Origin of the sequence: Chryseobacterium cucumeris (genome assembly GCF_001593385.1) — a bacterium.
In the GTDB taxonomy this organism is placed as follows: Bacteria; Bacteroidota; Bacteroidia; order Flavobacteriales; family Weeksellaceae; genus Chryseobacterium; species Chryseobacterium cucumeris.
The window spans coordinates 461,373-692,058 of record NZ_LUVZ01000001.1 but is presented as its reverse complement, the minus strand read 5'-3'; the positions used below and the strand labels follow the sequence as shown (position 1 = coordinate 692,058).

Here is a 230,686-nt window from a genome sequence, read left to right as displayed (position 1 = left end):
GAAAGCTCATTGAGCTGACCTTGGTAATAGCTGATAAAATTCTGCCAGCGCTTTAGATCATTTTTGAGTTCGTAACGTTTTTTTGTCCGGGTATTGATATCATAATACGGATGGCTCCAATCCGGTAACGAAAAATAAAGTCCTGTTTTTAATCCTGATTTTTTCAGAGCAGAAACAAAAGGACTTAGAACATCTTTTTTAGCCAAAGAATTTTGAGGGATAGTTGTTGCTTTTTCCGCTCCCGAATTCCATAGTGAAACTCCGTCATGATGTTTTGTGGTAATGATCGCATATTTTGCCCCGGATTCCTTAATGAGGTTTACCCATTGCTCGGGCTGGTATTTTGAAGCTGAAAAACCATTCAGCTGTTTCATATAATTTTCATGGTTAATATAATTATTGAAGAATGACCAGGACTCTGAGATTCCGTTGACAGAATAAATTCCCCAATGAATAAAAATACCCAGTTTTGCATTGCTGAACCATTCCATTTTTTTGCTGTTATCAACTGTCTGAACCTGTGCATCGATACTATGTGCAGATAGTATCAATCCAAGGAAAACAGCTTTAATCAGACTGCTTTTCATATATAGATTTATTTTAACATTAAATATAGATAAAGAAAACATTATAGTATAGCATAGTTTCTGATAATTACTGATAATTGTTGTCAAAACGTTTCTTATTATTGTATTTTTATAAATGGAACGTTTATTGTAAAATTTATCTGAAAAAAAGAAATTATGAAAATTCCAGCATTGTTGATGGCGAGTTTATTAGCGGTAGGAGTATCTGCACAGACGACTAAACCTGAAGCTAAAACAAAAAAGCCTGTTAAAAAAGTAAAGAAAGCGACTTCTACGGATACGGTTGAAAAGAAAAAACCGGGAACACCCAAACCGGTTGTTAAAAAAGATACACTTGTACTTCGTGGACATGGCTGTCCGGCTTGTGGAATGGGATAGAAAATGAGAAAGCCAATATTAGGAGTATCCATGATGGCGGAACCGGATTTTGTTTCTGCTATTTTGCCATTGTTGCACAACAATTCCATTGAAGTGATGGAATGGTCTTTTGATACTCTTTATCATACCAATGAGCCGGACTGGCTTCGGGATCTGTTGAATTTTTACGCAGAAAATAACCGTTTAATAGGGCATGGAGTATATTATTCTTTATTTGATGCGAGATGGACGGCAAGGCAGGAAGAATGGCTGAAGAAATTAAAAGAAGAAGTCAGCCTGCGGAAATACAATCATATCACGGAACACTTTGGTTTCATGAATACTGAGAATTTTCATCAGGGAGTACCATTACCGGTATCTTTACATTCCAAAATTTTACAAATAGGAAAAGACAGATTATACAGACTTCAGGATGCTGTAAATATTCCTGTAGGGATAGAAAATCTGGCATTTTCATTTTCTATTGAAGATGTTAAAGAACAAGGCGTTTTTCTTGACAAACTCACGGAAGATACCAATGGTTTTCTGATTCTTGATCTTCATAATATTTACTGCCAATCCTGTAATTTTGAATTAGAGATGCAGCAGATCATTGATTTGTATCCCATGGATAAGGTAAAAGAAATTCATCTTTCCGGAGGAAGCTGGCAGGATAGTGTTTATAGAAAAAAGCAGGTGAGAAGGGATACCCATGATGATGTTATTCCTAAAGATATCCTTTCTGTGTTGCCCTCTGTGATGAAAAAATGTCCAAATCTTGAATACATTATTATTGAAAGACTTGGGCACACTTTAAAAACGGAAGAGAAAAGGAATAGTTTTATGGAAGATTTTACTAAAGTCAGAACAATCATTGAAACTTCAGACCTGAAATTAAAGCAACAAAACGGTTGGTGTAAAGAAGAAATTAAACTTCCCGCTAAACCTCTGGAAGATTTGCTTTTATATGAAGAGCAGTCAAGGCTTACCCGACTTCTTTATGAGAATGCAAATGTTGAAAACATTAAAGATCTGGATTTTCACTATTTTAAAACTGAAAACTGGGACGCTGAAATGATCCTTACCGCTCAGAATATCATTAAAAAATGGAATCCTTACTAATTCTATTCTCTGATAACCAAAATCAAAATATATGAAAATGACAACATTAGTATTGATCATTACCGCTGTCCTCACTGCTCTGATAGGAGGACTTTTCTATGCTTATTCATGCTCAGTTGTTCTCGGCCTGGGAAAACTTTCTGATACAGAATACCTAAACGCAATGCAGAATATCAACAGGGAAATCCTGAACCCTGTATTCTTTATGAGTTTTATGGGAACGGTGGTTCTTCTTCCCTAATCTACATTTTTGCTCCGCGGACAGCAGCCTGTTTTTATTTTTCTTCTTCTTGCTACACTTGCCTATCTGATTGGCGTTTTCGGAGTCACTGTTGCCGGAAATGTTCCTATGAATGATGCCTTAGATAAGTTTGATATCTCTAATTCTACAGCAGAGACGATCAGGCAGATGCGGGAAAATTTTGAAAACAGATGGAATTTTCTGAATAATATCAGAACGGTCTTTTCAGTTATTTCGATCATTTTTGTGGTCTGTGCCTGTGTCTGGAATAAAGAATTATAATGGATTAAGTGAAAATACCTACTATTAAATTACGTATTTCTACCGATGTGTACGTCTGGTTTTATTCAGATCTTTGTGTTGTTAGCAAGATAGTTTTAAACATTTTCAAATAAGTTGAAAAAAAGATTATAACCAAGACAACTTAAATTTCCAAACAAGAGAAAAGGCAGCCAATGGCTGCCTTTTGTTTATTATTTTGATCCTTTTATATCTTTAAAAGTTCAATGGTTCTTTCCGGACTTTCAGCTGAGAAAACAGCATTTCCTGCAACAAGAACATCGGCACCTGCTTCAAATAATTTAGAAGCGTTATCAAGATTTACTCCTCCGTCTACCTCTATAAGAGCTGTAGAGTTGTTGCTTAAGATCAGATCCTTGGTTTCTGCAATCTTTTTGTAAGTATTTTCGATGAACTTCTGTCCTCCAAAGCCTGGATTTACACTCATCAGCAATACAAGATCTACATCTGCAATAATATCTTCAAGCATTAATACCGGAGTAGAAGGATTTAAAACAACACCTGCTTTTGCTCCTTTGCTTTGAATATGGTGAATGGTTCTGTGAAGGTGGGTACATGCTTCATAATGAACAGAAACAAGATCAGCACCATGATTGATGAATTCATCAACATATTTTTCAGGTTCCACGATCATCAGGTGAACATCCACAAATTTTTTAGCATGCTGCTGAACGGTTTTCATTACCGGAAAACCAAAAGAAATGTTAGGAACAAATCTTCCGTCCATGACATCAATGTGGAACCAGTCGGCCTGAGAATTATTCAGCATTTCAATGTCTCTTTGCAGATTCCCAAAGTCTGCCGATAATAGGGATGGAGCAATAAGCTTCGTTTTCATTTTTACTTTTTATACTTTTACTTAGATTTCTTTCTTTAAAATGGATTAACAACTAAAAAATAATACAGGGAAAAACACCCGAATATAAAAGTTTCTATGATTGTTAATTTGATATGATTAATTTTAATAACCAATAACCTGTCAATTATAAATAATCCTAAAGGTACAACGCTCACAATTAACAACATCTCAAGAATCATATTGTATGCCGACCCTATTTTGGGAGGATCAAATATTTTATATACAGTTAAAAAGATGATGTAACTAAAAAAGACAGCTGTTAAAACCGATATAAAAGTTGGTTTCCGGATCAGATGATAAAAGACGTTTTTCATGTATATTAATGATACTTCAGTTTCATTTCCGGCTTGATCTTAAGAACTGTTTCATAGATAAGTTTGATGACATTACCTACATCCTCCTTAGATACCATTTCTACCGTAGTATGCATATAACGCAAAGGTAAGGAAATTAAAGCACTTGGTACGCCGCCGTTGGAATGGGCGAACGCATCTGTATCAGTTCCGGTTGCTCTGCTGGCTGCAGCTCTCTGGAATGGTATTTTCTTGGTCTTTGCGGTGTCAATAATTAATTCTCTGATGGTGTGGTGAACACTTGGTGCGAAGAATACTACCGGCCCGGCACCACATTTCTGATCTCCTTCTTTTTTCTTTTCAATCATTGGAGTGGTTGTGTCGTGGGTAACATCCGTTACAATGGCAATATTTGGTTTGATAGTATCAGCAATCATGTCTGCACCATATAAACCTACTTCTTCCTGTACAGAATTGGTAATATAAAGTCCGAACGGTATAGATTTTTTATTTTCTTTTAGCAGCCTGGCAACTTCAGCAATCATGAAACCGCCGATTCTGTTGTCCAGAGCTCTGCAGACAAAATATCTGTCGTTCATTTCAAAGAATTCATCCGGGTAGGTGATCATACAACCTACAAAAATTCCCATTTCTTCCACTTCTTTTTTAGAAGTCGCACCACAGTCGATGAAGATATTTTCAATTTTAGGCGTAGGCTCATTCTGATTGGTTCTTGTATGAATAGCCGGCCATCCGAACACTCCTTTCACAATTCCGTTTTCACCATGGATATGGACAACTTTTGAAGGAGCAATCGTCTGATCAGAACCTCCGTTTCGGATGACGTAGATCAATCCGTCATCTGTAATATAATTTACATACCATGATATCTCATCAGCGTGTGCTTCAATCACTACTTTGAATTCAGCTTCCGGATTGATGATCCCATAGCAGGTTCCGTAATGGTCTACTTCAATTTTATCTACGTAAGGTCTGATGTAGTCCATCCAGACTTCCTGACCTTTATGTTCGTAACCTGTTGGAGATGATGTGTTTAAATATTTCTCTAAAAATTTCAAAGATTTCTTTTCAAATTTCATAAAAAGGAATGATTTTTGCGTTTAATTTTTCTTCTTATAAGTGTAAAAATAATGAATTTTAGTAAGATTATCTGCCTTTTTATTCTCTTTTTTGGAGTAAGTGTTTTCGGTCAGAAGGATGGGATAGTGGCGAAACCACTCAATCAGTACCCGCCTGAATCTCTGAAAGTGGATGAATTTGGTAATAAATATTATTATGATGAACAGCAGAAGATTAAGGTGTATGAAATCAATGGAGAGCCTGTAGTCGTATTGGATGAGTTGGTTTTAGTGAATAAACCGAGATTTAATAACCAGCTGGATAAGAATTACTATTATTTTCTCAACAAAAAGCTGTACAGGGTATATCCGTTATTTGTGACTGCATTGCAGCAGTACAGAGATATCCAGAAAGATATGAATGATCTGGACAGCAAAGCCAAAAGAAAGTTTGTAAGAGAAAGACAGAATATACTGGCTGACCAATATGAAAAACAATTGAGAGATCTTACGACTACCGAAGGACAGGTTTTTGCAAAACTGATGAACAGGGCAACCGGAAAAAATGTATTTGAGATTATCAAAGAATTAAGAGGTGGATGGAGTGCTTTCTGGTGGAATGTAAAAGGAAAAATGGCTGATATTGATTTGAAAGAGCGTTATGATCCTCACACCAACAGAAGTGATGAATTTATAGAGTCATTACTGCAGTCCAACTGGAACTCAGGTTATCTGCAGCCTTATCCCGGAGCTAATGATTTTAAAGTAAAGAAATAATATAAATTCCTGTAAGAATGCTTACAGGAATTTTTCTTTTAATTTGTCAAATACAATTTTATCTATTGGAAGAGGAAAAGGATTGTCCGGTCTGTCGATATCAATCCATTCTGTTTTTTCAATACAGGGATCCAGAATAATAAAGTCTTCCTCGTTAACGATATCTACTATATAATATATGGTAAGAAGCTGTTCGTTTTCTCTGAAACGCGATACCAGAAAATTTTCCTGAGTATAGAAATGTTCCAGCACATTGATTTTCACATTCAGTTCTTCATCAAACTCACGGTGCAGACATTCAAGAACTCCTTCACCGCATTCCAATCCACCACCCGGAAATTTCATTAAAGGTTCGCCGGCATATTCTTCAAATAAAGTCAGAACTTTTTTATCTTTTACCGCACACGCATACACTCTAATGTTGATCTTATCTATCATATATATAATGTATAATATTTTGTATAGCTAATGTAAGGAATTTTGTTGGAAAAAGCCGGAAGTTGGAAGCGTGAAGCTGGAAGTTTAATACTATCTATTTCCAATAATATTGAATCAACGTATTTTATATATTGATTATTATTTTAAAGTAAAAAAATCAAGCATTCGCTGTAAACGTTCAGCTTCCTTCCTCAAGCTTCCATTCTACAATTTAATTGCATTAATCATCTCTCTTTTTCCCGGAGGTCCCTGTTTTTTCTCCACCTTGAAATTCAGTTCCTGAAGGATTCTTCTTACACTGCCTTTAGAAGAGTAGGTGGTTAATAATCCGTTAATGGCCATTTTGTCAGCTACGAGTTCAAATAATGGCTTTTCCCAAAGGTCTGGCTGTACTCTGGCTCCAAAACAGTCAAAGTAAACAAGATTAATTTTAGGCAGATCAATGTCTTTCAGGTCGAAAAAGTCACATTCTATCTTTTTTAAATTGAATCCACTAATGATTTCTACTGATTTTTCCCAATCTGCCAGATGAATTTTCTGATAAATATTTTTAAACTCTGGGTTATCAAAAAGTTCAAAGTAAGCCAAATCCTTAACTTCGGATTCATTTATGGGGTATTTTTCGAGCGAAAAATAATTGATGACATGATTTTTGTCAGTTTTTAAATATTCATTAATTGTTACCAAAACATTCAAACCTGTTCCAAAACCGAGTTCTAAAATATTAATTTCGCAATCATTTATTAAATTTAGTCCATTTTTGATAAACACGTGTTCGGCTTCCTGCAGGGCTCCGTGATGAGAATGGTAGTTCTCGTTTAAATCATTGATAAACAATGTTTTACTTCCGTCGTTTGTGGTCTTAATCTCTCTTTTCAAGCTAATTTTTTGTCAAATTTACTCTAAAATTTTTATATTTAGAAAATTATGTTAAATTTGTAGAACATCGTAAAAATTTTAAAAAATGATAATTCAAAAAACTGAAAACTCCAGAATTTCTACATTTGACCCTAACAATTTTTCATTTGGTAGTACTTTCATCGATCATATGATCATTTGTGAGTATGAAAACGGAAAATGGGGTGATGTAAAATTAGTTCCTTACGGTCCGATTCCATTTACGCCTGCTATGATGGGAGTAAACTATGGACAAGCTTGTTTTGAAGGTATGAAAGCCTATAAAGACAAAGACGGGCAGGTTTTCCTTTTCAGGCCTGAAAAGAATTTTGAACGTATCAACAAGTCAGCGAAACGTCTTGCTATGCCGGAAGTGACTGAAGAAATGTTTTTAGACGGATTGAAAGCTTTGGTAGATATTGACAGAGAGTGGATTCCACAGGGGGAAGGAATGTCGCTTTATATCAGACCTTTGATTTTTGCTACAGAGGAAGCTTTGAAAGCAAGAGTTGCTAATAAATATATGTTTGCCATCGTTGCAACACCGGCACAGAGTTATTATTCAGAACCGGTATCTGTAAAGATCTCTGATCACTATTCAAGAGCGGCAAACGGAGGGGTAGGTTCTGCAAAGGCTGCAGGTAACTATGCGGCTTCTTTCTATCCTACGCAGTTGGCCATTGAAGAAGGGTATGAGCAAATCATCTGGACGGATGATGCTACACACGAATATTTCGAAGAGAGTGGTACAATGAACGTATTTGTCAGAATCAACGATACGATCTATACGCCGCCAACATCTGAGAAAATCCTTGACGGAGTAACGAGAGACAGCTTCATCCAGTTAGCGAAGAAAAGAGGTATCGAAGTGAAAATTGAACCGATTGCGGTAAAAACTGTAATCGAAGCTTTAAAGAACGGTGAACTTAAAGAAGTATGGGGAGTAGGTACAGCAGTAGTAACCACTCAATTCCAGGCTTTAGGATATCAGGGAGAAAAACTTTCGCTTCCGAGATTATCTGATGAAGAAAGCTATGCGGCTATCCTTAAAAAAGATTTGGTAGATTTACAAACCAACTTGTCTGAAGATCCGTTCGGATGGAGAGTAATGGTAGATCACGTATTGGAAACAGTATAATACTATTGATATAACGATATGAAAGCCGGGTTTTTCCCGGCTTTTTCATATATGCCTATTCACGTAAAATAGACGAAGAGTTTTTGGCTAAGATCAATGCGTTACAACATTCACATATTTCTGTGTCAAGTTTTGTAATTGATTCCCGAAATGTGTATTTTCGCAAAAGTTTATGAAAAAAATACTCTTCATATCAGCCATAAGCCTGTTGAGCTGTAACAGAAACGCACAGACGGCACATCCCCCTGTAGGTGGGGTTTTAAGCCAGAAAGATCTGGATGTTTCTAAGAACAGGATGAAAAATCTAAATGTCATAGAAAGAGGGCAGATTCAGGATTGGATCAGCAGTCAGTCTGTGAAGTATTATCCAACGCAGCTTAATTATTGGGTAACGGTAGAAGGCTATGATCAAAGAGAAAGGAGGAAAGATGAAACTACAATTTCCTATTCTTATGATCTGTATGATTTTGATCAGACGAAAATCTACGATCAGCCTTTTGAAAGAAGAGATGCCAGATTCGGACACTTTGATGAACTGAGAGCAGTGGAAAACGCTTTGCGTTTTATACATGATGGAGAGGAAGTAACACTTTTGGTACCGTCTTCTTTGGCCTACGGAACTTACGGAGACGAAAAGAAAATAGACAACGACATTCCATTAATCATAAAATTAAAAGCTTTATAAATACATGAAATTGTTTAACAAGAATATAATTCTGGCAGCGGCAAGTATTTCGCTGATGAGTTGTACCCCAATTTATAAAAAAATGAACGTAGACAAAGAAACTTACGAAGGTCTTAATGACGGACTTTATGCCAATCTTCAAACCACAAAAGGTAACATGATTGTGAAGTTTGAGGACAAGAAAGCACCAGTAACTGTAGCCAACTTTATCGGTCTTGCAGAAGGGAAAATCGACAACAAAGCTAAGGCTAAAGGAGTTCCTTACTATGACGGAACTATTTTCCACAGAGTAATCAAAGATTTCATGATCCAGGGAGGTGATCCTCAGGGAACAGGAATGGGAGATCCTGGGTATAAATTCGAAGACGAAAGAAACGACCTTAAACACACAGGGAAAGGTATTCTTTCTATGGCGAATTCAGGACCAAATACCAACGGTTCTCAATTCTTTATTACTGAAGTAGCTACACCTTGGTTAGATGGAAGACATACGATCTTCGGAAAAGTGGTAAAAGGAAGTGAGGTAATTGATGCGATTGCGAACGTTGAAAAAGGAGCTCAGGACAAACCTAAAACAGATATCGTTTTAGAAAAAGTTTCTGTTTTCAGCAAAGGTGATGAGTACAAGCACTATGATGCAGCTAAAACTTTCAATGAAGGAAAGGCTAAAATCGCAGAAAACAATAAAGCTTTCATCGCTAAAGAAGAAGCTGAAAAGAAAAAAAGAGAAGAAGAATTCAAAGCTAACCAGGAGAAATTGGTTGAAAACCTGAAAGCTGGTATGCAAAAAACTGAATCAGGCCTTTACTATAAAATTACAAAAACAGCTGACGGTAAAGCGCCAAAAGCTGGTGACAATGTATCTGTACACTATGCAGGTAAACTGGTAGACGGAACTGAGTTTGATTCTTCATTCAAGAGAAACGAACCTATCGAAATTCCAATCGGAATGGGAAGAGTAATCAAAGGATGGGATGAAGGTATCCTGTTATTGAAAGAAGGTGAAACTGCTACATTATTGATCCCGCCTGCAATGGCTTACGGAGAAAGAGGAGCAGGAGGAGTGATCCCGCCAAACTCATGGTTGGTTTTCGATGTTGAGCTTGTAAAAGTAAAATAATTGAATCTTCAAAATAGTATCAAAAGCTGTCCGAAAGGATGGCTTTTTTATTGGCCTCAAATACATTCTGTAACGATTGGCATACAGGTTACGACACATTTTACGATATGGAAAGATTAACCGTTTTCCAGTAAAAGTAATTTTAAACTTTATAATAACCATTCAGCCATGAAAACCCAATCACTTTTGTTTCTGTTCGTTCTGCTGTCAATGAAGACTTTTTCACAGACTAAGACTAATCCTGACGATCCAGCGATAAAAAAATCACTTACTTATTTTGTCAACAGCATTCAATCCAAACAGATAGATCAGGCGGTAAGCGGCATATATCCAAAATTCTTCACCATAGTGTCAAAAGAGCAAATGACCCAGATTTTGAATATCACTTACAATAATCCATTTATGAAAATTGAAGTAGAAGATCTGAAGTTTGGAAATATTGAAAAGCCTGAACTCATAACCGGGGAATATTTTTCTATTACCCCTTATTTTTTGAAACTGAAATGCAATGTCAGTTCATTAAATGATGATATGAAAAAGAGAATGAACGGTGCTTTGACAGCCAAATACGGAGCAAATAATGTGAAATATGTCGCCAGCGAAGGTTCATATCTCATCAACGCTGCTATGAAAGCCTGTGCGATTTCAAAAGATAAAAAGGCATGGAAATTTGTTATTCTTGAAAAGGAATATAAGAAAGAACTGGTGAAGATCTTACCCAAGAAAATTCTGGATAAGTTCTAAAGAATAAACATTAATTTTTACATTGAATCGTACCGTCCCGAAAAAGACGGTTTTTTGTTTTTGTAAATACCGTAGAAATACGGATTTCGGCAAGGCTTTATTACCTCTATCTTTATCATGCACTTAAAAGAACAAGATAAAAAAATATGTTTGACCTGAATTACGACCAGATAAAGAAGGAAATAGAATCTGAAGTATGCAAAGAACACAGTAGGCATCCGGAATTTGTAAAAACAGATGAAGGTTTTGGAATAAAAGCCTGCTGTGAACCATTCAGAGAAGAACTCGTTGAAAAGTCAGGGAAAATGATTGAAGAAGAAACAAAGAAGATCCTTGAAGAAATGATGGAGGATCTGTTTAAAGAATAAGTTTTTACGATGTTAAGATAACTTTGTTATCGGAAGCTGCTCCGGAAGGAGTGGCTTTTTTTGGAAATACTGAAAGATATAATATGGTGTAAGACGGTAACAAAAAACCGCCCCAAACGGGGCGGTTTTTTCAGTAAAAATAAATTGAAAGTTATATGTTCTGTTATCTTTTCTTCATACGCGTTCCGGCAAGGGAACTGATGAATACAAGGCCAAACCCGATATAAGCGGCAAATGCCGTCAGGTATATAATTAAGCTGTTAAAGCTTGGTTCTAAGGCGTATACCAACACAGAAAATGCAGCAAAACTTAACACCAGCATTAGGCTCCATATATGCAATTTTGCAGCATCTTCATTTCTCTTAAAAATCATTTCAAAAAAGGCTCTCATCATTACTAACATTTTAAGGGTTATACATTAATTTATAGCATAAAGGCGCACTCATCACGGTAAAAATAATATATTCTTTTACTGGGCTAAGGTTCACGATGACTTTGCCATTTATTTATATCGCAATACCGGGCTGAAAGTCCGGGATATTTTTGTTTTTTTTGAATCAATCAATGATTCCTGGTTATTGTGATACCAGTCAGATACGGGTGCAAGACTGCTGTGAAAAACTAACGGGGGTTAATTAATCACGAGCCCGTATCTTTTACGGCATCGTAGAAAAAAAAGGATTCATATACTAGATATGAACTTGAATCAGTGGAAAAACTGAAAATCCACAGAAAACCTTTTTTCTCATCCTTAGTGTTTTTTTAATTTTTTCTCAAGAATTTACATGCCAATATCATGCCAAAGTTCTGTTTTTGCGATCAACACTTTGTTTCACGGGATTGATGAGAGCAGTGGTGAAGCGTTTTTTCTTCTGTTATTTCCTTAAACAGAAAAATTTTCTGTTTTTTAAAGCTAATGCTAATGAACGAAGAAAATATTACGGACGAGAAGTATTTTTATGTATTTTAAATAAACAATAAATAACCCAAATGTTTTTTGCACAAATTTCACTAATGGAATACTGTGAAATTTATTATGCATTACTATTAAAATAAAAAAACCGCCTTTAGAAAGACGGTTTCATATTTTACCAGTTTTTATCAATCATATAAATAATCTGAGTCAAAGCGGTGGCTCCCAATAAAAGCTCTCTTCTGTTCACCTTTTCAAAAGTATCTTCTTCTGTGTGGTGAATATCGAAATATCGCTGCGAATCCGGCATCAGCTCAGCAGCTGGAATTCCCATGTCGTGAAGCGGATAAAGGTCTGTTCCTGAAAACCGCTCTTCAAAATTATAAACTCCGTAAGGAAGGAATAAATTCGACCAGCTTTTAATCTGATTTCTTTTCGCATCATCCATATCCAGAGCAATGCCTCTTGGGGCAAAGCCTCCGGCATCTGTTTCAATAGCAAAAAGATGTTTTTCGTTTTTCTCTTTTACCGTTTTACCATACTGGATTCCACCTTTTACTCCGTTTTCTTCATTGGCGAAACAAACAACCCTGATGGTGTGGTTATTCTGAATACCCAGCTTTTTAAAGGTTCTTAAAACCTCAATGCTTTGTACAATTCCGGCTCCGTCATCGTGGGCTCCTTCACCTACATCCCAGGAATCAAGGTGTCCGCCGACAACAATTACACTCTGGTCTTTTTTACCTGTGATTTCTCCAATAACAGAGTGGGAGAGCTTTTCTCCTTTCATTCCGCAGTTGGAGTTTAGTTTTGCATTAACTTTCTGTTTTTTCAGTAAAGCTTCCAGTTCATCTGCAGTCGTGCTTCCAATGGCTACCGCAGGGATTTTGGAAACTTTGTCTTCATAACGCATTGCTCCTGTGTGAGGTACATCATCAAAAGCAGAGGACAGAGATCTTACGATGGCAAATTTGCCTCCTTTTTTAGCGGTTAAAGAAGCGGCGGTAGTTCTGTATTTGGCAGCATCACCATAGGCTTTGAAAGTCTCTACAAATGACTGGCTGAAAGGGTAGTTGAAGAACACGATTTTATCTTTCACTTTTTCAGCAGGAAGTCTGTCATATTCTTCCATAGATTTTACCATGATGATTTCTCCCGAAACATCTTTTCCTCCTGTTCCTTCAGAATTCCCAAGAGAAAGCATTTTAAGGGTTTTCCATTTTCCGTTGGAAGTCTGGATGTTCAGAGATTCTTTTCCTCTTACCCAAACCGGGATCATCACTTCCTGAAGCCATACTTTATCAGCTCCGGCATCACGAAGTTTCTGTTCTGCCCATTTTACAGACTTTTCATAGGCTTCGGATCCGCTTAAGCGGTGGCCTATATTTTTTGTAAGCTCTCTAAGCTCTGTATATCCTTTTCCGTTGTTCAGGATTTCTGTAGAGATTTTTCTGAACTGTACAGAATCTTCTTTAGACTGGCCAAATGCAGCCATTCCAAAAAGTAATAATGAAGTTCCTAATATCTTTTTCATTGTTTACCAATTTTTGTCAATCATATAAATAAGTTGTGTCATTACCATAGAACCCAATAATAATTCTCTGCGGTTGATTTTTTCAAAAGTGTCTTCTTCGGTATGGTGAATATCAAAATAGCGTTGCGGATCCGGTACCAGTTCAGCTGTGGGAACTCCCATTTCGTGAAGCGGGGCGATATCCGACCCTGAATATTTTCCTTCAAAGTTGTAAACGCCATAAGGCAAAAACAGATGTACCCAGCTTTTGATCTGGTTTCTTTGGGGTTCATCCATTTCGAGGGAAATTCCACGTGGTGAAAAACCTCCCGCATCCGATTCTATGGCAAAAAGATGTTTTTCATTGTTTTCTTTGGTAACTTTACCATACTGTTTCCCACCTTTCGTTCCGTTTTCTTCGTTGGCAAAACAAACGGCGCGGATCGTATGATTATTCTGAATTCCTAATTTTTTAAAGGTTCTTAAGACCTCAATACTTTGAACAATGCCAGCTCCGTCATCATGGGCTCCTTCTCCAACATCCCAGGAATCTAAATGCCCACCAACAACAATAACACTTTGGTCTTTTTTACCGGTAATTTCTCCGATCACAGAATGGGAAAGTTTTTCTCCTTTCATTCCGCAATTGGAATTAAGCTTTGCGGTGACTTTTTGATTTTTTAATACTGCTTCAAGTTCATCAGCTGATGTATTTCCGATTGTTATAGCTGGTATTTTGGAAATACCTTCGTCATAGCGCATGTTACCTGTGTGCGGAACATCATCAAAAGCAGAGGAAAGAGACCTTACGATGGCAAATTTCCCTCCTTTTTTAGCCGTTAATGAAGCGGCAGTTCTTCTGTAGGGGTTTGCATCACGATAAGAAATAAATGTCTGTACATTTTCCTGACTAAAAGGATAGTTGAAAAACACAATTTTATTTTTCACTTTTTCAGCAGGAAGTCTGTCATATTCTTCCAGTGATTTTACCATGATGATTTCTCCGGAAAGATCTTTACCTCCGGTTCCTTCAGAATTTCCAAGGGAAAGCATTTTTACACTTTTCCATTTTCCATTAGAAGTTTTAATCTGTAATGATTCTTTTCCTCTTACCCAAACCGGAATCATCACTTCCTGAAGCCATACTTTGTCAGCTCCGGCATCACGAAGTTTCTGGGCTGCCCACTGAACTGATTTTTCATACGCTTCTGACCCGCTGAGACGGTTTCCTATAGTTTTGGTAAGTTCTCTCAGTTCATTGTATCCTTTTCCGTTGTTCAGAATTTCTGTGGAGATTTTTCTGAACTGGACAGAATCTTCTTTAGACTGACCAAATGCGGCCATTCCAAAAAGAAGTAATAAAGTTCCTGTTATCTTTTTCATTGTTACCAGTTTTTATCAACCATAAAAATCATCTGTGTTATGGCGACAGCTCCAAGAAGAAGCTCTCTTTTATTTACTTTGTCAAAAGTATCCTGTTCGGAGTGGTGATAATCAAAATATCTCTGGGTGTCTACCACAAGCTCTGCTAAAGGAATATCCAGTTTTTTCAAAGGCGAAATATCCTGAATGGCTTCTGTCTGGTCAAAATCATAGACGCCATAAGGCAGAAAATATTCTTTCCAGGGATAAACCAGTCTTCGTCTTTGAGGTGACATGTCTAAAGAGAATCCTCGGGGAGAATATCCTCCGGCATCAGTTCCTAAGGCAAATACGTGTTTTTCGTCTTTCTTTTTTACATATGCTGCATACATCTCACGACCTTGCCCTCCGTTTTCACTGTTGGCATACAAAACTACACGGATGGTGTGGTTGTTTTCATATCCAAGTGCTTTGAGTGTTCTTAACACTTCGATGCACTGCACAACGCCAGTTCCATCATCTACTGCACCTTCACCAATATCCCACGAATCCAGCTGAGCACCTAAAACAATTACTTTAGAATCTTTTTTACCTCCAATTTCAGCAATGATATTGGGATTTGTAGTGTCACCTTTTGATTCGGCGGTCATATTGATTTTAGCTGTGACTTTTTGTTTCTTTAAGGTTTTCTCCAATTCGTCTGCAGATCTTACACCAATTGATAAAGCTGGAATTTTAACTTTATCATCTGGTTCGTAGTAAATCATTTTAGCATGAGGAGTATCGTCACTAGCAGTCGTCAGTGACCTTATAATTAATGCTTTTGCACCTGTTTTAGCAATCACAGAAGCGGAAATTAGTTTTGATTTTGCGGCCTGTAAATAGGAATCACTTGTATTAATAATTTTCGGGTCCATAGGAACATTCACAAAAACTATTTTATCTTTTAACTGACCTATTGACATGGCATTCAGCTCTGATGTGGAATTGATTAAAACGATTTCGCCCACCAGATCTTTTCCGCCTGTTCCTTCAGAATTTCCGAAAGAAAGCATTCTGATGTTTTTCCAGTCTCCATTTCCGGCTTTGATTTGTAAAGATTCTTTTCCTCTGATCCAGACTGGTGCTTTAGCTTCCTGTCTCCAGATCATATTAATCCCGATTTCCTTGAATTTTTTTTCTGCCCATTCTACGGCTTTGGTATAACCTGGAGTTGCACTGAAACGTGGACCAATTCTTTTGGTGAGCTCTCCAAGATTATCATAAGCAGTACCGTTAGTCATAATTTCATCTGAAATTTTTCTGAATTCATCATGATAGTTGAATTTGGCAACAGTACCTTTTTTTGTCGGGTTTTTAAGTGGTTTTTTCTGAGAAAATAAAAATCCACTCAAAAAGAGTGGAAGTATAATGAATATTTTTTTCATTTTTTATTTACTTATCTTTTCCGTTGATAAAAGTAGGGAAAAAATAGTAATTTATTAAGGTTTCATGTCGTACATTAATAAAGCAGTAATTAATTTTGGCTCAATAAATGTACATTTCGGAGGCATACTTAATTTTAAGTCTGAAATTTTAATCATGTCATTAAAACTTACAGGATAAATTCCAAAACCAACTTTACCTTCACCGTTGTCTACCTTTTCTTTTAAAAGATTGATTCCATTGATATTGGATGTTCCTTTCACATAAGAAATAAGCTCAGAACTGTCCGGATCTTCAATTTTCAGAATGTTTTTGAAAATATACTTATCTAAAAGATGGTGATCCAGATTATCCAGAGACATTTCTTTGGAACGAAGATCATGCTTCACGTGAAGAGAATAGAACTTCCCATCCATATACATTGAAATATGGAATTTTTGAGAAGGGTAGTACGATGCTTCTCCTTTTTCGTGAATCAGGAAATATTTCTCAAGTTCTTTCAGGAAATCTGCCGGAGAAATACCATTCAGGTCATGTAAGATTCTATTGTAATCATGAATCTTTATTGACTGGTTGGAAACAATGAAACTATACACAAAGTTGTAAAGCTCTGTACCGTTATGTTTTTTGTTTTTCTCCTTATGGTATTTTGCATTGATTGCTGTCGAACCAATTCTGTGGTGTCCGTCGGCAATATAAAACGAATCAATCTGATCAATCACTTCTTTAAATTGCTGTAGCTTCAGACGGTTATCTATTCTCCAGATTTTATGTCTGATACCCATTGAATCTACATGATTGAAGATAGGAACATTTTTTTCCTCATGATTCATCAGCAATTCAATTTTTGAATTGGCAGGGTAGGTAAGAAGCACAGGTTCAGCCTGCAGATTTACTTTTTCAAGGTAGTGAGCCAGTTTTTCTTTTTTCTGCGGGATGGTACTTTCATGTCTTTTGATTTTTCCATTCCAGAAATCTTCGATACTTGCCAATCCCAGAAGTCCTCTGAACATCTGTTTGTTGGGATAGATCTGCTCATAAAGATAGTAGGATGAATTGTCCTGGACCAATTTCTTTTCTTCCAGAAGTTCTTCAAAGGTGGAACGGATCTTTCGCAGGTTCCGGTCAATATCTTTAGATTTACTTACAACATAGGGTTTAATCATATTGATGTAAGTATTTTCAACTTGAGCTTTCTCCGCAATCTCTTCCTGGGTGAAATTATCCAGTGGATGGGTAGGGAAAGTACTCTCAAAGTCTCTATGAGGTCTTATTCCACGGAAAGGTTTAAAAACAGGCATATTTATCTTATAGTTTCTTTTTGTAGCTTAATAATTTGTTCTGCAAGTTCGATACCGATTTTCTCTTGCGCATCCACCGTACTGCCACCTACGTGAGGGGAAAGTGATAATGCGGGGTTCATCAGTAAAGGCAGTTCCGGGTTGGGTTCGTTTTCAAAAACATCCAGTGCCGCTCCGGCTACTTTTCCTGACTCGATAAAATCGATAAGGGTCACTTCGTTGATGACACCTCCTCTTGCAGTATTTACAATATAGACTCCATCTTTCATTTTTTCAAACTGAGGGGTGTCTATAATATACTCATTCGTTTTCGGCGTATTGATACTGATGAAATCTGCATCTTTAAGGAATGCATCCGTATCATTGGTGGAAGTGATTTCAAAGTTCACAGACTGTCCGTTGAAGAAGTTCAGTGTAAGAACTTCTGTTTTCGGGCTTCTTGTCAGAACGGTTACTTTCATTCCTAAAGCAATTCCTATTTTTATAACTTCCTGGCCAATGCTTCCAAAGCCGATTACTCCTAATGTTTTTCCTGAAAGTTCATACGCATTACTGAATGACTTTTTCATGGCGTTGAAATGAGTTTCTCCTTCCAATGGCATCAGTCTGTTGGACTCGTGAAGGAATCTCGCCAGTGAAATAAAGTGGCCAAAAACCAGTTCTGCCACTGATTTTGAAGATGCTGTAGGTGTATTGATTACTTTGATGCCTTTACTTTTGGCATATTCTACATCAATATTGTCCATTCCGATACCGCCTCTTCCGATAATCTTAAGGCCCGGGCATGCATCGATCAGATCTTGTCTTACTTTCGTTGCACTTCTTACCAGAAGAACGTCCACATTATTATCGTTGATAAAATTAATAACGTGATCCTGCGCCACTCTATTGTCCAGAATTTCAATTCCGGCTTCTTTTAGAGTATTTTCTCCTGCTTTTGAAATTCCGTCGTTTGCTAAAACTTTCATGAGTTATTTATGATGTTAGATTGAAGATGTCAGAAGTTAGATTTTGAGGTCTGTTATCTGACATCCTTTGTCTGATATCCTTCTATTTTTCGGTCGCCTAATATAAGCTATTTTATTGACTTCATTACATCCACCAAAACCTGTACACTTTCGATAGGTAAGGCATTGTATAAACTAGCTCTGTATCCGCCCAGGCTTCTGTGTCCGTTTAACCCGCTGATCCCTGCTGCTTTCCATGCATTGTCAAATTCTTCTTTCTTGCTTTCGTCTGTAATTTTGAAGGAAACATTCATGAGTGAACGGTCTTCTTTTACGCAGAAAGTTTCGAATAACGGATTGTTGTCGATTTCATCATATAAAAGTTTGGCTTTAGCTTCGTTTCTTTGTTCTGCAGCAGCAATTCCTCCGTTTCTTTCAAGGTACTGAAGGGTAAGTAAAGAAGCGTATACAGGGAATACCGGTGGAGTATTGTACATAGATTCTTTAGCAATGTGCTGAGAATAATCCAGGATAGAGAACATGTTTTCTCTTCCTGTTTTACCAAGAATTTCTTTTTTGATAACCACCAGAGTAACTCCGGCAGGTCCCATATTTTTCTGAGCTCCGGCATAGATAAGGTCAAATTTAGAGAAATCCAGTTGTCTTGAGAAAATATCAGAACTCATATCACATACCATCAGTGTATCCACTTGAGGGAAAGATTTCATTTGAGTTCCATAAATGGTATTGTTGGAAGTACAGTGGAAATAATCGTATTCTGCACCTACCGTATAATCTTTAGGAATAAAAGAATAGTTTTCTTCTTTTGAAGAACCTACTACATCCACTGTTCCTACTTTTTTTGCTTCTTTAATAGCTCCGGCTGCCCATGTTCCTGTATCCAGGTAAGCTGCTTTTCCTCCTACTTTCATCAGGTTGTAAGGAACCATTGCAAACTGCAGGCTGGCACCACCTCCTAAATAAAGTACTTCATAATCATCACCAAGATTCATCAATCTTTTTACAATGGCACGCGCTTCGTCCATTACCGCAACGAAATCCTTGCTTCTGTGAGAAATTTCAAGGAGAGACAATCCAATACCGTTAAAGTCAAGGATAGCCTGTGCTGATTTTTCAAATACCTCTTGTGGTAAAATACATGGTCCTGCGCTGAAATTGTGTTTTTTGTTCATATTTTTATTTTTTGGGTGCTTCGGGACTTGGATATCCTTCTGCTTTATTTTGATTTAATTGGATTTTGGGTTAAAAAAACCGCCTCACAGATGATGAGACGGAATTTTTTATTCGCCGTGTAAGAATGCTTTTTTATTAAGAAGAGCTTCTTCAGACTCTACATGATCTTCATCAGGCACACAGCAGTCTACAGGGCATACCGCTGCACACTGAGGTTCTTCATGGAATCCTTTACACTCTGTACATTTGTCTGTTACAATAAAGTATACATCATCACTTACAGGTTCCTGCGGTGAATTGGCATCTACAGTAAGTCCCGACGGCATCGTAATCGTACCTTGAAGAGCCGTACCGTCAGAAGCTTTCCAATCTACAGCTCCTTCATATATTGCATTATTTGGACATTCCGGTTCGCAAGCCCCGCAGTTAATGCATTCATCAGTTATTTTAATAGCCATCGCTAATTTTTTTTAAATTTGCACAAAATTACAAAATTTTACCCAATTTTAAAGTAATTATGAATACCGAAAATCAAGTTTTAGGACTTATTAAATTAAGTAGTTATATAAAAGCGTTTTTAGCTAAGAAACAGGAAGATCACAATGAAGATGATGCTGATATCGAATTATTGTTAAAAAGATCTGAAATAGAGAATCCGTGGTTTACCATTGATAATCAGAAATTTGCTTTACAGCAATGGACAGATCTTCTGACTGAAGAAAATATCAAAAACTGGCTTGGAAATTATTCAATCTCTAAAATTTCTAAAAGAGTGGGACTCATTTTAGCCGGAAATATCCCTTTGGTAGGGTTTCATGATGTAATGTCTGTTGTTTTAAGCAATCACATCCCTGTCATTAAGCTGTCTTCAAAGGATAAGTATATGATTCCATTTTTATTAAAGAAGTGGAATGAATTTTCCAATGAAAATGTAGTTTTTGAATTTGTTGAAAAATTAGAGAATTTTGATGCCGTTATTGCTACCGGAAGTAATAATACAGCAAGATATCTGGAATATTATTTTAAAAATCATTTAAATATTATCCGTAAGAACAGAACTTCTGTGGCGGTGTTGAAGGGAGATGAAACGGATGAAGAACTGCAGCTTCTGGCGAAAGATATTTTCCAGTATTTTGGATTGGGATGCAGAAATGTAACGAGAATTTTTATTCCGCAGGATTTTGTGATTGACAGGCTGTTTGAGAACTTCTTAGGATTCCAGGATATTATCAATCATAACAAATATGCCAACAATTATGATTATAACAGAGCGGTTTATCTTTTAAATCAGGATAAATTCTGGGATAATAATTTTGTAATGCTGAAAGAGGATGATAAGCTTTTCAGTCCGCTTTCTGTAATCAACTTCAGCAGATATGAATCCTTGGATGATGTGAAAAGCTTTATTGCAGAAAATGAAGAAAATATTCAGTGTGTAGTGGCGAAAGGAGAGCTGGAACTGAATGCTATTCCGTTTGGTGAAGCTCAAAATCCGGGTCTGGATACCTATGCAGATAACGTAGATACAATGAAATTTTTAGAACTGGTCTGATTTTCGTATCTTCCATCACTTATTTCACCAGAACAAAAATGAATACTATGAAAAAATTATTGCTGGGACTTGCTCTTGTGGGCGGACAGCTGGTTTTTGCACAGAAAGTAACAGGTGCAAAGGTTGGAAACAGTCCTGAAAAGGAAGTGCAGGCCACTATAAGTAAGGAAAAGGTCAGTTTGTATAATGATAACTTCCAGAAGTTCATTGTTGCTTTACAGGCTTCAGACCGTACGGCTATTGATGGATTGATTTCTGAGAAGGTAAAGGAAATTGTGACGGATGATGTGCTTAAGAAAGTCAAAGACGGTATTGATCCCAACAAAAAACTTGAAGTCTTAAAGGCCGGATATTATAAAACAATGGACGGAATCAATCACCCGAGTATTAAATACAAATATGCAGGAGAATCTTCCAGGGAAGTTATTACCGCTGTATTTGAGGATGACGGAAAAATTCTTGGAGTATTGCCTTCAAAATAAGACTTAATTTATTTTCGATTAACAAAAAAATATTAACTATGATGACAGATGTTTTAGTCGCTCATTCTTCGGATGTGGAGAAGGCGAATTTTTACAAGAAGACCTATTTGCATGTTGCTTTATCGATTCTTGCATTTATTGGAGTTGAAACGATATTACTAAAAACGGTTCCGAAGGAAATTATATTTATGATGTTTGGTCAGAGATACATCTGGCTGCTGATTATCGGAGTTTTCTGGTTAGCGTCTGTTATGGCTTCTAAATGGTCTCTTTCACAGAGTAAATCTACCCAATATTTAGGGTTAGGATTTTACATTCTGCTGGAAGCCATTATCTTTATGCCTCTGCTATTTATTGCTACTAATATTGAAGGTGGAGCGAATGTGATCTTCCAGGCTGCGACGTTAACTGTTGCTATGTTTGCAGGTATTTCTGCAGTAGCATTCACTTCTAAAAGAGATTTTTCTTTCTTAAGAAATATCATTATAATCGGTGGATTTATTTCCATTGGATTAATTGTAGGAGGGATGATCTTCGGATTTAATCTTGGGTTGTGGTTTTCTGTTGGAATGGTGATTTTAGCGTCAGCTACCATTCTATATCAGACAAGCAAATTAAAAGATTCCTATGGAACGAATCAGTATGTAGGTGCAGCATTGCAGCTTTTTGCTTCGATTATGCTTTTATTCTGGTATATCTTAAGTATTCTGATGAGCAGAAGAAACTAATTGATAAGTTGTCCTAGCTTTAAAAATATAGTCCCGGTGATTTTTCATCGGGATTTCTTTTTGTATTTAAACACAAAATTTAAACACAAAGTTCACAAATGTTTTCACGAATAAACACAATTTAATAATATCAATAGGAATGAGCTTTAGCCCGTTTTACTTTAAATAAATCTTTTCCAACGGCTTCAGCCGAAACTTATAATAATATTTAAATATATTTTTGCCCACAGATGCCACAGATTAACACGGATGCTTGCGTATATTTATTTGTGTTATTTGTGGAATCGCTCGTGTTATTCGTGTTTTAAACCAAAACCCAAAAAATCCTGATGAAAAATATCACCGGGATTTTAATTGGTTATTCTTTACAATATTGATGCAACTTTCAGCCTCATGTGACCGGTTAAAGTCCTCTGAAGTACATTTTACAGTTGAAAAAAAATTCTAAAGAATAGAAAAAAGTATAGTAATGAGGAGAACCTCAGGTATTGTATAGTTTGTGTTTTTAAAGTCTTTAGATTAAAAATAATCGAAAGAAGTTATTTGTCAATTGATCCTAAAACCTTCTGAGCAAACGAGTTTAAAGCATCTTTCTCGCTCATTCCGTTTTGTACATTAGCGTGAACTTCCAGCGCTCCGCAGATGTTGGTAATCAATTCTCCTGCAACATTCAGATCTTCTTCACTTGTTCCTCTGAACTCGCAGAAACTTTCCAGTACTTCTAATGTTTTTTCAAGGTTTTCAGGAGTCTGATTTTGATAAAACTGTCTGATTACGGGTAATTTCATTATGCTAATTCATTAAAAAGATTAATTAAACTTTCTGCCTGGTTAGACTGAACCTGGTTCACCAGTTCTCCGTTTTTAAAGATGGCGAAAGTAGGTAAGTTGTCTACTTTTGCTAATTTTCTGCTTTCAGGAAGCTTTTCAGCATCTACATATAAAAATGGAATAGAGTCATTTTCAGATGCTAATTTTTTGAATTTCGGCTTCATGATTCTGCAGTTTCCGCACCATGTTGCGCCATATTGAACCACTACTTTTTCGTTTTCGTTAACTATATTCTGTAATGTATCTTCGGTTAATTCTGTGTACATAAGTTTATTTTTAAAAAATAAACAATGTAACAATCTAAAAAATTGACCAATCTAACAATTCAAGAAATGACTTTTCAAATTGTTATACTGTTAGATTGTTACATTGTTATATTTAAATTAAGATATTAATTTTTTGCTAAGTATTCTGCTGTAGAAGTTCTGTCAGCTTTCATAGCTTCTTTTCCTTCTTCCCAGTTTGCAGGGCATACTTCGCCATGTTTCTGTACGTGAGTGTAAGCGTCGATTAATCTTAAGAATTCTTTTACGTTTCTTCCCAAAGGCATATCGTTTACCGCTTCGTGGAAAATTTTTCCGGTTTCGTCGATAAGGTAAGTTGCTCTGTAAGTTACGTTAGAACCTGTGAAAACTTCATTTCCATCTTCATCATATTCGAAGTCCTGATCAACAATTCCCAAAGTGTTAGCCAATTGTCTGTGAGTATCAGCTAAAAGTGGGTAAGTTACTCCTTCAATTCCTCCGTTATCTTTTGGTGTGTTCAACCAAGCGAAGTGTACTTCGTTAGTATCACAAGATGCACCGATTACTTTAGTGTTTCTTTTTTCGAATTCACCTAACGCCTCCTGGAAAGCGTGAAGTTCAGTAGGGCATACGAAAGTGAAATCTTTAGGATACCAGAATAAAAGAACTTTTTGCTGGTTGTTTACTGCTTCATCAAGGATGTTGATTCTTAAATCGTCACCCATTTCAGACATTGCGTCAATTGTTAAGTTTGGGAATTTTTTTCCTACTAAAGACATAATTTTTCTGTTTTTATATTTAAATTTCTAATGCAAATATATGAAAGATTCATCTATCGAACAAACTAAAGTTGATAAATAAAATCTATAATTGTTTTTGGCGTGTTGTTAAATAAAAAAGCCCTGATATCAGGGCTTTTTGTTTATTTTAATAACCAAATATTTCAGTTAAATTAAGTTTTTTTACTTCGCCTAATTTCTGCATATCGGCCTCATTCACTTTGTCTTGGGAAGCGACAAGGCAGTAGGTGTAGTTCTTATTTTTCATTTCCTTATCATGGAATGAGTTGATGTCTGTCAAAGACAGTTTGGGTGCCTGTTCGTAAACATTTTTTCTCATATCAAAGTTGTTTCCAAGCTTTTGAGATTTCAGATAAGAGAAGATGATTCCATCCTGAGTAATTCTTTCAGAAGCGATTGATTTTTTCAATCCACTTTTCGCTGTTTCGAATAACTGCTCAGACTTTGGAAGGGTAGTCAGAAGCTCATTCATAGCCGTTGTAGACTCATTGAATTTGTCTGCCTGCGTTCCTACATACGCCATCACCATATCTTTGTCTGTCTTCTTACTTGGAAGTGCAAAATAAGAATAGGTAGAATAAGCAAGAGCTTTTGATTCTCTGATCGTCTGGAATACAATAGATCCCATTCCGCCTCCGAAATAGTTGTTGAATAAGCTTACCGTTGGAGTAGTGGATGCATTGTATGGGTCAGAATTTCTTACCCAGAATACTTCTGCCTGTACCATATCATAATGAGCAAACAATACTTTGTTCTTGTCTGTCGGGATCTGCGCAAAAGTTTTAGACTTAGGAAGATCTTTCAGGGTGGCAGGAAGTTTGTGGACAGGTTTCAAAGCTGCTACCACATCATTTCCTGATTTTGGACCGTAATACAGTACTTTGTGCTTGAAATTGAACAGTTCATGAAGAACATTAATTAAGTCTTCTGCTTTTAATGCATCAAGTTCAGCATCGCTTAATACATTGTTGAAAGGGTTTTGAGGTCCGTATTGTGCATAGCTTCTTAATCCGGCCATAATTACTCCTTTATTCTGTTTTGCGTTCGCTCTGGCTTTCTTCAACCTAACTTTGTAAGCATCAAGAGCAGCCTGGTCTGCCTGACAGTTTTTGATTAAATCTTCTAATAAAGAAATGGTTTTATCAAAGTTTTCATTTAAACCTTCCAGTGATACGTAAGTTTCCTCGTTTCCTGCACTCACATTGAAGCTTGAGGCAAGTTTGTAGAATTCTTTACTGATGACTTCAGAAGACTTGTCTTTCGTTCCTAAATACTGAAGATATTCCGCGGCCAATGGAAGGATTTTGTTGTTCCATTTTCCTGAATCAAAGTGATAATACATTCTGAATAAAGCATTATCAGTATTTTTTACAGAAAGTACCTCTACATCAGCTAATTTGTTTTTAGCGATGTCTTTGTCATAATTCAACCATACCGGAGCGATAGGGTTTTCAGGCATTTCATCAATCTTCTTAAGGAAAGGAGACTGGTCTTCTCTGTTAACGGAAACCGGTGTAATGGTTGGTTTGTCAACTTTTACAATACTCTTGTCTTCACCTTTTCTTTTGTAAACAGCAACGTAGTTATTGTTCTGAAGATATTTGGACACAAAATCCATGATATCTTTTTTCGTCAGTTTTGAAATCTCATCAACATACTCAAGCGATGCTTTGTGATCAACCTCAGAAGTGAATTCATCCATCAGGATGCTGGCTCTTGAAGAATATTTTTCATCCTTCTGAATAATACCTTTCTTCTCGTTGTTGACGATAGACTGGATAAGGTCGTCAGAAAACTCGCCCTTTCTCAGTTTATCAATTTCCTGAAGAAGAAGATTCTTTACTTCATCCAGAGACTGTCCTTCAGTAGGTTTTCCCTGTAAAAGTAAAACGGAATAATCTTTCAAAGCATAGGCTCCGGCATAAGCTCCCAGTAGTTTCTGTTTTTTTACCAGATCAAGATCGATCAATCCTGCTTGTCCATTAGTAAGCATGTTTCCAACAAGATTCAGCATTCTGGCATCTTTGGTAGAAGCTCCAGGAAATCTGAAACCAAGCATTACGTTTTCAGGATTCGGTCCTACCACTTCTTTTACAATCGGAGCAGTGATCGGTTTTTCCTGTCCAACTTTATATTCAGGGATTGCTTTAGGCTTCATATAAGAGAAAGCCTTGTCAATTTTTGCAATCACCTCATCCGGATTAAAATCTCCGGACATGATGATTCCCATGTTATTAGGCACATAATAATTGTTATAATAATCTCTGATCGCATGCAGAGAAGGGTTTTTCAGGTGTTCAATGGTTCCGATGGTGGTTTGCTTTCCGTAATTGTTGTTAGGGAAAAGGTTGGCAAACATTGTATCAAAAACTTTATCTCCGTCATCATCAAGAGATCTGTTTTTTTCTTCATATACTGCTTCAAGCTCAGTATGGAAAAGTCTTAGAACCGGTTCTCTGAATCTTTCTGCCTGTACAGCAAGGAATTTGTCAAGAACATTCGCAGGTACATCTTCCGTGTACACCGTTTGTTCAAAAGAAGTGAAGGCATTGGTGCCGTCAGCTCCCATACCAGCCATCATTTTATCGTATTCATTTGCGATTGCAAATTTTGCAGCCTCTCCGGAAACCCTGTCAATTTCTTTGTAGATTTCTTTTCTTTTGGCTTCATCCTTGGTCTGGTTGTACTTTTCGTAAAGAGCGTCAATCTGATCTAAAAGAGGTTTTTCTTTTGCCCAGTCTTTAGATCCAAACTGATTTGTCCCTTTGAAAAGCATATGCTCAAGATAATGAGCAAGACCTGTGTGGTCTGCAGGATCAGTTTTGCTTCCTGCTTTTGTTGCAATATACGTTTGTATTCTCGGATCTTTATTGGTAGGACTCAAAATAACCGTTAAACCATTTTTCAAAGTGTAATACCTTGCAGAAGTAGGGTCGTTGGTCACGTATTTGTACTTGTAGCCATTGGAAGTCGCTTCTTTCCATTGGAAATCCTGGCCAAAAGCATATCCTGCGAAACTTGCAGCGGCAATACTTGTAGCGATGGTTAGTTTTTTTAACAGATTCATTGCTGTCGTGTTTTATTTTGGGTTATTAATTTGTTAATTGAATTTTTCCAATAAGTTTTTAATACGTTTCATAGCCTCTCTTAATTCCTCCTCAGAAGCAGCATAAGAGAATCTGATACATTCAGGACTTCCAAAAGAGAATCCGCCTACACATCCAACATGAGCATTTTCTAGGATGAACATGGCAAAGTCGTCCGAGTTTTTAATTTCTGTTCCATCAAGGGTTTTTCCAATATAGTACGAAATATCCGGGAAGAAATAGAAGGCAGCCTTTGGAAGAACCACTTTGAATCCCGGGATTTCTTTGATCAGTTCATAGACAAGATCTCTTCTTTTTTTGAAAGCGTCAATCATGTATCTGTATTCGGAAGGATCTGCTTTCAGCGCAACAATAGAAGCTCTTTGTGCTACCGTATTAGCACCGCTGGTCATCTGTCCCTGTACTTTTTCACAAGCTTTTGCCAGCCATTCCGGACATGCAGAATACCCGATTCTCCATCCGGTCATAGCAAATGCTTTTGACATCCCATTGATTACAGCTGTCTGTTCATATACTTCCGGAAACTGAGCAATTGAAGTGGTATTCGTTTCATAATTGATATATTCGTAAATCTCGTCAGAAATTATCGTTATCTGAGGATATTTGGCAATTACTTTGGCAATCGATTTTAATTCGTCATAAGTATAATATCCACCTGACGGATTACATGGCGAACTGAAAAGTACAGCTTTGGTTTTCTCTGTGATAGCTTCTTCAAGTTGTTCTGCAGTCACTTTGAAATCGGTAACATAAGATGTAGGAAGCATTACGGAATTTCCGCCCATCATTTTTACCATTTCATCATAGCTTACCCAGTAAGGTGCAGGAAGCAGAACTTCATCACCATCATTGATGATAGCAGCCAAAACATTGATAATAGCCTGCTTAGCTCCATTGGAAACACAAATCTGGGTAGGTTTGTATTCCAGATTATTATCTCTTTTTAATTTATATGCAATAGCCTCACGCAGTTCCAGAAATCCCGGAACAGGAGAATAGTGGCTGTAATTTTGATTGATGGCATCGAATGCTGCCTGTTTGATATTGTCCGGAACATCGAAATCCGGCTCACCAAGAGTTAAACTGATCACATCTATTCCGCTGGCTTTCATTTCTCTGGCTTTGTTTGACATGACAAATGTCTGGGAGTATCCTAATCTTTTTACTCTATCTGAAAGTTTATCCATTGTATTTTTTTGAATTTTAACAAATATATAATAAAAACGTGTTGTGGCGGTAATAAAAGTAAGGGTACTTTAAAGATTTTTGTCAGGTTTTAGTCAAATCTTCTGTTAGGTTATAAAAATCTTTTCTTTTGATGTGTGAGACTGATTTTAATCTTAATTTTAGTAAAAAAACTTAATTCCAGGAAGAAGATATTCAAAGTGGGAAAATGCTAAAACTGGGTACTAGTCCTATTGAAAGAGATTAAAATAAATTCTCATAAGGAATGATTTTGCAGCGTAGGGTTTTGTATCTTTAACAACCTAAGATCTGTCCTATGAAATATTCCGTTTTTTTATTACTGATTTCCTGTAGTGTTTTCTCGCAGAGATATTCAAAAGATGATGAAGTGAAAAAATATGTCTCGCAGGTGAATGAAGATTCATTAAAATCATATATCGGAAAGTTGGTAAGCTTTGAAACCCGGCATACCTTGAGTTCGATCGATGATCCAAAGAAGGGAATAGGTGCGGCAAGGAACTGGGTGATCAGGAAATTCAATGATTATGCTAAAAATTCAGATGGAAGAATGGAGGTGTATCTACAGCAGGAAGATATTCAGCCGGATGGAAAGCGAGTTGATAAAATAGTAAACCTTGGAAATGCTGTTGCCTTTCTGAAAGGAACAGATCCGAATGATAAGAGAATTTTCCTGATCGGAGGGCATCTTGATTCAAGAGTTACTGATGTGATGAACAGAACTTCCAAAGCGCCTGGTGCCAATGATGACGGCAGTGGAGTAAGTGCTGTGATAGAATCTGCAAGAATACTGAGCAAATCTTCATTTCCGGCATCTATCATTTTTGTGGCTTTTTCAGGAGAAGAACAATCTTTGTTAGGTTCAAAGCAATTAGCTGAGAAAATTAAAAGAGAAAATGGGCAACTGGAAGCTGTTTTGAATAATGATATGATCGGTAATCCCAAAGCAGGAGAAACAGGAGAGATCAATACCCGTATCCTTCGTGTATTCAGCGAAGGTCTGCCTTACAAAGATCTGGATAAAAAAGCAATGGCAATCAGAAATATGGGTTTTGAAAATGATAGTGAATCCAGACAGTTGGCTCGTTATATCAAAGAAATTACAGAACAATATGTGAAAGGATTGGAAATTAAACTGATCTATAGGAATGACAGATTTTTGCGTGGAGGAGATCATACCAGCTTTGTGAATAACGGATTCCCCTCTGTAAGACTGACGGAATATTACGAAAACTACGATCATCAGCATCAGGACATAAGAATTGAAAACAATAAGCAGTATGGTGATCTTCCAGAGTTTATAGATTTCAAATATCTGAAAAAGAATGTCGCAGCCAATGTTGCCGTATTGGCAAGCCTTGCAAAGTCTACCTCGAAACCGGAGAAAGTTGAAATGGATGTGAAAGAGCTGACAAATTCAACAACTTTACATTGGGAAAAACCAAAATTTGGAATCCCCACAGGATATTATGTGCTGGCAAGAGAAACACACAATCCGGTATGGCAGAAAAAAATATTCACCACTGAACTTTCTATGAAGATTCCACTTTCGAAAGACAATTATATTTTTGCGGTACAGAGCGTGAGCTCTTCAGGAAACCTGAGTGTTCCTGTTATACCAGGAATTGCAAAGTGATGAATTTTGCTGAAAAGCTGAGTTTGCAGCAGGATCAGGAAAAGTAGATTTGAATACAAGAGAAATAAAACTTATTTTTGCGGTTTATAATAATTCACATGTCTGCATCGTTACTATTAAAATATTTCCCGGATCTTACTGAAAAACAGAAAGAACAGTTCTCCAAATTGGAAAATCTGTACAATGAATGGAATGAAAAGATCAATGTAATTTCCAGAAAAGATATGGAATCCCTATATGAAAAGCACATTCTGCACTCGTTGGGGATTGCAAAAGTGATGGAATTTGCACCAGGAACCAAAGTTTTGGATATCGGAACCGGAGGTGGTTTTCCAGGAATTCCTTTGGCGATTCTTTTTCCTGAAGTAGAATTTACCCTGATTGATTCTATTGGGAAGAAAATCAGTGTAGTACAGGCTGTGGCAGACGGAGTTGGATTAACTAATGTTACCGCTATTCATGGAAGAGCAGAGAAGCTGAAAGAAAAATTCCATTTTGTAGTCAGCAGAGCAGTAACCCAAATGCCGGAATTTTTAAGATGGCTGAAGGGGAAATTTGAAAAAGAACAGTTTAACCCTAAACATAACGGAATTTTATATTTGAAAGGCGGTGATCTTGCTGAAGAGCTTGCCGGACTTAAATGTGAAATTTTCAATCTTAAACACTATTTTGATGAAGAATTTTTTGATACTAAAAAAGTAGTTTATGTATCAAAAGGTAATTTTAATTCCTGATTTTGATGTGAATAAGGAATAATTTTTGCTAACATTTGTTAATAATCAGAAAAGTAAAGGTTATGAAAAAACTTTTAAATATTGGATTTTCAGTATTCGTTTTAGGCGTGCTTCTGGTTTCGTGTGATGATGATAATTATCAAACCATTGAATCTATCGGTAAAATTAAAATAGACAGCGTAAAAATTGTCAATGATACCATGGATGTTTTTGGAATACAGAGCATCAAAACATATTCCACTTATCCATCTCATTGTGAGGGTTTTTATGGATATGATTATGTTTACAATACCAATCTGGAAAGAACGGTGACTTCCTATAAATATATTACCAACGGACCTTGTACACAAGGGAATTACGTTGGAGCGAATCAAATCAATTTCAGTCCTCAAAGAAAAGGTAATTATACTTTTAAATTCTGGAATGGAGGAAATAACTGGATCACAAAAACAATTGTAGTGGAATAATGAGATTGACTTTTGTACTATGTTTATTAGCAGCGCAAGCTGTAACCGGACAGAAAATTATCTGGGAAGAAGGTAAAAAATTAACATGGGATAACTTTAAAAGCCCGGTTAGCAAGAAAAAGAATCCTGATGTAGCAGCATATACCCATTGTGGCTGGGAGTTTTATTCTGAAAAATCTTCTGATCCGAAGGCTCCGGTTACGATTACCATCAAAACCCTTTTTCATGAGGATAAATCCTGGAAAGATGTCAAAAGAATGGATGATTATATTCTTCTTCATGAGCAAAAGCATTTTGATATTGCAGAATTATTTGTGAGAAAATTCAGAAAGGCTGTTGCTGAAAAAATTAAAAATTCTGGAGATTATAATAAATATTTCAAAGCCATTTATGACGGAATCGCTATTGATTATAAAAACTTCCAGATGTCCTATGACGGCGAAACCCGTCATGGAATTGATAAAGAAAAACAAACCGAATATAATCAGTTGATTTCTGAACAACTAGATAACTTAAAAAGCTATAAAACCCTTTGAAATTCCTCAATAAGATCATCCACGAACTGCTGGCACAAAACACTGACCTTTCTGCGTTTAATATCATTCTGCCCGGAAAACGTCCCATTGTGTTTATCATACAAATTCTGGAGGAAAATAACTATTCAGGGTTTCTTCCCAATTTTTTTACGATTGAGGAACTCATCAATAAAATAGCAGATCATCAGACTATTCAGGGGATTCCGTTGTGGCTTTTCTCTTTTGATGTGTACCGAAGCCTGAATCTTATTCCCAGAGATGATTTTTCCGATTTTCTGAAATGGTTTCCCACCTTACAGAAGGATTGGGATGATATTCTCAAATTCTCAGATAGCGATCAGGCAGTTCTGCAGTATATGTTTGATGAGGAAAGGATTAAAGAATGGGCTCAGGATCTTGGAGAGGATGATGATGTCCCGAGAAAGAAGTTTCTTAATTTCTGGCAGAATATGAACGTTTTTCTCCCTGTTTTAAAGGAGAGACTGCAGGAGAGAAACTGGGCTACTTCCGGAATGATTCATGAGGCGGCTAAAGCCAGGATTGCCGACTTTGCAAAAAATACCAAAGAAGAATTTGTTTTTTGCGGCTTCAATGCCTTTACTCCGGTAGAAGAAAAGCTTGTAAGAAGCCTTTTGCAATGGAATAAAGCGCAGTGTTTCTTTCAGGCTGACCGTTATTATTTCGATGACGAGAGACAGGAAGCAGGAAAATTTCTGAGAAATCATAAAACCTGGAAAGAATTTGATGATAACAGATCTTTTCAGTGGATAGAAGACGATTTTAACCAACCTAAAAAAATTAAGGTATACGAAGTGTCCGGGAATGTAACCCAGACCAAAGTATTGCCTGAAATCTTTAAAGAGATCAATAATAAAACCTACTCCAATACAGCAGTAGTACTGCTGGATGAAAATCTTCTTCCGGCCAGTCTTGATGTAATGCATGGTGTTGATAATTTGAATATTACAATGGGATTCCCGTTGAAAAACTTATCTTTCTCCAATGCAGTGAAACGTCTTTTCTATCTGCAGAAACAATTGGAAAAAAATAAACTGTCTTATTATTACAGAGATGTTTTCCCCATTTTGGAAGAACTGCCAAAATCTGTAGAAGATGAACAGATTATCAATGATTTTAAAGCCAAAATAGAAGAACGGAATATTGTTTATATTTCCAGGAAACTTTTACATGAACTGCTAAGCGGGCTGTCTTATTATGGACTTCTTCAAAAAGCAACAGGAACCAACGGTTATCTGGATATGCTTATTGAGTTCTGCCAGCAGGTAAAATGGCTTGAAATAGACGATATTCAGTATGAAAATGTCTCTCACTTTGAAAATGCATTCAGAATCATCAAAAACCAGCTGACTCCTTACAATATTGAGATCAAAATGGAAACACTGGAAATCTTGATCAACCAGCATATCAATTCTGAAAGTATCGATTTTCAGGGAGAACCTCTGAGAGGACTTCAGATCATGGGATTACTGGAAACGCGTCTCCTGAACTTTGAAAACGTTATTCTGCTTTCCGTCAACGAAGGAAAACTTCCCCTTGGAAACTCTCAGAATACCTATATTCCTTTTGATATCCGAAGGTTCTTCGATCTTCATACTTTTCTTGAAAATGACAGCATTTATGCCTATCACTTTTACAGACTGATTCAGGATGCGAAGAATGTACATTTACTATACAATGCTTTAAGTTCCGGAGTCAATACCGGAGAGAAGAGCCGTTTCATTACACAGATCGAAATGGAAAGTTCTCATGAGATCGAACATCTCATTATTGAAAATTCCTCTGAACCTATTGCCACCAAACCGATAGAAATTTCCAAGACACAAATTGTACAGGAACGTCTTCAAAAATGGAAGGAAAAAGTATCTGCTTCCCACCTGACGAGTTATCTTTACAATCCGATTGATTTCTACCTTTCCAAGATTTTAAATACTTCGGAAACGGATGAAATTGAAGAAGAACTATCGATAAAAAATTACGGAAATCTGGTTCATTATTCACTTCAAGAAGTGTATGAGGTGTTAAAGGGTAAGGTTTTAAAAGAAAGTGATTTAAAGAATTCAGTTAAAGCAGTAGATGAATATATAAATATTGCTATTGAAAAACTGAAGCACCAGCCGGAATTTTATGAAAAAGGGATGAATTATATCCATAAGGCCATTGCTAAAAAGGTCATTGAAAATGTGCTGAATCATGATCTTGAACTCATAAAGCAAGGTAATAAACTGGAGATTATTGATATCGAAAGAAGGTTTGAAAACATCGATTTTCCTCTTGATGGAAATGATAAAATTTCTTTTTTTGGATTCATTGACCGGATTGATAAACTGAACGGTACTCTGAGAATTATTGATTATAAAACCGCCAGGACTAAAAATCTTACTGTAAAGATTGATCAGGATAACGTAGATGAATATTTTCATAACAGCGACAGGAAGCAGGCCCTTCAGCTTTGTATTTATCATTACGTGGTACAGCACCTTCCTGAGTTTTGGGGTTTCCCGATTGAAACCGGAATCTGGAGTTTTGCAGATGCTAAAAAGGGAATGGTTGCCCTGCAGTTTGATAAAGGAAATATTGATGATGCCATGAAATCTGTGAAAAGCCTTATCCTGGAAATCCTAAATCCGGATATCAATTTCGTGGAAACGATAAAAACATATTAAAAATTTTAGTCTTAGTATATTTTTTCTCTCTGTTTATTCTTAATAAATAAGCTGGCTTAGAATCGTTTACTTCACGAAATGTTGTGATAAAGCAGGTAACTTTTTGTGTATCTTTACTACTTATTAAAAACTTATAAAGTTTAAATCAGATACATTAAGCAGTACCAATGAAAAAGATCCTGATATTTTTAGCCATTGCTTTTTCTCTCATTATCAAATCTCAGCAAAAGAATGATTCCCTGAATATTGCGCTTCAGAATGTAACCAAAGATACTAAGTTTGGCCTTGCGCTCAGTGGCGGCGGTGCAAAAGGATTTGCCCATATCGGGATTTTAAAAATGATCGATTCATTGGGAATCAAAGTCGATTATATCACAGGAACCAGTATGGGAGGGATTCTGGGAGGCTTATATGCAATGGGATATAATGCAGACCAGTTGAAGCATACCATTTATAAAATGGACTGGAACAGAATTCTGAGTAATAAAATTCCTTACAATAAAGTCAATATCAGTGAAAAAGACGAATATGATAAGTATATCCTTGAATTTCCGGTAGTCAAAGGATTTCCCACACTTCCAAGTTCTTATATTGAAGGGCAGTACATGGGAGAAGTTCTTAATACGCTTACTTTCAACGCAAAGCATATCAACGATTTCAGTAAACTGAGGATTCCTGTGCAGCTTACATCTTCCGATATTGAAAACGGAGGTCTGGTGATGCAGAAAGAAGGATCATTACCACTGGCTATTCGATCTACGCTGGCTATTCCTGCCGCTTTTGCTCCTGTTTATATTGATGGAAAACTTTTGGTTGATGGCGGTCTGGATCGTAATTATCCGGCCAATGAAGTTCGTGAGATGGGTGCCGGTTTTGTGATCGGAGGCTACACCGGATTCAGACTTTTTACGAAAAAAGAGATTGAAAATCCGATGAAGATGATCTATCAGACTCATGCCATCCGCTCTGTAGAAGATTTTAAACATCAGAAAGAATTATCAGATATTCTGGTCGACTTTGTAGATCCACTGGGAGAAATTACAACGAAAGATTTTGCCAAATTCAGAAGGATCATAAAAATAGGAGAGACTGAAGCGAGAAAACATCTTCCTGAGTTTGTAGCTCTGGCAGAAGCTCAGCGAAAAGCCGGAATTACGTATGAACATACGATGATTGAAGAAGTGAAACTGCCTACCACTAAATTTACTTTTAACGAAGAAGACGGAACACCCATTACAGATGCGGCTGAAATTGAAGTACTGAAAAAGCAGATGGGACTTACGGAAGGGAAGTATTACGATGCAAAAACGGTTAATGAAGCCATAGACCGTGTATTTGGAATGCGCCAGTACGTTAAAGTGTACTATACCTACACGAATGTAAATGATGGTCTTGTGATGAACGTATTTGTGAAAAGAGCGAAAAAAGGGGCATTTAAACTCGCGCTGCACTATGATACGGAACAGTCCGTAGGAATTATTGTCAATTATACATACAGAAATATTCTTCTCAACCGATCAAGATTTCTGGCAACAGTGGATATTTCGGAACGTTTCAAAGCTAAACTTGCTTACCAGCAGTTCCTGGATAGTGGAGAACGTTTATGGTTGGATCTGGAAGCCAAGATGGTTCACCTGAAAAGTAATGATCTGAACTTCAGACTGTATGATATCAGTGAAGATGGCGGTGACCGTTTTCCTAACCATATGTACCGTAATATAACCGGAAAAATTGCACTGAATTATAACATCAATCCTAATGCTTATCTATCTCTGGGAACGGAATTCAGTACGGAAAGAATGTACAGTTTACTGGATAAGGTGGATCAGTCGAAAGTAGATAATTACAGTAAAAAGCTCTATAATCACAGCAATTTCAATACTTTCCTGAAATTTGAACAGAATAATCTCAATAAAAGATATTTCACTACAAAAGGGAATCATCTGCAGGTGAGTACGAGATTTTATTACGGAGATCGGTATGAGCTTTATGATCTGAACACTGTGCAGCCTCTCCTGTATCTGATCCTTAACCCGAAAGAATCTTACTATTCTGAGCCTAAAAACCTTGTTTCATTTACATTGAATGAGAACTTTTTCTATCCCATCACAAGAAGACTGACAGTAAAAGCGAATGTGTTTCTAGGAACGAGTTTCGGTTCCAAGAAAGAAGATAAAGTTCCGTATTTGTTTTTGAATCAAAAGTATAACCTGGGTGGGAGTGAATATAATTATGATCTGCTAAGCCCTGAATTCAACGGGCTTCGTCAAAAAGAACTTCCGATGACTTCTGTGGCTAAGGCTGCTGTGTCATTCCAGTACAGAATTATGAAAAAACTCTATCTTACTCCTTCATTCAGCTATGGAAAGGTGAGTGAAGAGTTTTCTCCTTTTAATGACAGTTTTGATATGTTTGGGTACGGATTGAACCTGGGCTACGAATCCCTTATCGGTCCTATCAGCATGAATATTTCCAGAAACAGTCAGCTTGATTTTTCAAGGATCTATTTTAGTGTCGGGTTTAAGTTTTAAGGATATACTCCTTTATAATGCTTTTAAATGATCGAAGCAAAAAGCACTTCATTGCTGAAGTGCCAAAATTAACTTGAAATGAGATATGAAGAGTGATTGTTTTTACAGTTTTACTTTCTTATTAATGGTTTTTCCATTAGAAAGGGTGATTTGTACGAGATATACACCCGGTTCAAGATTTCGGGATTCAAACAACGGTTTGTTTACTTCCTGCTGAATAATCAGAGCGCCGGAAATGTTATAAACGCTGATGTTTTTAATATCATTGCCGGATTTAGCTACAATTTGTTGTCTCTGCGTATAGATATCAGTGTTATTTTCTGATGATATTGTTCCTCCCACCGCTTTACTGAACTGAAGATTGTAGTAAGGAGTAACAACTTCAAACGTATAGTTTTTGCTTTCCAGATCATGAATATTGATTCCTCCGGTTTCCCGATACTGTTTTTGGGAAATACTTTTGATCATGGTTTTATTTTCATCAAAAATATGTACAGCAGTAAGTTCCTCCTGATCTACTTTTAATTGCAAAATGGATGCATTCACAGATTGTACAATTTCGTTTTCGGTAACTTCCTGAGGTGTGTTTTTGATGTATGGAATTATTTTATTTTCATTGTTTTCTGATACTTTCAATAAATAAACTCCATCTTTTAAAGTTGATAAATTTTGATTGCTGGCTGTCCTGCTCTGGGCTTTTTCTTTATTGAAATCTGTAATTTCTACCAGTTGCATATTGCCCAGATCCGGTTTGATCTGTGAAGACAGAAGGGAAGGTTTTTCAGATGTTTTTTCTGCTGATTGTTTACCGAAAATTGATCCTGCAATCGCCCATTCATTAAGAAGGCCGCCGCTTCTCAGGGTATTGAATTTCGCATTGGAAGCTAGTGTAAAAGGAAGAATTCCTCCCACATGTCCCAGTGGTCCCCAGTAAAAAGAATCCAGTTTATACTTATTAAGATCCCACCATGGATAATAGCCACGCTGAACATCAATAGTTTTAGAAGTATTTTCAGGCGGAATCGCTAGATCGACAGTTGAATGCCCCAATGTCATAGGCGTTTTATTATACCAGTCGTATACATCCTTAGGTTTCATGCATAGCCTTAGCTTGTTATTGGGATTGTTGGTAACATCATTGACGAAACTGGTGGTGAAGAGCTTTCTCCATATAACAGGCCCCCACAAAAGTCCGCCGTTATCCTGAACAACATGATAGTTGTATTTATCGAGGTATTCTGCAGAAATAACTTCTGAAATGTCATTATTATAGGTTTTATAACCTGTATTGTTACAGGTATGAAGTACATTCGCCAGGAATGAGGTGAACGGATAAATATCTTTTTCAAGGACTCCCTTATTTAAAGTTACTCCTGAGAAATCATACGGTCCGTCACCCATGTAGGCATATTTGAATTTTATATTATTGGGATTTGAAATGCTTAATCTTTTTAATGTAGACATCGCAGCATGGGCGCCCTGAGAATATCCGGCTAAGAAATATTCGTCATAACGTTTAATATTGAGTTGTGCCAGTACTTTATTCGCTGCGGTTATAAAATCTATGGTAGCACCCGCTTCTGTGGCGTAATCTACATAAGGGTGAGTACCATCTCCAGTTCCCATCCCTACGTAGTCGGGCGCCATCAAAATATATCCGTTGAGTACATAGGATAATTCAACAACAAATCCTGCTGTTAAAGCCCCTTTGAAATTAGACGGAACATTATTTCTACTGTCTGTTGTTCCGTGATCGGATACTACTGTTGAGAGTTTGAAAGGTACGTTAGGGTACATCAATAGTCCTGTAGCTTTTACAAGAACATTGTTTTCATTTTTGGTGTAATAGGTAATTTTGTAACCTTTCAGTCCAAGATTGAAACTGTTCAGATAGTTGGCAAATTCCGGAGCATTCTGATCACCAAGATTATTGGCGATAAAATTGATAACTCCTTGTGGTGTTAAATCCAGTTTCTGCTCGGCACTTACAACATCACCAGCCTGCTGTGCAAAGTAAAATGATGCGGTAAGACTTAATAAAAAAGTTGTAATTTTTCTCATATTGTTTGTTTTTGTGTGGTATTAAAGTAATAATTTTAATAAAATCACAAAAACTTTATGATATCAACAATTATTCATTGAATATAAGATCCCTGCAAAGTGAGTAAACAAAAGAGTCTGACCATTGGCCAGACTCTCTATTTATATTTTTATCTTTTTTAGAAAGCGTTGATTCCTGTAATATCCAATCCGGTGATCAGTAAATGAACATCATGCGTTCCTTCGTAAGTAATTACAGACTCAAGATTTGCAGCATGTCTCATCATTGGGAATTCACCCATGATTCCCATACCTCCAAGGATCTGTCTGGATTCTCTGGCTATTTCAATAGCCATATGTACATTGTTACGTTTAGCCATAGAGATCTGAGCAGGAGTTGCTTTGTGAGCATTTTTAAGATTTCCTAACTGAAGACATAATAACTGAGCTTTTGTAATCTCTGTTAAGAATTCAGCTAATTTTTTCTGCTGAAGCTGATAAGAACCGATTGGTTTTCCAAACTGTTTTCTTTCTTTGGAATATTGAACTGCAGTACAGTAACAGTCAATCGCAGCACCTATTACTCCCCAGGAAATTCCATATCTTGCAGAGTTCAGACAAGATAGAGGTCCTTTCAGTCCTGTTACTCCAGGAAGCAGGTTTTCTTTCGGAACCTTTACATCATTAAATACCAGTTCTCCGGTTTTGGAAGCTCTTAAGCTCCATTTATTGTGAGTTTCAGGAGTGGTAAAACCTTCCATACCTCTTTCCACAATTAATCCCTGTACTTTTCCTTCCTCATTTTTTGCCCATACTACAGCGATGTCGCATAAAGGAGAGTTCGTGATCCACATTTTAGCACCATTTAAAAGATAATGATCACCCATATCTTTAAAATAAGTTTCCATTGAACCTGGATCAGAACCGTGGTTTGGCTCTGTCAATCCAAAAGAACCAATCATTTCTCCGGCAGCAAGTTTAGGAAGATATTTCTTTTTCTGTTCCTCAGAACCGAATTCGTTGATAGGGAACATCACCAATGAACTCTGTACCGAAGCAGCAGAACGTACTGCAGAATCTCCTCTTTCCAACTCCTGCATAATCAGACCATAAGAAATCTGGTCTAATCCTGAACCGCCATACTCAACAGGGATATAAGGTCCCAGCGCTCCGATTTTACCCAATTCTCTCATAAGATTAGGAATATCTGCATGATTTTGAGCGGCCTGATCTATCTGCGGCATTACAAAACTTTCAACCCAGTCTCTTACGGATTGGCGGATGAGTTTATGTTCTTCAGTAAGTAAAGCATCAATTCCATAATAATCAGGGATGCTTGTAAGAGGATAATATGACATGATTTTTTGATTTGGTTAAAAGTAACATTTTTCGTGATGTCTAGAAAATTTTTTTAAAAACTTGTTTTACTATTGATTCTCAGAGGGCTACTGTTACTTTGTTTATGATTTTAGTTAAATTTATATTTTTATGATTCCTCATCATTAGAGATAGGATACTGATTGGTAGAGTTATGAACTTTAGTTTTAAATTTATACAGATAAGGAGCTTTATTGGCCGAGCCGTCATAGAGTTTTTCCATTCTGTCCAGAATATTTAAACTTAAAATTTTCCGCTGAAAATTATTTCTTCTGAATTTCTGTCCTAAAATAGTTTCATAAAGAGCCTGAAGGTCTTTCATTGTAAATTTTTCAGGAAGCAGGTTACTTGCTGCAACCTCTGTATTGATATTCATTCTCAGGTATTCAAGACCTGTCTCAATAATTCTGTCATGGTCGAATGCCATTTTAGGCAGGTTGTTGACTTCAAACCATTCACAGCTTTCATTGAAAGCGTCAGGGAAAGTATCAGCCAGAGAAAAATCAATAAGGCTGCAGTAACCTACTGTGATAAAACGCTGGAAGATCCAGTGATCTTCAGGAACGGTTATTCCTTTATTTTTAAGGAGAATCTGATGTACATTGTTCTCTGTACGGTCTATTCTTCCGAAGGTGTGAAACTGTTTCAGAAATAACCCTTTAAGATGTGTTCTTTCAAACAAAACCCTTTCAGCAGCTTCTCTCAGGTCTTCATCATTAAAAACAAAACCACCCGGAAGTGACCATAGATCCAGATCATGATATTTTAAAAGCAAAACTTTCAGAATGTTATTATGAAAGCCGAATATGGTGCAGTCAACGGAAATATGCGCTACGAAATCTTTCGTGTCAATGAGTTCCTGTAGCGTTTCTTTACTTTTTGTGTCTTTAATTTTCATGGCAGTAAAAATAAAACTATTTTCTATTTGTGACAGTAAAATATATAAAACTAATCACAAAAAGCAGAATTACAGAAGATAAGATGTATAATGGATAATAATTCAACAATTGTTTTTCAAACAAAACAGCCATAATAATAGAGCTTACAGAGCTGCCCAGAGAGGAGAAAATAACAATAAGAGAGGTGAAAAGATTAATCTTATTTTTATCCACCTGCGCAATCATTCTTGAATTGATCACAGGGTAGAGGGGTGAAAGAAACAAGCCAATAACCGGAAATAAAAAAAGTAAGAATCTCGAATCTTCGGAATCAAAATACTGTATTCCCAGTATAATGATCAGTAAGGTGATAATAAGAGCCATACATGTAATATAATATCTGGGCAGTGAAAACCTTTTGATGATATTGGCAGTAACCGTTCGTCCGGCATAAGAAAAGACGGATAGAAAAGAAGTGGCCTGAAGCGCAAAAAAAGAATTGACCTTCAAATGGTTTTTATAAAAAGAAGGAAGCCATGAATTGAATCCTTGCTCTACAAAGACGATAAAAAAGACCACTCCTAAAAACAAAGCTACTGCAGGGGTAGTAAACCCTGATAATTCTGAGAGAATACTTTTACTTTCCATAGGTTTTGACTCTACTATTTCTATCTTCGAAAGCAGAAAAATAGTCAACACAGATAATAAAGCAATCAGCAAGAAACCAAACTTCCAGAATTCAGAATACTGGCTGGAAATCACCCATCCAAAACCCGTATTCACAACGAAAATCCCGATCATAAAAGAAGCTTCTACGCTATTCATGGTCTTTGCAAGGGATTTTTCATCTGAAATATTATTCCTTATAATCCCAAAAACACAGATTTTACCAATAGCGAAGCAGGCTCCTATAATCGCAAACCACAATTTATAAAACCAGAAAACCTTTACAAAAGGAAGCAGGCAGGAACAGAATCCAACAATGGCCAAGGCAAGGATCAATGCCTTTTTAGGTCCTGTCTTGTTGATAAAGCTCACTGCAAAAAGCGAAATAAAAGCAATAGGTAGATCTTTAAAAGATTCTAAAAGTCCCAGTTCTCCATAGGTGATTTTCTCTTCTGACAACTGCAGAATCACCAGTCCCATACAGTTTAGAACCATTGAAAAAATGAGAAAGGTAAGTTTTAACGGAAGAGAAATTTTTGAAGGCTTGACGATCATTTTGGGAGATAACTTTATTAATTTTTTATGAAATTTTATGAAATATTGATGCTAAGATAGGGCTTCTAACCCTGAAAAATAAAAGAAAAATTAAAATATTTATGAATAGAATGTTAATTAATTAAAAAAAAATATATTTTTATTGTCTCAATTTGAGAATTAAACAATAACTGTATATGAATGTAAGAATATCAAGAAGCGTAGGAGTGGTTGCCGTCCTCTATTTTACGGCCAACTTCAGTGCCCAGACCACCAAGGTGAAGGACACACTTGCGAAAGAAAACAAAATAGACGAAGTGGTAGTCATCGGTTACGGTACCCAGAAAAAGAGTAACGTAACAGGAGCTATTTCCAGTGTAAGGGCGAAGGATATTGAGGATATTCCTTCAGGAAAGCCTGAACAGGTCCTTCAGGGAAGGGCGGCAGGTGTTTCTGTGGTGACCAATTCCGGACAACCTGGGTCTGCAGCTACAGTAAGGGTTCGTGGTGTAACAAGTTTTGGTGCAGGAAGTAATGATCCTTTGTGGGTTGTGGATGGAATTGTTGTGGATAATATCGCATGGCTCAACCAGTCTGATATAGAAAATATGGAAATTCTGAAAGATGGTGCCTCCGCAGCGATCTATGGGGTTTCTGCAGCTAAAGGTGTTATTCTTGTAACGACAAAGAAAGGGAGAAAGGGAAAGATGAATTTAACCTATAATGGTTTTTATGGGGTGGGATCGGCGTCAAAAAAATTGGATCTTTTGAATGCCAGCCAGTATGGAACTATTATTAATGAAGCTCTGACTAATGCTGGAAAGGCCCCGCGTTTTACTAATCCTCAATCTTTTGGAGCCGGTACAGACTGGCAGGATGTAGTTTTCAACACTGCTGAAAGAAAGTCTCATGAATTCAGTCTGAGTGGAGGAAATGACAGATCTACTTTTTATTCTTCTTTTGGATATTATGAACAGGACGGAATTGTCCTGAAGGATATTTCAAATTACAAAAGGATGAATGTAAGGCTGAATTCTACCCATAAAGTTTTTGATTTCCTTACCATTGGACAAACATTCTCCTATACCCACCAAAAGACGAAAGGAGTTAATGCCAATGACGAATTCGGAGGTCCTTTAAGTTCAGCGATCAATTTAGATCCTATAACACAGGTAGTGGTTACAGATCCTGCCTTATTGAATACAAGCCCATATAATAATGCAGGTATTTCTCCTTATCTGATTAGAGACGCTTTCGGAAATCCGTATGGTGTATCAACTATTGTAGAGAATGAAATGACAAATCCATTGGCATTCAGACAAACTCAGCTTGGAAGATACAACTGGTCTGATGATTTTGTGGCGAATATATTTGCAGAGTTAAAGTTTTTACAACATTTTACTTTCAAAACTACTCTTAACGGAAAGTTATCTTATTGGGGAAAAGAACAGTTTACACCCAAATTTTATCTTAATACCAATTCAAGAAACACAGTATTTAATAGCTTCTTAAGGGAAAGCAATAGAAAGTTGGAATGGAATACGGAAAATACATTGACGTATCAGAATAAGTGGGGAAATCATAATTTGAGTGTATTAATTGGACAGGGAGCTTACTTTTATAATATAGGTTCCGGAAATAATACCACCTATATCAACCTGCCGGTTAATAACTGGGAGGACGCGTCCTTTAATTTTGATGTTCCTCAGGAAAATCGTTCAACGTCAGCTTATGACGGGGTTGAAACCCATAAGGCCTCTTATTTTGCCAGAGTGATTTACGATTATGAAGATAAATACCTGTTTACCGGTACTATCCGTAGAGATGGTTCTTCTAAATTTGCAAAAAACAGACATTGGGGGAACTTTCCTGCTTTCTCTTTGGGATGGAATATCTCCAACGAAAATTTCTGGCCAGAAAATAAGATCGTTAATACCTTGAAGTTCAGGGGAGGATATGGTGTTTTAGGTAATGATGCTATTGAAAACTTCAGGTTTGCCAACTTCCTTAAATCAGGAAGCAATTATACCTATGGTGATAATAATATCATTATCGGATACGCTCCAACTACTCTTGAAAACCCGGATCTTCGCTGGGAAGAGACTTCTCAGTTGAATATTGCTGCCGATTTGAAATTCTTAAATGATTTTACTTTGACAGTGGATTGGTTTAAGAAGAAAACAACGGATATTCTTCGCCAGGTAGATATTCCTGGATATGTAGGTGCTCCGGACAGACCTTGGAGAAATGTGGGGGATATGAACAATACTGGAGTTGAAGTTAATCTGGGATATAAAAAGACCTGGTCTGATTTCGGAATTTCAGTAAATGGTAACTTCTCCTATTTAAAGAATGAAGTAACAAGACTAGAAGATGATAAAATCTACGAAAACTTTGCATCTTTCCAGTCTATGGGACCAGTAACAAGATTCCAGGTGGGCTCACCTTATGGAGCTTTTTATGGATATCAGAATCTGGGTATCTTCCAGACACAGGCAGAAATTGATGCCTATAGAAATGCCAGTGGTGGCCTGATACAGCCTAATGCCAAGCCTGGTGATTTCAAAAGACTTGATGTAAATGGCGATGGTAAAATCAATCAGGATGATTATGCATATCTGGGAAGTTCTGTCCCTAAGTTTACCTATGGTTTAACATTAAATCTTGATTATAAGAACGTAGATCTGATGGTGTTTTTACAAGGTCAGGGCGGAAATAAGATTTTCCAGGGTCTAAGAAGACTTGATCTGTTCTACAGTAATTACCAAACTACAATTCTTGATCGATGGACAGGGCCAGGCACTTCAAATACGGTGGCAAGATTGGATGCCGATGATAAAAATGAAAATTACACCAAAATGTCCGACTATTATCTTCAAAAAGGAGATTTTATGAGAATTAAACTGGTTCAGTTGGGATATACGCTGCCGGTAGAAATTTCCAAACGCTTTGGTGCTAGTAAGGTAAGGTTCTATGTAACAGGAGAGAATCTTTTCACTTTTACAAAATATACAGGATATGATCCTGAAATTGCAGTTAATGATTCCTATGGTATAGATAGGGCATATTATCCACAGGCCAGAACATTCATATTTGGTGCTAACATTCAATTTTAAAAAAACAAACATGAAAAATAGATTCTATAAAGCAATAGTACTGATCGCACTTACATCAGGTATTGGATTCAGTTCCGTATCTTGTGGTGATGAGTTCATTGAAGATGTACAGAATAAAGGAGCATTTGACTCCAATAACTACTTCCAGAATGAAGAGCAGTCTTTTAGTGCGCTGGTATCAGTGTATGACCTGCTAAGAAAATATTCTGGGGGGTTTGAAAATACGGTCACTTTCTTTAACGCAGCTTCCGATGATTTCTATTCCGGTGGCGGAAGTCCTACAGATGGTACCGGAATACAAAGTTTCTCCAACTATTCTATTGATCAGATCACTGTTCCCAAAACCTACTGGAATGATTTCTATCAGGGAATTGCCAGAGCAAATCTCCTTATTCAGAGAATTCCGGGTGCTAAAATGAATGATCAGGTACGCAAAAGATTTATTGCTGAAGCTAAAACGCTGAGAGCACTTTACTATTTTGAGCTGCTGAAAATGTTTGGAAATATTCCTCTTATCTTACAGCCTATTACAGCAACCGATGATTATTATAATATCCCTCAGACAGAGCCTCAGAAAGTGTATGAGCAGATTGAATCAGATATTGTAGCATCCATCAATGATCTTCCACTATCTATTGCACCTACTAACAAAGCAGAGGTAGGAAGGATAAGCCAGGGGACAGCCAGAGCTATCCTGGGAAAAATTTATCTGTATAACAATAAGAAAGATCTTGCTGCAGCCCAATTTGCAGAAGTGAACGGAACACCGGGACAAGTCAGCCAGTACGGATATAAATTAATTGCTAATTATAATGACCTGTGGAGACAGGACAACAAGTTCACCACAGAATCTATTCTGGAAGTGATGCATACCAATAAAGGAAATTCAGACTGGGGCTTCTGGGGTCAAGGAAAGGATGAAGGAAACTCTATCTGTATAATGATAGGACCGAGAGGATACGATAGATTAAAGACTACAGCACCTGATATTGTTTCAGGATGGGCATTTAATACTGCAACAGAAGATCTTTATAATTTCCTGAAGGACGATCCGAGAGTGAATGCCACGATCCTGAACGCAAAACAACTGACTGCAAGCGGAGAGATCAAATATTCACCCGCTCATAATGATACCGGTTATTTTTTGAATAAATATCTTCCCAGAAGAGATGAGGTATCCAATCTTCCCGGAGCTCCGGAGCTAAACTACAGCAGGAATTATATCGTAATCAGACTGGCAGATACTTACTTAATGGAAGCCGAAGCATTAAACGGCTCAGGTGCAAGAGCCCAGGCTTTATTGGATGCAGTAAGAGCCAGAGTTGGACTGCCTTCAGTACCAGTAACACTGCAAGCTGTTAAAGATGAACGCAGACGTGAACTGGCTGGTGAAGGGCACCGATGGTTTGACCTCGTAAGATGGGGAGAAGCACCTTCCAAATTAGCATCTAGAGGATTTAAACCCAATAAGAATGAACTTTTACCTATTCCTTATAATGAACTTCTTAATACGAAGATCAAACAAAATCCTGGTTACTAAAATATGAAGTTTCACAACTTATATAGTTTCTTTAGAGGTGCCGCGCTACTTAGTGGTGTGGCCCTTTTTCCTTTATCATGTACCTCAGTGGCATCCAATAAAGGAAACGAAGTTCAATACTGGCTTACAAAAGGAGATGAAAGTGTAAAATTACAGCAGCAGACTCCCCTTAAATTTGTAAATAACACCAACCGCTTTCAGAATATTGAAATTGATGAGACTCAAAAATTTCAATATGTTGATGGCTTTGGCTATACATTAACAGGAGGAAGTGTTGAGGTAATCAACCGGTTGTCGCCTTCCAAAAGAAAAGCACTGCTTAACGAACTTTTTGGAAATGATAAAAATTCAATATCCATCAACTATTTAAGACTGAGCATAGGTGCATCTGATCTTGATGGTGAAGTCTTTTCATATGATGATCTTCCTGAGGGACAAACTGATCCTTCGCTTTCAAAATTCAGTCTGGCAAAAGACAACGCTTTGATTGGTATGCTGAAAGAGATTCTGACAATCAATCCTTCTATTAAAATTATTGCTGCTCCATGGTCTCCTCCGGTTTGGATGAAAGACAACGGTAAATCAAAAGGAGGAAGTTTAAAACCTGAATTCTATGGAACGTATGCTCAATATTTTGTAAAATATATTCAGGGAATGAAAAAAGAAGGGATTACCATTGATGCTGTAACTCCGCAAAATGAACCCCTGCATCCTGGAAATAACCCAAGTTTGTATATGCCGTCTGAACAGCAGAGAGATTTTATTAAGAACCATTTGGGACCTGTTTTTAAAACAAATAGCATTACTACTAAAATTGTTGTGTATGATCACAATTGCAACAAACCCGAATACGCGATTGATATTTTAAAAGATTCTGAAGCTGGCAAATATATAGACGGATCTGCTTTTCATCTTTACGAAGGCGATATTTCTGCATTAAGTACGGTACATAATGCTTTTCCGGATAAGAATTTATACTTTACTGAACAATGGACAGGTTCAAAAGGCACTTTTACCGAAGACCTGAACTGGCATACAAAAAACGTGATCATCGGATCTATGAGAAACTGGAGTAAAATTGCGCTGGAATGGAATCTTGCCAACGATCCGAAATTTGCCCCTCATACAGATGGCGGATGTACAGAATGTAAAGGAGCTATAACCGTTTCCGACAGTGAAAATTTCACCAGAAATGTTTCCTATTATATTATTGCACATGCTTCAAAATTTATTCCTGCAGGCTCTCAGCGCATCGCTTCCACGCAGACGGATAAACTTTCAACGGCTGCTTTTAAGACTCAATTTGGGAAAATAGTTTTAATTGTACAGAACGATAATCAGGCAGATGAGAATTTTAATATTAAATTTGCCGGGAAAACCGCTGCAGTAACAATTTCAGGACGTTCTACAGCAACCTATATTTTTTAATTTGATACTATGAAAAGAGTTTATTTCTTACTGGCATTTTCTGCATTTGGATTGAATGCTTACGGACAAAAGACCATTGATCAGAAAGTAGCAGAGCTATTGTCTAAAATGACTTTGGAAGAAAAAGTAGGGCAGATGGTTCAGTACAGTGGTTTTGAATATGCCACAGGACCGCAGCATTCCAATTCAGCTGCTGTTTTAGAAGAAATTAAAAAAGGAAAAGTAGGTTCCATGTTGAATGTAGCAGGTTCTGAAGAAACCAGAGCTTTTCAGAAACTGGCCATGCAGTCCAGGCTGAAAATTCCTTTATTGTTCGGGCAGGATGTTATCCATGGCTATCGTACCACATTCCCTGTCAATCTTGGACAGGCTGCAAGTTGGGATCTGGCCATGATTGAAAAATCAGAAAGAATTGCCGCAACAGAAGCTGCCGCTTATGGTATTCACTGGACGTTTGCGCCAATGGTGGATATTGCCAGAGATCCGAGATGGGGAAGAGTAATGGAAGGTTCAGGAGAAGATACCTATCTTGGAACAAAAATAGGACTGGCAAGAATTAAAGGATTTCAGGGTAGAGGCTTGGGAAGTCTTGATGCGGTAATGGCATGTGCAAAACACTTTGCAGCCTACGGAGCCGCTGTAGGCGGAAGAGATTACAATTCTGTAGATATGAGTCTCAGACAATTGAATGAAACTTATCTTCCACCATTTAAAGCTGCGGCAGAAGCAGGAGTGGCCACTTTCATGAATTCTTTCAATGATATTAACGGAATTCCTGCAACAGCCAATCAATATATTCAGAGAAACCTTTTAAAAGGAAAATGGAATTATAAAGGTTTTGTGGTGTCAGACTGGGGAAGCATCGGAGAAATGGTTCCTCATGGTTATGCTAAAGATGGTGCTGAGGCTGCTGAAAGAGCAATACAGGGTGGAAGTGATATGGATATGGAAAGCCGTGTGTATATGGCAGAGCTTCCAAAACTGGTGAAAGAAGGAAAAGTAGATGCAAAACTGGTAGATGATGCAGCAGGTAGAATTTTAACCAAGAAATTCGAAATGGGGCTTTTCGATGATCCTTACAGGTTCAGTAATGAGAAAAGACAAAAAGAGCAGACTGATAATCAGGAAAACAGAAAATTCGGAAGAGAATTCGGTTCTAAAAGTATTGTTCTTCTTAAGAATCAGGGAAATATTCTTCCGCTTTCAAAAAGTACAAAAACTATTGCTCTGATTGGTCCTTTTGGCAAAGAAACAGTAGCTAATCATGGTTTCTGGTCTGTTGCGTTCAAAGATGATAATCAAAGAATCGTTTCACAATTTGACGGAATTAAAAACCAGCTGGATAAAAACTCTACTTTATTATATGCAAAAGGCTGCAATATCGATGATCAGGATAAAAGTCAGTTTGCTGAAGCCATAGAAACTGCAAAAAAAGCAGAGGTTGTCATCATGACGCTGGGAGAAGGCCATGCGATGAGCGGAGAAGCCAAAAGCAGAAGTAATATAGGATTTACAGGTGTTCAGGAAGATTTGTTAAAAGAAATTGCCAAAACAGGTAAACCTATCATTCTGATGATCAATGCCGGGCGACCTCTGATTTTCAACTGGGCATCAGACAATATTCCTGCCATTATGTACACATGGTGGCTGGGAACAGAAGCAGGAAATTCAATTGCTGATGTTATGTTCGGAACTGTAAATCCAGGTGGCAAACTACCAATGACTTTTCCAAGAACTGTTGGTCAGATTCCTGTGTATTATAATCATTATAATACAGGAAGGCCGGCAAAAAATAATACAGACAGAAACTATGTTTCAGCCTATATAGACCTGGATAATGACCCGAAATATCCGTTTGGATACGGTTTAAGCTATACCGATTTCAAATATTCTGATATGGTTCTAAGTTCCACAAATCTTACGGGAAATCAGACACTGAATATCAGTGTGACTGTTTCCAATATAGGAAAATATGACGGAGAAGAAGTGGTACAGCTTTATATCAGAGATCTTTTCGGGAAAGTTGTAAGACCCGTAAAAGAACTGAAAGGCTTTCAGAAAGTATTCATCAAAAAAGGAGAAAGTAAAAAAGTAGATTTTAAATTGACACCAGAAGATTTGAAATTCTTTGATGATAACCTGAATTTTGATTGGGAAAGCGGAGAATTTGACATTATGATAGGTACGGATTCTCAAAATGTTCAGGCCAAAAGAATCACCTGGACGAAATAAATTCAATTCAAGAGGAGCGGATTAAAACCTGCTCGTTAAAACGGCTTTAGCCAAAACTTAAAACCTACATACATATGAATCTCAAAGCTAAAAATCTCATCAGAATTTGTGCAGCAGGAGCACTCGTCCTTTCTGTATTCAATTGTGCTTCAAACAAACCAGATACTGGAAGAAAACTGATTTGGAGTGATGAGTTTAACGGCAAAGGCCTTCCGGATTCATTAAAATGGAATTATGATACCGGAGGAAGCGGTTTTGGAAATGAAGAAGCTCAGTTTTATACCAAAAACAGGCTTGAGAATGCCAGAATGGAAAAAGGAAATCTCATCATTGAAGCCAGAAAAGAAAATCGGGAAAACAGTAAGTATACTTCTGCAAGACTTTTAACCAAAGGAAAATTTGCTTTTCAATATGGTACAGTAGAAGTTAGGGCGAAACTTCCTAAAGGCCGTGGAACCTGGCCTGCTATCTGGATGATGAGTGAAAATATGAAGAAATGGCCGGATGATGGTGAGCTGGATATCATGGAACATGTGGGCTATAACCAAGGGTATATCCATGCTTCCGTTCATACCAAAAAATACAATCATATCCAGGGAACACAGAAAACAGATACTTTGTTTGTAAAGGATGCAAGCGAAAAGTTCCATGTCTATAAAGCAGACTGGACACCGGAAAAGATTGATGTCTATATAGATGATAAGAAATTTTTCACCTACGAAAATAAAGAGAAAAACAATGAAGCATGGCCTTTTAACAGACCTTACTTTATCATTCTAAATCTCGCTGTAGGAGGATTTTGGGGTGGAAAGGAAGGTATTGATGATACCATTTTTCCACAGAAGTACTATATAGATTACGTAAGAGTTTATCAAAATAAATAATGAAGATGAGGACCGGATGGGTCCGGAAACAGAAAAAATCATGAGAAAACTAATTGTAAGTTGTTTTGTAGTAGGCGTTGTCATGAATGTCAATGCTCAGAATTATTGGAAAAAAAATGCAGGAAAAACAGCTAAAGTGGTTCTTACCAACTCAAAAGCAAATGAGAAGATGGTGGATAAGGGAGTAGTTACATTTGAGCAGTTCGGGCAGCCTAAAGAAACGGATGCCTGTATTTTTGTAGCTCCCCATTTTAAATATCAGAAACTGATAGGAATTGGAGGTGCCATTACAGATGCTTCAGCAGAGACTTTTTATAAAATGCCAAAGAATAAGCAAAAAGAAATTCTGGATGCTTATTTCGGAAAAAATGGATTGGGATACACTGTTGTTCGTACCAATATGAATTCCTGTGACTTTTCCAGTGATTCTTATACATATGTAGAAGATAATGATACTTCGTTAAAGACCTTTAATGTGGCTCATGATGAAAAGTATAAAATCCCAATGATTAAAGAAGCTCAGAAAGCTATTGGTAATAATTTTACATTTTATTTCTCACCATGGAGCCCACCAGCATGGATGAAATCAAACCAAAGCTTGTATAAAGGCGGCAGATTGGAAAATCAATACTATCAGACATGGGCAGATTATTATATCAAATTCATCAAAGAGTATGAAAAGAGAGGAATTAATATCTGGGGATTAACTGTTCAGAACGAACCCATGGCTACCCAAAGCTGGGAATCATGTATTTATACCGCTGAAGAAGAAGGAGAATTCCTGAAAAAGAACCTTGGACCAACGCTTTGGAAAAACGGATATAAAGACAAAAAAGTAATGATCTGGGACCACAACAGAGACCTTATCTATCAAAGAGCAACGACTACTTTAAGTGATCCGGAAACCTCAAAATATGCCCATGGTATCGGTTATCATTGGTATGAAACGTGGAACAACAAAACTCAGCTTTTTGACAATTTAGCAGAAACACACAGAGCTTTTCCTGATAAATTCCTGGCTTTTACGGAAGGATGTAAAGAACAGTTCAATATGGATAAAATCTATGATGTAAGCCTGGGAGAGCTGTACAGCAAAAATATGCTGAACGATTTCAACAAAGGAAATGCTTTATGGACTGACTGGAATATTTTATTGGATGAAACCGGAGGACCTAATCATAAAGGAAACTTCTGCTTTGCCCCGATTATTGCTGATACCAAAACAGGAGAGGTATTCTATACGTATGAATACTATTATATAGGGCATGTTTCAAAATATATCAGACCGAATGCGCAGAGAATAGGAAGTTCTTCCAACAGAGCAGCCCTTACATCTTCTGCTTTTATGAATGAAAACGGACAGCTGGTAACCGTTATCATGAATGATTCGGACAATGATATTGAAACCAATCTATGGATAGAAGGAATGGCTGCTAAGCTGAATGCTCCTGCACATTCTATACAAACCGTAATTTTATAATTTCATATTAATTTAATATTATTTTTGACAGAACGGGCGGCCTTTATTGAGGTCGCCCGTTTAGATTATATCATGTTACAATCTTATACTATCATTGTACAGAGAATTTTCCTGAAATAGTACCATTTATGCTTTTAGCAATATAGAAATATACACCGTTTTTTATATTTGAGGTTGAAATTGTAGTTTTTCCCCCTTTTACTGTCTTGTGTTGTATTGTTAGCCCATCTGTGTTTACAATTTGTAATTCATAATTTCCATTTTCAGGAAGATTTATCGTAAGGTTTTCCCCTTGTTTTACAGGATTAGGATAAACGGCAGAATTTATTTCCTGTTTTGCAGACATGCTTGACGTTGTGGTTATTACCTGTTCAAGTATCCACTGATGATTTATTCCTGCCGTACCATTCATATCCTGATCCCAAATGTTAATATTAGTACCTGTTGTTTGGGAATTGGCAGGATTATCCATCGATTTCATATTTGATAAAGCGGTGCCTATAAGTATGGTATTGGGTGTATAGGATTTTAGTACCCATTGCTGATTGTTATTCCCGGTTTTGGAATACTGTATCAATGTAGTTCCGTTAGTAATATTAGAACCGGGAACATCAATTGCCAATCCGGAAGCATGGTTAATAATAATGTAGTTTTTTCCCGTTTTTTCAAGCTTCCATTGCTGTGCCGGATTAGTACTAAACGGATATTGTACCATCTTAACATTTGATGCAGAACTATAATTTGCCGGGCTTATATAAAGGTTACTTCCTGCATTTTTTATTCTGTAATAGGCATTCGGGTCAATGACCGGAGGTGCTATGATATTAATATTGTTATATCCGAAATTGGAAGTTTGCTTAAATATATCGTCCAATACTACACTTACATAATATTTTCCGGATTGAGAATTAGCAGGAAGAGGAATACTTACATTTCGGAGATCAGGACGGATACCGGAAACTACTGCAACCGGAGTATAATTATTCCCCCAGCTGGCTTCAGTATACAAAGCTACTTTATAAGAAAGCTGCGGACTTGTTTTTTCTGAACTTGCCCAAGTTACATTGACCGAATTAGTGGATGAATTATATGTAGGGGTAACGGTAGTGACATTAATAGGAATAGTTGAGGCAGGTTTTGTACCTTCCTGAGTAATACTGTTAAAAGTTACTGAACCACCTGCTGGAGCAGGTGTTGTTCCACACGATGTTATTTTAATGGCAGTATTGTTAAATGCTGTTTGTGCTCCCCAGGATCCGGTTCCTGCTGAAGCGGTATATCTTAATGGTTTTGACCAGTTTCCCTGTGCATTCATACTCCAGAAATTTCTGTAATATCCACAACGGGAATCTTTATTCAAGCTAGAATTCCAGTTCTCTACGAAACCTCCCAGTTTTGTTCCGGTAAATGAAGCATTATTTTCCGGCGTTATAATAGTCACATAATGTTTCCATTTTCCTACACCGTAATCATACATAAAGAACCCTATTCTTGTCTTTCCATCACCGGTAGACCACCTTCTGGCAACTGTTGCATACCATACTCCCGGTACCCATGGCATGGGATTATCTGTATGAAGACCTGTTCCTTCTCCTCCGAAACCATCTACCAAAGTATTGGGCGCTGCATATTCCGTTTTACACTGTGGAAGGCTGGAGTCCTGTATGTCCCACATAGAGAAGATGTTATTATACACTTCATTCGGTTTGTATTGAATTCCTCCATATCCTCCTCGCGGACCTAAAGAAAAGTTCAGCGTTGAATAATAGGTATTGATTTTTTTACAGGTATTGTCTACCATTACTTCCGAGTACCAAAGTTCCCCGGTATTAGCCATATCAAATCCTTCTATATAAGGCCCCCAGCTTGGGCAGGTCTGTGCCTTTATAGGATTAAAAAATGAAATTGCGGCAATAAAGTGTATTGCGGCAAAAAAAATTAAATGTTTTTTCATAAAACTTGTTTTTAGTTGATGATGTTAAATTATAAATTATTTTGTTTTATGATTTATATTATAGAAAATTAATATTGTTTTATGGGAAATTAATATTTTTGTTGTTAATTGAAAAAGATATTTTTAAGAAAATAATAATATTTTAATGTTGGGTTTTTACTTTTTCTTTTTCTTAAAATAGAGTTGTTGTTGACTTTCTTAACTAATAATTATTTCACACATCCGATATATATTATAGATGGTATGTATTTTAATAATGAGCAGGTATCTTTATTTATTTTGGATAATGTAGCAGAATGCAACAACTTTTGACTGTCGGTAATAGTGGCCTGGAAGAATTCGCCAAATGAGGAGTATCCGGATGATACAAACAGAAAACCCATGAAAAAATTTTCATGGGCTTTACTTATTTTGAACGGAACTTTATTAGTCCGCTATTGTTTTATGAATGATTATTCAGCGTCATATTTACTGATTACTCTCTGAGTAACTCCTGAGCTGCTGAAACCTCCATCATGGAAAAGATTCTGCATGGTTACTTTTTTAGTAAGATCAGAGAATAAAGTTACACAATAATCTGCACATTCAAGAGCTGTAGCATTTCCTAGCGGAGACATATCTTCTGCATATCCAAGGAATCCTCCGAAACCTTTCACACCGCTACCGGCAGTAGTCATTGTTGGAGACTGAGAAACCGTATTGACACGTACTTTTCTTTCTCCCCAATAGTTTCCGAAAGTTCTTGCGATGCTTTCCAGATACGCTTTGTTATCAGACATATCATTATAATCAGGAAATGTTCTCTGAGCTGCAATATAAGTAAGGGCCAAAATACTTCCCCATTCGTTCATACAGTCTTTTTCCCAAGCTACACGCATTACTTTATGGAAAGAAACAGCGGAAATATCCCAGCCTTTTTCCAACCAGTCGTAATTCATTTCTGTATAATGTTTTCCTTTTCTTACGTTGATAGACATTCCGATAGAGTGAAGGATAAAGTCGATTTTTCCAAATTTTGCAACAGCGGCATCAAAAAGTTTTTCAAGATCTTCTATAGAAGTAGCATCAGCACCTATTACTTCAGAACCTGTTTTTTCTGCTAAACCATTAAGTTCTCCCATTCTCAAAGCAATAGGAGCGTTTGATAAAATGAATTCAGCACCTTCCTCATGGCATCTTTCAGCAACTTTCCATGCGATAGATTGTTCATTAAGGGCTCCAAAAATAATTCCCTTTTTGCCTTTAAGTAAACCGTATGACATAATTTTTTAATGTTTATTATAATACAAATGTAACAATAATTGTGCTTATGGCATAATAAAAAATGGAGCCTTATCAATTTAAGACTCCATTTTATTGAAAATATTTATATGACTGAAATACTAATTGGTTTTCTTATTCCATTCTGCCTTTACATCCTCTGCCGCATCTTTGGTTTTTTCCCATGCTTCATCTGCTTTATCCTTGATATCTTCCCATGCATCGGATACATTAGCTTTTACCCTGTCTAGCCAGTCTTCCTGGCTGGCTTCCTGATCATTATTCCTCTTTTCATTGATATAATCTTTAGCCTTGTCTGCCAATTCATTGATTTTCCACTTGGCTTTGTCCGTTGCATTCTGTAAAGAATTTTCTACATTGTTTACTGCATTTTCCGCTTTATTGTACTCTGAATTGTTCATAATAGTATAAATTTTAATTTGGTATGAGTAATTAAACAATAACCATTCCTAAAATAGAATCTCTCTGTTAAACTTTTCATAATATTTTGTTATATTTTACTAAATCAATAGTAAATTTAAAGTATAAAATTGATAATTATGGAAAAAATACGTTGTGGCTGGTGTGAAAAAGATGATCTCTACAGAAAATACCATGATGAAGAGTGGGGAAGGCCTGTGTATGATGATGAAACAATATTTGAATTCCTGATTCTTGAGAGTTTTCAAGCCGGCTTGAGCTGGTATACCATTTTGTCTAAAAGGGAAAATTTCAGAACAGCTTTTGATGATTTTGATTATAAAAAAGTGGCAGCTTATTCTGAAAAAAAGATTGAGGAACTGATGAATAACCCCGGAATTATCAGAAATAGGCTTAAAATTCTGTCAGCTGTCACCAATGCACAGAAATTTATAGAAGTTCAGAAGGAATTTGGAAGCTTTTCCCACTATATCTGGAATTTTATTGATGGAAAACCAATCGACAACTGCCCCGAAACATTATCCGACATTCCTGCTACAACAGAGGTTTCAGATCTTATTTCCAAAGAACTTAAAAAGAGAGGATTCAAATTCGTAGGTTCTACAGTCATTTATGCTCATATGCAAGCTACCGGAATGGTCAATGATCATTTAAAAAAATGTTTTCTTAGAAAATAGCTGTTGATTTTTATTCAATATTTAGTGAAGTTTATTGTTGATTTTGTAATTTAAAAAATTAAACACAGAATGGGATATATCAGAAAGGCCTAATGAATGCTGTATTGGTTAATTGCTTGATATTAAACGTTTTTCATTATTTTGTGATTAAATTTTATATTAATCACTTTAATGTGTTTTTAATTGTGATATTTTTAATTTAATTATGATTTTATTAAAAATTTGTATATTTGCACCTGCAAAAAATGCAAGTAATGCAAAAAGACTATAAACTTCTGTATACACTTCTCTTATTCTTAATAAGTATTTTTACATATGCGCAAGTTGGGATTGGATTACCGAATCCGGATTCGTCAGCGATGCTTCAGATTAATGCCAATAATAAAGGAGTACTCCTTCCAAGTGTTGCCCTTACCACGACAACGGACAATATTACCATACCTTCTCCGGCAGAAGGTCTTATCATATGGAATAACGGAAATTCTACTCTGAAAGAAATTGGTTTCTATTACTGGTTCGAATCAAAATGGAATAAAATTTTAGCAAACGGTGGGAATACCACTAAAACAGAGGATGGAAACAACTGGAATCTTACAGGCACGAATGTAGGAAATTATGGAGGAGCGAGTACAACGCTTGCTTTAGGAACAAAAACATATGATGATCTGATCTTTAAAGCAAATGCATTAACAGCAGGAAGACTTGGAGTTGACAATTCTGTAAGCCTCGGGATAGGTTCAAATGCAGGTCAGAATGGTATTGCTTTGGGAAGCGCAAGCTCAGCATTTATGGGAATTGCTATTGGGAGTGCCACTTCAGTTTCTGGTAATGAAGCTTTAGCTGTAGGAAATAAAACGACTGCAGCAGGATTCAGATCTACAGCAATAGGTTTTCATGCCCAAACCGGCAGCAATGAATCTGTAGCTGTTGGAAATAACTCATCAGCAGATGGATTTCAGTCCATTGCATTAGGATATAATGCCAAAACAAATAGCAATAGTGAAACTGCCTTAGGATATAATGCAGTAACCAATAGTCAGAATTCTACTGCTTTAGGCTCGGGAGCCAATGCGTCAGGACAATTTTCAACCGCTGTAGGATATGGAGCTGCTACTTCACAGGCCAATGCTATTGTTCTGGGCAATAACAATGCAAATGTAGGTATTGGTACAAATACTCCGAATATCTCTGCAAAACTGGATGTAAGCGGACAGTTTAAATTGGGAGAAAAAGGCAGTGTTCAGAAAAGTCAGATCAGTTTTGAAGCATGGCCTGGAATTTCAATTAATAATTTGCCTCCGGGAAAATCTACAACCATCGATATTCCCGTTCCGGCAGAATATCAGCCTGATTCCACAAGAGCTGTAGTGGTAGTTTCTCCGGCAGGAGATTTTGTAGGAAATTCTTCATTTTCCATCTCGAATCCAAGAATGACTTCTGCTTCCTCTATTACAATTAATCTCACTAATATTTCAGGAACAGCTAACAGTTTGTATTCCGGACATTTTTACGTGATGATCAATGAATTTTAAATAATAGGTTTTTTTATTATAGTTGATATGGTGTGAAGGACTTCCGGACTGGAAGTCCTTTTTATGGATTGTCAATTTTTATTTAGCTTGCGGGATTGAAGTTCCTTGCGGGCATTTTGCCAGCTTTTTCTAATAATAAGATATAAAGGAAAAAAGCCAGAGGAAGCGGAGTGATACCGTTGAACCCTTTCTTAGCGGTAACATAAATGCAGACGCCTACCAGCATTCCCATAATTATACAAAAGGAAATATGAGCTGCAGAGCGTTTTTTTCTTCCTTTGTGAGTTCTTCTGTAGAGAGTTCTGAAAGCTTATTGTTTTCTGTCTGATGTGTGTGTTTCATGTTCAATCAGTAATTAGTTTTTGCTAAAATAATAAATAAGAAGAGGCTAAAAGAAAATTTTCTGCAAAAATAGAATTCGGCTCATAAAAGATTTTAATTAATAAATATTTTAAACAAAAATATTGTGCACAAAGTAAATAGGTTATCTTTGTTTCTTAAAATAGAACGATGATGCCTTTATCAGAACATTTATGTTTTAAAACATATGCCGTTTCCAGATATATTACGGGTTTATATAAGCCTTACCTGGAGGAAGTTTCACTTACATATCCTCAATATCTTGTCATGACCGTTTTATGGGAATATGGCGGAATGAATATAGGAAAGATTGGTGAACATCTTCATCTGGACAACGGAACGCTTACCCCGCTTTTGAAACGTATGGAAAAAAACGGACTGATCATCAGAACCCGTAGCTCAGAAGATGAAAGAGTTGTATTGATCAACCTTACAGAGCAGGGAGCAAAACTCGAAGAAAAAGCAAAATATATTCCTGAAGCTGTTCAGAATTGTATGCATCTGAGTAATGAAGTAAAAACTCAACTGATGGCTTCTTTAGACGAAATATTATCCATTCAAACCGTGTCCGAACAATGAAGAAAATAGGAATTATAGGCTATGGCTGGCTGGGAGAAAGACTCGAATCTTCCTTATCCGGAAAATATACACTGGCAACTACAACTACAACAGAAAGCAAAGTAAATTTACTCAATAATAAAGGAATTCATGCTGTAATGGCTTCTTTCCCGGATTATCAGCTGACAGAACCTCTTTCCCAATGGGGAGAAGTTAAAAATATGGAAGTTTTGATTATTACAATTCCTGTTTCTGAAAAAAGTTGTTGTGTAAGCTCTTTGTATAACAGGATTCAGAATTTGTCAGCTTTTATAGGAGACTTTAAAGGGCAGATGTTTCTGATGAGTTCTACAGGTGTTTATCCCGATATTGCTAAAGAATTTACAGAAGAAGATGTCCCTTTGGAGAAAATATCAGGCGAAAGAATGTTGAGAAATAAATATCCCCAACTTAATATTCTGAGACTTGGCGGTCTGATGGGAGACAACAGACTGCTGAAAAATTATAATGTAGGTAATCTGGATCATGCTGTAAATCATATTCATTATGCTGATATCAGCAGGATTATCTCAGAAATGATTAAACAGAAAAGTGAATCAAAACTTTATAATGTTACGGCTCCTGTACATCCTGCGAAAAGTCAGGTGATTAACGCACAGAAAAATCTACTTGATGAAGAAGAGTTTGAAGTGAAAGGGAAGAAGGTTCTGTCATCAAAGCTGGTTTCAGAGCTGAATTATACATTTCAATATCCGGATCCGAGAAGTTTTCATTTGTAATCATGGCATTTGTATTAATGATTATCGACCTTTAACTATTTTACTTACAAGATTTCTATTGACAACTCTGTAATTCCGCAGGAATCTCTACGCTGTTTTTAAAGTTTTGTATTTAGATTCCTAGGGAATGATAAGGTGAGTGGTAAGCTTTGTTCATCATAAAAGAATCAATATTTTCAGCAAGATACAATTCATTAGGAACGGGCTTTAGCCCGTTAAAAAATAGATGAAAATTCCATTGGCTTTAGCCCAAACCTCATAAAAAAACCTCCGGAATCTTTTTCCGGAGGTTTTAATTTTATCAATAAAATAATTACTTAATAATTCTTTCCAATACCCATTCAATAAGGTTTTTTTCAGAAGCATGGTGGTCTGCGGAGAATTCTCCACGTCTTCTGTTGGCAATAACGTTATTTACGGTAATGGCTTTGTGGCCTAATAATTTTGAAAGAGCATAGATCGCAGAGGTCTCCATCTCAAAATTGGTAATTCCAAGATCATTCAGCGTTTCTAAGAATTGATCATCTACCGCTTTCAAACGAAGCTGTCTTCCCTGTGGAGCATAGAATCCCGGGAATGTTGCTGTATTTCCGTGGTATTTGGCATCTTTGTAGTATGCTCCCATTTCTTCTGCCCAGTCTGAGAAATAAAGCATTGGCTTGATTCTTTCGTAAGGGAATTTTTCTAAGAAGCTTTTAGAAAACTCATTTTCGAAGTTGTAATCCTGATAGAAGTGCATCAATCCGTCCAAACCTACAACGTTCTGCGTTACCAGCATATTGTCTACCTGTACATCCGGGTTTACACTTCCGCAAGTTCCCATACGGAATAATTCAAGAGCCTTGTGCTCAGTCTTGAATTCTTTGTTTTGAAGATCAATGTTTACCAAAGCATCCAGTTCGTTCATCACGATATCGATGTTTTCAGTTCCGATCCCTGTAGACATTACGGTGATTCTTTCTCCACGAAGCGTTCCTGTATGCGTATAGAATTCTCTTTTATTTTTTTTGATTTCTACGGTATCGAAGTATTTTGAAACTTTTGCCACTCTGTCAGGATCACCTACAAGGATGATTTTGTCAGCAATATCTTCAGGTAAAAGATTCAGGTGGTATACACTTCCGTCTTCATTCAGAACAAGTTCTGAGGCAGCAAGTTTGTTTAGCATAATATGTATATTTTTTGTTTTTTTAATTAATCATAATGGCTTCTTTATAAGGAGATGCCATAACCTCGTAGATGTCATTGTATTCTTCTACAATCCTTTTCTGTCCGTTCATAACCTCATATACAGTAATGACCGTCTTTTCAATGTTTTTAGGATCTTTCCTCTGTGAAGTGATTTCGTAGAAGTGATCATCTTTTTTAAGAATAGAAATCAGTTCTTCCTTTGTTGAGTTGTTGGAAGTCATCATTCCGGGGAACTCTGTAACAATATCTTTCAGGTCAGAATAATTTTTATAAGGCTTGGTTATACCATTGGAATGTACATAGACATTGGGAATGTTTTTATCTTTTTCCAGGCGGACCAAATAATAATCAGCCCCTCTTTTCTCTGCATATACAGCCATTTCCTGTGGCTTTCCGGATATCTTTTCCGGTTGCTTTTTTTTCTGGGAAAATGCCGTCATAGAAAGGAAACTTGCCATAACAGCAAACCATAGTTTTGTTTTCATACTCCTATTTAGTTTTTTTGATGTGTTGAATTTAATTTAAAAAATCCTCTCCCAATAATCTCCCGCCACTATTTTCCGGTATTTCGAAGAACCGTTCTCTTTAGAATAATGAATTTGATTTCGGGGTTTAAAATTAGTGAAAAATATTGTACCGGAAATATAAACATTATTTAATCTGTTATTAAAACTGAGATAACATCAGATGAATACTTTTGCCGCTAAAAATTCATGAGATCTTATCCACTGCTTGTAATCGTCCTTCTGATAGGATTTGCAATAATGTCTTTTAATCCTGTTTATAAAGGAAAAGAAAGCGAAAATACATTTGTCAATAAAGGGTTGTCCGACTTTAAAACCAAGCTTGAACAGCTGAAATCAGATGTTGATAAGTTCTCTGAAGATCGTGTTTCCCTGGAAGAGCTGCAAAAATCACTAAGCAGAACAAGAAATTCATTCAAAGAAGTTGAGTTCTATATCGCTTATCATTATCCTGAATTTACCAAAACCCATCTTAATGCAGCACCTTTGTTTCATATAGAAGCTGCAGGAACTTCCGCCTATACACTTCCTCCCGAAGGATTGCAGGTACTGGATGAACTGATATTTTCCGACGAAGCAATACATGAGAAAGAAAAAATTAAAACCATTACTACCTTTTTGTATAACAGCTATTCCGGGTTTTATTTAAGTGCTTTAAAAAATGGGTTGAGCAAAGGAAATAACAAAACACTGCCTTTGCGAATAGAGTTGATCAGGATCTATTCACTGGGTGTTTCAGGTTTTGATACGCCGGGATCTTTGAATATTTCTGAAGAAACCAGACATGCTTTTGCAGGAATACAGCAGTACATCAATGATGATCCTTATTTTAAAAACTATAATACTCAGAAATCTAATCTGATATTAACAGAAGCTATTGGCTATCTTTCAAAAAATACCGACTTTGAAACTTTTGATCGTATTGAATTTTATAAAAAATACGTTCAGCCTTTGTATGAAGAGCTGGGAAAATGGGACGGAAGACCTGATGATCTTAAAGAGTTTTCCGGATGGAATGTGGGAAACAAAAACTTTTTCAGCAGTGATTTTTTGGATCCTTATTTTTATACTTTATTAAAATCTTCAGAAGATAGTCCGGAACTCCGTAACCTTGGAAAATCCATTTTCTACGATCAGAATTTAAGTGGTAACGGAAAAATGAGCTGTGCGACTTGCCATCTTCAGGAAAATGCTTTTACAGATCTGAAGGCAAAATCACAAAGTAATGTGGAAGGGAAAACGGTTTTGAGGAATTCCCCATCTTTATATAATGCTGTTTTTGCCAAGAGGTTTTTCTATGATCTTCGTGCTTTCTATCTTGAACAGCAGGCAGAGCACGTTATTTATAATGAGCAGGAATTTAATACCAGCTATGAAAGCATTATCCAGAAATTAAAAACAAAACCTGAGTATAAAAAAGCGTTCCGAAATGCCTTCAAGGACGGGAAAATCAGTAAAGAAAATTTTTCAAAAGCATTAAGTTCTTATGTGGCTTCATTGTACTCATTTGACAGCGATTTTGACCGTTTTATGAGGAATGAAAAAGAGGTTTCCAATGATGTGAAAAAAGGATTCAACCTCTTTATGGGAAAAGCCAATTGTGCAACCTGTCATTTTACACCCACCTTTTCAGGATTGGTACCTCCATTTTTTAATGAAAATGAATCTGAAGTCTTGGGAATAACAACCAGACCGATCAAACAGCTTCCGGTAGAGCTTGATCAGGATTTAGGACGAGGAAACAGCCCTGTGAAAAAGGAAAAATCATGGATTTATGATTATTCATTCAAAACAGTAACGGTGAGAAATATTGCCCTTACCAAACCTTATTTCCATAACGGAGCTTTCAATACCTTGGAAGAAGTCCTGGATTTTTATAACGAAGGTGGAGGAGAAGGTTTAGGATTAAAAATGAAAAACCAGACGCTGGCATCCGATAAACTGAACTTCACTGAAACAGAAATAAAGCAGATCATCGCCTTTCTGAATGCTCTTACGGATGTGAGTAAATCAAAATAGACGGTTTTCTTGGTATGAGATTCGGAGTGGGAGTTGCAAGGTATGGTTTTGCTTTGAACCATTAACCTCTTGGGCAAAGGCAAGTATTCAGGGCAATAAAAAAATGGTCTTACATCACATATCCGTACTCTTAAAGCCAGAGTATTTGTTCATTTTCCTTACCACGATCAAAAATTTTTTTCTTTAATTGTTTTGTTTTACATAAAATGTTTTCAGGCTTTTCAGTACATTAAATCTATTAAAGTTTGTGTAGGTGTATGATAAACACTGAATCATTATAATTTTATTAAATTAATTAAAAATGTAAAATATTAGTAAAATATTCGCATGTTGTTTAAGTATTATTGGTATTGTTTAAATTTACTTCATTGATAATGATTTAATGATTAAATAATAATAATGATGAAAATAAAGCGACTTCTTTTACCTACTTTGCTGATCTCAGCAATTTATCATGCTCAAACTCTTCCGGCAGCAAAAAATGAAACTGAAGAGGATGAAGACATAGAATACGAATTAAGGCACAAGTCCCAACCATGGTTTTCTGAAATGAAGGACAATGTCGATTACTTCAAAGTAAAAGCCAGTTTCGACAAGTATTTTGGCAGTCACAGGTGGGAAAAAAGCAAGCCAAGAAGTATTGGCGAAGACTGGTTAAGAACAAAGTTGTTTTATCTGGATAATCAGGGGAAAGTTACCCCTGAACCTTTATTGTTCAATCAACCTAAAGTAAAAAATGTAGCCTTATTATCTACACAAACACAAGTTGGTGACTGGACAATAATAGGACCGGTAAATAGTGCAAGTACAAATTATTCCAATAAATATAATCATGGAGGGTATGTGTTTTTAACCAGGATAGATCCTACCAATGCTCAAAAGATGTTTGTATCCTTCGTAACCGGAGGGCTATGGCGTACTATAGATGGAGGAACGTCCTGGAATCTTGTAGATAACGGTTTTCCTGATTCTAAGTATAATGACATTGACGTATGTATTGCTAATCCACAAACAGTGTATGCATTAAGCGATACCCAGGTCATTAAATCTATAGATGGCGGGCTTAACTGGACTGCCACCACGATGACTTCCGCAAACTATTCCGGAAAAGCTTATGATATTGCAGTTTCTCCTTCAAATGCTAATATTGCTGTTGTTCACTGGGGAACCTCATTGTACAGAACAAGTGATGGCGGAAATACCTGGAGTGCCGTTCAAACCGGTCTTCCTGCAGATTATCAGATTGGAGATTCTTCAACGCAGAGTGAATCTTTGGAATGGGATCCGAATGATGGGAATTCGGTTTATTTTGCCAGCTCATCAAACAATAATATTTTTAAGGTTTATAAATCAACTAATCAGGGAGCTAGCTTTACCCAATTAAATTCTACTACCTTGGATACTACTGCCAATGGGCAAATTGTTGGTTGGGTTAAAGTTTTTTTACCCACAAATAATACTTCTTCGTTCTATGTAGCAGCAGGCAGCGGTGCTAATGCCTATGGGCATCAGGCGGTTAACCTTTATAAATTTAATAAAGCTACCGGAGCCGTTGAAAATTCAAGAATCAATATGGTTCCTGGTTCCGGAGGAATTAACAGTCTGCATCATGGCGACATACAAATGGACCGTAATGATGAAAATAAGATTGTATATGGAACTTATGGAGTGGGTCAAATCAGGATTTCCACAGATAATGGAGTAACCTTTACTACTCCTGCTTCATACACTCATTCTGATATCAGATCCATGGATTTCGTGAACGGAAAATTTGTAACAGGAAGTGATGGGGAAATGGCAGCATCCGGCAATTTGGGAGTCACAATGACTACTTTAACCAACAGTATTGGTAATCATGAACTTTGGGGTTTCGGAAGTGCTTTCAAAACCAATCTGGTTGCATCGGGGAATAATCACGGCCCGGTAATGATTAAGGAAAGTGCCAATGGTTTTGATTGGTATAACGGAACAGGGGCAGATCAGGGGAATACGGACGTTAATCCGTTGGATGACCGGTATATTTACAGCCAGGGATATAGTAATTACCGGTATTTCAGGACCGGCGTGAATACACTGATTAATGAACCTAATTTCCTGGATTTAGGAGGAATTTATGCTTATTTTAATTCCATAGAATTCCATCCCAATAAATACTATACCATGATTACCCATCATGCAGGTCAATATCCGACAGGCAACCCGAATTTGGCAACATGGAAAAATTCTCTTATTAAAACCGAAGACAACGGAAATAGTATATCTATCGTAAAAACCTTTGGCAATCAGGTATTCAGAGAAAAGATTTCTGCTAAAAACCCCAATGTAATGATTGTTGTTGAAGGTTTAACCAATAATAAACTTTGGAAAACGACAGACGCTGGGCTTACGTGGACTGATATTACCCCTAATACGACAGTAACTTCTGGACAAACCAATATATCAGATATTGCCATTGGAGATGATGATCCAGACAAAATATGGATAACTTACAGCGGCGTTCAGTCTGTATGCAAAGTATTAAAGTCAGGTGACGGAGGAGCAACCTGGACTAATCTCAGTTCTTCTGTACTCACGACTTCTCCTATTACGAAAATTATTTTCCAGAGAGGATCAAACGGCGGTGTGTATGTAGGCAATAAAGCAGGGATATTTTACAGAAATAATGTGATGCAGAATTGGGTAATGCTGGGTAATGGCTTGCCCATGTGTGATGTACGTTTTATGTTCATCAATTACAATGAAAATAAATTAAAAATAGGAACATCCAGAGGTGCATTTGAGCATGCTTTATATGAGATAAGTCCTCCCAGTGCTTTAATATCAGTTGGAAATAATAAAATTAGCTGTCCGGTTGCAGAAAAAGTCCAGTTTAAAGATTATTCCGTTGTACGTAATGCCAGTGCTACATGGCAATGGAGCTTTCCGGGAGGAACACCCTCTACTTCCACATTAGAAAACCCATTGGTTTCTTATGCGGGAGCCGCGAACGGAACCTATCCCGTAACTTTAACGGTGACAGATCAATATGGAACAAGCACGCAGACACTCAATAATTTTATTGAAATCAATAATCAGTGTGGAACAAGCCAGCCTGACAAAGTTCCTGGAAACAGTATAAAACTTACAGGTCAAACCACAGGTGATTATATTAAAATAGATAACGCTAACCTTAATAAAAATTCTTTTACATTCTCTTGCTGGATAAAACCCAACGGTATCCAGACCGATTACAGTGGTGTTTTTATGTCTCAGGATGGCAGCAATCCATTTGGAATGAATTTCAGAGAAGGCAACAACACAATCGGCTTTCACCCGGGCTGGAGCTGGTCATCCGGTTTGCAGGCTCCTGTAGGGCAATGGTCACACATCGCATTGGTAAGCAACGGAACGAATGTAAAAATATATGTTAACGGAAAAGAAAGTATAAATAATACAGCATTACCGTCTGAAGTTTTCAACCTCTTGTTTTTAGGAAGCTATGGAAGAGGATATACGAACAGATTTACCCAATTGGAAATGGATGAAGTTGCAATCTGGAACAGACCATTATCTATTGATGAAATCAGACAATGGAGACATTTGACAAAAAGTATTGCCGGAGATTCTATTTTAAATGGATTGGTGTATTATCTTCAGTTCAATGAATCGACCGGGAATATTACGGTTAATAAAAACAACTCAGGAACTTTTGCATCCTATCAGGGAACAGGATATACAAGATTAACTTCAAATGCTCCGGTTTTTGAAGGAGTAAGTGAAAAAATGAATGTTACGTCTTCTGGTGTGAAAGACTTTACAACTGCCGGAGTTGCTATGGAGTTTAATTCAGGTACTTATCCGAATGGAGATGTATGGATATCAAGAGGTACAATTAATCCTGACCAATTACCAAATACGGATACTAATTTTGAGTTCTATACGATTATAAACAATTATGGGACAAATCTTACATTTTCACCGCTTACATCGTTATCATTTTATAAAAATGCAGGATTTGGCAATTATCTGAATCCATCTTCTTACAGTCTCTTCAAAAGAGGGAGTAATGACTTTGGAAGCACCTGGGGAACAAGCGTCGATAATGCAGATCAGGTTTCCGGTACAGGTCTTAATACAAGGGTTACTTTTAACACAAATTTAAATGTAAATTCTTTCAGTCAGTTTTTCCTTACCAATTCATCTTCTGCATTATCCAGAGTTAATTCCGAGGTTGCGAAAAGTCAGTTGCCAAGAATTGTTCCCAACCCGTCTGCTCAGGGCTCTCCAATCTCAGTGCGCGTGCCAAAATCTTGGGTAGGCTCACAATTAATTATTTATGATATGTCCGGTAAAAAAGTAGCAGAAATATTCAGTTTAAAATCTGAAGAAAACATTATACTGAACCTTCCAAAAGGAGCATATATCGCATCCTACATATCTAAAAGCAATACATCTCAGGAAAAATTCATCATTAAATAAATTAAAAAAACAATATTTGATTTATAAGGTATGTCAGTTGACATACCTTATTTTTTGATTGTCCTGCTTCTAAAATTTTATAACTTTAATAAGGATTTCAGATACTTGTGTTCCGAAAAGAAGGTTGGGACCTTATGCTTTTGTAACAAAAAATTAATCCACTTAACATTAGGTTTTTGATAAGTTAATATTCGACGATTTAGATTTAAAATCCTATTAACAGAGAAAAAGCGCTAAAAAAATAGTTTTGCAAGGTCTAATAAATCAAATAAAAAATGAAGAAAAAACTACTAGCAGTGGGAGCTTTGGCTATACTGGCCGGTTCTGGTCTTCAGGCGCAGACCTTGATATTCAATAAGAATGCGTCATGGAGCTATAAAGATAACAACCAGGCGCAGCCAGCCGGTTGGAATGCCCAAACCTATGATATTTCAACATGGGCAGTAGGAAACGGCCCGTTAGGATATGGAGATCCTGTAACTACCACAATCAATTCAGGGCTTACTACAGCCTATTTTGCTAAAGATTTTACGGTAGATCTTTCAACGCTTTCCGATACTATGGAGTTTGGTGTGATGAGAGACGACGGTATTATTGTATACCTTAACGGAGAAGAAGTTGTAAGAGATAATATGCCTGCAGGTGCTGTTACATTCAATACTTTCTCCAGTACTACTATTGATGGGGCAGCAGAGAGTGTTTATAACATTTTTTCAATTCCAAAATCAAAATTTGTAAACGGTGTTAACAGATTTTCTATTGAATTACATAACAGAAGTACAACCAGTTCAGACTTAAGAATTGATGCTTATCTGAAAACGACTACCAATACAACTATTCCTGTAACTTGTAACGGAACGCATATCAGCTGTTTTACTTCAATTGTTCCTACAGCACAAACCAATAAGTTAATTATTCCGGCTGAACACAAATACCAGCTTATTTTAAAAGAAGGAGACAGCTATACCGAAGGCGGAGGATTGGTAGGAGGTCAGAATGACTTTACCGGTTATGTCCCAAAAACAGGAAGCAGTACGAACGGATATCTTTCTGTCAACCATGAAACGAATCCCGGAGGAGTTACCATGGCAGAAATCAACTATAACGCGACTTCAAAACTTTGGCAGCTGACAAAATCAAGAGCGGTAAGTTTCTCAGATCCAAGTTTGGTACAGACGATCAGGAACTGTTCCGGAGGAATTACGCCGTGGGGAACTATAGTCACTGCAGAAGAATCTGTAACTTCCAATGATGTGAACAATGACGGTTATAAAGATTATGGCTGGCTGGTAGAGATTGATCCTGCTACTGCTCAGGTTATATCTAAAAACCCTAACGGGACAAAAGGTAAGCTTTGGCAGATGGGAATCATGAACCACGAGAATGTGGTGATCAATAATGCGGGAACTATAGCGTATTATGGAGAAGACGGTGGAACTCACTTGGTGTACAAATATGTAATGGATACTCCTAATGATCTCTCTTCAGGAAACCTTTATGTATTAAAACTGGATCAGGGATTAACGGCTGCAGGAGATCCGGTAGGAACTACAGCGACATGGATTCAGGTTCCGAATAAAGAAAAAGTAGATCAGAATAATACCAATACCAACGCCCTGTCATTAGGTGGAACAAAATTCAACGGGGTAGAAGATGTTGATATCAGCCCGCTGGATGGTAAAATCTACTTTACGGCAAAAGGATTAGACAGAGTATACCGTTTACAGGATAACGGAACTACTGCTTCTCAGGTAGAAACATTTGTAGGTGGAAGTTCTTCTGTATATTCTTTCAATACAGCTCAGGGAATGAAATCTGAAGCCTGGGGAGACGGAAATGACAACCTTACTTTCGATGAACTTGGAAACCTTTGGGTACTTCAGGATGGTGGTAAAAACTATATCTGGGTCATTGCTCCGGATCATACACAGGCCAATCCGAAAGTAAGACTATTTGCTTCTATGCCGGCTGGTTCGGAACCTACAGGATTGACATTTACACCTGATCATAAATTTGGTTTCTTCTCTATTCAACACCCGGATTCAACAATTTCTACAGATGTAGATGCTACAGGAAATACAATTGATTACAGAGGAAAATCAGCAACGATCGTTATTGCCCTTAAAAATAACCTTGGAACTGAAGGAACTTTAGGAACTATTGATACCAAAATTGAAGAGAATACAGTAACATTAGCACCGAACCCAACTTCAGGAGTGGTAAAAATCAATTCAGCAAAAGGATTGAAAGATATTTCTGTAACAGCTTACAGCATGGACGGGAAAATCGTTTACACGAAGAAATTCAACGGAACCAATAAAGTATTGGATCTTGATTTCACACAACAGTTAGAAGGATCACGAGTTTTAGTTTTAAATATTGAAGCTGAAGGAGGATTCCAGAAAACAGTTAAACTTGTAAAGAAATAAATTATTTATAATTCTTGTCTGTCGGCAGCTTTGGTTGCTGGCAGACCTTTTATTTTTATGAAAAAGCTTTTCTTATTGATTTCCATCATCTCACTTTCTCAGATCAAAGCACAGATTGATCCGGTGAAATATCCTACATTTACCAATATTGAAGATGCTTTAAAAAGTAAAAAAGCGGTTTACAGTATAAGTTTCAGAGAAAAAGGTCTTTTCAATATTCCTCCTCAGATTGTAAAACTGGATTCATTATTCTTTTTGAATATCATGGCGAATAAGCTTGAGAAAATGGATCAGGAACTTTTTGCTTTAAAAGAACTGGAAATTTTAAATGTGAATGAAAACAGCATTAAATTTATTCCTGATGAGGTAAGCAATCTGAAGAAACTGACTACTTTTTCTATGAATCTGAACAGCTTGACAAGCATTAATCCTAATCTTGCAAAGCTTCAGAACTTAAAAGTGGTACATTTAGATGCTAATAATCTAAATACATTTCCCGAAGCCCTTATGGAAATTCCCGCGTTGGAAGAAATCAACCTTCAGGGAAACCAGATAAACTTTATTGCAGACAAACTGGATCAGATCAAAAATCTGAGATTCCTGAACCTTTCAGATAACCAGATCAATGATCTTGGAAATCTCTCTTTTCCGGAAAATTTAAAATATCTTGAACTGCAGCAGAATGCTATTATCAGGCTTCCAGAAAACCTTTTTAAAGCAAAGAAGCTTGAATTTCTGAATGTAAGCGGAAATCATATCACAGAAATATCGCCCAAAGTAAAAGGGCTGAAAAATATCGTCAGCATGAATCTGGCCAATAATGATCTGAAAGATATTCCTGTAGAAATCAAACAGCTTAAAAATCTGAAAACATTGATTCTTACAGGAAATCCTATAGAAAAATCTAAAATTGAAAACTTAAAAACCTTACTGCCGGAAACCCAGATCTATTTCTAGAACTATCCGCCAACACGTTTGGTTTTATATCCCATTTCTTTAAGGATATTCATTATTTTATCACGGTTATCTCCTTGAATGACAATCGTTCCATCCTTCTCAGAGCCGCCTATACCCAAGGTGGTTTTTATTTTCTTTGAGATTTTTTTCAGGTCTTCCTCGCTGCCTTCCCAGCCTTCAACAATCGTTACGGGCTTACCGTTTCTTCCTTTTTTCTCAAATTTGCATACCAATGGCTCTTTCTGCTTGAATTTTTCTTCAGGCATCTCAAAATCCTGCTCTTCATGATCAGGAAAAAGATTCTTCAATTGATCTCGTAAATCCATACCGCAAAATTAAAAAGATTTACGGATTAATGAATGGTAATAATTAACGAGATTTCAATTTTTCTAACCATGTCCAAGTTTTAAACCTTGACACGGTTAGAAGACTGATCATTAGCAATCCATAAAATTCAAGACTTCAAATTCTTCTATTCATAGGAAATTAGGTAAATTTGTCTAACAAAAGTTTTACAAAATGTCGAAAAAAGCAATACTGGCCATTCTTGACGGATGGGGATTGGGAACAAACCCTAACGTTTCTGCAATAGATAAAGCAAATACACCATTCATAGACAGCTGTTACCAGAAATTTCCACATACAACGCTTGAAGCGAGTGGGCTGGCGGTAGGCTTACCAGCCGGACAGATGGGAAATTCTGAAGTAGGACACATGAACCTGGGAGCCGGAAGAGTAGTATACCAAAACCTGGTGAAGCTGAACATGGCCGTTGAAAACGGAACATTGGGCCAGGAAAAAGTGATTCAGGACGCCTTTGAATACGCCAAAAAAGAAAATAAAAAAGTACATTTCATCGGACTGGTTTCCAATGGAGGAGTACACTCACATATCAATCACTTAAAAGGATTACTGACCGCTGCAAAAGAGTTCGGTTTAAATGAGAATGTTTTTGTTCACGCATTTACCGATGGCAGAGACTGTGATCCGCATTCCGGATTAGGGTTTATCGATGAACTTCAGAAACATATGGAAGCAACTACCGGAAAGCTGGCAACAGTGGTAGGAAGATACTATGCCATGGACAGAGATAAAAGATGGGAGCGTGTAAAATTAGCTTACGGTGCCCTTGTGGAAGGAATAGGAGAACAGACAACGGATGCTTTGGCAACAATCAAGATGTATTATGATAATAATGTAACCGATGAGTTCCTGAAGCCTATTATTTTAATGAATACCACTGCTACAGGAAATGTAGTGCCGGTAGCAAGAATCATTGAAGATGATGTGGTGATCTGCTTCAATTTCCGTACAGACAGAGGACGAGAGATTACAGAAGTTCTTTCCCAGAAAGATTTCCCGGAATTTGGAATGAAGAAGCTGAACCTGTATTATATCACATTGACAAACTATGATAAAACATTCCAGAATGTACAGGTTGTTTTTGATGAAAATGTTCTGACGGAAACCATGGGTGAAATTCTTGAGAAAAATGGAAAAACCCAGATCAGAATTGCAGAAACAGAAAAATATCCTCACGTTACTTTCTTCTTCTCAGGAGGAAGGGAAGAGGAATTTAAAGGGGAGAGAAGACTGCTTTGCCCAAGCCCGAAAGATGTTCCTACTTACGATCTGAAACCGGAAATGTCGGCCTACGATATCACCAATGCTATCGTGCCGGAACTGGAGCAGGGAACTGCTGATTTTGTCTGCTTAAATTTCGCCAATACAGATATGGTAGGCCATACAGGTGTTTTTGAAGCAGCAGTGAAGGCAGCAGAAGTGGTAGATCAATGTATAGAAAAAGTGGCTACAGCTGCCTATGAAAACGGATATGCTGTTTTCATTCTTGCCGATCACGGAAACTCAGATGTAATGATCAATCCGGACGGAACTCCAAATACTCAGCACTCTACAAACCTGGTTCCTTTTATCGTGATGGATAAAGACCATACATGGAACCTGAAGCCTGGAAAACTGGGCGATGTAGCCCCTACAATCCTTAAAGTAATGGGTGTTGAAATACCAGATGCAATGACTGGAGAAGTTTTGTTTAATTAATATTCAATAATATTGTTAAAAAAATGCCGTTATGCTTTAGTAGCGGTATTTTTTTTTATGATTTATGTCAGATAAAGTATGCAAGTCATACTTTATTATGCGTTAAATAATAAATAAATCATATCTTTGTAAATTAAAACTGAATAGTAAAATGTATCAAAAGCTTGTTAGGAAAGAAGTAATGGGATTATTGGAAAAGGAAGTAGGTTCTTTTCTTGATAAATTTTTAACGCCAATTGAAAAAATATGGCAGCCTTCCGATTATTTACCAGATCCTTCAAGTGAAGAATTTAAACACGATTTAGAAGAAATTCAGACCTTTGCCCGTGAAATGCCTTATGATCTTTTTGTAACATTGATTGGGGACTGTATCACAGAAGAAGCTCTTCCTTCCTATGAGTCTTGGTTAATGGGAGTTGATGGAATCAATCAGGAAGAAAAATTAGGCTGGGCCAATTGGGTAAGAGCATGGACTGCTGAAGAAAACAGACACGGAGATTTATTAAACAAATATCTTTATCTGTGTGGAAGAGTAAACATGAGAGAAGTGGAAATTACCACTCAATACCTGATTAATGATGGCTTCGATTTAGGAACCAGCATGGATCCATACAGAAACTTTATTTATACAAGCTTCCAGGAAACAGCTACCAATATTTCTCACAGAAGAGTTGGTACATTGGCTAAACAATCAGGAAACGGAAAATTAGCAAAAATGTGTGGTGTGATTGCTGCAGACGAAGCAAGACATGCTAAAGCATACAAACATTTCGTAGCAAAAATCCTTGAAGTAGACCCTTCAGAAATGATTCTGGCATTTGAAGATATGATGCGTAAGAAAATTGTAATGCCTGCTCACTTAATGAGACAGTCCGGACAAAAAGCTGGTGAACTTTGGGGACATTTCTCAGATGCTGCACAAAGATGTATGGTCTATACAGGTCAGGATTATATCAATATTATGAAAGACCTTTTAGATGAATGGAAAATTGAGCATGTAAAAGGACTTACAGAAAAGGCAGAAAAAGCTCAGGAATACCTGATGAAACTTCCTGCAAGGCTACAGAAGATTACAGACAGAGTTTCTACTCCGGATCTTCAGTTCCAGTTTAGCTGGGTAAAAAGCTAATTAGATCTATTATTATTTAAAATATAAAAGTATTGAGTGCCTTTCTTTTTGGCACTCTTTTTATTTCTTATCTTTGCAAAGCTAAAAAAAGAACAAAATGTTAAATAATAAAAAGATTGCTGTTGACTTTGACGGGACTATTGTTGACGATGCTTACCCGGCAATTGGAAAACCGAAAACTTTTGCATTCGAAACTTTGAAAAGACTTCAGTCTGAAGGATTCAGATTGATACTTTGGACATACAGACACGGAAAAACATTAGATGAAGCGGTAGAATTCTGTAAAAAAAACGGAATAGAATTTTATGCTGTGAACTCAAGCTTTGAAGGAGAAGTTTTTGATCCTGAAAATCAGTCCAGAAAATTAGATGCAGATTGGTTTATCGATGACAGAAATTTAGGTGGATTTCCGGGATGGGGTGAGATCTACAATATTATTCAGGAAAGAATAGAATTCCGCGTTGAAGGAAAAGAAGTTCTTGCCTATTCAAAACTTAAAAAAGAAAAGAAAAAAGGACTTTTCTGGTAGAATAAAACAATTTAAATTTAACAGTGTACCAATTTACCAATCCATATTGTTACACTGATCTATTAATACATTGGTAAATTAATACAATGATTCAATTAAAAACAATAGACGAATTACGTCTGATGAAGGAGAGTGCCCGACTGGTTTCTAAAACATTGGGAATGTTGGCAAAAGAAATTAAACCGGGGATTACTACCTTATATTTAGATAAACTGGCTCATGATTTTATTAAAGATCATGGTGCTGAACCCGCATTCTTAGGCTACGGAGGATTTCCAAACTCTTTATGTATCTCTCCGAATGAGCAGGTTGTTCACGGTTTCCCAAACAATGATGTAGTAAAAGAAGGAGATGTTCTTTCTGTAGATTGTGGCGTTATTTTGAATGGTTTCGTAGGAGATCATGCTTATACTTTTGAAATCGGGGAAGTGAAACCTGAGGTTAAAAAATTATTGCAGGTTACCAAGGAATCTTTATACAAAGGAATTGAGCAGGTTGTCAGAGGAAAAAGAATAGGAGATATCTCCCATGCCATCCAGACACATTGTGAAAAGGAAGGGTATGGAGTAGTAAGAGAGCTTGTAGGACACGGATTAGGAAGAAAAATGCACGAAGATCCGCAAGTTCCTAACTATGGAAGACAAGGAAGCGGAAAAGTAATTAAAGACGGTTTAGCCATTGCAATCGAGCCGATGGTTAACATGGGAACTGAAAAAGTAAAATTCCATAATGACGGTTGGACAGTAACTACTTTAGATAATTTACCTTCTGCTCACTTCGAGCATGATGTAGCTGTGATCAATGGTAAGCCGGTATTGCTTTCTACATTTGATTATGTATACGAAGCTTTAGGGATTGTAAGTGATGAAGAAAAGCAGTTCCAACTGGATTTTTAATGAAAAAGGTAACTAAGCTTTTACTGAATAAAATTCCACGTCCTATGCTTATTAAAATTAGCATCTGGGCAAGACCGCTTATTTATCAGTTTTTCAAAGGAGATCAGTTCTTTGATCCTATTGATGGAAGATCTTATAGAAAATTCCTTCCGTATGGATATGGAAAACAAAGAGAAAATGCTCTTTCCCCCGGAACGTTAAGTTTGGAAAGACATCGCCAGATGTGGCTGTATCTTCAGAATGAAACCGATTTTTTCATTAAGAATTATAAAGTACTCCATATTGCGCCCGAGCAGGAATTTTTAAGGAAATTCAAGAGAATGAGCAACCTGAATTATATCTCTGCAGACCTTTATTCTCCTATTGTAGATGTGAAGGCTGATATTCTGGATTTACCTTTTGAAAATGATAGTTTTGATATCATTTTCTGTAACCACGTTCTGGAACATATTGAAGACGATGCAAAAGCAATGAGCGAGCTATACAGGGTAATGAAACCTGGCGGGTGGGGAATTCTTCAGGTTCCGATGAAAAATTCATTAGAGAAAACCTACGAAGACTTCACGATTAAAGATCCAAAAGAACGTCAGAAACATTTCGGACAGTACGATCATGTTCGTTGGTACGGAATGGATTATTTTGACCGTTTAAGAAAGGCAGGCTTCGAAGCAGAACAGAACTTCTATTCACAGACATTCTCTGAAGAAGAAATAAAAAAATTCGGATTAAGACATAATGAAATCTTACCTGTAGTTTATAAGAAATAAAATAAAAACCGTTTCAGCCAGTGAAACGGTTTTTTTATTTACATGAAACGTTCTGTTTTTATTCTTTGACAAAAGGGTAGGACTTATAATTTTCTATCGTTACAATATATTGCCCTTTCTGTAAATTGCTTGTATCAACTGATGTTTTGTTGCTGTTGGTTGTAGTCTCAAATACCAGTTTTCCTGACAAATCGTAGATCTTAAGAGGAAGGTTTTTCTCAATATTTTCAAGATGCAAAACTTCTTTTACAGGATTTGGATATGCTTTAAACGTTTTCGTTACTGCAGCAGTCTCTTTAGTGCTCAATTGGTCAGTATTGTTATAGTAAATTTTGTTTCCTGAAGGATCTGTAATCACCAAAGTTTTTACAATTCCGTTGGTTGTTATTTGGTAACTGTAAATTGATGCATATGCTCCTAAACCATAAATATCACAGTTTTTCTGATCATAAGCACGAACAGGTGCTGCATTTCCGCCATTATAAAATAAAAGAGTACATGCACTTGATGTTTTGATCAGATTGTTGCTTCCGGGCATAATCCCAAAGCCCATCATAGAGGTGTTATAATATCTGGAATTAATAACATAGCTCGTTCCTCCCGTGGAATTAAATGTAGTTGCGGGAACTCCATTATCTATTAAAGGTGTATTGGTAGTCTGGCCACTGCTTGTTACCATTTTGGAAATATACCAGTTATTGGAAATTAATTCAGAGGTTTGCTGGGCAGTTAGTAAGCCACCTGCTAAAAGGAATAGAATTTTTTTCATAGGTTAAAAGTTTCCGATAAAGATATAAAAGAATTTCTTTTTCTTGTCAAATAAATTAAAACCTGAAAATGATTAAAAAAAACCGCCTTCAATACGAAAACGGTTCCCACTTTTAAATATAGATAGAAATTTATGCGCTTTTTAATGTGATGAGGATACAGCCTTTAATCCTACCACAGAACCTATAAGTGTTACAATAAAAAATACTCTCCAGAAACTTACAGGATCCTTAAAGAATATGATTCCCATTAAGGCAGTTCCTACTGCTCCAATTCCCGTCCATACCGCATAAGCAGTACCGATAGGTAAGGTTTGAGTAGCCTTGATGAGTAAAAGCATACTGATTGTCATTGTTACCAGGAAACCCGCGTACCACAGGTACATTTCAGTTCCTGATGTTTCTTTTGCCTTTCCCAGACATGATGCGAAGGCAACTTCAAATAATCCTGCGATAACTAATATTAACCAATTCATTTTTTAAAATTTTACTACTGCAAATTTCAGAATTTGACAGGAGAAAAAATTTTACAATTGTTAAAAAATGAAATTAAAGAAAGAAAGATGGGAGCTGGAAGAATGAAGATGTAAATGAAAGAGTTGTCATATCATTAGGAGCGGACTTTAGTCCGCTTATAATATAAAAGATCATTCCGTTGGCTTTAGCCCAAACATAAATTAAGGATCAAAGAATTTTTAATCTACTTGATTTCGGCCCGTATTCTACTCAAACTTACCTGAGTAATCCCAAGATACGACGCAATATACCCCAGCTGAACCCTTTTTAACAGTTCAGGTTGATACGCCATAATATCTTTATAACGTTCCAGAGAAGTTTTGAACTGTCTGGAAATAATCAGTTCTTCAGATTTTATCATTTCTGCTTCTGCCAGCTTTCGTCCCCAGTTGGCAATATGGATATCTTCATTGAACAGTTTTCTTAGGTTTTCTGTTTCCATTCTGTACAGATCACAGTCTTCCAGAAGTTCAATGCTTTCATAGCCGGGTTTGTCCTCCACATAGCTTTTCATAGAGAGAATACATTGTCCCTCGCTTCCGAACCAGAAAGTAATATCATTGTCAGCTGTTGAAGAATAAGCACGTGCGATCCCCTTTCTTATAAAATAAAGATAAGGAATCACTATATCAGCTTCCATCAGACAAAAGCCTTTAGGATGGGAAACTTCGGTAATATACTCTTTTAAACTGTTTTTTGAGGTCTCAGGAAGGAGGTAAACCTTATCAAGAATCTGGTCTATATTCATAAAGATGAATTCTAATAGTCAAAAATATCAGTTTTAAGTAATGCAATACAAAATTATCAGATATTTTTTATCAGAAATATTGCAATACGTATAATCAAAAATTTTTCTGATTTCAATTTATTTATTGTCAATACTACAAAGGAAAAGAGCAAAATTTTCCTCCATTGGAGAGGTGTCAAAAATTCAAAGAATTTTTGATGGCTTGGTGAGCCCGGCAATTGTGATCCAGGGTAAATTTCCTTTTCTCACACTGTATTTAGGCATATAACTCTCTTTTTTCTTTTAATTGTTAAGATTAACGGTAAAGACCAATTTTGTTTTACTAACTTTGCAGTTCGTAATATTATTTTTATGCACAAAGCTGGATTTGTAAATATAGTTGGAAAGCCCAATGCGGGAAAATCGACCTTGCTTAACCAATTGATGGGAGAGAAGTTGGCGATTGTAACGCAGAAAGCTCAGACAACCCGCCACAGAATTTTTGGTATTTATAATGAAGATGATCTTCAGATTGTATTTTCTGATACTCCGGGAGTATTGGATCCAAAATACGGACTGCAGGAGAAAATGATGGATTTTGTAAAGGACTCTTTGCAGGATGCTGACGTTTTCCTGTTTATTGTAGATGTTACCGATAAAGCAGAACCATCAGAATTTTTAATTGATAAACTGAATAAAATTCCTGTTCCTGTACTTCTTCTCTTAAATAAGGTAGATCAGACGGACCAGGCAGGTCTTGAAAAATTGGTAGAAGATTGGCATGCAAGAATTCCAAAGGCTGAGATTTTACCTATCTCTGCATTGAATGCCTTCAATACAGAAGTTATTTTACCTAAAATAAAATCTTTGCTTCCTGAGAATCCGCCTTACTATGATAAAGACCAGTACACGGATAAACCTGAAAGGTTCTTTGTTAATGAGGCTATTCGTGAGAAAATCCTTTTGAACTACGATAAAGAAATTCCATACTCTGTAGAGGTAGTGACTGAACAGTTCAAAGAGAAAGAAGGAATTATCTTTATAGACTCTATTATTTATGTAGAAAGAGATACTCAAAAAGGAATTATTATCGGGCATAAAGGAGAAGCGATTAAAAAAGTTGGAACTGAAGCCAGATTGGACCTTGAGAAGTTTTTCACCAAAAAAATTCATTTAAACCTTTTTGTAAAGGTGAAAAAAGACTGGAGAAAGAACGATAGGGATCTTAAAAATTTCGGTTACAGATAGACTAAAATAGCCTGTAATCCCGTTGTATTAAAAGATTTTTTACTACCTTAGTATAAATTTTTTAGTACATGAACTATAATAATTCAAATTTCAGCTCAATACCTAAAGATATTATTTTACTGGCAGTAAGAGTGTTTGTTGGTTTTGCCATGCTTTCTCATGGTTTTCCAAAGCTTCAGATGCTATTGGCTGGTGGTAAAATCGAATTTTTTGATTTTATGGGATTGGGACCACAGGTGTCATTGATTCTTACGGTTTTTGCTGAATTTGTATGTTCAATACTCCTGATATTAGGGCTTTTTACAAGAGTTGCTCTGGGATTTTTAATCTTTACAATGATCATTGCAGGTTTTGTGGTACATGGAGCAGATCCATTCGAAAAAAGAGAAATGAGCCTTATTTATCTTTCTGTTTATCTTTTGCTTATGGTAATTGGAGCTGGAAAAGTTTCAGTAGATCATATGATTGAAAGAAGAAAAAGAGCTTCAGACTGGTAATCTTACAACCATACAAAATAAGGAAGGCACTTCAGAAAATGAAGTGCCTTTTCTGTTATTAATAATTACAGTTAGGTAAGCATTCCCAGATCAGGGCTCCGTTTTCATCTCTTACTCTGCAAGCCATAAAGCCTGCATCACATAGTGGAGCATTTCCTCCGTTAATCAATTTTAAATTTCCTTTTGATAATTTTTTTAAATTTTTCATATTATTTTAATTTGTAAGATAAATGTAATAAAAAAATAAATATGACACTAAAAGGAGTCTTATTTTAAGTGTTAAAATTCTTTTAAAATTCACTACATTCGTAAAAAATGAATTTATAATGAAGATAAAACTGACTATTTGCCTCTTGGCATTTCTCAATTTTTATGATGCACAGGAAAATATTAGCTATCAGAAACCCTCTGCCGAGATTTTAAAACTTGCAGATTATGAAAGACCTCCGAGTGTTCTGATGAACAGCAAAAAAGACTGGGTAGTGTTTACGTATCGCCCTACATATAAAACATTGGAAGACCTCAGTCAGAATGAAATGAAGCTTGGCGGACTTAGAATCAATCCTGTTACCAATATTTCAAGCAGCATGATCTACTCCAATAATCTGAAGATCAGAAAGCTCAATGATAAAAATGAAATTCAGGTAAAAAATTTACCTTCCCATTCAAAAATTGCCTACGTTTCGTTTTCACCGGATGAAAAGAAGCTGGCTTTTACCAATACAACCGCTAAAGGAGTAGAACTTTGGATAGTGGATATGGAAACAGCATCTGCCAAAAAGATTACAGCAGATAATCTGAATGCTAATTTAGGAATGCCTTATATATGGTATAATGACTCTCAAAGCTTCCTGATCAGAACGCTTCCACAAAACAGAGCTGCTCTTTTAAATGCAGACGAAGACCTTCCGACAGGCCCGATTGTTTCAACAGCAGATGGTAAGGTTTCCCAGAACAGGACTTATCAGGATCTTTTGAAGAACCCTCAGGACGAAAAAAACTTTGAGACCCTTACTGCTTCTGAAATTTATAATGTAGATCTTACAGGAAATCTTAAGAAACTGAAAGATCAGGATATGTATGCCGGCTTAAGTTTTTCTCCGGACGGAAGCTATCTGCTGGCTACAATTATTAAAAAACCATTCTCTTATATTGTGCCACTGAGCAGATTTCCATCAACAACGGTGGTGTATGATATGAAAGGAAATACTGTAAAAACAGTAAATGACGTTCCTTTGAATGAAATCATGCCAAAAGGATTTTCATCCGTAAGAACCGGAAAAAGAGAAATGGAATGGAGAAGCGATGCTCCGGCTACTCTTACCTATGCGGAAGCTCTGGATGGAGGAGATCAGTCTAAAACAGCAGAGTACAGAGACGAGATATTTACCTGGGAAGCTCCGTTTACAGCGGCTCCGAAATCTTTCTTCAAAACAAAGCAGAGATATAAGGACTTGGTGTGGACTAATGATCATTATGCTATTGTTTCTGAAGGCTGGTATGATACAAGAAATACAAAATCTTACCTGTTGGATCTTAGCAGTGGAGAATCAAAAGTTTTCGATGACAGAAATTACCAGGATGTTTACAGCGATCCCGGACATTTTAATACAACGAAAAACCAATACGGAAGATCTGTAGTCGATATGAAAGGTGGAAAAGCCTATCTTATCGGAGATGGATTTACCAAAGATGGACAGCACCCGTTTATCGACGAAATGGATATTAAATCTTTGAAAAAGAAAAGACTTTATACCTCTAATCTTAAAAACGCTAAAGAAGGGATTGTAGATATTTTAAATCCTTCAAAAGGAGAAATTCTGACCACTCAGCAGTCACCAAGCCAATATCCGAATTATTTTAAAAAGAATATTAAATCTAATAAAGCAGAAGCCGTAACCAATTTTGCAAATCCTTTTGAAAGTATCAAAGACGTTTACAAAGAAGTGATTACTTACAAGAGAAATGATGGTGTTACCCTGACAGGGACCCTTTATTTACCTGCAAACTATGATAGAAAGACAAAGAAAGAAAAATTACCTTTATTAATCTGGGCTTACCCTAGAGAATATAAAGATAAGGATACTGCAGGACAGAGTACTCAAAATGATAATGACTTTACATTCCCAACGTATGGCTCTTTTGTATATTGGACAGCTAAAGGGTATGCTGTTTTAGATAATGCTGCTTTCCCAATTGTTGGGGAAGGGAAAACAGAACCTAATGATACCTTTATTCCTCAGTTGGTAGCCAATGCTGCTGCTGCCATTGATGCAGTAGATCATTTAGGATATATCGACAGAAAGAAAGTGGCTGTAGGAGGGCATTCTTACGGTGCATTTATGACGGCAAACCTTCTGACTCATTCTAACCTTTTTGCCTGTGGAATTGCAAGAAGTGGTGCTTATAACAGGACTTTGACACCATTCGGGTTTCAGAGTGAGCAGAGAAACTATTGGGATGTTCCGGAAATCTACAACACGATGTCTCCGTTTATGCATGCGGACAAAATGAAGACACCGCTTCTTCTGATTCACGGGGATGCAGATAATAATCCGGGTACATTTACATTGCAGACGGAAAGATACTTCCAGGCACTGAAAAATTTAGGTGCTCCAGTGAAAATGGTTCTTCTTCCAAAAGAAGCCCACAGTTACCAGGCGAAAGAAAATATTTTACACGTTTTATGGGAACAGGATCAGTTCCTTGAAAAGTGCTTGAAGAAATAAATAAAAAAAGAGACTGTTAATCAAAAACAGTCTCTTTTTTTGATTAAAAATATATTAAGGAAGTTGGGGCGTTGTTATATCGTATTTAAAAGCGCTTCAAAATCTCATCAATACTCTTAAGCTCCATAAAATTAGGATGCTCAAGGTTTACATCATGCTGTTCATGACTCCAGGTGACGTGATAAGGAATATGAGCGGCATAGCCACCGATTTCTAGTACCGGCAGAATATCTGATTTGATAGAATTTCCAAGCATCAGAAAGTTTTCAGGTTGGCAGTCCAGATGTTTCAAAAGCTTTTTATAATCGCGTTCTTTTTTGTCACTCATGATTTCAATGTGATGAAAATAATCCTGTAATCCCGAATTTTTCAGTTTACGCTCCTGATCCAGCAAATCGCCTTTTGTGGCAACAACCAGTCTGTATTTTCCTTTTAAACTTTCAAGGGTTTCGGTAACTCCATCCAATAATTCTATAGGTTTCTGAAGAAGCTCCTGACCCAGAATAATAGCTTTATTAACTAATTCCAATGAAGCTGTATTATTAGAAACTCTAGTGATGGTTTCAATCATACACAGCATAAATCCTTTTACTCCATAGCCATACAGATGGAGATTCTGCATTTCTGTTTTAAACAATTCCTGTGATACCGAATGTTGTGGAAGATAATCTTCAAGAAGTACACAGAATTCTTTTTCTGCTTCCTGAAAATAAGGTTCGTTGATCCAAAGTGTATCATCCGCATCAAAAGCAATGGTTGTAATATGATTATTCATTTTTGTTTTGTAATTTTCTGTCCGTAAAATTCAGTATAAAAACTCAATAAGAAAAGGACATTTGTCCCGGGAGAATATGTTAAGGACGAATCAGACATTTTTAAACTATCTTGATGAACTGCACAAAAAGCAGAACAGGAGTGACGATTTTATAGTAAAATCTTTTTCTGCAGGGGATCAAATACTGGTACAGGATCATCAGCTTTCTCATGTCATGATGATTAAAGAAGGGATTGTCAAATGCTTTCTGGCTGAAGAAAACGGAAAAGAATATATTGTTGAGTTTCTGGGAAGCGGTGAAATCATCGGGGAAGTGGAATTAATCAAAAATATAAACTGTCTGTGCAGTATTGAAGCCCTCAATGAAGTGACAGTATATGCAGTAAAGATTCCGTTTTTTAAAGCTTTGATTAAAAATGATCTTGCCCTGAATCACCTTCTTTTAGAATCTTTTGCAGAGCGAATTATCAATACTTCCAGCAGAGCATCCTATCAACAGTTGTATACGATAGAACATACTTTAAAACAATTGTTACAAATGCAGGCTAAGCAGAATATTCATATCTCCAAAGAAGATATGGCGGCTTATTTAGGAATTACAGTAAGAAGTTTAAATAGAATTTTAAAAGATTTGAAATAATTTTCCTTGCTCCTTAAAAATATTCAAAGTTTAAATTTATTACTTCTTTGCGTATTCCAAAAAAATGATTGTATTTTTAGGGGTGTGTCTGCTTTAATTATTAAAAATGAAATAAATTAAGTATGTTTTTTCAGGGGTGATTTTAAAATGTAGTATTTTTGCGTTAAAATAATTTGACTTCAATATTCATGGAAAAACTAAAGTTCAGAAATGCTGAATTAGCCGATTTGAATAAAATCGTAGCCATCTACAACTCAACAATTGCTTCAAGAATGGTCACTGCAGACATGGAAGAAGTTTCTGTGGAAAGTAAGCTAAAATGGTTTGAAGAGCATAATCCCCAGACAAGGCCGCTTTGGGTAGTTGAAGATGACCAGAATCAAACCGTTGGTTGGATCAGTTTCAGTTCATTCCATGAAAGGGCAGCATATAACGGTACGGTAGAAGTAAGTATTTATCTGGATGAATCCTGCAGAGGAAAAGGATACGGAAAAGCCATTCTTCAATATTGCATTGATAACGCCGGAAAATTTGGAGTAAAAAACCTTGTAGCGCTTATTTTCCTTCATAATGAACCAAGTTTGAAGTTATTCAGACACTTTGGATTTGAAGATTGGGGAAGTCTTCCTAATGTAGCGATTCTGGATGGTGTGGAAAGAAGTTTGAAGATCTTAGGGAAGAGGATAGATTAAATTGAGCAGAAAGGCGGATAAGCTAGTGTCTATTTGTGAATTTAATTTATGCTGTTTGTGTTTAGAAAATATGCATAATTATATAGATATAGAAAGGATATAGCGCATTGTTCTGTAGTAAACTAACGAACATAAAAAAGGCTGTCTCACATTGAAACAGCCTTTTTGTTTTTATGAATTCTGCTTAATTCTTTTCGCAGACATATTCAGGAATCGTTTTACCAGGAAAACAGCGGAAACCGTTAATCCCAGTCCAAGTGCGATCCACATTCCGAATGCGCCCATTTCTAAAGTAACACAGAAGAAATATCCCAAAGGAATGGTAATCACCCAGTATGCAATAAAGGTATAAATGGAAGGAATTTTCACATCCTGCAAACCTCTGAGCATTCCCAAAGCTGTCACCTGAATTCCATCAGAAAGCTGGAATAAAGCAGCGATGATCATGAGTTTTGCAGCCAGGGTAATGACTTCCACTTCTTCTTTTTTCGTGAAGAAGGTAGGAAGGATATTTCTGCCTAAAATAAACACCAATCCGCAGATGCACATAAAAATAAAGGCGATTTTCAGGTTGTTGATTCCTACCTTTCTCAGTTCCACAAAATTCTGTTCACCCAGTTTTCTCCCAATCATTACCGTAGAGGCAACACTGAATCCAACACATAAGTTGAAGGTAAATGAAGCCATGCTTAATGCGATCTGGTGAGAAGCAATATCGTGTGCTGAGATCAGCCCGCAAATAAATGCAGCTCCGGCAAAAGCAGTTACTTCAAAGAACATCTGTAAAGCTGTAGGTAATCCAAGTCTCACCATTTTATCAAACATCTGCTTTGAAAAAACCTGAATTTTTAAAGAGAAATCTTTGATATAGCGTCTTGTTCTTTCTTCTTTTACCAAAACAAAATAAAGAAAAACCACCATAAAAATTCTGGAAATCAGAGTAGCCAGTGCAGATCCCTGTACACCCATTGCCGGAATTCCCCAAAGTCCTTTGATAAAGACATAGTTTAAGGCAATATTGATGATATTGGCAATAATGGTCGCTTTGGTAACTCCAATGGTATAAGATAAACCTTCAGAAACTTCACGAAGGGTCTGAAAGGCCATGAATGGTATCATACTGATCACCATGATACTTAAAAAGCTTACCGTATCAGGAATGATCTTGGCGGGCTGTCCGGAATGATAGAGAAGTGGCATTCCCAAAAGGAGAATGACCATCAGGATAATTCCGACCGACATATTGATAATAAAGCCGTGGCTGAATACAGAATTGATCGTAGCGTGATCCTGTTTGGAGTGCGCTTCCGAAACCAATGGTGGAATGGCAAATGAAAAGCCCAGGGCTAGCACAAATATGGAGAAAAACACAGCATTCCCCAATGAAACAGATGCCAGAGCATCAGCACCCAATAATTTTCCGACAATAATATTATCGAATAAGTTTACTGAAACTTGCCCCACCTGAGTAAGCATTACAGGCAGAGCCAAAGTCAGGCATTCTTTTGTATAGTTTTTGTTTAAAAAGTTCATAATATTTTAAGATTCATATAGTTTATCATTCAAATAGGGTCAAAAAAAAATTTGCAGTGGTAACACTGCAAATTTTTATAATATGGTAAATAATAGGCTATTATTTCCTTACAAAACTTGCAACGTCACCTTCAGAAACAGTGTTTCCACCAAGAATAATCAATCTTTCAACAACATTCCTTAATTCTCGGATATTTCCAGTCCACGAAAGCGCTTTTAAAGCATCAATAGCTTTATCATCAAACTTTTTCGCAGCAGTACCATGCTCATCAGCAATCATTCCTGAAAAGTGCTCAACCAATAATTTGATATCTTCTTTTCTTTCATCCAATGGCGGAACATAGATTTCAATAACAGAAAGTCTGTGGTAAAGGTCTTCTCTGAATTTTCCTTCCTCAATTTCTTTCTGCATATTTTTATTGGTTGCCGCAATTACTCTTACGTCAACTTTGATTTCTTTATCACTTCCCACAGGAGAAACTTTGCTTTCCTGAAGTGCTCTCAATACCTTAGCCTGAGCAATAAGGCTCATATCTCCAATCTCGTCAAGGAAGATCGTTCCCCCATTGGCCTGTTCAAATTTTCCCTGCTTATCTTTAATAGCACCTGTAAAAGATCCTTTTACGTGTCCGAAAAGTTCAGATTCAATAAGTTCAGATGGGATAGCAGCACAGTTTACCTCTACCATAGGGCCTCTTGCACGCTCACTTTGATTGTGGATTGCATGAGCTACCAGCTCTTTTCCTGCACCGTTAGGTCCTGTGATCAGAACTCTGGCATCAGAAGCAGCTACCTTTTCAATCATATCCTGAATCTTTTGAAGAGCAGTAGAAGTACCAATCATCTGGTATTTCTTACTTACTTTTCTTTTTAGAGTTTTATTTTCAGTCTGGAGATTTTTGTTTTCTTTCTTCAGGGTTTCTTTCACCAATGCATTTTTCACACTTGTAATAAGTCTGTTGATATCAATGGGTTTGGAAATAAAATCATATGCGCCCTCTTTCAAACAGGAAACAGCGGAATCAATGTCTGCGTGTCCTGAGATCATGATAAAAGTAGTTTCTGGTTTTAAGGCAAGACTTTGTTTCAAAAGCTCGGTTCCTGAAAGCTTAGGCATTTTAATATCAGAAATCACTAGGGCGAAATCTTCTTTTTCTACCTGCTTGTAACCTTCAAGGCCATCTTCGGCGATAACAAATTCATAATCGGTGAGTTCATCCGAAAGAATACTATGAAGTACTCCCGAGATTGCTTTTTCGTCTTCTACTATAAGGATTTTTTGCATAGTTGCAAATTTAAATTTTTTGTTTCAATTATTAGCAAAAACTGTACCTAAATATTCTATTTGGAGTAGTCTCTTCTTCCAAAAATAGCAGATCCAACCCTCACAGAGTTAGCCCCACACTCGATTGCTATCGGGAAATCGTCACTCATTCCCATTGATAAAGTATTTAATGCTTTTGATTGATTTAATTCATCAAAAAGCTTCTTCAGTGTTAAAAATTCATTTCTAACCTGCTGCTCATCATCGGTGAATGTTGCCATTCCCATTAAACCAGTTATTTCCACATTGGGAAAATTGCCTTCAATAGATTGTTGAAAAAGAGCTTTCGCTTCAGAAATTTCAAGTCCGAACTTACTTTCTTCTGCTGCAATTTTTACCTGCAGAAGAACTTTAATCTTCCTGTTGTGTTTTCCTGCTTCTTTATTGATTTCTGTTAATAATTTTTCAGAATCCACACTTTGTATGGTATCTATGAAAGGAGCAATGTACTTCACTTTGTTGGTCTGTAAGTGACCAATCAAATGCCATTGGATATCCTGAGGAAGAAGAGGAGCTTTTTCCATCAGTTCCTGAACCTTGTTTTCTCCGAAAACTTTCTGTCCCAGGTCATATACTTCCTGAACAGCCGATGCAGGATGTGTTTTTGAAACAGCAACCAGCTGCACAGTGGATGGCAGCTGGTTTTTTATAGTGTTGTAGTTCTCTTTAATACTCATAATACAAATGTCCGAAAATTCTCTGAATGTTCAAAGCTTAGTGATATCAGGTATGCAGCGGTTATTAATTCAAAACCTCATTGATTTTAGGATATTGAGATATTTTTCTGAACACAAACCTGTTGCTTTTCTGCAATTTTTCAATAAACATATCCAGTTCATTGATAGAGTCTGCATCTCTCAGATACTGGTCGTGAGTAAGGAATACAAGGTGTCTGGATGTTTTCTCAAGGTCGTTCATGAAAATACTGTCTACTTTCTTGATCATGGCTTCATGACTTCCTTTTAAAGTCATTTTCTGAGAAGGTCTCCATTCAAGATCCCAGCCAATTACTTTATAACCGGCTTTTTTAAGTCCATCTGCTGCTAAAGTGGAACTTTTAATATCTGTTACATTAATATTGTTGAGCCTCCAGATATTTCTTCCGGGAGTTCTTGCTATTTTATCGGTAAGATTCAGACTGTCTTTGGCGATGTCAAAATCGTGAACTACAGCATCAGCATTTTTATAAAAATCTGTGTATTTGTTGTGAGCATGAGAAAAACTGTGATTGGCCAGCTCTACCAAAGGGTTTTGCTTAAGCAATAGCAGATCATCCTTCTGTTTTTTGCTTCCATAAGCATGCTTCCCCACCAGAAAGGCAGTGGCGCAGACATTTCTCTTGTCCAGGATTTTTAAAAGATTTTCTGTCCCCTGATTGGGTCCGTCATCAAAGGTAAGGTAGATCACTCTTTTATCCGGGTCTACGCTTTCATCATCCATATTACTGGAGACTATTTTTGCGGAAGGATGTTCCTGTGAACTGACGACGGGGTCATTATTCACTTCATTCTTGAAATTACAGCTGTTCAATAAAGCCGAAGTTGTACTCATCAATACAACCATCCCGAGAAAAGTCATATTTTTTGACTTTCCCGCAAAAATTTTTCTCATAAAAATAATGGAATTTAAATTGTTAAAAATCGTTAAAAATAACAGATGAAAATTAACAAATTATATGCCAAGCTGTGCAGTTGTTTTTCTTTTTAAGTTTATTTTAAGAACTTTATTTTAAGGGAGATTTTCATTACCTGACAAGTTGTAAATTTATGATTTTCTTTTCTTTAAAATTTAACATTTATAAATATGAAAACGATAGTATTTTTCTATGTTTGTTAAGATTTCAATATTCTTCAATTGACGGAGAATTATTTTATTTTAACAAAATCAAATCATTCTGCCGGAGTGTTATTCCAAAATATGTTTTAGATACAGCGAATTTTTAATAGCTGCCGTTCCCCAGGTATTATTGAAGAAAATAAATGAGGTTTGGATTGTATTTTTAATCTTTTCAGCTAATGCATCCATGAAATCATTACTATATTCTGATTTGTAAAGAACAGGTTTTCCATGAAGCCTGTAATAGAGTATTTCCGGATGATTAATAATAAGGTCTTCAGGAAGATTGCCTGGAAAACTTACGCCTGAGAAGACAATATCGTGTTGTTTTAAAAGATCAAATATCTCTTTTTGCCACCATGAACTGTGGCGGAATTCAATGACGTTCAGAAATCTGGAATCGAGATTGTTGATAATCCGTTCTGTGTTCTCAACTGTATTTGTAAAGGAAGGAGGAAGCTGATATAGAAATCCGGACAGTTTATCCTTTAGGCTGTTTTGAATATGATTGCAAAATTGAGCAATCTCGTCTTTGGAATTTTCAAGCCGGTTTTGATGGGTGATGGCTTTTGGAATTTTAATGAAGAATCTGAAATTATCAGGTGTTTCAGCATGCCACTTCAATAATGTTTTTGAGGTCGGTTTTCTATAAAAAGTAGAATTGATTTCTACGGCATTGAATGTTTTTGAGTATAAAGAAAGAAAATCTTTACTTTGGGAATTTTCGGGATATAAAGACCCTTTCCAGTCGTTATTGTAAAATCCCGAGCACCCTATGTAAAGATTTTCTTTTGTCATGTTATTATTTTATATCCAGATCTACAGAGTTTAATCTTAATGAATTCAGTATCACAGACAGGGAACTGAAGCTCATGGCTGCAGCTGCAATCATTGGTGATAAAAGAATTCCAAAGAATGGATACAATAATCCTGCCGCAACCGGAACGCCCAGTACATTATAGATGAATGCGAAGAACAGATTCTCTTTAATGTTTTTGAGAAGTTTTTCACTAAGTAATTTAGCTTTTGCAACGCCTAAGATATCTCCTTTCAATAAAGTAATTTCAGCACTTTCAATCGCAACATCTGTTCCTGTTCCCATAGCAATGCCCACATCAGACTGGGCAAGGGCAGGAGAGTCGTTGATTCCGTCTCCCGTCATCGCTACAATTTTGCCCTGCTGCTGTAGTTTTTTTACCTCATTCAGTTTGTCTTCAGGAAGACAGTTGGCTTTGAAATGTTTGATTCCTAATTCATCAGCAACAGCTTTGGCAGTATGTTCGTTGTCTCCGGTCATCATAATGACGTCTATACCTTCACTCATCAGCTGTTTTACGGCTTTCTTAGAGCTTTCTTTGATTTTATCTGTAAAGCTTACGAATCCCAGCACCTGCTGTTTCTGTGCGATATAAGAAATAGTATGAGCTTTAGACTGAACTTCTACTGCTTTCTGTTTTAAGCTCTCCGGAATCATAATCTGATGGGAGGTCAGGAGACTTTCATTTCCAAGATAAGCAATCTTTCCGTTGATATTTCCTTTCACTCCTTTTCCTGAGATATTCTCAAACTGATCTACTTTTTCCACAGTCAGATTTTCTTCTTTTGCTCTTTTTATTATGGCATTGGAAAGTGGGTGTTCAGAATTTTGATTCAAAGAAAAAGCCAGTTTTAAAATCTGATTCTGATCTCCGTTTACTGTTTCAATATGTTCTACGGAGGGTTTCCCTTCTGTTAAAGTTCCTGTTTTATCAGTAATCAAAACATTTACTTTATTCATCTGTTCCAGAGCTTCTGCATTTTTGATAAGGATTCCGTTTTTAGCACCTTTCCCTATTCCTACCATTAAAGACATGGGAGTGGCCAGACCAAGGGCACAGGGACAAGCCACAATCAAAACAGCAACAGCATTCACAAAAGCAAATAGAGTCCTTTTTCCTTCCGGGCCGAAAAACTGCCAAAGAACAAAAGTAAGTACTGCAATAAGAATAACTACAGGGACAAATACTTTTGAAACTTTATCCGTAAGCTTCTGGATAGGTGCTTTGCTGCGGCTGGCTTCATTCACCATTTTGATGATCTGGGAAAGCAGTGTTTCATCACCTACTTTTTCTGCCTTCATAATGAATACCTGGTTACCGTTGATGGTTCCGGAAGATACTTTATCGTCAACATTTTTTTCAACAGGAACAGGTTCTCCGGTAATCATGCTTTCGTCCACAATAGAATTTCCCTCAATGATTTTTCCGTCTACGGGAATTTTTTCACCCGGTTTTACCTTTAATAAATCTCCTATTTTTACTTGGGAAAGCAGTACTTTTTTTTCTTCACCGTTTATCATAAGATTGGCTTCATCAGGTGAAAGATTCATTAATTCTTTAATGGCATTTCCTGTTTTTTTATGAGCTGCTGCTTCCATCAGCTGACCTAAAATAACAAGGGTTAAAATCACACAGACTGCCTCAAAATACAATGGGATTTCATGATTATGTCCACGAATTTCATGTGGAATAATGTCTGGAAATATCAGAGCAACAATACTGAAAATAAATGCAGCAGCAACTCCCAGAGCAATCAGACTGAACATATTGAGGTTCCATGTTTTGAAGGAAACCCAGCCTCTTTTCAACAGAAACCATCCTGAATAAAACATTACAGGAAGAGTCAATGCAAGCTCAATAAATCCCTGGATCTGATGAGAGAAAGGGAAATTGATCAACATTCCTCCCATAGAAAGAATGAAAACCGGAATCGTAAACGCGAGTGAAATAATGAACTTTCTTTTTAATAGAGTATAGGTTTCATCTTCGTCATCATCACCGCTGTCCGGCATTCTCACGAGATCCATTCCGCAGATCGGGCAGTCTCCCGGTTCGTCACGAATGATTTCCGGATGCATAGGACAGGTGTATTTTGCGGTTTTCTTTTCCGGATATTTTACAAGATCCATTCCGCAAACCGGACATCCCACATTAGAATCATAGGTTTTGTCGCCTTCACAATACATTGGGCAGTAGTACCTGCCTGCCATTTCATCAGTCACTTTAGGAGCCTCATGATGATGGTCATGATTATGATGATGGTGAGAATGAGAATGGGAATGAGCGTGATGCTGATGTGAGGTTGCTTTTTGGGCGAGTTCTTCAGTAATTGGCTCTAAATCCATATGACAAACAGGGCAGCTGCCTTTTTCATCATATACTTTATCCCCTTCACAAAACATCGGACAATAATGCTTCCCGATACTATCTTTAAAATTTTCAGGAAGGTTGGTTGATGAATAAGTTGGTTTATAATTAGGATCTTTGGCAAGCTTTTCTTCAATAGGAACCAGATACATTTTGCAGACAGGACATCTTTCCCCTTGTTTGAAATATACTTTATCTCCTTCACATTCCATTGGACAATAGTATACCGAAGACGGAGATACACGGTCCTGAGGTTTTACAAAGGCTGTCTCGGGATGATTGGGATCTTCAAGTCTGTATTTCCCTATTTCTGCCAGGGCATCATTTAATACCGAAAGTTTCACTCCATGATCAGAAGTGATGGTGGCGGTATCGGTTTCCAGATTTACATCGGCTTTAACACCATCAACACTGTTCAGTTGATTTGAAATTTTTTTCTGGCAGCCGGAACAGGTCATTCCGAGTATTTTATACTGTTGTTCCATGATTCTTAAATTTATAGTACAAATTTCCAAAATGGAAAACTAAGGTTGTTATAAATTTAAGGATAATAGTTATAAAATTAGGTGGAGTGGGAGAGTTTAAGGGTAGGAGAGTATAAGAGTAAGAGTGTTTGAGAGTTTGTAAGTTTGAATAGGAATATTTAACTCCTTCATCCTAAACGCTCAAACACTTAAACTTATAGATTGTCGAGTGCTTTGCGATTGTGTTCTTTGAGTTTTTTGAATTCAGTAGGAGTGAATCCTGTTGTATTCCTGAACTGGGAAGAAAGATGCTGTACACTTTTATACCCAAGTTTTCCTGCAATTTCAGTAAGGTTGAATTCGTTGTATAAAAGAAGCTCTTTTACCTTTTCTATTTTCTGAAGAATGAAGAATTGTTCTAATGTGATATTTTCGTTTTGAGAAAATGTTTTGGAAAGAGCACTGTAATCCTTGTGAAGTTTTGAACTTAAAAATTCGGAAAGCAGAAAATCTTCCGAGATATCGAGCTCGCTTATTTTTACAATGATCAGGTTTTTGATTTTTTCTACAGTCTGATGAGCTGAATCCATAATTCTTTCAAAACCTGTATCGAGCAGTTCTTTTTCTATGATCTGCATTTTTTCAGGAGAAAGATCAGCTTCCGTTTCTACTTCTCCCAGTAAGATATTAGCTGTCTTTACATCTGCATTACGGAAGATATTTTCTACTGCCGAAATGCATCTGTTGCAGACCATATTCTTTATGAAAATCTTCATAGGCTGTTGTTTAACCTGTCTTTTACGAATTCTATCTGGGTTTTGCCATGAGGAACAGGATTGCCTTCTTCGTTAAGGTTTACCATGACAATTCTTTCTACCGTAATAATGGTTTGATGAGTCATTTTATTTCTTACATCACATCTCAAAGTAATAGAAGAAGACCCGAAATGGGTAGCTTCAATTCCAATTTCTATAATATCTCCCTGTTTGGCTGAGCTGACAAAGTTGATTTCAGAAATAAATTTGGTTACTACTTTTGTGTTTTCCAACTGAATGATAGCATAAAGTGCAGCTTCTTCATCAATCCATTGAAGGAGTCTTCCTCCGAAAAGTGAATGATTGGGGTTTAAGTCTTCGGGTTTCACCCATTTTCTGGTATGGTAGTTCATATCTTGTAATAATTTGCAGTACAAATTTAGTGTTAAAAGCTGATCTTTTCAAAAGAATAGTATTTATTGATCTGAAAAGAATCATTCATTTTCTCAATCATTTTCTTTTGGAACGCATGGCTTTCGTTTTTGCTATAGCAGGATCATTCAGTAATGTTTGATATTCTTCGCTTTCTATGGCAATCAGAGCTACTTTCCCTTCTGTATTATGATGGAATCCAAACCCATATTTTTTTGCTAAAGGAGAACACCGTAGACAAGGCTGGCCTCTGGAAAAGAATTTTTCTCTTTCATTCTCTTTCTCATTTTTTGAAATTTCATTTTTAATGGCATAGCATTCAAAAATTAGATCATCGGAAGAATATTGATAAGGACTTTTTATAAGTTGCTCATATTGGAGACTGGCGAGTGTTTTTTCCTTTTTTTCAGGAGGAACCTGTGAACGGAAAACAGGACAATCTTCAGCGGCTTCAATAAGTGTGTTGGTATAATTTGTGGTGTAAGATTTCATATTCTGGTGCAGTATTTAAAATTTTATGAAGAACAGGGCAGTAAGGAAGTTGATAAATGAAATGTTGTGTGTTATATCAACTTGATTTTGAGGACTCAGCGTTGGCATTTGTTTTTAAATCTTTAACTAATTTTATAACAAAATGCATTTCTAATTAACTATTTGGTAATCAGGTTTTTAAATTGTTTTTATGTGTTTTTTTTGTTTTTAGATTCAACATAATGTGAGAAATATTTAAAAAAAGCTTTGATTTGAAATTTTTAATTGTATCTTGCATACGTTTATATTTGGAATCAATATTTGTTCATTAATTTATGTTGTTTTTCTTTTATATACCAAATTTTTATTAATTTTTTAATTTATTTAAAATGAACATTTTTGTTTCAAACATCAATTACGCAACTAAAGAGTATGAGTTGCACGATCTATTCGCAGAATTTGGTGATGTATCATCAGCTAAAATCGTTACAGACAGAGAAACTGGTCGTTCCAGAGGTTTCGGTTTTGTAGAAATGGGTGATGAAGAAGGAAAGCAAGCTATTGAAGCTCTTAACCAAAAAGAATTTAACGGAAAAACTCTAAACGTATCTGAGGCTAAGCCAAGAGAAGAGAAGCCAAGAAGAAGCTTCGATAACAACAGAGGTGGAGGTTATGGTAACAACAATAATAGAGGCGGAGGCTATGGTAACAACCGTGGCGGAGGCGGAAATCGTTGGTAAAAATATGAAGCGGCTTTTAAGCCGCTTTTTTTATGGAATTTAATTTCCAGTAAATCATTTAATTATAACTTGGGTTGGAAAATGATGATGTTTTGGCATAATTTTAGAAATTATCAATCAATCAAAAAATAATTATAATGAAAAAACATTTATTAGCATTAATGATGGTGTTTGGTGGATTATTAATTAATGCACAGAACATTTACACAGGGCAGAACTTAGAGCAAAATAGAAAATACTGGGCAAGTAACAACCGATACTATTTGATTTTTCAGAATGATGGTAACCTTGTTTTGTATAACAGAGCCGGAGTTGCCATGTGGGATGCAGGAACTAATAACAAGGGAGTAAGAGCTGTTTTTCAGGATGATGGGAACTTAGTGGTTTATACTCCTGGAAATGGGGTGGCTTTTAGTTCTAATACTAATGGTAGAAGAGCGGAAAGATTAACTATTCAGGATGACGGAAATCTTGTTATTTATAATGGCTCAAACCCGTTATGGGCTTCAAAAAGCGATTTGAAAAATAGTGGAAGAGATAATGGCTTTGGCCGCGGAAATGGAAATATAAGTACTGGATACAAATTCCGTAAAGGAGGAAAAGTTTTCTCTCCTAATGGCAGTTATTATCTGACTTTCCAAAATGACGGAAATCTTGTTTTATCATACGATAACGGAGATGCAATCTGGGCATCCGGAACAGATAATAAAGGAAGCAGAGCGGAGTTCCAGTCAGATGGAAACCTAGTTGTTTATGATTCTTATAATAAAGCAGTATGGAGTTCAAATACTTCTCGCAGAGGAGCGAACAAGCTTTCTGTACAAAATGACGGAAACTTAGTCGTTTATAATGATTATACTCCATTGTGGAGTTCAGGAACTAATAGATAACAGACTATTTAGATAAAATAAAAAAGAGACTATCCATATGGTAGTCTCTTTTTATTTATTTTAATTTTATAAGGATATAAACGTTTTCGTAATAAATACTGGCATTGTAATTTTCAGAGTACTTTTCTCTTGTAATTTCACTGAAAATAAGCTTAACGTGATACTTTCCTAAATCAGATTCCATAGCAATTTCTGGGATTAATACATTTCCTTTCTTGTTTTTATTTTTCTCAAATAGTTTAATAATCTGTGGCCCGAAATCTATTTTTTCCTGAGAATTTAAACTGAGTTTTAATGATGACTTTTCTGTCAGTTGGTCCGTAAGCTCAAACTGGTCATTATTCAGTTGTTGGGGATCCCTGCTATACCGATGGAAAAAAATTAAATATTGATAATTCCCAATTTCTACAGCCTGTTCTTTACGAATAAGAACGAGTCTGTTCATTTCGTATGCTCTGTTTTTTACTGTTACATTCACATCCGAGAACTTATTCTGAATATCGTAATTGATACTATAAAATGTACCATTTTTAATATTGTCGGTTAATTCAGCCTGATCTTTTTCGTTCAGTAGAGTTGATAGAAATTCACTTTGCTTTCTTTCAGCCAGAAATTCAAATTTATCAGCAATTTCATTACGGACAGTATCAGTAACTTTTTTCTGAAAATTAATCTTGTCTGCACTCATTAGCTGATGCTGGTTTAAAATATTCATCAATTCTGTTTTCTGACTTCTCTTAGCCACACTAAATGCATTAAGATAAGGGGAAACCAATGCAAAAGCACCAAATAAAAATAAGCTGACAGGAATGAACTTTATTGTAGCTTTTTTGTTGAAAATAAAGTAGACAACAATGCTTAACAACCATAGAGCAAGCAGCAGAACGAAATACCTTGGTTCTGTATAACCATATTCTAAAATTCTGGTAAAAATAGCAGTGAAAAGCAGAACGATCAAAGGAACAATGGTATAATAAAATGCTCTTGAAAATATTCTGACCCAGGATTTTGCGTTTTCTTCTTTCAACGGATGAACCAGAAGTAATGCAAGGATGCCAACAATGCTATAGGCTAAAACAAGGTAAGAAACCCAGCCTCTTGGAAGCTGCCAGTTGATTAATATTTTAACAGAATAAAAATAAAGAATTGTTACATAGATAAGGAGTAACGGAATTAATATAAACTGAGTAAAAAACTTCAGAACAACGGGATAAGTTCCGTCTTTTTCAAGGTTATTTAAGCCTTTATCATTAAATAAAAGGAAAATAAAACTGCTTCCCAAAATAGCGAGAACAAAGAATGTATCTCTGTAAATTCTGTCATGAAAATTAAAGTCAAAAAGTTTATCAACCGCTAAGATGGCTAATTCCACACCGCCTGTCAGAACTCCTGTAAATACGGCAGTGAGAAAGATATTGATAAAAAGGTTTTTGTTATACTGCCAGAATCTGAGCTCTCTGTCTTTCTCCAGAAACGGAACAAATGATACCAATAAGTGAGAGAGAAGAGCAGTAACAGCAATGATATAAGCGTATACTTCTGTAAAACTGTTTTTTTTATCAGGCAGGATATAATAGAAACCTATAAGGAAAACTATACCGCATACTTGTAGTAGTAATTCTTTCCCGATTCTCTGTGACAACATTTTTAATGCAAACATCAGAGAAATTCCGAGACAGGAACAAATGGTGAACTTAATATAAGAAGTAATTTCACTACGTTCCGTTTCCACAATGTATATGGCACCAATAGCAGCTAATAAAGCCATTACCAAAATCATTGGATATCGGAAAATGACTTCATTGGCCCGGCTTAGAGTTTCCTGGAATTTTGTTTTCATGATTTGGTGTTTTTAAGGTTTAGATTAATCTTTTTTCTTTTTTTTCTTTTTATCCTTATCCTTGTCTTTTCCTTTGGTTTTCTTTTCTTTTTTTGGATTCAGGATTTCTTCAGCTACTTCGAACTTAGGTTCTTCCACCTTTGCTGGCTTTATTTCGATTTTTAGATCAAAATAACCCTTCATATCTTCCTGGGAAATTAATTTTTCACTTAATAAAAGCTCCAGGATTTCCTTCCCTGAATGATTAAAAAAGTTGTGTGAAAGTTCTTTTAATAGAAATTTTTTATACCCATCTAAAGGAACAAGTACGCTGTATTTAAAGATTCTTCCTTCTTTTACAGTAGATAGATAGCCTTTTTCAACTAATATTTTCAAATAAGTGGAAACCGTGTTCTGGTGTGGTTTCGGTTCCGGATGCTGCTCCATAACGTCCTTCAGATAAAAAGATTCCATTTTCCAAAACAGCTTCATAAAGTTTTCTTCTGCGGCAGTAAGATGATTTATTTTCATAGAGTATTCTAATGTTGAAATTGAATATTGCAATAAAGATAGATAAAAGATACCAGAAAAGCTATTCCAGCCCCCATAAATACTTCTTTTACGGTATGTCTTTTTAAAATGATACGTGTGATTCCGACTAAAATAGCGATTCCCAGCCATGCAAAACCCATTTTCCAGTTCAGTGAGAAAAAGAGTGCTGCCACAAATACATTGAATGCTGTATGCATCGAGCTTTTGATAAAAAGATTGCTGATCTGAAGAGCGAAAAGTAGTACCAGAATAAATAGCATGACAAAATCAATGTATCCGTTTCTGATATAATTAAAAAGAAGATAGGCGATCACACAAACTGCAATAAATATATATAAGGTTTTCCTTTGGACACGGTTGGAAACATCCATATTGGTATACCTTCCAGTCTTTACATTCCACACCAGCCATATCACAACCGGAATAATGATCATTAATAATACAGGAAGGAAATAAAGCATAGAATTTTTAAGGGAATATTCTCTGATGCTCATGTAGATAAAGAAAATGATCAGAGAGATCAAAGGATTAAAAAAATCAGAGATGACTTTTGAAATTTTATGTAATAATGAAGATTGTTTTTCTTCCATAGTTGAGATTAAAAACCAAATATACTATTATAACCTCAAAAATCAAATGGAAACCATGAGATGGAATAGGTGATTTAATGGGTAAGTTATCTGATTACTAAATGTTTTTGATGAAGTGAAATGTTTTTTTTGCTTTTTTAAATGAATACTGAATTTTGCAGGAAATGCTTAATATTAATTGATCAGTCTTACTCAGCATTATCATGTAACCTGTATTCATATTATTTATATTTTCAGGTTGTTTAGCCTTTATTCAAAAAGTTTCCCGGGAAAATATTGTTACACTACAACCTATCCATCAATTGTGTCAATCCTGAAATCGGGATTCAATGAAAAACAGAGGTTGTTTACCTGCTTGAGTGAAAAGGTGAGTATACAATGAAAATGGCAGGGAAGGATTTATAGCAGACAAAGATTGGAAGGAAATTAAAGCCAGAACGGTAAAACAATAGGGTAATTTCGTTAATGAAATTGAAGACAGAACTCTGAAACTTACAGATTTTTCCCGGAAAAGAAGCTGTTGAAATAACCAAAATATATATTAACAATAATTAAAGAGGAATAAAATAGGAGAACAAAATATAAAGAATTCCAATGTCTCCTAATTATATGTTGTTTCGGGAAATACTTATGAATAGGGCGATTTCTGAAATATTACGGAAAGAATGTAATGGATAAAACTTAGCTTTATCAAGCTTCCAAGGGGTCGGAAATTAAGAATAATCCATACAGCCCGCAAATAGATTTTGCAGAAAAATCGAAAAGTTATCTATGTATAGAATAAAAACAAAGTTTTTTTCATAATTTTGCTCAACTATTTCATCATAAAAAAGCAAGAGCTAACACATGAAAGAATTTTCTAAAGAGGTATACCTGAAGTGGTATGAAGATATGACAATGTGGAGAAGGTTTGAAGACAAATGCCGTTCTCTTTACCTAAAACAAAAGATCAGAGGATTTTTACATTTGTATAACGGTCAGGAAGCTATCCCTGCCGGTTTTACGCATGCAATGGATCTTACAAAGGATAGTATGATTACTGCTTACAGATGTCACATCCATCCAATGGCGATGGGAGTAGATCCTAAAAGAATCATGGCTGAACTTTGTGGTAAAGCTACCGGAACATCCGGAGGTATGGGTGGATCTATGCACATTTTCAGTAAAGAACACCGTTTTTACGGAGGACATGGTATCGTTGGAGGACAAATTCCATTAGGTGCAGGTATTGCTTTTGCAGATAAATATTTCGACAGAAAAGCAGTAAATATCTGTTTCTTTGGTGATGGTGCTGCAAGACAAGGTTCTTTACATGAGACCTTCAACATGGCAATGAACTGGAAACTTCCTGTAGTATTTGTTGTAGAAAACAACCAGTATGCAATGGGAACTTCTGTAAAAAGAACAGCCAACCACGAAGATATCTATAAATTAGGATTAGGATACGAAATGCCTTGCCTTGCTGTAGATGCAATGGATCCTGAAAAAGTGGCAGAAGCTGCTTACGAAGCTATTGAAAGAGCAAGAAGAGGAGACGGACCTACTTTCATTGAAGCAAGAACTTACCGTTACAGAGGGCACTCTATGTCTGATGCCGAGCCATATAGATCTAAAGAAGAAGTAGCTCTTCATAAAAATGATGACCCAATCGAATTGATAAAACATAGAATTTTAGAAAACGGATGGGCTACAGAAGCAGAATTGGAAGTTATGGATAACAAATCCAGAGACTTTGTTGAAGAGTGTATCGAATTTATGGAAAACTCCCCGTATCCGGATGCAGAAAAAGTCTATGAGTATGTATATGCTCAGGAAGATTATCCATTCTTAGACAAATTAGAAAACTAAAAAATAAAAATTTATTTGAAATTTGAAGTTTGAAATTTCTGAAATCTCAAATCTCAAATCTCGAATCTCAAATCAATATAGATTATGGCAGAAGTAATTACGATGCCCCGCCTGTCCGACACAATGACGGAAGGTAAGGTGGCCAAATGGCATAAAAAAGTAGGAGATAAAGTAAAAGAAGGAGATATTTTAGCTGAAATTGAAACTGATAAAGCAGTTCAGGATTTCGAATCTGAAATAGAAGGAACCCTTTTATACGTAGGTGTAGAAGAAGGATCTGCTGCTGCTGTAGACTCTGTTTTAGCTATTATCGGGAATGAAGGAGAAGATATTTCAGGATTGACAGGTAGGGCTGCTGCTCCCGCTGCTGCAACTGAAGAAAAAAAATCAGAAGAACAGCCTAAAGTAGAAACTGCTGCGCCTGCTGCTGCAGAAGTTCCGGCAGGAGTTGAAATTATTACAATGCCAAGACTTTCTGATACAATGACAGAAGGTAAAGTGGCTAAATGGCACAAAAACGTAGGAGATACAGTAAAAGAAGGAGACCTTCTTGCTGAGATCGAAACAGATAAAGCAGTACAGGATTTCGAATCTGAATTCAATGGAGTATTATTGAAGCAAGGTGTAGAAGAAGGAGGTGCTGCTCCGGTTGATTCCGTATTAGCAATCATTGGCCCTGCAGGAACAGATGTTTCCGCTGTAGGAGCTCCAAAAGCTGCCGGTCAGTCAACTGAAAAACCAGCTGAACAAAAAGCAGAAGCTAAAACAGAAGAAAAAGCTGCTCCGGTTGCGAACTCTTCATCTTCTGACAGAGTAGCAATCTCTCCACTGGCTAAGAAAATGGCTCAGGATAAGGGAGTTGATATCAACAGTGTTCAGGGGTCTGGTGAAAACGGAAGAATCGTTAAAAAAGATATTGAAAACTATCAGCCAGCTGCAAAACCAGCTGCTTCAGCTCCTGCAGCAAGCGCTGCTCCTGTTGCAGTAAGCTTTGTACAAGGTGAAGATACAGAGACTCCAAATTCACAAGTAAGAAATATTATTGCAAAACGTCTTTCTGAAAGTAAATTCTCTGCCCCTCACTATTATCTGATGGTTGAGATCAATATGGATAAAGCAATTGAGGCTAGAAAAGAAATCAATTCTTTACCTGATACTAAGATCTCTTTCAATGATATGATTATTAAAGCAACTGCAATTGCTTTAAGAAAACATCCTCAGGTTAATTCAAGCTGGGCAGGTGATAAGATCATTCACAGAGGAAATATCAACATCGGTGTAGCAGTAGCTATTCCAGACGGATTGGTAGTTCCGGTATTGAAAAATACGGATCAGATGACTTATACTCAGATTTCTGCATCTGTAAAAGATATGGCTTCAAGAGCTAAGAATAAAGGTCTTAAAGCTAATGAAATGGAAGGATCTACATTCTCTATTTCAAACTTAGGAATGTTCGGAATCGAAACGTTTACAAGTATCATCAATCAGCCAAACTCTGCAATCCTTTCAGTAGGAGCCATTATTGAGAAACCAATCGTTAAAGATGGTCAGATCGTAGTTGGAAACACCATGAAACTTTCATTGGCGTGTGACCACAGAGTAGTAGACGGTGCTACAGGGGCTCAGTTCCTACAGACATTAAGAACCTATTTAGAAAGTCCATTAACTTTGTTACTGTAATTTTCTGAACTGAAAATAGTAAAACCTCCCAAATCGGGAGGTTTTTTGGTTTTTAATATATTTGAAAAATTACTTTTTCAGGATCTTTATTTATTCCTAAAGCTCCTTTACTTATGATTTCAATTCCGCTATTCTTTCTAAATACCGGGTAGAATTATGAAAAAAAGATTTTGAATAATAATTTATTTCTCTCAAGTTTGAAAAATAATTATATTTAACACAATAAAAACCAAATGTCAATGAAAAAAACTATTTTTCGATTATTCTTTCTGTTTACTATTCTGTCCACCTTATGGTGTTGCCGGAACGAAGAATTCTCAACAGAAGACTCTGCGCAACAAGACTCTTATAGTTCTTCTACCAGATTTGCTTCAAAAAGCTTCTGGAAGGAAGACGAAGTATACATCCATAAAGTACTGCAGGTATTTATGAAAGTAGCCAATGCTGAGCATGTAAAAAGCAGATATGGTGAGCTGTACTGGGATTATGCTATGACCTTCGGCCAGTTCGGAGAAAAATATCTGCTTGTTCCTGTAGTAAAAGATAATAGAGTAATTCTCCTTATGGAAGCCGTAAGGGAAGGAAATAAAGTCTATTTCTTTGAAAAAGATGACAAAAAAATGATTGATTTCTTCCATGCTATTATCTTTTCCAATATCACCGATTATGGGGAGAAAACAGAGCCTCAAACCGGAATTTCATCAAGAAATACGCCGACTTTTGTGTGTAGTACAAGATGGATTACCATAGGATGTACCAACAACGAGCCTAATTGTACTCCATATACAACTTCGGAAACAATTTGTAAATGGACTCCCGGCACAAACCCCAAGACATTTGATCCTATAGGAATGGATGACGGAGGCGGAGGTGGTGATGGCTATGAATATCCGGATCCGCCGGAAACAGAAGATCCTTGTACAAAGTTGAAGGCTCAGAATATAAATGCTAATTTTAAAGTTAAAGTGGATCTTTTAGCTACAAAAGTAGGCCTCAAAAAAGAAACAGGATATGCTGAAAGTAAAAGCGGAGTATTTACAGAGTTATCACCAGCTGTTTCTACAGCAAGTTCGGACGGAATGACAGTTACAGTAACCCCAGATCTTAAAGGATACATCCACACTCATTTGAATGATTATGAAACAGGCAAGACTAATGAAAATGGAGAAATAGAAATAAATCAGCCTATCAGAATGTTTTCTCCGGCAGATGTTAATACATTGATGACCATGGCAGGAATGGTGACTGATGATAATTACAGTGAGCTTTATGGAGCTATGGTTTCCAGTTATGGGAATTATACCATTATGTTTACAGGTGCTCCAACGGATATCAAAACAGGATTCGACACTCAGCGGTGGAGGGATGAATATGCTGCATTTCGAACAAGAAATCCTTATTGGTCTTTTGAAAAATTATTTCTTAACTTTTTGAGATACAATATGGACGTACAGGGAGTAGAATTATATAAAATAAAATCTAATGGTACTGTACAGAAAAAAACATTAAATTCGAATAATAACGTACAATCTAATGATTGTCCTTAAAAATTAAAATTTATAACAATGAAAAATAAATTATTTATACTGGCATTGCTATCTTTGTTTGTTTCTTGTAAAGCACAAGTGATAGGAACTTTGGAACAATTTGAAGAATGCGCAATGCGTCCTAATCATGATGAAGGCTGCCCTGATTTAGAGAACATCACATATGTAAAGGACACTAACAATAGACTTGACAAGTTGATAGGGATATGGAAAGGCGTTGCTAATAGTAAACAATATGAGATTAAATTAGATAAAAAGATAAACTATAAAAATAATCCTAATGATGCGCTTTCATGGGATATGATTATCGGACGTATGCTAATCAAAGATAACCAAGGAAATGTTATTTATAATTCTTTGAACAAATCTGATAATGATACGTATTTTTGGGGATATAATTTTCAAAAAAGATCATATTTAATGCATTTTGTTGGCAACTATGATTGTTTAGAATCCGGTAATGTATTTATAGAAACTAGAAAAAACAATCCTAATGAAATGACATTGTATTACTCTCAGGATAAAGATGGACTTTTAAATCCTTCAAAATGTCCAAACTTCAGCAGCTTTGTACCTCTATTACCCCAAGAAAAAATGGTATTAACAAAACAATAAAATAAAACCTCCAAGGAGGTTTTTCTGTTTTTTGGTAAATGGAAATGGAGACACCTAACAAAACCTTATGGGTTTAGAAGAAAGTTTATATTACAAAAATTTTTGCAAAAAAATAAGACAGGAATCATTAAAAAAATTAATAGAAAAGACTTCTATAAATGAATTAACAAAATCTAATAATACTAAATCTAAAATAAAATACAAACCGCTTCAAAAAGCGGTTTTTTATTTGCAGGCAATTCACTACTTTTGAATCATGATTAAAGCAAGAAATATCCATAAATCTTATGGGAATTTAGAGGTACTGAAAGGTGTTGATATTCAGATCAAAACGGGGGAAGTGGTTTCTATTGTAGGAGAATCAGGAGCTGGTAAATCTACATTGCTGCAGATTCTGGGAACTTTGGATCATCCTAGTCAATCTAATAAATATGATACTGAAATTGAAATTGCAGGAGAATCATTTATTAATATGAATGATAAACAGCTGTCAAAATTCAGAAATCAGAATATCGGTTTCGTATTTCAGTTTCATCAGCTTCTTCCGGAGTTTACCGCATTGGAAAATGTATTGCTTCCGACAAAAATAGCTGGAGCTAACGAAAGAGAAGCTATCGAAAAAGCTTATGCTTTATTTGAAGATCTAAAGATAGAGCAAAGACTGAATCATAAACCCAACCAGCTTTCAGGTGGAGAGGCGCAAAGGGTAGCTGTAGCAAGAGCTTTAATCAATTCCCCGAAAATTATTTTTGCAGATGAGCCTACAGGTAACCTTGATTCCAAGAACGCCGATGATCTTCATAGATTGTTTTTTGATCTTAGAGACAAATACAACCAAACTTTTGTCATTGTAACGCATAACCCGAATCTGGCAGAAATCACAGACCGCAAGCTCGTTATGAAAGACGGAATGATCATAGAGTAGTATATAAAACCGGATGATGAAGCACTTTATTTTTCTTTTTTTAATTGTAATTTCCTGTTCAAAAGCTGAATCCCAGCAGTTGAACCCATCAGGTATTCCTCAAACAAGAATTTTGGAGATTAAAAATTATATAAAAGGAAAAGAGTACAATCAGGAACTGGCTGTTTTTATCAACTTTAAAATCCCATCCGGGAAGTATCGTTATTTTATTTATAACCTGAAAAATAATACGATTCTACAGCAGGCTGTAGTTTCTCATGGATCAGGCTCTGTCATTCCAAAATCAGATGCTTTGAAATTCAGTAATGTTGAAGGCTCTTATCAGTCATCACTTGGAAAATATGTCATTGGAGAAAGCTATATAGGGAAGTTTGGGAAAGCTTATCGTCTGGCAGGACTGGATGCTACCAATAGCAATGCCATGCAAAGAGCTATTGTTCTTCATTCCTACGGATGCATTCCTGACACAGAATCTCAGACTCCTGCATGTCTGAGTTTAGGATGCCCGATGCTTTCCGTCAATGCACTTAAAGAAACAGCAAAATATATTGATAGGTCTCCAAAACCTGTTATTTTATATGCTTTCTATTAATTGATAATATTCATCTATAATTTTTTTCCATGGCCATAAAACTCCTTGCCGAAGATGACAGACCCAGAGAAAAGTTTTTGCAGAAAGGCAAAAGCTCACTTTCTGATTCTGAACTTCTGGCAATTATTATGGGAAGTGGAAATAGAGAGGAAGATGCTTTGGAATTAGCAAGGAAAATTTTGGCCTCTGTCAATAACAGTTGGAATGAATTGAGCTTACTTTCTGCCAAAGATCTGATGAAATTTAAAGGTATTGGAGAATCAAAAGCCATTTCAATTATTTCAGCTTTGGAAATCGGCAGAAGAAGAGCAGTACAGGATATTCCTGAAAAAACAATTATTGGAAACAGTCATGATGCTTATGCGATTCTCAGAAACCAGCTCTCCGATCTGAGAACAGAAGAGTTCTGGACAATTTTCCTTAATAACAGCAATAAAGTAATTCATGTTTCTCAACTCACACAGGGAGGGATCAGTCAGTCTATTGTAGATGTAAGAACACTTTATAAGTCAGCTTTGGATCATTTTTCAACAGGTATTATCATTGCGCACAATCATCCTTCCGGAAGTTTAAAACCAAGCCGGGAAGATATCAATATCACACAGAAAATAAAAGAAGCGGGAAATACATTAAGCATTCAGCTTTTAGACCATATTATTGTCACGCAGGACTCTTATTTTAGCTTCTCAGACGCAGGATTATTATGATTAGAAGATTGAAATACCATGAAATTGATTTTGTAAAATATGCTCAATGTTTAGAAAATTCCGAACAAAGAAAATATTCTGCAACAAAAGATTTTTTAGATACAACTTCTACAATGCCATGGGAAATTCTTGTTTATAAAGATTATGAAGCTGTAATGCCCATACCTTTTGTAAGAAAATATGGACTGAAAATAGTGCATAATCCTAAGCTTTGTCAGCAGCTTGGAGTTTTTTCCAGCAAAGATGATGTGGATCTTAATGAGTCATTTTTAGAATACCTGGAAAAAAATTACATGATAAGGGCGTATCCTTTTAATGATGTCAATCAGCTTCGCACAAAGATCAGAATCAAGAAAAACTTTTTATTATATCCTGAGGCTTATGAGAAAGTATATTCGAAATATTCACCTAAAAGAAAAAGAAAACTTCGGTTAGATGAAGCTGTTTTACAAGAATCAGAAATCAAAACAATCCCTTATGAGAAAGCAAAAGCTTTTATTGAATCCAATACAATAGGATTGAATAAAGACCATGATTTGTTTGAATTCATGAGGATTTTTGAAAGCTTTTATAAGTCCGGATATCTGAAATTCACAGCTTTTTACTATAAGCATAAGATTGTTAACATGATTGCTACGTATTCGGATAGTAATATGGTAGCGCTTTTAGGAAATTTTAATGATAAAGATTATGTCAAATTATCAGGAGCATCCGTATTGATTGATCATCTCATTAAAGAAAATATAGAAACTCATATTTTTGATTTTGAAGGGGGAGAACTACCTAATATTGAAGAGTTTTTCAGAGGGTTTCGTCCCGAATTAAGACCGTACGGAATTATTGAGAATTCAAAAAAGAACCTTTTTAAAAAATTAGGATATCTTGTATTAAGAGGAAAGTCTTTTTTATGATGAAAAGCATTGTTTAGATTGGTTCTAATTAGGTAATATTCCGTAACTTTATAAAATCCTTAGTAAAACAGTTATGTTACAACAGATTCGTCAGTACAAATTATCATACATGCTTTATAACATATTTAAAAAGAATAAATTAAAGCATAATATTCCATTATATAAAAAATACGGAATCAATAAGAACTATTTTTCAAGTATTTCAAGTAAAGATTTTGCACATCTTCCGGCTAGCGAAAGAAGACTGGATGATTCAAAACTTAGGGAAACTCCTTTTTTTAAGAAACTTTCCGACGAAAATAAAGAAAGTGCTCTTCAGTATGATGAAAATGGCTATATGATTCTTAGAAATTTCCTTACTCCTGAAACGGCCGATCAGATCAATGCTGAAATTGATAAACTAATGAAGGATGGGACTTTGAAATTTATATACGGAGGAAAACTGATGTTTGCGATCCACCATTCAGAAATCATTAAAAATATTGGAAGTGATAAAGAACTGTTAGAATTTTTATCTGTTTTGCTTGACGGAAAATCCAAACTTTTCCAAAGTATCAATTTTATCAACGGCAGCCAGCAGAAAACCCATTCTGACAGTATTCATATGACCACTTATCCATTAGGTGGTTTATTAGGTGTATGGATTGCCCTGGAAGATGTAGATGAGAATAACGGAGCGCTTCATTATATTCCTAAAAGCCATAAACTCCCTTATTTCCTGAATTCTGATTATGATAATGAAGGGACAGCTTTGAAAATTGGTAAGAAAAGCTACAGAGCTTATGAAACTTTCCTGGAGGATAAAGTAAAAGAATTAGGCTTGAAGAAAGAAATCTTTAAAGCCAAAAAAGGAGATTTATTAATCTGGCATGCCAATATTCTTCACGGCGGAGAACCTCACACGGATAAAAATAGAACGAGAAAAAGTCTTGTTTACCATTTCTTTGATGAAAATAGTGTCTGTTATCATGAAGTGACACAGAGGCCGGCACTGTTTGAACTTTAATACAGAAAAATCCTCTTCGTAAAGCTTTTTATAGGAATACGGGTTTAAAAAGATAGTTTTTTTACATTTGTATTCTTAATATCAGTGTATGGAAAAAAAGAAGAATATTCTTGTTTTTATATTTTCAATCTATGTATGCATGATGTCATACTACCTGTATACCCATCATTATTACAACACTGATATGGAGGCCTATATGGGGCTGATTTATAAAACGGAATATCCTGAAATGAAAATTGAAGAAATTCATCAGAAGGTATATGACGAACTGAGGGAAAAGAATCCCGACTTTGCAGGACTTGGGCCTGTTAATCCCATGGTTGAGGAAGTGGCAAAAGGAGAGAGTACTTACTATAAAATAATCTCACAAAATCCCAAAGCCTACGAAGAAGAGTTACAGCTTTTTGTGGTAAAACCTTTTTATAATTTTATCGGCTGGTCATTGTTTAAGCTTGGTTTCAGTGCTTCTGCTTCCATCTCTTTGATTTCAGTTATCTCTTATGCATTGATTCTGGTTCTGATTTTCAGCTTTTTGATAAAAATTCTGAGAAATTATCCTCTTGCCTTCATCCTTACTGTTTTGATTTCACTGTTCAAGCCATTGCCGGAATCGGCCCGGCATGTATCAGCAGATTCCTTATCATGCTTGCTGCTTCTTTTGAGCTTTTATGTGTTTTTAGTGAGAAAAAATTTCTTTTTTGCAGGCATATGGGCTATGCTTTGTGTGCTTACAAGACCTGAATATTTTATTTTTTATTCATTCCTGTATGCCCTTATTTATTTTTATAGAAATAGCTTTCAGATTAAAACAGGTTTATTACTGGTATCATACGGATATATATTTCTTTCCTTCTTTTTAATACAGGCTTTTAATCAGGTTTCTTGGTCTACACTTTTTATGAACCAGTTTACGAAAGTTCAGATTTATCCTGTGTCGCAGCCTGATCTATTTTCCTTTGCAGATTATTTTCGTTTTATTAAAAGTAATGTAATGTTGGATTTCAATTCTTCCTACTTTCCGATTTTATTGATTTTTATTGTGGTTATTCTTGCTAACCGTTTCTCGTTTTATAATAAAAAGAATCAGGCTCAGCTCTTGTTTTTCGTTCTTATTTACACAACTGTTATGCTGAGATTTTTGGTTTTTCCGTCTCTGGTAAACAGGATGATGCTTGGCTTTTATCTTATAATTATCCTTGCATTGGTCTATATACAAATTTCTAAAGTGGATATCTTTAAAAACTCTTTAGAAGACGGAAAATAATTAGTAATTTTGCAGTCTAAAATTATGACGAGTCTATCAGGATATTTACCCTATGCATTTGCATTGATTATTGCAATTCCTTTTCTGGTTTTGCTCAGACAATTTGTACACTCATACATTACTCTTAAGAACCAGGAAATCAAACTGCTTACCGTGAAATCAAATTCAGAGAACAAAGCACATTCCTACGAAAGAATGACATTGTTTCTGGACAGAATGAAACCATCCAACCTTATCCAGAGGTTTGATAGAGGACTGGCGGTTCATGAGTTTATTTTCCTGACAGAAAAAGCAATCAACGAAGAATTTGAGTATAACTCTTCACAACAGTTGTACATTACGAAAAATTCATGGAAGAATATTGTTGACTCAAAGAATGCGATTATAGAACTGCTTCACAAAACCTATGATGGATTAAAAGGAGAAGTTCAGCTGGATGAATTCAAAACGATTTTCATCATGAATTATATGGAAAGCAACGATTATATTGCTGAAACTATAGAAGATTTAAGAAAAGAAATTTTAATAATAACTTAAAAAATAACAGATAAATAATGATTCCAAATTTTAAAGCACATCCATGGCACGGAATTTCTGCAGGAGAAGATGCGCCAAATGTTGTCAACGTATTTGTGGAAATTGTTCCTTCAGATACTATTAAATATGAAGTAGATAAAGAAACAGGATATTTAAAGGTAGACAGGCCACAGAAATTCTCTAACATTATCCCGGCTTTATATGGTTTTGTACCAAGAACATACTGTGATAAAGAGGTGATGAAACTTGCTGTAGAATCAGGTGCTACTGACGTTACTATGGGTGATCATGACCCACTTGATATCTGTGTTTTAAGTTCTCACAATATCCATGCCGGAGGTTTATTGATGGAAGCTATTCCAATCGGAGGTTTCAAAATGATCGACGGAGGTGAAGCAGATGATAAAATTGTTGCAGTAATGATTAATGACCACGCTTTCGGGCACTTCAGAGATATTTCTGAATTACCGGAAGCTGAAGTAAAAAGATTGATGCACTACTTCCTTACTTATAAAAATTTACCGGATGAGCCTGCAAAATGCAGAATCCAGGAAGTTTACGGAGCTGAACACGCAAGAAAAGTGATCAAAGCTTCTCAAACAGACTATGCAGATAAATTCGGAGGATAAGATTTTTTCCCTAGAATAAAAAAGCAGATGATTTTTCATCTGCTTTTTTTGTGAATATTTTATTATGTATCAATAGGTTTAATTTCTTTTGTATACAGAATTTCCTTCTTTTATCGTTTCCAGAACCTTAATGTTTCTGAGATTTTCAGGAGTTGTGGTTAAAGGATTCTGATCAAGAATAACAAAATCAGCTAGTTTACCAGGTTTAATAGACCCTTTTCTGTTTTCTTCCTGCAATTGATAAGCTCCGTTAATGGTAATCGCTTTTAACGCTTCAAGGGTGGAGATTTTTTCATTAGGACCTAAAATCATTCCAGACCGTGTCTTTCTATTCACTGCTGCGTATACTGCTGTAATCAGATCGGGTGGTGTAACCGGAGCATCATGATGAATGGTAAAAATAATTCCTGCTTTTAATGCTGAATTTGCCGGGCTTATAAAAGAAGCTCTTTCAGGGCCGAAAACACTCGAATAATGCCAATCTCCCCATAAATAAGCATGCGTAGAAAAGTAAGAAGGGATTACTCCTAATTCTTTTATTTTTTGAATATGATCAGGTCTGCTGTTCTGTACATGAATTAATGTTGCCCGCAATTCCGGCTTGTAAATGTTTTCATCTTTTAATCTTTGAATAACACGGATGGCCTGATCAATTGCAGCATCTCCATTTACATGAAGCTGGGCAGTGATGTGATTTTGAAAAAGGACTTTCAGATCGTTGTATAAGGTTTCATCCGTAAAAATAGGGAATCCTTTATAATCCTTAGACTGACCTTCAGGAGGAACTAAATAAGGCTGGGTAAGCCAGGCCGTTTTACCTTGTGGAGAACCGTCGTCAGAAAATTTGAATCCGGCTAATTTCAGGTGATTTTCATATTTCATATACTTTGGTTTGAAACTGTTGAAATCCTTTTTGAAATATTCGTAATCCGGAAAGTAAACAACATCAGCTTTAAGAAGATGTTGGGATGCTGCTTTTTCTAACAGCGCAACACTTTCTCCCATCGTTCTCCCATCACAAATAGTAGTCTGTCCATAGCTGAGCCATTCATTCTGGGCTTTCATCAGATTTTCCATTGCATGAGCCTCTGTGTTTTTGCCTTTACCCATTTTTTCTGTGATGACCAGTAACGCGTTGAAACTTGCATTTTCTTCTAATTTTCCGTTCAGTTTTCCTGTTTTTTTATCCCTGCCAATGTGCCCTCCTTCAGGATCTTTTGATGATTCCGTTATTCCCAAAAGCTTTAGCATGGCACTGTTAGCTACACTGGCATGGCCTGAAGCATGAATAACAATGATAGGATTGGTCTTACTGATAACATCCAGTTCAGCTTTTGTAGGATGACGATGCTCTGTCATAATTGCATCATCATAACCATTTCCGATAATCGGCTGTTGATCTGTAATTTTTTTTTCTTTGATGTAGTTTTTAATGGTAATCTGTAAAGCTTCAATTGAATTTACAGTGCCATAGGGTTCAGGAGATAAATCTACAATATCCATCATCCCGGCTCTTGAAGTAAGATGTCCATGAACATCTATAAAACCAGGAAGTAGAGTTTTTCCATTAAGATTAATCATTTTGGTTGCTGGCTCTGAAAAACGTTCTGCATCTGATTTTGTTCCCGCAAAAAGTATTTTCCCGTCTTTTATTGCTACAGCTTCAACCTGAAGAGGGGTGTCTTCCATTGTTATAATAGGACCTCCGAAATAAAGCATTTCAGCGTTTTGTTGTGGAATCTTATTTTGACAGCTGCTTATGCTTGCAGATAAAAAAATAGTGTACAATATCCTTTTCATAAATAATTAATTCAAATCATAGTGATAAACAAATTTACAAAATAATATATTATTGTTAGTGAATTTTATTATGTGTTTATAATTTCATTATATTTATAAGACTAATCTCAATTTTTTAATATAAAATAATAAACTATGGATCTATTTGTGTTAGTGCCAATTTTTGGTGTCATAGCTTTGCTTTATACATTTCTTCAGAGCAACTGGGTCAATAAACAGAATGCTGGAAATGAAAAAATGAAAACAATCAGCGGCCATATTGCAGACGGTGCAATGGCTTTTCTAAAGGCTGAATACAAAATCTTAACGTACTTTGTTGTTGTTGTCGCCATTCTATTGGCAGTAATGGGGTCAAGTAATGCCAACTCACATTGGAGTATCGGAATTGCTTTTGCCGTAGGAGCTGTATTCTCTGCATCAGCAGGGTTTATCGGGATGAAAATCGCTACCAAAGCGAATGTGAGAACGGCAGAAGCTGCAAGAACTTCACTCTCAAAAGCTCTTAAAGTCTCTTTTACAGGAGGTTCTGTAATGGGAATGGGAGTTGCCGGGCTTGCTGTCTTAGGTTTAGGAGCTTTATTTCTGATTATTAAACAGATTTTTGCCCCTGAAGCTACAGTAGATTCTCATGAAATGGAAAAAACCATCGAAATTCTTACCGGATTTTCTCTGGGCGCTGAATCTATTGCCCTTTTTGCAAGAGTAGGAGGTGGTATTTATACAAAAGCCGCAGACGTAGGTGCTGACCTTGTAGGAAAAGTAGAAGCAGGAATTCCTGAAGATGATCCCCGAAACCCGGCTACCATCGCAGATAACGTTGGAGACAATGTGGGAGATGTCGCAGGAATGGGTGCAGACCTCTTTGGATCTTATGTTGCAACGGTTCTGGCTACTATGGTATTGGGGAGAGAAACCATTTCTGATGACGCATTCGGAGGCTTTGCCCCGATTCTTTTACCGATGCTGATTGCAGGAACAGGAATTATATTTTCAATGATCGGAACTTTATTTGTGAAAATTAATGATAATGAAGGGTCATCCACTTCCAGCGTACAAAATGCATTAAATCTTGGAAACTGGGGAAGTATTGTGATTACGGCTATTGCTTCCTATTTCCTGGTAACGTATATTCTTCCTGAAAAAATGGTATTAAGAGGCCATGAGTTTACTAAAATGGGCGTTTTCGGAGCGATAATGGTTGGATTGGTTGTAGGAACTTTAATGAGTATTATTACAGAATATTATACGGCTATGGGGAAAAGACCGGTTTCCAGTATTGTGAGACAGTCTTCTACAGGGCACGCAACCAATATTATCGGCGGACTTTCCGTTGGGATGGAATCTACCTTACTTCCTATTATTGTACTGGCAGGAGGAATCTATGGCTCTTATCTGTGTGCAGGCCTTTATGGTGTAGCTATTGCAGCTGCCGGAATGATGGCCACTACAGCTATGCAGCTTGCTATTGATGCTTTCGGGCCTATTGCAGATAATGCCGGAGGTATTGCAGAAATGAGCGAACTTCCCAAAGAAGTACGTGAAAAAACAGATATTCTGGATGCTGTAGGAAATACAACTGCTGCTACCGGAAAAGGATTTGCCATTGCTTCAGCTGCTTTGACTGCTTTAGCCTTATTTGCAGCATTTGTAGGAATCGCAGGAATTGATGGTATCGATATTTACAGGGCAGACGTTCTTGCCGGACTTTTTGTAGGTGGGATGATTCCGTTTATCTTCTCCTCATTGGCGATTACCGCAGTAGGACAGGCTGCTATGGCAATGGTAGAAGAAGTAAGAAGACAATTCCGTGAAATTCCGGGAATTCTGGAAGGGAAAGCGCAACCGGAATATGAAAAATGTGTAGCCATTTCTACAGATGCATCCATCAGAAAAATGATGCTGCCTGGTGCGATTGCTATCGTTTCTCCTTTATTAATCGGTTTTATTTTCGGACCTGAAGTATTAGGAGGATTCCTGGCGGGAGCTACAGTATGTGGTGTGTTAATGGGAATGTTTCAGAATAACGCAGGAGGCGCGTGGGACAATGCAAAAAAATCCTTCGAAAAAGGAGTTGATATTAATGGACAGACGTATTATAAAGGTTCAGAACCACACAAAGCATCTGTAACAGGTGATACGGTGGGAGATCCGTTTAAAGATACATCAGGACCTTCGATGAACATCCTGATCAAATTAATGTCAATCGTTTCTTTGGTGATTGCACCTACTTTGGCTGTTTTGCATAAAGATAAAATTGAAGCTAACAGAAAAGCAAAAATTGAAAGCCTTACAGGAATTTCCAGTAGTGCAGTAACTGTAAATGGAGATTCTAAAATAATTACGGTCATTCCGGGAGAAATTAAAGGACACCTTAATGAAAACGGAGACTTTGTATATGAAACAGGTAATATTCAGAAAATAAAACTGGACGGAGGAAAAACAATTGCTATTGGTGACGGAAGCCAGCTTTACCAACTTTACAATGTGGTGAAACAAAAAGATAAGTCTGCATTAGATCCAAATAAGTGGTATACCATTGAAAACCTTTATTTTGAAACAGGTTCAAGTGATCTGAAAGCAGAATCCGTGCTTCAATTGAATACTTTGTCAGAAATTTTAAATGCTTATCCTGATCTGAAAATAAAACTGGGCGGATATACAGATAATAGTGGTAACGAGGACAGTAACCTTAAATTATCCAATCTGAGAGCACAGACAGCCAAACTTAAACTGCTCGAACTAGGTATTTCCGGAGACAGAATAGAAGCAGAAGGATATGGTTCACAGCATCCTGTTTGTGAAGCTAATGACACTGATGAATGCAAAGCAAAAAACAGAAGAATTGATGTAAGAGTATTGGCTCTTTAAAATCAATGTGAAAATAGTACAAAAGCATCGCTATGGCGGTGCTTTTTCATGTCTATCCACGTCATAAAAAATCCAGGCAAAAAATATCAGCCATCATCTGTGAAAATTTGTGTGATCTTTGGGAAAAGCAAATCCAGAAAAATCAAAGACTTCTTTTCAAATGCTCCAAAGCCTGAATAATCAATTCATCTTTTTTAGCAAAACTAAACCTGATATAATCAGAATTATCTCTGGAATTGTAAAAAGCAGAAAGTGGAAGGCAGGAAACCCTCTTATCAATGGTAAGCCATTTTGAAAACTCTACATCTGTCATGTTTTTAGAAATAGTCCTGAAATTAACAACCTGAAAAACACTTCCTTCCGCTTGTTGTTCGATCTGAAGCGGTGTTTCTTTAATCATTTCATTAAAAATATCTCTTTTTTTCTGCATGAGTTTTTTATTGAGATCCGGATTAAATACGTCGAGATATTTTGCGATAGCATATTGTGCAGGAGCATTAGCACTGTAAGAAATATACTGTTGATGACATTGAAATCTTGTTATTAAAACTTCTGAAGCAAGCATATAGCTCACTTTCCAGCCGGAAGTATGAAACATTTTGCCAAAAGAAAAAATACAGAAAGTCTTTTCCCTAAGTTCAGGATGAACAAAAGAACTGTAATGTTCTGTCTCATCATAACAGTAAGTATCATATATTTCTTCGGAAATTAAATAAATATCACGGTTTTTAATCAGTTCATAAAGCATGTCCCAGTCTTCTTTTTTCCATACTTTTCCCGTTGGATTCTGGGGAGAGTTGACAATGACTGCTCTTGTCTTTTCAGTAATACAGTCTTTAAACAGATTCCAATCTATGGTAAAATCACCATCAAGATCATAATAAACAGGAATTCCTCCATTCATAACAACAGCTGGCCCATAAGTGTAGTATGAAGGTTGAATAATGATAACTTCATTACCTTGATTCAGAATTGATTTAAGTGCAGTATATAAAGCAAAGGTTGCACAGGGTACAATCGTGATTTCCTTTTTGGTAATCGTTATTTGATGAGTTCGTTTTGCATTGAATCTGATAATGCTCTCCATCAGTACAGGATTGCCTGCAAGAGGTTCATAGTGATGCGTGTTGTGTTCAGCAGCTTCCTTTAAAAATACTTTCAGGCGTTCATCAATATCAAAATCGGGAAGCCCCAGAGAAAGATCAAAGCTTCCGTGCCTGGCTGCCAGCTCCGACATTTCCGTAAAAAAGGAATAATGAGTAAATCCGTAAATTTCTTTCACTTATTTTGTATTTTTATCAAATATAATAAAATTTTAATATCAAAATTACACTTAAGCTTGTATGTTGGTAGATTTGTAATGAACTGCATATTATTTTGTCCTATTGATTATTAATACTGGGATTCAATAAAAATTGTTATTTTTAAGAAATTTATCTTTTATGAGAAAAATACTTATTCCGCTGTTGGCAATGGCTGTAGTAACCAGTTGTGGAACGGCAAAAATATCTGACGGGAATGCTTCACATCCTGTTTCAACAAAACATAACAAAGCGTTTAACAATGCCTATAAAGAGATTAATGCAGAGGATTTAAAGAAAAACCTTTACGTCATTGCAGCAGACGATATGGAAGGGCGGGATACCGGAAGCAAAGGACAGAAAAAAGCGGGTGAGTATATGATTAATTACTATAAGAATCTGGGTATTTCAGCTCCTAAAGCACTAGGCTCTTACTATCAGAAAGTACCGTCTGAATTCATGAAGAAAAGAGGAGGAGGTAACCTTCCGGATTCTGAAAATATTTTAGCTTTTATTGAAGGAAGTGAAAAACCGGACGAGATTGTGGTGGTTTCTGCTCATTATGATCACGTAGGAACCAAAAATGGAGTTGTGTACAATGGAGCAGACGATGACGGAAGTGGAACTGTAGCTGTAATGGAAATTGCAAAAGCATTCCAACAGGCTAAAAAAGCAGGAAAAGGGCCTAAAAGATCTATTCTGTTTCTTCATGTTACAGGAGAGGAACATGGACTTTTCGGTTCAGAATATTATTCCGAAAATCCTGTTTTCCCGTTAGCCAATACCGTGGTTGATCTTAATATTGATATGATCGGACGTGATGATCCTGCCAACAGAGGAAAACAATATGTCTATGTGATTGGTTCTGAAATGTTGAGCTCCCAACTTAAAGTAATCAACGAAGCGGCGAACAAAAGAACCAACAACCTGGAACTGAATTACAAATACGATGACTTGAATGACCCTGAACAATTGTATTACCGTTCGGACCACTATAATTTTGCCAAGCATAATATTCCTGTAGCATTTTTCTTTGATGGTATTCATGAAGATTATCACAAACCAGGTGATGATCCTGAAAAAATTGATTATCAGTTGCTGGAGAAAAGAACCCAGCTTATTTTTACCACTGCATGGGATATTGCCAACAGAGAAGAAAGAATTGTGGTTGACAGAAAATAATTATTAATTTTAATTGGAATGATATTTTTTTAAACCTTGATAAGGTTAAAAAAATATCATTCCTGTAAACTGCCAGCAAAAACATTACCATGAAAACAATAATCCGGGAAGCAAAGCCAGAAGATATCCCACAAATACAGATTGTGAGAAACTCCGTGAAAGAAAACACGCTGTCAGATCCTGGATTGGTTACCGATAAAGATTGTGAGGAATTTCTATTCCAAAGAGGAAAAGGTTGGGTTTGTGAGATGGAAGATCAGATCGTTGGTTTTTCCATTGCAGATCTGAAAGAAAACAATATCTGGGCGCTCTTTGTGCATCCGGATTTTGAAAACCTTGGAATAGGCAGGAAACTCCATGATATTATGCTGGACTGGTATTTTGAACAAAATAAAGATTCCGTATGGCTGGGTACTTCACCTGGAACAAGGGCTGAAATCTTTTACAGAAAATCTGGATGGAAGGAAGCTGGACCCCATGGAAAAGGAGAAATCAAGTTTCAAATGAGTTCTGAAAACTGGAAAAATAAAAAATTATGACACCAAAACTGAAATCCATCAGACCTTTTATCGGAGCGCAAAACTTTGAGATCAGCAGAAATTTTTACAGAGATATGGGATTTCAAGAAGTAGTTCTGGAATCTAAATTGTCTTTATTTACAAGAGAAGAAATCGGATTTTATCTCCAGGATTATTATGCAAAAGACTGGGTGGATAATACCATGATCTTTATGGAAGTTGCCAATACTGATGAATTCTGGAAAGAACTTTTGTCTCTGGAGCTTACAGAAAAATATGAAAATGTGAGGCTTACTCCTGTAAGAACAATGGATTGGGGGAAAGAGTGCTTTGTACATGATCCTTCAGGAATATTGTGGCACTTCGGTGAGTTTTTTAAGAAATAAATATGATTTACGCATTTGATACCTATTATTATGAGGATTATGCGAATACCGTGTGTATTGCATTTGAAGACTGGACCTCTGAAAAAGAAGTGGAAGTCTTTATAGAACAGATTCCCGTAAGTTCAGAATATGAAAGCGGGGCTTTTTACAAAAGAGAGTTGCCCTGTATTTTGAGTCTGCTAAAAAAAATAACATTAAGACCAGAAGACATTATCATTGTTGATGGATATGTCACTTTGGATAATAATGGGAAAATTGGCTTAGGCGGCCATCTTTATGAAGAACTGGAAGGAAAATATCCTATTGTTGGGATTGCAAAGAATGAATTTAGAACTCCTGATTCCCAACGAAGAAATGCAGTTCGTGGAGAAAGTAAAACCCCACTTTTTGTAACAGCGAAAGGAATAAATGTAGATGAAGTTCAATTAAAAGTACAACAGATGCATGGCGATTACAGAATGCCTACGCTGTTGAAAAGATTAGACCAACTAAGCAGAGCATAAATAATAAAGTCTTACAAAAAGTAAGATTTTTTTGTCTATGAATATACCGATTGGTATATTTTAATTATCTTTGTTATATTCCTTTGTCAATATAAAAAGGATTTTTTTTAATCAAAAATATACCGATCGGTATATTGTAAAAAATAAATTCTATGAAAGAAGTATTTATAGTCGCCGCAAAACGAACCCCGGTGGGTGGTTTTATGGGAAGCCTCTCTGGATTTACAGCACCACAGTTGGGAGCTATTGCCATTCAGAACGCTTATGAAGGTATCAATCTCTCACCAGAGCATATAGACAGTGTATATATGGGAAATGTGCTAAGCGCAGGACTCGGACAGTCGCCAGCCAGACAGGCTGCGATTTTTGCTAAAATTCCCGTTGATAAAGATGCTACGACAATCAACAAAGTCTGTGCATCCGGAATGAAAGCGGCAATGATTGGGGCTCAGCAGATCCAGCTTGGAATGGAGCATATTGTTATGACTGGAGGAATGGAAAGCATGAGCAACGTTCCGCATTATGTCAAAATCCGTCAGGGGGCAAAACTGGGAGATACGAATCTTACTGATGGATTGATTAAAGACGGGCTATGGGATGTCTACAATGATTTCCACATGGGAAGTGCAGCGGAATTAGGCGTGAAAAAATATGGACTTACCAGACAGGAACTTGATGATTATGCCCTTCTCTCATACCAGAGAGCTCAGGAAGCTGCAAAAAACGACAAGATTGGCAACGAATTGATCCAATATCGATTGAAAGTAAAAAAGGAACTACAATCGTTAGTAAAGACGAAGATATTGATAAACTGATCCCAGAGAAAATTTCCCTTTTGAAACCTGCATTTGAAGCCGACGGGACACTTACAGCAGCCAATTCCAGCAATCTGAATGATGGTGCTGCAGCCCTTTTACTAGCGTCTTCTGAAGCAATAGAGCAACATAATTTAAAACCACTGGCAAAAATAATAGCCTATGCAGATGCCGCTCAGGCACCGGAATGGTTTACCACTTCACCTTCCATCGCTATTCAGAAATTGTTGAAACAAACAGGTCTCAATCTGTCAGATATCGACTTTTTTGAAATTAATGAAGCGTATTCTTCAGTAATTCTATCCAATCAAAAAATTCTGGATTATGATATCAGCAAGGTAAATGTATACGGAGGAGCAGTTGCATTGGGACATCCGATTGGTGCTTCAGGAGCAAGGATTATGACCACTTTAGTGAATGTTTTACGCCAGGAAAAAGGGAAGTATGGAATTGCCGCCATCTGTAATGGAGGAGGAGGCGCTTCCGCAGTTCTTATCGAAAATATAGACTAAAAGGGATAAATTACCTTAGATTTCAATTATTATATTAAAAAAGATCTTTCTTAAAGTTAAATTTGAGAAGGATCTTTTTCGTTGGTAACAGATTGATTATCTATTGGTAAAACAGAGTATTTAATGAGTGCAGACGAAATTTAAAGACTCTATTTTTATTAAGCTGACAAATATCATTACATTGTTATTTTTATTCATTCTAAATAAATATAAATTTGTCCCAAGAAATTGAACAAAATGAAAAAAATAACTACTCTTTCTGGTATCGTACTTGCATCGCTGATGAATGCGCAGCTGCAATATTGTATGCCAACCTTTCAGTACGGAGCTGACAGCAACATGATCAGTAATGTAACTTTCGGAACGATTAATAATTCCTCATCCATTCAATCCTCCAATGCACAAATTTATGAGAACTTTACAGCAATATCTACAGACCTGCAGCTGGGAAATTCCTATCCGATATCTGTGAAAGGGCCATCCAGTACATTTCCAAGTGATGTAGTTGTTTTTATAGACTTTAATCAGAACGGAAATTTTGATGATGCAGGAGAGAGCTTTTATATCGGAAGACTTGATGCCGCTAATCCGGCCAATGCTTTTACAGTCAATAATACCATAGTAATCCCGGTCAATGCTGCCATCGGAAGTACAAGAATGAGAGTTCTTAAAAATACCAATGTTCAGGCCTATTCAAATCCTGCTGCTCCGAACTCTATCAGTTCAGCTTGTGACAGTAGCTTAAGAGCAGGGCAGACGGAAGATTATACGGTTAATATCATAGGAAATACGGCCAGTTTCCCGGCTCCTTATTGCGGTACTGAAAATATTACAAGCTTGACCGTGAGTGAGATCAGTACGGTAGAATTTGCCGGAGCTGTTAGAAACAGTGCACTTGACGGCAATTCTGATGTTCTTGAAAACTTTACAGCAACAGTGTTCAATGTGAACCGTGGAAATACTTATCCTATAAGTGTGACAGGTGGTACCCATGGCCAGACTACCGTATCTGCCTATGCTTATATTGATTTTAACCATAATAATCAGTTTGATGCTGATGAACAATTTAATCTGGGCTATCTGGATAATTCCAATCCGGTTTCCGGTCATGAGTCCGGGGTGATAACAGGTAATATCACCATTCCGGCAGGAGCGCAGTTGGGAGAAACCCGTTTCAGACTGGTAAAAGCCTATGAATCCAATTCCTGGATGGGCGCTTTAAAGAATCTTCCCTGTCCTTCAGATTGGTTTATCGGTCAGGCAGAGGATTATACTTTAAATATTCAGCCTGAAAGTCTTTCAACATCAGAAGTTTCCAAAGAGTTACCGGCCCAGGTGAACATATATCCGAACCCTACATCAGGTTCAGTGACAATCAAGATGAAGGAAGGATTGGAGAAATACGAGATTTACAATATGTCCGGACAAAAGATGCTGGAAGGTAATTCGATGACGATTTCAATGGACCGGTTTGTTCCAGGAACTTACTTGATCAAAATTCATACAAAAAATCAGAAAACAGCTACAGAAAAGATTATTAAGAAATAGACACATCATATCTAAATCATATCCATATCAATTTTTGTTTTTTAATCGACAGGTCTTTTACCTGTCGGTTTTTTATTTGCTGTTTTTAAGCTTTTATATTACGATTCAGATCCCAGTAAATCCATCAAATCCTGCTTAGACAATCCCTGAAGTTTTTTTCCGTCAGTGGCAAGCAGATTCTGAGCCAGCTGTTTTTTCTTTTTCTGCAGCGTAAGAATTTTTTCTTCTACAGTATTGGAGCAGATCATCCGTACAGCAATTACATTTTTAGTCTGTCCTATACGGTAACTGCGGTCAATAGCCTGGTTTTCAGCTGCAGGATTCCACCAGGGATCTACAAGGTAAATATAATCTGCCTTCGTAAGATTGAGGCCCACGCCTCCAGCTTTTAAGCTAATCAAAAATACACGAATGTCTTCATTGTTTTGAAAATGAGTGACCTTTTCCCCTCTGTCTTTCGTTTGACCTGTTAAATATTCAAACTGAATATTGTGGCGTTCCAGTTCTGTCTTTATGAGGTCCAGCATACCCACAAACTGTGAGAAAACAAGGATTTTATGATCTTTGGATTTTCCGAGGATTTGTTCCATCAGAATTTCGATTTTAACGGCATTTTCCCCGGAATATCCCTCTTTCATCAGAACAGGGGAATTACAGATCTGTCTGAGCCTCGTAAGGCCTGTAAGAACATGCATGCTGTTCTTGTTCAGATCATCGTCATCATTGGCGGCAATAAATTCTCGAAGTTCCTTTTCATAAGCATCATAAATTTTGCGCTGTTCCGTATTCATTTCACAGTAGATTACTGTTTCAGTTTTCTCCGGAAGTTCTTTGGCAACCTGTTTCTTAGTTCTTCTGAGGATAAATGGCTTTATCTTTTGCTGAAGCTCTATGGCACGTTTGCTGTACTCAAATTTATCAATAGGAATAGCATAAATGTCTTTAAAATACTGTTTACTTCCCAACAATCCGGGACAGGCAAAAGAAAGCTGGCTGTAAAGATCAAAAGTGCTGTTTTCAACGGGCGTCCCCGTCAGTACAATTCTGTTTCTTGATTGAAGCAGACGTGCCGCTTTATACCTTTCTGAATTAGGATTTTTAATCACCTGTGATTCATCCAGAAACACATAATTGAAATTAAGCTTTTTCAAAAATTGAATGTCCGAAAGCAGCATTCCGTAGGTGGTAAGAACTACTTCGTAATCAGGCATATGAGCTGTTGTTTTTGGACGGTCTGCACCATAATGAAGCAGAACTTTTATGGAAGGTGCAAATCTGCTGATCTCTTCCTGCCAGTTGAAAAGCAGGGAAGTAGGAACGACAATAAGATTCGTGGTGTGTCCCCGTTTTTCCCTCTGCGAAAGGATAAAAGCAATGATTTGAATGGTTTTTCCAAGCCCCATATCATCTGCAAGACATCCACCGAAGTTGAAACTGTCAAGAAAATTAAGCCAGTTGAGTCCGTCATGCTGGTAATCTCTCAACTCAGCATTCAGCTCAGCAGGAACAGTCGTTTCCGGGATGTCTTTTACTTTTGAAAACTTTGTAGAATAGGAGGTGAGTTCTTCCTGAATCTCCTTGCTCAGAATTTCTTTTTCAAACAGTGACGTTACCTCCGAAAAATTGATTTTCGGAATCTTTAAAAGCTCTTCATCAATTTCTCCTGCTCTGAAATAAGCAGTTATCTTTTCCATCCATTCTTCGGGAAGAATTCCCATGCTGCCATCATCCAGCTGGACAAATTTACTCTTATTCCGGATGGCCCGGTGAAGCTGTTTCAGAGAAGCTTCTTTGGGACCAAATCCTACTTTCAGTTTAGCGTTAAACCAATCCAGTCCGCTGGTAATCTGAATATTGATTTTTGCCCGGTGAGGGTTTAATTTATTGTTTTTTAATTCGTTAAAACCAAGTATGATGATTCCTTCATTTCTCCAGGTCTCAAATGCTTCAAGAAACCAGTTGTTATCCAGGAACTTATCCCTGTGGAGATAAAAATACTGATAGCCGTCCATCTGGTCTTCAAAATCAGGGTGCTGCTGCATCACCAAAGAAGTAAAGCGGGCTTCGGCTGATTCATTTCTTTCTATTTTAAATGGATTTCCATTCTGATCGGTATCAAAAATCTGCTTCCTGGAATAGACCGGGACCTCCACATCACCATATTTCATAACGGGAGTAATTCCTATATAATTTTCCTGCTGACGGAGATAAATGACTTTTTCAGTCTGATAATTCTTGTCTTCAAGTTGTACTTTTGTTGCAGGTCGTATATAATTGTAATTGATATGAATACGTTCTTCTAAAGAAGAGAGAATGTCCTGCATAAATGCTTCATATTTTGAAGAATGAACCAGTAATATTTCATTATGAGCCTTAAAGAACTGGATGATTCTGAGCATGTCAGGATCGTCTACAAAGCTGAAAACGTTTTGGTTATACACGAAATACTCATTTCTGAGAACTATATTTTTAAATGGAAGAGCAATGTCATTAAACAACAGCTCTCCGGTGATTTCAAAAAACGGATCTTTCTTAAAGACAGATAATTGAACCTCTGCATCTAAAGTGTTTAATTCAATATGGGAAAGTGACTTTGCGGAAACGGTTTCTGCGATTTCCCGGTCATGATAATAGACTTCCAGCTCCAGAGGATTCTTTACAATGAGCTTTAAAGCTTCTAGTTCTGAAGGATTATAATCTTCATTGTAATTATTCTGAAAAGAAGTGATAGCAGTGTAAAATTTAATATCTGCAGGTTTCTCCGCTTTCCATATGAGCTGCATGGCATCTACGGGAGTGACCGGATTTTTGATTTTTCCTGATTGCGTTATCTCTGCCTCCATAAGAGAGAAGGTCATGTGATTGTAATAACGGTGTTTACCGATAACCATTATTTGCTTTTTACCCGATTCCAATACTGCCAGCTCATCCAGTTTAGAAGGAAGCTGAGGAAGTAGATCTCCTGTCAGCATTACATCATCTACAGGAAGTATTTCCTTGATTTTGGGTAATATCTGAATTTGGCCATCTTTGTATTCCAATTCAAAATACTGATCCAGATCCGGCTCGTTTTCCAGACCATATCCTCTGGCTTTAGGGAGAAATATTTTCTTGCGTAGCGTTTCATCAAAAAACAATCGATAATTTTTATCTTCAATAATGCAGTGAATAATCTCTGCCTGATGAGTACAAAGCTGTTTTTTTTCATGGTCACAGGTGCAGGAACAGAGTAATGAACTGTTGATTTTGCTGATACTGACCACCGGAAAATCCTGCAGTGAAGATTGTTTTGTAAATATTCCTGTATTGTTTTCAATAGCAACAGGATAGATTTCACGAAAATCCCTGATCCCGATAAATGCACTGTCTGAGGTATGTTTCAGCAGGTCATATACGGAAAGTGTACTGATATTGATGTTGTCAAGAATATATTCTGCCATAAAAATAGATCGGGACAAACTTACAAAAAACAAATATATTAAAGAATCCGTTTTGGCTACACCTTACCCCATTTTGGCAACTCGGGCGTTTGTTGTAATGCAGAACTTTGTCCTGTAATTTTAAACCAAGAAAAATGAAAACAATTTTTATAACAGGTGCTTCTACAGGATTAGGAAAAGCAGCTGCCCAATTATTTCAAAACAACGGATGGAAAGTAATCGCCACTATGAGAAACCCTGAAGCAGCAGCTGATCTTGCCGCTTTGGAGAATGTAACTCTACTTCCGCTGGATGTTACCAATCCGGAACAGATTAAGTCTACTGTAAAGCAGGCTCTTGAACTTGGAGACATCGATGTGGTGTATAATAACGCAGGATATGGCCTTATAGGACCTTTGGAAGCGCTTTCTGATGATCAGATTGTCAAACAGCTTGACACGAATTTATTAGGGGTTATACGCGTTACACAGGCATTTATTCCTTACTTCAGAGAACAGAAAAGAGGAATGTTCATTTCTACAACGTCTATAGGAGGACTGGTAGCATTCCCATTGGGTTCTACTTATCACGCAACCAAGTGGGCGCTTGAAGGGTGGAGTGAAAGCTTAGCTTTTGAGCTTAATACTTTGGGAATTGATATTAAAACGGTGTCTCCCGGAGGAATCAAGACGGATTTTGTAAGCCGTTCACTGGACTCAGCATCCAGTCCTGCTTATGAAGACATGACGAATTCTCTGTTTTCTAAAATGGAAGGAATGATGGAAGCGGCTTCTACACCGGAACAGATTGCAGCAGTAGTCTATGAGGCTGCAACAGATGGTAAAAAACAATTGAGATATGTGGCCGGAGAAGATGCTAAAGCCATCTATGCACAGCGTCTTGAACTAGGTGATGAAGCATTCAGAGAGCAGTTCGGAAAACAGTTTATGTAATCAGTTTTTTGAAAGACAGTATAAAGTAAATTACATTTGTACTGTCTTTTTACTCCAATAATTTATAATTTTATATCATGGAAAAGAAAGATAATATTCCGCTGAAGATCTCATCCATATCAGAATTACACGATATGTTGCAGCTGCCCAAGCCGCTTCATCCGTTGGTAAGCCTTGTGGATAATACGAAAATGAGCATCAGAAAAGATATGCTGAAGAGAAGCTTTATCCTGAATTTTTATAAGATCTCATATAAATATTCCACGGTCGGGAAAATGGGTTACGGACAGGGATATTATGACTTCAATGAGGGAGGAATGATGTTTACGGCTCCCGGTCAGGTTCTTTCTACTGATGAGAATGCAGAATACTGCGGGTATACTTTGCTGGTACATCCGGATTTAATCAGAAGTTATCCTTTGGCAAAGAATATCAAAAACTTCGGTTTCTTTTCTTATGATACGAATGAAGCACTGCACTTGTCTGATCAGGAAAAGACAACGATAACAGGCTTGTTGGATAATATTGGAAATGAACTCAATACAGCTATTGATGAAGTGAGTCAGGACGTTATTGTTTCTTATATTGATGTGCTTCTTAATTACAGCAACCGTTTTTATAAAAGACAGTTTATCACCAGAAAGGCAGTTAATAATGATGTGCTGGCTAAAATGGATGTTGTGCTGGAAAAGTATTTTAACGAGCAGGAAACCTTAAATAAAGGGCTTCCTACGGTAGAATTTCTGGCCTCCACACTCAATCTGTCACCCCATTATCTGAGTGATATGCTTCGTAACCTTACCGGATTAAATGCCCAGCAGCATATTCATGAAAAACTGATTGAGAAGGCGAAAGAATATCTTACTACCACAGGTTTTTCTGTATCTGAAGTAGCGTATGCTCTTGGATTTGAACATCCGCAGTCTTTCAATAAGCTGTTTAAAAAGAAAACCGATAAAACACCTCTGAGTTACAGACAGTCTTTCAACTAAATAAAAAACACCTGGTTCAAATATCAGGTGTTTTTTTATTGTATACTTTTTAGCCAACACGTTGCTTTTCTTTGATCAAAGCTTCAATTTTGCTTTTTGCAGCTGCCCATTCATCATTCAAAATACTGTAATAAGCGGCATTTCTTGTAGTACCATCGCTGAGAACTTTGTCTTTACGTAAAATACCTTCAAATACACCACCGATTTTTTCGATCGCTTTTCGTGATCTGAAATTATCGTCTTTCGTTTTCAACTGTACCCTGTTTGTTTTCAGTACATTAAAGCAGAAGGTGAGGAGCAGTAATTTGCATTCCAGGTTGATGGCTGTTCCCCAGAACTCTTTGGTGATCCATGTCCATCCGATTTCCAGTTTTCTGTCTGCCGGATATATTTCAAAAAAACGTGTGGAACCAATCAGTTTTCCGGTTTCTTTATGTCGTATTACAAATGGATATTGATTTCCGGTTTCTCTTTCTGATAAGGCGAATTCATACGTTTTATAAAACCGGGTTTCTTCAGAACAATCGGTAGGAATCAGTTCCCAGAGTTCTTTATCTGAAGCAGCAGCATATAATTCTTCAAAATGCTCTTTTTCAAGGGGAATTAATTCAACAGTTTCTCCTTCCAAAATAGTTGGATAGACGATCCATTTTTCTTTCATGGCTCATTTTTTATACAACGAAATTAATAAAAAATGAAAATCTGTATTCAAAAAACAAAGTGATTTTCCATCATAAGGAGATCCACATTTCCATTATTGGTTAAAATGGAACATAAAAATGACAAAAATGAACTACATTTTAATAGCGCAGCGTGTCTAAATTTGCAAAAAGGATTTTTATTACCCTGTTATAATGAACGAGACCCCATCTTTTAATGCAAAAATGCCGACCGCCTGTTTTTTACTATTCTTTGCCCACGGGCTTGTTTTTTCTTCCTGGGCGAGCCGGATTCCTATCATTAAAACTGCTCTTTCCATTACTGAAGCCCAATTGGGAACACTTTTGCTTTTGATGCCGATAGGACAGCTGTCGACGATGGTTCTGGCTGGAAAACTGATCAGTATTTACGGAAGCAGCGGAATTATTAAAAGATGCTTTATGTTGTATCCTTTTTTCCTGTTATTAATTGGTTTGTCTCCTTCATACTGGACGTTAGGTGTTGTACTGTTCTTCTTTGGTGTTTCTGGAAACATGTGTAATATTGCCATCAATACACAGGCAATTGAGATAGAATCTATCACGAAAAGAACTCTTCTTTCTTCTTATCACGGAGCATGGTGCTTTGCAGGGCTTACGGGGGCAGTCATAGGTTTGCTGATGATTAATCTCCATGTAGGAACTTTTTATCATTTTGCTGTTATTTTCATTCTGGTAGGAATACTTTGGTTTTACAGTACAAAAAATCTGACCAATATTATTCATAAAGCAGAACCGCAGACCCGTTCAATTTTCAAAGCAGTGAATCCTACACTGATTGGTTTGGGAATTATAGGCTTTCTGAGTATGGCGATTGAAGGAGCGATGTTCGACTGGAGCGGGGTTTATTTTCAAACTATAGTTAAAGCACCTGAAAACCTTGTCATACTGGGGTATACGAGTTTTATCTTAATGATGACTTTAGGTCGTTTTATCGGGAATAAAATCATTGAAAAGTATGGGAAAAAGATCGTTTTGCAGTGTTGTGGACTGCTGATGAGCAGCGGGCTTTTTCTAAGTGTTTTCTTTCCGGAACTGTGGATCTGCATCATTGCTTTTATGATCATTGGCCTCGGAAGTTCCCTGAGTGTGCCTTCCGTTTACAGTACAGTAGGAAAAGTGAGTACAGTAGCTCCGAGTATTGCTTTATCATTTGTTTCCAGCATATCATTTTTAGGATTTCTGATGGGGCCGCCTCTTATCGGATATATTGCGGAAAGTTTTGATCTAAGATATTCATACGGTCTTTTTGCCTGCTTTGGAATTTTACTGGCGATTATGGCGGGTCAGATGAAAGTCTTCAGGAAATCATAATTAATTTCTTTTTAAGGGATTTTTGACATCTTTTAAGCGTTTTTTGACATGTTCCGGCTCATGGTTGTTATTTAATCTTGCATTGTAAAATACTTTTTATCTTTATTAAAAATTTCCTTTTATGAAGCCGGTCTCAGGAATTGTATCAGAATCTGTTATTGACCATTCTTTTTCCGTAAAACGATTGGAAGATGATCTCCCATATTTCGTGGATTTTGTGAGGCTTAATTATCATCACATTGTAATGATTGAAAAAGGTAAAGGAGTACTGGTGATAGATGAGCACTCTTTTGATATCACAGATCAGGAAATTTTTTTACTCTCAAAAGGTCAGATCTGCAGATTTGAAAATGATGCTGAAGTCTGTGGCTATCATATTTCCTTTGGCGATTGTTTCTGGGAAAGAGTTCCTTCCAGTGCCAGCAATTGCAAGGCTGTTCTGTTTAATAATGCTGCTGCGAATCAAAAACTGATACCGGACCAAGTTGAAACAGATGAATTTTTAAACTTATGTAAAAACTTATTGACGGAATACAAAGCAACATCTTATACCAATCAAATGGATGTACTGGCGGCCTATTTAAAAATCATGATGATCAAGCTGGCGAATGTAAAAATGGTAAAAGAGGATACTTTTGACAGTCAGGATTATATCATTTACCGCAAATTTATGGAATTGCTGAGCAGTCAGTATCATAGCCTTCACGCCGTGAATGATTATTCGGAAAGATTGAATATTACGCCAAGAAGGTTAAGTGAATTGTGTAAACGGTGTTCTTATAAAAGTGCTAAAGAAATCATCAACGGACAGATTATAGCAGAGGCAAAAAGACTTCTTCAGTTCAGTTCCCATTCTGTAAAAGAGATTGCTTATCAGCTTCATTTCGGTACACCGGAACAGTTCAGCCACTTCTTTAAAAAAAATACGGAAATATCTCCGGCAAACTATCGCAGTAAGTTCATTCATATAGGAATATAATTTCGACGGAAATTTTGACATCTTATCGGCATTTATTGATATTCCGAAGCATTTCTAATCAGGATATCTTTGGATAAAATTATATAAAGATATGTCAGTACATCGTATGAAAGAAGTTGCGGGAATCATCATCCCGGACAGTAAAATTGCAACAGAAGCCACAGAACTTCTATTGGAACACGGAACAGAATTTATCTACAATCACTCTATGCGTGTTTTTCTATTTTCTTCCTTAAATGCAAAACGTGAAAACAAAGCGCATGACTCGGAACTATTGTATGTAGCATCCGTATTTCACGATCTGGGGCTTGTTTCTCATTACAGCAGCCCGGATCTGAGATTTGAAGTAGACGGAGCCAATGCAGCCAGAGACTTTTTGAAGGGTCATGGTATTGCTCAGGATAAACTTCAGCTCGTTTGGGACACCATTGCCCTTCACACTACCATTGGAATTGCGGAACATAAAGAAAATGAGGTTGCTTTAATGTATTCAGGAGTGGGATTGGATGTGATGGGCGAAGGCTATGAAAACCTGAGTGCGGAACATCGGGAAGAGATTATCAGAACTTTTCCGAGAAATGATTTCAAAAAGAAGATCATTCCTACATTTTTCGGTGGTTTTGAACATAAAACCGAAACTACTTTCGGAAATATAAAAGCAGATGTATGTGCCTTCATGATCCCAAATTTTGAAAGGAAAAACTTCTGCGACTGTATTTTACATTCTCCATGGTCTGAATAGGAAAATAGCTCTTTCAAAAAATAAACAGCCCCGGACATTCTTAGATGATCAGGGCTGTTATGGTTTATATCCAGTTTTCTATAAGATGAAGCCAGAGTGCTTTTTCTTTATCAAGCAGAAATACCGCAGATGATTTTCTCTTAGTCAGGACTTCTCCAGTGACCTGTGTTTCAATATAGGTAGCAAGTCCGTGATGCGCAGAATGATTGACTTCAATATTTTCAACCTGAATGCTTCGCTCCGGGAACTTTCCAAATACAGTCGGAAGCCATTCTTCAAGCATAGATAGGGTAACAGTATCTCCGTTTCCATTAATCATTTTAAAATCTTGTGAAAATCCGGCTAATAATTCTTGATAAAGACTTTCCTGATTTTCGGCTTTCCCCTGAAACCATTTTTCGATATTCCCGTGGAATTCTTCTATTTCGCAAATGATCTTTTCTGTATTATTCATAATTAAATGTATTATATCTTTTGATTTAAACTTATCTTTTAATTAATAATTTTGCTTAATCTGTTTCGTGCCCAGAGCCCAGCCAGCTGAAAAATACCTATCATTCCTACAGCGGCTGCAAAGGCTTCTGTAAACCCCAGAATTGGGATTAGATTAAAGAACAGCGTACCAATAACAGCTCCTCCGGTAACGCTCCCAATCTGAATACCAATACTTACCAAGCCTGAAGCCTGCCCGGCTTTATCTTTTGAAACCAGGGAAATGGCCGTCCGCATCATGACCGGCATAATCGTACCATGTCCAAATCCGGCAATAAACAATGTCAGATGAGTCACAAATGAGGGTTTGTGCTGAAAATAAAAAACAGCTGCACTTATAAGAAATCCTGTCATTAACAATCCTAATCCTATATAGATCATTTTGGATGCGTTTAATTGTACTCTGGAAGTAACCAAAGGTGCCAGAAAAAAAGCGAGACCATAAGGAATGATGGCAAATCCTGTCTGCATTGAATTTTGATGAAGAAACTGCTGAAGATAATAAGGATAGCAAATAAATAAACCAGCTGTGAAATTATAAAAGAAAATAATCAGAAGACTTAATGCGAAAGGTTTCTGCTGCAATAAAGCCGGCTCTATAAGTATGGGACGATTATCTTTGAGCTGTTTCTTCTCGTGTTTTAAAAATAAAATTATTAATACGATTCCGGTGACAAATATTCCGAAAATCCACCATGCCCATTCGAATTTCTGGCCGAAAATAAGAGGGCAGATGATAAAAAGTAAGGCAATAACTAATAATAAAGCTCCCACAAAATCAATACCTGTTTGTTCTTTCGGGTTACTGTTGCCCATAGTAAAATGAATGCCCAGAATACAGATAATAGTAATTGGCACATTGACAAGAAACACCATTTCCCAGGAAAAATTTCCCCAATGCATGCTTAAAAGAATTCCGCCAAATAACTGTCCGATCACCGAAGCAAGACCAAATACCGAACTGAAAACACTTACGGCCTTAGGCTGTTCCTGACTGTTGAAAAGGTCTTTTATAGAAGCCAGTACCTGTGGAGCAAGCAATGATGCACCAACACCCTGAAACAATCTGAAAATAATTAACCATGTAACATCCGGAGAAAAAGCGCAGGCAAGAGAGGAAAACAGAAAAGTATACAATCCTGCTATAAATATCTTTTTACGTCCGTAAATATCACCCAGGCGTCCGCCACACACGACAAGTGCGGCATAGGTGAGTCCATAAATGGCGATAACCATCTGAAGCTGATGATCACTGGCGTTCAGTGATTTTTTGATGGAAGGCAGAGCCATATTAACAATAAAATAATCCAGTGGTGATAGAAAAGCACCTGCAATCAGAAAGTTGAGTGCCTGCCACCGTTTCGGATGTACGTTCATATTTTTTTAAGCAAAATTACCTCCTTTGTGTTCTGTTAAAATTGTACTTTTGGAGGAAAATACAGTGTGTCATGAAAGGATTGCCTCTTGAAGAGATTGATGTGAGAAAATTAGAACTGAAAGAAGAGATTGTACTTAAAACAAACACTTTTCTCTCATTCGTTTATATTGTGAAGGGAAAAGGATCGCTTACTTATGATGGGCGAAACATTAATTTCTCTCAGGGCAAGCTCTTTATTATTCCACAAAAAGAGGTCTATCGTTTTGAAAGTGAGTCTGCCCAGCTTATTACAATTCAATGCCCGGTGGAGTTTATTGATAAAATCCGTTTGGAAGCGGACCGTATTGAAAGCTGTGAGAATTTACATAAACTACAATACATCAGCCATAATTATCATGCAAGAGCAGGCTGTGTCTTCAGAGATAAAAATGATGAGCACTTTGCAGAAACCCTTATTCTGCAAATTGCAAATGAATTCAAAAATAAGGCGGAAGATTATCTAATTATCCGCAACTGCATGTCGATCCTTCTGAACCTTATTGCCCGAAATATCATTCAGAGTGAAACTTCAGAACTGCAGGAAAACAGGAAAGCTTTCTCCATCATGAAAATCATTGCATATATTCAGCAACATATAAAAGACCGTGAGAAAACCGGAATTCAGACTATTGCCGGTCATTTTGGGATTTCCGGGAATTATTTCGGAGAATATTTTAAACAGCAGACAGGAATTTCTTATCAGGATTATCTGCTGGACTATAGATTAAAACTGGTGGAAACCTATTTAAAATACAGCAGTGTCAGACTCAGTGAGATTGCCTACGAGCTCCAGTTCAGCGATGAAAGCCACCTTTCCAAACTGTTCAAGAAATACAGAGGAGTAACTCCCGGAGAATACAGGAAAAGTTTCAAGTAAATATCTTTTTATAAGAAGGCTTTTTTTATTAGGTTAAGATTTGATTTTAAAAAATATAAAGTTAACTATATAGTTGACTTTATATTTTTATATATTTACTGCAAATATATTTCAGATGGATTTTGACTTTATTAAAGAATTAGGGTATAAAGCGTTGGATAGCAGACTGAAGAGAATCAGTGACCGCATGTCTCATGATGTACGGAAGTTTTATAAAGAATTCGGAATTGATGTGGAACCCAATTGGTATCTGGTTTTTATGTTGCTGCAAAAAAAAGGCGAAATTTCTATTACCGATATCGCTGAGCCTTTGGGCTATTCACATCCATCCGTTGTGGCTATCGTCAAAAAAATGAGCGAAAGCGGTTATCTCATCATCAAAAAAGATAGTGTAGATAAGCGAAAGCAGATCATTTCATTATCTCCCAAAGCCATTGATATGCTTCCTCAGCTGAAGCAGATCTGGGACAGTTGTGAAAAAGCAATTCTGAAGGTATTATCAGAAGATCTGTCGATTTTAACGTATCTGGATGATATTGATCAGGAATTAAAAAATGAATCTTTTCATCACAGATTTAAACAGGAATATTTAAAATCAATTCAATCATGAAAGCATTACTTCTCATTACAGCATTTCTTTTTTCCACGAATTTGATTTCGGCAACAGAAACGAAAATCATGATCAGAGCCAAAGCAAAAGATGCAAAGTTTATCGGAACTTCATTGGGCGGCGCTCATATTATCATCAGAAACAAGCTTAATCAAAGGATTCTGGCAGAAGGAAACACTACCGGAAGCACGGGAAACACAGATCTGATTATGAAAACGCCCAAAGTAAGAGGAAACTCCATTGCAGATGAACAGACAGGAGGTTTTATGGCTGCCATAGATATTGAGGAACCAACATTTGTGAATATAGAAGTAATTTCTCCTTTGAACAGCAAGCAGGCTCAGGCGGTAGTAAGTACAGAGCTATGGCTGATTCCCGGGAAACATATTCTGGGAGAGGGAATTATCCTTGAGATTCCGGGGTATATTATTGATATTCTGAAACCCAGAACCCATCAGTATATTGCACTGAAAAGTATTAAAGATAAACCTTTCCTGTTTCAGGCCAATATTGTGATGATGTGCGGATGTGTTATTGATAAAGGAGGCGTGTGGAATTCCGATGAAATAGAAGTGAAAGGAATCCTGAAGAAAGACGGAAAATTTGTGAAAAATGTAGAGATGTCTTTAGTTTCAACCAATCTGTTTGAAGGAGATCATATCATCAGTTCGCCGGGAAACTATGAGCTTGTTCTGTATGCCTATCATGAAAAAACAGGAAATACAGGCGTGGATAAGGTCAATTATGTAGTTTTCGAATAAATGAAACTCAATATATGGGAATGAAAAGAGACTTCCGAAAAGTCTCTTTTTTTATGCAGAACAAATTATAAAACCTGAAGCTCTTTAAATACTTCTATAATGGCTTCAATAAGTCCTTTATCTACATTTTTTTCGGAAGCAGCATCGGGGAGAAGAGCTCTTAAGTCACCGTGATCATCACGCTCGATAACGACTTCAGTTCCATCTAAGTCTACATACAGTTTATATCCGTAAGAGAATGTAGCCAGCTTTCCATTGAAAAGCAGTTCTTTGCCCTTATAAGTTACCGGTACTTCAAATTCTTCCATGCGTAAGCTTCTATTATAATTGGAGCAAATGTCGGAAAATTTTAATTCATATCATCATATAAACTGTAATGATAAAGCCAGATCATGCAAATTATTAAAAATATTAATGGAGTAAATCTGTATATTTATCCTTAGTTATGGAGTCATTCCCAAGCAGGAATGATCAATGAATTTGAATTAAGCAATTATGAAAGATACAATCACCATTTTCTGGTTCAGGCGTGACCTGAGATTGGAAGACAATATCGGACTTCACCACGCTCTGCAGTCTGATGCACCGGTACTACCCATTTTTATATTTGATACTGATATTCTCGGCAAGCTGGAAGATAAAGAAGACCGCAGGGTTGATTATATCCATCAGGCTTTGACAGATATCAATGTTTCATTGAAAAAGTATCATTCAAAAATCAATACCTATCATGGTAAGCCTATAGAAATATTCAGGAAATTGTCTGAAGAATACACTATCAGAAGTGTTTTCTGCAACAGAGATTATGAACCTCAGGCGATTGAAAGAGATAAGGAAATCTATTATTTTTTCAAAGAAAAGAATATTCCTTTTAAGGCCAGTAAAGATCAGGTGATTTTTGATAAGGATCAGATTGTTAAAAAAGACGGTTCGCCTTACACGGTTTACACTCCTTTTGCCAAAAAGTGGCGGGAAGCCTTAACTCCTGAGCATTATCAATCTGTTGAATTGGATTTTAAGAACCTCTTTCAACAGAAATATTCTGAGATTGTGGCATTAAAGGAAATAGGTTTCAAAAAAACAGATTTTGATTTTAAAAAACCGGTTCTGGAGGCGTCTATTATTGATGATTACGATAAGTACCGTGATTTTCCGGCATTACAGCATACCACACAGCTCGGAATTGCGTTACGCTTTGGAACCATCAGCATCAGAAAGTGTGTGGGTTTTGCATTAAAACATAATGATGTATGGCTTTCAGAGCTGATCTGGCGTGAATTTTTTATGCAGATTTTATATCATTTCCCACAGGTAGTTCATCAGTCTTTTAAAAAGCAGTATGATAATATCCACTGGCGGAATAATGAAAAAGAGTTTAAGCACTGGTGTGAAGGAACCACAGGGTATCCGATTGTAGATGCCGGAATGAGGGAACTGAATGAGACAGGCTATATGCATAACCGGGTAAGAATGATTGTAGCGAGCTTTTTATGCAAACATCTGTTGATCGACTGGCGTTGGGGGGAAGCGTATTTTGCATTAAAACTGAATGATTATGACCTGTCTGCCAACAATGGAAACTGGCAGTGGGCTGCAGGCTCGGGATGTGATGCAGCACCTTATTTCAGGGTTTTTAATCCAACGGCTCAGACAGAAAAATTTGATAAAGACTTAGTGTACATCAAAAAGTGGCTCCCTGAATGGAATACACCAGCATATCCATCACCCATTGTAGAACACACCTTTGCCCGCGAAAGAGCTTTATCAGAATATAAGAAAGCATTAACATAAATAATGTGATATGAAAAATGCCCGGTAACAAAATGTCACCGGGCATCAACCAATTGATATTTAATATGAAAAGTTACTTGCTAAAGTAACAGGATCATCAGATTGTTTTCAGATACAGCTCCTGTAATTCCTGCGCTGTAAATGCTTTGGAAGGTAAATTCTGGACAAGTTCTCCCTGTTTCATAATACCGATATTGGTAGCAACACTTACCGCATTGAAAATATCATGAGTTGCCATTAAAACCGTTCTGCCTTCTTTACCCAGCTGTCTTACAATTTCTGTAAATTCTGCAGTAGCAATCGGATCCAGCCCGCTGGTAGGCTCATCCAGTAGCAGTACTTTTGCATCTTTGGCCAGAGCAATGGCAATTCCAACTTTCTGGCGCATCCCTTTGGAATAACCGCCCAATGCTTTATGATGGGCGGTTTCCTGCAAACCGGTACGTTTAAGGAGCGCAGACAGTTCATCTTTCTGGTAATCAAAACCTGCGATTTTGGAGAAAAAATCAAGGTTTTCTATTCCTGTAAGGTTAGGATATAAAAGAACGGTTTCAGGAATGTAAGCCAGGTGTTTTTTTATCTTTTGCGGTTCTTCTTTTACAGAAATGTCATTAATAAAAGCATCTCCGGAAGTTGCTTTAATGAGTCCCAGAAGAATATTGATGGTTGTACTTTTTCCTGCTCCGTTTTGTCCGAGCAGCGCAAAAATTTCTCCTTTTTTTACTTCCAGATTAAGAGAATGAAGTGCGGTGAAATCGTTGTATTTTTTATGCAGGTTGACTGTTTTTAACATAGTTTTCTGTATTTGTATTGTGAAAGAATGATGAATAAAGCAATGAAGATGAGGTAGGGAAGAAGTATCTGTATCCATTTGATAGAGGAAGAGAATTTGAAAACCTCTATCGTTTGTTGTGCCCAGTTGACAGATTCCGCACTCTTACCTGAGAAAATAAGAGGGTAGAAGAACAATCTTTTTTTCTCATGGAATTTTTTGAGCGATGAAGCATACTGTAAGTGATTCTGCAGATCAGATTTTGCCAGATGACTTTCTACAAGCTGAGTATGTAGATTGGGAAGGAAATAACCTAAATAGGTTGCTGCTTTATTCCGTTTTTGCATTTTTTCTGTATACTGTTCTGATGATTTTGCAGATTCAAGATCTCCCATATGCTGCATGGCATAATACCAGGTCCAGGTGAATGCATCATTTTCTTCTACAGTGAAATTGCTGTATTGTGGATAGGCTTTGTAAAACTTTTCCATGGTAGGACGTTTGGCTTCATCCCATTTGTTGTGATAGCCTTCTCTCTGTTCCATCACAGCTTTAAGGGACTCATGAACCGGATAAAGCTTCTGTATCAGAATATTACTGCTCATCGGGATAATAAAATTGATGCCCACCCATACAATCAGAAGAATTAATGCGTTTTGAGCCGATGATTTCCGAAAAGACACAATCCATCTGCACAGGGAAAACCAGATCAGAATATACAACCAACCACTGACCATAAAAGCAATATAGTACGAGTCTAAAGGTATTTTTATCCAGACCGAAGCGATGATAATTAATACAAAATATACAACTGTAACAGCCAAAAGACGGATGAACATCTTATGATCCAGAAGCTTTTGTAAATTACCGCTCTGAACCGACAGCAGCTTCCAGGTTCCTCTTTCTTCTTCCTCAGAAATCAGATTATAGCAGAATGCAACAATCACCAGTGGAAACAGGAAAACAACAACGAAACTAAAGTCAAAATTTCCAACTGCGGCATTAGCTGGATTATAAAAATCAGCATTGTAGCGCTGTTCCTCCAGATTTCGGATGGTTACTCCCTGAATAGAAGGATTCAGGTCACGCATTCCGATATTTAAAGCGGCAAGTCTGGGTGTTTCATTCACCAGATTGAATTTAATATAATAAAGAACCAGCCCCAGATCATCTTTGTGAAATTTTGTATTTCTTTCTATACTTTCTTTTTGAAATGCTCCGCTTCGAGAGATGATGTCTTCGTTTCTGTCTAAAAATTTTTTCCCTGTATAAATAGCCATCAGCCCGGCTATCAATAAAAACAGCAGAGCAATGATATAGGCTTTGTTACGGTAAAATTGGGTGTATAAATAACGATTCATTTAGATTAATTTTAATTTTCTTCCACTTATTTCGATCGCAATAATGCAGATAGCCATCCAGAGAATTAATGCAGCAGCAGGTATTGGCTGTTGTTTCATGCTGTCCGGAACAGAAGTATACCGATATTGGAAATCCGGGAACTTTTCCCAGTTGTGTTTGTCGATGACGGCAGGCGGTCCGCCATTTTCCGGTTTAATATTACTGATCTTCTCAATCTGCAAATCATTTAAATGTTGAGCCATCTGATAACGATATTCTTCTGCCTGTTTTTGAAACTGGTTATAAGAGAAGAAATCTGTGCCCGTTGCAATCATTGAAAAATTTTTGATCGCAATGGCAGGATTAATCAGTCCTGAAATATCAGTCAGATTTTGCTGTTTACTGTAAATGTTCTGCAGTTCTTTCTGATGTCTGATATAGATATGTGAACTTATTTTTTCCCCTTCCTTCATAACGAATCCGCCATAGTTGAAAGGAAGTTCATTGGTTGTTTTTACCTGATACTTTGCCAGCAGAGAGTCTTTGATTTTTTTGAAATGCGGATCATCAGGATTATGGCTGTCTCCAGACTTTAAAATATCCTTTTCCAGGCTCGTTTCAAAAGCAATCCGGGAAGGGGCAGGATATAAATTCTGCGCTGCAAACTGAATTCCTTTAGGCAAAACAATGATGAAAAGAAGCCAGAAACCAATAAGGCTGATCAACGCAGATGAGGTACTTTTACTATTTGCAGAAACCACTACGGTCAACGTGCAGATAAAAAAGTAATAGATCATATAAGCAGGTAACAGAAATGATAAGCGTAATGCAATATCCGCTGTATTAGTAGCCTCCGACATGAATGCAGTCATGAAAACAATGGGAATGACCGGAATCAGGAAACATAAAGAAAACAGCCAGAGTCCCAGGATTTTACCCCAGATAATATCTCTTCCGGAAGTTCCCTGCACACTGATGATCTTTAAAGTAGCATTCTCACGCTCCTGAACAATTAATCCAAATCCTAGAAAAAGAATAATCAATGGAACAATACTCTGCAGAATAAATGCACTGCTAAATGCCCCAAATCTGACTAAAGTTCCGGAACTTCCTGCTTCCGAAAGGTTGGCAGTATTTTGTTTATGCGCCTCCAGAAATATAACATTTCCAAGGTAATCATCCAGTCCGTTGTCAAAAATATTTAGTGGATGCCCGATTCTGAAAACCAGATAACCATAATGAGCCATACGGTGCGGATGTTTGTCTGGTCTGTGCTCCCAGTTTTCCCGGACTTCTTTCCGGTATTCTTTTATTTTCGAAAAAGAATCCGTGTATTTTGTATATCCTATACCAATACTCAGCATACAGAACAGGAGTACGGCAATCGTGGTGAGCAGATTTTGTTTTCCTTTAAACAAATCCTGCCAGGTTTTTCTCACCATCAGTTGTAAGTTTGAAATGGCCATAATTTAAAATTTATAAGTAGCAGTTAGTAAATAATTTCTTGGAGTTCCCGGAAACAGTCTTAAATAGTTCTGAGCTCCTATCCAGTAGACTTTGTTGGTGATATTATTCAGACTAAAAGAGAGCTGGACAGTCTTTGCAGGAGTATAATACAATGCTGCATCTATTGTTGTATAGGCGGGAAGCTCAAAACTCCTTGTAAACCACGGAACTTTAGAACTCTGATAAAGTATTCCGGCACCAATCCCAAAGTCTTTGAGGAATTCAATAGTTGAAAAATTGTAGCGTGTCCAGATATTCACCGAATTCTTAGACGTGTTTTCCTTTCTTTTACCTATGACATCGGGGTTACTGTCATCCATTATTTTAGCATCAATATAGCTGTAGCCTCCGTAAATATGCCATTGTGGAAGAATATGACCGGAAAACTCAGTTTCAAATCCCCGGCTTCGGTCTGCACCACGCTGCACAAGTTCGTCAGGTTCTGAAGGATTATTGGCATTGATTAAAATATTTTTCTGGTTGATTTCATACACTGCAAGATTCAGAGAAATTCTTCCAAAAAGCTGTGCTTTGATTCCCAGCTCTTTAAGATCAGAAGTCAAAGGTTTGAATCTTGCTGCAGATCCTGTAAGACTCGAGGTATTGGGCATCAACGTTACCGTATTGGACTGAGGTTGATAGCCAGTTAAATAAGTTCCATATACATTGATATAATCCGTTATGCTATAGGTAATACCGAATCTGTACAGCAGTTTATTATTGTTAAAAAAGGTCTCATTAGCTTCTTTGAAGTTTGTAATATCCTGAAACCATTCCTGGCGGATTCCCGTTAATATTTTAAACTTTTTCCAGGTAAAAAGATGCTGGATATAAGCTGCATGCGTTGTGGTAAGAGCAGAAGGTAAGGGCGTGATCACATTAAGCGTATTAAAATCCGCACCCTGATAATTTACAGCTTTCGGATTCAGATCAAATGGCGTGACATTAGGCTTAGGAATAATTGTTCCATTATAATTAACGGTCTGATAATCCGAAGCTTTTGCAGGACTGTAAGAAGAAGCTACCGAACCGTTCTTCAGCAGAAAACCTCTTGCTGCATTCTGTTGTCCGCCTTTACGTTTCTCCCAAATTTGACTGTCATAGCCTATCAAAGCCTGGTGCTGAACAGCCCCGGTTTTGAATTTAAAATTAAAATAAGCATTAATGTTATCTGTTGCCCAGTTTTGCTTTCTTTGTACAAACTGCATCATGGCAAGGCTGGAAACCGATTTGTTATCCATATCAGGCACAAAAGAGTTGGTTGTTCTATGCTCCTGCAGGTTTTCTCTCCAATATTGCTTCATATAGGAAGCATTAAAACTGATGGATTGGTTAAAATGATGGGCAACCGTTCCCATTACTATGAGTTCTCTGGTTTTAAAAAAATCATCCGGAGCTCCTAAATTCAGATTTCTAGGAGTGCTGTATAAATCTGTTTTTCCTGCTACTGCTCCGAAAATCGGCTGCCCTCTGTCAAGGTTTCCATAGAGATCATTAAAAATCATTTCTATATTCACGGATGTTTTTTCATTCGGAACAAAGGTGATAGAAGGAGAGATCAGAATACCACTGTTTTTAACATGCTCCCTGAATGAATGAGCATTTTGATACGCTCCGTTAAAACGGAATAATAAAGTTTTGCTCTTATTTAAAGGACCTGTAAGATCTGTAGTGACACGGTAAGTTTCAAAGCTTCCACCTGATAAACTGATTTCGTGGCGAGGGTTTGATAATGGCTTTTTGGTAACCATATTGATCGTTCCTCCGGGATCTACACTGGACATGGTAATACTTGCCGGCCCTTTGAAAACCTCCACACGTTCTATATTGGAAGTCATCGGTTGTAAAAAATAATACTGTCTTGTCCTCATTCCATTGATGATCTGGCCTTCTTCATTCTGGCTGATGCCACGGATATTGTATTGGTTATAATAGCTGGAAGGAGAAACTCCGTTCACATTTTTCATCACATCTCCAAGCTGGAAAGCCTGACGGTCGGTGATCAGTTCTTTGGTAACGGTATTGAGTGTTAAGGGTAGATCTTTGTTTTTCATCGCAACTTTGGTGGCGGCAAAAGAATAGTCGGAAGTATAATCTTTAGACTTTCTTCCGGTGACCTCTACGGTTTGAACCACAGTAGATAGTGAATCTTCAGAACGGGATTGAGCATACAGAAATGATGATGCGGTGATGAAACTTAGACTGAAAAGTTTCACAGAATTTGGGGAAATACAATGAATTATTCCCGAATAATTAAAATTACTGGTAGTCATGAACAGGGGTGTACGGGCATTTAATTTGCCCATTAATAAAAGGATATCCTTATAGGTGTGAAGACACAGGTATCCACGGAATTACAGTACAGACTAAAAAATCTGTAAACGAAAATATTAGGGCAGCATAGATTAAGCTACTGCAGAAAATAGATATGGAGGAGCTCTGGAACTGAAAAAGTCCAGAAGACAACGATAAGAAATGGCTTTTGGTTGTGGCATCTCGTTATCATTGGTAGTGTCGATAGCAAAATCCAAATTCAAAGGTTCAGGGAGAAGAACATTACTCATGTGTAAATGAAGTGCACACTGACATTCGTCGTCCTGAGAAAAAGTAGGAATTTTCTCTTCTTTTGAACCTTTTTTATAAGTCACTTTACCTTTGGAGTGCCTGGCATGGTCAAGACATGTTGTAACCCCGCTGACATTTGAAACAAATATCAGAAGTAAAGAAAAAACAAAAAAGACTCTGAGAAATTTTTGCATAATAGAAAAACAAATGTACAATTTAATTTGATAAAAATTGAATGATGAATAAAAAGTAGCAGATATTTTTAGCTTTTACTTGGAATTAATAGATTTGAATTTACTTTATGGAGTAAGGTTGTTCATATGAATCTAATCTTAAAAACTTAAGACTGACTTATGTGGTTCCTGATCGTAATGATATTGAAGGAATAGCACATGACTGCGATGGCACTTGTGGATTCCTTATAATAATTGTGTTGCCATTTTAAAATCTATGAAAGCTGAACGGATAAAGGTGAATGATGTTAAATTAACAAGCCGGGTATATCAATACAAAGGTTATTCTGAACATTTCATGGTGTATAGATAATAAAAAGCCGAAAGCAAAACTACTTCCGGCTTTATATTCTATTTCATTTTGTTATGGAATCAAAACAGCTCTACCTCTGATCTTTCCATTTCTCATCCGATCATAAACTTCATTGGCCTCATCCAGTTTATATTTTTCAACTTCAATATGAATTTTTTTCTGTCTTGCCAATCCTACCACTTCCATAAGCTCAACTCTTGATCCCCAATAAGGATTCGTCATGCTCACCCCAAATGGCAGTCCGGACATGCTGTACTGATAATGGCCACCGCCCAATCCGACAATGGTAAGATCACCATCCAGACTCACAATTTTAGTTCCAAGTTCAATGGTGGATGTTGCCCCAACAAAATCAATGACCACCTTAGCTTTTTTGATTCCTGTAATTCTCTGAATCTGTTCTGCTGCATTGGCATCTTTTGAGTTCACAGTAAATGTCGCACCCAGTTCTTTGGCGAAGGCTAGTTTTTCGTCCGTTACATCACAGGCAATGATTGTACTGCCGCTAACTTCTCTAAGGATCTGCAGAGCAACGTGCCCAAGTCCTCCAACGCCAATCACTACAACATACTCATCGGGTGTTAGTTTAGACAATGATCTTTTAATTGCGGAATAAGGAGTCAAAGCTGCATCAGTAAGCGGAGCGGCAATCACAGGATCCAGATCATAGATAGGAACTAATAATCTTGAAGAAGGAACAAGCATATACTCAGCCATCCCTCCATCTAGTCCCAAACCACCTCCATAAGCCATTTCGGACTGATGGTCACAATAATTTTCTTTGGATTGCTGACAGGGTTTACAATGGCCACATCCCCATGGACCATAGACCAGAACGGCATCTCCTTTTTTATAGCCCTTCACGTCAGGCCCTACTTCTTCAATCCAGCCGGCATTTTCATGGCCTAATGTGAATACTGAACCTCCTACAGTTCCCTCGTCAATAATATGAAGATCAGAGTGGCATACACCTGCTCCTCCAATTTTTAGCAAGACTTCATCTCCTTTAGGAGTGGGTTTTTCCATATCATTGACAACACGGACATCTTTGTGCCCGAAAAAACGTACTGCTTTCATAACTTAATATTTTAAAACTTATACCTTAAATGTACGAAAATTGATTTTGAATAACGGGTGATTTAATTGATATTAAACTAATATATGTCAGTAAATTATGGAGAAAATTCTATGGTGATGTGCTTGTAAATTATTACATTAAAATAGGTGTCAAAAGGTTTTTTGGAACGGTATGATTCAGATCATATTCGATCGTGTAAACACTTAATTATATTTGAGCATTGAAAATTTCATATTTCTGACAAATTACAGTATAACCTCTCAGTGATTCGGGAGGTTTTTTTGTGGAGAAATTTCAATATACAATTAGAACTATTGATTTATAGGTTACATGTAGCCCAGCAGATGATTCCTCTATATTTTTAATACAATTCTAAACAACCATCTATATCTGACGTAAGGTTTTTATTGTCAATTTGTTATAAAAAAACAGTTCCTTTTTTAAATAAGCAAATTAGATAACAACTAGCAATCAGGAAAACATACAAAATAAACTTTTAAATTGGGCAACTCTATCTTTAAACGGCTTAAATTATACTCATGTTCCAATATCTGCTGACAAATTTCTAAATTAATTTGTTAATATTATAAAATGATCTATTTTTAGTATTTTATTACAAAAATACTATTTAATGCCAAAAAAAATTATAAGAAATCTTCAAATTGGAGTAGTGATTTCTTTGATACTTCTGATTGCTAGTTCCATAGCATCTTATATAAGCATACATAAGCAGATGGAGAATAGGAAAGACTTATTAAAAAATAAGGAATCTATAAGCTTAGCAAAAGATATCTTAAATACTCTTTTAAATGCCGAAACAGGAAATCGGGGATATCAGCTTACCGGAAGGGAAAGTTTTCTTGAACCTTTCAATAAAAGTAAGAGTGAATATCCGTTGCTTGTTTCTAACAAAGGTAGACTTCATCTGAGAGATAAAGATCAGATTAATATCCTAAATGAATTGCTGCATACTTCAGAGATGATGATGAAGGAATATGTATTGCTTATTGAGAATCGTAAAAAAGGAATATTAATGAGTCCGGACGAACTTGTACAAAACAAGGAGGCTATGGACAGATGCCGCATGCTCGTTCAGAAATTTGTAAAAAAGGAGGAAGTTCAACTTGCTATAAAAAATGAAGATCTGAACAAGTCTTCCCAGTGGACCGTTTTGTTCATCGTTTTTTCTGCCATGGCAGCCATTGGGGTAACTATTTTTGTTTATATACAACTAAAATCTGACCTTATCCGACGCGGGAAGTTGGAAAAAGATCTGTTTAACACTAAGGAAATGCTTGAGGAAACAAGCTTAGTAGCCCAAGTGGGAGGTTGGGAAGCCAATATGAAGACCGGAAAGCTCTTTTGGTCTCAAAGTACAAGAGAAATTCACAAACTGAAAGATGATCTCAAGCCTACTTTCGAAACTGCCTTTGATTTTTACAAAGGAAAAAGCAAGGAGAGAATAAAATACCTTTTTAACAGAGCAATACAACAAGGAATTACTTTTGATGAGGAGTTTCAGCTTTTGCGTAATGATGGAGTTACGATATGGGTAAGAGTAAAAGGGATTCCCGAATTTGAAGGTAATAGCTGCAAAAGGGTTTTCGGAATCATTCAGGACATTGATGCCTTCAAAAAGATGTTTCTGGAGGTTACCCGCAAGGAGGCTATAATGCAGTCTTTTGCCACTGATGTTCCTGTTCCTTTGGCCATGTTTGATAAAGACCTTAATTATGTTGCCGTAAGCAACAGATGGAAGGAGGAATTTAGTATGAATAATATAGAACTTATTGGTAATAATCTTTTCACTATATCACCTAGTATACCCAAAGAAAGAAAAGAGATTTATGACAATGCGCTGTTGGGAAAAACCTACATCAACAGTGACTATACACTAAAGGTAGAAGGAAAAGAACAAATTCAGCATTACGACCTTAAAGTCGGACCTTGGTATCTTACAAAAGATGAAGTAGGAGGAGTAATTATTTCCATACAGAATATTACAAATGCTGTAAAGATAAATGAAGAACTAAAAAATGCCAAGGAAACAGCAGATATTGCCAGCAAAGCAAAATCCGAATTTCTTGCCAATATGAGTCATGAGATCAGAACTCCTTTAAACGGAGTTATTGGCTTTTCAGACCTTCTCCTCACAACACCACTGAATGAAACACAGATGCAATATCTGAATTACATCAATGAGTCAGGTGAAAACCTGCTTAGCATTATCAATGATATATTGGATTTTTCTAAAATAGAATCCGGAAAAATGGAGCTTTTGATTGAAAAATGTGATGTTTATGACATGTTGAGCCAGGTTATCAATGTTATTATTTATCAATCCCAGAAAAAAAATATCGAACTTCTTCTCAATATTGAACCGGGTCTTCCAAAAATACTTTTTATGGATGAAGCAAGGTTAAAGCAGATCTTGATCAATCTTCTTGGGAATGCCGTGAAATTCACAGAAAAAGGAGAGATCGAGCTAAAAGTAGAGAAATTACGTATGGATGATCGTACTATTGCTTTGCGTTTCTCGGTTAGAGATACGGGAATCGGCATCCCTGTTGAAAAACAGAAATACATTTTTGATGCCTTTACTCAGGAAAACAGTTCCATCAGTAAACAATATGGTGGCACGGGTCTAGGGCTTACTATTTCGAACAATATCCTGGGATATATGGGAAGCCATTTGTCGCTGAGCAGCGCAAAGGAAAGCGGTTCTGTATTTTTCTTTGACATTGAGATTCCTTACGAGATCTCTCAATTGAGAGAGGAGGATGAAATAACGATCAAAACGGCCCTGGTGGTTGATGATAATGAAACCAACAGGATCATTCTTGAGCACATGCTTAGCTATAAGAATATCAAATCTACCCTGGCTTCTAATGGGATGGAAGCATTAGATATCTTGTTGAAAGGTGAGCGGTTCGATGTGATCCTGATGGATTATCATATGCCTCTTATGTCCGGATTGGAAACGATTGATAAAATGACAGGGCTGTTCAACCAGCGAAAAGAGACTTCCCCATTTATAATACTTTCTTCTTCTTCAGAAGAATTGAGCATATTTACCTCGGTTAGGAAAATACAAAATGCACATTTATTGTTGAAGCCTATCAAATCACATGAACTATACAAAACCTTAAAAAAAGTAGATCGAAGTTATACAGTGGAAACCGGGAAGGACCAGTCTGAAAAAGTTTCCCATTTATTTGCCCCGGAATTAGATGTGCTTTTGGTTGATGATAATGTTGTGAATATGGTCCTGAATAATAGAATGATGAAATCTCTTGCTCCCAGTATACATCTAACGGAAGCAGTCAATGGGCTGCAGGCTCTGGAGGAATGCAGGAAAAAGCAGTTTTCCATTATCCTGATGGATGTACAGATGCCAATAATGAGCGGTATTGAGGCAACACAAAATATCAGAATGCTGCCGGGATATGAACACATACCTATCATAGGCGTTACAGCCGGAAATGTGCTGGGCGAAAAAGAAAAGTGCCTTGAAGCCGGAATGAATGATTTCCTTCCCAAACCTGTAAGAAAGGCAGATCTTCTTGAGGTGCTCAAAAAATATATTAGTGTTTAGAATTTATAAAAAAATGGTGCTCGATTTCTTCTACTAAGTTACTTTTTACTTAGAAATACTTTTACAAAAAAGATTTTATACAATTTATAAAGCAGAAGAGGCTGTCTTAAATCTTAGAAGAGATAGCCTCTTTTAAGATTGTTATTATCTTGTAATTATTCAAAATTTAATTGTCAAATTAGACGATTTATCATCAAGAGCATTCATTTTTCTTAGATGCTTAAGCAAAGAGTTCACGTTTTGTAGCCTCACCAGGGATCGAACCTGGATCTAAAGTTTAGGAAACTTCTATTCTATCCATTGAACTATGAGGCCTGGCTAAGATTATAAAATTACAAATTATTTGCCTTAGTAGCGTAATGATCAAGATGTTGATTCAAGAGAAAAACATTAACAACAAATGCTCAAGTAGGTTTTAGGAGTTTTATAATCTGGTTTTCTCTGAAATGATAGAAATTTTTTTTAGATGGGATGAGCTCCCTTAATCTCATTTTATTCCTATTTAAAGCATAAAATGTGGTATGAATTAGTTATTCATAATACTTTAAAAATTGCTACGTTTTGAAATATTGTAAGTATTTTTGAGGTTTAAATATCTGTAACTAATTATTGATTTTAACTTCTATGATTTTAATTGTTGATGACAATCAAAGTAATCTTTATTCACTGCAAAAATTACTAGAGTCCAAAGATTTTCAGGTGGAAACAGCCAATTCCGGTGAAGAGGCGCTTGCTAAAGCCCTTAAAAACGACTATGCCCTCATTATTCTGGATGTTCAGATGCCTGATATGGACGGTTTTGAAGTAGCAGAAACATTGGCAGATTACAGTAAAACAAAAGAAGTTCCCATTATATTTTTATCTGCTGTTAATACAGATAAGAAATTTATAACGAAAGGCTATGCTTCCGGTGCTAAAGACTATGTCACGAAACCTGTAGATCCTGAAATTCTTTTACTGAAAGTAAAAACATTCTATAATCTTCAGGAGCAGAATATAGCAATGAAGAAGGCCCAGCAGAATCTTGAGCTGGAGGTTAAAGGAAGACGTGAATCACAAGTGACAATGAAGTCTCAGATTGACCATTTTCACTTAATGCTGGAGTCACTTCCACAAATTGCATTTACCCTTAATGAAGCCGGAACTGTGGATTTCGTGAACGGTAAATGGTATGAATATTCAGATTCTGAACAGAATTTTCCTGAAATATATCCGGATGATCCTGATATAACAGAAGAATTTGAGAGATGCAGAAAAAAAGGAAAAGCTCTTGAGCTGGAGGTCAGAATTAAAAATGTGGTTTCTGGTAATTACCGTTATCATTTGCTTAGAGTAACGCCGGTATATGATGAAGGCCGTATTAAAAACTGGGTGGGAACTTTTACCGATATTGATGATCAGAAGAAAGTTGAAAAAGAAAAAGATGAATTTTTAAGCATCGCCAGCCATGAGCTAAAGACTCCTTTAACGAGTATTAAAGCCTATGTTCAGTTGTTGGAAAGAAAATTAAAACTCGATAAAGAAAGCTCTGAAGCAGGATTTGTAGCGAAAGTTCAGGGACAGATTGAAAAGCTGAATACCTTGATCACTGATCTGCTGGATGTTTCTAAAATAGAAAATGGCAAGCTGAAAATTAATAAAAAACCCGTTAATCTGGAAAATTTGATCAATAATGCCATTGAAACAATCATACAAACTCATGATCAGCGTGAAGTGAAAATTGAGCGTCACGGAACAAAACCGGATATTTTAATTTCTTTAGACGAAATCCGTATAGAACAGGTGCTCATCAACTTTCTGACCAATGCTATAAAATATTCACCAGATAATAATCAGGTGATTGTCACCACTTTTGTAGATGAAGAAGCTGAAGAAGTAAGAGTGAACGTAACTGACTTTGGAATTGGTATTCCTGATTTTAAACAGGATGCGGTTTTCAAAAAATTCTACCGTGTAGAAGAATCTTCACTGCAATTTCAGGGAATGGGAATCGGATTGTTTATCTGTTCCGAGATCATCAAACAGCACCATGGAAGTGTTGGGGTTTCCAGTATAGTAGATGAAGGCTCTACTTTTTATTTCACATTACCACTAAACTAATTTTAATGCCGAAAAAAATAATAAGAAATCTTCAGTTCGGAGTAGGTCTTTCACTTTTGATTTTAATAGCCAGCTCGTTGGCTTCTTATTGGAGTATCCAAAATCAGATGAACCACCGTGAAAATCTTTCCAAAAGCAGACGTTCTGTAACAGCGGTGAAAGACGTTCTCGTTGCTTTACTGGATGCAGAAACAGGAAACAGAGGGTATCAGCTTACCGGAAGGGAAGATTTTCTTGAACCTTATAAACGGGGATTAAGAGAATATCCTAAAGCTTTGGTACGCGCTGAATCTTTGGATATCGATGATCAGAATCAAATTCAAAGACTTGCAGGCTTAAAAGCAGCAGTTGATCAGGTAATGCAGAACCTGAAACATTTGGTTGAGAACAGACGAAGAGGCATTATCATGACGCAACAGGAAATTACTGAGGGTAAAATCTATATGGATCAGTGCCGGAAAATTGTCAATGATTTTGTACAATATGAAGAAAACCAGGTTGAAATTAAAAATAATGATCTCAACCGTTCGTCCGGTACAACTGTTCTTTTTATCCTTTTTTCCGCCGTTGCTGCAGTGGTTGTCACTGTATTTTTCTATATAAAAATGCGCGCAGATCTTATCCGAAGAGATAAGCTTGAGAAAATGCTTAAGGCAAAAGATGAAGAAATGACGCGCCGTGTAAGTGCTATTCAAAGAATTGCCAACAGAGTAGCGAATGGGGATTACAGTGAAAAAGCGGTGGATAATGCTCAGGATGATCTTGGAGATCTGGTAGAATCTCTTAATCACATGACGGAGTCTCTCAAAACCTCTTTTGATAAGATTAATAAGAGCGACTGGCGTCAGAAAGGGCTTGCGCTACTGAATGAATCCCTGGTAGGGAATAAGACTGTACAGGAAGTTTCCAATAAATCTTTAATACAGTTGATTGAATACGGAAAATGTATTAATGGTTCCGTGTATTTATATGATGAAGGAATTTTAAAACTTAATAAAGCATTTGGACTGGAATCCAATATGAAAAAAGCTTTTGAACCCGGAGAAGGAATGGTGGGACAGGCTTTTGTTAATGCTAAGACACAGGTTTATAATAACCTTCATGAAGAAGATTTTGTGGTTACTTTTGCCAGCAGTACGATTAAAATTTACGGAATTATATTGCTGCCGCTATTTGCAGACGGCCATATAATAGGAGTATTAGAGCTTGGTTCTACTTCTAATTTTGAGGAAGACAGAATACACTATTTTGAAGAATGCTGTACCAATATAGGAATCGCCTTGAGTGCTGCAAAAAGCAGAGAAAAAGAGCAGCAATTATTGGAAGAAACACAGGCTCAATCTGAGGAATTACAGGTTCAGCACTCTGAGCTTGAAAATCTGAATACGGAGCTGGAAGCACAAACCCAGAAGCTTCAGGCATCTGAAGAAGAGCTTAAAGTACAGCAGGAAGAGCTGATGCAGGCTAATGCAGAACTGGAAGAGCGCTCCAGATTGCTGGAAGAAAAAAATCATTTAATTGCTGAACGTAATAATGAAATTCAGAAAAAAGTAGAAGAGCTGGCATTAAGTACTAAATACAAATCTGAGTTTTTAGCCAATATGTCTCATGAATTGCGTACTCCGCTGAATTCTATTCTTCTTTTATCCCGATTAATGACGGAAAATCCTGACGAAAATCTTAACGAAGATCAAATGGAATCTGCCAAAGTAATTCATAGTTCAGGCACAAGCTTATTAACCCTTATTGATGAAATTTTGGATCTTGCCAAAATAGAATCTGGTAAAATGACGCTTGAATATCAGGACGTAAACCTTGAAGAAGTGGTAAAAGACCTTAAGAGTCTTTTCAATCCTGTATTTCAGGAGAAAGCACTCCCGTTTAATATCGAAATCGATGCAAATGTACAGAAAGTGATCGAAAGTGACCGTCTGAGAATTGACCAGGTATTGAGAAATTTATTGTCGAATGCCCTAAAATTTACCACAAAAGGAAGCATCGGTTTACACATCAAGAAACATTCTGAAAAACCTGATTTTATCATATTCTCAGTGAAAGATACAGGCGTTGGAATAGCAGAAGATAAGCAAAAAATTATCTTTGAAGCATTCCAGCAGGCTGATGGATCTACCAAAAGAAAGTTCGGAGGAACAGGTTTAGGTCTGTCCATAAGCCGTGAAATAGCAAGACTTCTTGGAGGTGAATTGGTTCTGAAAAGTGAGATAGACAAAGGAAGTGAATTCAGCTTTATTATTCCTGCACACGCGGTGACAGAGATTATACATTCTGAGACAGATCAGGATCTTGTAGAGGTAATTCGTGAAGATGTGGAAGAAATTCAGAATATTCTTGATGAAGGAGAACCAAAAGTAATTCCGGTAAATACCCTTGAAATTCCTGAAGATGTAGCAGACGACAGAGAAAATATTCAGGAAGGAGATAAAGTCATTCTGATTATTGAAGATGATATCAATTTTGCAAAAGCTTTATTGAAATATGCCCATCTGCAGAGCTATAAAGGAGTAGTTGTGGTAAGAGGAGATTATGCTCTTTCAGCGGCTCAGAAGTACCATCCGCATGCTATTTTACTGGACGTTCAGCTTCCTGTGAAAGATGGCTGGGAGGTCATGGATGAACTGAAATCTGATCCTTATATCAAACATATTCCGGTTCATATGATGTCTGTTCTTCATCTTAAAAAAGAAAGTCTGATGAAAGGTGCCGTTGACTTTATTAACAAACCGGTAGCACTGGATAAAATGACTGACGTTTTCAGAAAGATTGAAGAAGCCTTAAAAAAAGGATCTCAAAAAGTGCTGATTGTTGAAGAAAATGCCAAACATGCCAGTGCATTGTCTTATTTCCTGAGCAATTTTAATATCTCTTTATCTGTAGAACATACGGTAGAAGATAGCGTAAAAGCTCTGACTTCTGATCTTGTAGACTGCGTTATTCTGGATATTGCGAGCGCAAAAGGAAATGATTATCACGTCATAGAATCTATCAAAAGCCATGAAGGACTGGAAAACCTTCCCATTATCATCTTTACAGAACACCATTTATCTAAAGAAGAAGAGCTTAAAATAAAGCAATACGCAGATTCAATTGTTGTAAAAACAGCGCATTCGTACCAAAGGATTTTGGATGAAGTAGGATTGTTCCTGCATCTGGTGGAAGAAAAAAATAATTCCGCAGAAAGTACTGCAGGCAGAATGCTGGGATCCCTAACAGAGGTTCTGAGTGGTAAAAAGGTTCTGATTACCGATGATGATGTCCGCAATATTTTTTCTTTAACCAAAGCACTGGAAAAATATAAAGTAGAGGTTATTGTAGCCATGGACGGAATGCATGCTCTGGAACAAATTCACCACAATCCTGATATAGACGTGATCTTAATGGATATGATGATGCCGGAAATGGATGGTTATGAAACCATAAAGCAGATCAGAAAAATGCCGGCATTTAAAAAACTGCCTATTATAGCGGTAACCGCAAAATCAATGATTGGAGACCGTGAGAAATGCATTACAGCAGGTGCTTCGGATTATATCTCAAAACCAGTAGATATTGATCAGCTGTTATCGCTGCTTCGCGTTTGGTTGTATGAAAGTTAAACAGATAAAATTCTGATGAAAAAGAAAATTTTAATTGTGGATGATGATCCACGTAATATATTCGCATTGAAACTCACCCTTAAGGCCCGCGGATATGCAGTAGAAACCAGTACGATGGCTCAGCAAGCTTTAGATATGCTAAAAGCTGATCCTGATTTTTCAATGGTGCTTATGGATATGATGATGCCGGGAATAGACGGATATGAAGCCGTAAGAATCATAAGAAATACGCCTGAAATTAAAGATATACCAGTTATTGCAGTAACCGCACAGGCTATGCCTGAAGACCGTGAGAAATGTATTGAGGTAGGCGCTGATGATTATGTTTCAAAGCCTATTGATGTAGACCTTTTACTAATGGCAATAGAAAAACTTTCATAGATGCTGGAACCAAGTATCGTAAAAGATGGAGAAATAGAATATCTGATCAACGATGTCTATGAGATGTATGGCTATGACTTTTCAGGTTATAGCAGGGCTTCGTTTAAAAGAAGGGTAAACAGGATATGTCTTTTGGATAGGTTTACCAGCTTCGCGGAACTTAGGTATACCCTTATGAATGATGTGGAATATCTAAAACGTTTTGTAGAAGAAGTTACAGTAAATGTTACAGAAATGTTTCGGGATCCTTCTTTTTTCAAAGCATTACGTGAGAAAGTTCTGCCACAATTAGGCACTTATCCGCTGATTAGGATCTGGATTGCTGGTTGCTCTACGGGAGAAGAAGCCTATTCTATTGCTATTTTATTGAAAGAGGCAGGGTTGTATGATAAATCCCTGATTTATGGTACAGATTTAAATCCCGCAGTTCTTGAAACAGCCAGAGCCGGTGTTTTCCCGTTATATCAGATGAAATTATATTCTGAAAATTATATGCTTTCAGGAGGAAAACGTGATTTTTCAGATTACTATACGGCCAATTATGATAGTGTAAAATTTGATAAAAGCTTACAGGAAAAACTTATTTTATCTACGCACAACCTGGTTTCAGACAGTTCTTTCAATAGCTTTCAGCTGATTATATGCAGAAATGTTCTGATCTATTTTGATAGAGAACTACAGGAAAGAGTTTTTAAACTTTTCGATAATAGTCTGGAAAATTTAGGTTTTCTTGCTTTGGGAGCAAAAGAAACACTCAGGTTTTCCACTATTGAAAAGAATTACCATCAGATTGAAGACCAGAAAATCTGGAAAAAGCTTGATCATCATTAATAACCAATGCTATGGAATCACAGAAAAACATTGAATTAATTGTTATAGGAGGATCAGCAGGCAGTTTACAGGTCATTATTGAAATGATCAAAAACCTGAATGATATTCTGAAAATCCCAATCGTAGTGGTGGTTCACCGTAAATCCCAATCCGGAGACATTCTGAGAACCTTATTACAGCAGTTCACGAAAATACCGGTGATAGAAGTAGAAGATAAAACTGAAATAGACAATAATGCGATTTATATTGTTCCGGCAGATTATCATTTGCTGTTTGAGAATAAGAAAAATATGTCATTGGACAGCTCAGAAAAAATGAATTATTCCCGTCCTTCAATAGATGTTACCTTCAGGTCTGCAGCAGAAATTTATGGAGAGAATATGATTGGAGTTCTTCTGTCTGGAGCCAATGCTGATGGAGTAGAAGGGCTTTGTTATATTAAAAAAAATAACGGACAGGTATGGATCCAGGATCCTGAAACGGCAGAAGTGGAATATATGCCCAAACATGCCGTAGAAGAAATAGATTATGACCAAATTATCAAACCGGATAATCTGGCAGATTATATCAATCAGTTGTAATAGAATAACCTAAATAATATGAGCAAAAAGAAAATTTTAATTTTTGATGATGACGCTGCTATTTTGGAAGTGATTACCATCATATTTGAAGAGAATGGCTACGAGGTCAGAATCTCAGAAACTTCACATGATATTCTGGAGAAAGTAGCCGAATATCATCCCGATGTTATTCTGATGGATAACTGGATTCCGAAAATTGGAGGAGTGGAAGCCACAAAACTTCTGAAAAACAGTGAAGAATTCAATCACATTCCTGTCATTTATGTTACGGCAAACAATGATATTGCTGCTTTAGCTTCCGAAGCAAAGGCAGATGATTATGTTTCAAAACCTTTTAATCTGGATGATCTTGAAGAAATGGTGGCAAAGCATATAAAAGAGCAGGTGTAAATCTTTCGATTTTCTAAATAAAAAATCTCTCAAATTTTGAGAGATTTTTTTTATGTATTATTCAGAGCAGAAATCATTTGACTTTTTGTTACGTGATAACTGTTGACGTTATGAATTAAAGAGCGTAATAAAAGATAGAGCTGCGGGTTTTCCATAATGGTATGAGAAAATGTCTGCACAAGAATTAATTTTTTTGAAACTATATTATGTGCAGTGATATATTCAGAGCTAAGATCAATGTCAATATTTAATTCCTTATTCACCTTAAGTTTAAAATATTCATCTATTAAATACTTATCATTAATCAGGTCTAAAGATTCTATTTTCGTTTCGTCCATATTGTTGATAATTAAACTGTAAAATACAAATGTTATACCGTACGGGGAAAAATATGAGGAGATTATAACATTATAAAGAGCAATCTGATTAAAATGAATTCTGCATTGATGATAGGTTTTCTGACCGGCTCTTTAATACAGTTTGGAATAAATAGATGTTCTGGGATTCAAAAACTCTAAAAATCTTTATTTGAAAGGATATATGGATAAAAGAATCTACCCTTTAGGGGTAGATCCAGTAGATAAATACATCTCATTTTTTTAATTAGACAACAATAAAAAGCACAGCCGACAATGCTGTGCTTAAATTTTTATTTCAAATTTAATTGCAATTTCAAGAGTAGTAAGAAAAGCAAATAAAGTTTCCACTTCGATGTTTATTACATAGTAAATGTAGTAATTATTTTAATACGAAATATGAATTAAATGTTAAAATTCACAGGTTATCCACATTTTTTTGTGGATAACTTGTGGAGCTTTTTGAAATTACTGCTCAGAAAGATATTTTAAAACAAAATCATTTAAGACTCTTTTTTCTTCATCACTGCCTTTATTATCCATATGGCTATGATTAATGGAGGTTTTTTGTACTGTCATAGAATACTTGTTTTGTTCTACCTCATTTGGAAGTACGCCTTCATCAGCCGGATAATCATTAGAACGCAGAGTATATACTTTAGGAACAGAAGTTCTGGGCAGAAACATTCTGCGGTTGTCGATTGTAATCAGTTTATATACTAGGTTAGGATGCTGATTTGCGAATAATGCTGTCATATCACCACCATTGGAATGGCCTATTAAGGAAAGATGTTTATAATCCAGTTCTGGTTTCATCTTTTTAAGTTTATTCAGTACAAAAAGAATATTATCCGAACCATTCTGCCAGAAAGGCCTTCTCATCATTTGTAAATTTCCTTCAGTGGGCAACAGATGGTCTGTTGTAAGTTCATGCTGGATACTGACCGTAAAATAACCTTTTGAAGCCAGTTTTTCAGTCAAATAAGAGTAGACAAAATAATCGCCACCCTTATTAAAACCATATCCGTGATTAAAGATAATAACCTGTTGATTGGGAATCTTTTTATCCGTTTTAGGGTGATAAAAGGCTACAGGAATCTTCCGGTTTCTGCTCTGGTCAAAGAAGGTTAAAGTATCCAGTCTTACTTCATAATCATTACTTTCAGTATTTTTCTTTTGTGTAGTACAGCTCATCATCAAAACAGAAACTGTAAGAAGGGCAGATATATTATATTTCATACATTGTTTTTATGGGACAGAATAAAAGAATGACCTTAGCTCATCTGCAAATAGATGAGGTAATTCTAGGGCGGCAAAATGGCCACCTTCATTCATCTTTTTAAAACTGGTGACATTCACAAAACGTTCTGCCCATTCTTTTGGAAACTGGGCTTCGCGTGGAAATACAAGTACTCCTGCAGGAACGCTGCTTTTTTGATGAACCTGTGTTCCGCTCCATAAAGCCGCTGCATCTTCCTTATACATTCTGGCAGAAGAACCAATGGTTTGTGTGACCCAATAAATCATAATATTAGTAAGTAATTCGTCTCTGCCCCCAAATGCTGCTTCAATCAGCTCCGGAGAAGCTCCTGCATTGGTAAAGCTAATGATCCAGGCTGCCAATCCGACAGGAGAATCATTGAGACCATAGGCCAGAGATTGAGGTTTGGTAGACTGTACCATGGCATAAGCTCCTTCGCTGTACCACCACTGCTGAACAAACTGCGCGAATTCCTGTTCTTCTTTACTCATTGTGGTGAAATCTTCCTGACCGGTAGGGTATCCCACATCGGTAAGATGAACAGCTTCCAGGACTTCAGGGTATTTTGAAGTCAGTGCTTTTACTACGCCCATGCCGATATCTCCTCCTGCAGCATAAAATTTTTTGTAGCCAAGTACTTCTGTCATTAATTTTTTCCAAAGATCAGCGACTCTTTCGCTGCTGACTGCTGTTTTATCAGAAAAACCAAATCCCGGAATGGAAGGGATAACCAGATCAAAACTCTTTTCGCCTTCTGTAAGCAATGGGATAATTTTATGAAAACGGTAATAGCTATCCGGCCAGCCATGAGTAAGAATCAATGGTTTTGGGTTAGGACCTTTTCCCCTTATGTATTGAAAATGAATTAGAATTCCGTCTATCAGTACGATATACTGAGGATGCTGATTCAATTGCTGTTCGCGCATTCTCCAGTTATAATCATTGATCCAGTAATGGGTAAGTTCTTTTAGGTAAGTTTCGTTGGTTCCGTAGTTCCAGCCTGAGCCTTCAGGTTCTCCGGGCCAGCGGGTATTTTGCAGGCGATTTTTAAGATCGGTGATCACCGATTCAGGGATGTTTACTGTAAAGGGTTCCATATTATTATATTTTATTAGTGTAGATGTTTTTGATGGAATGTGCTGGTAGTAAGTTTGTTATCAAAGTTAAAAACTTTCTCTTTTAATATATGTTGTCAAAATCATAATTTTTTGATTTTTTTAATAAGGAAAATAAGTAACTTTAATTCATTAAAATCTCGTAATACATATTACTATGAGTCAGGTGTTACTTTTAAGCCTGAACATCTTAGGTTCAATTTTCTGAACCCTATATACCTATTATTCTTATCTAAAGAAAAGACAATTCATCTTTTATAATACTAATGGTCATTAGCGGTGAATCAGCTGCTGATTATTGATATTTAATATTAAAAAAATCATTATGAAAATCCATAAAATTGCCGTCATCGGCGGAACCGGAAAATCCGGACAATATCTGGTACAAAACCTTCTTGAGAAAGGATATCATCTTAAACTTTTATTAAGGCATCCCAAGAATTTCACCCTTCAAAATCCATTAATTGAAGTGGTAAAAGGAGATGCAAGGGATACAACAGCGATCGATAAATTGATTCTAGGAACTGATCTTGTCATGAGTACTTTAGGGCAGCCAAAAGGAGAGAAGTCTATTTTTAGTGATGCTACAAAAAATATCATTTCTGCAATGAGTCATCATGGAATCGGTCGCTATATTGTAACTACAGGCTTGAGTGTAAATACACCGTCCGATCATAAAAATGAAAAGGTAAAAATGGCGACAGACTGGATGTATCAGAATTACCGTGAGACTACAACTGATAAACAAAAAGAATATGAACTTCTTCTGGAGAGCAACCTGGATTGGACCTTGGTAAGACTACCTCTGATTCATCTTACAGAGGACCGTTTTCCAACGGAAATAAGCCTTACAGACTGCAAAGGAGAAAGTATCAGTGCTGCAGATCTTGCTGATTTTTTAGCTTCTCAGATTGAAAATTCTGAGTATATCAGGGAAAGTCCGTTCTTGTATAATATAAAATAGTAAAGAATCTATAAAGACGAAGCTGCCACAAAAGCCAAATAATTTGGCTTTTGTGGCAGCTTTCTTTTATGGGGGATCAAGATTTTCTATTTCTTACGGCCATACATCAGGATGCGCTTGAATGCATAGATAGCCGGATATTTCGTAAACCTTTTGGCGATACGAGATTTAAATTCGGAGATGAATTGTTCTTTCTGTTCTCCTTCCAGACGTTCTAAATAAGGTAACAATGCCGTTCCTGAAATAAAGGTGTATAAAGCCTCGTGATCATTCGCAATGATGGGATATACTTTCTGAAATATTTCAATATCATGAATTCCGTTATCAAATAATATCTGGGCATAATCATCCATTGAAAGCACCGGAGAATCGCGGTTAAAATGATTTAATTGGGATGCATAAGGCTCCTCATCTGCCATTTCCGTTAGAATCTGGTTCAGAATATTTTCTTTCTGGACGGGCATTTGTATGGCTAACTGTCCATTCTCTGAAAGTAATCCAATGATTTTAGGAAATAAAGTTTCGTGATCATCAGCCCACTGTAAAGCGGCATTACTGAAGACAAGATCCCATTTCTGATCAGACAGTGCTGCTTCTTCAATGCTCTGAAGCTTAAAATGTAAATGATCGTTTTCAAATTTCTTTGATTTTTCAAGCATTTCTGCTGATGAATCAATTCCTAAGAATGTAGAACCTGTGAGTTTTTCCATTAGAATAGAGGTTTGTTCTCCGGTTCCACAGCCTAAATCAATAGCTTTTATATTATTTTCAGGCTTAATTAATGCTGCTAAATCATAAAAGGGTTTGTAACGTACATCTTTGTATTGATCGTATAATTCGGGATTCCAAGGCATAAAGAATAATTTTGTAATGGGTTAATAAGTTGAATAAAGATAAAGAATCTAAATAAAAATCGGCTGTTTTTAAAACAGCCGATTGTATTTATTGTTCCAATTTTTCTTTGATGTATTTTGCCGTATAGGACTTTTTATTTTTAGTCAGATCTTCAGGTGTTCCTGCAAATACAACTTCGCCACCATGTTTTCCGGCTTCCGGACCGATATCGATAATATAATCGGCACATTTGATGATATCAGGCTGATGCTCAATAACAATCACTGAATGTCCAAGATCAATCAAAGCCTGTAATGACTTCAGTAATTTCTGAATATCATGGAAGTGAAGCCCTGTAGAAGGTTCGTCAAAGATGAATAATGTTTTATCTGTGGTTACTCCTTTTACAAGGAAAGAAGCCAGTTTCACACGTTGTGCCTCACCACCTGAAAGGGTAGAAGAGCTTTGTCCCAGCTGCAGGTAGCCTAATCCTACTTCCTGCAAAGGTCTCAGCTTTGTTACAATCTTTTCTTCATTATTATCTTTAAAGAATTCCAATGCTTCATCTACGGTCATATGAAGAATATCAGAGATGTTTTTTTCATCAAATCTTACTTCAAGGATTTCATTTTTGAATCGGGTTCCTTTACAAACTTCGCATTCAAGCTCGATGTCTGCCATAAACTGCATAGACACATTGATTACTCCTTCTCCTTTACATTCATCACATCTACCTCCATCCACGTTGAAAGAGAAATGCTTAGGCTTGTAACCCATCATTTTGGCCACTTTCTGCTTGGCAAAAAGATCACGGATATCATCGTAAGCTTTTAGATAGGTGACAGGGTTTGAACGGGATGATTTTCCAATCGGGTTCTGATCAATCAATTCAATATTTTTGATCAGTTTTTTCGGGAATTCTACAGAATCATAGTCTCCTTTTTTACCACCCATTCCAAGTTGGATCTGGATGTCATTGGTGAGGATCTCTTTCATCAAAGTAGACTTTCCACTTCCTGAAACTCCGGAAATAACTACCAGACTTTCCAAAGGAACGTCTACATCTATATTTTTAAGGTTATTCTGACGCGCACCTTTAATATGAATCCATTCTTTTCCTTTTCTTCTTTTTTTCGGAACTTCAATTTCAAGTCTTCCCGTAAGATATTCTGAAGTAAGGGTATTGGCTTTTTTCAAGTCTTTATAATCACCGGCAAATACCAGTTCGCCACCAAGATAACCTGCTTCCGGACCAATATCAATAATATAGTCTGCCGCTCTCATCACATCCTCGTCGTGTTCTACTACAATAACGGTATTTCCAAGGTCACGAAGATTTTTCAATACTTCGATCAGGTTTTCGGTGTCTTTAGAGTGCAGTCCGATAGAAGGTTCATCCAATATGTAAATAGAACCCACCAGAGAACTTCCTAAACTGGTTGCTAAGTTAATTCTCTGGCTTTCTCCTCCTGAAAGGGTATTGGACGTTCTGTTTAAGGTTAAATATCCTAATCCTACCTTTAATAAAAATTCCAGGCGGGTGGTGATTTCATAGATCAGTCTTTTGGCTACTTCTTTGTCATGATCAGAAAGCTTCAATCCATTAATGACAGGAGCCAGCTCATCCAAAGGAAGCTCAATCATCGATTGAATATTGTGTCCGTCTACTTTTACCCAGCTTGTTTCTTCACGAAGTCTCAACCCTTCACATGTCGGGCAAAGGGTTTTTCCTCTGTAACGGGAAAGCATTACTCTGTACTGGATTTTATAAAGGTTTTCTTCAAGCATCTTGAAGAAATTATTGATGCAAGGGAAACTGCTCCTTCCGTCACCTTTCCAAAGGAAGTTTTTCTGTTCTTTTGTTAATTGATGATAAGGTTTGTGGATAGGGAAATCACCTGCTTTTTTGATGAAATCTTTTTTCCATTCGCTCATCGTTTCTCCTCTCCAGCAGACAACAGCATCTTCGTAGATGGATAATGTTTTATTAGGAACTACAAGATCCTCATCAATTCCAATTACTTTTCCATACCCTTCACACGCCGGACATGCTCCGTATGGATTATTAAAGCTGAAAAAATGAACGTTGGGTTCAAGGAACTCCATGCCGTCCAACTCAAATTTATTGGAAAATTCTTTTACTTTTTCTGTATCGATGTTCTTTAGTGAACAATATCCGCGTCCTTCATAGAACGCCATTTGTATAGAGTCTGCAAGTCTCTGTAAAAAACTTTCGTCTTCTTCGTATGAGAAACGGTCGATGACAAGATTAATAGTCATTCCTTTCTCAGGAGTAAAACCAAAACTTTCAAGGTCTTCAATTCCTGCAACATTTCCATTGATTTCAAGCCTTGTGAAACCTGCCAGTTTTAAAATATTTAAGGTTTCTTTGAAATTGTCAACATCATATTCCAAAGGAGCAGTTAATAGAAAGGAAGTATCTTTTTTTGAAGCCTTGATGAAGTCGACTACATCAGAAACCGAATCTTTCTTCACTTCTTCTCCGGAAACCGGTGAAAAGGTTTTCCCGATCCTTGCAAATAAAAGCTTCATATAATCGTAGATCTCTGTAGAAGTTCCCACAGTAGAACGCGGATTGGAAGAAATTACTTTCTGCTGGATGGCAATAGAAGGTGCAAGTCCTTTGATATCGTCCACTTTTGGTTTTTCTAATTTTCCCAAAAACTGACGGGCATAAGAGCTTAAACTTTCTACATATCTTCTCTGTCCTTCTGCATAAATAGTATCAAAGGCCAAAGAGGATTTTCCACTTCCTGAAACACCTGTAATAACAATAAGTTTATTTTTCGGAATCAGGACGTCTATATGTTTCAGATTGTTAAGATGTGCATTCTTAACGAAAATCTGTTTCTTTATGTCTATTTCTGTTGTGTTAGCCATATTTTGTTTATTCATAAAAGTAACTGTAAAGCATTAAAACTTTCAGTATAATGGTGTTTTGCCTTAGAATTTTCCCAGGCTGTCATCAATTGAACTTTTGCCGGTATTCCCAAATTCATCTGATATTCTGCAGCTGTAATTTTTTAGATTGCCGATAGAATTACCGTTGAAAAAGAATGCTTTCATCGTAAAATTAAGACCCACAAAATTACGAAATTTTAGCGAAAAATTTACGCTTATCTTATTGTTAAAAATTGTTATTATCAACATGAAATAAGAAGGCGAAAAAGGAAATAAATCTGTTGATGAATGATAAAAATGAATATTTTTTGTGGACTTAATGTTGTTTTACGGTTTATTTTACAGTGTTTTATATAATTTTTAAAAATATATTGTGTTTTTTTGTTTAACTATTGTTTTATGTTGTAAAATTATTTAAAATTGTAGCCGTAAATATGTAATATAGAAATGAGAAAATTATTCAGAGATCTAGTTACACATTTAATGAGAAAAAGATAGAATTACTCCCTCACACAGATGCAGCATTACGTTGCATCTTTTTTTATGACAACTATCATTTGCCTGTCTTGGTGAACTCTCTTACTTTTGGACTCTGTTAAAAAACTACGGAAACGATTATGATCAAAAAGATAGGAAGTGCTTTTTTTCTGGGATCTTTACTTTGGGTAAATGCACAGGAAAAGACAACAGATATTGAAAGCATCGAATTTCAGGGAAAATTTATCTCTACACCTTATAAAAGTGCCAATCAGAACATCAGTGTTATCACCAGAGAAGACATTGTAAATTCTCCGGCTAAAAGTATAGACGAAATCCTTCAACAGGTGCCAGGAATGGATATCAGAAGGAGAGGAGCTAATGGTGTGCAGAGCGATATCGGTTTTCGTGGTAGTTCTTTTGAGCAGGTTCTTCTGTTGTTGAACGGAATCAGGATGAATGACTCCCAGACCGGACATAATAATATGAATATTCCGGTAGATCTGGATGAAGTAGAAAAGATAGAAATCATAAAAGGCCCGGCTGCAAGACGTTTCGGACAGAATGCTTATGCTGGTGTTATCAATATCATCACCAGAAGTGTTCCGGGGAAAAAAGTGAAGATAAGCGCAGAGGGTGGAGATTACGGCAGCTATGGTTTGGGATTTAACGCGCAGATCGGAAATGAAAAATTCACGAACTCCCTGCAGGCGAATTCAGCTTCATCAGAAGGGTATATGTTCAATACGGATTATGAGATCAGAAATGTATTTTATCAGGGAAAACTGAATATCAAAAACGGAGATGTAAGAGTACAGGCCGGGTTTTCGGAAAAGAAATTCGGAGCCAATGGCTTTTATGCTTCCAGTGCTGCTACCAAACAGTATGAGGAAACACAGGCCTCTATTGTAAGTGTAGCTCATCAGCAGACTTTTGGAAAGCTGAAGCTTAACTCTAATGTGTATTGGAGAAGAGGGCAGGATATGTATCTTTATGACAGATGGAATCCGGATTTTTACCGAAATATGCACATCGGAAATAACGTAGGTGGAGAAGTGAATTCCAGCTATCAGTGGGGGTTGGGAATAACCGGAATTGGTGTTGAACTGAGAAAAGAATTTTTAATAAGCAGTAATTTGGGTGACCGAAACCGTTTTGTATCTCAGGTTTTCTTTGAACATCATTTTTCATTACTGGATAAAAAACTGAACATCAGTCCGGGAATTTCATGGGCTAATTATTCTAAAGAAGGAAATTTCTTTTATCCGGGGCTTGACGTAGGCTATAACTTTAATACTAATTCTAAAATCTACGGAAATATCGCAAAAGTACACCGTGTACCCACTTTTACCGAACTTTATTATTTGAGTAAAACGGAACAGGGAAATCCGGATTTACAGCCTGAAAATGCTTTGTCATCAGAGATAGGTTATCAATATCAAAATAACAGAATTTTAGCAAAAATAAGTGGATTTCTTAGGAATTCCAGCAACTCTATTGACTGGGTAAAAAAAGACCTTAGTGATAAAGTATGGTATGCCCAGAATGTAGGAGATATCAAAACAAAAGGAGTCGAAGCCGAGTGGAGCCACAGACCGACAGACTGGTTAAAATATACAGTAGGATATACTTATATTGATAGTAAATATGAAGAAAAAGCTGGTGTGATTTCAAGATATATTCTGGACAATCTGAAGCATCAGTTTGTGTCCAAGTTAGAGGTGAAATTCCTGAAAAACTTTACCAATGAGCTTGTTTACCGTTACAACGAAAGAGTCAATCTGGGAACCTATAATCTTGTAGATGAGAAGCTGAGTTTTGCTAAGAAAGATTATTCAGTGTATGTGTTGATTAACAATTTGACCAACACAAAATATACCGAAGCATTTGGGGTGGGAATGCCGCAAAGGTGGTTCCACATTGGGTTTTCTTATACAATTAATATTAAGTAGGTGTTAATTTAATATTAATGAAAGTTAATATTAACAAATTGTTAAAAAATATACATTTGCAAAAATTTTTTATGAAACGTCTTATAGGCTTAGGTTTATTACTTGGAATATCTTTTTTTAAAGCGCAGGAACACATTTCCAGCTTCAATGCAGTGACTCTGACCTATAAGTTTCATCCGAAATTTTTCCTTTATGCTGAAGGGCAGATGCGTGGTAACGAAGATTATACCTACCCTGATTATTATGAAATAAAAGGAGGGCTAGGGTATAATCTTACCAAAAACCACAAACCTTTTGTAGGACTGGGAAGATATGTTAACTATAAAGAACATAGCCTGAGCAGAGAGGAGTTCAGGGTATGGCTTCAGGATGTTATTGATATCAAGAAAGGTATCGTAAAGTTTGAAAACCGTTTCCGTGCTGAAAAGAGCTGGTTTTACGAGCCAAAAACAGATCAGACTTCCCAGAGAATGCGTTACAGATACCGTCTGAACGTTAGTGTTCCTTTGAACGCTAAAACCATTAAGAAAGGAACTGTTTTCGCTAATGCTTATGACGAGGTTTTCTTTGTCTCTCCGATGAAGCCTACTTTCGCCAGAAACAGAGTCTATGGCGGTTTCGGCTATCAGATCGATGATTATTTCGGAATCGTGAGCGGATATCTGTGGCAGCGTGAATTTGAAGCAAAAGGAAACAAAAATTTACATTTCGTTTACCTTGCGTTAAATATCAATATCGATGGAACAGATCATCACACGAAGAGTTACGATTTCCCGGGTGCGGATTAATATTTCTCTATCAGATAGCGATAGGCTTTCAGGTATTTATTGAATCTTTTGATATCCTTAGGAGTAAGCTCTCTGTTTACTCTTCTGAGATCCATATTATCACGAAGATCATTTAGTTTTACAGCTACAGAAAGGAGAGATCGTTCCGTTCTTTTAATGAATTCATCATAGTCTTCTTCCGGATCAAGCTTTGTAAGGCAGCTGATGGCAAAAATAATATATTCAGGAAATCCTTCCGACCTTAAATAGTCCAGACTAAACTCCTGTGGATGGTCTTCTACAACATCGTGAAGTACTCCAACGATTTTTTCATCCAGTGTTTTACCATAGTTCATCACCCGCATTACGTGGGCAATGTAGGGAGCATGGTATTTATCGGTTTGTCCTTTATGAGCCTTATCGGCGATTTTGATTGCTTTATTCAGTAATTCTTCTTTTGTCATTTCTAATGAAAAATAGAGTACAAAAATAAAAAATGCCTTAAAAAAATAAGACATTTTATGAAGAATATTTTATATGATTTTAAAAGTCTGTTTCGTCCTCTATATGAGCATGAGGAGCATTGTTTTTTACAGATTCTATTCCGTTTTCCATACCATTGTCAGATTCATACATCTGGCTGGTTCCGATGATCTGTCCGTTTCCGGCTTTTAGATTAAAATAACATCTGCCGTCATTGGCTGTATTTCTTTCAAATTTTGCGTCTTCCTGTGCATTGAGTTTTACGGATCCGATTCCGCTTTCACAGGAAGGTTTGGTACTGTATCCCTGGCTGGTTAAAATAACCTGCCCGTTTCCAGCTTTGAGGTTGAACTGAAAGTCTCCGTTTGTTCTTTTAGAGATAATAAATTTTCCCATGGTAATAGTTTTTAGTTTGTGTTATGTTATTTGGATGGTAGTATTTTTTTCCGATTGACCTGAAGCTTATCTGGAGTAATCGAATTTAGAATTTTATATTGTGAATAATCCTTTGAAGATTCTTTTAAAGCCAGATAAAGAATTGTATCATTGGGCTTAACCGTTAATATTTTGTAAAGTTCTTTTTGAGGTTGATCGGGTTTCAGAGCAAAATATCCCGGGAATTTCCCTTTAGCAACAATTTTTGTGGTATCCATCTTGGGAACAGGAAGTAAATTGTCTTTTTTTTGTGCTGAAAAAGTAACGAAAATAAGGAGTATTGGAAATAATAAAATTTTCATGTGTTAGTTATTTTAAAATAAAAATAATAATTTTTTTTGAATAACCTTGCTAAATACCATTAATTTCAATGGATGTCATAATTGATAAAGATCAAAAAAGCGCCTCAAAAATTGAGACGCTGAATCAAATTTATGTTATTAAAGACTAATAAGCTCCTTTCTCGATATAGTGAGCGGCTACTTTTTCAGTAAGCGCTACTACATTCGGATGGTTGGTATATTTAGTGAATCTTCTTAATCCAGAAAGCATCATTCTCTGCTCATCTCCTTCAGCAAAAGAAACAATTCCTTCTTTAGCTGCAGCGATGATTTTCTCAACAGCTTTGTAAAGATTTAACTGAGCCATAGCTGCTTCTACAGATTCAGGAGAGAAGTGTTTCTCTGCTCTTAATACTGCGGATTCTGCCATATAGATCTGGTTAAGGATTTCAGATGCATTCAATAATAAATGCTGTTGTTTTTCAATATCCATCATATATTTCTGAAGAGCTGCTCCGGAAACCATTAGGAATACTTTCTTAAGGTTTGCGATAATTGCTTTTTCTTCGCTCATGAATTCTGAATAATCAGGAACTTCAAATGAAGGGATACCCATCAATTCTTTGCTGATGGCCATAGCAGGTGATAAAAGATCCAATTCACCTTTCATCGCTCTTTTAATAAGCATTCCTACGGCTAATAATCTGTTGATTTCGTTGGTACCTTCATAGATTCTTGAAATTCTTGAATCTCTCCAAGCCGCTTCCATAGGAGTATCTTCAGAGAATCCCATCCCTCCGTACACCTGAATTCCTTCGTCTGCTGTGTGCTGGGCAAGGTCAGAAACGAATACTTTAAGGATTGAGCATTCTACCGCGAATTCTTCAACACCTTTCAGTTCTGCTTCCTGATGGCTTAATCCACCTGCTACTAATTCGTCAATTTTATCCTGAACGTTTTTAGCTGCTCTGTAAGAACCTGCTTCACTTACGAAAACTCCGGTTGCCATTTCAGCAATTTTCTTTCTGATCGCTCCGAAAGTAGCGATTGAAACACCAAACTGTTTTCTTTCGTTAGAGTACTGGATAGAGTGGTTTAAAATTCTTCTCTGTGCATCAAGACATGCTGCAGCCAATTTGATACGGCCTACGTTCAATGCATTCAAAGCGATCTTGAAACCATTGTTTCTTTCTCCTAAAAGATTTTCCACAGGAATTTTCATATCATTGAAGAAGACCTGACGGGTAGAAGAAGCACGGATACCTAATTTATGTTCTTCTTCTCCGAAAGTTAAGCTTTCAGGGTTTTCAAGTTCCGATCTGTTGATGACAAATCCTGTGATATTTTTATCATCATCAATTTTAGCGAATAATGTAAATGTATCTGCAAATCCTGCATTGGAGATCCACATTTTCTGACCGTTGATGATATAATGTTTTCCGTCTTCGGAAAGTTTTGCTTTTGTTTTTCCTGAATTGGCATCAGAACCAGCATCTGGCTCTGTCAGACAGTAAGCTCCGAATTTTGTTCCCGTTGCTAAATCCGGAAGGTATTTTTTCTTCTGCTCTTCAGTTCCGTAAAGAACGATTGGCAGGGTTCCAATTCCGGTGTGTGCACCATAAGCTGTAGCCAATGAACCTGTAGTTCCTGATAGATAATCACAGGCAAGCATTGTAGTCACAAAGCCCATTCCAAGACCTCCGTATTCTTCAGGAACAGCGATTCCCAACATCCCCATTTCTCCCAGTTTACGCATGGTCTCTTCAGTAAATGCGTAATCTTTCTTCTCAAAACGTTCTCTTTGAGGAACTACTTCTCTATCTATAAATTCCTTCGCAGAATCACGAAGCATCTTTTGTTCTTCATTCAGTTCTTCAATACTGAAAATTTCATTTGCAGGAATCTGTTTGATCAGGAATTCCCCGCCTTTTAATGTAGCCATATATTATTTTGTTTTTTAAATTTTTTGAGACATTCAGATAATAGACGGATAGATGATAGACTTTTATACTGTCTATTTTCTTTCGGTCCATTATCTCCTAGTCTTTTGTTTTCTTAGTCCCTGTTTAAAGTATTCTGAAATACCATTGTTGCTTTTTGAAATTCTTCAATCTTAATTTCAAAGATTTCAGTTTTTTCATCAGATAAATATTTTCTATGATTTGCTAACAATATTTATGTTTGCAATTCAAATGAAGAACCTAAAGAAATATCCAAAAAATGACTAAAAGACTTATTTGTCCTGCTTGAACCTTCAGCTATATTTGATGGAATTGAAATTGCACATCTGTCCATTTGATTTTTCAAACCATACTTTTCATAAATCGGAAAAGTATCTGTAAGATCTAAAGTTAATCTTGATAATTCCATACTCATTTGCCAAATTTTAAGCTTTTTAAAATTGTGCCTCTTAAAAAATCATTCATTCATTTTTGGTGTCTTTAAGTCTATTATCTATCCGTCTATTAAAGAAGTTCAAAAATAGAAGCCGCTCCTTGACCTGTTCCCACACACATAGAAACCATTCCGTACTTGTTGCCTCTTCTTCTCATTTCGTCAAGAAGTTGTACTGTCAGTTTTGTTCCTGTACATCCAAGCGGGTGACCAAGGGCGATAGCTCCTCCGTTTACGTTTAAGATGTCAGGATTTAATCCTAATTCTTTTTTGATTGCAACCGATTGAGAAGCGAATGCTTCGTTAAGTTCGATCAAATCGATATCTTTTAATTCTAAACCAGCCTGTTTCAATGCTTTTGGAATAGCATAGATAGGACCCATTCCCATGATTCTTGGTTCTAATCCGGCTGCAGCATAAGCCACTAATCTTGCCTCAGGCTCCAGTCCTAATTCTTTTACCATTTCCTCACTCATTACCATTACGAAAGCCGCTCCGTCACTCATTTGAGAAGAGTTTCCGGCAGTTACGCTTCCTCCGTTGGCAAATACAGGTCTTAGTTTTGCTAAACCTGCTAAAGAAGTATCTGCTCTAGGCCCCTCATCTACTGAAAAATCAAACTTTTTAGTCTGCAGTTTCTGATTTTCGTCCAGGAAATTATATTCTACAGGAATCGGAACAATCTGGTTGGCAAATTTACCTTCCTGATTAGCTTTTAAAGCCTTCATATGAGATTCAAAAGCAAACTGATCCTGTTCTTCTCTTGTAATATTATATTGTTTTGCAACTTCTTCCGCTGTGTAACCCATTCCCCAGTAATAATCAGGGTTTGTTTTTGCGATATCCGTTTCAGGAACCGGCTTATAACCTCCCATAGGAATATATGACATAGATTCTGTACCACCCGCGATGATACAATCTGCCATACCAGCCTGAATTTTCGCAGAAGCAATAGCAATTGCCTCACTTCCTGATGCACAGTATCTGTTCACGGTAACTCCCGGAACTTTATCGGTATTTAACCCCATCAAAGAGATCAGACGCGCCACATTAAGCCCTTGTTCAGCTTCCGGCATTGCGTTTCCTACGATAAGGTCATCAATTCTATTTTTATCTAATTGTGGTAGCTCAGCCATTAATTTTTCAATAACGGTAGCCGCCATGACATCAGGTCTTGTAAATCTTAAACTTCCTTTTGGAGCTTTTCCAACGGCAGTTCTGAAACCTTTTACTATGTATGCTGTCTTTGACATTGTTTTATTAATTAATTGTTATAAAAATTAACCATACTGTTTGTCATGCTGGAAGCATCTATTCAATGTTTGGATCCCTTCGGAATGACAAAGTGTTTGTTAATTATTTTTGAAAGTATTAGTTTCTTAATGGTTTTCCGTTCTGTAACATGTACTGGATTCTCTCCAGAGTTTTTCTTTCTCCACAAAGCTGAAGGAAAGTTTCCCTTTCAAGGTTCAATAGATACTGTTCCGTTACAACTGTTGGCTCTGATAGATTTCCACCTACCATCACGTTGGCTAGTTTATCAGCAATTTTCTTATCGTGTGCAGAAATAAAGTTTCCGGTTAACATCTGGTCAGTTCCTACGTAGAACATTCCTAATGCGTCTTTACCCAAAACTTTTACTTTCTGTTCGATGGGCTGGGTATAGCCTTGTTCTGCTAATAGTTTCGCTACTTTTTTCGCTTCAGCAATCTGTCTGTTTTTGCTTACGGAAACGATGTCTTTCCCTTTTTCAAGGATTCCCATATCGTAAGCTTCATAAGCAGAAGTAGCTACTTTACCCATAGCGATGTTCATAAATGCATCACGAAGTCTGTTATTTTTAACATCATCGTTGTGGAATTCTCTGGAAGTTCTTAAAGTCAATTCTTTAGTACCCCCACCACCAGGAATTACTCCAACCCCGGTTTCTACCAGTCCGATATACGTTTCTGCCGCTGCAACCACTCGGTCTGCATGCATGGTCATTTCGCATCCTCCACCTAAGGTCATTCCGTGAGGAGCAACTACTACAGGAATAGAAGAGTAGCGTACTCTCATCATTGATTTCTGGAAGTAAGCGATTGCCATATTCAAATCATCCCAATCCTGCTCAATAGCCATCATAAGAATCATCGCAAGGTTGGCACCTACAGAGAAATTAGCTCCCTGGTTACCAACTACTAATCCGTCATATTCTTTTTCTGCCAAATCAATCGCTCTGTTCAATCCGTCAAGAACTTCACCTCCAAGAGAGTTCATTTTTGAACGGATCTCAAAGTTGATAATTCCGTCTCCCAAATCTTGGATAGCAGCCCCTGAATTGCTCCAAAGTGTTTTATTTTTTCTGATATTATCTAAGATGATGAATGCATCCTGACCAGGGATCTTGTTGTATTCTCCTGAATTTTTATCAACGTAAATGCTTTGACCCTCGTCATTAACTTTATAGAAATTTTCTACATTTTTCACCCAGTCAGAAACTTCGTATCCTGCATCTTTTGCCAGTTCAATACCTTTCTGAACACCTACAGCATCCCAGATTTCAAATGGACCGTTTTCCCATCCGAAACCGGCTCTCATCGCATCGTCAATTTTATAGACCTCGTCAGAGATTTCAGGTACTTTATGCGAAACGTAAGCAAATAATGCTCCTAAAGACTTTCTGTACAATTCACCAGCTTTATCTTTACCACCAATTAATACTTTAAATCTGTCAATCGGTTTATCTATAGATTTTGTTAATTCCAGAGTAGGGAAGGATGATTTTCCTTGAAGTTCATACTCCAAAGTATCAAGGTTTAATCCGTGAATTTCAGATTTTCCTTCTGCATTTTTCACTTTTTTATAGAAACCTTGTTCTGTTTTTGAACCTAGCCATTTATTATCCATCATCTTCTGGATATAAGGAGGAAGGGCAAATACATCATTGAAGTCATTCGCTTCAGCACCGCTTTGACGAACTCCGTTGGCTACCATTACCAAAGTATCAAGACCTACAACGTCAGCCGTTCTGAATGTTGCAGATTTTGGACGTCCGATTACGGGACCTGTTAATTTATCAACATCAGAAACGGTAAGTCCTAATTTCTGTACATTATGAAGAAGATCCATCATAGAAAACACCCCAATTCTGTTGGCAATGAAAGCTGGTGTATCTTTGGCTAAGACAGTCGTCTTACCCAGGAATTTCGCTCCGTAATTCATATAGAAATCGATGATTTCAGGAGCTGTATCGTTGGTTGGGATAATCTCTAAAAGGGGAAGATATCTTACCGGGTTGAAGAAGTGTGTTCCGGCAAAGTACTTCTTGAAATCCTCGCTTCTCCCTTCTGTAAGGAGATGAATAGGAATACCGGATGTATTGGAAGAAATTAATGTTCCCGGTTTTCTGAACTGTTCAATTTTTTCGTACACAGACTTCTTGATATCAAGTCTTTCAACGACTACTTCAATGATCCAGTCGGTATTTTTTATTTTCGGCAAATCATCATCGAAATTTCCGATTTTGATTCTGTCTGCAAACTTTGGTGAATAAAGAAGTGCAGGACTTGCTTTTTTAAGTTTTTCAAAGTTTTCGGAAGCAATTCTGTTTCTTACTGCTTTGTCATCTTTGGTCAAACCTTTTTTCTGTTCAGCTTCATTAAGTTCAAAAGGAACAATATCCAAAAGTGATACTTCAACGCCGATGTTGGCGAAGTGAGCAGCGATTCCGCTTCCCATAATTCCTGAACCAAGAACCGTTACATGTTTGATTCTTCTTTTCATATGTAAATTTTTATTTGTATAAGATGATATGAACCCGAAGGCTTCATCATAATTTATTTTCGGTTATTTAATAATTCGTTGGCTATTTTCATGATTTCACCCATCACATCTTTGAAAGCCTCCAGTTTTTCCGGAGAAATTTTTTCCATCACCTTCTTGTTGAAATTCACAACGACTTCCTTAGACATATTTCTGGAGTTTAATCCTTTATCTGTAAGTTTGATGATCACCTCTCTTTTATCAGTGGTGGTCTTCTCCTTATAGATGTATCCGTTATCTTCAAGAAGTTTGATGATTCTCGTTAATGAAGTGGGTTCAATAGCCATCTTCGGTCCAAGATTGGTACTTCGAGTTCCTTCTTTAGGATCTATTTTTAAAAGTGTGAGTGCCTGTACCGCTGTGGAATCATGTTCCTGGGCTAATTCTGTGTACATTTTAGAAACAGCCAGCCAGGTCTGCTTTAAAATTAAATCTACGTTTTCTATTTTTTCCTTATTATGATCCATCATTTTTGCGCCAATGGTTTTACCCAAATTTAATAAATATTATGCATGCATAATATTTATTAACGTTAAATTTTGTTAATAGGCTGTAAATAAATGGATTAAATTGTATGATTAGCATAATACTATGCATGCATAGTATGTGGATAAATCAAAGAAAATCAAGTATTAATGAATGTTTGAGACTAAATCGATGATTTCTTCAAAAGATTCACATTGATAGGTAGAGAAATCCTTAGCAATTACCCAAAATGGGTTCTGAAATTCGAAATTCAGGTCAGACAGGTCTTTTTGGAAGTTTTTTTGAAGCAGAGAATACAGCATTTCCTTGTGAAACTGTGGTGCAGAGATCACTGGCGGAATAAAGGTCTCATTGATTTGAAATAAGGAAGCATTCGTAAGTTCATTATGCTGAAGCAAAATGTCCTCAACAATTCCGAAATACAAATGATTTTCCTTTACATACCATATTTTGTCTGCGAATTCTTTGGCCAGTCTCCAGTCATGAGAAGAAAAAAGGATAAGCTTGTTCTGTTCCTTAGCCAGCTTTCTCAGGGTTTTTAGAATGATGATTTTATTTTTTTCATCCAAATGGGTAGTGGGCTCATCCAGAATGATAATAGGCGAATTTTGGGTAATAGCACGGCCAATAAACGCTTTCTGAAGATTTCCATCTGATAGGTTTTTCAAAAGAGTATATCGGTACTGATTAAGATCCAGTTCTTCAATAATATGTGCAACCTCTTCACGATCCTCTTTTTTAAGTTCAAAATAAAAAGGGTAGTAGATATACTTTCCCAGAGAAATAAGATCTTCAACGGTATAATGCTGTGGAATAACTGACTTTGAAAAGACAATGGCAATATTCTCCGCAATCTCTTTTACCGAAAGATTTTTTACATTTTTTCCATTAATAGAAATTTCCCCATTCAGTAAAGGGAGCTGATGCAGGATAGATTTGATTAATGTTGTTTTTCCTACACCGTTATTACCAATCAGCAGGCATACATCACCAAGCTTTAAATCTGCATTGGCATTGGAGATTAAAGTTGTATTGTATCCGATATTTGCCTGTTTGATCTGTAGATGCATGTTTTTGTTCGTTTTCGCGAAGACGCAAAGTTTTTTACAAAAATAATGTTTTAAGACGCAAGGAATTTGACTTTGTCAAATTTTTATCATGTTTTATTTTATAAGTTGTTCACAATTCTTGTTACTCCGTTTTTGAAGACATCAGATTGAAAGTTAAGTAATAATCCCAATTTACAGTTTGTCATTTTTAAGTAAGTTAAAAGCTGCGCTTTATGAGTAGGTGATATATACTCAACTGTTTTTATTTCCAGAATTACTTTGTTTTCAATAATCATATCGAGTCTGAAAGCATTCTCTATTTTCAAATCTTCATAAATGATTGGAAGTAGCTTTTGCTTTTCTACTAAAAATCCTGCTTTTGTTAACTCATAGAACATGCATTCTTCGTACACATGCTCAAATAATCCTGCTCCAAGTTTTCTGTGAATCTTTAAACCTGTTTCAAAAACTACTTTTGATAATTCATTTTCTGTCATTTGTGGTGTTTTGTTGGACTTAAATATATGAATAGTTGCTTAATAATTACAAAGACTGTTACTAATGATTTTGGAACATAGTATGCCTATTGATGCGAAATGTTGGGTAAACGCGAAGACGCAAAGGCTTTTAATATTTTGTGTAATATTTTAAGGCGCGATAAAATCGAAGATTTTCAGCAAGGTATTGGAGAAATTTTTTGTTTAGAATATGAGGTGCTCAATTTTATCGGAGATAAAATCTTTGCGTCTTAAAAATATAAAATTTTTAAAAGTTTTTTGCGCCTTTGCGTTTATCCAACAAAAAAATCACACTTTATTCTGTTTCAACAGCATCATGAGAATCACAGGAATCCCGAATACAGAACTTATTACATTCAAAGGAATCTGTGTTTTTTCTGCAATGACAGAGAAAAATAACATAATCAGCATTCCCAGAAACATATTAAGAATCCATTGCTGCCATAATCTGGATGGATTATAAACAAGTCTGCAAAAGTGTGGCACAATGATTCCAATAAACAGAATAGGTCCTAAAAATGCAGTGACAGAAGCGGATAAGAGAGAAGACGCCACGATTATTAAAAGTTTCAACTGTTTCAAATTTACACCTAAACTTTGTGCATAGGAATTACCCAGAGAATTTCCAATAAGTGGTTTTATCGCTCTGAAGCAGATCAACATTCCGATTAAGACCAGAACGGAAAGTACATAGATCTGATTCCTCGTTACCATATTATTCGCTCCGAAAGACCATAAAATATAGTTTTTAAGACTCTGATTTTCTGCATAAAACTGAAGCAGAGAAACAATAGCTCCGGCAAAAGCAGATACCAAAAACCCGAAAATAATAAGATATGATTTGTCCTGAAATCTATTGGACATAGAGAGGAGTACCAACATCAACAGTAAGCTTCCTACAATAGCTGATAAACTGAGAAAACTATTCTGTAAAAATTCAGGAAGGGAAATAGTATGGGAAAAGAAAATATAAAAAGCAACTGATAAACTGGCGACTGATGTTATCCCCAATATATCAGGTCCTGCCAGTGGATTTTGAAAATATTCCTGCATCAGGAAACCAGAAGTAGGAATGGAAATCCCAGCCAGCATCATTACTAGGACACGGTTGATACGGATTTCAGCAATCTGGCTGTGCGCAGAATCCTGAAAGAAGTCTTGGAAGCTTAAACTTAAAAATCCTGTGTTCAGATTAATAATTGCGCTTGCAATAATGGCAATCACGAATAATAAACACAGGATTTTAAATCTTTTTGACATGATTCAGAAAGAGTTCAGTCTATTTATTTTAGGAAAGAATCGATTTTAGAATTCAAAACATCTTCCGTCATCATTCCCAGATATTCGTCAGTTTTATCACCTTTTCTCATGAAAGTAAAGGGAATAGAACCTCCGTCCCATTGTTTGAAGTTGTTGTGAAAGAAGTTTGGATCTAATTTTTGTCCATCCAGTAGGATAATGCTGCCTCCCAATTTATTTTCTGCAGCAAAATTTTTAACAGCACCAGCCCAATCTGCCTTATCATCAAGGTTCACGAAAGTGAATTTTACAGGTTTGCCTTTCAATTCCTCCATTTTACTTTTAAAACTTGGAATTTCTCTGATACATGGGCCGCACCAGGTTGCAAAAAAATTGGTTACATATAAAGTATCATTATTTTTTGCCAAATGCTGGCTTACATTTTCAGGGGAAAGTTCTTGGGGGATAGCTGTACTTCCTTCAGGTTCTGTAGTTTGAGATACAGAAACAGGGTCTGCGCCAGCTGTGTCTTCAGTTTTCTGACCTTCTTTTTTACAGCTGTACAGTGCAGTAAGAAGTAACGTGGATAAAATTATCTTCTTCATAAATTATTTTTTATCTATTTTTGAATTGAAGTTATGGAACAACAAATCTATAAAGGGAAACTGATACAGTTTCATCCGTTAAAAATAGCGAAAAAGGAAGAGCTGACCAAAAATACTTTTTCTCTGGAGTTTGATATTCCTGAGAATTTAAGAGAAAATTTCAGGTTTGAAGCCGGGCAGTTCGTCAGTATAAGATTTCAATCACATGGGAAAGAAGTTATTAATGATTATTCAATGACTTCAGCTCCTTATGAAGAGAAAATATGTCTGGGGATAAAGGTGAATTCCTCTGAAGGAGCTACTTCGCAGTTATTTCAAAATTATAATGCTGGTGATGAACTTTGGGTAAGTGAACCTTCCGGGAGATTTACCATTGTATCCAAACCCAGTGAATTCAGAACTATTGTTGCTTTTGCAGCAGGCATTGGAATTACCCCTATTTTAAGTCATTTCAAAAATATTCTTCACAATGAACCCAGAACGCGGTTGTTTTTATTTTTTGGAAATAAAAGTTCAGAAGATTTAGTCTATCGCGAACAGTTGGACAACCTTGCCAGAACATATGGTGACAGGCTTCAGATATTTTATTTCTTTTCTCAGGAGAAAACAGCAGATCAGTTTTTCTATGGCAGACTGGATGAGAAGAAGTTACATTTGATCATCAATCAGATCCTTCATTTGGATGATACAGATGAAGAATCCACCATTTGGGATGCCGTGGATGAAGTATTGATATGCGGAAAAGGAGAAATGATCAAGACATTGGCCAATGCATGTTATCATCACGGAATTCCGAAAAAGAATATTCATTTTGAACTTTTTGAAGAATTTAATGATGATATTTATCCTGTAGAAAAAGAATTTCCTCTGATTGAAAATATTGAGGTCGAATTTACCATGCTAGGGAAAAAATATACGACCCAGCTTCCTGATAACAAGGATAAAATCCTTCAGCAGCTTCTGATGAAAAAGTTTCCTGTCCCTTATTCCTGCAAATCCGGAATCTGCGGAAGTTGTGAATGTTCTTTAGATGAAGGAGAAGTAGAACTGTTAGAAAATGAGTATCTTACCGAAAAAGAGGAAGCGCAGGGACATATTTTAGCCTGTATGTCTATTGTGAAAAGTAAAAAAATAAAGCTTAACTTTGATCTTAGTTGAGAGTCATTAGGAACATATTTAACCTTGGGTTTATATCACTGGAATTGGGAGTTCTGATGATATGCTTCTGTAATGTGTGGGTTTTCGGGCTTACCAATGGGAGAACTTATACCAAAATCTCAAAAATTCCACCTCGTGAAATTGCTTTGGTTCTGGGAACATCTCCAAAAATGAGATCCGGAAAATCCAATCCTTATTTCACCAAAAGAATGGATGCCACAGCCCTTCTTTACCATCATGGGAAAATCAAGAAAATTATAGTAAGCGGGGAAAAAAGCAAAGGTTATAACGAACCGGGAGCAATGAAAAACTATCTGATCAATCAGGAAGGTGTGCCTGAAGATATTATTGTGGAAGATCCTAAAGGTTTTAATACCTATAAAAGTATTCTTCGTTGTAAGGATGTTTATAAGAAGAAGAATGTCATCATTGTATCTCAGGGATATCACAACCTGAGAGCATTGTTTTTTGCAAGAAATAATGATATGAATGCTTTGGGATTTGATGCGCAGGATGTCACAAAACCCGAGAGTTTCTACAGAAACCAGACGAGGGAAATCCTCGCCCGTGTGATTGCTGTAGTCTATTTTATTTTAGGCGTTTCTCCAGATTAGAAAGGATATCCGAACGCGATATTAACTGTTGGTTTGAAAGGTTGGATGAATTTGAATCTCCATCGGTCGCCTTCAGGTTTATTCGGGTCATAGATCTTATACGCAAGGTCAATTCTCGCTGTTACGTAGGCAATATTTAATCTTAATCCGAATCCACTTCCGATACCCACCTGTTTCCAGAACTTACCGAACTTAAATTCATCTCCATATCCATCGTTATAGTTACGAAGACTCCATGTATTTCCGATATCGGTAAATAAAGCGCCTTCATAAGTTTTATTGAAAGGAATTCGATATTCAATATTAGTGGTAAGTTTTAGATTGTCTGTCATATAGGTACGAACTCTTTCATCCACCTGAGAATCTGCAGGACCTAATCCTCCAAAGGCTACCCAGGCTCTGATATCGTTGGAACCTCCGTTGAAATAAGACTTGATGATGGGCATATCCTGAGAGTTTCCATAAGGTATTCCAACTCCGATAAACTGGCGCAGTACCAATGTCTGGTTTCCGTTAAACTTAAAATATTTTCTTGTATCAATATCAAATTTTACAAACTGTGCGTAAGGCAGTCCGAAAATAGTTCCTTGCGGGCCGGTAACAATACCTCCGCCGTTATCTTTTTTATTGAATATACTTAATATATTTCCCGCAAGCTCCACTTTTCCGTTAAAATAAAAGGCATTTGGATATTCTTTCTTTCCAATTTCACTATAGACAAAATTGTAGATCATGGAAGAAATAAGGACATCCTGAGTTTGTCTGTCTTTGTTCACCAATGTTCCGGTAAAGGCTGTTAAAAGATCTCTTCCCTGCTGATTAAGGCTTCCACGGTAAGCATCGTTCTCAATAATCATTTTGGAAACTTCATCTACACTGAGTTTTCCATCTTTATAATCTTGTCCGGTCTGCGCAGTTTCCGGGTTAAACATAAAATAATTTCCGAATACTTCATCTTTTACCCTTCCGTCATTCACAAAGTAGTCATAGTACGCATCTTTATTTTTTGTCAGACTGACCTGAGTATTGAATAAAGTAAGCTTGTGATACACCTGATCATTAACACTTGCCTGATAGTTCAGTCCCGTATTGAAAATCAACCTTCCCAAACCGATGTTGTTCTGTATGGATGCCCCCAGCAAAATAGATGATGTAGGCGTGTATCGTTTTGGAATGAATTTATAATAATTAAAAGGAAGCAGCAGTCTTGGGAAGTTCAGGGATGCCTGAGCTGATATTTCGTAGGCTGCAACTCTTTTACTGATATCTTTTGTACTTCTGATAGAACCAAATGTTCCTGAAAGACTGGTAGAAAGGTTTTCCGCTCCTCTAAAAACATTTCGGGTGGTAAGGTCCACAGAAGGGGAGATCCCCAGGTTTAAAACCTGAGAATAGTTAATATCTGTTCCCACTTTAAGTTCGTATTTCGGAAGTGGTTTCAGTACATACAAAACATCTACAATACTGTCGTTTGGAGAGGTCATTCCGCCTTGTCTAAGTGAGTCTCTTGCTTTAACGATGCTAAAGTTATTCATCGATAAAAGATTTCTCTTGGTTACGTCCAGTTTCGTTTGGTCAAAAACCTTTTTACTGTCCGGAATAATAGCTCTCCACACCGATGAAAGTTTATATTTATCATTCATCGTATGGAATCTTATTCTCCTTAAGCTATCTTTTTTGGTGTTTTTAGGATAATCACCGGGTTCATCCACAATAGCAACGTCAATATTTCCAAAAGTGGCTATTTTATAAGGAGTATCCAGGGAATCTTTATGAATTTCCAGGGTTAAAGGAACCTGCTTTCTGCTTTTAAGGGAATCTGCAACGAAATAAACTTCATCATTGGAAGCATTGAACCTGTAGAAACCAAACTCTCTCATCAGATCCGTAATTCTGGTCACCTCTCTTTCCAGAACGGTCTGGTCAAGGATCTGTCCGGATCTTACAAGACTTCTGTTCAGATTATAGTTGTAATACCCTTTGATCCCCTGATCCGGAATATTATAGAAATAATCCTTGATACGTGTAGGATCATTATGTTTGATGGAATAATTAACCGATGCTTTTTTGGAAGCGGAATCCAGTGTATGTTTAAAATTGACATCAGCATCCCAATATCCCCTGTAGGTAAGTCTTTTCTTTATAGATTCAGCACTTTTTTCACTTCTTGTCTGATCAAGAATAACCGGCGGTGTTCCCCAGTTGTGCAGTAAACGGTCGAAAAGAAGACTTTTTCCGACACTGCTTTTCATATTATATTTAAGGAATAAAGAATCTCTCAGCTTCTGATTTCTCATCTCGCCGGGATAGGTCATATATTCATTAAGTATAGTGTCGTATTTCGGATCCGCCATATTGTACAGAAGGAGACTTAATGGCATGAAAAGAAACTGCTTTTTATTGGGCTTCTGCTGAATATAATCTTTAAGTTCCTCATCGAAAAATACTTTCTTATCCTCGAACTCTAAACTGTTCTTGGTAAGCAGATATTCGCCCTCAGGAACTTTTTTTGTCGTACTACAAGCATAAAGGAGACCAACAAATGTTGCAAATGAGATAATTTTATAATATTTTTGAGGAGAATTCTTATAATGCTTACAGCTCATACAATAAAAGTTTTACAATCTTTAGATAAAAAGAAGTTCAGACAAAAATACAATTTGTTTTTGGTTGAAGGTAATAAAATCATTTGTGAACTTTCTAATTCTAACTTTAAAGTTAAAGAAATATTGTCAACCGATCCACAAAAATTGGACCGTAGTGATATCCCTGTTACCCATATCTCTGAAAATGAATTAAAAAAAATAAGTTTTCTTAAAACTCCAAAAGATTCCGTGGCGGTATGTTATCTTGCTGAGGAAGAAAAATGGGAAGATAAGAATATACAATTGGTTTTGGATGGAATACAGGATCCCGGAAACCTGGGAACCATTATACGTCTTGCAGACTGGTTTGGTATTGAACAGATCATCTGTAGTGAAGATACCGTAGATGTGTACAATCCGAAAGTCATTCAGGCAACCATGGGATCTTTTACCAGAGTGAATGTGGTGTATACTGATCTGGTGGAATATCTTTCCAAAACAGAGAATGTAAATATCGGAACAGATATGGAAGGAGAGAATATCTATACTTTCCAGAAACCCGAAAAGCTAAACCTTATTTTAGGAAATGAAGGAAACGGAATGAGACCGGAGACGGAAAAACTGGTACAAAAAAGCATCAGTATTCCTAGATTTGGAAAATCCCAGTCTACAGAAAGCCTCAATGTGTCAATGGCTGCCGGGATTATTTTAGGACAGTTATTTTCAAAATAGAAAATCAGAAACCAGAGGTTAAAAATTATTGTAAAATATTACTGAATAATATCCGGCGTCTGGTTTCTGATATCTGATTTTTATATCAATTGCTCCATACTTGAAACACTTTTATTTTTCTGATAAACCTCCATCTTTTTTCTGACATATTTCAGAGCAATAGGAGCAAGGTAAATCAATGCTGCACCAATCAGTTTTTTCTTCCAGTTGGAACTTTTCATATTCTTTTTGGCATAGTTCCCTACGATAGCAGTAACCCCTAGTTTTACAAGCCCGTCTGTAAGGTTTCCTCCTTTGAAAGCAGAGCTCGCAATACCTACAGCTGTATTTTTGCTGATCAGAAGATCTTTTACTTCTGAAGTAAGCTGTTTGGCAATGACATCTTTTCTTAAAACTACTTTTTCATCACCGTCTTCATCAATCTTTTCCTGAAGATACTGATCACTTAAACCATTGGTAAATGCACTTAAGCTTTCTTTTGTATTTTTGAAGGTAAGAAGATTTTCCAGATCACTTATTTCACCCTGAAGCAGTTTTTTCTTTCTTCTTAATTCTTCTATGCTCTCGTATTTTCTGCCCATAGTTTAATGATTTAAAAATTTAATAACCTGATCTGCAACAGTATTCACAATTTTTGTTTTGAAGGCAACAACAAACGCCATTACCAGTGCGTAAAATGCAGCAACAATTAAGAATCCATAGGAATAATTATCCAGTGCTTTTCCGATAAGGAAAGCGATTCCAAAGTTGAAAAGGATAATAAAAAAAGCAAAAGCAACAAGCAGTACTACAAAGTAAGTAATGAGCCCGGCAGAAAGTGACGACTTTTCAGTCGCTTCAATTTTCAGAAGATCGATTCTCTTGGAGGCGTATTCTTTAATAGTTTCTATCATTGTTTTTTTTTAAAGTTACAAAAAAAGGAACTTTCGCACAAAAGTTCCTTTCTGTAATTTACTTAAAAAGATAAATTACTTATTTTTTCAGATCATTCAGTTCTGCTTCTACATCTTTTGCCAAATCTGCAGTTTTAGAAACAATCTGATCTTTGTATTTGTCATATCCGTCTTTCACAGTATGTGCTACGCTGTTTGCCGTTTCTTTGAAAGTAGAAGAAATATTACTGTACTGGTCTTTCACTTTTTCAGAAACCTCACCGTATTTGTTTTTTGCCTGATCTTTAAGATCATTTGCCTTCGTTTTGATTTTTTTTCTGGTTTCTTTACCTTCTTCCGGTGCGTATAACATTCCTAAGATTACACCTGCCGCAGCACCTGCAAGAAGTCCTGCCAATATACCTGCTGTATTATTTCCTTTTCTAGACATTTTAAGTTTTTTAATAATTAATAATAGATTAGTTTTTACAGTAATAAAACTTACAATTTGTATACCAAAGGAGGCTTGAAGCCTATTAAAAATTGTTAAATCTTTTTGATGTGAGATAAAATAAGCTGTATGGTTTCTTCTTTGGTGAGTGCCGAATTATCAATAACAATAGCGTCGTCAGCCTGCTTCAATGGGGCTATTTCACGCTCACTATCGATCTTGTCACGTTCTATCAGGTTTTGTTTTACCTGTTCTTTATCTGCTTCTATACCCAGTCCTTTCAGTTCCAGAAACCTTCTGTTGGTTCTTTCATCAATACTGGCAGTAAGAAAGAATTTATAGTCTGCATTTGGCAGAACTACTGTCCCGATGTCACGTCCGTCCATAATAACGCCACCTTTTTCTGCCAAAGTGCGCTGTGACTGCAGGAGGAAATCTCTCACCTCTTTTTGCTTGGCAACAAGGCTCACATTATCAGATACGATATTGGTACGGATTTCCGTAGAGATATCTGTGTCATTCAGGAAAAGAATAAGGGTGCCGTCGTTATTTTTAAATTCAAGTTTGATCTGATTAAAAGAAGAGAACAATGTATTCAGATCAATCTCACCGTTTTCATTCAGACAATGCTGCAAAGCATACCAGGTAACTCCTCTGTAAAGTGCTCCTGTATCCATATGAATAAGTCCCAGTTGATCAGCAATGATTTTTGAGATAGAACTTTTTCCGGTAGACGAGTACCCATCGATAGCAATTACAGGTTTTTTCATACTGCAAATTTCAAGATTTTTTTTAGAAAATCAAGAAGAAGTAAGAAAATTTCAGAATAATTAAGAAATTTCCGGCCAGGAAGATTATTCTCCTCTATGGCTGGAAAGGTCCATGGAAATTCCTATCTGATTGACGTTCGAAGAGTTGTGATATCTCACGTGGGCATAATCAATACGGAATCTGGAAACTTTAACTCCAAATCCAGCAGAAAGTCCCGAGAAGTTTCTTTGATCTGCAACAGCCAGTTCATTTCCTCTTTTTACATTATATCCCAGTCTGATATTGAAATTCTTTTCCGGAAACAATTCTGCTCCCAAAGAAAAGTGGTCTGCGATCTTTCTGCCGGCACCCACTTTTTGCCCGTCCAGGTTTTCTTCTGAAGAAATATCAAACTTCTGAAGATCATGTGCGGTAATGGTGATGGCAAGAGGAAAATTCTTGATGATTTTGGTATATCCCAGATCAACCCTGAACGGAAGATTCTCTCTTGTTCCGTTAAAGGATTTCAGCTGGAAACCAAAATTTCTCATCACAAGTGATAGTACTTCTTTATTCTTTTTATTATGATAGGTAATTCCCGCTGTTCCTGAGATGGCGGAAGAAGTATAGTTGTCAATTTTTGAGGTAATGAAATTAAGCCCTCCACCAATCGTCCAGTCTTCCTCAAACTGGTAGGCATAGCCTGCGCCAATCGCTACATCTGAAGCTTTAAATTCTCCGTTTTCAAAACCGCTTTCATCTGTCCGCGGAATACTTCCATAGCTCATATACCTTGCATTGATGGTAGCCATGTGGCCATTTTCAAAGTCTTTGGCATAAGCAATCGTTCCGTATTTCGAGTCGGCAAGGTAAGCCGTTGCGTTTACAGAAAGCTGTTTGTCAGAATCTTTATTTAAAAGGGCAGGGTTTGCAATAGCAAAGGAAACATCATAATCTCTTACCGAAATTGCATCTCCGCCCAAAGCAGCCTGTCTTGCAGATACAGGTACATTTAAGAACGGATAGACATTTGTTCCCGTTTGCGCATAAGAAACAATTCCTGATAGAAATAATGAAAAAATGATAATTTTCTTCAACTCAATTTATAATTAATGCAAAAATAATCCTTTTTCGTACTTTTCAAAATATTTATTACATTATTTCTATTTAAATATTTTTCTTTTATCAATATCATTAATGATTATATTTGCAAAATCAAATTCCGGGGAAACCCGTACTAATAAAAAGTTACTTAAAAATAAAAGATGAAATATAAAAGAATCCTTCTGAAACTGAGCGGTGAGGCCTTAATGGGAAACAGACAATACGGTATTGACAACGAAAGACTGCAGGAATATGCATCTGAGATCAAAAAGGTAGTTGAAAAAGGCTGTGAAGTAGCGATCGTGATTGGAGGAGGAAATATCTTCCGTGGGGTAGCAGGAGCTGCAAAAGGTATGGACAGAGTGCAGGGAGATTATATGGGAATGCTTGCTACTGTTATCAATGGTATGGCTTTACAGGGCGCATTGGAAGATGCAGGAATCAAAACAAGACTTCAGTCGGCTATCGAAATGGATAAAGTAGCTGAACCTTTCATCAAAAGAAGAGCAGTAAGACACCTTGAGAAAGGAAGAGTAGTGATCTTCGGAGCCGGAACAGGAAATCCTTATTTTACCACTGATACAGCGGCTACCTTAAGAGCGATCGAAATCGGGGCTGATGTAATCTTAAAAGGAACAAGAGTAGACGGAATCTATGACAGCGATCCTGAAAAGAATGCAAATGCTGTAAAATACAATTCATTATCTTTTGATGAAGTATTTGAGAAAAACCTTAAAGTAATGGATATGACTGCATTTACTTTGAGCCACGAAAATAAATTGCCAATCATTGTATTCGATATGAACAAAGATGGAAATTTAGAAAAAATCGTAGACGGAGAAAATGTAGGTACTTTGGTTAATTTATAATCAATATAAGTTCTAAAAAATATAAAAACACCTGTTACAGTAATTGTGACAGGTGTTTTTTATTAATGATTGTTTTAAGTATTTATTTGTCTGCTTCAACATTCTGTTTGGCATTTTCCTTTTCAACCAAAACATAACGGGAAGAAATCCATCCGATGATCTGATCGATTATTTTTAGAATCATCTCCAATTCGGTGACAGCAGTTACTCCCGGTACCAGCTTCACCTTTGGTTTTGGTAATGGCTGTGATAAAATAAGTCCTTCTACCTGTGGATTGGATCCTTCCGCAGGAATACCATTATACATCCCCACATGCTGTACTGATAACTGAAGCATGTAGTCCTGCAAAGACTCAGGAGGTGTCTTGATGCTCACCGAGGAGGCGCTTGAGTGTTGGAGCTGACCTGGGAGCGATTGGTTCTGTATTCTTGTATAACTGGCTCCTGAATTTGAAGAATCAGCAATCGCCATCTTTTGTAAAGCGTTTAATAAGGCTGCCGTCATATAGGTAGGAGCCTGACCATAAATAGTTGCTATTTTTCCCAGTTCCGATACCGGCCATGCATGAGGAACAACGTCCAGATCATTCCAGTGCATGGTGTTCCAGCTTTGATAAGTACCTGTCTGCTGCTGCCATCCCGGAGGTAATGGCGGGAATTTACTGTTGAACAGGTTGGCAAATGCAGCCTCACCCGGCGTTGGTCCAGCAGTAGGATATACAAGTGTTATCCCAAAAGCATCCAGGTCTTTATTCTCTTTCAGGTAAAGGGCGAGGGTAGGAGATAATGCTCCGGCAAGACTGTGCCCACAAAATATAATGGCGGTACTTGGATCCGGATTTAAGCCTGCCAAAAACTGTTGCAGTGTGGTATTGGGTGAAGCAGCAGATGGAGGACTTTCAAGTCCGAGAAGGATACTTATACCAGTAGCAGTTCCTTTCGAAATATAAGGATCAGTGCCATTATAAGCTGATGGAGCGAAATTGGAAGGATTGTAAGTGGTCCAGTTTACTACTTCTGCTACTGAGAAATCTTCTGTTTCCCAATCGTAAAGAGAGGAAGGATTAGTGGCAGCAATAGCCACAACGTAGGTAGGCAATGTAGGACCTCCCGGAAATGCGACAGCATTAGACTTAACGACATATAATGCATTATCTGCAACACCAGTAGGAACTCCCTTTTCATTTTTTTCTTCGATCAGAGCAGGGCCCCAGACCAGATCCCAGTTTCCTAATTCCGCTACTGCTGAAGGATTAGCTATGGAAGGTATTTTCTGATCCATTATTTTAACCGGAGGAACATTGTTAAAATAATAGGATAAATCATACTGAAGCTGTTGCTGCAGTTGGATACCAAAACCGTTGTAGCCTCCGGCACGGTTGGCAAGACCTGCCATACCGAAAACTTGTTGATAGGCATCTAAAGATGGATTTGTCATGATGTGATTGGTTTAAATTAGTTTATAATTGTTCATTTCTGCAAAATGTCTTCTCCAAGACTTTCCGTTTATTACGGCAAGTTTTCCGTTTGAAATACCTGCCGACGTTTCGTTTAAAAGAATAGAGTAAAGGACGTTATAAAAAATGATATCACACTAAGTAGAAATAACCAAAATATTCGGTAGGTATTTGTACCTGGAGTTTTTTTACTTTCGGTTGAAGTATAGATTAGCGTGGATAAGATGCAAGAGGAATAAATTAAAGAAATGTCAGTTTACGCAAAAGAAATTGTAAAAAATACTTCATAACTGTTTGTAGTTCAATGGTGATTCATTATATTAGAGATAACAGCTCAAATGCTACATATTAAATATGATTGTTAAATTTAGAACAGTAAACAAAAGGTCACATAGTTCAGAAATTGAAAGGATGTTGTACGAAAAAGCAGAGGAAGAGATTAAGAACCAAATTAGGGAAAGACTCCGAAGGGCTAAGGATGATCTTGACGGGTTAGAACTATTAGTGGAGATTGACATGCAAAGAAGTAAAGCTAATCTTATAGGAGAAGGAATACCTGAGGATAAAGTTGAGATAGCAAAAATTGCAATGCAAAAAATGAAATAATTTACAGCCTTTCTCTTTGAGAGGGCTTTTTGGTATAACTGCCAGAAAAACTAATGAACATGGAAATTACTGCTGAAGATATAGTAGGTTTCATGGACAAAACAAAATAATTCTATATAGTGTCCTATTTAAAAATATCAACGTTTTCACAAAATACAGAATGCAGTCTTACCAGAATATGGAAATAATCATTATTTTTGCAGCACTGAATAGCAAAAAGGAATTTTAAATAGTAAGAAAACACTGATTTTGACAGCGTTTTTAGTTTAATTGATTGGTATTCAGATGGATTAATAGATGTGTAATTTATCAAACTATACTATAATAATGGAAGAATTAGATCTTATATTAGAATCTGTAAAACAAGACATGGATGCAGCTGTAAAGCACCTGGATCACGCATTTCAAAGAATTAGAGCAGGACGTGCTTCTACGACAATGGTTCAGGATGTAATGGTAGAATACTACGGAGCAATGACTCCTATCAACCAGGTTGCGAATGTTTCTGTTCCGGATGCAATGACAATCTCTATTCAACCTTGGGACAGAACGGCAATCAATGCGATTGAAAAAGCAATCATCAATTCCAACTTAGGTTTTGCACCTTCTAACAACGGGGAAAACATTATCCTTAATGTTCCGCCTTTAACAGAGGAAAGAAGAAAAGAGCTTGCAAAACAGGCTAAAGTGGAAACTGAGAACACTAAAGTAACGGTAAGAAATGCAAGACAGGACGGTTTGAAAGAACTTAAAAAGCTGGAAGGAGTTTCTGAAGATGTAGTAAAAGGCGTGGAAGAAGAAATCCAGGCTTATACTGATAAATACGTTAAACTTTGCGATGAGCATCTTAAGACAAAAGAAGCTGAAATTATGAAAGTATAATTTTCAGTTTTGAAAAATAATAAAGAGATTTCCTATAGGAGATCTCTTTTTTTTTGTTTTTTTGCTGTTTTATTTAACTTTTTATAATGCAATGCATTCTTATTCTATACTATATTGTGAAGTATTTACGTTCATTCATTATATTTAATGAATTATTCCTGACGTTCAATTAAAAAACAGGAAACAGATACTATAATGATGACAAAAATAATCGGGGTAGGAAATTATATCCCATCGGAAACAATAACCAATTTATTTTTTGATAAACATATTTTTCTTAATGAAGAAGGGATTTTATTAAAGGAGAATAACGCTTCCATTACGGATAAGCTTAAAAAGATTACAGGTATTGAAGAAAGGAGATATGCACATAGTACACAGGTCACTTCAGATCTGGGCGTCATTGCGGCGCGTGCAGCTATAGAAAATGCAGGAATCGATCCTGAAACATTAGACTATATTATATTTGCCCATAATTTTGGGGATGTTCGCTTCGGAACGGTTCAGTCTGATACGGTGCCCAGCCTTGCTGCAAGGGTGAAGCATGTATTGGGAATCAGAAATAATTTCTGTGTGGCCTATGATGTTCTTTTCGGATGTCCGGGATGGATTGAAGGGGTAATTCAGGCTCACGCGTTTATCAAATCCGGTATAGCGAAGCGATGCCTGGTTATTGGAGCAGAAACACTTTCCCGTGTGGTAGATATCCACGACAGAGACAGTATGATCTATGCGGATGGAGCAGGAGCAGCTGTTCTGGAAGTAAATCAGGATGATGATGCCGGGATCAAATCCCATTTGTCAGCTTCTTATACCCTTGAAGAAAAAGACTATCTGTATTTTGGAAAATCTTACAACAACGAAAGATGCCCGGATACCCGATACATTAAGATGGATGGTCGTAAAATATATGAATTTGCTCTCGTGAATGTTCCGGATGCGATGAAAAAATGTCTGGACAACAGTGGATATTCTATTGATCAGCTCAATAAAATTATCATTCATCAGGCGAATGAAAAAATGGATGAAGCCATCGTTAACAGGTTTTATCAGCTGTATGGAAAACCGGTTCCGGAAAATATCATGCCTATGGTTATTCATAAATTAGGTAACAGCAGTGTGGCTACGATTCCTTCTTTGCTGACGATGATTTTGCAGGATGAACTGGAACATCATAAAATCAAAAAAAATGATATTGTGTTATTTGCTTCAGTAGGAGCCGGAATGAATATCAATGCTTTCGTTTATCAGTTTTAAAATATAAAAAAGAGATTGGCTTAAAGGTCAATCTCTTTAGTTTTATAAACATTGTTTGGAGCCTTTCTGGTCTTTATGCTTTAATAGAGATTGGTAGCTCTGAAGAATTTCATTCACATTACACCTGATTTCTTTTCCTGGAATCGTATCCGGAGCTGTTTTTTCTTTCTGATCCGATTTGATGCTGTATTTCTTTTCAAGGCATTTCAGCGGCTGGTTATTCTGCAGATAAATGCGGGTTTCTGTAATATCATCTTTGGTAACAGGTTTCTCAGGGGTGCCACCATCAAAATTCCATACGGTTTCCTGTCTGAAAATAAAAAATGGTTTTCCGTCTTTGATAAAATACTTTTCAGATGCCGAAAAATGACTGTGTTCTGCATAAAAATGCTCTATCACTTTAATTCCATCCTTGTCAGAATAAAAAAATACTTCTCCTGAAGGTTCATCATTACAATCATAATTGAATTTTGAAGAACTCAGCTTTTTAGTTTCCAACTGAGCCTGAAGGACAGCATATTCTTTTTTAATCTGATCAATAGGTTTTTCTGTTGTATTTGTTTTAACTGAATCCTTTTTTGCAGTAGAACTATCTCTGGAAATGGATTTCTTTAGGATGATTTTATCTTTTTCATTTTTACAGGAAACAAAAAGAAGCAAGCCCGCTGTCAGAACTAGGATTTTCATAGAATGAATGGTTTGGTGGTGAATAAAAATACAAAAATTTTAATGACATAAAAAAAGGCCTTCAACTGAAAGCCTTATATTGTTTTATTTGCAATTTTCGTTATAATCATAGATCACTTCATTGATAATTGAAAGTTTATCCACCGTTGAATTGTTGATTTCATCCCGGATGAATTTTCCAAGACCGCTTCTTTTCTTCTCTTCGTTTTTCAGGGAACCATATTCTCCCTTTGTTATTTTTGCTTTTACGTAAGGGCAGTCTGCCAAGATAATTTTGGCTTTTGCGGGCGTTAATTCTTCAGCTTTTCCTCCTTTCTTTGAAAAGATATAATTGGGATTCTCTCTTAACCGGTCTGTTTCTCTCTGTGTGATGGCCTGAGTACTGTTTGCAGAAAGAGCCGTAGGATAGCCATAAAGCTTATAAACTGTAATTTTACCTTCTGCTACTACTTCAGCAAACTGTTCCGTTCTGGATAGGTTGTTGAGCGCCTTAAAGCCGGCTGATAATCCCGTTGAACTTTCAGAGCTGTTCAGAGCCTCTCTCATGTTTGAGTATTTTACCGACTTGAAAACCCTTGGAGTGTCACCTTCGTATAACATGTATTCTTTGATATCGTCTGTGTCGTAGGTTTTGAATTTTATCTTATTCTTTACTTTGTCAATATCAGCAATGGCTGCAAATTTTACTTTTAACTGATTTTGCCACGGACTTGAATAGCCGCCGTGCAGATGTACAACACCTTCAATTTTCTTTCCGGATTTGTCAATGATGTAGCCGTATTTTTCACCGTTGTAGATTCCGGTCTCATCCTGATCCTGAGCGTGGGCATTGAGTGATACAAGACCGAACAGGCCAATAAGTAGTAATTTCTTCATGGTTTTGTTTTAAATTCCCACAAATATAAATTTTTAAATTCAAAATCATTATCAATTAAATATTGTAATAATAATCAACAAAAAAGCTCCGGAATTTCTCCGAAGCTTTTAATTTTATTTTAAAATCAGAATTATTGGTATCTCTGATGTTCCTTACTTTTGGTAAACCTTTTGGTGATAGGTTTGAACAATGCTTTGTATTTTTCTGCATCAAACAGTTGCGAATCTGTAAGTGCTTTATACGTCATCCAGACTCCAAAAGGAAGAAGGATCAGATTGGGAAGCCATGCTGCCAGATAAGGATTCATTTTCCCACTCCATGACATATTTTCCACCCCGACATTCATGACATAAAATATGATGAAAATAACGATAGCGATGATGACCGGAAGCCCCATTCCACCTTTTCTGATGATAGAACCTAAGCTGGATCCGATCAAAAAGAAGATGATACAGGTCACAGAATAGGCAACAATTCTCTGCTGGTAAATAACGACTTTACTGAAGTATTTTACGTTAGAACTGTATTCATTCTTTTTAGATTCCAGTGTTGATTTCAGGTTGTCTAATCTGTTATAGGAATTGTAAATGATTTCCAGTTTTTTTTCACCTTTTACCGTATCCAGTTTGATCTGGGTTTTCGGAGCAGCTTTATGTTTATTCCCTTTATCCATATAGGTAATCACAGAATTGGTCTGGTTAAGAACTTCCGAACCTATATTATCAAAGAACTGTTTATTGTCTTTTTTGGTTTTGGTAATCGTTCCGTCAAGCTGGTTGTAGGTCTGGAAACGGTAGTCATCCGTAATTTGTTCTTTTTCGATCGCTTTATTGATGATTTCACTAATGTCAAAGTGGGATACCAATGTATCAAATTTAATAGCCTGGTCCGGTTGTTTCAGCCTTACGTTATCACCTTTTCCGGCAAAAGCATCTTCAAATACATAGCCGTTATAAAGGACAAGCTTTAGAAAATTCTTGTTAACAGCCGGAACAAATTTTCCTTTTTCAGCCACTACAGATTGTTGGTTTTCATAAGCATTGGCTTTTTTATGAACAAAAACGCCTTCAATATTTTCACCGTTTTCCCCATAGATCTTGTCAAACTTTACCATATAACCTGGAATCTGATCAATAAACTGTCCTGGAGTAAAGTTGATAGCCGGTTTGGTTTGGGCAATATTGAAAAGCATGTTCTTGGCTTTCTTCTGAAAGTCCGGAATAATATTATTAGAGAAGAAAAACAGCATGATGGCAAGTGCCGTGGAAATCCCAAGAAGAGGAGTCATTACTCGAGTCAAAGGAATTCCTGCCGCTTTCATTGCTGCAAGTTCGTAACGTTCTCCAAATTCACCAAACGACATAATACTCGCCAGAAGGATCGTAAGCGGGAGAACCATACTGATGACGTTCACCCCAAGATAAAAAAGAAGTTTAAGGATTTGCCAGTAGCTTAATCCTTTTCCCATAAACTGTCCCAACTGTACCCAGATAATGTTTACAATAAAAATGAAAAACAATACGCTGAATATAAAGAAAAACGGTCCAAAGAAGGTTTTTATAATGTATCGGTCTAGTATTTTTAACATGCGCCAAAATTAATCAAAAAGCCACAAAGTTTACTTGTGGCTTTTTATATTTTGTTATTTTTTTAACGTTAAAAGTAAATTTACATAGTTGCGAATTCACTTTCAGCTTTTTAAAGTTCTGTAACGATGTAGTTTTTAAACTTATTTTTGTCAAAAACAAACATATTAGGATCCAGCTCCTGGTTTTCTTTATACTCTTTAATCGCAATTACAGCAACATCTTTGTTGTTTCCATGTTGTTCCAGTTTTACCATTTGTTTTTTCGCTGAATCTACAAAAAGGTATACGTATTTTATTCCGTTCGCTTTTACCGGGGTCAGTTTAATAAAGTCAGCATTCACGCCATTGACCACTTTCTTACCGTTGTATGTTACGTTATAATCGTTTCTATAGGTTGTAAGGTAGTTGATAGGGGAGAACATGGTACTGCTTCCGTTAGGTTTAGCAATAGTTACTTCCATATCATCGGCGTTGATGTTGTAAATTTTATTCCCGTCGAAGATCTGCTCTGTATCCATGATCTTCAGTTTGTATTTTTCTCCTGCTACGTAATAAATACCAGGTTCTGTTTTTGTTACCTGCCCGTTAAGACCGCTTCCAAAAGAAAATTTGAAGTAAGAATTCTTTTTAGAATTGTAGTTGGCTGTAATATCATCCAATATCTTTTTAGCTTTAGCATCAATCTTCTGAGCGTTGGCCATACCTACTGCACCTACAACAAAACTTCCCAATATAACTTTTGAAATAATATTTTTCATTTTCTTAATTTAATAATCGTTAGATTTTCTTTAATTCTTAAGGTTAAAACGATGTGTTTTTCCTTTAACTACGCAGATCTTCCAAAAACTGTTCCAAAGAATGAAGGTCACTGATCAGAACCTCTCTTGCTTTTGCTCCGTTAAAGCCTCCAACGATACCACTTGCTTCCAGCTGATCCATAATTCTTCCGGCTCTGTTATAACCCAGTTTCAATTGTCTCTGAAGCATTGAGGTAGATCCCTGTTGCGTAGAAACAATGATTCTTGCTGCTTCTTCAAATAAAGCATCTTTTTCGTTCGGGTCAAAAGCACCTACTGTACTTGTTGAATCTTCAGATACGTATTCAGGAAGTAATAATGCTGAAGAATATCCTTTCTGTTCTCCGATAAACTCTGCCAGTCTTTCCACTTCCGGAGTATCTACAAAAGCACACTGAAGTCTCAGGATCTCATTTCCGTTGAAATAAAGCATATCTCCTTTACCAATGAGCTGATCTGCTCCTGGAGAATCAAGGATGGTTCTGGAGTCAACACTGGAAATTACTCTGAAGGCAGCTCTTGCAGGGAAGTTGGCTTTGATCATCCCTGTAATTACGTTTACGGATGGTCTCTGTGTAGCTACAATAAGGTGGATTCCTACGGCTCTGGCAAGCTGTGCAAGTCTGGCAATCGGTAATTCAACCTCTTTTCCTGCCGTCATGATCAAATCTGCAAACTCATCTACTACCAATACGATATACGGTAAATAACGGTGCCCGTTTTCAGGATTTAATTTTCTTTCCGTAAACTTCTTATTGTATTCTTTTAAGTTTTTACAGAAAGCATTTTTCAGAAGATCATAACGGGTATCCATTTCAATACAAAGAGAGTTCAGTGTATTGATTACTTTATTGGTGTCTGTGATGATGGCTTCTTCTGCATCCGGTAGTTTTGCCAGGTAATGTCTTTCAATTTTAGAATATAATGAAAGTTCCACTTTTTTAGGGTCTACCATGACGAATTTCAGTTCGCTCGGATGTTTTTTATAAAGAAGGGAAGTAAGGATAGCGTTAATACCAACAGATTTACCCTGACCTGTTGCTCCTGCCATCAATAAGTGAGGCATTTTTGAAAGGTCAGCCATGAAGATTTCGTTGGAAATGGTCTTTCCGAAAACTACCGGAAGGTCCATATCTGTATTCTGGAATTTCTGAGAAGCGATGACAGAACGCATAGAAACCATGGTAGGATTCTTTCTTGGTACTTCAATACCGATTGTTCCCTTTCCTGGCATTGGCGCGATAATTCTGATTCCTAATGCAGAAAGGTTCAATGCAATATCATCCTGCAGTTTTTTAATCGCTGCTACTCTGATTCCTGCTTCAGGAACAATTTCATACAGTGTAACTGTAGGCCCGATTGTAGCTTTAATCTCTGCGATTCCAACGTTGAAATTCTTCAGAAGTCCAACAATCTTATTTTTATTTTCTTCTAATTCTTCTTTATTGATAGAAATTTCTTCATTTCCGTAATCTTTCAGCAGGTCTACAGGCGGCATCTGGAAGTTGGCAAGATCTAGCTTGTGGTCATATAAACCATGCTTTTCTACCAGTTCCTGAGACTTTTTATCAGAATCATCCAGAACATCAACCACCTGTGCCACTTCTACATTGAATTTAATGTTTTCCTGTGCCGGAGCTGTTGTTACTGCCGGAGACGGAGCGGAAGGTCTGATATCAAATGCTTCCTCCGGGCTGGAAACCGGAACAATGGGCTTGGTAGAAAGGTTTAAGCTTACCTGTTGAGAAACATCTCTTGGCTCTGCTTCAAAAGAAGTATGGTTGGGTGTTGTAATAGTTTCTATCTCGTTTGAAACCGGAACTTCAGGGAATCCTTTCGGAGCACTTACAGGTTCTGGTTCTTTCATTGTACTGACAGGAGTTGTAACGGGCTTGTTGGCAACATCACTCACCGTAACTCTGGAAAGCGTCTCTTCTTCCGCTTCCTCTGCTTCCTCTTTCAATTCCTCATCAGCCTCAAAATCATCATTAGAGTCCGGCATCATAGATTTTACTTTTCCGATCGTATTTTCATTGATTTTATCCAGTTTCGCTTTGATAGAACTTGGACGAAGATTGAATTCAAGAATAAAATAGAGCAGAATGCTTGCTGCTAATACCGTCCACAGGCCTACTGCTCCGATGATGGAGTTAAGATAGTCCATGATCTGATATCCATAAACACCGCCTAAAACACCCTGGCCTTTCGTAAGTGCCCCCATAAAAATAGGAAGCCAGCAGATGAAAAATAAAGAGTGGCCGATCGTTTTCCACGGTTTGAAGATTTTCTTCTTAAGGATCAGTGTTCCCACTACAAGGAACAAAAATGCAATGATAAATGAAGCAATACCAATACTTTCAAAAATGAAAATATTTCCAAGCCAGTCACCTACCTTACCAAAGATATTGGAAGATTTTATGCTTTTGTCCAGCATGGTTCCGGCCTGGCTTTGATCTGCTTTCCAGTTCATCAGATAAGAGACGAATGAGAATGCAAGAACAGCCGATAAAAGTATAAAAGTAAGCCCGAAAAAAATACGTGGCTTAGATAAGATTCTGCCTTTTTCAGGCGATTCAGTCGGTTTTTTTTGTGTCTTTTTATCCATAATATCAATGTCGCAAATTTAATGTTTTATTCAACACTAAATGAATCTTTTTTATCCAAAAAACATTTTGGTAATCCCGCTTTTATAAAGGTTATTTAAAATTTTTACTTTAAAAATATTTTCTTTTATGACAGAATAAAATAAGGCTATTTTTTTTGCTTATCCAAATCTGATACCGTTAAATTATATTAACTGTTTGTCAATAGTTTTTCTTTAAAAAGATAATAAAATTTTCGTTCTAAACCGATGAGTACGAAAAAAATTAACAATATTAAGTTTTTAGATGTCAATAGTGTTTTTTGAACTAGTTCAAAGGCCAGGCCATGAGACCTCTGTAATTTTGACCTATACAATTTTACTCATGAAAAATAAATTTAAAACTATACTGACCTCTTGTCTGATATTAATTTCAATGATTACAATGAATGCACAACAACAAAAAACGGAACACACGGCACTATTAATTATCGACGTACAAAATGATTATTTCCCGGGCGGAAAAATGACGCTGGAAAAAAGTGTACAGGCCGCTGAAAACACCAGAGGGATTTTAGAATATTTCAGAAACAATCATCTTCCTGTTATTCACATCCAGCATATTTCTACCAATGAGGGTGCAGCGTTTTTCCTTCCAGGTACAGATGGAGCTAAAATCAATCATCTGGTTTTGCCGGAGAAAGATGAAAAAGTGATTGTCAAGCACTTTCCCAACAGCTTCAGAGAGACTGATCTTCTGAATTATCTTCAGTCAAAGACCATTAAAAATCTGGTGATTACAGGAATGATGACAGATGTCTGCGTGGAATCTACCACCAGAGCTGCCTTCGATTTCGGGTTTACCAATATCATTATCGGTGATGCCACAGCCACCGGAAACCGTGAACTGAATGGGGAAGTGATAAAGGCTGAAGAAGTTCAAAGATCCTTTTTAGCAGGGATTTCTGCTCTTGGAAACCTGTATGCCCTCGTAATGAATACAAATGAATTTTTAAGCAAGTAGGCTTCTTTGGATACGAAAGGGCACAAAATGATAGTAAAAAATGTTTATCTCCAATAAAAATTTAAAACAGGTTATCTTGCTGAAAATCTTCGATTTTCTTGCGTCTTAAAATAAACAATATGTATGGTAAAACTTTGCGTCTTTACGTTTACCCAACAAAAATTGAAGTTCTATTGCTTATATATAAAAACGACTTAACATCACTTAATTCAATAAAGGTGTCAATAATTTTGATACCTTTATTTTGTTTAAATTACAGAATGCCCGATCTGCTCTATAAAAATATCAGTAACTATGTAAATCTTTCCCAGGAGGATTTCAACCAGTTTACAAAACCTTTTGAATACAGAAAGTTTAAAAAGAAAGAAATCGTTCTCAAAGAAGGCGACTATTGTAATTTTGAAGGATTTGTTTTGACTGGCTGTTTCAAGGTCTATTACCTGAATGAAAATGGATTGGAACAAACCCTTTATTTTGCGGTAGAAGGATGGTGGATCACCGATATTGACAGTCTTATCAATACCGTTCCCAGTATTCTCAATATTGAAGCCCTTGAAGACAGTGAAGTTTTGATGATTTCTAGAAAAGATAAAGAAAATCTGTATAAAACAATGCCACAGATAGAAAAGCTTTTCAGAATCATGAACCAGAAATCTTCGGTAGCGTTGCAGAGAAGAATTCTTTCCTTAACGGGCAAAACAGCAGACAAACGATATCTTGAATTCCTTGAAAAGTATCCTGGATTGGAACAACGGATTACCCAGCAGCAGGTAGCATCCTATCTGGGAATTACCCATGAGTTTTTAAGTAAGATCAGAAAAAAATTATTGATTGGCTGAAGGGATTTGATTTTTATATCAAAGTTTAGCTATAAACCTATGTTTTACAGTGTTTTATTTCACCTTCATATAGAAGGGTTCAATCATCAGAATAGTTTTTATAAATCTATATCTTTTCGGAATTAGAAATTGAATTTTTCTTAATGTTTCTGGGCTTATTAAGAACGTTTCAAAATAAGCAAAACCAAGGCCAAAGTGATAAAAAACAGCTTTTTTTAAGCTCTTTGTGGTTTATCATGCTTATTTTTGCATGTCAAGTACAATAAATCATGAAGAAGCTCCAAGATATTCTTATCTCAACCAGGACAATGGCTGTATTGTTGCTGGTGTACGCATTCGCGATGGCTTATGCAACGTTCTTAGAAAACGACTACGGAACTCCTACAGCAAAAGCATTAATTTATGAGGCTAAATGGTTCGAACTGATCATGGTCTTACTGATTCTCAATTTCATAGGAAATATCGGAAGATACAGACTGTGGAAAAAAGATAAGTGGCCGGTTCTTGTTTTCCACCTTGCCTTTGTTTTTATTTTTATCGGTGGTGCCATCACCAGATACATCAGTTTCGAAGGACAAATGCACATCAGAGAAGGTGAGACATCCAACGAAATCGTAACCGATAAAAATTTCTTTAAAATTCAGATCGAAGAAAAGGGTGATGTACTGAATTATCAGGATGTTCCTTATCTGATGTCTCCGTTACACAAAGATTTCAAAGCAACTTATGACTTCCACGGAAAAGAAGTGAAAGTGTTTGCCAAGGAATACATCCAAAGAAAAAAAGACAGCCTTGTAGCTGAGCCAAATGGTGCTGAGTATCTTCATTTGGTTTCTACCGGAAATACCGGAAGACAGAACATTTACATCAAACCGGGAGAAACAAAATCCATCAACGGTACTTTGGTGACATTCAACAGAGCTATTGAAGGTGCTGTTGAATTCAAAAATGAAGGCGGAAAATTATTCATCAAAACTCCTGTAGATGCAAGCTATATGACCATGGCTACTCAGGCAACAGGAACTACAGTGAAAGATGAATTCCAACCTTTGGCATTAAGGAGTTTATATACCATTAACGAACTGAAGCTGGTAGTACCTGAAGGTCTTAAAAAAGGAAGACTGATGGCTATTGAAGGCGACAGAAAGAAAGATGCTAACGTTCCTGATATGCTTCAGATTGAGCTTCAGGGTCCAAAAACAAAACAAATTGTAGATCTTTCTGTTGAAAAAGGAAACCCGAATGCTTACAAGCAGGTGACGATGGATGGTTTAAACATCATGGTAGGTTTCGGACCTAAAGTGTACAATACCCCTTTCGCATTGAAACTGGATGATTTCGTGATGGAAACATATCCTGGAAGTTCATCTCCGAGTGCTTATGAAAGCCACGTAAAAATCATTGACGAAGGTAAAGAAACTCCTTATAAAATCTATATGAACCACGTTCTTAACCATAAAGGATACCGTTTCTTCCAGTCGAGTTTTGATCCGGACAGAATGGGAACCGTTCTTTCCGTAAATCACGATTACTGGGGAACATTGATTTCTTACATCGGATACGGACTTTTATTCCTTGGAATGTTTGTCATTTTCTTCTGGAAAGGAACTCATTTCTGGAAATTAAATAAAATGCTGGCTGACGTGAATAAAAAGAAAGCAGCAGGTATACTTTTATTGTTCTTAAGTTTAGGTTTACATGCACAAAAAATCGAAACTCACGGAACTACCGACGGAAGCAGAGAACATATTCACGTGGAAGGAGATAACCATTCTCACGCTCCGGCTCCGTCTGCCCAGCCGCTTGACGGTGCTGCTCCAAAGCAGAACTCTCTGGCAACTCCAATGGGGAAAATGAGATCTATTTCTCCCGATGAAATCATTGCAAGAAACAAAATCAGCAAAGAACATGCTGATAAATTCGGATATCTTTTGGTTCAGAACTTTGAAGGAAGAATTGTTCCTATCAATACAGAGGCAATCGATATTTTAAGAAAATTATACAAGAAAGACGAATTTAAAGGAACAGACGGAAAATCTCTTACAGCCAACCAATGGTTCCTTTCTATCAATACAGATACTCCGAGCTGGACAATGGTTCCTATTATTAAAGTAGGAACTAAAGGAGGTGATGAACTGAAGAATAAAACAAAAGCAGATGAAGATGGTTATACTTCATTGATGAACCTTTTCCCTGCAGATGCAAACGGTAATCTTACTTATATTCTTGAGCATGATTACAACACCGCATTCCGTAAAAAACCGGCTGAACAAACGAACTACGATAAAGAAGTAATTGCTGTAAACGAAAGAGTACAGATTTTCAATGAGTTTTTCAGCGGTCAGTTTATGAGAATTGTTCCTGTGAAAAATGATGCCAACCATACATGGCATTCATGGCTGGATCAGAAATTCGAACCGGATATGGAATCTCAGCAGGTAATGGGACCTTATTTTGCAGAAGCGCTTACGGCACAAAAAACCGGTGACTGGAGCAAAGCAGATGCAGAATTGAAAAAGCTTTCAGACTATCAGCAGAAATGGGGTAAAGCAGTTGTTCCTGCTAAATCCAAAGTAGATCTTGAAGTATTTATGAATAAGGTAGATATTAACTTCAAATTATTGATCTTCTACACGCTTATCGGCGGTCTTCTTCTTATATTAGGTTTTGTTGAATTATTCAAATCAAATAAAGTATTAAATAAAGCAATTAAAGTAATCATTGCGATTGGTTTAATTGGATATCTGTGTCATTTCTTAGGACTTGTTGCAAGATGGTATATCTCAGGACACGCTCCTTGGAGTAACGGATACGAAGCAATTATCTTTATCTCCTGGGTAGGTATTACGGCAGGTTTAATCCTGTACAGAAATGCCAATGCATTGATTCCTGCAGCAGGATTTATGGTAGCTGTTATCATGATGGGATTTGCCCACGGAGGTTCAGCACTTGATCCGCAGATTACACCACTTGTTCCGGTATTGAAATCTTACTGGTTAATTGTTCACGTAGCTATTATTACATCAAGTTACGGATTCTTCGCACTCTCGATGATTATTGCGGTGATCTCATTAGTATTCTATATTATCTCCAATAAAGAAACGTATAAAATTCACCACGATACTACATTGAAGGAATTGGTAATTGTTTCTGAAATGTCATTAACCATCGGATTATTTGCTTTAACGGTAGGAAACTTCTTAGGAGGAATCTGGGCGAACGAATCATGGGGAAGATACTGGAGCTGGGATCCGAAAGAAACATGGGCTTTCATCTCCATCATGGTATATGCATTTGTACTGCACATGCGATTAGTACCGGGATTGAGAAGCAGATGGGCATTCCACGTAGCAACAATGTTTGCATTCTGCTCAATGGTAATGACTTATTTTGGAGTAAACTATTACCTGAGCGGACTTCACTCATACGCAGCGGGAGATCCGGTACCTGTACCAGCCTGGGTATACATCGGAATCTCAACAATGATTATTTTATCAGTTGTTTCTTATATAAAGTTTAAAGCTTTAACAAAGAAATAACGATCTGAACATATAAATTTAAATCCCGGAATTCACTTTCCGGGATTTTTTTATTTCTATTGTTGCTGGATTTGGGATGAGTTGTTAACCTAAGGTTCGCAATGATTTTGGGATAAAATATCGTTCGAAAAGGCGTTTCACTCAGCAAAGAACTAGCGGTCTTAGCTAAACGAATTGGCTTTGTGAACAAAAATATAAGACATCCTAATAAATCAACCTTCCGAACTTTGCATTAGTTAAAAATTCCCGGATCCCAAAACTCGCACCTCAAAAAAATCAAAATTTATCATTCATAATTCAAAATTCATTACTATCTTTATGATATCAAAATAATATCAAATTAAAATTCAATCATGGAAAAAACATTAAAACCCATGTCGGGTTATCTTACATTGGTCATTTGCCTGGCCTTGTTTATTGCAGCAGTATACTTCTTTGTGAGTGGAGTAGATCAAAGTATAGCCTATGTGGTTATCTCTATGCTTTGCTTTCTTCTTTCGTGCTTTTTCTTAAAAGGGTTAATGATTATTCAGCCTAACCATTCGAGAGTATTAAACTTCTTTGGAAAATATGTGGGAAGTGTAAAAGAGAACGGATTATTCTTTATCAATCCTTTATATTCATCACAAAAAATTTCTTTACGTTCCGAAAATCTGCAAGGTCAGACTTTGAAGGTCAATGATAAAATGGGTAACCCTATTGAAATTGCAGTTGTAATTGTATGGAAAGTAGGAGATACTTATAAAGCGGCTTTTGATGTGGAGCGTTATTCAGACTTTGTAAAAATGCAGAGTGAGGCTGCCGTAAGACATTTGGCGATGAGCTTTCCTTATGATAATTTAGAAGATGATCATGCTCCGATTACATTAAGAGAAGGAGGAGATAAAATCAATTCTATTTTGGAGCAGGAACTTACAGACCGTCTTTCAAAGGCAGGAATCGTGATTCAGGAGGCAAGGATTTCTCACCTGGCTTATGCTTCGGAAATTGCGGGAGCAATGCTTCAGAGACAGCAGGCAACGGCTATTGTTGCTGCAAGAACAAAGATTGTGGAAGGAGCTGTAGGAATGGTAGACCTTGCATTGAAAAAGCTTTCGGAAGAAAATATCGTAGATCTTGATGATGAAAGAAAAGCGGCAATGGTAAGCAATTTAATGGTGGTTCTTTGCGGTGAAAAAGCAGCAACTCCCATATTAAATGCAGGAACACTTTACAATTAAGAAGTGAACAATTAATAGTTAGATTTTAGTGCAGATAGCTTTTACACTAAAATAGTCAGAAATAATGTTAGAGAATTTAGAAAATGAAATCAGAAAAAGCTCAGAACTCTTCGGAAAGCAAAGGCAAAAAATCCTTTGTGATAAGGATAGATGAGTCTACTTATAAACTTCTTGAAAAGTGGGCCAATGATGAATTCAGAAGTGTGAACGGACAGATAGAATACCTGCTGCATCAGAGCCTGGTCAACGCAGGGAGGAAGAAGAAAGAGTAAATGAAAGGAAAGAATTGAGGAAGAAGAGTAATCTTTTTGGGAGGCAGATCCATAGAAAATTATGATAACCTCCTTTTTTTAAATTACAGAAAATATAAAAAAGACCTCTTTTTTTGGCTTTACAATAAAGAAATAATAATTTGATTAAGCTTATGTCAAAAAGAAAGCAGAGAAAATTTCTCTGCTTTTTTATTGTATACAACTCTGGAGACTATCTGCTCCAACGTAGAATATGACCAGCCAAATCAAGCCTTTTATGGTAAAGAAAGCTAATCCAGCCCATCCCACACGCTTGAACCACTTTTTAAGCTTTGAGTTGTTTTCTTGTGAATTTTCCATTGGTGATTATCAAAAAGATTACCCTACAAAGATAAGCATGTTTGTAATTAGTCCAAATAAAAAGCCTGTTAAAAATTAAAGTTTTGAGGTTCACATAATATTTTTATCTTTAGAGAGAACGAAAAGTAAGATTTTATGTCAAAAAAAGTAAAGGATTTCGGAATTGAAAAAACACTTAGAAATCTTGGTATCAAAGAAGAGAACAAAGGGACTTCAGTGGGCGGAAAATATTTCGCTTCAGGAAAGGTGATAGAAAGCATTTCTCCTGTAGACGGAAAGTTGATCGCTAAAGTAAAAACTTCCGGAGAAAGTGATTATGACAAAGTAATTGAAACTGCTCAAAAGGCATTTCAGGAATTCAGGCTGATTCCCGCTCCCAAAAGAGGAGAGGTGGTAAGACAGCTGGGCTTAAAATTAAGAGAATATAAAGACGACCTTGGTAAACTTGTTTCTTATGAAATGGGGAAATCATTACAGGAAGGTCTTGGTGAAGTTCAGGAGATGATCGATATCTGTGACTTTGCAGTTGGACTTTCAAGACAGCTTCAGGGGTACACTATGCACTCTGAAAGACCTGGACACAGAATGTATGAGCAATACCATCCGCTGGGAGTTGTTGGGATTATCACCGCATTCAACTTCCCGGTAGCCGTATGGTCCTGGAACACTGCATTAGCATGGATCTGTGGTAACGTTACCATTTGGAAGCCATCTGAGAAAACACCGCTTTGTGCTATTGCATGCCAGAATATCATGATGGAAGTTTTGAAGGAAAATAATCTTCCTGAAGGAATTTCAAGTGTATTGGTATCGGACCACGAAATCGGGCAGAAACTGGTAGATGATAAAAGAGTAGCGCTGGTATCTTTCACTGGATCTACAAGAGTTGGAAGAATGGTTTCTTCTAAAGTAGCTGAAAGATTCGGAAAGTCTATCCTTGAATTGGGTGGAAACAATGCGATCATTATTACAAAAGAAGCTGATATTGATATGTCAATTATCGGAGCTGTTTTCGGAGCTGTAGGAACTGCGGGCCAAAGATGTACTTCGACAAGAAGACTGATTATCCATGAAAGTGTGTATGATGAAGTGAAAACAAGATTGACAAAAGCTTATGGTCAGCTGAAAATCGGAAACCCATTGGATGAGAAAAACCATGTAGGACCGCTTATTGATACTGATGCTGTAAACCAATACGAAGAAGCCATCAAAAAATGTAAAAAAGAAGGTGGAAAATTCGTTGTTGAAGGCGGAGTTTTATCTGGTAAAGATTACGAATCCGGATGCTATGTGAAACCTTGCGTAGCGGAAGTGAAAAATTCTTATGAAATTGTTCAGCACGAAACTTTTGCACCAATCCTATATTTGATCAAATACAAAACATTAGAAGAAGCGATCGCTATTCAGAATGATGTTCCTCAGGGATTATCTTCTGCGATCATGACCCAGAATCTAAGAGAGGCAGAATTGTTCCTTTCTCATGCTGGTTCAGACTGTGGTATTGCCAACGTCAATATCGGAACATCCGGTGCTGAAATTGGTGGAGCTTTCGGTGGTGAAAAAGAAACCGGTGGTGGAAGAGAGTCAGGATCTGATGCCTGGAAGTATTATATGAGAAGACAAACCAATACTATCAATTACACTGCGCAACTTCCTTTGGCACAGGGAATTAAATTTGATTTATAAAAGCTTTACTTAAAGCACTCAAAAAACATAAAACTTAATAACCTGAATGATTAAAGGCTTCATTTTTGGATCATTTAATCGTTCATTTATTAAATCACACTACAATTTATTATGGAACACACATTAGATATAAAAGCAAATAAAGTAAAAGAAACAGTAGGAAAACATGTGTTGGCAGACGGTTTCGATTTTGTGATGGATATTGAAAAGTCACACGGATCATGGCTTTATGATAAACTGACAGACAGAGAATACCTGGATATGTTCTCTATGTTTGCATCTGCATCCATCGGATACAACCACCCTTATCTTGTTGAAAGATCAGAATGGTTAGGAAGAATGGCTGTTAATAAACCTACTTTGGCTGACGTTTACTCGGAAGAATACGCTCATTTCCTTGAGGTATTCGAAAGAGTGGTTATCCCTGAAGAATTACAATATGCTTTCTTTATTGAAGGCGGAACAATGGGGGTTGAAAATGCAATGAAAGCATGCTTCGATTGGAAAACCCGCAAAAACTTTGAAAAAGGATTAGACACTGAAGCTGGAATCTGTATCCACTTCAAACAGGCTTTCCATGGAAGAAGTGGTTATACTTTGAGCCTAACCAATACTTCTGACCCAAGAAAGTATCAATATTTTCCAATGTTTAACTGGCCGAGAATTTTAAATCCAAAATTAAAGTTTCCCATCACAGAAGAGAACCTTGAAGAAACTATCAAAAACGAAAATCTTGCTTTACTTCAGATTGAAGAGGCTATTTTGATGCACCCTGATAAAGTGGCTTGTATTATCATTGAACCTATTCAGGCTGAAGGAGGTGACAATCATTTCAGAGACGAATTCTTATTAGGATTAAGAAGAATCTGTGATGATAACGAAATCTTACTTATTTTTGATGAAGTTCAGACAGGGATTGCCATTACAGGGAAAATGTGGGCTTTCCAGCATTTCACAGCAAAACCGGACATTATTTCTTTCGGGAAAAAAGCTCAGGTTTGTGGTGTGCTGGCTAATAAGGAAAAATTTGATCAGGTTCCGAACAATGTTTTCAGGGAAAGTTCAAGAATCAACTCAACATTCGGAGGAAACTTTATCGATATGCTTCGTTTCCAGTTGGTAATGGAAGTGATTGAGAAAGAAAATCTTGTTGAGAACGCAAGAGTAGTTGGAGATTTCTTACTGGAAAACTTAAAAGCTCTTGCTGAAAAATATCCTGATAAAATTTCCAATGCAAGAGGAAGAGGCTTGATGTGTGCTATTGATCTTCCTACTGCAGAGCAGAGAAACCACCTGATGAACGAGCTTTTCAATGACGGATTGATTATTCTTCCTTGCGGGGATCAGTCTCTTCGTTTCAGACCTCACTTGAATGTTACTAAAGAAGAAATCCAGCTTGCTTTAGACAAAATTGAAAACAATATTAATAAAATTTAAAATCCGGAATTTGTAATTTTAAAAAAAACATTGTATATTTAGATACTCAAACAATTAGAATATGGAAAGAAGTACGAGAGTATCAGTTTATGAAAGTGATAACCCTTCAGAAATTCAGTTGGTTAAGTCTAAATTGGATGACGCGCAAATTGCAAATACCGTTGAAAATAATTATCTTACGTTTACCACTACGCCAACAGCCACTTCGCTGAAGGTAATGGTAGATCTGGAAGAAGAAAAAAGAGCATTTGAAATTATTGATGCTTACCTTCAACAAAGTGAAAATCAATAAACAATTTCATAATTTTAAATTTTACTACTTCGAACCGAAAATTAATTTTAATTAATTTTCGGTTTTTTAATTGCAAACCATCAAAAAATAAATATTTCAAAGATTGAACGAAAAGCAATAACTCTGATTTTAAATTCTTAAATCATTCAATCTTTTAATCAAATTTTTATAACATGAATCCAGAGATTAAACTAAGACAAGCGGAAATTGAAGACAGAAACATTATTTGGGAAATCATTCAGCAATCCATCGAAAGAAGAAGACAGGATGGAAGTACCCAATGGCAGAACGGGTACCCTAATCTCGGGACAGTGGAAAGCGATATTGCGAAAGGATTTGGTCACGTTATGACAGTGGATGGAGAGATTGCAGTATATGCAGCACTTATTCTGAATGATGAACCTGCTTACAGCACCATTGAAGGAGCGTGGTTAAGTGATGGTGAATTTGTTGTAGTTCACAGAGTGGCTGTAGATGAAAAATTTGCAGGACAGGGAATGGTAAAGAAGCTTTTTGATCAGATCGAAGAATTCACTAAATCCCATGGAATTCAGAGTATTAAAGTTGATACCAATCATGACAATATTGCCATGTTGAAAATCCTTGAAGGCAGAGGTTATTCTTATTGCGGAGAAGTTCTTTTGAAAGACGGAATGAGAAAAGCTTTTGAGAAGATTATAATTTAATCAAAAAGTTAAATCAACTTTCATTGAATTTTTAAAACGCCCTGTATTTATAAACTCTATCAGGTTTGTTCGTTTGGTTCTGAACTAATTTCTACTTTTGTTCAAATTTTTATATTATGCACCAAAGTATAGAAATTGATGAAAAAATTTTTCAAGATGCCGTAAAATTCTATGGCACCGTGTTTAGCTTACCCCCTTTAGCTTCAAAAATTTATTCCTACCTTCTTTTCGACTATGAGAAAGTAGGAATTACTTTTGACGAGTTTGTTGAAGTGCTCTCTGCGAGTAAAAGCTCTGTTTCTACCAGTATTTCATTACTGCTCAATGCCCAGCTTATCGTAGATCATAACAAAATGGATGAGCGGAAACGGTATTTTTTCATCAATGATGAATACAAGAAAATACGATTCGAAAAAATTGTCCAGAAAATGCAGGACGAACTAAGACTATTAGATGATTTAAACAATTTTAAAAAAAGTAAAGACGATGGATACAACGAAAGAATAGAAGTTTACAAAGCACTCTTAAATAAAAACATAGAAAATATTCAGGAATCTCTTAATAAACTATAAAATGAATAATAAGCTAGTTATACTTTCCATTGCAGCGCTTTCACTGACTGCCTGCAAAAAAGAAGCTCCGAAACAGGATGGTGCCAAGCCATATCCTGTTATCTCAGTGGAGTCAAAAAATATAGTGGGTTATCAGACGTTTCCGGCTACCATCCAGGGTAGGGTAAACAATGATGTACGTGCAAAGATACAAGGGTATATTACCCAGGTATTGGTAGATGAAGGACAATATGTTACCAAAGGACAGCCTTTGTTCCGTCTGGAAACCAATATCCTGAACGAAAATGCAGCAGCTTCCAAAGCAGGAATTGGTGCAGCGGCATCCAGTGTTGCGGCGGCTCAGGCTTCTGTAAATGCAGCTCAGGTTGAAGTAAACAAATTAAAACCTCTTGTTCAGAAAAATATCATCAGCAACGTACAGTTACAGACTGCCCAGGCTCAGTTGGCTCAGGCTCAGGCACAGTTACAGCAGGCCAATGCAGCCAAAAGACAGGCTGAAGCCAATTATAAAGGGGTGGAAGCCAACATCGAATATTCTATTATCCGTGCTCCTATTTCAGGGGTAATCGGAAGACTGCCATTGAAAGTAGGAAGTTTGGTAGGGCCGTCTGATCAGACTCCTCTGACAACGATTTCTGATACCTCTGAGATCTATGCTTACTTTGCCATGAATGAAAAAGAATATTTTGATTTCCTTGAAAAATCTCCTGGAGCTTCTATGCCTGAGAAAATCAAAAACTTACCTATGGTTGAACTTCAGTTAGCCAACGGAAGTCTTTATCCTGAAAAAGGAAGAATTGAAGCCATTACCGGCCAGATTGATCCTACAACCGGAACCATTCAGTTCAGAGTTGCTTTCTCTAATGCCCAGAAATTATTAAGTAATGGGAACAGTGGAACGATCAGGTTCCCTCAGCATTATGACAATGTACTTGTAGTACCTGAAAGTGCTACTTATGAGCAGCAGGGTATTGTTTACGTTTACAAAGTAGAAAAAGGAGATACTGCCAGAAACGTTGTTGTGAATGTTATCGACAGAATCGACAATATGGCTCTTATCAAATCCGGAGTTAATAAAGGTGAAAGAGTTATTGCAGCTGGTATCGGAGGTCTGAAACCGGGAACAGCCGTGAAACCACAGCCAATTAAAATGGATAGTCTTGTTCAATCAATAAAACCGAAATTCTAATGATAAAAAACTTTATTAACAGACCGGTTTTATCCACCGTAATCTCAATCCTGATTGTGATTCTCGGTGTGCTGGGACTGATCTCGTTACCGGTTACACAGTATCCGGACATTGCACCGCCTACGGTAAGTGTCTCCGCAAACTATACGGGAGCCAATGCCGAGACGGTAATGAAAAGTGTAGTAGTACCTTTGGAAGAACAGATCAATGGGGTGGAAGGTATGGATTATATCACTTCCAGTGCCGGAAACGACGGTTCTGCCCAGATCCAGGTTTTCTTCAAACAGGGAATAGATCCGGATATTGCAGCGGTAAACGTACAGAACCGTGTAGCGAGAGCTACCCCGCTTTTACCTGCCGAAGTAACGCGTTCAGGGGTAGTAACCCAGAAGCAGCAGACCAGTGCCCTGATGTATATGTCCTTCTATTCTGAAAATAAAGACCTGGATGACGTATACCTTCAGAACTTTTTGAATATCAATATTATTCCTAACCTGAAAAGGGTAAATGGTGTTGGAGATGCGAACGTTTTCGGTGGTAAAAACTACTCGATGAGAATCTGGCTTGATCCTGCAAAAATGGCTGCCTACAGTGTAACGCCTACTGATGTTACCAATGCCATCAATGAGCAGAGTAGAGAAGCGGCGGCAGGTTCTATCGGCCAAAACAGCGGTAGTTCTTTTGAATATATCATCAAATACGTAGGGAAATTCAACGATAAGGAACAATACGATAATATCATCATCAAATCTCTTGCAAACGGACAAAACCTGATGCTGAAAGACGTTGCTAAAGTGGAACTTGCAGGACAGTCTTACACAGGAATCGGGGAGAACGGAAACAATCCTTCCATCAGTATGGGGATCTTCCAGACTCCGGGATCCAACGCACAGGAGATTATTAAAAATATCAAAGCCTATCTGAAATCTGCTGAGGGAACTTTCCCACAGGGAATCAAGTATACTTTCAACTTCGATACCAATGAATTCCTGGAAGCTTCTATTGAAAAGGTAGTTCATACCCTTATCGAAGCCTTCATTCTGGTATTTATTGTAGTATATATTTTCCTTCAGGACTTCAGATCTACGCTGATCCCGGCTATCGCGGTTCCGGTATCTATTGTGGGGGCATTCTTCTTCCTGAATTTATTCGGATATTCATTAAACCTCTTAACCTTATTTGCATTGGTACTGGCGATTGGTATTGTAGTGGATGATGCCATCGTCGTCGTCGAGGCCGTTCACGCCAAGATGGAGCATGGTATTTCCGATGCTAAAAAAGCAACAGTAGAGGCGATGGATGAGATTACGGGAGCTATTATCTCGATTACTTTGGTAATGGCAGCGGTATTTATTCCAGTGACGTTTATTACAGGTCCTACTGGGGTATTCTACCAACAGTTTGGTATTACGCTGATTATAGCCATCATCATTTCTGCGATTAACGCATTAACGTTGAGTCCGGTTTTATGTTCATTATTCTTAAAACCTCACGAAGCGCATCATGCAGAATATAAAAATCTGAACCTGTTACAAAAGTTTTTCTATAAGTTTAATATTGCTTTTAAAACAACTACTGAGCGTTACGGAAGAGGATTTGTATTCCTGTTGAGACATAAATGGGTAACCCTGATTATTTTCGCTGTTACCGGAGGTATTCTGTTCTGGGCAAGCAGCAGCATGAAGAAAGGGTTTGTACCTACAGAAGACAGAGGGATTATCTTTACCGATGTTCAGCTTCCTCCGGGAGCTTCTATGGAAAGAACTTACAACGCATTGAAAACTCTTCAGGCTAAGGCATTGAAAGTTCCGGGCGTACAGAACGTAACGATCTCAACAGGTAGAGGATTCTTATCCGGTAACGGAAGTAACAACGGTCTTGCATTTGTGAAACTGAAACCATTCGAAGAAAGAAAAAAAGACGGACAGACTTCTGAAGATATCACTAAAAAATTATTTGGAATCGTAGGATCTGTTCCTGATGCTAAAGTCGTATTCTTCCAGCCGCCAAGTGTACCGGGATTTGGTAACAGTGCAGGTTTTGAAATGGTATTGCTTGATAAATCAGGCGGAGAATATGCTGATCTGGATGCTAAAACCAATGAATTCATCGGTAAGCTGATGCAGAGACCTGAAATTCAGTTTGCACAGACTTCATTCAATACCAAATATCCTCAGTATCAGATGGAAATTAATGTTCCTCTGAGTAAGCAGCTTGGGGTTTCTGTAAACGAGATTCTGGCTACGATGCAGGGGTATATCGGAGGTATTTATACTGCAGACTTTACCAAGTATGGAAAGCAGTTCAGAGTGATGGTTCAGGCTCTTCCTGAAAACAGAAAGAATATTGAAAATCTGAATCAGCTTTATGTGAGAACAGGATCAGGGATTATGACGCCGATTTCACAGTTTGTAACATTAACAAAAGCCTATGGACCACAATCCGTAAGCCGTTACAACCTCTTTACTTCAGTGAAGGTAACGGGAGCGAACTCTGACGGATACAGTTCCGGGGATGCAATTGCCGCAGTACAGCAGGTAGCGGATGAAACCCTGAATCAAAACTATGCCGTAGAATTTACCGGATTAACGAGAGAAGAATTAAATTCAGGATCTCAAACGCTTTTGATTTTCGGACTGAGTTTGATCTTCGTTTACTTTATCCTTTCTGCACAGTATGAAAGTTATATCCTTCCGCTGATCGTCATTATTTCTCTTCCTCTTGGGGTAATGGGAGCTTATTTCGGCCAGAAGATCATGGGACTTGAAAATAATATTTACTTCCAGATTGCCCTGATCATGCTCGTGGGATTGCTCGCGAAGAATGCAATTCTTATTGTTGAATTCGCGGTTCAGAGAAGGCATCATGGAGAAACCATTGTAATGTCAGCCATCAATGCAGCGAAAGCCAGAGTGAGACCTATTCTGATGACCTCATTCGCCTTTATTTTCGGTTTATTGCCGTTAGTGCTGGCAAGTGGAATTGGAGCAGTAGGTAACAGATCTATCGCTACGGGTGCCGCCATCGGACTATTGATAGGAACTGTTTTGGGATTATTTGTAATTCCGGTTCTGTATGTGATTTTTGAAACACTACAGGAAAAAATTAAACCTATCAAAAAAGAAGATATCAATTTAGCAGAATAAAATTAAGATTTAAGAAATTAGAAGTTAGCAATTAGAGATAAGTCTAAAAACTAACTTCTAACTTCTAAACTCTAACTTCTAATTAAAAATAATGAAGAGTTTATTAAACATCATAAAAGGAATCACTTTTTCAGTTTTCATACTCGGAGCCATTTCATCCTGTATGGCAAGAAAAGAATATGAAAGACCGAAGAATGTTGTAGACGAAAAGCTGTTCCGTACAGATATGCTTCCTTCGGACAGTACGAATATTGCAGATATTTCCTGGAAAGAGATATTTACTGATCCGATATTGCAGGGGCATATTTCTAAGGCACTGGAGAACAATCTTGATATCAGAATTGCTTTGGAAAGTATTAATTCTGCGGAAGCGTATCTTAAACAGAGTAAAGCAGCGTATCAGCCGACACTTTCTATCGGACCCAACTATACCTTTCAAACTCAGTCTATCAATACACAGTTTGGACAGATCATCGGATCAAGACGTTATGTGAATCAGTTTGACATTACGGCAAGTATCGGATGGGAAGCTGATATCTGGGGTAAATTGAAGGCACAGGAGAAAGCACAGCTGGCCACTTATTTAGGAACTGTTGCAGCACATAAAGCGGTTAAAAGTAGTTTGGTGTCTTCCATTGCTTCTGCATATTATCAATTGTTGACATTTGATGCACAGAAGAGAATTATTACGGAAACCATTGCAGTAAGAGAGAAAAACCTTGAAGCTACTAAGGCTTTAAAAACTTCCGGAACAGTTACTGAAGTAGCAGTACAGCAAAGTGAGGCTCTGGTTTTCAATGCCAAATCATTACTGATTGATATTGATACACAGATACAGTTGCTGGAAAATACCATGAGTCTTTTGATGGGAGAACCTTCTCACGCTATCGAAAGATCTACATTGGAAGGGCAAAAGCTTCCCATCGATTTGAAATTAGGTTATCCTACTCAACTTCTTGCCAACCGTCCGGATGTTATGAGAGCAGAATATAATTTAATGAATGCTTTTGAGTTGACCAATGCTGCCAAAGCTCAGTTTTATCCAACTTTAAAACTGACAGGAAGCGGAGGTGTACAGTCAGTAGATATTGATCACCTGTTTAGTGTGAACTCTTTATTTGCCAATGTAGTTGCAGGACTGGCTCAGCCGATTTTAAATAAGAGACAGATTCAGACCAACTATGACGTAAGTCTTGCCAATAAAGAAACTGCCTATTTAAACTTCAGAAAAACAGTTTTGACTGCCGGGAAAGAAGTTTCGGATGCTATCAGGGTTTTCTCTGTTCAGGATTCATTCATTGAATTGAAACAAAAAGAGCTGGATGCCTACAAAAAATCGGTTGACTATTCCCAGGAATTAGTGAACTATGGTATGGCGAACTATCTTGAAGTATTGAATGCAAGTGTGAATTCATTGAATGCAGAACTTAACATTTCCAATGCAAGATACAGTAAAATGAAAGCAGCCGTAGAGCTTTATCAGGCTTTAGGCGGAGGCTGGAAATAACTGTTTTCAGCAATGTAATATCATAAAAACGTATGTCAGGAATGGCATACGTTTTTTATTTCAAACTTAAAGAGTTTGCAAAAAATAGCTAGAGTGTCGCCAATATTTCCATCGCTTTTTTCTCTTTTTCAGATATCGTTTTTAAAATATCCGAAGCCTGTTGAATATATTTTATTTCCTTTGTCTGGCTCACTTTTTCAAACAGCTGAGATACATTTGTCCAGAGTCCGGCAATTTCAGTGAAGGCTTCATAGCCTGTGTTCAGCGGATCAAGTTGAATCAGTTCATAACTTTCTTTCAAAAAATCACGGTATAAATTCCTGAACAGTGCACCTCCGGTTCCTGCTTTTTCCATTAGTAAAGCCGCTTGCTTAAATTCTCCTTCAATATCTTTACTTGTATTGAACCATTTGATAATTTCAGCACTTGTTTTTAAAATCCCTTTGTAAGAAATATTGGTAATGGGTGGATTCAGATATTCAGCTGCATTATTTTTGATCGCAGTAATGATGACTTTTTTCAGATCAAATTTTCTGTCTGTATTCCTGAGGGTATAATACAGATTTTTGGAAGCCATCGGACCTTTTTCAGAACGGGCCATAGCCAGACTTTTTAAAGATGTTTGTACTTGTCCGCCTTGTTGTCTGGTATCAATCAGGAAAGCATTTTCATCATCATAACCATAAATAGCAGCATAATGTCCGGCAAAATGGAAAGGATTTGAGAAATATTCAAGATGATAGCAATCCATTTTCAATCCTACTGCCTGTCCGTCATTGAGAAGTTCTTTAACCTTATCCCAGGCCTTTTGTTGTGAAGAAGTTTCCTTTACAGTTAATTCCAGATTCAGATTTCTGGCTAAATTTTGAGTGAGCAGATCAGGTTTTATCCGTCCTCCTATGAAAGGAAAGTCCATCGTTTTCATATTCCAATAAATAAAACCGAGACCTTCACCCAACCCGAAAAGCATGGGTTCGGAAAGTTCAATTCCAATGTGTTGTAATAATGTTCCTGTGGCAGTAGTTTCACAATGTTGTCCGCTAAAAGGCTTCAGGTTTTCTATTTTCATTTTGGCGTGGGTTATTAATTTTTGGGCAAAGAAAATTACATAAATATCGTTATATATAAATTCCCTTTTTTGAAATTCAGTGTTAAAATCTTTTAAAAAGTAGAATTGATTTGCACATATGTATTCAACTACGTAGTTTTGTACTTTAAAATATAAACACTATGAAATTAGAAATACAACCCATAGGAAATTCTTATTCGGAACAAGCCATTGATTTGATTTTGACGATCCAGCAGAAAGAGTTTAATATTCCGATTACTATAGAAGATCAGCCTGATCTTTTGCAGATAGAAAGTTTTTACATGGAAGCCGGAGGTAACTTTTGGGGTGCTTTTGTAGATAATCAGCTGGTAGGTTCTATAGCATTGGTTAAATTTGATGAAAAGACAGGAGCCATCAGAAAAATGTTTGTTAAAAAGGAATTCAGAGGAAAAGAACTGAATATTGCGCAAGAATTACTGGAAGTTTTAATTTCTTTCTGCCGCGAAAACAGAATTGATGATTTATATTTGGGAACCATAACGGTACTGAAAGCAGCCCAGCGTTTCTATGAAAGGAATCTTTTTGTAAAGATTGAAAAAAGCGATCTTCCCGTGAAGTTTCCTCTAATGAGTGCCGATGATCTTTTTTACCACTTAAATCTTGACTGAATATGAATGTAATCAACGAAGCAGGAATTCTTGCCATATCCACCAGACTGCACCGCCTAAGCGAACAACTGAGGAAAGACGGAGCACTCATCTATAAAGCATTCGGAATTGATTTTGAACTGAAATGGTTTCCGGTTATTTTCACCATTTATAAAAAAGAAATGGCAAGTGTTGTTGAAATAGCCAATGAAATAGGATATACCCATCCATCCACCATAACACTGCTCAAAGAACTTGAAAAGCAGGAGTTGATCCAATGGGAAAAAGATAAACAGGACGAGCGCAAAAGGCTTTTTAAACTCACTTCAAAAGGGCAGGAGCTCATTGAAAAAATGAAACCCGTTTGGGAACTGATGTCCCAGATTTTAGGTGATATTGCAGACAATAAAAATAATCTGCTGACTGCCATTGATGAAGCCGAAGAGAAAATTGCCAATCAGTCCTTTTATCAGAGAGCACTGCAGGTGAAGAACTCGAAAAAATAATTTATTCTATTATGATGTCAAGTGGATCTCTGACAGGCATGATACTTTTTAAATATTCTTTATCTTCTGCAGTTAGCTCGTCTATGCCCAGTGCAATATCTTCCCACGCTTTTCCGTCGTGCCGTGTAAGGGCCAATTCAATGGATTGAATTTTAGGCTTTTTATTAAGACCCAATATTCTTAAATCTATTCTTTGTCCTTCTTTTATTTTACCTTCTTCAATTTTTCCTATTAAGAAAAAATTTCTTCCTGTAATCTGAAATGTATTATTGAGCTTAAAGTGAGCAACAGTTAAATGATGCCAGTGATATCCACAATATCTGCATTGCTTAGCATGTGGAGTACGGGCGAGTTTGTGGCATTCAGGACAATTGTTGAAAAAAACTTTTTCGGGAGTTTCTGCCATTATCCGGGTCACAACATTTTGTTCAAAAGTTTGATATCCATGTTCTAATAGTTGTATAACTTCAGGATCAGAATTTATCCAGCCTCGTTCTATCATTAGATTTCTCATATGTACACTTTCAGAACTCTTCAAAGTATACATATGATGATTCAGTGCTAATGATTCATCCTTTGTCATTAATTTGCTAAAGTATCTAATAATATAATCTATAGTTTCTCTGTCCATATTCAATTGATAAGGTAGAATATTTTTAATGATTTATTTTGACTAATTTATCATTTATTTCTTTAATAGGCTTATATTATGGGATGTCATAATTAATTATTTGAAATTTTTATACTGACAAACTATTGTCACTAAAGTATTTTAATTTTACAGTAATAAAAGAAAAGCTATGCGTAAAATTACAGAGAAACAGACCTTTCATGTCAGGACAAAGACAGAATGGCGGCAATGGCTTGAAGAGAATCATCATATAGAACAGTCTGTATGGCTTATTTGCAATACCACAAAATCAAATTTGCCCATTGTTCACTGGACGGATCTGGTAGATGAAGCCCTTTGTTTTGGTTGGATTGACAGTACAAGGAAGACGATTGATGAAGGTTCGTTTATGCAGCTATTCAGCAGACGGAAACCGAAAAGTACCTGGTCAAAAATTAATAAGGATAAGGTTCAGAAACTGATCGAAAATAAGCTGATGACAAAAGCAGGATTTGAAACTATCCGAATTGCAAAAGAGAATGGTTCCTGGAATATTTTGGATTCTGTAGAAGATCTTACTATTCCTGAAGATCTGAATGAAACATTTAAACTACATGAAGGTTCCGAAACCTATTTTCTAAGTTTAAGCAAATCCATGAAAAAAATGCTGCTGCAATGGATTGTGTTGGCCAAAAGACCCGAAACCAGAAAAAACCGTATTGACGAAATCGCAAAACAAGCTGCTCAACATAAGAAACCTAAAAATTTTTAAGCTGTAAAAGATAGAACCTTATTTTTAATGCTTATTATGAAAATAGGCTGTCCCAAAAATGGGACAGCCTATTCAATTGATTCATTATTGAAATATATTACTTAAAATCTCAAAGTGGCTGCAACAGACCACGTTCTTCCAAAACCAAGGAATCCTGTATTACCGTCTGCAACTCCCTGGTACACTCTTCCAGCTTCCTGATACGTTTTTCCTGCATCCGGACCATTCGCAATTTTATCGCCTGCAAAGATGTTGGAGCTTAATTCAGAAATATAATATTTGTTGAATAAGTTGTATACGTTCGCTCTCAATGTTAAAGACTTTTTCGCATCCAATGTAAACTTGTAAGAAGCCCCTACATCAAATAAATGATAGCTTGGCAATTTTACAATTCCTTTTTCTCTTGCGGCTTCCGTAAGGAAGTTGATCGGGTTGAACTGAGCATAAAGCTTGTCATAATATTCCCAGTTGGCATCGATACTGAATGCTTTGGTGATATTATAATCTGCACCGATGCTTGCAGTTGTTTGAGCAGCATCTCCAACCTTCAGGTCTTTGATATTGATGGTTCCGGTTGCACCAGCTATTTCCTGGTTGTTCTGAACATCAAGGATGTTGAAGTTAGCATTTCCTTTATATTTCCAGTTACCCATTGATACCATTCCTCTTAATCTTAGATTCGTAAAAGGTCTGGCTTTTGCTTCCAATTCGATTCCCTGGTGGAGCTGACCTACGTTCAGAGCATTGTAGAAATATGCACTTCCAAGGTTAAGCTGAGGGAATTTAGCAACATCTGCCGCTGTAGCATTGAATGTTCTTGAGATAAATCTGTCATCCCACTGCGTTCTGTAAGCATTGATGTTCACATCTATATAACGCGATTTGAAACCATATCCTAATTCCACAGAGAAGATCCTTTCATTCTTAGCATCATTATAGATATTCTGGTTGGACGGGAATAATGCATTGAATAAAGGCTGTCTTGAGATAACTCCTGTATTGAAAAATACATTGTGGTGGTCGTCAATATTATAGTTGGCACCTCCTTTTACAATATAACCTGTTTTATGATACCATTTTGTCTCCTGATTTCCAGGAGTATATAGCATATAGTCTCTTCTCTTGTAATATTGCTCGGAAACAGATCCCTGGACAGATGCACTTAGCTTCTCAGAACTGTACTCCACCATTCCATAAATACCAGCCCATTTTACCAAACCTTCATTATGGATAGATACTTTCTGAGCATCTTTAAGCTTTGTAAGAGGTTCCGGTTTTACCGTTTGATTGATATAATATCCTTTTGGAGCATTTGCTGTACCAGGAACAAATACAGCATCAGATCCCAACATATCCGTTACAATGTCATATAGAGCTCCTTTGTAAGTTTTAAGATCAATCCCTCCGTTGAAAGTCCAGTTATTTTTTTTGTAATTAAGGTCTGCGATTACTCCATACCAGTCGTGAGCATTGATACTTTGCTTTCTCACAATACCAGTGGTTCCGTTCAGAGTAGATACATATTGTCCGTTATAATCACCAGGAGAGCCTGCAGGAGCCGTAAAAGTAGATTTCTGGAAGCTATTTCCATTATAATCCGTTACCATACCGCCTCTGTTATAACGATAAATCATATCCCAGTTGATTGTACCGTCACCACCTGCTCCATAATTCATGAAGTTCATAGTTTGTCCGGCTGCGTTTTTGATAGAACCGTTAAGTCCGGTACCACCGCCACCGCGTCCCCATGAACCATAAAGAACTGTGGATAATTTAAGATTGTCATTCATTGTCCAGTCCCAGTTCAATGATGCGATAGGCTTGTGATAGAAGTTAGGAGCAAGGTTGAATTGAGAACCATTCAACATTCCTGTCTGTGGGTTGTATCTTCTTCCGTAAGTTTCAAACTGTTGCAATGTTGCCACATTGGCTCCGGTTGCAGAAGATCTTCTTGTATCGTGTACCTGAGGAGCTCCGGTAGCAATTAAATTGAAAGCATGCTTTTCATTAGGTTTAAATCCTGTAGAGAAAAACCATGAGTAACCTTCTCCTTTTGTTCCATTGATGTATCCGTCACCTTGCCAACGGGAAAGCAATACGGTTGTTCCCCATTTGTTTTTTAATCCGGAAGAATACATAGCAGATATTCTGGAGTAGTTGTCATTTCCAACTTCTCCTTTCACCATTGCTTTCTGTTCAGAATCGGTAGCTTTGGTAACAATATTGATGGTTCCTCCCACGGAAGGAACAACAAATTTAGATGCTCCCAAACCTCTTTGAATCTGAATATTGCTCGCAATGTCAGCCAAACCGGTCCAGTTGGACCAGTAAACGGTACCTCCCTGCATATCATTCACAGGCTGTCCGTTGATGATCACAGCAATGTTAGCTCCGTCAAAACCTCTCATGTTGATTCTGCTGTCTCCGAAACCACCACCTACTTTGGTCACGTAAACGGATGGAGTAGACTTCATAATTTCAGGGAATTCTCTGTTTCCCAGTTTCTCCTGAATTTCTGCAGCCTTAATGTTGGAAACCGCAACAGGTGTTTTTCTCTCTTTGGCTGTTTGGGAAAGGTTTCTACCCACCAACATAACCTCATCAATAGATTTGGATTTCTCTAAAGAATCCTTCGTACTCTGCCCATAATAGATGGCGGCCGTAGGTAATACAAGCGCTATAATTAGTCGCTTTTTAAAAGTAATGCTCATGAAATAAACTAGCGTGTTTGATTTTTAAGGCTGCAAAGATGGATAATTATTTTTTAATTAAGTATTAAATCTTAACGAAGTGATTTTATTCAGTTTTTGGAATATGCTTTATTTCTCTCTTTTTTGAATATGTTAACTATTCCACATCTTTCGTTTACAATTTGTTATATAAAAGAGATTGATCAAAAAAATGGCTTGTTTTTAACGGGTAAAAATAATTATGCGGTTCTCCACATTTTTAAACAAAACTCAATATTGTTGGAAAATATACTATAATAATAGCTAAGTCATAAAAGGCATAGGTGACTTGAGTCATAATTTTTATACTGTTGTTTTGATAACTTGTATTACCATTTTATTCAAAATTGTGTTATTTATGAAAAAAAAAATTTTTGAAAGGTTTTCAGATCGTGTTGTCTGTATAACCGGAAGTCCGGGTGCTTTTATTACAGCAAGTTTACTGGTTATTGTCTGGGCTGTATGTGGACCTCTTTTCAATTATTCTGAAACCTGGCAGCTTGTTATCAATACGGGAACCACAATTGTAACTTTTCTAATGGTATTTCTGATTCAGAAAACTCAGAATAAAGACTCTAAGGCTATTCAGATAAAACTCAACGAATTGATAGCCTCCTATGAAAAAGCCAGTAACAGACTGGTGGATATTGAAGATCTGACGGAAGAAGAACTGGACAAACTTCACAAATATTATGAGAAACTTGGACAACTATCCCAAGAAAAAGAACATTCACAGGATCCCGTGCAACAATAGTCTTAATACTGTTATAATATATACAGCATGATTTTAAAATCTTCTCAAATTGCCCACGCTGATTCATTGTCAGTGAAATCCCTGGTGCATTTCGTCATAGAACTCGAGAAACTGTTTAAGCGTATCGGAGAGTATCTTCTGTCAGGAGATGAAACCGTTTCAACAGCTGAAAGTGTTACAGCCGGATTTTTACAGTTTTCGTTTTCCCAGATGAAGGATGCCTCCCAATTTTTTAAAGGCGGCATGACAGCGTATACTTTAGAAGAAAAGGTAAATCTTCTTGATGTAGATGCTCTGGAAGCCAGACAATATAACTCTGTATCTCCTCATATTGCTGAAACAATGGCGTTGCAGGTAGGTAAACTCTACAAAACCGACTGGTCTATTGGAGTTACAGGATATGCCACTCCGGTGGAAGAATCAGAAGGGAAGCTCTTCGCTTACTTTGCCATTGCGCACAAAGGAAAAGTGGTTCTTTCAGAGAAATTATATCTGCACTCCAGAACCAAACCTGTTAATGCCCAGCTCTATTACAGTGAATTCATTCTGGGATGCTTTAAGCTGGAACTGGATAAACACCGTGAAAATAAGGAGTAAAAATCATCACAATAATAAGCTGTTAATACAATCAATTATGGAAAAATTACAATTGCAGAATAAATCTGTCCTTATTACAGGAGCAGACAGCGGAATTGGTAAAGCCATCGCTCTTTTATTTGCTAAGGAAGGAGCAGATATTGCCTTCATCCACTATCATGATGCCAAAGATGCCATGAAAACAGTGGAGGAATTAAAAAAAACAGGAAGAAAAGTCCTTTCGTTTGAAGGTGATATTAATGATAGTGAATTTTGTAAATCTGTTGTTAATGAGGTAGTTTCTAAATTCGGAGGAATAGATATACTGATTAATAATGCAGGAACCCAGGTTCCTTGTGAAAGTATAGAAAATCTTAAAGAAGAGGATATCCGCAAAACTTTCGATTCCAACATTATCGGAATGATCCTGCTGACAAAGATTGTATTTCCTTATTTAAAACAAGGGGATTCTATTATCAATACTACTTCAGCTACTGCCTATCTTGGACATGAAGAATTACTGGATTATTCAGCAACCAAAGGCGCTATTGTTTCGTTCACCCGTTCACTGGCACTGCAGGCTAAACCTAAAGGAATACGGGTGAATGCTGTTGCACCCGGACCGGTGGCCACGCCGCTTACGGAAAAAACATTCGGAGAAGAAGATGAAGATCAGAATAAACCGCCGCTAGAACGTAATGCTTCTACCGAAGAAGTGGCAGCAAGTTTTCTATTTCTTGCCACAGATACTTCATCACAGATAACGGGACAGGTTCTTCATCCTAATGGAGGTTTAATTGTTAACGGTTAATCTTAACGGATATGAATGGAGTTATTATTCAGTTTTTCCATTGGTATCATCCCGGAAACCTATGGAATGAGTTTGCTGAAAAAGCAGAATATTTAAAAGATTTGGGGTTTACTGCCGTCTGGTTTCCTCCTGCCAATAAATGCAGTCTCAATATGGAAGGGCGTGGCTATGATGTATATGATCTTTATGATTTGGGAGAATTTGATCAGAAAGGCAGTATACCAACTCGTTACGGGACAAAAGCCGAATATTTAATGGCAATAGAGAAAGCGCATGAAGTGGGAATGTCTGTGTATGCGGATATTGTTTTAAACCACAGGATGGGTGGAGATGAAGAAGAAAAGATTATGGTACATCAGCTGAGTGAAGAAAACCGTAATGAAAGAATCTCTGAAAATATGGAGGTTTCAGCCTATACGAAATTTACTTTTCCGGGAAGAAAAGGAGTGTATTCGAACTTTATATGGGATCATCACTGTTTCAGCGGTATTGATTATGTGATCAGAGAAGGAGAGGAGATGAAGGGTGTTTTTAAAATCCATAATGAATATGGTGAGGAGTGGACAGATGCCGTAAGTCATCAGTTCGGTAATTATGATTATCTGATGGGAGCTGACATAGAGTACCGTAATCCTTATGTTGTGGAGGAAATGAAAAAATGGATCAGATGGTATATGGAAACAACGAAAGTAGACGGAATCAGATTGGATGCCTTAAAACATATCTCCTCCAACTTTTTGAAAGACTGGGTCTCCTATATTAAAACAGAAGTAAATCCTGAATGTTTTGTTTTGGGCGAATTCTGGAAAGACGAGGCAGAAAAAATTGAGTATTTTTCCGATAAAATGTCTGATCTTATCTCTTGTTTTGATACTCCGCTGCATTATAATTTCTTTAAAGCATCACAGGATGGTAAAGATTATGATATGAGCCGGATTTTAAAAGGAAGCTTCTTGGAGAAGAAACCGGTATTCTCAGTTTCTTTTGTTGAAAACCACGATACACAGCAGCTTCAGGCTCTTGAATCTGCGGTGAAAGACTGGTTCAAACCCTTGGCTTATGCTATTATTCTTCTTACCGATGAAGCTTATCCCTGCATATTTTATCCCGATCTTTTTGGTGCAGATTATATCGATATAAAGGATGAGCAGGAAGTGCATATCATCATGCCGAAGGTTGAAGAACTTCCCGGTCTGCTTGAAGCGAGAAAGCTTTTTGCATATGGTAAACAGACCGATTATTTTGATCATCCCAACTGTGTAGCTTTTGTACGGAAAGGAGATGAAAAGCATGCGGACTGCATTGTAATCATGTCTAATAGCGAAGAAGGTTATAAAGAAATAGAATTGGGAAAAGAACATGCGGATTCGGTTTATACCGATTTTTTAAAGAACCGTCATGAAGAAATTTATACGGATAAAGACGGGAAAGCGGTGTTTACTGTAAATTCGAGTTCGGTAAGTATATGGGTAAAAAAACAAACACCGTAATGATTGGCAAATTTTCAGGCCTTTTATTCTCTGCGAACAGCTATTCTAATTTTAACTTACCATATAAGCTCCTGTAATTTTAGATACCACATCTCAGTATTTTGGACAAAAATGGTCTTATAGTTGCAGATTTACCACCAATCAATCACTAAATTATTATAATATGGAAACTAAAACGGCAACCAAAAAAACACCAGCCAAAAAAGCAACAACAGCAAAAGCAAAAACTCCGGCTAAAAAAAATGCAGCCAAAAGTTTGGAAGATCTTTTTGAAGATGCGCTGAAAGATATTTACTGGGCTGAAAAAGCACTGCTGAAAGCGCTGCCGGCAATGATGAAAAATGCAACCAGTGAAAAGCTTAAACAAGGCATTGATAAGCACATCACGGAAACAGAAGGCCATGTGGAAAGATTGGAAGAATGTTTTAAAGCATTAGGAAAAAAAGCCCAGGCAAAAAAATGTGATGCTATGCAGGGATTGCTGGATGAAGGAAAGAGCATTATGGAAGAGACAGAACCGGGAGCAGTAAGAGATGCGGGCATTATTGCAGCAGCGCAAAAAGTTGAACATTATGAAATTGCTACTTATGGAACACTGGCAGCATTCGCAAAAGTATTGAAGGAAGAAGAGTGTCTTAAAAACTTTTTAAGTACATTGGAAGAAGAAAAAAAATGTGATGAACTGCTTACAAAAGTTGCTGATACCAATCTTAACAGCAAAGCCATGTAAATACAATCTTTAAAAAGGAGACCTGAAAAAATCAGGTCTCCTTTTTATTGAAATCCGGAAAGGTTTAAAATGCAACATTTTTACCTTGTTTGATTTTGTATCAGTTGTAGTATATTTGTGGATATAATTTGTATCAATTTAGTTTTTTAAAATGAACTGTAATTGAATAACAAAACTCTTATACTGTAAAAGAAAACTGTATTCTACCATTTATAAAGTTTAAAAATGACCCAACTTAGCCTGTTCGACTCAGCAGATCTGTACGAATTTCCAAAAGACCTTCTGGAATACAGAGAACATTTCCTGAATCAGGAAGAAGCTGACCGCCTTAAAATTCATCTGCTTGAAACAGCTCCCTGGAAACAACGTACCCAGAAAATGTATGATAAGATGGTTCTCACACCTCGCTTAACCGCCTGGTATGGAGATGAGAAAAATGCCTATCCTTCAGACAATGAACTGGATGCCCATCATTGGACACCCGAACTGTTTTCTTTAAAACAAAGAATAGAAGAAACATTTGGCTATCAGTTCAATTCCGTATTGTTGAACCTTTACAGAGATCATAACGATTCTGTTGCCTGGCATCGGGATAAGGAAAGCAGATATGGGAAACGTCCGGTGATTGCGTCAGTAAGTCTGGGGCAAACCAGAAATTTTGATTTCAGGAAAAAAGACCATCATCAGAGTAAATACAGCCTGCCTCTTCCTCACGGATCATTATTGATTATGAAAGGAGACCTTCAGGAAAACTGGGAACATCGTATTGCCAAGTCTCTAACCGCTATGAAGGAGCGTATTAATCTTACATTCCGGTTGGTTAATAAGTTGTAAGGTATTTATTCATAATGTTTTATGATTAGGTTAGAAGTGTTGTAATCGGTTTTTGGCAGATAAATTGTTGCATTTATAAACAAAGTCATTGTTTGACTTCATTAATATCACCACTTAAAATTTATTATTATGAAAAATCTTGTAGTAACAATTTTTGCATTAGCTGCTTTAACGGCCTGCAAAAAAAACGAACCGACATCAACGAGCCAATCTGAGGAAAGTACCACAATGTCTGCCCCTGCAGAATCCGGGATGACGGTAAGCGACTCCACCAAAATGTCAGACACCAAAGATCAGAAAAGTACTCTCAGTGATCAGGACAAAAAGTTTGCAGATGCTGCAGCCATAGGAGGACTGATGGAAGTAATGATGGGAAAACTGGCCGCAACAAACGCTGAAAACTCAGTGGTAAAATCTTTGGGAGCAATGATGGTAACCGATCATTCCAAAGCGAATGACGAGCTTAAGAATTGGGCATCAGGAATAGGGTATACCTTACCCACAAGT

At 36.8% G+C, this 230,686-nt stretch carries 205 protein-coding genes, 1 tRNA gene and 1 pseudogene (2 of these 207 only partly in view); 115 read left to right on the top strand and 92 right to left on the bottom strand.

Features of this window, described 5'->3' with window-relative positions:
- Positions 1-587, bottom strand: the 5' portion of a protein-coding gene (locus tag A1704_RS03105) for an alpha-L-fucosidase (RefSeq protein WP_062670364.1). 1,261 nt of this gene lie to the left of the window's left edge; only the first 587 of its 1,848 coding nucleotides appear in the window; it begins with the start codon at positions 585-587; its stop codon lies beyond the left edge, outside the window.
- A gap of 156 nt (positions 588-743) precedes the next feature.
- Here A1704_RS03105 and chrA point away from each other — a divergent pair, with 156 nt between their 5' ends.
- Genes chrA through A1704_RS24855 form a run of 4 tightly spaced genes read left to right on the top strand, consistent with a single transcriptional unit; the run spans position 744 to position 2,589 of the window.
- Entirely contained in the window at positions 744-965 is a 222-nt protein-coding gene (gene chrA, locus A1704_RS03100; protein WP_062670362.1) for an MNIO class RiPP chryseobasin precursor ChrA, read from the top strand.
- A gap of 3 nt (positions 966-968) precedes the next feature.
- The gene (gene chrH / locus A1704_RS03095; protein WP_062670360.1) at positions 969-2,066 is read left to right on the top strand and encodes an MNIO family chryseobactin maturase; all 1,098 of its coding nucleotides are present in this window, start codon (positions 969-971) and stop codon (positions 2,064-2,066) included.
- Between the two features lie 37 nt (positions 2,067-2,103).
- A complete protein-coding gene (locus A1704_RS24860; RefSeq protein ID WP_238590566.1) occupies positions 2,104-2,307 on the top strand; it encodes a hypothetical protein in 204 nt (67 codons plus the stop codon).
- Positions 2,308-2,316: 9 nt separating this feature from the next.
- Entirely contained in the window at positions 2,317-2,589 is a 273-nt protein-coding gene (locus A1704_RS24855; RefSeq protein WP_238590565.1) for a DUF1772 domain-containing protein, read from the top strand.
- A 205-nt stretch (positions 2,590-2,794) separates the two neighbouring features.
- Here A1704_RS24855 and rpe read toward each other — a convergent pair whose 3' ends face one another.
- Together rpe and chrP are read right to left on the bottom strand one after the other, a co-directional pair.
- Positions 2,795-3,445: a ribulose-phosphate 3-epimerase gene (gene rpe / locus A1704_RS03085; RefSeq protein ID WP_034698534.1), complete on the bottom strand. Its 651-nt coding sequence runs from the start codon at positions 3,443-3,445 to the stop codon at positions 2,795-2,797.
- A gap of 340 nt (positions 3,446-3,785) precedes the next feature.
- The gene (gene chrP / locus A1704_RS03080; protein ID WP_062670358.1) at positions 3,786-4,859 is read right to left on the bottom strand and encodes a chryseobasin maturation metalloprotease ChrP; all 1,074 of its coding nucleotides are present in this window, start codon (positions 4,857-4,859) and stop codon (positions 3,786-3,788) included.
- A gap of 51 nt (positions 4,860-4,910) precedes the next feature.
- Between chrP and A1704_RS03075 the strand changes: the two genes are divergently transcribed.
- Entirely contained in the window at positions 4,911-5,615 is a 705-nt protein-coding gene (locus A1704_RS03075) for a DUF4294 domain-containing protein (RefSeq protein ID WP_062670356.1), read from the top strand.
- Positions 5,616-5,636: 21 nt separating this feature from the next.
- On the opposite strand, the gene A1704_RS03070 is transcribed toward A1704_RS03075, so the two are convergent.
- Together A1704_RS03070 and mnmD are read right to left on the bottom strand one after the other, a co-directional pair.
- Positions 5,637-6,053, bottom strand: coding sequence for an NUDIX domain-containing protein (locus tag A1704_RS03070; protein ID WP_062670354.1), 417 nt, complete (start codon positions 6,051-6,053; stop codon positions 5,637-5,639).
- Between the two features lie 204 nt (positions 6,054-6,257).
- Positions 6,258-6,932 (bottom strand): tRNA (5-methylaminomethyl-2-thiouridine)(34)-methyltransferase MnmD, encoded by a 675-nt coding sequence (mnmD, locus tag A1704_RS03065; RefSeq protein WP_062670352.1) that lies wholly within the window; start codon positions 6,930-6,932, stop codon positions 6,258-6,260.
- Between the two features lie 85 nt (positions 6,933-7,017).
- On the opposite strand from mnmD, the gene A1704_RS03060 reads away from it, so the two are divergent.
- The 5 genes from A1704_RS03060 (at position 7,018) to A1704_RS03040 (ending at position 11,005) form a co-directional block, all read left to right on the top strand.
- Positions 7,018-8,088 carry a branched-chain amino acid aminotransferase gene (locus A1704_RS03060; protein WP_062670350.1) on the top strand — a complete coding sequence of 357 codons (1,071 nt, stop codon included), beginning with the start codon at positions 7,018-7,020 and terminating at the stop codon, positions 8,086-8,088.
- Between the two features lie 172 nt (positions 8,089-8,260).
- Positions 8,261-8,773, top strand: a complete 513-nt coding sequence (locus A1704_RS03055; RefSeq protein ID WP_062670348.1) for an FKBP-type peptidyl-prolyl cis-trans isomerase — start codon at positions 8,261-8,263, stop codon at positions 8,771-8,773.
- 82 nt (positions 8,774-8,855) lie between these two features.
- Positions 8,856-9,893 carry a peptidylprolyl isomerase gene (locus tag A1704_RS03050; RefSeq protein ID WP_238590581.1) on the top strand — a complete coding sequence of 346 codons (1,038 nt, stop codon included), beginning with the start codon at positions 8,856-8,858 and terminating at the stop codon, positions 9,891-9,893.
- Positions 9,894-10,061: 168 nt separating this feature from the next.
- Positions 10,062-10,637 carry a hypothetical protein gene (locus A1704_RS03045; RefSeq protein WP_062670344.1) on the top strand — a complete coding sequence of 192 codons (576 nt, stop codon included), beginning with the start codon at positions 10,062-10,064 and terminating at the stop codon, positions 10,635-10,637.
- A 146-nt stretch (positions 10,638-10,783) separates the two neighbouring features.
- The gene (locus A1704_RS03040) at positions 10,784-11,005 is read left to right on the top strand and encodes a hypothetical protein (RefSeq protein ID WP_062670342.1); all 222 of its coding nucleotides are present in this window, start codon (positions 10,784-10,786) and stop codon (positions 11,003-11,005) included.
- A 163-nt stretch (positions 11,006-11,168) separates the two neighbouring features.
- On the opposite strand, the gene A1704_RS03035 is transcribed toward A1704_RS03040, so the two are convergent.
- From A1704_RS03035 to A1704_RS03000, 8 genes are all read right to left on the bottom strand, one after another.
- Positions 11,169-11,399, bottom strand: coding sequence for a hypothetical protein (locus A1704_RS03035; protein ID WP_131797464.1), 231 nt, complete (start codon positions 11,397-11,399; stop codon positions 11,169-11,171).
- 694 nt (positions 11,400-12,093) lie between these two features.
- On the bottom strand, positions 12,094-13,452 hold the full coding sequence (locus tag A1704_RS03030) for a M20/M25/M40 family metallo-hydrolase (RefSeq protein WP_062670338.1): 1,359 nt from the start codon (positions 13,450-13,452) through the stop codon (positions 12,094-12,096).
- Positions 13,453-13,455: 3 nt separating this feature from the next.
- Positions 13,456-14,814 carry a M28 family peptidase gene (locus tag A1704_RS03025; protein WP_062670336.1) on the bottom strand — a complete coding sequence of 453 codons (1,359 nt, stop codon included), beginning with the start codon at positions 14,812-14,814 and terminating at the stop codon, positions 13,456-13,458.
- A gap of 2 nt (positions 14,815-14,816) precedes the next feature.
- Positions 14,817-16,220, bottom strand: coding sequence for a M28 family peptidase (locus tag A1704_RS03020; protein WP_062670334.1), 1,404 nt, complete (start codon positions 16,218-16,220; stop codon positions 14,817-14,819).
- Positions 16,221-16,274: 54 nt separating this feature from the next.
- Positions 16,275-17,519: a DUF1015 domain-containing protein gene (locus A1704_RS03015; RefSeq protein WP_062670332.1), complete on the bottom strand. Its 1,245-nt coding sequence runs from the start codon at positions 17,517-17,519 to the stop codon at positions 16,275-16,277.
- Positions 17,520-17,521: 2 nt separating this feature from the next.
- Positions 17,522-18,487 carry a D-2-hydroxyacid dehydrogenase gene (locus A1704_RS03010; protein WP_062670330.1) on the bottom strand — a complete coding sequence of 322 codons (966 nt, stop codon included), beginning with the start codon at positions 18,485-18,487 and terminating at the stop codon, positions 17,522-17,524.
- Between the two features lie 107 nt (positions 18,488-18,594).
- Positions 18,595-19,659: a 3-phosphoserine/phosphohydroxythreonine transaminase gene (serC, locus tag A1704_RS03005; protein WP_062670328.1), complete on the bottom strand. Its 1,065-nt coding sequence runs from the start codon at positions 19,657-19,659 to the stop codon at positions 18,595-18,597.
- Positions 19,660-19,767: 108 nt separating this feature from the next.
- Positions 19,768-20,118: a 4Fe-4S binding protein gene (locus tag A1704_RS03000; RefSeq protein ID WP_034698512.1), complete on the bottom strand. Its 351-nt coding sequence runs from the start codon at positions 20,116-20,118 to the stop codon at positions 19,768-19,770.
- A 59-nt stretch (positions 20,119-20,177) separates the two neighbouring features.
- Between A1704_RS03000 and A1704_RS02995 the strand changes: the two genes are divergently transcribed.
- The 3 genes from A1704_RS02995 to A1704_RS02985 are packed head-to-tail and all read left to right on the top strand — an operon-like array spanning position 20,178 to position 22,422.
- Complete coding sequence (locus tag A1704_RS02995; RefSeq protein WP_062670326.1) at positions 20,178-21,212, top strand: acyl-CoA reductase; 1,035 nt, start codon at positions 20,178-20,180, stop codon at positions 21,210-21,212.
- 47 nt (positions 21,213-21,259) lie between these two features.
- Positions 21,260-21,694 carry a peptidylprolyl isomerase gene (locus A1704_RS02990; RefSeq protein ID WP_228432307.1) on the top strand — a complete coding sequence of 145 codons (435 nt, stop codon included), beginning with the start codon at positions 21,260-21,262 and terminating at the stop codon, positions 21,692-21,694.
- A gap of 38 nt (positions 21,695-21,732) precedes the next feature.
- Positions 21,733-22,422 carry a Bax inhibitor-1/YccA family protein gene (locus A1704_RS02985; RefSeq protein ID WP_062670322.1) on the top strand — a complete coding sequence of 230 codons (690 nt, stop codon included), beginning with the start codon at positions 21,733-21,735 and terminating at the stop codon, positions 22,420-22,422.
- A 539-nt stretch (positions 22,423-22,961) separates the two neighbouring features.
- Here A1704_RS02985 and A1704_RS02980 read toward each other — a convergent pair.
- The 5 genes from A1704_RS02980 to A1704_RS02960 all read right to left on the bottom strand — a co-directional run bounded on the left by A1704_RS02980 (position 22,962) and on the right by A1704_RS02960 (position 28,591).
- Positions 22,962-23,210 carry a DUF6952 family protein gene (locus tag A1704_RS02980; RefSeq protein WP_002980002.1) on the bottom strand — a complete coding sequence of 83 codons (249 nt, stop codon included), beginning with the start codon at positions 23,208-23,210 and terminating at the stop codon, positions 22,962-22,964.
- On the bottom strand, positions 23,210-23,518 hold the full coding sequence (locus A1704_RS02975; protein ID WP_062670320.1) for a thioredoxin family protein: 309 nt from the start codon (positions 23,516-23,518) through the stop codon (positions 23,210-23,212). Before A1704_RS02975 ends, A1704_RS02980 begins: the two co-directional genes overlap by 1 nt.
- Positions 23,519-23,643: 125 nt before the next feature.
- Positions 23,644-24,276 carry a peroxiredoxin gene (locus tag A1704_RS02970; protein ID WP_002980000.1) on the bottom strand — a complete coding sequence of 211 codons (633 nt, stop codon included), beginning with the start codon at positions 24,274-24,276 and terminating at the stop codon, positions 23,644-23,646.
- Positions 24,277-24,424: 148 nt separating this feature from the next.
- A complete protein-coding gene (locus A1704_RS02965) occupies positions 24,425-27,364 on the bottom strand; it encodes a M16 family metallopeptidase (RefSeq protein WP_062670318.1) in 2,940 nt (979 codons plus the stop codon).
- A 33-nt stretch (positions 27,365-27,397) separates the two neighbouring features.
- The gene (locus A1704_RS02960; RefSeq protein WP_062670317.1) at positions 27,398-28,591 is read right to left on the bottom strand and encodes a pyridoxal phosphate-dependent aminotransferase; all 1,194 of its coding nucleotides are present in this window, start codon (positions 28,589-28,591) and stop codon (positions 27,398-27,400) included.
- Between the two features lie 314 nt (positions 28,592-28,905).
- On the opposite strand from A1704_RS02960, the gene A1704_RS02955 reads away from it, so the two are divergent.
- From A1704_RS02955 to A1704_RS02930, 6 genes are all read left to right on the top strand, one after another.
- Positions 28,906-30,243, top strand: coding sequence for a M20/M25/M40 family metallo-hydrolase (locus A1704_RS02955; RefSeq protein ID WP_062670315.1), 1,338 nt, complete (start codon positions 28,906-28,908; stop codon positions 30,241-30,243).
- A gap of 98 nt (positions 30,244-30,341) precedes the next feature.
- On the top strand, positions 30,342-30,977 hold the full coding sequence (rsmG, locus tag A1704_RS02950; protein WP_062670312.1) for a 16S rRNA (guanine(527)-N(7))-methyltransferase RsmG: 636 nt from the start codon (positions 30,342-30,344) through the stop codon (positions 30,975-30,977).
- 62 nt (positions 30,978-31,039) lie between these two features.
- On the top strand, positions 31,040-31,444 hold the full coding sequence (locus A1704_RS02945) for a hypothetical protein (protein ID WP_062670311.1): 405 nt from the start codon (positions 31,040-31,042) through the stop codon (positions 31,442-31,444).
- Entirely contained in the window at positions 31,444-31,980 is a 537-nt protein-coding gene (locus A1704_RS02940) for a DUF922 domain-containing protein (RefSeq protein ID WP_062670309.1), read from the top strand. The genes A1704_RS02945 and A1704_RS02940 overlap by 1 nt, the downstream gene beginning before the upstream one ends.
- On the top strand, positions 31,977-34,664 hold the full coding sequence (locus A1704_RS02935) for a PD-(D/E)XK nuclease family protein (RefSeq protein WP_062670307.1): 2,688 nt from the start codon (positions 31,977-31,979) through the stop codon (positions 34,662-34,664). Before A1704_RS02940 ends, A1704_RS02935 begins: the two co-directional genes overlap by 4 nt.
- 167 nt (positions 34,665-34,831) lie before the next feature.
- Positions 34,832-37,195 carry a patatin-like phospholipase family protein gene (locus A1704_RS02930; protein ID WP_062670305.1) on the top strand — a complete coding sequence of 788 codons (2,364 nt, stop codon included), beginning with the start codon at positions 34,832-34,834 and terminating at the stop codon, positions 37,193-37,195.
- A 102-nt stretch (positions 37,196-37,297) separates the two neighbouring features.
- On the opposite strand, the gene A1704_RS02925 is transcribed toward A1704_RS02930, so the two are convergent.
- From A1704_RS02925 to A1704_RS02910, 4 genes are all read right to left on the bottom strand, one after another.
- Positions 37,298-39,256 (bottom strand): T9SS type A sorting domain-containing protein, encoded by a 1,959-nt coding sequence (locus A1704_RS02925; RefSeq protein WP_062670303.1) that lies wholly within the window; start codon positions 39,254-39,256, stop codon positions 37,298-37,300.
- Positions 39,257-39,414: 158 nt separating this feature from the next.
- Positions 39,415-40,593: an acyl-CoA dehydrogenase family protein gene (locus tag A1704_RS02920; RefSeq protein ID WP_062670301.1), complete on the bottom strand. Its 1,179-nt coding sequence runs from the start codon at positions 40,591-40,593 to the stop codon at positions 39,415-39,417.
- A gap of 128 nt (positions 40,594-40,721) precedes the next feature.
- Positions 40,722-41,510: an NUDIX hydrolase gene (locus A1704_RS02915; RefSeq protein WP_062670299.1), complete on the bottom strand. Its 789-nt coding sequence runs from the start codon at positions 41,508-41,510 to the stop codon at positions 40,722-40,724.
- 16 nt (positions 41,511-41,526) lie between these two features.
- Positions 41,527-42,711, bottom strand: coding sequence for an MFS transporter (locus tag A1704_RS02910; RefSeq protein ID WP_082798687.1), 1,185 nt, complete (start codon positions 42,709-42,711; stop codon positions 41,527-41,529).
- Positions 42,712-42,887: 176 nt separating this feature from the next.
- On the opposite strand from A1704_RS02910, the gene A1704_RS02905 reads away from it, so the two are divergent.
- The 6 genes from A1704_RS02905 to A1704_RS02880 all read left to right on the top strand — a co-directional run bounded on the left by A1704_RS02905 (position 42,888) and on the right by A1704_RS02880 (position 53,370).
- Positions 42,888-45,806, top strand: a complete 2,919-nt coding sequence (locus A1704_RS02905; protein WP_062670295.1) for a SusC/RagA family TonB-linked outer membrane protein — start codon at positions 42,888-42,890, stop codon at positions 45,804-45,806.
- 10 nt (positions 45,807-45,816) lie between these two features.
- A complete protein-coding gene (locus A1704_RS02900; RefSeq protein ID WP_062670293.1) occupies positions 45,817-47,346 on the top strand; it encodes a RagB/SusD family nutrient uptake outer membrane protein in 1,530 nt (509 codons plus the stop codon).
- Between the two features lie 3 nt (positions 47,347-47,349).
- Positions 47,350-48,774 (top strand): glycoside hydrolase family 30 protein, encoded by a 1,425-nt coding sequence (locus A1704_RS02895; protein WP_062670291.1) that lies wholly within the window; start codon positions 47,350-47,352, stop codon positions 48,772-48,774.
- Positions 48,775-48,783: 9 nt separating this feature from the next.
- Positions 48,784-51,006, top strand: coding sequence for a beta-glucosidase BglX (gene bglX, locus A1704_RS02890; protein WP_062670289.1), 2,223 nt, complete (start codon positions 48,784-48,786; stop codon positions 51,004-51,006).
- A 74-nt stretch (positions 51,007-51,080) separates the two neighbouring features.
- A complete protein-coding gene (locus A1704_RS02885) occupies positions 51,081-51,890 on the top strand; it encodes a glycoside hydrolase family 16 protein (protein ID WP_062670288.1) in 810 nt (269 codons plus the stop codon).
- Positions 51,891-51,930: 40 nt separating this feature from the next.
- Positions 51,931-53,370, top strand: a complete 1,440-nt coding sequence (locus tag A1704_RS02880) for a glycoside hydrolase family 30 protein (RefSeq protein ID WP_062671558.1) — start codon at positions 51,931-51,933, stop codon at positions 53,368-53,370.
- A 91-nt stretch (positions 53,371-53,461) separates the two neighbouring features.
- On the opposite strand, the gene A1704_RS02875 is transcribed toward A1704_RS02880, so the two are convergent.
- From A1704_RS02875 to A1704_RS02865, 3 genes are all read right to left on the bottom strand, one after another.
- Entirely contained in the window at positions 53,462-55,324 is a 1,863-nt protein-coding gene (locus A1704_RS02875) for a DUF3472 domain-containing protein (RefSeq protein ID WP_062670286.1), read from the bottom strand.
- Between the two features lie 452 nt (positions 55,325-55,776).
- Entirely contained in the window at positions 55,777-56,586 is an 810-nt protein-coding gene (locus tag A1704_RS02870) for an enoyl-ACP reductase FabI (RefSeq protein ID WP_062670284.1), read from the bottom strand.
- 120 nt (positions 56,587-56,706) lie between these two features.
- Complete coding sequence (locus A1704_RS02865) at positions 56,707-57,006, bottom strand: hypothetical protein (protein ID WP_034697596.1); 300 nt, start codon at positions 57,004-57,006, stop codon at positions 56,707-56,709.
- A 138-nt stretch (positions 57,007-57,144) separates the two neighbouring features.
- Between A1704_RS02865 and A1704_RS02860 the strand changes: the two genes are divergently transcribed.
- Positions 57,145-57,702, top strand: coding sequence for a DNA-3-methyladenine glycosylase I (locus tag A1704_RS02860; protein ID WP_062670282.1), 558 nt, complete (start codon positions 57,145-57,147; stop codon positions 57,700-57,702).
- A gap of 254 nt (positions 57,703-57,956) precedes the next feature.
- The gene (locus A1704_RS02855) at positions 57,957-59,234 is read left to right on the top strand and encodes a hypothetical protein (protein ID WP_062670280.1); all 1,278 of its coding nucleotides are present in this window, start codon (positions 57,957-57,959) and stop codon (positions 59,232-59,234) included.
- 82 nt (positions 59,235-59,316) lie between these two features.
- Here A1704_RS02855 and A1704_RS24340 read toward each other — a convergent pair whose 3' ends face one another.
- The gene (locus A1704_RS24340) at positions 59,317-59,460 is read right to left on the bottom strand and encodes a hypothetical protein (RefSeq protein ID WP_157885744.1); all 144 of its coding nucleotides are present in this window, start codon (positions 59,458-59,460) and stop codon (positions 59,317-59,319) included.
- Positions 59,461-59,744: 284 nt separating this feature from the next.
- On the opposite strand from A1704_RS24340, the gene A1704_RS02850 reads away from it, so the two are divergent.
- Both A1704_RS02850 and A1704_RS02845 read left to right on the top strand, forming a co-directional pair.
- On the top strand, positions 59,745-60,173 hold the full coding sequence (locus tag A1704_RS02850) for a MarR family winged helix-turn-helix transcriptional regulator (protein WP_062670277.1): 429 nt from the start codon (positions 59,745-59,747) through the stop codon (positions 60,171-60,173).
- Positions 60,170-60,931 carry a Rossmann-fold NAD(P)-binding domain-containing protein gene (locus A1704_RS02845; protein WP_062670275.1) on the top strand — a complete coding sequence of 254 codons (762 nt, stop codon included), beginning with the start codon at positions 60,170-60,172 and terminating at the stop codon, positions 60,929-60,931. The genes A1704_RS02850 and A1704_RS02845 overlap by 4 nt, the downstream gene beginning before the upstream one ends.
- Positions 60,932-61,244: 313 nt before the next feature.
- On the opposite strand, the gene A1704_RS02840 is transcribed toward A1704_RS02845, so the two are convergent.
- Positions 61,245-62,099, bottom strand: coding sequence for a nucleoside phosphorylase (locus A1704_RS02840; RefSeq protein WP_062670273.1), 855 nt, complete (start codon positions 62,097-62,099; stop codon positions 61,245-61,247).
- 22 nt (positions 62,100-62,121) lie between these two features.
- The gene (locus tag A1704_RS02835; RefSeq protein ID WP_062670271.1) at positions 62,122-62,607 is read right to left on the bottom strand and encodes a hypothetical protein; all 486 of its coding nucleotides are present in this window, start codon (positions 62,605-62,607) and stop codon (positions 62,122-62,124) included.
- Positions 62,608-62,835: 228 nt separating this feature from the next.
- Here A1704_RS02835 and A1704_RS02830 point away from each other — a divergent pair, with 228 nt between their 5' ends.
- The 4 genes from A1704_RS02830 to A1704_RS02815 all read left to right on the top strand — a co-directional run bounded on the left by A1704_RS02830 (position 62,836) and on the right by A1704_RS02815 (position 72,509).
- Positions 62,836-64,665, top strand: a complete 1,830-nt coding sequence (locus A1704_RS02830) for a cytochrome-c peroxidase (RefSeq protein ID WP_062670269.1) — start codon at positions 62,836-62,838, stop codon at positions 64,663-64,665.
- Positions 64,666-65,064: 399 nt separating this feature from the next.
- Complete coding sequence (locus A1704_RS02825; RefSeq protein ID WP_062670267.1) at positions 65,065-69,123, top strand: LamG-like jellyroll fold domain-containing protein; 4,059 nt, start codon at positions 65,065-65,067, stop codon at positions 69,121-69,123.
- Between the two features lie 275 nt (positions 69,124-69,398).
- On the top strand, positions 69,399-71,552 hold the full coding sequence (locus A1704_RS02820) for an alkaline phosphatase PhoX (protein ID WP_062670265.1): 2,154 nt from the start codon (positions 69,399-69,401) through the stop codon (positions 71,550-71,552).
- A 57-nt stretch (positions 71,553-71,609) separates the two neighbouring features.
- Entirely contained in the window at positions 71,610-72,509 is a 900-nt protein-coding gene (locus A1704_RS02815; RefSeq protein WP_062670263.1) for a leucine-rich repeat domain-containing protein, read from the top strand.
- 2 nt (positions 72,510-72,511) lie between these two features.
- On the opposite strand, the gene A1704_RS02810 is transcribed toward A1704_RS02815, so the two are convergent.
- The gene (locus tag A1704_RS02810) at positions 72,512-72,835 is read right to left on the bottom strand and encodes a translation initiation factor (RefSeq protein WP_062670261.1); all 324 of its coding nucleotides are present in this window, start codon (positions 72,833-72,835) and stop codon (positions 72,512-72,514) included.
- A gap of 193 nt (positions 72,836-73,028) precedes the next feature.
- Here A1704_RS02810 and gpmI point away from each other — a divergent pair, with 193 nt between their 5' ends.
- The 5 genes from gpmI (at position 73,029) to A1704_RS02785 (ending at position 77,891) form a co-directional block, all read left to right on the top strand.
- On the top strand, positions 73,029-74,570 hold the full coding sequence (gene gpmI / locus A1704_RS02805) for a 2,3-bisphosphoglycerate-independent phosphoglycerate mutase (protein WP_062670259.1): 1,542 nt from the start codon (positions 73,029-73,031) through the stop codon (positions 74,568-74,570).
- A 151-nt stretch (positions 74,571-74,721) separates the two neighbouring features.
- Positions 74,722-75,699: an acyl-ACP desaturase gene (locus A1704_RS02800; RefSeq protein ID WP_047431293.1), complete on the top strand. Its 978-nt coding sequence runs from the start codon at positions 74,722-74,724 to the stop codon at positions 75,697-75,699.
- 97 nt (positions 75,700-75,796) lie between these two features.
- The gene (locus A1704_RS02795) at positions 75,797-76,228 is read left to right on the top strand and encodes a BT0820 family HAD-type phosphatase (protein WP_062670258.1); all 432 of its coding nucleotides are present in this window, start codon (positions 75,797-75,799) and stop codon (positions 76,226-76,228) included.
- 86 nt (positions 76,229-76,314) lie between these two features.
- Positions 76,315-77,124 (top strand): type I methionyl aminopeptidase, encoded by an 810-nt coding sequence (gene map, locus A1704_RS02790; protein ID WP_062670256.1) that lies wholly within the window; start codon positions 76,315-76,317, stop codon positions 77,122-77,124.
- Positions 77,124-77,891, top strand: coding sequence for a class I SAM-dependent methyltransferase (locus A1704_RS02785; protein ID WP_062670254.1), 768 nt, complete (start codon positions 77,124-77,126; stop codon positions 77,889-77,891). The genes map and A1704_RS02785 overlap by 1 nt, the downstream gene beginning before the upstream one ends.
- Before the next feature lie 58 nt (positions 77,892-77,949).
- On the opposite strand, the gene A1704_RS02780 is transcribed toward A1704_RS02785, so the two are convergent.
- The 3 genes from A1704_RS02780 to A1704_RS02770 form a co-directional block, all read right to left on the bottom strand.
- A complete protein-coding gene (locus A1704_RS02780; protein ID WP_062670252.1) occupies positions 77,950-78,660 on the bottom strand; it encodes a T9SS type A sorting domain-containing protein in 711 nt (236 codons plus the stop codon).
- Between the two features lie 141 nt (positions 78,661-78,801).
- Positions 78,802-79,134, bottom strand: a complete 333-nt coding sequence (locus A1704_RS02775; RefSeq protein ID WP_034696733.1) for a DMT family transporter — start codon at positions 79,132-79,134, stop codon at positions 78,802-78,804.
- A 224-nt stretch (positions 79,135-79,358) separates the two neighbouring features.
- Entirely contained in the window at positions 79,359-79,922 is a 564-nt protein-coding gene (locus A1704_RS02770; RefSeq protein ID WP_062670250.1) for a Crp/Fnr family transcriptional regulator, read from the bottom strand.
- 351 nt (positions 79,923-80,273) lie between these two features.
- Here A1704_RS02770 and era point away from each other — a divergent pair, with 351 nt between their 5' ends.
- Together era and A1704_RS02760 are read left to right on the top strand one after the other, a co-directional pair.
- Entirely contained in the window at positions 80,274-81,149 is an 876-nt protein-coding gene (gene era, locus A1704_RS02765) for a GTPase Era (RefSeq protein WP_062670247.1), read from the top strand.
- 68 nt (positions 81,150-81,217) lie between these two features.
- Positions 81,218-81,646: a DoxX family protein gene (locus tag A1704_RS02760; protein ID WP_034696730.1), complete on the top strand. Its 429-nt coding sequence runs from the start codon at positions 81,218-81,220 to the stop codon at positions 81,644-81,646.
- A gap of 58 nt (positions 81,647-81,704) precedes the next feature.
- Here A1704_RS02760 and A1704_RS24335 read toward each other — a convergent pair whose 3' ends face one another.
- Complete coding sequence (locus tag A1704_RS24335; protein ID WP_157885743.1) at positions 81,705-81,854, bottom strand: bacteriocin-like protein; 150 nt, start codon at positions 81,852-81,854, stop codon at positions 81,705-81,707.
- 118 nt (positions 81,855-81,972) lie between these two features.
- Between A1704_RS24335 and A1704_RS02755 the strand changes: the two genes are divergently transcribed.
- Positions 81,973-84,375, top strand: coding sequence for a S9 family peptidase (locus A1704_RS02755; protein ID WP_062670246.1), 2,403 nt, complete (start codon positions 81,973-81,975; stop codon positions 84,373-84,375).
- 85 nt (positions 84,376-84,460) lie between these two features.
- On the opposite strand, the gene A1704_RS02750 is transcribed toward A1704_RS02755, so the two are convergent.
- The gene (locus tag A1704_RS02750; protein WP_062670244.1) at positions 84,461-85,150 is read right to left on the bottom strand and encodes an HAD family hydrolase; all 690 of its coding nucleotides are present in this window, start codon (positions 85,148-85,150) and stop codon (positions 84,461-84,463) included.
- A 76-nt stretch (positions 85,151-85,226) separates the two neighbouring features.
- On the opposite strand from A1704_RS02750, the gene A1704_RS02745 reads away from it, so the two are divergent.
- Entirely contained in the window at positions 85,227-85,790 is a 564-nt protein-coding gene (locus tag A1704_RS02745) for a Crp/Fnr family transcriptional regulator (protein ID WP_062670243.1), read from the top strand.
- A 188-nt stretch (positions 85,791-85,978) separates the two neighbouring features.
- Entirely contained in the window at positions 85,979-86,482 is a 504-nt protein-coding gene (locus A1704_RS02740; RefSeq protein WP_062670241.1) for a GNAT family N-acetyltransferase, read from the top strand.
- Between the two features lie 171 nt (positions 86,483-86,653).
- Here A1704_RS02740 and A1704_RS02735 read toward each other — a convergent pair whose 3' ends face one another.
- From A1704_RS02735 to A1704_RS02695, 9 genes are all read right to left on the bottom strand, one after another.
- Positions 86,654-88,015: an MATE family efflux transporter gene (locus A1704_RS02735; protein WP_062670239.1), complete on the bottom strand. Its 1,362-nt coding sequence runs from the start codon at positions 88,013-88,015 to the stop codon at positions 86,654-86,656.
- Positions 88,016-88,115: 100 nt separating this feature from the next.
- Positions 88,116-89,300 (bottom strand): sigma-54-dependent transcriptional regulator, encoded by a 1,185-nt coding sequence (locus tag A1704_RS02730; protein ID WP_062670237.1) that lies wholly within the window; start codon positions 89,298-89,300, stop codon positions 88,116-88,118.
- Positions 89,301-89,356: 56 nt separating this feature from the next.
- The gene (locus A1704_RS02725) at positions 89,357-90,016 is read right to left on the bottom strand and encodes a YggS family pyridoxal phosphate-dependent enzyme (protein ID WP_062670235.1); all 660 of its coding nucleotides are present in this window, start codon (positions 90,014-90,016) and stop codon (positions 89,357-89,359) included.
- A gap of 64 nt (positions 90,017-90,080) precedes the next feature.
- On the bottom strand, positions 90,081-90,950 hold the full coding sequence (locus tag A1704_RS02720; RefSeq protein WP_062670233.1) for a polysaccharide deacetylase family protein: 870 nt from the start codon (positions 90,948-90,950) through the stop codon (positions 90,081-90,083).
- 294 nt (positions 90,951-91,244) lie between these two features.
- Positions 91,245-91,973: a DUF72 domain-containing protein gene (locus A1704_RS02715; protein ID WP_062670231.1), complete on the bottom strand. Its 729-nt coding sequence runs from the start codon at positions 91,971-91,973 to the stop codon at positions 91,245-91,247.
- A 4-nt stretch (positions 91,974-91,977) separates the two neighbouring features.
- A complete protein-coding gene (locus A1704_RS02710; protein WP_062670229.1) occupies positions 91,978-94,845 on the bottom strand; it encodes a heavy metal translocating P-type ATPase in 2,868 nt (955 codons plus the stop codon).
- Positions 94,846-95,039: 194 nt separating this feature from the next.
- On the bottom strand, positions 95,040-95,600 hold the full coding sequence (locus tag A1704_RS02705; protein ID WP_062670227.1) for a helix-turn-helix domain-containing protein: 561 nt from the start codon (positions 95,598-95,600) through the stop codon (positions 95,040-95,042).
- The gene (locus tag A1704_RS02700; protein WP_062670225.1) at positions 95,597-95,992 is read right to left on the bottom strand and encodes an acyl-CoA thioesterase; all 396 of its coding nucleotides are present in this window, start codon (positions 95,990-95,992) and stop codon (positions 95,597-95,599) included. Before A1704_RS02700 ends, A1704_RS02705 begins: the two co-directional genes overlap by 4 nt.
- A 97-nt stretch (positions 95,993-96,089) precedes the next feature.
- Positions 96,090-96,503: a DUF6157 family protein gene (locus tag A1704_RS02695; protein WP_062670222.1), complete on the bottom strand. Its 414-nt coding sequence runs from the start codon at positions 96,501-96,503 to the stop codon at positions 96,090-96,092.
- Between the two features lie 368 nt (positions 96,504-96,871).
- Here A1704_RS02695 and A1704_RS02690 point away from each other — a divergent pair, with 368 nt between their 5' ends.
- Complete coding sequence (locus A1704_RS02690; protein ID WP_034696719.1) at positions 96,872-97,222, top strand: RNA recognition motif domain-containing protein; 351 nt, start codon at positions 96,872-96,874, stop codon at positions 97,220-97,222.
- 137 nt (positions 97,223-97,359) lie between these two features.
- Entirely contained in the window at positions 97,360-98,112 is a 753-nt protein-coding gene (locus A1704_RS02685; protein ID WP_062670220.1) for a hypothetical protein, read from the top strand.
- A gap of 55 nt (positions 98,113-98,167) precedes the next feature.
- On the opposite strand, the gene A1704_RS02680 is transcribed toward A1704_RS02685, so the two are convergent.
- The 3 genes from A1704_RS02680 to A1704_RS02670 are packed head-to-tail and all read right to left on the bottom strand — an operon-like array spanning position 98,168 to position 101,073.
- Positions 98,168-99,952 carry a DUF4153 domain-containing protein gene (locus A1704_RS02680; RefSeq protein ID WP_062670218.1) on the bottom strand — a complete coding sequence of 595 codons (1,785 nt, stop codon included), beginning with the start codon at positions 99,950-99,952 and terminating at the stop codon, positions 98,168-98,170.
- A gap of 24 nt (positions 99,953-99,976) precedes the next feature.
- Positions 99,977-100,462: a BlaI/MecI/CopY family transcriptional regulator gene (locus A1704_RS02675; protein ID WP_062670216.1), complete on the bottom strand. Its 486-nt coding sequence runs from the start codon at positions 100,460-100,462 to the stop codon at positions 99,977-99,979.
- Between the two features lie 8 nt (positions 100,463-100,470).
- On the bottom strand, positions 100,471-101,073 hold the full coding sequence (locus A1704_RS02670; RefSeq protein ID WP_062670215.1) for a phosphatase PAP2 family protein: 603 nt from the start codon (positions 101,071-101,073) through the stop codon (positions 100,471-100,473).
- 846 nt (positions 101,074-101,919) lie between these two features.
- On the opposite strand from A1704_RS02670, the gene pdhA reads away from it, so the two are divergent.
- The 13 genes from pdhA (at position 101,920) to A1704_RS02605 (ending at position 113,334) form a co-directional block, all read left to right on the top strand.
- Complete coding sequence (gene pdhA, locus A1704_RS02665) at positions 101,920-102,921, top strand: pyruvate dehydrogenase (acetyl-transferring) E1 component subunit alpha (RefSeq protein WP_062670214.1); 1,002 nt, start codon at positions 101,920-101,922, stop codon at positions 102,919-102,921.
- Between the two features lie 84 nt (positions 102,922-103,005).
- On the top strand, positions 103,006-104,601 hold the full coding sequence (locus A1704_RS02660; protein WP_062670212.1) for a 2-oxo acid dehydrogenase subunit E2: 1,596 nt from the start codon (positions 103,006-103,008) through the stop codon (positions 104,599-104,601).
- Between the two features lie 239 nt (positions 104,602-104,840).
- A complete protein-coding gene (locus tag A1704_RS02655) occupies positions 104,841-106,148 on the top strand; it encodes a hypothetical protein (protein WP_131797463.1) in 1,308 nt (435 codons plus the stop codon).
- Between the two features lie 18 nt (positions 106,149-106,166).
- Positions 106,167-106,763, top strand: a complete 597-nt coding sequence (locus A1704_RS02650; RefSeq protein ID WP_062670202.1) for a DUF6705 family protein — start codon at positions 106,167-106,169, stop codon at positions 106,761-106,763.
- 67 nt (positions 106,764-106,830) lie between these two features.
- Positions 106,831-107,016: a hypothetical protein gene (locus A1704_RS02645; RefSeq protein ID WP_062670200.1), complete on the top strand. Its 186-nt coding sequence runs from the start codon at positions 106,831-106,833 to the stop codon at positions 107,014-107,016.
- 3 nt (positions 107,017-107,019) lie between these two features.
- Positions 107,020-107,688 (top strand): ABC transporter ATP-binding protein, encoded by a 669-nt coding sequence (locus tag A1704_RS02640; protein WP_062670198.1) that lies wholly within the window; start codon positions 107,020-107,022, stop codon positions 107,686-107,688.
- A 13-nt stretch (positions 107,689-107,701) separates the two neighbouring features.
- Positions 107,702-108,280, top strand: a complete 579-nt coding sequence (locus A1704_RS02635; protein ID WP_062670195.1) for a murein L,D-transpeptidase catalytic domain-containing protein — start codon at positions 107,702-107,704, stop codon at positions 108,278-108,280.
- 29 nt (positions 108,281-108,309) lie between these two features.
- Complete coding sequence (radC, locus tag A1704_RS02630; protein WP_062670194.1) at positions 108,310-108,987, top strand: RadC family protein; 678 nt, start codon at positions 108,310-108,312, stop codon at positions 108,985-108,987.
- The gene (locus tag A1704_RS02625; protein ID WP_062670192.1) at positions 108,984-109,898 is read left to right on the top strand and encodes a hypothetical protein; all 915 of its coding nucleotides are present in this window, start codon (positions 108,984-108,986) and stop codon (positions 109,896-109,898) included. The genes radC and A1704_RS02625 overlap by 4 nt, the downstream gene beginning before the upstream one ends.
- A 109-nt stretch (positions 109,899-110,007) precedes the next feature.
- Positions 110,008-110,904, top strand: a complete 897-nt coding sequence (locus A1704_RS02620; protein ID WP_228432304.1) for a phytanoyl-CoA dioxygenase family protein — start codon at positions 110,008-110,010, stop codon at positions 110,902-110,904.
- An 88-nt stretch (positions 110,905-110,992) separates the two neighbouring features.
- Positions 110,993-112,168 carry a hypothetical protein gene (locus A1704_RS02615; RefSeq protein ID WP_062670188.1) on the top strand — a complete coding sequence of 392 codons (1,176 nt, stop codon included), beginning with the start codon at positions 110,993-110,995 and terminating at the stop codon, positions 112,166-112,168.
- Between the two features lie 24 nt (positions 112,169-112,192).
- Entirely contained in the window at positions 112,193-112,705 is a 513-nt protein-coding gene (locus A1704_RS02610) for a DUF7935 family protein (protein WP_062670185.1), read from the top strand.
- A 17-nt stretch (positions 112,706-112,722) separates the two neighbouring features.
- Positions 112,723-113,334, top strand: coding sequence for an inorganic pyrophosphatase (locus tag A1704_RS02605; protein WP_062670183.1), 612 nt, complete (start codon positions 112,723-112,725; stop codon positions 113,332-113,334).
- Positions 113,335-113,412: 78 nt separating this feature from the next.
- Here the strand turns inward: A1704_RS02605 and A1704_RS02600 are convergent, their stop codons facing one another.
- The gene (locus A1704_RS02600) at positions 113,413-115,134 is read right to left on the bottom strand and encodes an amidohydrolase (RefSeq protein ID WP_062670181.1); all 1,722 of its coding nucleotides are present in this window, start codon (positions 115,132-115,134) and stop codon (positions 113,413-113,415) included.
- A gap of 135 nt (positions 115,135-115,269) precedes the next feature.
- Here A1704_RS02600 and A1704_RS02595 point away from each other — a divergent pair, with 135 nt between their 5' ends.
- The gene (locus A1704_RS02595; protein WP_062670179.1) at positions 115,270-118,002 is read left to right on the top strand and encodes a sodium-translocating pyrophosphatase; all 2,733 of its coding nucleotides are present in this window, start codon (positions 115,270-115,272) and stop codon (positions 118,000-118,002) included.
- A 142-nt stretch (positions 118,003-118,144) separates the two neighbouring features.
- On the opposite strand, the gene A1704_RS02590 is transcribed toward A1704_RS02595, so the two are convergent.
- On the bottom strand, positions 118,145-119,284 hold the full coding sequence (locus A1704_RS02590) for an aminotransferase class I/II-fold pyridoxal phosphate-dependent enzyme (RefSeq protein ID WP_062670177.1): 1,140 nt from the start codon (positions 119,282-119,284) through the stop codon (positions 118,145-118,147).
- 160 nt (positions 119,285-119,444) lie between these two features.
- Between A1704_RS02590 and A1704_RS02585 the strand changes: the two genes are divergently transcribed.
- The 6 genes and pseudogenes from A1704_RS02585 (at position 119,445) to A1704_RS02560 (ending at position 124,767) form a co-directional block, all read left to right on the top strand.
- Positions 119,445-120,485, top strand: a complete 1,041-nt coding sequence (locus tag A1704_RS02585; RefSeq protein ID WP_062670175.1) for a M28 family metallopeptidase — start codon at positions 119,445-119,447, stop codon at positions 120,483-120,485.
- A gap of 89 nt (positions 120,486-120,574) precedes the next feature.
- Entirely contained in the window at positions 120,575-121,024 is a 450-nt protein-coding gene (locus A1704_RS02580; RefSeq protein ID WP_062670173.1) for a GNAT family N-acetyltransferase, read from the top strand.
- Entirely contained in the window at positions 121,021-121,389 is a 369-nt protein-coding gene (locus A1704_RS02575; protein ID WP_062670171.1) for a VOC family protein, read from the top strand. Before A1704_RS02580 ends, A1704_RS02575 begins: the two co-directional genes overlap by 4 nt.
- Before the next feature lie 2 nt (positions 121,390-121,391).
- Positions 121,392-121,892: an endonuclease V gene (locus A1704_RS02570; protein WP_062670169.1), complete on the top strand. Its 501-nt coding sequence runs from the start codon at positions 121,392-121,394 to the stop codon at positions 121,890-121,892.
- A gap of 152 nt (positions 121,893-122,044) precedes the next feature.
- Positions 122,045-123,219 (top strand): annotated as a pseudogene (locus A1704_RS02565) (acetyl-CoA C-acyltransferase).
- A 237-nt stretch (positions 123,220-123,456) separates the two neighbouring features.
- Complete coding sequence (locus A1704_RS02560; RefSeq protein ID WP_062670167.1) at positions 123,457-124,767, top strand: GEVED domain-containing protein; 1,311 nt, start codon at positions 123,457-123,459, stop codon at positions 124,765-124,767.
- Positions 124,768-124,865: 98 nt separating this feature from the next.
- Here the strand turns inward: A1704_RS02560 and A1704_RS02555 are convergent, their stop codons facing one another.
- Complete coding sequence (locus tag A1704_RS02555; protein WP_062670165.1) at positions 124,866-128,207, bottom strand: DEAD/DEAH box helicase; 3,342 nt, start codon at positions 128,205-128,207, stop codon at positions 124,866-124,868.
- A gap of 134 nt (positions 128,208-128,341) precedes the next feature.
- On the opposite strand from A1704_RS02555, the gene A1704_RS02550 reads away from it, so the two are divergent.
- Both A1704_RS02550 and A1704_RS02545 read left to right on the top strand, forming a co-directional pair.
- Complete coding sequence (locus A1704_RS02550; protein WP_062670162.1) at positions 128,342-129,139, top strand: SDR family oxidoreductase; 798 nt, start codon at positions 128,342-128,344, stop codon at positions 129,137-129,139.
- A gap of 77 nt (positions 129,140-129,216) precedes the next feature.
- Positions 129,217-130,131: a helix-turn-helix domain-containing protein gene (locus A1704_RS02545; RefSeq protein ID WP_062670160.1), complete on the top strand. Its 915-nt coding sequence runs from the start codon at positions 129,217-129,219 to the stop codon at positions 130,129-130,131.
- Positions 130,132-130,180: 49 nt separating this feature from the next.
- On the opposite strand, the gene A1704_RS02540 is transcribed toward A1704_RS02545, so the two are convergent.
- Positions 130,181-130,792: a GNAT family N-acetyltransferase gene (locus A1704_RS02540; RefSeq protein ID WP_062670158.1), complete on the bottom strand. Its 612-nt coding sequence runs from the start codon at positions 130,790-130,792 to the stop codon at positions 130,181-130,183.
- 193 nt (positions 130,793-130,985) lie between these two features.
- Between A1704_RS02540 and A1704_RS02535 the strand changes: the two genes are divergently transcribed.
- From A1704_RS02535 to A1704_RS02525, 3 genes are all read left to right on the top strand, one after another.
- Positions 130,986-132,143: an MFS transporter gene (locus A1704_RS02535; RefSeq protein WP_062670156.1), complete on the top strand. Its 1,158-nt coding sequence runs from the start codon at positions 130,986-130,988 to the stop codon at positions 132,141-132,143.
- Positions 132,144-132,264: 121 nt separating this feature from the next.
- Positions 132,265-133,122, top strand: a complete 858-nt coding sequence (locus A1704_RS02530) for an AraC family transcriptional regulator (RefSeq protein WP_062670154.1) — start codon at positions 132,265-132,267, stop codon at positions 133,120-133,122.
- Positions 133,123-133,213: 91 nt separating this feature from the next.
- Entirely contained in the window at positions 133,214-133,864 is a 651-nt protein-coding gene (locus A1704_RS02525) for an HD domain-containing protein (protein ID WP_062670152.1), read from the top strand.
- 64 nt (positions 133,865-133,928) lie between these two features.
- Here the strand turns inward: A1704_RS02525 and A1704_RS02520 are convergent, their stop codons facing one another.
- Positions 133,929-134,318 carry a hypothetical protein gene (locus A1704_RS02520; protein ID WP_062670150.1) on the bottom strand — a complete coding sequence of 130 codons (390 nt, stop codon included), beginning with the start codon at positions 134,316-134,318 and terminating at the stop codon, positions 133,929-133,931.
- Between the two features lie 38 nt (positions 134,319-134,356).
- Positions 134,357-135,733, bottom strand: coding sequence for an MFS transporter (locus A1704_RS02515; protein ID WP_062670148.1), 1,377 nt, complete (start codon positions 135,731-135,733; stop codon positions 134,357-134,359).
- A gap of 71 nt (positions 135,734-135,804) precedes the next feature.
- Here A1704_RS02515 and A1704_RS02510 point away from each other — a divergent pair, with 71 nt between their 5' ends.
- The 3 genes from A1704_RS02510 (at position 135,805) to A1704_RS02500 (ending at position 138,021) form a co-directional block, all read left to right on the top strand.
- Entirely contained in the window at positions 135,805-136,650 is an 846-nt protein-coding gene (locus tag A1704_RS02510) for an AraC family transcriptional regulator (RefSeq protein WP_062670146.1), read from the top strand.
- Between the two features lie 115 nt (positions 136,651-136,765).
- Positions 136,766-137,260 (top strand): MarR family winged helix-turn-helix transcriptional regulator, encoded by a 495-nt coding sequence (locus A1704_RS02505; protein WP_062670144.1) that lies wholly within the window; start codon positions 136,766-136,768, stop codon positions 137,258-137,260.
- Positions 137,257-138,021, top strand: coding sequence for a hypothetical protein (locus tag A1704_RS02500; RefSeq protein WP_062670142.1), 765 nt, complete (start codon positions 137,257-137,259; stop codon positions 138,019-138,021). The genes A1704_RS02505 and A1704_RS02500 overlap by 4 nt, the downstream gene beginning before the upstream one ends.
- Before the next feature lie 65 nt (positions 138,022-138,086).
- Here the strand turns inward: A1704_RS02500 and A1704_RS02495 are convergent, their stop codons facing one another.
- Positions 138,087-138,329 (bottom strand): hypothetical protein, encoded by a 243-nt coding sequence (locus tag A1704_RS02495; protein ID WP_062670140.1) that lies wholly within the window; start codon positions 138,327-138,329, stop codon positions 138,087-138,089.
- Positions 138,330-138,516: 187 nt separating this feature from the next.
- Here A1704_RS02495 and A1704_RS02490 point away from each other — a divergent pair, with 187 nt between their 5' ends.
- Positions 138,517-139,812, top strand: coding sequence for a cryptochrome/photolyase family protein (locus A1704_RS02490; RefSeq protein WP_062670138.1), 1,296 nt, complete (start codon positions 138,517-138,519; stop codon positions 139,810-139,812).
- A 97-nt stretch (positions 139,813-139,909) separates the two neighbouring features.
- Here A1704_RS02490 and A1704_RS02485 read toward each other — a convergent pair whose 3' ends face one another.
- The 6 genes from A1704_RS02485 to A1704_RS02460 form a co-directional block, all read right to left on the bottom strand.
- Entirely contained in the window at positions 139,910-140,605 is a 696-nt protein-coding gene (locus A1704_RS02485) for an ABC transporter ATP-binding protein (protein WP_062670135.1), read from the bottom strand.
- The gene (locus tag A1704_RS02480) at positions 140,599-141,945 is read right to left on the bottom strand and encodes a DUF3526 domain-containing protein (RefSeq protein ID WP_062670133.1); all 1,347 of its coding nucleotides are present in this window, start codon (positions 141,943-141,945) and stop codon (positions 140,599-140,601) included. The genes A1704_RS02485 and A1704_RS02480 overlap by 7 nt, the downstream gene beginning before the upstream one ends.
- Positions 141,946-143,391, bottom strand: coding sequence for an ABC transporter permease (locus A1704_RS02475; RefSeq protein ID WP_062670132.1), 1,446 nt, complete (start codon positions 143,389-143,391; stop codon positions 141,946-141,948).
- 3 nt (positions 143,392-143,394) lie between these two features.
- Complete coding sequence (locus A1704_RS02470; RefSeq protein ID WP_062671556.1) at positions 143,395-145,647, bottom strand: TonB-dependent siderophore receptor; 2,253 nt, start codon at positions 145,645-145,647, stop codon at positions 143,395-143,397.
- 189 nt (positions 145,648-145,836) lie between these two features.
- Positions 145,837-146,190, bottom strand: coding sequence for a hypothetical protein (locus tag A1704_RS02465; protein WP_062670130.1), 354 nt, complete (start codon positions 146,188-146,190; stop codon positions 145,837-145,839).
- Between the two features lie 403 nt (positions 146,191-146,593).
- A complete protein-coding gene (locus A1704_RS02460; RefSeq protein WP_062670128.1) occupies positions 146,594-147,619 on the bottom strand; it encodes an NAD(P)-dependent alcohol dehydrogenase in 1,026 nt (341 codons plus the stop codon).
- 632 nt (positions 147,620-148,251) lie between these two features.
- Here A1704_RS02460 and A1704_RS02455 point away from each other — a divergent pair.
- On the top strand, positions 148,252-151,215 hold the full coding sequence (locus A1704_RS02455) for a response regulator (RefSeq protein ID WP_062670127.1): 2,964 nt from the start codon (positions 148,252-148,254) through the stop codon (positions 151,213-151,215).
- Between the two features lie 243 nt (positions 151,216-151,458).
- On the opposite strand, the gene A1704_RS02450 is transcribed toward A1704_RS02455, so the two are convergent.
- Positions 151,459-151,530: transfer RNA gene (locus tag A1704_RS02450), tRNA-Arg, on the bottom strand.
- Positions 151,531-151,839: 309 nt separating this feature from the next.
- On the opposite strand from A1704_RS02450, the gene A1704_RS02445 reads away from it, so the two are divergent.
- From A1704_RS02445 to A1704_RS02420, 6 genes are read left to right on the top strand one after another with little or no spacing between them, the layout of a single operon-like run.
- Positions 151,840-153,315 carry a hybrid sensor histidine kinase/response regulator gene (locus tag A1704_RS02445; RefSeq protein WP_062670125.1) on the top strand — a complete coding sequence of 492 codons (1,476 nt, stop codon included), beginning with the start codon at positions 151,840-151,842 and terminating at the stop codon, positions 153,313-153,315.
- 5 nt (positions 153,316-153,320) lie between these two features.
- Complete coding sequence (locus tag A1704_RS02440) at positions 153,321-156,929, top strand: response regulator (RefSeq protein WP_062670123.1); 3,609 nt, start codon at positions 153,321-153,323, stop codon at positions 156,927-156,929.
- A gap of 15 nt (positions 156,930-156,944) precedes the next feature.
- On the top strand, positions 156,945-157,310 hold the full coding sequence (locus tag A1704_RS02435; protein ID WP_062670121.1) for a response regulator: 366 nt from the start codon (positions 156,945-156,947) through the stop codon (positions 157,308-157,310).
- The gene (locus tag A1704_RS02430) at positions 157,311-158,141 is read left to right on the top strand and encodes a CheR family methyltransferase (RefSeq protein ID WP_062670119.1); all 831 of its coding nucleotides are present in this window, start codon (positions 157,311-157,313) and stop codon (positions 158,139-158,141) included. It begins immediately after the preceding gene.
- Between the two features lie 11 nt (positions 158,142-158,152).
- Entirely contained in the window at positions 158,153-158,722 is a 570-nt protein-coding gene (locus tag A1704_RS02425; RefSeq protein ID WP_062670117.1) for a chemotaxis protein CheB, read from the top strand.
- 18 nt (positions 158,723-158,740) lie between these two features.
- A complete protein-coding gene (locus tag A1704_RS02420) occupies positions 158,741-159,112 on the top strand; it encodes a response regulator (RefSeq protein ID WP_062670114.1) in 372 nt (123 codons plus the stop codon).
- 50 nt (positions 159,113-159,162) lie between these two features.
- Here the strand turns inward: A1704_RS02420 and A1704_RS02415 are convergent, their stop codons facing one another.
- The 3 genes from A1704_RS02415 to A1704_RS02405 form a co-directional block, all read right to left on the bottom strand.
- Positions 159,163-159,450: a hypothetical protein gene (locus A1704_RS02415; protein ID WP_062670113.1), complete on the bottom strand. Its 288-nt coding sequence runs from the start codon at positions 159,448-159,450 to the stop codon at positions 159,163-159,165.
- 486 nt (positions 159,451-159,936) lie between these two features.
- Positions 159,937-160,707, bottom strand: a complete 771-nt coding sequence (locus A1704_RS02410; RefSeq protein WP_062670111.1) for an alpha/beta hydrolase — start codon at positions 160,705-160,707, stop codon at positions 159,937-159,939.
- Between the two features lie 9 nt (positions 160,708-160,716).
- On the bottom strand, positions 160,717-161,826 hold the full coding sequence (locus A1704_RS02405) for an epoxide hydrolase family protein (RefSeq protein ID WP_062670108.1): 1,110 nt from the start codon (positions 161,824-161,826) through the stop codon (positions 160,717-160,719).
- Positions 161,827-162,169: 343 nt separating this feature from the next.
- On the opposite strand from A1704_RS02405, the gene A1704_RS02400 reads away from it, so the two are divergent.
- Positions 162,170-162,808, top strand: coding sequence for an NAD(P)-dependent oxidoreductase (locus tag A1704_RS02400; RefSeq protein WP_062670107.1), 639 nt, complete (start codon positions 162,170-162,172; stop codon positions 162,806-162,808).
- Between the two features lie 86 nt (positions 162,809-162,894).
- Here A1704_RS02400 and A1704_RS02395 read toward each other — a convergent pair whose 3' ends face one another.
- Together A1704_RS02395 and uvrA are read right to left on the bottom strand one after the other, a co-directional pair.
- Positions 162,895-163,662, bottom strand: coding sequence for a methyltransferase domain-containing protein (locus tag A1704_RS02395; protein ID WP_062670105.1), 768 nt, complete (start codon positions 163,660-163,662; stop codon positions 162,895-162,897).
- An 88-nt stretch (positions 163,663-163,750) separates the two neighbouring features.
- Positions 163,751-166,543 (bottom strand): excinuclease ABC subunit UvrA, encoded by a 2,793-nt coding sequence (uvrA, locus tag A1704_RS02390; protein ID WP_062671555.1) that lies wholly within the window; start codon positions 166,541-166,543, stop codon positions 163,751-163,753.
- 638 nt (positions 166,544-167,181) lie between these two features.
- On the opposite strand from uvrA, the gene A1704_RS02385 reads away from it, so the two are divergent.
- Together A1704_RS02385 and A1704_RS02380 are read left to right on the top strand one after the other, a co-directional pair.
- Complete coding sequence (locus A1704_RS02385) at positions 167,182-168,993, top strand: TonB-dependent receptor plug domain-containing protein (protein WP_062670103.1); 1,812 nt, start codon at positions 167,182-167,184, stop codon at positions 168,991-168,993.
- 71 nt (positions 168,994-169,064) lie between these two features.
- Complete coding sequence (locus A1704_RS02380) at positions 169,065-169,781, top strand: DUF2490 domain-containing protein (protein WP_062670101.1); 717 nt, start codon at positions 169,065-169,067, stop codon at positions 169,779-169,781.
- On the opposite strand, the gene A1704_RS02375 is transcribed toward A1704_RS02380, so the two are convergent.
- The 12 genes from A1704_RS02375 to A1704_RS02320 all read right to left on the bottom strand — a co-directional run bounded on the left by A1704_RS02375 (position 169,778) and on the right by A1704_RS02320 (position 181,054).
- Positions 169,778-170,224 carry a phosphohydrolase gene (locus A1704_RS02375; protein WP_041461800.1) on the bottom strand — a complete coding sequence of 149 codons (447 nt, stop codon included), beginning with the start codon at positions 170,222-170,224 and terminating at the stop codon, positions 169,778-169,780. The two genes, A1704_RS02380 and A1704_RS02375, sit on opposite strands and share 4 nt — an antisense overlap.
- Positions 170,225-170,303: 79 nt before the next feature.
- The gene (locus A1704_RS02370) at positions 170,304-170,639 is read right to left on the bottom strand and encodes a YegP family protein (protein ID WP_062670100.1); all 336 of its coding nucleotides are present in this window, start codon (positions 170,637-170,639) and stop codon (positions 170,304-170,306) included.
- A 26-nt stretch (positions 170,640-170,665) separates the two neighbouring features.
- The gene (locus A1704_RS02365) at positions 170,666-170,980 is read right to left on the bottom strand and encodes a hypothetical protein (protein WP_062670096.1); all 315 of its coding nucleotides are present in this window, start codon (positions 170,978-170,980) and stop codon (positions 170,666-170,668) included.
- Between the two features lie 145 nt (positions 170,981-171,125).
- On the bottom strand, positions 171,126-172,901 hold the full coding sequence (locus tag A1704_RS02360) for an acyl-CoA dehydrogenase family protein (RefSeq protein ID WP_062670094.1): 1,776 nt from the start codon (positions 172,899-172,901) through the stop codon (positions 171,126-171,128).
- A gap of 233 nt (positions 172,902-173,134) precedes the next feature.
- Positions 173,135-173,344: a four helix bundle protein gene (locus tag A1704_RS25030; RefSeq protein ID WP_317041189.1), complete on the bottom strand. Its 210-nt coding sequence runs from the start codon at positions 173,342-173,344 to the stop codon at positions 173,135-173,137.
- An 80-nt stretch (positions 173,345-173,424) separates the two neighbouring features.
- The gene (locus A1704_RS02350) at positions 173,425-174,606 is read right to left on the bottom strand and encodes an acetyl-CoA C-acyltransferase (protein ID WP_062670092.1); all 1,182 of its coding nucleotides are present in this window, start codon (positions 174,604-174,606) and stop codon (positions 173,425-173,427) included.
- Between the two features lie 118 nt (positions 174,607-174,724).
- Positions 174,725-177,118 carry a 3-hydroxyacyl-CoA dehydrogenase/enoyl-CoA hydratase family protein gene (locus A1704_RS02345; RefSeq protein WP_062670090.1) on the bottom strand — a complete coding sequence of 798 codons (2,394 nt, stop codon included), beginning with the start codon at positions 177,116-177,118 and terminating at the stop codon, positions 174,725-174,727.
- 53 nt (positions 177,119-177,171) lie between these two features.
- The gene (locus A1704_RS02340; protein WP_062671553.1) at positions 177,172-177,624 is read right to left on the bottom strand and encodes a MarR family winged helix-turn-helix transcriptional regulator; all 453 of its coding nucleotides are present in this window, start codon (positions 177,622-177,624) and stop codon (positions 177,172-177,174) included.
- Between the two features lie 165 nt (positions 177,625-177,789).
- Positions 177,790-178,713, bottom strand: coding sequence for an ABC transporter ATP-binding protein (locus A1704_RS02335; protein WP_062670088.1), 924 nt, complete (start codon positions 178,711-178,713; stop codon positions 177,790-177,792).
- Positions 178,714-178,811: 98 nt separating this feature from the next.
- Positions 178,812-179,189, bottom strand: a complete 378-nt coding sequence (locus A1704_RS02330; protein ID WP_062670086.1) for a GxxExxY protein — start codon at positions 179,187-179,189, stop codon at positions 178,812-178,814.
- 309 nt (positions 179,190-179,498) lie between these two features.
- Positions 179,499-180,470 carry a FecCD family ABC transporter permease gene (locus A1704_RS02325; protein WP_062670084.1) on the bottom strand — a complete coding sequence of 324 codons (972 nt, stop codon included), beginning with the start codon at positions 180,468-180,470 and terminating at the stop codon, positions 179,499-179,501.
- Between the two features lie 23 nt (positions 180,471-180,493).
- On the bottom strand, positions 180,494-181,054 hold the full coding sequence (locus A1704_RS02320; RefSeq protein ID WP_062670082.1) for a TlpA family protein disulfide reductase: 561 nt from the start codon (positions 181,052-181,054) through the stop codon (positions 180,494-180,496).
- A gap of 33 nt (positions 181,055-181,087) precedes the next feature.
- Between A1704_RS02320 and A1704_RS02315 the strand changes: the two genes are divergently transcribed.
- Positions 181,088-182,212 (top strand): ferredoxin--NADP reductase, encoded by a 1,125-nt coding sequence (locus A1704_RS02315; RefSeq protein ID WP_062670080.1) that lies wholly within the window; start codon positions 181,088-181,090, stop codon positions 182,210-182,212.
- Between the two features lie 56 nt (positions 182,213-182,268).
- A complete protein-coding gene (locus A1704_RS02310) occupies positions 182,269-182,826 on the top strand; it encodes a SanA/YdcF family protein (protein ID WP_373427997.1) in 558 nt (185 codons plus the stop codon).
- On the opposite strand, the gene tamL is transcribed toward A1704_RS02310, so the two are convergent.
- Positions 182,823-185,432, bottom strand: coding sequence for a translocation and assembly module lipoprotein TamL (gene tamL, locus A1704_RS02305; protein ID WP_062670078.1), 2,610 nt, complete (start codon positions 185,430-185,432; stop codon positions 182,823-182,825). The two genes, A1704_RS02310 and tamL, sit on opposite strands and share 4 nt — an antisense overlap.
- On the opposite strand from tamL, the gene A1704_RS02300 reads away from it, so the two are divergent.
- Positions 185,418-186,143: a TrmH family RNA methyltransferase gene (locus tag A1704_RS02300; RefSeq protein ID WP_062670077.1), complete on the top strand. Its 726-nt coding sequence runs from the start codon at positions 185,418-185,420 to the stop codon at positions 186,141-186,143. The two genes, tamL and A1704_RS02300, sit on opposite strands and share 15 nt — an antisense overlap.
- 80 nt (positions 186,144-186,223) lie before the next feature.
- On the opposite strand, the gene A1704_RS02295 is transcribed toward A1704_RS02300, so the two are convergent.
- The 5 genes from A1704_RS02295 to porQ all read right to left on the bottom strand — a co-directional run bounded on the left by A1704_RS02295 (position 186,224) and on the right by porQ (position 189,313).
- The gene (locus A1704_RS02295; RefSeq protein ID WP_062670076.1) at positions 186,224-186,724 is read right to left on the bottom strand and encodes a hypothetical protein; all 501 of its coding nucleotides are present in this window, start codon (positions 186,722-186,724) and stop codon (positions 186,224-186,226) included.
- 3 nt (positions 186,725-186,727) lie between these two features.
- A complete protein-coding gene (locus A1704_RS02290) occupies positions 186,728-187,036 on the bottom strand; it encodes a phage holin family protein (protein WP_034694332.1) in 309 nt (102 codons plus the stop codon).
- A 79-nt stretch (positions 187,037-187,115) separates the two neighbouring features.
- Complete coding sequence (locus tag A1704_RS02285; RefSeq protein ID WP_047431084.1) at positions 187,116-187,466, bottom strand: YtxH domain-containing protein; 351 nt, start codon at positions 187,464-187,466, stop codon at positions 187,116-187,118.
- Between the two features lie 95 nt (positions 187,467-187,561).
- Positions 187,562-188,236 (bottom strand): (d)CMP kinase, encoded by a 675-nt coding sequence (cmk, locus tag A1704_RS02280; protein ID WP_062670075.1) that lies wholly within the window; start codon positions 188,234-188,236, stop codon positions 187,562-187,564.
- Positions 188,237-188,320: 84 nt separating this feature from the next.
- Positions 188,321-189,313: a type IX secretion system protein PorQ gene (gene porQ / locus A1704_RS02275; RefSeq protein ID WP_062670073.1), complete on the bottom strand. Its 993-nt coding sequence runs from the start codon at positions 189,311-189,313 to the stop codon at positions 188,321-188,323.
- Between the two features lie 168 nt (positions 189,314-189,481).
- On the opposite strand from porQ, the gene pyrH reads away from it, so the two are divergent.
- A complete protein-coding gene (pyrH, locus tag A1704_RS02270) occupies positions 189,482-190,189 on the top strand; it encodes a UMP kinase (protein ID WP_062670071.1) in 708 nt (235 codons plus the stop codon).
- Between the two features lie 82 nt (positions 190,190-190,271).
- Here the strand turns inward: pyrH and A1704_RS02265 are convergent, their stop codons facing one another.
- Positions 190,272-191,627, bottom strand: a complete 1,356-nt coding sequence (locus A1704_RS02265) for a lipase family protein (RefSeq protein ID WP_062670069.1) — start codon at positions 191,625-191,627, stop codon at positions 190,272-190,274.
- Between the two features lie 373 nt (positions 191,628-192,000).
- Between A1704_RS02265 and A1704_RS02260 the strand changes: the two genes are divergently transcribed.
- The 3 genes from A1704_RS02260 to A1704_RS02250 all read left to right on the top strand — a co-directional run bounded on the left by A1704_RS02260 (position 192,001) and on the right by A1704_RS02250 (position 194,391).
- Positions 192,001-192,252: a hypothetical protein gene (locus tag A1704_RS02260; protein ID WP_062670068.1), complete on the top strand. Its 252-nt coding sequence runs from the start codon at positions 192,001-192,003 to the stop codon at positions 192,250-192,252.
- 327 nt (positions 192,253-192,579) lie between these two features.
- Positions 192,580-193,134 carry a ribosome recycling factor gene (gene frr, locus A1704_RS02255; protein WP_034694343.1) on the top strand — a complete coding sequence of 185 codons (555 nt, stop codon included), beginning with the start codon at positions 192,580-192,582 and terminating at the stop codon, positions 193,132-193,134.
- A 195-nt stretch (positions 193,135-193,329) separates the two neighbouring features.
- Positions 193,330-194,391, top strand: a complete 1,062-nt coding sequence (locus tag A1704_RS02250) for a 3-oxoacyl-ACP synthase III family protein (RefSeq protein ID WP_062670066.1) — start codon at positions 193,330-193,332, stop codon at positions 194,389-194,391.
- Between the two features lie 42 nt (positions 194,392-194,433).
- Here A1704_RS02250 and A1704_RS02245 read toward each other — a convergent pair whose 3' ends face one another.
- The 5 genes from A1704_RS02245 to A1704_RS02225 form a co-directional block, all read right to left on the bottom strand.
- Positions 194,434-195,078 (bottom strand): hypothetical protein, encoded by a 645-nt coding sequence (locus A1704_RS02245; protein WP_062670063.1) that lies wholly within the window; start codon positions 195,076-195,078, stop codon positions 194,434-194,436.
- 84 nt (positions 195,079-195,162) lie between these two features.
- Complete coding sequence (locus A1704_RS02240) at positions 195,163-195,954, bottom strand: hypothetical protein (RefSeq protein ID WP_062670061.1); 792 nt, start codon at positions 195,952-195,954, stop codon at positions 195,163-195,165.
- Positions 195,955-196,085: 131 nt separating this feature from the next.
- A complete protein-coding gene (locus A1704_RS02235; RefSeq protein WP_062670059.1) occupies positions 196,086-197,543 on the bottom strand; it encodes an LptF/LptG family permease in 1,458 nt (485 codons plus the stop codon).
- A 110-nt stretch (positions 197,544-197,653) separates the two neighbouring features.
- Positions 197,654-198,301: a LolA family protein gene (locus tag A1704_RS02230; protein WP_047431065.1), complete on the bottom strand. Its 648-nt coding sequence runs from the start codon at positions 198,299-198,301 to the stop codon at positions 197,654-197,656.
- Between the two features lie 64 nt (positions 198,302-198,365).
- The gene (locus tag A1704_RS02225) at positions 198,366-200,945 is read right to left on the bottom strand and encodes an FtsK/SpoIIIE family DNA translocase (protein ID WP_062670057.1); all 2,580 of its coding nucleotides are present in this window, start codon (positions 200,943-200,945) and stop codon (positions 198,366-198,368) included.
- A gap of 361 nt (positions 200,946-201,306) precedes the next feature.
- Between A1704_RS02225 and A1704_RS02220 the strand changes: the two genes are divergently transcribed.
- The 14 genes from A1704_RS02220 to A1704_RS02155 all read left to right on the top strand — a co-directional run bounded on the left by A1704_RS02220 (position 201,307) and on the right by A1704_RS02155 (position 218,669).
- Positions 201,307-201,945 carry a cysteine hydrolase family protein gene (locus A1704_RS02220; protein ID WP_082798685.1) on the top strand — a complete coding sequence of 213 codons (639 nt, stop codon included), beginning with the start codon at positions 201,307-201,309 and terminating at the stop codon, positions 201,943-201,945.
- A 260-nt stretch (positions 201,946-202,205) separates the two neighbouring features.
- Positions 202,206-202,784: a Crp/Fnr family transcriptional regulator gene (locus tag A1704_RS02215; RefSeq protein WP_062670055.1), complete on the top strand. Its 579-nt coding sequence runs from the start codon at positions 202,206-202,208 to the stop codon at positions 202,782-202,784.
- Positions 202,785-203,053: 269 nt separating this feature from the next.
- Complete coding sequence (ccsA, locus tag A1704_RS02210) at positions 203,054-206,323, top strand: cytochrome c biogenesis protein CcsA (RefSeq protein WP_062670053.1); 3,270 nt, start codon at positions 203,054-203,056, stop codon at positions 206,321-206,323.
- Positions 206,324-206,676: 353 nt separating this feature from the next.
- Positions 206,677-207,543 carry an SPFH domain-containing protein gene (locus tag A1704_RS02205; RefSeq protein ID WP_062670051.1) on the top strand — a complete coding sequence of 289 codons (867 nt, stop codon included), beginning with the start codon at positions 206,677-206,679 and terminating at the stop codon, positions 207,541-207,543.
- An 83-nt stretch (positions 207,544-207,626) separates the two neighbouring features.
- Positions 207,627-207,815 carry a hypothetical protein gene (locus tag A1704_RS02200; RefSeq protein ID WP_034694367.1) on the top strand — a complete coding sequence of 63 codons (189 nt, stop codon included), beginning with the start codon at positions 207,627-207,629 and terminating at the stop codon, positions 207,813-207,815.
- 232 nt (positions 207,816-208,047) lie between these two features.
- Complete coding sequence (locus A1704_RS24785) at positions 208,048-208,233, top strand: hypothetical protein (RefSeq protein ID WP_157885742.1); 186 nt, start codon at positions 208,048-208,050, stop codon at positions 208,231-208,233.
- 56 nt (positions 208,234-208,289) lie between these two features.
- Positions 208,290-209,840 (top strand): L-piperidine-6-carboxylate dehydrogenase, encoded by a 1,551-nt coding sequence (gene amaB, locus A1704_RS02190; protein WP_062670049.1) that lies wholly within the window; start codon positions 208,290-208,292, stop codon positions 209,838-209,840.
- Positions 209,841-209,951: 111 nt separating this feature from the next.
- On the top strand, positions 209,952-211,277 hold the full coding sequence (gene lat / locus A1704_RS02185) for an L-lysine 6-transaminase (RefSeq protein WP_062670047.1): 1,326 nt from the start codon (positions 209,952-209,954) through the stop codon (positions 211,275-211,277).
- 61 nt (positions 211,278-211,338) lie between these two features.
- On the top strand, positions 211,339-211,569 hold the full coding sequence (locus A1704_RS02180; protein ID WP_062670045.1) for a DUF2007 domain-containing protein: 231 nt from the start codon (positions 211,339-211,341) through the stop codon (positions 211,567-211,569).
- 173 nt (positions 211,570-211,742) lie between these two features.
- Positions 211,743-212,255 carry a GNAT family N-acetyltransferase gene (locus A1704_RS02175; protein ID WP_062670043.1) on the top strand — a complete coding sequence of 171 codons (513 nt, stop codon included), beginning with the start codon at positions 211,743-211,745 and terminating at the stop codon, positions 212,253-212,255.
- Between the two features lie 116 nt (positions 212,256-212,371).
- Complete coding sequence (locus tag A1704_RS02170) at positions 212,372-212,827, top strand: hypothetical protein (RefSeq protein WP_034694378.1); 456 nt, start codon at positions 212,372-212,374, stop codon at positions 212,825-212,827.
- Position 212,828: 1 nt separating this feature from the next.
- Positions 212,829-214,016 carry an efflux RND transporter periplasmic adaptor subunit gene (locus A1704_RS02165; RefSeq protein WP_062670040.1) on the top strand — a complete coding sequence of 396 codons (1,188 nt, stop codon included), beginning with the start codon at positions 212,829-212,831 and terminating at the stop codon, positions 214,014-214,016.
- On the top strand, positions 214,016-217,162 hold the full coding sequence (locus A1704_RS02160) for an efflux RND transporter permease subunit (RefSeq protein WP_062670038.1): 3,147 nt from the start codon (positions 214,016-214,018) through the stop codon (positions 217,160-217,162). Before A1704_RS02165 ends, A1704_RS02160 begins: the two co-directional genes overlap by 1 nt.
- 91 nt (positions 217,163-217,253) lie before the next feature.
- On the top strand, positions 217,254-218,669 hold the full coding sequence (locus tag A1704_RS02155; protein ID WP_062670036.1) for an efflux transporter outer membrane subunit: 1,416 nt from the start codon (positions 217,254-217,256) through the stop codon (positions 218,667-218,669).
- Between the two features lie 88 nt (positions 218,670-218,757).
- Here the strand turns inward: A1704_RS02155 and A1704_RS02150 are convergent, their stop codons facing one another.
- The gene (locus A1704_RS02150; RefSeq protein WP_062670034.1) at positions 218,758-219,738 is read right to left on the bottom strand and encodes a BtrH N-terminal domain-containing protein; all 981 of its coding nucleotides are present in this window, start codon (positions 219,736-219,738) and stop codon (positions 218,758-218,760) included.
- A gap of 161 nt (positions 219,739-219,899) precedes the next feature.
- On the opposite strand from A1704_RS02150, the gene A1704_RS02145 reads away from it, so the two are divergent.
- Together A1704_RS02145 and A1704_RS02140 are read left to right on the top strand one after the other, a co-directional pair.
- Entirely contained in the window at positions 219,900-220,388 is a 489-nt protein-coding gene (locus A1704_RS02145; RefSeq protein WP_062670032.1) for a GNAT family N-acetyltransferase, read from the top strand.
- A 2-nt stretch (positions 220,389-220,390) separates the two neighbouring features.
- Positions 220,391-220,873: a MarR family winged helix-turn-helix transcriptional regulator gene (locus tag A1704_RS02140; RefSeq protein ID WP_062670029.1), complete on the top strand. Its 483-nt coding sequence runs from the start codon at positions 220,391-220,393 to the stop codon at positions 220,871-220,873.
- 1 nt (position 220,874) lies between these two features.
- Here the strand turns inward: A1704_RS02140 and A1704_RS02135 are convergent, their stop codons facing one another.
- Complete coding sequence (locus A1704_RS02135; RefSeq protein ID WP_062670027.1) at positions 220,875-221,504, bottom strand: hypothetical protein; 630 nt, start codon at positions 221,502-221,504, stop codon at positions 220,875-220,877.
- A 169-nt stretch (positions 221,505-221,673) separates the two neighbouring features.
- Here A1704_RS02135 and A1704_RS02130 point away from each other — a divergent pair, with 169 nt between their 5' ends.
- The gene (locus A1704_RS02130; RefSeq protein WP_062670025.1) at positions 221,674-222,255 is read left to right on the top strand and encodes a YdeI/OmpD-associated family protein; all 582 of its coding nucleotides are present in this window, start codon (positions 221,674-221,676) and stop codon (positions 222,253-222,255) included.
- A 101-nt stretch (positions 222,256-222,356) separates the two neighbouring features.
- Here A1704_RS02130 and A1704_RS02125 read toward each other — a convergent pair whose 3' ends face one another.
- Complete coding sequence (locus A1704_RS02125; RefSeq protein WP_062670024.1) at positions 222,357-224,966, bottom strand: TonB-dependent receptor; 2,610 nt, start codon at positions 224,964-224,966, stop codon at positions 222,357-222,359.
- Between the two features lie 376 nt (positions 224,967-225,342).
- Here A1704_RS02125 and A1704_RS02120 point away from each other — a divergent pair, with 376 nt between their 5' ends.
- The 7 genes from A1704_RS02120 to A1704_RS02090 all read left to right on the top strand — a co-directional run.
- A complete protein-coding gene (locus tag A1704_RS02120; protein ID WP_062670021.1) occupies positions 225,343-225,738 on the top strand; it encodes a low affinity iron permease family protein in 396 nt (131 codons plus the stop codon).
- Between the two features lie 27 nt (positions 225,739-225,765).
- Complete coding sequence (locus tag A1704_RS02115) at positions 225,766-226,335, top strand: CinA family protein (RefSeq protein WP_082798684.1); 570 nt, start codon at positions 225,766-225,768, stop codon at positions 226,333-226,335.
- Between the two features lie 37 nt (positions 226,336-226,372).
- The gene (locus A1704_RS02110; protein ID WP_062670019.1) at positions 226,373-227,125 is read left to right on the top strand and encodes an SDR family oxidoreductase; all 753 of its coding nucleotides are present in this window, start codon (positions 226,373-226,375) and stop codon (positions 227,123-227,125) included.
- A gap of 11 nt (positions 227,126-227,136) precedes the next feature.
- Entirely contained in the window at positions 227,137-228,615 is a 1,479-nt protein-coding gene (locus tag A1704_RS02105; protein WP_062670017.1) for an alpha-amylase, read from the top strand.
- Positions 228,616-228,778: 163 nt separating this feature from the next.
- On the top strand, positions 228,779-229,345 hold the full coding sequence (locus A1704_RS02100; protein ID WP_062670015.1) for a YciE/YciF ferroxidase family protein: 567 nt from the start codon (positions 228,779-228,781) through the stop codon (positions 229,343-229,345).
- 225 nt (positions 229,346-229,570) lie between these two features.
- Positions 229,571-230,179 carry an alpha-ketoglutarate-dependent dioxygenase AlkB family protein gene (locus A1704_RS02095; protein ID WP_062670013.1) on the top strand — a complete coding sequence of 203 codons (609 nt, stop codon included), beginning with the start codon at positions 229,571-229,573 and terminating at the stop codon, positions 230,177-230,179.
- A gap of 129 nt (positions 230,180-230,308) precedes the next feature.
- On the top strand, positions 230,309-230,686 hold the 5' portion of the coding sequence (locus A1704_RS02090; RefSeq protein WP_062670010.1) for a DUF4142 domain-containing protein. Its footprint extends 234 nt past the window's final position; only the first 378 of its 612 coding nucleotides appear in the window; the start codon lies at positions 230,309-230,311; the stop codon falls past the right edge of the window.

What these genes read in the sequence shown, in the direction of transcription:
- A1704_RS02815 (WP_062670263.1), top strand. Translation starts at nt 71,610, where the DNA reads ATGAAAAAGCTTTTCTTATTGATTTCCATCATCTCACTTTCTCAGATC.
- lat (WP_062670047.1), top strand. Translation starts at nt 209,952, where the DNA reads ATGGAACACACATTAGATATAAAAGCAAATAAAGTAAAAGAAACAGTA.
- A1704_RS03055 (WP_062670348.1), top strand. Translation starts at nt 8,261, where the DNA reads ATGAAAAAAATACTCTTCATATCAGCCATAAGCCTGTTGAGCTGTAAC.
- A1704_RS02910 (WP_082798687.1), bottom strand. Translation starts at nt 42,711, where the DNA reads ATGATCGTCAAGCCTTCAAAAATTTCTCTTCCGTTAAAACTTACCTTT.
- A1704_RS02260 (WP_062670068.1), top strand. Translation starts at nt 192,001, where the DNA reads ATGATTGTTAAATTTAGAACAGTAAACAAAAGGTCACATAGTTCAGAA.
- A1704_RS02645 (WP_062670200.1), top strand. Translation starts at nt 106,831, where the DNA reads ATGGGTTTAGAAGAAAGTTTATATTACAAAAATTTTTGCAAAAAAATA.
- A1704_RS02420 (WP_062670114.1), top strand. Translation starts at nt 158,741, where the DNA reads ATGAGCAAAAAGAAAATTTTAATTTTTGATGATGACGCTGCTATTTTG.
- A1704_RS02120 (WP_062670021.1), top strand. Translation starts at nt 225,343, where the DNA reads ATGAAAAAAAAAATTTTTGAAAGGTTTTCAGATCGTGTTGTCTGTATA.
- A1704_RS02205 (WP_062670051.1), top strand. Translation starts at nt 206,677, where the DNA reads ATGGAAAAAACATTAAAACCCATGTCGGGTTATCTTACATTGGTCATT.
- A1704_RS02350 (WP_062670092.1), bottom strand. Translation starts at nt 174,606, where the DNA reads ATGTCAAAGACAGCATACATAGTAAAAGGTTTCAGAACTGCCGTTGGA.
- A1704_RS02115 (WP_082798684.1), top strand. Translation starts at nt 225,766, where the DNA reads ATGATTTTAAAATCTTCTCAAATTGCCCACGCTGATTCATTGTCAGTG.
- A1704_RS02755 (WP_062670246.1), top strand. Translation starts at nt 81,973, where the DNA reads ATGAAGATAAAACTGACTATTTGCCTCTTGGCATTTCTCAATTTTTAT.
- A1704_RS24335 (WP_157885743.1), bottom strand. Translation starts at nt 81,854, where the DNA reads ATGAAAAATTTAAAAAAATTATCAAAAGGAAATTTAAAATTGATTAAC.
- A1704_RS02605 (WP_062670183.1), top strand. Translation starts at nt 112,723, where the DNA reads ATGATTCCAAATTTTAAAGCACATCCATGGCACGGAATTTCTGCAGGA.
- A1704_RS02485 (WP_062670135.1), bottom strand. Translation starts at nt 140,605, where the DNA reads ATGTTAAAAACAGTCAACCTGCATAAAAAATACAACGATTTCACCGCA.
- A1704_RS24860 (WP_238590566.1), top strand. Translation starts at nt 2,104, where the DNA reads ATGACAACATTAGTATTGATCATTACCGCTGTCCTCACTGCTCTGATA.
- A1704_RS02405 (WP_062670108.1), bottom strand. Translation starts at nt 161,826, where the DNA reads ATGGAACCCTTTACAGTAAACATCCCTGAATCGGTGATCACCGATCTT.
- A1704_RS02635 (WP_062670195.1), top strand. Translation starts at nt 107,702, where the DNA reads ATGATGAAGCACTTTATTTTTCTTTTTTTAATTGTAATTTCCTGTTCA.
- A1704_RS02985 (WP_062670322.1), top strand. Translation starts at nt 21,733, where the DNA reads ATGATGACAGATGTTTTAGTCGCTCATTCTTCGGATGTGGAGAAGGCG.
- A1704_RS02795 (WP_062670258.1), top strand. Translation starts at nt 75,797, where the DNA reads ATGTTAAATAATAAAAAGATTGCTGTTGACTTTGACGGGACTATTGTT.
- A1704_RS02395 (WP_062670105.1), bottom strand. Translation starts at nt 163,662, where the DNA reads ATGCCTTGGAATCCCGAATTATACGATCAATACAAAGATGTACGTTAC.
- A1704_RS02745 (WP_062670243.1), top strand. Translation starts at nt 85,227, where the DNA reads ATGTTAAGGACGAATCAGACATTTTTAAACTATCTTGATGAACTGCAC.
- A1704_RS02905 (WP_062670295.1), top strand. Translation starts at nt 42,888, where the DNA reads ATGAATGTAAGAATATCAAGAAGCGTAGGAGTGGTTGCCGTCCTCTAT.
- A1704_RS02875 (WP_062670286.1), bottom strand. Translation starts at nt 55,324, where the DNA reads ATGAAAAAACATTTAATTTTTTTTGCCGCAATACACTTTATTGCCGCA.
- A1704_RS02555 (WP_062670165.1), bottom strand. Translation starts at nt 128,207, where the DNA reads ATGGCAGAATATATTCTTGACAACATCAATATCAGTACACTTTCCGTA.
- A1704_RS02145 (WP_062670032.1), top strand. Translation starts at nt 219,900, where the DNA reads ATGAAATTAGAAATACAACCCATAGGAAATTCTTATTCGGAACAAGCC.
- chrA (WP_062670362.1), top strand. Translation starts at nt 744, where the DNA reads ATGAAAATTCCAGCATTGTTGATGGCGAGTTTATTAGCGGTAGGAGTA.
- A1704_RS02835 (WP_062670271.1), bottom strand. Translation starts at nt 62,607, where the DNA reads ATGAAAACAAAACTATGGTTTGCTGTTATGGCAAGTTTCCTTTCTATG.
- A1704_RS02580 (WP_062670173.1), top strand. Translation starts at nt 120,575, where the DNA reads ATGAAAACAATAATCCGGGAAGCAAAGCCAGAAGATATCCCACAAATA.
- A1704_RS02720 (WP_062670233.1), bottom strand. Translation starts at nt 90,950, where the DNA reads ATGAGAAAAATTTTTGCGGGAAAGTCAAAAAATATGACTTTTCTCGGG.
- A1704_RS02675 (WP_062670216.1), bottom strand. Translation starts at nt 100,462, where the DNA reads ATGAAAATAAATCATCTTACTGCCGCAGAAGAAAACTTTATGAAGCTG.
- A1704_RS02705 (WP_062670227.1), bottom strand. Translation starts at nt 95,600, where the DNA reads ATGAAGATTTTCATAAAGAATATGGTCTGCAACAGATGCATTTCGGCA.
- A1704_RS02290 (WP_034694332.1), bottom strand. Translation starts at nt 187,036, where the DNA reads ATGATAGAAACTATTAAAGAATACGCCTCCAAGAGAATCGATCTTCTG.
- A1704_RS02135 (WP_062670027.1), bottom strand. Translation starts at nt 221,504, where the DNA reads ATGGACAGAGAAACTATAGATTATATTATTAGATACTTTAGCAAATTA.
- A1704_RS02775 (WP_034696733.1), bottom strand. Translation starts at nt 79,134, where the DNA reads ATGAATTGGTTAATATTAGTTATCGCAGGATTATTTGAAGTTGCCTTC.
- A1704_RS02155 (WP_062670036.1), top strand. Translation starts at nt 217,254, where the DNA reads ATGAAGAGTTTATTAAACATCATAAAAGGAATCACTTTTTCAGTTTTC.
- A1704_RS02490 (WP_062670138.1), top strand. Translation starts at nt 138,517, where the DNA reads ATGAAAGATACAATCACCATTTTCTGGTTCAGGCGTGACCTGAGATTG.
- A1704_RS02125 (WP_062670024.1), bottom strand. Translation starts at nt 224,966, where the DNA reads ATGAGCATTACTTTTAAAAAGCGACTAATTATAGCGCTTGTATTACCT.
- A1704_RS02245 (WP_062670063.1), bottom strand. Translation starts at nt 195,078, where the DNA reads ATGAAAATCCTAGTTCTGACAGCGGGCTTGCTTCTTTTTGTTTCCTGT.
- tamL (WP_062670078.1), bottom strand. Translation starts at nt 185,432, where the DNA reads ATGAGCTGTAAGCATTATAAGAATTCTCCTCAAAAATATTATAAAATT.
- A1704_RS02585 (WP_062670175.1), top strand. Translation starts at nt 119,445, where the DNA reads ATGAGAAAAATACTTATTCCGCTGTTGGCAATGGCTGTAGTAACCAGT.
- A1704_RS02560 (WP_062670167.1), top strand. Translation starts at nt 123,457, where the DNA reads ATGAAAAAAATAACTACTCTTTCTGGTATCGTACTTGCATCGCTGATG.
- A1704_RS02475 (WP_062670132.1), bottom strand. Translation starts at nt 143,391, where the DNA reads ATGGCCATTTCAAACTTACAACTGATGGTGAGAAAAACCTGGCAGGAT.
- A1704_RS02700 (WP_062670225.1), bottom strand. Translation starts at nt 95,992, where the DNA reads ATGAACTACCATACCAGAAAATGGGTGAAACCCGAAGACTTAAACCCC.
- A1704_RS02715 (WP_062670231.1), bottom strand. Translation starts at nt 91,973, where the DNA reads ATGACAAAAGAAAATCTTTACATAGGGTGCTCGGGATTTTACAATAAC.
- A1704_RS02495 (WP_062670140.1), bottom strand. Translation starts at nt 138,329, where the DNA reads ATGGAAGAATTTGAAGTACCGGTAACTTATAAGGGCAAAGAACTGCTT.
- A1704_RS02105 (WP_062670017.1), top strand. Translation starts at nt 227,137, where the DNA reads ATGAATGGAGTTATTATTCAGTTTTTCCATTGGTATCATCCCGGAAAC.
- A1704_RS02160 (WP_062670038.1), top strand. Translation starts at nt 214,016, where the DNA reads ATGATAAAAAACTTTATTAACAGACCGGTTTTATCCACCGTAATCTCA.
- frr (WP_034694343.1), top strand. Translation starts at nt 192,580, where the DNA reads ATGGAAGAATTAGATCTTATATTAGAATCTGTAAAACAAGACATGGAT.
- A1704_RS02375 (WP_041461800.1), bottom strand. Translation starts at nt 170,224, where the DNA reads ATGACAAAAGAAGAATTACTGAATAAAGCAATCAAAATCGCCGATAAG.
- A1704_RS02975 (WP_062670320.1), bottom strand. Translation starts at nt 23,518, where the DNA reads ATGTACACAGAATTAACCGAAGATACATTACAGAATATAGTTAACGAA.
- A1704_RS02830 (WP_062670269.1), top strand. Translation starts at nt 62,836, where the DNA reads ATGAGATCTTATCCACTGCTTGTAATCGTCCTTCTGATAGGATTTGCA.
- A1704_RS02625 (WP_062670192.1), top strand. Translation starts at nt 108,984, where the DNA reads ATGATTAGAAGATTGAAATACCATGAAATTGATTTTGTAAAATATGCT.
- rpe (WP_034698534.1), bottom strand. Translation starts at nt 3,445, where the DNA reads ATGAAAACGAAGCTTATTGCTCCATCCCTATTATCGGCAGACTTTGGG.
- A1704_RS02540 (WP_062670158.1), bottom strand. Translation starts at nt 130,792, where the DNA reads ATGAAAGAAAAATGGATCGTCTATCCAACTATTTTGGAAGGAGAAACT.
- A1704_RS02770 (WP_062670250.1), bottom strand. Translation starts at nt 79,922, where the DNA reads ATGAATATAGACCAGATTCTTGATAAGGTTTACCTCCTTCCTGAGACC.
- A1704_RS02925 (WP_062670303.1), bottom strand. Translation starts at nt 39,256, where the DNA reads ATGAGAAAAATTACAACTTTTTTATTAAGTCTTACCGCATCATTTTAC.
- A1704_RS02370 (WP_062670100.1), bottom strand. Translation starts at nt 170,639, where the DNA reads ATGGGAAAATTTATTATCTCTAAAAGAACAAACGGAGACTTTCAGTTC.
- A1704_RS03010 (WP_062670330.1), bottom strand. Translation starts at nt 18,487, where the DNA reads ATGAAAGTTTTAGCAAACGACGGAATTTCAAAAGCAGGAGAAAATACT.
- A1704_RS02425 (WP_062670117.1), top strand. Translation starts at nt 158,153, where the DNA reads ATGGAATCACAGAAAAACATTGAATTAATTGTTATAGGAGGATCAGCA.
- A1704_RS02480 (WP_062670133.1), bottom strand. Translation starts at nt 141,945, where the DNA reads ATGAATCGTTATTTATACACCCAATTTTACCGTAACAAAGCCTATATC.
- A1704_RS02685 (WP_062670220.1), top strand. Translation starts at nt 97,360, where the DNA reads ATGAAAAAACATTTATTAGCATTAATGATGGTGTTTGGTGGATTATTA.
- A1704_RS02525 (WP_062670152.1), top strand. Translation starts at nt 133,214, where the DNA reads ATGTCAGTACATCGTATGAAAGAAGTTGCGGGAATCATCATCCCGGAC.
- A1704_RS03070 (WP_062670354.1), bottom strand. Translation starts at nt 6,053, where the DNA reads ATGATAGATAAGATCAACATTAGAGTGTATGCGTGTGCGGTAAAAGAT.
- A1704_RS02545 (WP_062670160.1), top strand. Translation starts at nt 129,217, where the DNA reads ATGGAAAAGAAAGATAATATTCCGCTGAAGATCTCATCCATATCAGAA.
- A1704_RS02340 (WP_062671553.1), bottom strand. Translation starts at nt 177,624, where the DNA reads ATGGATCATAATAAGGAAAAAATAGAAAACGTAGATTTAATTTTAAAG.
- A1704_RS02310 (WP_373427997.1), top strand. Translation starts at nt 182,269, where the DNA reads ATGATATGCTTCTGTAATGTGTGGGTTTTCGGGCTTACCAATGGGAGA.
- A1704_RS02845 (WP_062670275.1), top strand. Translation starts at nt 60,170, where the DNA reads ATGAAGAAAATAGGAATTATAGGCTATGGCTGGCTGGGAGAAAGACTC.
- A1704_RS02380 (WP_062670101.1), top strand. Translation starts at nt 169,065, where the DNA reads ATGAAACGTCTTATAGGCTTAGGTTTATTACTTGGAATATCTTTTTTT.
- A1704_RS02865 (WP_034697596.1), bottom strand. Translation starts at nt 57,006, where the DNA reads ATGAACAATTCAGAGTACAATAAAGCGGAAAATGCAGTAAACAATGTA.
- A1704_RS02140 (WP_062670029.1), top strand. Translation starts at nt 220,391, where the DNA reads ATGAATGTAATCAACGAAGCAGGAATTCTTGCCATATCCACCAGACTG.
- bglX (WP_062670289.1), top strand. Translation starts at nt 48,784, where the DNA reads ATGAAAAGAGTTTATTTCTTACTGGCATTTTCTGCATTTGGATTGAAT.
- A1704_RS02930 (WP_062670305.1), top strand. Translation starts at nt 34,832, where the DNA reads ATGAAAAAGATCCTGATATTTTTAGCCATTGCTTTTTCTCTCATTATC.
- A1704_RS02825 (WP_062670267.1), top strand. Translation starts at nt 65,065, where the DNA reads ATGATGAAAATAAAGCGACTTCTTTTACCTACTTTGCTGATCTCAGCA.
- A1704_RS02945 (WP_062670311.1), top strand. Translation starts at nt 31,040, where the DNA reads ATGAAAAAACTTTTAAATATTGGATTTTCAGTATTCGTTTTAGGCGTG.
- A1704_RS02430 (WP_062670119.1), top strand. Translation starts at nt 157,311, where the DNA reads ATGCTGGAACCAAGTATCGTAAAAGATGGAGAAATAGAATATCTGATC.
- A1704_RS02750 (WP_062670244.1), bottom strand. Translation starts at nt 85,150, where the DNA reads ATGAATAATCATATTACAACCATTGCTTTTGATGCGGATGATACACTT.
- A1704_RS02810 (WP_062670261.1), bottom strand. Translation starts at nt 72,835, where the DNA reads ATGGATTTACGAGATCAATTGAAGAATCTTTTTCCTGATCATGAAGAG.
- A1704_RS02850 (WP_062670277.1), top strand. Translation starts at nt 59,745, where the DNA reads ATGATGCCTTTATCAGAACATTTATGTTTTAAAACATATGCCGTTTCC.
- A1704_RS02250 (WP_062670066.1), top strand. Translation starts at nt 193,330, where the DNA reads ATGATGACAAAAATAATCGGGGTAGGAAATTATATCCCATCGGAAACA.
- era (WP_062670247.1), top strand. Translation starts at nt 80,274, where the DNA reads ATGCACAAAGCTGGATTTGTAAATATAGTTGGAAAGCCCAATGCGGGA.
- A1704_RS02740 (WP_062670241.1), top strand. Translation starts at nt 85,979, where the DNA reads ATGGAAAAACTAAAGTTCAGAAATGCTGAATTAGCCGATTTGAATAAA.
- A1704_RS02955 (WP_062670315.1), top strand. Translation starts at nt 28,906, where the DNA reads ATGAAATATTCCGTTTTTTTATTACTGATTTCCTGTAGTGTTTTCTCG.
- A1704_RS02460 (WP_062670128.1), bottom strand. Translation starts at nt 147,619, where the DNA reads ATGAAAGCAGTACGTTTTTTCGGGCACAAAGATGTCCGTGTTGTCAAT.
- A1704_RS02515 (WP_062670148.1), bottom strand. Translation starts at nt 135,733, where the DNA reads ATGAACGTACATCCGAAACGGTGGCAGGCACTCAACTTTCTGATTGCA.
- A1704_RS03075 (WP_062670356.1), top strand. Translation starts at nt 4,911, where the DNA reads ATGAATTTTAGTAAGATTATCTGCCTTTTTATTCTCTTTTTTGGAGTA.
- chrP (WP_062670358.1), bottom strand. Translation starts at nt 4,859, where the DNA reads ATGAAATTTGAAAAGAAATCTTTGAAATTTTTAGAGAAATATTTAAAC.
- A1704_RS02415 (WP_062670113.1), bottom strand. Translation starts at nt 159,450, where the DNA reads ATGGACGAAACGAAAATAGAATCTTTAGACCTGATTAATGATAAGTAT.
- A1704_RS02320 (WP_062670082.1), bottom strand. Translation starts at nt 181,054, where the DNA reads ATGAAGAAGATAATTTTATCCACGTTACTTCTTACTGCACTGTACAGC.
- A1704_RS02345 (WP_062670090.1), bottom strand. Translation starts at nt 177,118, where the DNA reads ATGAAAAGAAGAATCAAACATGTAACGGTTCTTGGTTCAGGAATTATG.
- rsmG (WP_062670312.1), top strand. Translation starts at nt 30,342, where the DNA reads ATGTCTGCATCGTTACTATTAAAATATTTCCCGGATCTTACTGAAAAA.
- A1704_RS24785 (WP_157885742.1), top strand. Translation starts at nt 208,048, where the DNA reads ATGACCAGCCAAATCAAGCCTTTTATGGTAAAGAAAGCTAATCCAGCC.
- A1704_RS02130 (WP_062670025.1), top strand. Translation starts at nt 221,674, where the DNA reads ATGCGTAAAATTACAGAGAAACAGACCTTTCATGTCAGGACAAAGACA.
- A1704_RS02610 (WP_062670185.1), top strand. Translation starts at nt 112,193, where the DNA reads ATGACGAGTCTATCAGGATATTTACCCTATGCATTTGCATTGATTATT.
- A1704_RS02725 (WP_062670235.1), bottom strand. Translation starts at nt 90,016, where the DNA reads ATGAGTATTAAAGAGAACTACAACACTATAAAAAACCAGCTGCCATCC.
- A1704_RS02920 (WP_062670301.1), bottom strand. Translation starts at nt 40,593, where the DNA reads ATGTCATATTATCCTCTTACAAGCATCCCTGATTATTATGGAATTGAT.
- A1704_RS02940 (WP_062670309.1), top strand. Translation starts at nt 31,444, where the DNA reads ATGAGATTGACTTTTGTACTATGTTTATTAGCAGCGCAAGCTGTAACC.
- A1704_RS02660 (WP_062670212.1), top strand. Translation starts at nt 103,006, where the DNA reads ATGGCAGAAGTAATTACGATGCCCCGCCTGTCCGACACAATGACGGAA.
- A1704_RS02575 (WP_062670171.1), top strand. Translation starts at nt 121,021, where the DNA reads ATGACACCAAAACTGAAATCCATCAGACCTTTTATCGGAGCGCAAAAC.
- A1704_RS02455 (WP_062670127.1), top strand. Translation starts at nt 148,252, where the DNA reads ATGCCAAAAAAAATTATAAGAAATCTTCAAATTGGAGTAGTGATTTCT.
- serC (WP_062670328.1), bottom strand. Translation starts at nt 19,659, where the DNA reads ATGAACAAAAAACACAATTTCAGCGCAGGACCATGTATTTTACCACAA.
- A1704_RS03035 (WP_131797464.1), bottom strand. Translation starts at nt 11,399, where the DNA reads ATGATGAGAGCCTTTTTTGAAATGATTTTTAAGAGAAATGAAGATGCT.
- A1704_RS02915 (WP_062670299.1), bottom strand. Translation starts at nt 41,510, where the DNA reads ATGAAAATTAAAGACACAAAAAGTAAAGAAACGCTACAGGAACTCATT.
- A1704_RS02640 (WP_062670198.1), top strand. Translation starts at nt 107,020, where the DNA reads ATGATTAAAGCAAGAAATATCCATAAATCTTATGGGAATTTAGAGGTA.
- A1704_RS02150 (WP_062670034.1), bottom strand. Translation starts at nt 219,738, where the DNA reads ATGAAAATAGAAAACCTGAAGCCTTTTAGCGGACAACATTGTGAAACT.
- A1704_RS24340 (WP_157885744.1), bottom strand. Translation starts at nt 59,460, where the DNA reads ATGCTGGTAGGCGTCTGCATTTATGTTACCGCTAAGAAAGGGTTCAAC.
- A1704_RS02615 (WP_062670188.1), top strand. Translation starts at nt 110,993, where the DNA reads ATGGAAAAAAAGAAGAATATTCTTGTTTTTATATTTTCAATCTATGTA.
- A1704_RS02435 (WP_062670121.1), top strand. Translation starts at nt 156,945, where the DNA reads ATGAAAAAGAAAATTTTAATTGTGGATGATGATCCACGTAATATATTC.
- A1704_RS02230 (WP_047431065.1), bottom strand. Translation starts at nt 198,301, where the DNA reads ATGAAAAATATTATTTCAAAAGTTATATTGGGAAGTTTTGTTGTAGGT.
- A1704_RS02895 (WP_062670291.1), top strand. Translation starts at nt 47,350, where the DNA reads ATGAAGTTTCACAACTTATATAGTTTCTTTAGAGGTGCCGCGCTACTT.
- A1704_RS02500 (WP_062670142.1), top strand. Translation starts at nt 137,257, where the DNA reads ATGAAAGCATTACTTCTCATTACAGCATTTCTTTTTTCCACGAATTTG.
- cmk (WP_062670075.1), bottom strand. Translation starts at nt 188,236, where the DNA reads ATGAAAAAACCTGTAATTGCTATCGATGGGTACTCGTCTACCGGAAAA.
- chrH (WP_062670360.1), top strand. Translation starts at nt 969, where the DNA reads ATGAGAAAGCCAATATTAGGAGTATCCATGATGGCGGAACCGGATTTT.
- A1704_RS02840 (WP_062670273.1), bottom strand. Translation starts at nt 62,099, where the DNA reads ATGCTAAACAAACTTGCTGCCTCAGAACTTGTTCTGAATGAAGACGGA.
- pdhA (WP_062670214.1), top strand. Translation starts at nt 101,920, where the DNA reads ATGAAAGAATTTTCTAAAGAGGTATACCTGAAGTGGTATGAAGATATG.
- A1704_RS03020 (WP_062670334.1), bottom strand. Translation starts at nt 16,220, where the DNA reads ATGAAAAAAATATTCATTATACTTCCACTCTTTTTGAGTGGATTTTTA.
- ccsA (WP_062670053.1), top strand. Translation starts at nt 203,054, where the DNA reads ATGAAGAAGCTCCAAGATATTCTTATCTCAACCAGGACAATGGCTGTA.
- A1704_RS02535 (WP_062670156.1), top strand. Translation starts at nt 130,986, where the DNA reads ATGAACGAGACCCCATCTTTTAATGCAAAAATGCCGACCGCCTGTTTT.
- A1704_RS02990 (WP_228432307.1), top strand. Translation starts at nt 21,260, where the DNA reads ATGAAAAAATTATTGCTGGGACTTGCTCTTGTGGGCGGACAGCTGGTT.
- A1704_RS02240 (WP_062670061.1), bottom strand. Translation starts at nt 195,954, where the DNA reads ATGAAGAAATTACTACTTATTGGCCTGTTCGGTCTTGTATCACTCAAT.
- A1704_RS02880 (WP_062671558.1), top strand. Translation starts at nt 51,931, where the DNA reads ATGAGAAAACTAATTGTAAGTTGTTTTGTAGTAGGCGTTGTCATGAAT.
- A1704_RS02175 (WP_062670043.1), top strand. Translation starts at nt 211,743, where the DNA reads ATGAATCCAGAGATTAAACTAAGACAAGCGGAAATTGAAGACAGAAAC.
- A1704_RS02315 (WP_062670080.1), top strand. Translation starts at nt 181,088, where the DNA reads ATGGAACAACAAATCTATAAAGGGAAACTGATACAGTTTCATCCGTTA.
- A1704_RS03060 (WP_062670350.1), top strand. Translation starts at nt 7,018, where the DNA reads ATGATAATTCAAAAAACTGAAAACTCCAGAATTTCTACATTTGACCCT.
- A1704_RS02530 (WP_062670154.1), top strand. Translation starts at nt 132,265, where the DNA reads ATGAAGCCGGTCTCAGGAATTGTATCAGAATCTGTTATTGACCATTCT.
- A1704_RS02100 (WP_062670015.1), top strand. Translation starts at nt 228,779, where the DNA reads ATGGAAACTAAAACGGCAACCAAAAAAACACCAGCCAAAAAAGCAACA.
- A1704_RS02800 (WP_047431293.1), top strand. Translation starts at nt 74,722, where the DNA reads ATGTATCAAAAGCTTGTTAGGAAAGAAGTAATGGGATTATTGGAAAAG.
- A1704_RS02180 (WP_062670045.1), top strand. Translation starts at nt 211,339, where the DNA reads ATGGAAAGAAGTACGAGAGTATCAGTTTATGAAAGTGATAACCCTTCA.
- A1704_RS02885 (WP_062670288.1), top strand. Translation starts at nt 51,081, where the DNA reads ATGAATCTCAAAGCTAAAAATCTCATCAGAATTTGTGCAGCAGGAGCA.
- A1704_RS02170 (WP_034694378.1), top strand. Translation starts at nt 212,372, where the DNA reads ATGCACCAAAGTATAGAAATTGATGAAAAAATTTTTCAAGATGCCGTA.
- amaB (WP_062670049.1), top strand. Translation starts at nt 208,290, where the DNA reads ATGTCAAAAAAAGTAAAGGATTTCGGAATTGAAAAAACACTTAGAAAT.
- A1704_RS02900 (WP_062670293.1), top strand. Translation starts at nt 45,817, where the DNA reads ATGAAAAATAGATTCTATAAAGCAATAGTACTGATCGCACTTACATCA.
- A1704_RS03015 (WP_062670332.1), bottom strand. Translation starts at nt 17,519, where the DNA reads ATGCCTGTTTTTAAACCTTTCCGTGGAATAAGACCTCATAGAGACTTT.
- A1704_RS02780 (WP_062670252.1), bottom strand. Translation starts at nt 78,660, where the DNA reads ATGAAAAAAATTCTATTCCTTTTAGCAGGTGGCTTACTAACTGCCCAG.
- A1704_RS02970 (WP_002980000.1), bottom strand. Translation starts at nt 24,276, where the DNA reads ATGTCTTTAGTAGGAAAAAAATTCCCAAACTTAACAATTGACGCAATG.
- A1704_RS02445 (WP_062670125.1), top strand. Translation starts at nt 151,840, where the DNA reads ATGATTTTAATTGTTGATGACAATCAAAGTAATCTTTATTCACTGCAA.
- A1704_RS02855 (WP_062670280.1), top strand. Translation starts at nt 57,957, where the DNA reads ATGCAAAAAGACTATAAACTTCTGTATACACTTCTCTTATTCTTAATA.
- pyrH (WP_062670071.1), top strand. Translation starts at nt 189,482, where the DNA reads ATGAAATATAAAAGAATCCTTCTGAAACTGAGCGGTGAGGCCTTAATG.
- A1704_RS02550 (WP_062670162.1), top strand. Translation starts at nt 128,342, where the DNA reads ATGAAAACAATTTTTATAACAGGTGCTTCTACAGGATTAGGAAAAGCA.
- A1704_RS02670 (WP_062670215.1), bottom strand. Translation starts at nt 101,073, where the DNA reads ATGGAAGAAAAACAATCTTCATTATTACATAAAATTTCAAAAGTCATC.
- A1704_RS02510 (WP_062670146.1), top strand. Translation starts at nt 135,805, where the DNA reads ATGAAAGGATTGCCTCTTGAAGAGATTGATGTGAGAAAATTAGAACTG.
- A1704_RS02730 (WP_062670237.1), bottom strand. Translation starts at nt 89,300, where the DNA reads ATGCAAAAAATCCTTATAGTAGAAGACGAAAAAGCAATCTCGGGAGTA.
- A1704_RS03000 (WP_034698512.1), bottom strand. Translation starts at nt 20,118, where the DNA reads ATGGCTATTAAAATAACTGATGAATGCATTAACTGCGGGGCTTGCGAA.
- A1704_RS03040 (WP_062670342.1), top strand. Translation starts at nt 10,784, where the DNA reads ATGTTTGACCTGAATTACGACCAGATAAAGAAGGAAATAGAATCTGAA.
- A1704_RS02760 (WP_034696730.1), top strand. Translation starts at nt 81,218, where the DNA reads ATGAACTATAATAATTCAAATTTCAGCTCAATACCTAAAGATATTATT.
- A1704_RS02285 (WP_047431084.1), bottom strand. Translation starts at nt 187,466, where the DNA reads ATGTCTAGAAAAGGAAATAATACAGCAGGTATATTGGCAGGACTTCTT.
- A1704_RS02400 (WP_062670107.1), top strand. Translation starts at nt 162,170, where the DNA reads ATGAAAATCCATAAAATTGCCGTCATCGGCGGAACCGGAAAATCCGGA.
- A1704_RS02265 (WP_062670069.1), bottom strand. Translation starts at nt 191,627, where the DNA reads ATGACAAATCCATCTTTAGATGCCTATCAACAAGTTTTCGGTATGGCA.
- A1704_RS02785 (WP_062670254.1), top strand. Translation starts at nt 77,124, where the DNA reads ATGAAAAAGGTAACTAAGCTTTTACTGAATAAAATTCCACGTCCTATG.
- A1704_RS02110 (WP_062670019.1), top strand. Translation starts at nt 226,373, where the DNA reads ATGGAAAAATTACAATTGCAGAATAAATCTGTCCTTATTACAGGAGCA.
- A1704_RS02220 (WP_082798685.1), top strand. Translation starts at nt 201,307, where the DNA reads ATGAAAAATAAATTTAAAACTATACTGACCTCTTGTCTGATATTAATT.
- A1704_RS03030 (WP_062670338.1), bottom strand. Translation starts at nt 13,452, where the DNA reads ATGAAAAAGATATTAGGAACTTCATTATTACTTTTTGGAATGGCTGCA.
- A1704_RS02650 (WP_062670202.1), top strand. Translation starts at nt 106,167, where the DNA reads ATGAAAAATAAATTATTTATACTGGCATTGCTATCTTTGTTTGTTTCT.
- A1704_RS02465 (WP_062670130.1), bottom strand. Translation starts at nt 146,190, where the DNA reads ATGCAAAAATTTCTCAGAGTCTTTTTTGTTTTTTCTTTACTTCTGATA.
- A1704_RS03025 (WP_062670336.1), bottom strand. Translation starts at nt 14,814, where the DNA reads ATGAAAAAGATAACAGGAACTTTATTACTTCTTTTTGGAATGGCCGCA.
- uvrA (WP_062671555.1), bottom strand. Translation starts at nt 166,543, where the DNA reads ATGGCTAACACAACAGAAATAGACATAAAGAAACAGATTTTCGTTAAG.
- A1704_RS02385 (WP_062670103.1), top strand. Translation starts at nt 167,182, where the DNA reads ATGATCAAAAAGATAGGAAGTGCTTTTTTTCTGGGATCTTTACTTTGG.
- A1704_RS03050 (WP_238590581.1), top strand. Translation starts at nt 8,856, where the DNA reads ATGAACGTAGACAAAGAAACTTACGAAGGTCTTAATGACGGACTTTAT.
- A1704_RS02365 (WP_062670096.1), bottom strand. Translation starts at nt 170,980, where the DNA reads ATGAAAATTTTATTATTTCCAATACTCCTTATTTTCGTTACTTTTTCA.
- A1704_RS02335 (WP_062670088.1), bottom strand. Translation starts at nt 178,713, where the DNA reads ATGCATCTACAGATCAAACAGGCAAATATCGGATACAATACAACTTTA.
- A1704_RS02655 (WP_131797463.1), top strand. Translation starts at nt 104,841, where the DNA reads ATGAAAAAAACTATTTTTCGATTATTCTTTCTGTTTACTATTCTGTCC.
- A1704_RS02735 (WP_062670239.1), bottom strand. Translation starts at nt 88,015, where the DNA reads ATGAACTTTTTAAACAAAAACTATACAAAAGAATGCCTGACTTTGGCT.
- A1704_RS02600 (WP_062670181.1), bottom strand. Translation starts at nt 115,134, where the DNA reads ATGAAAAGGATATTGTACACTATTTTTTTATCTGCAAGCATAAGCAGC.
- A1704_RS02595 (WP_062670179.1), top strand. Translation starts at nt 115,270, where the DNA reads ATGGATCTATTTGTGTTAGTGCCAATTTTTGGTGTCATAGCTTTGCTT.
- A1704_RS02225 (WP_062670057.1), bottom strand. Translation starts at nt 200,945, where the DNA reads ATGGATAAAAAGACACAAAAAAAACCGACTGAATCGCCTGAAAAAGGC.
- A1704_RS02570 (WP_062670169.1), top strand. Translation starts at nt 121,392, where the DNA reads ATGATTTACGCATTTGATACCTATTATTATGAGGATTATGCGAATACC.
- A1704_RS02860 (WP_062670282.1), top strand. Translation starts at nt 57,145, where the DNA reads ATGGAAAAAATACGTTGTGGCTGGTGTGAAAAAGATGATCTCTACAGA.
- A1704_RS02710 (WP_062670229.1), bottom strand. Translation starts at nt 94,845, where the DNA reads ATGGAACAACAGTATAAAATACTCGGAATGACCTGTTCCGGCTGCCAG.
- A1704_RS02695 (WP_062670222.1), bottom strand. Translation starts at nt 96,503, where the DNA reads ATGAAATCTTACACCACAAATTATACCAACACACTTATTGAAGCCGCT.
- A1704_RS02200 (WP_034694367.1), top strand. Translation starts at nt 207,627, where the DNA reads ATGAAATCAGAAAAAGCTCAGAACTCTTCGGAAAGCAAAGGCAAAAAA.
- A1704_RS02330 (WP_062670086.1), bottom strand. Translation starts at nt 179,189, where the DNA reads ATGACAGAAAATGAATTATCAAAAGTAGTTTTTGAAACAGGTTTAAAG.
- A1704_RS02440 (WP_062670123.1), top strand. Translation starts at nt 153,321, where the DNA reads ATGCCGAAAAAAATAATAAGAAATCTTCAGTTCGGAGTAGGTCTTTCA.
- map (WP_062670256.1), top strand. Translation starts at nt 76,315, where the DNA reads ATGATTCAATTAAAAACAATAGACGAATTACGTCTGATGAAGGAGAGT.
- A1704_RS02295 (WP_062670076.1), bottom strand. Translation starts at nt 186,724, where the DNA reads ATGGGCAGAAAATACGAGAGCATAGAAGAATTAAGAAGAAAGAAAAAA.
- A1704_RS02870 (WP_062670284.1), bottom strand. Translation starts at nt 56,586, where the DNA reads ATGTCATACGGTTTACTTAAAGGCAAAAAGGGAATTATTTTTGGAGCC.
- gpmI (WP_062670259.1), top strand. Translation starts at nt 73,029, where the DNA reads ATGTCGAAAAAAGCAATACTGGCCATTCTTGACGGATGGGGATTGGGA.
- A1704_RS02360 (WP_062670094.1), bottom strand. Translation starts at nt 172,901, where the DNA reads ATGGCTACATTAAAAGGCGGGGAATTCCTGATCAAACAGATTCCTGCA.
- radC (WP_062670194.1), top strand. Translation starts at nt 108,310, where the DNA reads ATGGCCATAAAACTCCTTGCCGAAGATGACAGACCCAGAGAAAAGTTT.
- A1704_RS02960 (WP_062670317.1), bottom strand. Translation starts at nt 28,591, where the DNA reads ATGGATAAACTTTCAGATAGAGTAAAAAGATTAGGATACTCCCAGACA.
- A1704_RS02995 (WP_062670326.1), top strand. Translation starts at nt 20,178, where the DNA reads ATGAATACCGAAAATCAAGTTTTAGGACTTATTAAATTAAGTAGTTAT.
- A1704_RS02410 (WP_062670111.1), bottom strand. Translation starts at nt 160,707, where the DNA reads ATGAAATATAATATATCTGCCCTTCTTACAGTTTCTGTTTTGATGATG.
- A1704_RS02095 (WP_062670013.1), top strand. Translation starts at nt 229,571, where the DNA reads ATGACCCAACTTAGCCTGTTCGACTCAGCAGATCTGTACGAATTTCCA.
- A1704_RS02300 (WP_062670077.1), top strand. Translation starts at nt 185,418, where the DNA reads ATGCTTACAGCTCATACAATAAAAGTTTTACAATCTTTAGATAAAAAG.
- A1704_RS02680 (WP_062670218.1), bottom strand. Translation starts at nt 99,952, where the DNA reads ATGAAAACAAAATTCCAGGAAACTCTAAGCCGGGCCAATGAAGTCATT.
- A1704_RS02325 (WP_062670084.1), bottom strand. Translation starts at nt 180,470, where the DNA reads ATGTCAAAAAGATTTAAAATCCTGTGTTTATTATTCGTGATTGCCATT.
- A1704_RS02620 (WP_228432304.1), top strand. Translation starts at nt 110,008, where the DNA reads ATGCTTTATAACATATTTAAAAAGAATAAATTAAAGCATAATATTCCA.
- A1704_RS02690 (WP_034696719.1), top strand. Translation starts at nt 96,872, where the DNA reads ATGAACATTTTTGTTTCAAACATCAATTACGCAACTAAAGAGTATGAG.
- A1704_RS02980 (WP_002980002.1), bottom strand. Translation starts at nt 23,210, where the DNA reads ATGAAATTACCCGTAATCAGACAGTTTTATCAAAATCAGACTCCTGAA.
- A1704_RS02965 (WP_062670318.1), bottom strand. Translation starts at nt 27,364, where the DNA reads ATGAATCTGTTAAAAAAACTAACCATCGCTACAAGTATTGCCGCTGCA.
- A1704_RS02235 (WP_062670059.1), bottom strand. Translation starts at nt 197,543, where the DNA reads ATGTTAAAAATACTAGACCGATACATTATAAAAACCTTCTTTGGACCG.
- A1704_RS02820 (WP_062670265.1), top strand. Translation starts at nt 69,399, where the DNA reads ATGAAGAAAAAACTACTAGCAGTGGGAGCTTTGGCTATACTGGCCGGT.
- A1704_RS02505 (WP_062670144.1), top strand. Translation starts at nt 136,766, where the DNA reads ATGGATTTTGACTTTATTAAAGAATTAGGGTATAAAGCGTTGGATAGC.
- A1704_RS02520 (WP_062670150.1), bottom strand. Translation starts at nt 134,318, where the DNA reads ATGAATAATACAGAAAAGATCATTTGCGAAATAGAAGAATTCCACGGG.
- A1704_RS02165 (WP_062670040.1), top strand. Translation starts at nt 212,829, where the DNA reads ATGAATAATAAGCTAGTTATACTTTCCATTGCAGCGCTTTCACTGACT.
- A1704_RS03045 (WP_062670344.1), top strand. Translation starts at nt 10,062, where the DNA reads ATGAAAACCCAATCACTTTTGTTTCTGTTCGTTCTGCTGTCAATGAAG.
- A1704_RS02215 (WP_062670055.1), top strand. Translation starts at nt 202,206, where the DNA reads ATGCCCGATCTGCTCTATAAAAATATCAGTAACTATGTAAATCTTTCC.